The following is a 230,686-nucleotide window of genomic DNA, read 5'->3' on the forward strand; positions in this document are numbered from 1 at the left end:
GAGCACTTGCCTTGCAAGCAAGGGGTCAGGAGTTCGACTCTCCTCATCTCCACCATTTAAGAGCATATTACTTAAATCTTTGATTTATCTAGTAGACTCTTAGATTGCACTTTAAGCTTATTTTTATACAAGCCTTGTGCATTAGCACCTTAAGCAACAGAATAAACTGAACGAATGTGAAGTTTGTTTGTTGGCGACGTGCGTTAGCACTTTAAGCAACGGGATTTATCCGTTGGCGCTGTGCGTTAGCACTTTGAAAACTGCATATATATTTAGTGATATGACATCTAATTTGTAATATATAAAGCTGATAACTTTTTAAAATTATCAAGTTGATAGACTTTAATCTATCAAACCTTTTTAACTGGTCAAGTTATTAAGGGTGCAGGGCGGATGCCTTGGCACTAGGAGCCGATGAAGGACGTGATAAGCTGCGATAAGCTTCGGGGAGTTGCACGTAAACTTTGATCCGAAGATTTCCGAATGAGGAAACTCACTTAGAGTAATGTCTAAGTATCATTAAGTGAATACATAGCTTAATGAGGGGAACTCAGGGAACTGAAACATCTAAGTACCTGAAGGAAGAGAAAGAAATTCGATTCCGTAAGTAGCGGCGAGCGAACGCGGAATAGCCCAAACCAATAAAGTTTTCTTTATTGGGGTTGCGGACATATCATAACGAAGAGGTATCGTAATTGAAGAGGTTTGGAAAGACCCACCACAGAAGGTAATAGTCCTGTATGTTAAACGAGAAGACTTTAGATATGATCCAGAGTACCACGGGACACGTGAAACCCTGTGGGAAGCAGGAGGGACCACCCTCCAAGGCTAAATACTACCTAGTGACCGATAGCGTATAGTACCGTGAGGGAAAGGTGAAAAGAACCCCGGGAGGGGAGTGAAATAGAACCTGAAACCCTGCACTTACAAGCTGTGGAAGCACATTTCTTGTGTGACCGCGTACTTTTTGTAGAACGGGCCAACGAGTTACGTTAAGTAGCAAGGTTAAGCACTTAAGGTGTGGAGCCGTAGCGAAAGCGAGTTTTAACTGAGCGTTCAGTTACTTGACGTAGACCCGAAACCGGGCGACCTACCCATGAGCAGGATGAAGCGAAAGTAAAATTTCGTGGAGGTCCGAACCCACGAGCGTTGAAAAGCTCGGGGATGACTTGTGGGTAGCGGTGAAATTCCAATCGAGCCCGGAGATAGCTGGTTCTCCCCGAAATAGCTTTAGGGCTAGCCTCAAGGTGAGAGATACGGAGGTAGAGCACTGAATGTCCTAGGGGGTATTGCACCTACCGAAGACTATCAAACTCCGAATGCCGTCATCTTATACTTGGGAGTCAGACTGTGGGTGATAAGATTCATAGTCGAAAGGGCAACAGCCCAGATCGTCAGCTAAGGTCCCTAAATGTAAGTTAAGTGGTAAAGGATGTGGGATTGCACAGACAACCAGGATGTTGGCTTAGAAGCAGCCACTCATTCAAAGAGTGCGTAATAGCTCACTGGTCGAGTGATCCTGCGCCGAAGATTTCCGGGGCTAAAACTTACTACCGAAGCTACGGCATCATTATGATGGGTAGGGGAGCTTCCCATACGGGTTGAAGCATGACCGTAAGGACATGTGGACAGTATGGGAGTGAGAATGTTGGCATGAGTAGCGAGATGTGGGTGAGAATCCCACAGGCCGTAAACCCAAGGTTTCCAGGGGAAGGTTCGTCCGCCCTGGGTTAGTCGGGACCTAAGCTGAGGCCGAAAGGCGTAGGTGATGGACAACAGGTTGATATTCCTGTACTACCGATAACCGTTTGAGAGATGGGATGACACAGTAGGATAAGCTAAGCACACTGTTGGTTATGTGTGCCCAAGCATTGAGGCAGTCAGAGTAGGTAAATCCGCTTTGATAATGCTGGGATGTGATGGGGAGCGAAATTTAGTAGCGAAGTAGCTGATTTCACACTGTCAAGAAAAGTCTCTATCGAGGTTAAAGGTACCCGTACCGCAAACCGACACAGGTGGGTGAGGAGAGTATCCTAAGGCCCGCGAGAGAACTGTTGTTAAGGAACTCGGCAAAATGACCCCGTAACTTAGGGATAAGGGGTGCCACCATCCGGTGGCCGCAGAGAATAGGCCCAAGCGACTGTTTACCAAAAACATAGGTTTCTGCTAAGTCGCAAGACGATGTATAGGAGCTGACGCCTGCCCGGTGCTGGAAGGTTAAGGGGATCTGTTAGAGCAATCGAAGCAGTGAACTTAAGCCCCAGTAAACGGCGGCCGTAACTATAACGGTCCTAAGGTAGCGAAATTCCTTGTCGGGTAAGTTCCGACCCGCACGAAAGGCGTAACGATTTGGGCACTGTCTCAACAACAGACTCGGTGAAATTGTAATTCCGGTGAAGATGCCGGATACCTGCGACAGGACGGAAAGACCCCATGGAGCTTTACTGTAGCTTGACATTGGGTCTTGGTACTACATGTACAGGATAGGTGGGAGGCTTTGAAACCAGGACGCCAGTTTTGGCGGAGCCATCCTTGGGATACCACCCTTGTAGTACTGGGACTCTAACCATAGGCCATGAATCTGGTCTTGGGACACTGTCAGGTGGGCAGTTTGACTGGGGCGGTCGCCTCCCAAAAGGTAACGGAGGCGCTCAAAGGTTCTCTCAGTACGGTCGGAAATCGTACGTAGAGTGTAAAGGCAAAAGAGAGCTTGATTGCAAGACATACAGGTCGAGCAAGGATGAAAATCGGACTTAGTGATCCGGTGGTTCTGCGTGGAAGGGCCATCGCTCAACGGATAAAAGCTACCCTGGGGATAACAGGCTTATCTCCCCCAAGAGTCCACATCGACGGGGAGGTTTGGCACCTCGATGTCGGCTCATCACATCCTGGGGCTGTAGTAGGTCCCAAGGGTTGGGCTGTTCGCCCATTAAAGTGGTACGCGAGCTGGGTTCAGAACGTCGTGAGACAGTTCGGTCCCTATCCGTCGCAGGCGTAGGAAATTTGAGAAGACCTGTCCTTAGTACGAGAGGACCGGGATGGACGTACCTCTGGTGTACCAGTTGTTCTGCCAAGGGCATGGCTGGGTAGCTATGTACGGAATGGATAAGCGCTGAAAGCATCTAAGCGCGAAGCCAACTTCAAGATAAGATTTCCCACCGCAAGGGTAAGACCCCAGAAAGACTATCTGGTTGATAGGTCGAAGGTGTAAGTGCAGCAATGTATTTAGCTTATCGATACTAATAGGTCGAGGACTTGACCAAATTATTTGATGTTCATTCAGTAAAATATATGTGTAGTTTTTAGAGTGCTAACTCTAAAGAAACTAGTATTACTAGATTCTAATAACTTAATAGATATATTAAGCATAGAGATTATGTGGTTACAATAGCAGAGAGGATACACCTGTTCCCATTCCGAACACAGAAGTTAAGCTCTCTAGCGCTGATGGTACTTGGTGGGAAACTGCCTGGGAGAGTAGGACGTAGCCACGTAATCTTTTTATTATGATAAATTAAATTAGCACATTAATTCAACATTTTATTTGATTTAATGTTTTAATTGAAAAATAAAGGGGGGTGTCTCAAAATGAACTTTTTAGTTTATGAGGCACTCTTCTTTGTGTGAAATCAAATATATTTTTATCATTTCAACAATGAAAAAGAGGCTTATCTCTCTTTTGAGACAGCCTCTTTCATTTTTTTATCTAATATTTTAGTTAAGTTATTAAATAAATTTTATATACTTATTTGGTATGTTAACTATCATTTAATACAATTATATCTAGGAATTATTTAATTTAAATTGTTATTATGCCATTATTTTATATACAAACTCTTTTAATTTATCTAATCCAGATAAGAAAGTATTTTCACTGCAAGCATAAGATATACGAATATATTTATCCATGCCAAATGCTATTCCAGGAACAACTGCAACGTTATATTCTTCTAGAAATTGATTACAAAATTCTATAGAAAAGCTATCCTTATACTCAAATCTCTCAGATACTTTAGAAAGGTCTATAAATGCATAAAATGCGCCATTTGGATTTACATATCCTACATTTTCGATAGAGTCTAATTTTGATGTAATTAAGTCTCTTCTAGATTTATATGTCTTAACCATATTATCTATATCAGTTGAGCAATCTTTTAAGGCTCCATATGCTATGTATTGTGCTGTTAAACTTGGATGAGATATAAGATGTCCCTGTATAGAGCTCATTGCTTTAGCAATCGTTTTATTAGATGCTGTATATCCTAGTCTTAATCCAGTCATTGCAGCAGATTTAGAAAAACCATTTACAGTTATTGTTATATCTTTGGCTTCCTCACTTAATGATGCAATTGATGTAAATTCTCCGTTATAGCATATTTTTTCATATATTTCATCAGCTAAAATATATATTTTATTTTGTATACATACATCTACTATTTCTATTAACTCATCTCTTGTATAAACACTACCAGTAGGATTTGAAGGATTATTTATTACAAGAATTTTTGTTTTATTTGTTATAGATTTTTCAAGCTCATCTTTTGTTAACTTGAATTCATTTTCTTTTTTAGTATCAATGAAAACTGGAACAGCATTAACCAATTTAACCATTTCAGGATAACTAACCCAATAAGGTTTTGGCAATAATACTTCATCTCCTTCATCTGTTAAAGCTAGTAAAGTATTTGTTATAGAGTTTTTTGCTCCACTTGATATGACTATTTCATCTATTGAATATTTACAGTTATTTTCATTAATAAGTTTTTTACAAATTTCCTCTCTAAGTATTTTTAATCCTGGAACTAAATCATATTTAGTACAATCTTTATTTAAAGAATCAATACCATAAGTTTTTGCATTATTAGGTACGTTGAAATCAGGTTCTCCTATACTAAGATTTATTACTTTAATTCCGTTATTTTCCATTTCTTTAACTTTTGAACTAATACCTATTGTGTAGGATGGAGTTATAAAGTTTAGTCTTTTTGATAACATAAAATGCCTCCTTTTAAATTATTATTTATATTATACGACAATTTTAAAGAATTTACATAAGGAAATTTGTAGATATATACATTAATGTATATGAAATTATACGTTTTTTGCCTAAAATTAGTGTAAAAAAAAGAGAAAAAAGTTTTGACTCTCAGAGTTGTTAGAAACGCTACTGTTCAAAATATCTAGATAGTATTTGCAATGACTTGCGTAAGTTTGACTATTATGTACAAATTTGGTAATCTTAATATAGAAATTATTAAGATAATCCCTTTAACTTAGTTGAAGGGGATTTTTTTAGACTTAATATACTACATATAGTGGTATGTAGATTAATAAAATACAATATATAGTAATAGGAGGTTTTTTTAATTGGTTGAATTCGTAAAAAAAAGAGATGGAAGAGTAATCCCATTTAATGAAGATAGAATAACAAGAGCTATATTTTTAGCAGCGACAAATGTTGCAGAAAGGGAAGGAATAGTACCCGATTATAAATTATCTGAGCAATTAACTCAGGAAGTAATAAGATTTTTAAATCATAAATATTCAGAAACAGTTCCAAGTGTTGAAGATATTCAAGATTCAGTAGTTAAGATTCTTATAGAAACTGGTCATGCAAAAACTAGCGAAGAATACATAATATATAGGACTGAAAGAAGTAGAATAAGAAATTCAAAAACAAGATTGATGAAGGCAATAGAGGAGATTACTTTTGAGGATGCAGAAGATGCTGACATAAAAAGAGAAAATGCAAACATTAATGGTAATACAGCTATGGGAACTATGCTACAATATGGAAGCACTGTATCTAAAGAATTTTGTAAGACTCATATATTAAAGCCAGAACATTCTTTTGCCCATGAGAATGGAGATATACACATACATGATATGGACTTTTTAAATATGGGTACATTAACTTGTTGCCAGATAGATGTTAAAAAACTATTTAATGGTGGATTTTCAACAGGACATGGATTTTTAAGAGAACCACAAGATATAATAAGTTATGGAGCATTAGCTGCAATCGCTATACAAAGTAATCAAAATGATCAACATGGAGGTCAAAGTATACCATTTTTCGATTATGGATTGGCTGAAGGTGTATATAAGACCTTTAAGAAATTTTACATAGGAAACTTAGCTAAAGCATTAAAGTTATTTAAAGGAATTGAAAATAATGATGCAATAAAGGACATAGTATATAATACAGAGAAAGAAACAAATCAAAAGGTTGGCCTTAAGAGAGAAGAACTATATCTAAATTTAGAAAAAGAGAAATTAGTAGAAACTTTTGATATTGATGAAGAACTTGTAAATAACATGCAGAATTTTGCATTTGAAGAATCATATAGAGAAACTGATAAAAAAACATACCAATCTATGGAAGCATTTATACATAATTTAAATACAATGCATTCTAGAGCAGGTGCACAAGTACCATTTTCAAGTGTGAACTTTGGAACAGATATTTCTGAAGAAGGAAGAATGGTAACTAAGAATCTTCTATTATCTCAAGAAAGAGGACTAGGTAATGGAGAAACACCAATTTTTCCAATTTTAATATTTAAGGTTAAAGAAGGAGTAAATTTAAATCCTGAAGACCCTAACTATGATTTATTTAAATTATCATGCAGAGTATCAGCTAAAAGACTATTTCCTAATTTTAGTTTCTTAGATGCGCCTTTTAATGCTAAATATTACAGAAAAGGTGAACCAGATACAGAGGCTACATATATGGGTTGTAGAACAAGAGTACTTAGTAATGTATGTGGTTCAGAAACAGTTAGTGGTAGAGGAAATATATCTTTTACTACAGTTAATTTACCTAGACTGGGTATAAAACATGGTATTGTAAATGGTGAAAAAGCTAATTTAGACAGCTTTTTTGAAGAATTAGATGAGAAGATAGACTTAATTATAGAACAATTATTAGAGCGTCTTGAGGTTCAAGGAAATAAAAAAATGAAGAATTTCCCATTCTTGATGGGGCAAGGAGTATGGAAAGGCTCTGATGACTTAGGACCAGAAGATACATTAAAAGAAGTAATAAAACAAGGAACATTGACAATTGGATTTATAGGTTTAGCAGAGTGTCTTATTGCTCTTATAGGTAAACATCATGGAGAAAGTAAAGAAGCTCAAGAATTAGGATTAAAAATAGTGTCACATATGAGAGCTAGAATGGATGAAGCGACAAATAAATACAAATTAAATTTCTCTTTAATGGGTACACCAGCAGAAGGTCTTTCAGGTAGATTTACTAAAATAGATAAAAAAGTATATGGAGAAATTAAAGGTATAACAGACAAAGAATATTACACTAACTCATTCCATGTACCAGTTTATTATAATATAAGTGCATATGAGAAAATCGAGATAGAAGCTCCATATCATGAACTGACTAATGCAGGTCATATAACATATGTGGAATTAGATGGAGATCCATCAGATAATCTAGAAGCTTTTGAGACAGTTATAAAAGCCATGAAAGACTTAGGCATAGGATATGGAAGCATAAATCATCCTGTAGATAGAGATCCAATATGTGGTTTTTCAGGTGTAATAGCAAGTAACATATGTCCTGTATGTGGAAGAAATGAAGATGAAAGTGATATCAAATTTGAAAGAATAAGAAGAATAACAGGATATTTAGTTGGCACAGTTGACAGATTTAATAATGCAAAAAAAGCTGAAGTAAGAGATAGGGTAAAGCATAGATAGTTTTATTTGGAGGAATAGTTATGAAAATAAGAATGTCATCTACTATAAGCCATGACAGTATAGTTGATGGACCAGGATTAAGGATGGTAATATGGACTCAAGGATGTATTCATAATTGTAAAGAATGCCATAATCCTCAGACACACGATTTATGTGGGGGATTTTATATGGATACAGAAGAAATTATAAATAAGATAAAATCATTAAAGTTACAAAAGGGTATTACATTATCAGGGGGAGAACCATTTTTACAACCAGAACCATTAGAAGAAATTGCAAAAGAAGCTAAAAGAAACGGATTGGATGTATGGTCATATACTGGATTTACATTTGAGCAGTTATTAGATAAGAAAAATAGTAGATATTTTAAAAATTTAAATTTACTAAAACAAATCGATATTTTAGTAGATGGAAAATTTATAGCTGAGAAAAAAGATATAAGTTTAAAGTTTAGAGGTTCATCAAATCAAAGAATAATTGATGTACAAAAAAGTTTGAAATATAAAAAAGTATTTTTAGTTGAACAATACATGAAAGATGATTTATCTATAGCAGAATAAAATATAAATAGATGGGAGTAAATATATTAATATATTTACTCCCATCTATCTTTATGTAATGTCTTAAATTTGTATTATATTAAGATATAATGCTTAAATAAAAATACTCATTGTGTTATTCTAATTTAACTATTTTATAAGTTAGATTAGTTTAATGTATAGTTTCTAAAAATATATAAGATATGAAGTAATGGATTCTTTGCTAAGAAACTAGAATATTCAATTGGGATTTAAAGGTATTTAATTACTATAGTAGAAATATTTAAATAAATGATTAAATGTTGATAAGTATCTTAAAAAGTTATTTACCTAGTATTATTAATATTAGTATTAAGTATCTTAAAAAATAGAAAAGGTTTAAAATAGGTATTTTAACTGAATTTCTTGGCTTGTATTTAGCTTAGAAATAAATTTTATAATATAAATCAGTCGAATGAATAAGGCTAATTACATATAAAGTATGTATTTGTATAAAAAATATTAAATTTTGTAATTTGTGGATAAATATGTTTATAATGTGGATAATATTTAATGTAATAAGTTAAAACAATATGAATCAGTTGTTTATAATGTGGATAATATAACCATATATAGATAAATAAGATATTTGAAAATAAAAAATGTAAAAAAAGTTATTGACTCTAAAAGGAAAAGTTGGTATAGTAATACTTGTCCTCAAGAAAAGGGCAAACAGATAAGGCATAAAGAACTTTGAAAATTAAACAGTAGGTTAATTTATAAACAAGAAACAAACCATAAAGCCAGATATTTTGATAACAATAGTATCTGAGCCTGATAAACTTTTATTTGAGAGTTTGATCCTGGCTCAGGATGAACGCTGGCGGCGTGCCTAACACATGCAAGTTGAGCGATTTACTTCGGTAAAGAGCGGCGGACGGGTGAGTAACGCGTGGGTAACCTACCCTGTACACACGGATAACATACCGAAAGGTATGCTAATACGGGATAATATATTTGGGAGGCATCTCTTGAATATCAAAGGTGAGCCAGTACAGGATGGACCCGCGTCTGATTAGCTAGTTGGTAAGGTAACGGCTTACCAAGGCGACGATCAGTAGCCGACCTGAGAGGGTGATCGGCCACATTGGAACTGAGACACGGTCCAAACTCCTACGGGAGGCAGCAGTGGGGAATATTGCACAATGGGCGAAAGCCTGATGCAGCAACGCCGCGTGAGTGATGAAGGCCTTCGGGTCGTAAAACTCTGTCCTCAAGGAAGATAATGACGGTACTTGAGGAGGAAGCCCCGGCTAACTACGTGCCAGCAGCCGCGGTAATACGTAGGGGGCTAGCGTTATCCGGATTTACTGGGCGTAAAGGGTGCGTAGGCGGTCTTTCAAGTCAGGAGTGAAAGGCTACGGCTCAACCGTAGTAAGCTCTTGAAACTGGGAGACTTGAGTGCAGGAGAGGAGAGTGGAATTCCTAGTGTAGCGGTGAAATGCGTAGATATTAGGAGGAACACCAGTTGCGAAGGCGGCTCTCTGGACTGTAACTGACGCTGAGGCACGAAAGCGTGGGGAGCAAACAGGATTAGATACCCTGGTAGTCCACGCTGTAAACGATGAGTACTAGGTGTCGGGGGTTACCCCCCTCGGTGCCGCAGCTAACGCATTAAGTACTCCGCCTGGGAAGTACGCTCGCAAGAGTGAAACTCAAAGGAATTGACGGGGACCCGCACAAGTAGCGGAGCATGTGGTTTAATTCGAAGCAACGCGAAGAACCTTACCTAAGCTTGACATCCCAATGACATCTCCTTAATCGGAGAGTTCCCTTCGGGGACATTGGTGACAGGTGGTGCATGGTTGTCGTCAGCTCGTGTCGTGAGATGTTGGGTTAAGTCCCGCAACGAGCGCAACCCTTGTCTTTAGTTGCCATCATTAAGTTGGGCACTCTAGAGAGACTGCCAGGGATAACCTGGAGGAAGGTGGGGATGACGTCAAATCATCATGCCCCTTATGCTTAGGGCTACACACGTGCTACAATGGGTAGTACAGAGGGTTGCCAAGCCGTAAGGTGGAGCTAATCCCTTAAAGCTACTCTCAGTTCGGATTGTAGGCTGAAACTCGCCTACATGAAGCTGGAGTTACTAGTAATCGCAGATCAGAATGCTGCGGTGAATGCGTTCCCGGGTCTTGTACACACCGCCCGTCACACCACGGGAGTTGGAGACGCCCGAAGCCGATTATCTAACCTTTTGGAAGAAGTCGTCGAAGGTGGAATCAATAACTGGGGTGAAGTCGTAACAAGGTAGCCGTATCGGAAGGTGCGGCTGGATCACCTCCTTTCTAAGGAGAATTGCCTACTGTTTAATTTTGAAAGTTCTTTATGAACTTCATATTTGGGGGTGTAGCTCAGTTGGGAGAGCACTTGCCTTGCAAGCAAGGGGTCAGGAGTTCGACTCTCCTCATCTCCACCATTTAAGAGCATATTACTTAAATCTTTGATTTATTTAGTAGACTCTTACATGCACTTTAAGCTTATTTTTATACAAGCCTTGTGCGTTAGCACTTTAAGCAACAGAATAAACTGAACGAATGTGAAGTTTGTTTGTTGGCGACGTGCGTTAGCACTTTAAGCAACGGGATTTATCCGTTGGCGCTGTGCGCTAGCACTTTGAAAACTGCATATATATTTAGTGATATGACATCTAATTTGTAATATATAAAGCTGATAACTTTTTAAAATTATCAAGTTGATAGACTTTAATCTATCAAACCTTTTTAACTGGTCAAGTTATTAAGGGTGCAGGGTGGATGCCTTGGCACTAGGAGCCGATGAAGGACGTGATAAGCTGCGATAAGCTTCGGGGAGTTGCACGTAAACTTTGATCCGAAGATTTCCGAATGAGGAAACTCACTTAGAGTAATGTCTAAGTATCATTAAGTGAATACATAGCTTAATGAGGGGAACTCAGGGAACTGAAACATCTAAGTACCTGAAGGAAGAGAAAGAAATTCGATTCCGTAAGTAGCGGCGAGCGAACGCGGAATAGCCCAAACCAATAAAGTTTTCTTTATTGGGGTTGCGGACATATCATAACGAAGAGGTATCGTAATTGAAGAGGTTTGGAAAGACCCACCACAGAAGGTAATAGTCCTGTATGTTAAACGAGAAGACTTTAGATATGATCCAGAGTACCACGGGACACGTGAAACCCTGTGGGAAGCAGGAGGGACCACCCTCCAAGGCTAAATACTACCTAGTGACCGATAGCGTATAGTACCGTGAGGGAAAGGTGAAAAGAACCCCGGGAGGGGAGTGAAATAGAACCTGAAACCCTGCACTTACAAGCTGTGGAAGCACATTTCTTGTGTGACCGCGTACTTTTTGTAGAACGGGCCAACGAGTTACGTTAAGTAGCAAGGTTAAGCACTTAAGGTGTGGAGCCGTAGCGAAAGCGAGTTTTAACTGAGCGTTCAGTTACTTGACGTAGACCCGAAACCGGGCGACCTACCCATGAGCAGGATGAAGCGAAAGTAAAATTTCGTGGAGGTCCGAACCCACGAGCGTTGAAAAGCTCGGGGATGACTTGTGGGTAGCGGTGAAATTCCAATCGAGCCCGGAGATAGCTGGTTCTCCCCGAAATAGCTTTAGGGCTAGCCTCAAGGTGAGAGATACGGAGGTAGAGCACTGAATGTCCTAGGGGGTATTGCACCTACCGAAGACTATCAAACTCCGAATGCCGTCATCTTATACTTGGGAGTCAGACTGTGGGTGATAAGATTCATAGTCGAAAGGGCAACAGCCCAGATCGTCAGCTAAGGTCCCTAAATGTAAGTTAAGTGGTAAAGGATGTGGGATTGCACAGACAACCAGGATGTTGGCTTAGAAGCAGCCACTCATTCAAAGAGTGCGTAATAGCTCACTGGTCGAGTGATCCTGCGCCGAAGATTTCCGGGGCTAAAACTTACTACCGAAGCTACGGCATCATTATGATGGGTAGGGGAGCTTCCCATACGGGTTGAAGCATGACCGTAAGGACATGTGGACAGTATGGGAGTGAGAATGTTGGCATGAGTAGCGAGATGTGGGTGAGAATCCCACAGGCCGTAAACCCAAGGTTTCCAGGGGAAGGTTCGTCCGCCCTGGGTTAGTCGGGACCTAAGCTGAGGCCGAAAGGCGTAGGTGATGGACAACAGGTTGATATTCCTGTACTACCGATAACCGTTTGAGAGATGGGATGACACAGTAGGATAAGCTAAGCACACTGTTGGTTATGTGTGCCCAAGCATTGAGGCAGTCAGAGTAGGTAAATCCGCTTTGATAATGCTGGGATGTGATGGGGAGCGAAATTTAGTAGCGAAGTAGCTGATTTCACACTGTCAAGAAAAGTCTCTATCGAGGTTAAAGGTACCCGTACCGCAAACCGACACAGGTGGGTGAGGAGAGTATCCTAAGGCCCGCGAGAGAACTGTTGTTAAGGAACTCGGCAAAATGACCCCGTAACTTAGGGATAAGGGGTGCCACCATCCGGTGGCCGCAGAGAATAGGCCCAAGCGACTGTTTACCAAAAACATAGGTTTCTGCTAAGTCGCAAGACGATGTATAGGAGCTGACGCCTGCCCGGTGCTGGAAGGTTAAGGGGATCTGTTAGAGTAATCGAAGCAGTGAACTTAAGCCCCAGTAAACGGCGGCCGTAACTATAACGGTCCTAAGGTAGCGAAATTCCTTGTCGGGTAAGTTCCGACCCGCACGAAAGGCGTAACGATTTGGGCACTGTCTCAACAACAGACTCGGTGAAATTGTAATTCCGGTGAAGATGCCGGATACCTGCGACAGGACGGAAAGACCCCATGGAGCTTTACTGTAGCTTGACATTGGGTCTTGGTACTACATGTACAGGATAGGTGGGAGGCTTTGAAACCAGGACGCCAGTTTTGGCGGAGCCATCCTTGGGATACCACCCTTGTAGTACTGGGACTCTAACCATAGGCCATGAATCTGGTCTTGGGACACTGTCAGGTGGGCAGTTTGACTGGGGCGGTCGCCTCCCAAAAGGTAACGGAGGCGCTCAAAGGTTCTCTCAGTACGGTCGGAAATCGTACGTAGAGTGTAAAGGCAAAAGAGAGCTTGATTGCAAGACATACAGGTCGAGCAAGGATGAAAATCGGACTTAGTGATCCGGTGGTTCTGCGTGGAAGGGCCATCGCTCAACGGATAAAAGCTACCCTGGGGATAACAGGCTTATCTCCCCCAAGAGTCCACATCGACGGGGAGGTTTGGCACCTCGATGTCGGCTCATCACATCCTGGGGCTGTAGTAGGTCCCAAGGGTTGGGCTGTTCGCCCATTAAAGTGGTACGCGAGCTGGGTTCAGAACGTCGTGAGACAGTTCGGTCCCTATCCGTCGCAGGCGTAGGAAATTTGAGAAGACCTGTCCTTAGTACGAGAGGACCGGGATGGACGTACCTCTGGTGTACCAGTTGTTCTGCCAAGGGCATGGCTGGGTAGCTATGTACGGAATGGATAAGCGCTGAAAGCATCTAAGCGCGAAGCCAACTTCAAGATAAGATTTCCCACCGCAAGGGTAAGACCCCAGAAAGACTATCTGGTTGATAGGTCGAAGGTGTAAGTGCAGCAATGTATTTAGCTTATCGATACTAATAGGTCGAGGACTTGACCAAATTATTTGATGTTCATTCAGTAAAATATATGTGTAGTTTTTAGAGTGCTAACTCTATATGTTTAAACTTGTCAAAAATTATAGATTTTTAGTAGTTTTATAAACTAAAAAATCGAATAAAAAAAGTATTGACATAATAAGACAAAGATGTTATTATAATACTTGTCTTAGAAAAAAGTTAAATGAAAATTTAGACAATAATCTGGTTATAATAGCAGAGAGGATACACCTGTTCCCATTCCGAACACAGAAGTTAAGCTCTCTAGCGCTGATGGTACTTGGTGGGAAACTGCCTGGGAGAGTAGGACATAGCCAGGTGATGTGCCGAAGTGGCGGAACTGGCAGACGCACAGGACTTAAAATCCTGCGGGACTTACCTCTCGTACCGGTTCGATTCCGGTCTTCGGCACCACAAATTATTGTGGGCCATTAGCTCAGTTGGTTAGAGCGCCCGGCTCATAACCGGTAGGTCTGGGGTTCGAGTCCCTGATGGCCCACCACAATAATTTAAAGAACTTTGAAAATTAAACAGTAGGTTAATTTATAAAACAAGAAACAAACCATAAAGCCAGATATTTTGATAACAATAGTATCTGAGCCTGATAAACTTTTATTTGAGAGTTTGATCCTGGCTCAGGATGAACGCTGGCGGCGTGCCTAACACATGCAAGTTGAGCGATTTACTTCGGTAAAGAGCGGCGGACGGGTGAGTAACGCGTGGGTAACCTACCCTGTACACACGGATAACATACCGAAAGGTATGCTAATACGGGATAACATATTTGAGAGGCATCTCTTAAATATCAAAGGTGAGCCAGTACAGGATGGACCCGCGTCTGATTAGCTAGTTGGTAAGGTAACGGCTTACCAAGGCGACGATCAGTAGCCGACCTGAGAGGGTGATCGGCCACATTGGAACTGAGACACGGTCCAAACTCCTACGGGAGGCAGCAGTGGGGAATATTGCACAATGGGCGAAAGCCTGATGCAGCAACGCCGCGTGAGTGATGAAGGCCTTCGGGTCGTAAAACTCTGTCCTCAAGGAAGATAATGACGGTACTTGAGGAGGAAGCCCCGGCTAACTACGTGCCAGCAGCCGCGGTAATACGTAGGGGGCTAGCGTTATCCGGATTTACTGGGCGTAAAGGGTGCGTAGGCGGTCTTTCAAGTCAGGAGTGAAAGGCTACGGCTCAACCGTAGTAAGCTCTTGAAACTGGGAGACTTGAGTGCAGGAGAGGAGAGTGGAATTCCTAGTGTAGCGGTGAAATGCGTAGATATTAGGAGGAACACCAGTTGCGAAGGCGGCTCTCTGGACTGTAACTGACGCTGAGGCACGAAAGCGTGGGGAGCAAACAGGATTAGATACCCTGGTAGTCCACGCTGTAAACGATGAGTACTAGGTGTCGGGGGTTACCCCCCTCGGTGCCGCAGCTAACGCATTAAGTACTCCGCCTGGGAAGTACGCTCGCAAGAGTGAAACTCAAAGGAATTGACGGGGACCCGCACAAGTAGCGGAGCATGTGGTTTAATTCGAAGCAACGCGAAGAACCTTACCTAAGCTTGACATCCCAATGACATCTCCTTAATCGGAGACTTCCCTTCGGGGACATTGGTGACAGGTGGTGCATGGTTGTCGTCAGCTCGTGTCGTGAGATGTTGGGTTAAGTCCCGCAACGAGCGCAACCCTTGTCTTTAGTTGCCATCATTAAGTTGGGCACTCTAGAGAGACTGCCAGGGATAACCTGGAGGAAGGTGGGGATGACGTCAAATCATCATGCCCCTTATGCTTAGGGCTACACACGTGCTACAATGGGTAGTACAGAGGGTTGCCAAGCCGTAAGGTGGAGCTAATCCCTTAAAGCTACTCTCAGTTCGGATTGTAGGCTGAAACTCGCCTACATGAAGCTGGAGTTACTAGTAATCGCAGATCAGAATGCTGCGGTGAATGCGTTCCCGGGTCTTGTACACACCGCCCGTCACACCACGGGAGTTGGAGACGCCCGAAGCCGATTATCTAACCTTTTGGAAGAAGTCGTCGAAGGTGGAATCAATAACTGGGGTGAAGTCGTAACAAGGTAGCCGTATCGGAAGGTGCGGCTGGATCACCTCCTTTCTAAGGAGAATTGCCTACTGTTTAATTTTGAAAGTTCTTTATGAACTTCATATTTGGGGGTGTAGCTCAGTTGGGAGAGCACTTGCCTTGCAAGCAAGGGGTCAGGAGTTCGACTCTCCTCATCTCCACCATTTAAGAGCATATTACTTAAATCTTTGATTTATCTAGTAGACTCTTACATGCACTTTAAGCTTATTTTTATACAAGCCTTGTGCGTTAGCACTTTAAGCAACAGAATAAACTGAACGAATGTGAAGTTTGTTTGTTGGCGCTGTGCGCTAGCACTTTGAAAACTGCATATATATTTAGTGATATGACATCTAATTTGTAATATATAAAGCTGATAACTTTTTAAAATTATCAAGTTGATAGACTTTAATCTATCAAACCTTTTTAACTGGTCAAGTTATTAAGGGTGCAGGGCGGATGCCTTGGCACTAGGAGCCGATGAAGGACGTGATAAGCTGCGATAAGCTTCGGGGAGTTGCACGTAAACTTTGATCCGAAGATTTCCGAATGAGGAAACTCACTTAGAGTAATGTCTAAGTATCATTAAGTGAATACATAGCTTAATGAGGGGAACTCAGGGAACTGAAACATCTAAGTACCTGAAGGAAGAGAAAGAAATTCGATTCCGTAAGTAGCGGCGAGCGAACGCGGAATAGCCCAAACCAATAAAGTTTTCTTTATTGGGGTTGCGGACATATCATAACGAAGAGGTATCGTAATTGAAGAGGTTTGGAAAGACCCACCACAGAAGGTAATAGTCCTGTATGTTAAACGAGAAGACTTTAGATATGATCCAGAGTACCACGGGACACGTGAAACCCTGTGGGAAGCAGGAGGGACCACCCTCCAAGGCTAAATACTACCTAGTGACCGATAGCGTATAGTACCGTGAGGGAAAGGTGAAAAGAACCCCGGGAGGGGAGTGAAATAGAACCTGAAACCCTGCACTTACAAGCTGTGGAAGCACATTTCTTGTGTGACCGCGTACTTTTTGTAGAACGGGCCAACGAGTTACGTTAAGTAGCAAGGTTAAGCACTTAAGGTGTGGAGCCGTAGCGAAAGCGAGTTTTAACTGAGCGTTCAGTTACTTGACGTAGACCCGAAACCGGGCGACCTACCCATGAGCAGGATGAAGCGAAAGTAAAATTTCGTGGAGGTCCGAACCCACGAGCGTTGAAAAGCTCGGGGATGACTTGTGGGTAGCGGTGAAATTCCAATCGAGCCCGGAGATAGCTGGTTCTCCCCGAAATAGCTTTAGGGCTAGCCTCAAGGTGAGAGATACGGAGGTAGAGCACTGAATGTCCTAGGGGGTATTGCACCTACCGAAGACTATCAAACTCCGAATGCCGTCATCTTATACTTGGGAGTCAGACTGTGGGTGATAAGATTCATAGTCGAAAGGGCAACAGCCCAGATCGTCAGCTAAGGTCCCTAAATGTAAGTTAAGTGGTAAAGGATGTGGGATTGCACAGACAACCAGGATGTTGGCTTAGAAGCAGCCACTCATTCAAAGAGTGCGTAATAGCTCACTGGTCGAGTGATCCTGCGCCGAAGATTTCCGGGGCTAAAACTTACTACCGAAGCTACGGCATCAGTAATGATGGGTAGGGGAGCTTCCCATACGGGTTGAAGCATGACCGTAAGGACATGTGGACAGTATGGGAGTGAGAATGTTGGCATGAGTAGCGAGATGTGGGTGAGAATCCCACAGGCCGTAAACCCAAGGTTTCCAGGGGAAGGTTCGTCCGCCCTGGGTTAGTCGGGACCTAAGCTGAGGCCGAAAGGCGTAGGTGATGGACAACAGGTTGATATTCCTGTACTACCGATAACCGTTTGAGAGATGGGATGACACAGTAGGATAAGCTAAGCACACTGTTGGTTATGTGTGCCCAAGCATTGAGGCAGTCAGAGTAGGTAAATCCGCTTTGATAATGCTGGGATGTGATGGGGAGCGAAATTTAGTAGCGAAGTAGCTGATTTCACACTGTCAAGAAAAGTCTCTATCGAGGTTAAAGGTACCCGTACCGCAAACCGACACAGGTGGGTGAGGAGAGTATCCTAAGGCCCGCGAGAGAACTGTTGTTAAGGAACTCGGCAAAATGACCCCGTAACTTAGGGATAAGGGGTGCCACCATCCGGTGGCCGCAGAGAATAGGCCCAAGCGACTGTTTACCAAAAACATAGGTTTCTGCTAAGTCGCAAGACGATGTATAGGAGCTGACGCCTGCCCGGTGCTGGAAGGTTAAGGGGATCTGTTAGAGCAATCGAAGCAGTGAACTTAAGCCCCAGTAAACGGCGGCCGTAACTATAACGGTCCTAAGGTAGCGAAATTCCTTGTCGGGTAAGTTCCGACCCGCACGAAAGGCGTAACGATTTGGGCACTGTCTCAACAACAGACTCGGTGAAATTGTAATTCCGGTGAAGATGCCGGATACCTGCGACAGGACGGAAAGACCCCATGGAGCTTTACTGTAGCTTGACATTGGGTCTTGGTACTACATGTACAGGATAGGTGGGAGGCTTTGAAACCAGGACGCCAGTTTTGGCGGAGCCATCCTTGGGATACCACCCTTGTAGTACTGGGACTCTAACCATAGGCCATGAATCTGGTCTTGGGACACTGTCAGGTGGGCAGTTTGACTGGGGCGGTCGCCTCCCAAAAGGTAACGGAGGCGCTCAAAGGTTCTCTCAGTACGGTCGGAAATCGTACGTAGAGTGTAAAGGCAAAAGAGAGCTTGATTGCAAGACATACAGGTCGAGCAAGGATGAAAATCGGACTTAGTGATCCGGTGGTTCTGCGTGGAAGGGCCATCGCTCAACGGATAAAAGCTACCCTGGGGATAACAGGCTTATCTCCCCCAAGAGTCCACATCGACGGGGAGGTTTGGCACCTCGATGTCGGCTCATCACATCCTGGGGCTGTAGTAGGTCCCAAGGGTTGGGCTGTTCGCCCATTAAAGTGGTACGCGAGCTGGGTTCAGAACGTCGTGAGACAGTTCGGTCCCTATCCGTCGCAGGCGTAGGAAATTTGAGAAGACCTGTCCTTAGTACGAGAGGACCGGGATGGACGTACCTCTGGTGTACCAGTTGTTCTGCCAAGGGCATGGCTGGGTAGCTATGTACGGAATGGATAAGCGCTGAAAGCATCTAAGCGCGAAGCCAACTTCAAGATAAGATTTCCCACCGCAAGGGTAAGACCCCAGAAAGACTATCTGGTTGATAGGTCGAAGGTGTAAGTGCAGCAATGTATTTAGCTTATCGATACTAATAGGTCGAGGACTTGACCAAATTATTTGATGTCCATTCAGTAAAATATATGTGTAGTTTTTAGAGTACTAACTCTAAGGAAACTAGTATTTACTAGATTCTAAAGTTTAATAGTTATATTAAACATAAAATATATTAAGTATAAAGATTATGTGGTTACAATAGCAGAGAGGATACACCTGTTCCCATTCCGAACACAGAAGTTAAGCTCTCTAGCGCTGATGGTACTTGGTGGGAAACTGCCTGGGAGAGTAGGACGTAGCCACGTTAATGTTCCAAGGTAGCTCAACGGTGGAGCAACCGGCTGTTAACCGGTAGGCTGTGGGTTCGAGCCCCACCCTTGGAGCCAAAAAAGCCGAAGTGGCGGAACTGGCAGACGCACAGGACTTAAAATCCTGCGGGACTTACCTCTCGTACCGGTTCGATTCCGGTCTTCGGCACTTATAAAACAATATCGCGGAGTGGAGCAGTTGGCAGCTCGTCGGGCTCATAACCCGAAGGTCGTAGGTTCAAGTCCTGCCTCCGCAACCATTAAAATATTAAAATGGCTCGTTGGTCAAGAGGTTAAGACACCGCCCTTTCACGGCGGTAACAGGGGTTCAATTCCCCTACGAGTCACCAATTAAATATGCGGGTGTAGCTCAATGGTAGAGTTCTGGCCTTCCAAGCCAGCTGTGAGGGTTCGATCCCCTTCACCCGCTCCAAAAATGGGACCATAGCTCAGCTGGGAGAGCACCTGCCTTACAAGCAGGGGGTCACAGGTTCGAGCCCTGTTGGTCCCACCATTTGCGGCCTGGTAGTTCAGTTGGTTAGAATGCCAGCCTGTCACGCTGGAGGTCGAGGGTTCGAACCCCTTCCAGGTCGCCAAACTAAATAAGCGGGAATAGTTCAGTGGTAGAGCGCAACCTTGCCAAGGTTGAAGTCGCGAGTTCGAATCTCGTTTCCCGCTCCATAATAACTTGGGTGCATAGCTCAGCTGGATAGAGCAACGCCCTTCTAAGGCGTGTGTCCGGGGTTCGAATCCCTGTGCGCTCATTAAGAAAAGTTTACTATATTTTATAGTAAACTTTTATATTGTTTAAAAAGACACAGGATACATGTACATTACCTGTGTCTTTTTCTTTATAAACTTTAAAATATGTAAGAGTTACAGTATATTCATTAATATTGTAAACATATGAATGGTAATGTATAATAGTCTACAAGAAGTTTATGAAACGTATAGTTAGAAGGAGTTATTAACTAGTAGGTAAAGAATATATACATTATATTGTATACTTTAGAATATTAATACATTAGATTACCTTATGAACTTATAGAGTAATTAATTGTACCTATATAATAGATTATAAAAAGTTAAGTATTATAAAGAATTGACAATGTAATGTAACATTTATAGATTATACTAAATAGATTATAATAGTATGAGTGATGAATGTATAAATTTGAGAATGTGTGTTATTTTAGTTATGGAAAATAACTTTTAATAGTAATTTATAGTAACATATTAAAATAAATTTATCTAAACTAGGTATAAAGCAAGTTATTACTTTAAGATAAAAATTACATTAATAAGATAATATTAATGATAGATAATCTTTTAATTTTACAATTGATGAGTAGATTATCAAATTTATTGTAGTAAATATATATTAGTTAATGATATATTAAATAGGTTTTATAGCATAAAACTGCGTTAAGGCGCGAGTACTATTTTGTATTCGCGCCTTGATGGTTTGATTTAATTGACTTGAAACTAATTTTAATAAAAATATGTATTTATTGATTGATATTTTTGATGTGTTTAGAGATTATTTAACAATCTCGAAGCATAAAATTAGAATTATTTACACAAAAGTTAAATAGTTTGTATAGAGTTAGATTTATATAGTATAATACATAGTGTAAATAATTAAGAAGTTATCAAACAGGAGGATAAAACTGTGTTAGATATAAATTCTTTTTTAAATGGATTTTTTAATATAATATTAAGAATGAGTATATATGATTTAATTGACATATCTATAGTAGCGTATATTTTTTACAAAATATTTATGTTTATAAAAGATACAAGGGCAGAACAAGTATTTAAAGGAATAATATTTCTTTTATTAGCAACTCAACTTAGTAACACTTTTAAATTGCATACCGTTTATTGGATATCTCTTAAAGCTTTAGATTATGGAGTTATAGCTGCTCTTATAATTTTTCAACCAGAATTTAGAGCAGGACTTGAGCATATAGGAAGAGCAAAGTTTAATTTATTTGGAAAGAATGTAAATACTTCAGAAGAAACTCTTAATAGAAATATAGAGGAAATTGTAGAAGCTTTGTATTCACTTTCTAGACAAAAAATAGGTGCTCTTATCATAATGGAAAGAGAAACTAGAATAAGTGATATAATAAATACAGGAACTATTATTGATGCTGAAATTTCTAGACAGCTATTAATAAATATATTTATACCCAATACCCCATTACACGATGGAGCTGTTGTAATTAGAGATTCTAAGGTAAAGGCAGCTGCATGTTTCTTACCATTGACAGAAAGTAAGGACTTAAGCAAAGACTTAGGTACTAGACATAGAGCGGGAATAGGTGTAAGTGAAGTATCTGACTGTATTACACTGATTGTGTCGGAAGAAACTGGAGGAGTTTCAATTGCTAAGTCAGGTAAATTGTATAGAGATATTTCTAGAGAAAGAATGATGAATATATTACGTAGTAATTTAAAAACAAATACAGAAACAAGAAGTTTTTTCAAAGGTGGTATATTTAAATGATAAACAGACTGAAAAATAATACCAAAATAAAAATAATATCATTTTTAAGTGCAATTGCATTATGGATGTATGTTATGGCTGTGGTTGACCCTGAAGAAACTAAAGGGTTTGAAGATATACCTGTATCTATAAGTAATATGAGTGATTTAAAAGATAAAAATCTTGTTATATATCCAGACGAAAAATTAACAGCAGATGTATATATAAAAGGCAGTTTATCAAAGGTACAAGGTGTTAAAAAAGAAGATATACATGTATATGGAACTATTGAAGACCCAATACAAGGACAGAAAGAAGTGTATTTAAAAGCAAATATTCCTCAAGGTGTCACTATAGAATTTAAGCATGATGTTTTAGTAGTGAATCTTGAAAAAAATATAAAAGAAAAAAGAGATATAAAGGTAGAAGTAAGTGGAAATTCAAAAGGAAATATAAATAAAATTGAACTTAGTAAAGATTTTGTCGATGTGTCGGGTCCAAGGAGTCTAGTTAATGAAGTCAAAAGTGTAAGAGCTAATTTAGATGTTGGAAATAAAACAGAAGATTTTTCTAAAAAATTGGAATTAATCCCATTAAATAGTAAGGGAACTAAGGTTGAAGGTGTAACATTAAGTTCATCTTTTGTAACGGCACAAATAGAACTATTAAAAGAAAAAACTGTACCAATAAGAGTAAATCTAAAAGATAGTAAAGATAATGATGCATTGAAAAACTATAAATTAAGTGCAGAACAAGTTACAATAAAAGGAAAGAAAGAAAATATAGACAAAATAAATTATATTAAGACAAAACCTGTTGATTTAGCTGGTTTGGCTAATGGAGAAGAAAAAGAAGTGAGTTTAGAAGTTCCAGAAGGTATAACTCTTGAGGAGAGTTCTATAACAATAAAATTAAATGAAACAAAACAGTTAAGTGCAGAGTTTCTATATAGTGTAGGGGATATTGAATTAAGAAATATTCCAACAAATATGGATAATCCAAGTATAATTTCTGATGTAGATATAAAAGTTGTTGTAGAATCAACAGAAGATTTAAGTAAGCTAAATAAAAAAGATATTTCGTTGTTTATTGATTTATCAGAAGGGCCTGTAGAAGATAGTAAATATAAAATAAAATATGAAACAACATCTCAATTTAAAAAAATAAATATAGAACCTAATATTGTTGAAGTGGAATGAACAAATATTTCGAATATTTAGTTGTTACAAGATGCGACAAAAAAACCTATAAAATTAAGTTTGTTAATTTTATGTTTTTGTTGCATCTTGTTTATTTTAGTTATATTATAAAATAAGGACAATGAGATATTTGTTAAATCTAAAAAGTACTAGATATATGAAAAAAGACTGATAAATAGATTTAAATAAATATTTTTGAATTAAATATTTCAATTATCCCTAGGAAAACGTTGCTGAACGAGTTATAATTTAATTGAGATATAAAAAGTTCTATTTCAAAAAATTCAAGATGAGGTGGAAATGCATGAAAAGCTTTGAAGAAGTAATTAAGTTTGCAAAAGAAAGAGGACCTAAAACTATATCAGTAGCATGTTGTCAAGATAAAGAAGTTTTAATGGCAGTTGAGATGGCTAGAAAAGAAAAAATAGCAGATGCTATTTTAGTAGGTGATATAGAAAAGACTAAAGAAATTGCAAAAAGCATAGACATGGATATCGAAAATTATGAACTGATAGATATAAAAGATTTAGCAGAAGCATCTCTGAAATCTGTTGAATTAGTTTCACAAGGAAAAGCCGACATGGTAATGAAAGGCTTAGTAGACACATCAATAATACTAAAAGCAGTTTTAAACAAAGAAGTAGGTCTTAGAACTGGAAATGTATTGAGTCACGTAGCAGTATTTGATGTAGAGGGATATGACAGATTATTTTTCATAACTGACGCAGCTATGAATTTAGCTCCTGATACAAATACTAAAAAGCAAATCATAGAAAATGCTTGTACAGTAGCACATTCACTAGATATAAACGAACCAAAAGTTGCTGCAATATGCGCAAAAGAAAAAGTAAATCCAAAAATGAAAGATACAGTTGAAGCTAAAGAACTAGAAGAAATGTATGAAAGAGGAGAAATCAAAGGTTGTATGGTTGGTGGACCTTTTGCAATTGATAACGCAGTCTCTTTAGAAGCAGCTAAACATAAAGGTATAAATCATCCTGTAGCAGGAAGAGCTGATATACTATTAGCTCCAGATATCGAAGGTGGTAACATATTATATAAAGCTTTGGTATTCTTCTCAAAATCAAAAAATGCAGGAGTTATAGTTGGAGCTAAAGCACCAATAATACTAACTTCTAGAGCAGACAGCGAAGAAACTAAACTTAACTCAATAGCTTTAGGTGTTTTAATGGCAGCAAAGGCTTAAATTTAAGGGGGAAATAGGCAAATGAGCAAAATATTTAAAATCTTAACAATAAATCCTGGATCGACATCAACTAAAATAGCTGTATTTGATAATGAGGATTTAGTATTTGAAAAAACTTTAAGACATTCCTCAGAAGAAATAGGAAAATATGAGAAAGTGTCAGATCAATTTGAATTCCGTAAACAAGTAATAGAAGAAGCTCTAAAAGAAGGTGGAGTAAAAACATCTGAATTAGATGCTGTAGTAGGTAGAGGAGGACTTCTTAAACCTATAAAAGGTGGTACTTATTCAGTAAGTGCTGGGATGATTGAAGATTTAAAAGTAGGAGTTTTAGGAGAACATGCTTCAAACTTAGGTGGAATAATAGCAAAACAAATAGGTGATGAAGCAAATGTTCCTTCATACATAGTAGACCCTGTTGTTGTGGATGAATTAGAAGATATAGCTAGAATTTCTGGTATGCCTGAAATAAGCAGAGCAAGTGTAGTACATGCTTTAAATCAAAAGGCAATAGCAAGAAGATATGCTAGAGAAATAGGAAAGAAATATGAAGATATAAATCTTATAGTTGCTCACATGGGTGGAGGAGTTTCTGTTGGAGCTCATAAAAATGGTAAGATAGTAGATGTTGCAAACGCATTAGATGGAGAAGGACCTTTCTCTCCAGAAAGAAGTGGTGGATTACCAGTAGGGGCATTAGTAAAAATGTGCTTTAGTGGAAAATATACTCAAGATGAAATTAAAAAGAAAATAAAAGGTAATGGTGGATTAGTTGCATACTTAAATACTAATGATGCTAGAGAAGTTGAAGAAAGAATTGAAGCTGGTGATGAAAAAGCTAAATTATTATATGAAGCTATGGCATATCAAATCTCTAAAGAAATAGGAGCTAGTGCAGCCGTTCTTAAGGGAGATGTAAAAGCAATACTATTAACTGGTGGAATCGCATATTCAAAAATGTTTACAGAAATGATTGCAGATAGAGTTAAATTTATAGCAGATGTAAAAGTTTATCCAGGAGAAGATGAAATGATTGCATTAGCTCAAGGTGGACTTAGAGTTTTAACTGGTGAAGAAGAGGCCCAAGTTTATGATAACTAATGATAAAAGAATAAGAATCATAACTGGTCACTATGGAAGTGGTAAAAGTGAATTTGCGATGAACTATGTTGTTAAATTAAGAGATATGGTTTCTGGCAAAGTTGCTATAGCCGATTTAGATGTGGTAAATGTATACTTTAGAACTAGAGAAAAGAAAGAGCTAATGAAATCTTTAGGTATACAACCAATAGATAGCTCAATCAATGCTCCAACATTAGATTTACCAGCAGTATCAGCAGAAGTAATGTCTCCTATGGTGGACCATTCATACAATTCTGTTATAGATTTAGGTGGAGATAATGTAGGTGCTAGAGTTATAGGAAGATTTAGTCATTTGTTAAAAGAAGGCGACTATGATATGCTTTTTGTAATAAATGCAAATAGGGAGAAAACTCAAACTTCTGAAGAAGTTATCCAATATATAAAGGAAATAGAAAAATCTTCTAAGTTAAAGGTAACAGGTCTGATTAATAATACTCATCTCATTAGATTTACTACTATTGATGATGTTTTAAGAGGACAGAAAGTTGCAAAAGAAGTTTCTGAGAAATGTAATATACCTATAAGATATGTTGCGTGTTTAGAAAATCTTGTTGAACAGTTACCAAAAGACATAGAAGGAGAAATTTTTCCTATAAAATTATATATGAGAGAAGATTGGATGTAGTTTGAGCTCAAATATATAGAAAGTTTAAGGAGGCTTAGGTAAATGGCTAAAGGAAAAGTATCTTTTAATGAAGAACGTTGTAAAGGTTGTGGATTATGTGTTGAAGCATGTCCAGTAAAAATCATACAATTAGACTCAAATGTAATAAACAAAAAAGGGTATAACCCAGCAACTGTTTTTGAAATGGAAAAATGCATAGGATGTGCAAGTTGTGCAACTATGTGTCCAGATGTAGTTATAACAGTAGAAAGAGATTAATTTAATTAATATTTAAGGGGGAATTTTAATGGCTAAGATACTTATGAAAGGTAACGAAGCATTTGGAAAAGCAGCTATAGAAGCTGGTTGCAAATATTTCTTCGGTTACCCAATAACTCCACAAAGTGAATTACCAGAATATTTATCAAGAGAGTTACCAAAAATAGGTGGAGCGTTCGTTCAAGCTGAATCAGAAGTTTCTGCGATAAACATGGTTTATGGTGGAGCAGGTGCAGGAGCAAGAGTTATGACTTCTTCATCTTCACCAGGAGTTGCTTTAAAACAAGAAGGTATAACATATGCAGTAGGTGCAGAAGTTCCTTGTGTTGTACTTAACGTAATGAGAGGTGGTCCAGGACTTGGAAGTATACAACCTTCACAAGCTGACTACTTTATGTCTACAAGAGGTGGAGGAAATGGAGACTACAGAACTCCAGTATTCGCACCAGCTACAGTTCAAGAAGCTGTTGATATGATAATGGAAGCTTTTGACGTTGCAGATTACTACAGATCACCAGTTATGGTAGTTGCAGATGGTATGATAGGTCAAATGATGGAGCCAGTTGAATTTAAAGCTCCTGAAAAGAAAAGAGAATTGCCTCCTAAAGATTGGGCAACTGTTGGAACTAAAGGGAAAAGAGTACCTAATGTAATAAACTCTCTATACTTAGAGCCAGAAGTACTAGAAGACCATTGTTGGCATTTACAAGAAAAATTTGAAGCAATGGAAAAAAATGAAGTTCAATACGAAATGTACAAAACAGAAGATGCTGAATTTGTATTTGCAGCTTATGGAACTACTTCAAGAGTAGTAAAAAGCGCAATTGATATATTAAGAGAAGAAGGAATAAAAGCAGGTCTTATAAGACCTAAAGTATTATGGCCATTCCCATTTGAAGCATTTGACCAAATTCCTAATGCTAGAAACATATTAACTGTTGAAATGAGTATGGGACAAATGGTGGAAGATGTTAAAATGGCAGTAGAAGGTAAATTACCAGTTTACTTCCATGGAAGACCAGGAGGAATGACTCCAACACCAGCAGAAATAGTTGAAAAAGCTAAAAAAATTATTGCCGGAGAATTGGTTGCAGGAGGTGCTAGATAATGGCTGTTGTATTTAAGAAAACTGAAGGATTACAAGATACTCAAACTCACTACTGTCCAGGATGTACACATGGTATAATCCATAGATTAGTTGGTGAAGTATTAGAAGAATTAGGAGTATTGGGTGATGCTGTAGGTGTTGTTCCAGTTGGATGTTCAGTTTTAGGATATAAATATTTTAACTGTGACACTCAAGAAGCTGCTCATGGTAGAGCGCCAGCAGCTGCTACAGGAATAAAAAGAGTTCATCCTGAAAATACAGTATTCACTTATCAAGGTGATGGAGACTTAGCTTCAATCGGTACTGCTGAAATAGTTCATGCAGCTGCTAGAGGTGAAAAAATAACTACTATATTCGTAAACAATACAACATATGGTATGACTGGTGGGCAAATGGCTCCAACTACACTAGTTGGACAAAGAGCTACTACTGCTCAATCAGGAAGAAATGCTGAAACTCAAGGTTATCCAATAAGAGTAAGTGAAATGTTAGCTACATTAACAGGAGCTGTATTTGTAGAAAGAGTAGCAGTTGATACTCCAGCTCATGTTAGACAAGCTAAAAAAGCTATAAAGAAAGCATTCCAAGTTCAACAAGCAGGATTAGGATTTGGAATAGTAGAAGTATTATCTACTTGTCCTACAAACTGGGGACTAGCTCCAAATGATGCTTTACAATGGTTAAGAGACAATATGATACCATACTATCCATTAGGAAATTTCAAAAATGTTGAAGTTGAGGAGGTGAAGTAAATGTCTACAGCTAGAGTAATATGTGCAGGCTTCGGAGGCCAAGGTGTTATGTCTATGGGACAATTACTTACTTATGCAGGAATGCTAGAAGGAAAAGAAGTTTCTTGGTTACCATCTTATGGACCAGAAATGCGTGGAGGTACAGCAAACTGTGCAGTAACTGTATCTAGTGAGCCAGTTGGTTCTCCACTTATAACAGATGATGCAACTGCAGCTATATTATTAAACATACCAGCATTTGAAAAATTCAAAGATGATGTTATCCCTGGTGGAAAAATAATAGTAAATAGCTCTTTAATAAAAGAAAAAGTTGATAGAACAGATGTAGATGTTTATTATATACCAGCAAATGAATTAGCAGTTGAGTTAGGAAATGACAAAGTTGCTAATATGATAATGCTAGGGGCTTACTTAAAAGTAGCTGATACTGTAGATATAGAATCTGTATTAGAAGCATTTAAGAAAGTTTTTGGACCTAGAAAAGAAAAATTCGTTCCATTAAACAGAGAAGCTTTACAAAAAGGTATGGATGCTGCATGTTCTGTAGCAACTAACTAATAAAGAAAAAAGATGTCAAAAAAAAGACAATAGAATTATTTCTATTGTCTTTTTTGCTGATAAGTATTAAAATGTTTTTATGACTGAAATTAAGAATATAATGTTATTTTATGAACTATAAAAATATAATACAAATTGCAAGCTTTTCAATTATGAAAGGAGAATCTTTAGTGAGAAAGTATTTTGGAACAGATGGAGTTAGAGGAGTAGCAAATACAGAATTAACATGTGACTTAGCATATAAACTTGGTAGAGCTGGTGGTTTTGTTTTAGCTCAAGGAGACCACAGAGTAAAAGTAGTGGTAGGTAAAGATACGAGAATATCAGGAGATATGTTAGAAGCATCTTTAATAGCAGGTCTTATGTCTGTTGGATGTGATGTTATTACTGTTGGAATAATACCAACACCTGCAGTGGCATATTTAACTAGAAAATATGGTGCTGATTGTGGCGTGGTTATATCTGCATCTCATAATCCTGTTGAATATAATGGAATTAAATTCTTTAATAAGAATGGATATAAATTGGATGATGAAATTGAATTAAAAATAGAAGAATATATAGATGATATAGACAAAATTGAATGTCTACCAATTGGTGAAAATGTAGGACGAAAATTACATGAACATTATGCACAAAGAGACTATGTAGACTATTTGAAATCAATAATAAGCACTGATTTTAAAGGATTAAAAGTAGTATTGGATTGTGCAAATGGTGCATCATATAAAGTAGCACCAATTGTATTTGATGAATTAGGAGCAAGTGTAATTTCAATAAATAGCTCACCAGATGGAAATAATATAAACGATAAATGTGGTTCTACACATCCAGAACAACTTCAAAACGCTGTTTTGGAACATAATGCTGACTTAGGTCTTGCATATGATGGAGATGCTGATAGATTAATTGCTGTAAATGAAAAGGGTCAAATTGTTGATGGAGACCATATAATGATATTGAGTGCTTTAAATTTAAAGAAAAATAATAAATTAGCACAAGACACTTTAGTAGTTACAGTTATGAGTAACATAGGATTAACAATAGCTGCTAAAGAAAATGGAATAAATTTATCTACTACAGCAGTTGGAGATAGATATGTTTTAGAAGATATGGTTAAGAATGGATACAATCTTGGTGGAGAACAATCTGGGCATATGATATTCTTAGATTACAATACAACTGGAGATGGAGTACTTAGTTCTTTAATACTTGCAAATATAATCTTGCAAGAAAAGAAACCTTTATCAGAGCTTGCATCAATAATGAGTCAATATCCACAAGTATTAGTAAATGCAACAATAAAAAATGAAAATAAAACTAAATATATGGAATATCCAGAAATAAAAACTGAGATAGAAAGAATAGAATCTATTTTAGATGGAAATGGTAGAGTTCTGATAAGACCATCAGGAACTGAGCCATTAGTTAGAGTTATGTTAGAGGGTAAAGAGGAAGGTCAAATAAAAGAATTAGCAACAAATTTAGCTAATCTTATACAAGAAAAATTATCGTAATTTATAAGGGTATTCTCAGGTATAAATACTGAGGGCACCTTTCTAAGCGCCAGAACTTAGTTATAGACATAATTATTAAGTAACATAGGAACTAAGTTGACGAGGTCAGAGTTAATCGAATTGTCGGCGGATGCTCTGCGGTGTGTTTACCATCGAAAGACTTCTTTAAATAATAGGAGTAATCCTATGGACAAAGGGAAGCCAAAGTAAACTTATATGACCTAACTCTTAAAATATATAAATAATATTTTTTAGGAGGACACAAATAATGTGTGGAATAGTTGGATATTTAGGAAGTAGAAAGGCAGCAGAAGTTATAGTAGAAGGACTTTCTAAGTTAGAGTACAGAGGTTATGATTCAGCAGGAGTAGCAGTTAATAACTCTAATGGAGAAGAACTTAACATTAGAAAGTTTAAAGGCAGACTTTCTGTATTGGCAGAGGATTTAGAAAAGAATCCTATTGATGGAAATTTAGGAATAGGGCATACAAGATGGGCAACTCATGGAGAACCATCTGATGTAAACTCACATCCTCATTTTAATCAATCTAAAACAATAGCAGTTGTTCATAATGGGATAATAGAAAACTATATGGAAATAAAAGAAGAATTAATTTCCGAAGGTGTTAAGTTTGAATCTCAGACAGATACAGAAGTAATAGCACATTTAGTAGATAAATACTATGAAGGTAATTTATTAGATGCTGTATACAAAACTATATCAAAATTAAGAGGAGCTTATGCACTAGGTGTTATATGTAAAGAACATGGAAATGAATTAGTTGCAGTAAGAAAAGATAGTCCTCTTGTAGTTGGCGTTGGTGAAGGCGAAAACTTTATAGCATCAGATATACCTGCTTTATTAAAGTATACTAGAGATGTTTATTTCTTAGAAAATGGAGAGATAGTTCATTTAAAGGATGAAAATGTAACAGTTTATGATTCTAATAGAAATCTAGTAGAAAAAGAAGTATTCCATGTAACTTGGGATGTAGAGGCTGCATCTAAAGGTGGATATGATTACTTTATGTCAAAAGAAATTCACGAGCAACCAACAGGTGTTAGAGAAACTCTAGAAAGAAGACTTGATGACAATGGAAGTATAGTTTTAGATAGTATAAATATTTCTAAAGAAGATTTAGATAAAATAAATAAGGTTTATATAGTGGCTTGTGGAACAGCATATAATGCTGGATTACTTGGTAAGTATGCTATAGAAAAATTTGTAAATATACCAGTAATAACTGATATAGCGTCAGAGTTTAGATATAGTGACCCATTTGTAGATGAAAATTCATTAGTAATATTAGTTAGTCAATCTGGAGAGACAGCAGATACTCTAGCAGTATTAAGAGATTCAAAAGCTAAAGGAGCAAGAATACTTTCTATAACTAATGTTGTAGGTTCGTCTATAGCTAGAGAATCAGATGATGTTTTCTATACTTGGGCAGGTCCTGAAGTAGCAGTTGCATCAACTAAGGCATATACTACTCAAATAACTTCTCTATATATGATAGCTCTAGATTTTGCTATTAAAAAAGGAACAATAAATAGAGAATTTTATGATAGTATGATTTCTAAGATGAAAGAAATACCATCAAAAATACAAGAAATACTAGATAATGAAGAGTATATAAAAGAAATTGCTAAAACAGTTGTGAGTTCTGACCATGCATTCTATTTAGGAAGAGGAATAGATTATAGTTTAGCAATGGAAGGTTCATTAAAGTTAAAAGAGATTTCATATATACACGCAGAAGCTTTTGCAGCAGGAGAATTAAAGCATGGAACAATAGCTTTAATAGAAAAAGGAACTCCTGTAATTGCTATAGCTACTCAAGAAAAATTATTTGAAAAAATGGTTTCTAATATGGAAGAAGTAAGGGCAAGAGGAGCTTATGTAGTAGCAATAGCTCAAAGTCATAATAAAGATGTTGAGAAATCTGCTGATAAAATAATCTATATACCAAACTCAGATGATATTTTATCTCCTATATTAGCTGTTGTACCAATGCAGTTACTTGCTTACCATGTTTCTGTATTAAGAGGATGCGATGTTGATAAACCAAGAAATCTAGCAAAATCAGTAACAGTTGAATAAAAATATATTAAAAATTAAATAGATAATATTTATTAAAAAGCTCATTCTATTGTTTGTAATCTATAGGATGAGTTTTTTTATGAGGTTTAAATATATTTTTTTTGTTATAATTAATCTAACACCTTATAAGAAAATAGTTTTAACATAGTGAAATGATTTGAAATAAAAAATACTATGATTTGAAATAAAAAATACTATAAATAGGAGAATAAATTATGTCAGATGATTTTAAAAAGAAAAATAGAGAAGATTTTTTTGTTAATCTTGAATCAATTTCTACTGAGGTCTTACAAGAAAAGGTACAAGACAAATCTTGGATTATAATTGATACTCGTTTAAATGATGCCTACAATGGATGGAAGTTAGATGGAGTAAAAAGAGGTGGACATATAAAAGGTGCTGTAGACTTTTCTGCTAATTGGTTAAGTGTATACTCAGATAAAAAAGATAAAGTGCTAGAACAAGCACTGAGAACTAAAGGAATTGATTTAAATAAAAATATAGTATTATATGATGCAAATGGAAAAGATGCTTTGCTTGTAGCAGATTATTTATTTAAAAAAGGATATAAATATTTATATAAATATGATATTAAGCAATGGGCAGAGAATGATAACCTTCCAATGGAAAGATATAAAAATTATCAAATGATAGTTCCAGCTTCTATAATAAAAAAGATACTCGATGGAGGAATACCTGAGACATTTGAAAACTCCAAGAATATAAAAATGATTGAAGCAAGTTGGGGAGAAGAAAAAGAATCGTATGCAAAAGGGCATATACCTACAAGCATTCATATAAATACTGATATTATAGAACCTCCTCCAACATGGATGCTTGATAATGATGATAATCTAACTCAGTTTGCTTTGGATTATGGATTCACAAAAGATGATACTGTAATAGTTTCAAGTAGTACAACTATGGCATCTTACAGATTGGCTGTTATATTGAGATATATAGGAGTAAAAGATGTAAGGGTATTAAATGGTGGAATAGATTCATGGATATCAGCAGGATATGAATTAGAAGTTACTAGTAACTCAAGGCATTCATGTACTAATTTTGGAGCAAATATACCCGTTAATCCACAATTAATAGTTACAACAACCGAATTAAAACAAAAACTAAAAGAAAAAAATAAATGTGCATTAATAGATATTCGTACTTGGGATGAGCATATAGGTAAAATATCTGGATATACATATTATGATAAAAAGGGACGTGTCCCAGGTGCTTTATATGGACATTCGGGGAGTGATAGTGTTTCACTAGAAGAATATCGTAATATTGATAATACAATGAGAAACAAATATGAGATTTTAGAAATGTGGAATGAAGAAAGTATAGATATGAATAAACAGCTTATATTTATGTGTGGAAGCGGCTGGCGTGCTGCTGAAGTATTAACCTATGCAAATGTAATAGGTGTTGAAGAAACCTCTCTTTATAGCGATGGATGGATGGGATGGAGTCTTGATAACTCAAATCTAATTGAAGTTGGAGAACACAAATAGAGTCAGTCTTTAAAAGTACAATAGAATTATTTAATATATAAGGTATATTTAATTTATTAAGTTGAATATACCTTTGTTATGTTTTAAAATATAAACAGAGTTAGAATATGATTATATAAATGTGGACTTATTTAAACATATTATTAGCAGTATAAAATTATAAATATAATATGAGGTGTGAAATATGATTAGCAAAGATGAAAAAGCAAAGTTGAAAGCAGAAGGTATATTAGCCCAAAGCCAAGAAGGATATTTCTCAATAAGAATGTTGAGTAGAGCTGGAAACTTTACAGCAGAACAACTTAACAACTTATCAAAGTTATCTGAAAAATATGGCAGAGGTTATTTAGGGGTTACTACTAGATTAGCTATGGAAATACCATGGATAAAGTATGAAGATATAGATTTAATAAAAGAAGATTTGAAGGCTGTAGGTCTAGAACATGGTGGTACAGGGAAAAAAGTAAGACCACTAGTTGCATGCAAAGGTACTGTATGTCAACATGGAATATATGATACACAAGAGTTATGTGGAAAGTTACATGATTCATATTTTGGATATGATTTACCATCTAAGACTAAGATTACTTTAGTTGGATGTCCAAACAATTGTGCAAAGGCTAATACTAATGATGTAGGTATTGTAGGACAAGCATATGTAAAATTTAATGAAGATAAATGTAAGAATTGTGGACTATGTACATCATCTTGTAGACAAAAATCAGTATATATGGAAAATAAGAAACTAGTGTGGAATAAAGACGAGTGTGTAAATTGTGGGAAATGTGCTGAGGTATGTCCATTTGGAGCTATGGAAGTTGATAAAAAAGGATTAGCTGTCTATCTTGGTGGTAGAATGGGAAGAGGTTATAGATTTGGAGACAGACTTGGCAATCTGTATACAGAAGATAATATAGAAGAATTAGTTCAAGATGTATTTGATACATATAAACATTTAGCAAGTCCAGGAGAAAGAATAAGTAAAGTATTAGAAAGAATTGGTATTGAAGAATTTGAGAAACATTTAATGAATACAAAATCCAAAAATGCATAAAAATACATATTGAGGAAGTATATCTCTCTTAAATTTGTTAATAATTCTGTTATACAGAAAAACATATTTAAGGGGGATTTTTTATTATGAAAAGGATAAGATTAGCTATATGCTTTTTTATATTAATGATTATAGGAATGACAATATCTTATGCAGATACAAGTATAAATACTAGATATAATAGATTAACTAATGCACTTGAAATTTCGGAAGCAGATTTTAAATTTTATAATGTAAAAATCAATTCTGTTATAAATTATAATTTATCAAATAAAGAATTTCGTAATATTTTTATAGAAATAATTAACAATCTAAAGTTGGATGAAAAAGGAATAAATTGGAATCAAAAAGGGTATGGCAATAAAATGCAATTATGTGCTACTATAAAAGGTAGCGATAAAGAAATTTCTATAAAAGGAATAAATAAAAATAATAAAGAAGGTTACATAATAGTTGACATATTGGACAACAAAGTATATAAACATAAAGAGGATATTTATCGTAACGTAGAAAACGTGTTAAATAAATATTCATCTCAAGTAGATGTGTCTGCTTGCATTGTTGGAGAATACACAAAAAGGTTACAAAACAACAAATATGATGATATTTTACAAGAAATATTATATAATATGAGTGCTAAGCAAATAGATAAAGTGAAAGACGTAAACTTTTTATCAATAACAGCATATAGTAAAGTATTAAATGATGATTTAGACTATTTAGGGGAAAAAATTAATTTAAATATAGGAATTAAATATAATGAGGATAATGGAAAAACACTCATATATATTGCCACACCAATTATAAAATTAGATTATTAATTATGAGGAGATCAAAAAATATGGCTAAGATAATAGTAAAAAAGAGTAATCCACTTAAAGGTAGTGTTAAAATAGATGGTGCAAAAAATGCAGTTTTACCAATAATAGCAGCAACTTTATTAGCGAACGGAAAATCAACATTGAATGGAGTACCAAATTTAAGAGACGTTCATGTAATATCAGATTTATTAAGACATGTAGGAGCAGAGGTTGAATATAAAGAAAATACACTTACTGTTGATGCAAGTAATATAAAAACTTGTGAAGCTCCATATGAGCTTGTAAGAAAGATGAGAGCTTCTTTTTTGGTTATGGGACCATTACTTGCTAGATTTAATAGTACAAAAATTTCTATGCCAGGAGGTTGTGCTATAGGAACAAGACCTATAGATTTACATTTAAAAGGATTTAAAGCTTTAGGTGCAAAGATAGAAATGGACCATGGTTTTGTTGAAGCAGCGACAGAAAAATTAGTAGGAAATAAATTGTATCTAGATTTTCCATCTGTTGGAGCAACTGAAAATATAATGATGGCAGCTTCTTTAGCAGAAGGTACTACAATAATAGAAAATGCAGCAGAAGAGCCAGAAATAGTAGATTTAGCAAACTTTTTGAACGAAATGGGAGCAGATGTTAAAGGTGCAGGTACTAACACTATAAAGATAAAAGGTGTCAAAGAGTTAAAAGGAGCAGAACATAATGTAATACCAGACAGAATAGAAGCAGCAACTTATATGGTTGCAGCGGCTATGACAAAAGGTGATATAACTGTTGAAAATGTTTTAATGGAGCATTTAAAGCCAGTTGTGGCTAAATTAAGAGAAGCTGGTTGCGAAATCACAGAGATGGACAATTCTGTTAGAGTAGTAGGTCCAAAAGTGTTAAAACCAATAGATATAAAGACTTTACCACATCCAGGGTTTCCTACAGATGTTCAAGCACAATTTATGGCTATGCTTACTGTAGCAAATGGAACTGGTGTAGTTATAGAAACTGTTTTTGAAAATAGATTTATGCATGTTGCTGAGTTTAATAGAATGGGCGCTAATATAAAAATAGATGGAAGAAGTGCAGTTGTTAATGGTGTAGATGAATTGCATGGTGCAGCAGTAAATGCTACTGATTTAAGAGCAGGTGCCGCCCTTATTTTATGCGGTCTTATAGCAGAAGGAGAAACTCAAATAGGAGAAATATACCATATTCAAAGAGGTTATGTTGATATAGATAAAAAGATAACAGCATTAGGTGGTCAAATCGAAATAGTAGAAGATTAATAATTGGTTTAGAGAAGAAAGTTATAAATTAATAGGGTTGTTCATATACTTAAATACAAGGTTTTAAAAGCTAAGGAGGAGAGTATATGAAGAACCCATTGGTTGTTTTGTTAGGATTCGTGACTTGTTCTGTATTAGTTCCATCACTTATAACTTTAGTTTCTTATAAAAATGTAGAACTAACTCAAAAACCAGAGAAATCAGTATCTATAAACAAAACTATTAAAAAAAGTGATATCAAAGACGAAGGTAATAAAGAAGAAAAAAAGATAGTGAACTATGAAACTGTAAATAAAAAAACACCAATCATCAATGTGTACAATCATATAACAGGAAAAGTTGAAAAAATGGACATGGAGAATTACTTATGTGGAGTAATAGCTGGTGAGATGTCTTCAGAGTTTGACATAGAAGCGCTAAAAGCTCAAGCTGTGGCAGCTAGAACATATGTAGTATATAAGCAGGAACATGAGAAACCAAGTAAACATAAAAATGCGGTAGTATGTACTGACTACAAACACTGTCAAGAATACAAGAGCTATGATACTCTTAAAAAGTTGAATGGTGAAGAATGGATTAAGAATAAATACTCTAAAATCCAAGAAGCTGTCAGAGGAACTAAAGGACAGATAATAACTTATAGTGATAAAGCAATACTTCCTCTTTACTTTTCTACATCTTCAGGAAAAACAGAAAACAGTGAAGAAGTATTTTCTGCAAAATATCCTTATCTAAAATCTGTAGAAAGTCCTTATGATAAGTATTCTCCTAAGTTTGCATCTACACTTAAAATAAGTAATACAGACTTTGTTAAGAGTCTTAGAAGAGCATATAGCACTATTGTAATAGATACAAATAATTTAAGCAAACAAGTCTCAATAACTCAAAGAAGTGATGCAGGAACTGTAGAAAAAATAAAATTAGGAAATAAAGAGTTGACTGGAAAAGACATTAGAACTGTTTTTAAGTTAAACTCAGCCAACTTTGATATAAAATTTGGAGAAGGATACATAGATTTTGTAGTAAAAGGATATGGGCATGGTGTTGGTATGAGCCAGTGGGGAGCAGAAGGAATGGCAGAAGAAGGCCATAAATATTATGACATATTATCACATTACTACACAGATACAAAAATAAAAGATATATACTAATAATTGTATAAAATACCAAAAACACGTCAATAATCCAAATGTAGAAATATATTTGGAGGTGCAAAATGAAGAAAAAGCTGTTAGAAAAAGATGGTTTTTATTTATCTTTATTTGTATGTGTTTGTTTATTAGCAGTAGGTGGAGTTTGGTTTACAAATAATAATGTAGATAAATTAGCTTCTAATAAAGGCATGATGGAAAATGCTAATAAAGATAGTGAAGAGGAAATACATTTAATTGAAAAAGACAAGAAAGATGCTATTCCTACTGCAACAGATTCAAAACAAAACTTAGAAAAAGCTAAGTCAAAAGAAGAAAATAAGTCAAGTACAACAAAATTAAACTACATTGGAGATAAGATAATAAGAGGATATTCAGAAAAAGAACCTAGTTACTCTAAAACACTAGATGTCTGGGAAACTCATAAAGGTGTAGATGTTAGTTGTACTAAAGGTAAAGAAATAAAATCTCTATTAAACGGAATGGTAGTAGATGTATTTGATGATGAAGAATATGGAAAATCAGTAAAAATAAAAAGTGACAATAATATTGTAGTTGTATATTCAAATTTAGATGAAAATGTTAGTGTTAAAAAAGAACAGAAGGTAACAGAAGGACAATCTCTAGGTACTGTAGGAAGCACTTCTCAAGTAGAGAGTGAAGAGGGCATACATGTACACTTAGAGGCATATAACGGAGAGAAATCTATAGACCCAATGAGTCTAATTAAGTAAAAGTATAACAAGTTTAATCATATTTGGTTAAGCTTGTTATATTTTTTGGTGTTTTTACATATATATCATTAAAGCTATTATGTGAGGGGGGTAATCTTTGAGATCTCATATAGAGGAAAGGGCCATAGTGGTAGCAAAATATATACTTGAAAAAAACACTACAGTAAGACAAACCGCCAAGACATTTGGAGTAAGTAAAAGTACAATTCACAAGGATGTTACAGAAAGATTGAAGGAAATAAATCCATCCCTTGCCAAAGAAGTTAAAAGTGTGCTAGACAAGAATAAATCAGAGAGACATATTAGAGGGGGATTAGCAACTAAATTAAAGTATGAGAAGGAACATAAAAAAATGTAGGTTAAAAACCTACTTTTTTTATTGAATTAGATTATTGTAATAAATATATTAAATAATTATAAATAGCAGAATAATAATACTCTTAAAACATTTATTTTCTCTTGATTAAAGCGAGATTTTTGTATATGCTTTATTATAGGAGTATTAAAATAGACTTATAATATAATCTAATATATAAATGAAGGAGTTGAAAAAATGGCTGGAGCTGATATAGGCATAGATTTAGGTACTGCAAATGTACTTGTTTATGTTAGTGGTAAGGGAATCGTTTTAGAAGAACCATCTGTTGTAGCAATAGATAATAGGACAGATTCTGTTTTAGCTGTGGGAGAAGAAGCTAAAAAAATGATAGGAAGAACACCAAGTAATATAGTTGCTATAAGACCTTTAAGAGATGGTGTAATTTCTGATTATGATGTAACTGAAAAGATGTTAAAATCTTTTATAGATAAGATAGTTGATAAAAAAGGATTTGGAAGATTCTTCATGCCAAGGATTATGGTATGTGTACCAACGGGTGTCACAGAAGTAGAAAAAAGAGCAGTAGAGGATGCTACTAGACAAGCTGGAGCTAGAGAAGTATATATCATAGAAGAACCAATAGCAGCAGCCATAGGGGCTGGAGTAGACATATCACAGCCTAATGGGAATATGATTATAGATATTGGTGGTGGGACTGTAGACATAGCCGTAATATCTCTAGGAGGAGCTGTTGTAAGTGAATCTATAAAAGTTGGTGGGGATAGATTTGATGATTCTATAGTTAAGTATATGAAAAAACAACACAACCTTCTTATAGGAGAAAGAACAGCAGAGAAAATCAAATTTGAAATTGGTTCTGCATTTAAGAGAGAAGAAGAAAAATATATGAAGATAACAGGAAGAAACTTAATTACAGGACTTCCTAGTTCTATAACTATAAATTCAACAGAAATGCTAGAAGCTCTTAGAGAATGTGTTGAGCAAATAGTAGTTGCCACTCATGCTGTTTTAGAAAAAACACCTCCTGAGTTAGCAGCAGACATAGGAGATGTTGGTATAATAATGACTGGCGGAGGTTCATTATTATATGGATTAGATAAAATAATAGAACAGAGAACAGGGATAACTGTTACAATAGCAGAGGAGCCATTGTCTTGTGTTGCAAAAGGTACAGGAATAGCTTTGGGTTCAATAGACTTACTTGAAACAGGTGGGTCTTTTAGAAGAAAATAATTAGGAGAGTTTATAATGCTAAATATAGATGAAATAAAAAAATTAATACCACATAGATATCCATTTTTATTGGTGGACAAGATTACAGAACTAGAAGTTGGAAAAAGAGCTGTTGGTATAAAAAATGTAACAGTTAACGAGCCATTTTTTCAAGGTCACTTTCCAGAATATCCATTAATGCCAGGAGTTTTGATAGTAGAGGCTTTGGCGCAAGTGTGTGGAGTTGCAATGATGTCTGTAGAGGAAAATAAAGGAAAATTAGGTGTATTTGCAGGTATAGATAAAGTTAGAATTAAGAGAGAAGTAAGACCAGGAGATACATTAACTATGGAAGTTGAAATGACAACTCTTAGAAGAAATATAGCTAAGGCAGATGCTAAAGCATATGTTGGTGAAGAGCTTGTCTGTAAAGGTGAATTAATGTTTGCTTTGGTTGAAAAGTAAAAACTAACAACATAAGAGTAAAAAGGTAGATAATTTGGAGTATTTAATCAGATACTCTAAAATATCTACCTTTTTATATAAAGAATTTTATCGGTTACTTCACATTGGACTTAGGTGGATACTAATAAAGCTAAAGCTATTGTTTCAGCTAAGTCCAATATAAAGCTAAGACGTATATTATTAAATGAAAGTCTATTGTTTTCATCAATTTTATCTACAATTCCCACTATAGAATAATTTCCTATTTGAGGTAGTTTTTTGCCAACACCTTTTCCGGGCAGGATAGGTCCTTCTCTAATTTGTATATTACCTATGTTACTCTGCGACCCCAAGCAAGCATCTATAGCCAAGAAGTTACCTTGCATATGTGTATTTTTTATAGTATCTAAAGACTCATATATGTTTAAGGCGTGAATAGGGTTATCTAGTGTACCGTAAACGGGGTATTTAAATTTACTGTTCTTAAGTATTGTTCCAACTAAAGGGCCTAAAGTATCACCTATAGCCCTGTCTGTTCCTATGCAAACAACAATCGTATTTTCATTAATTATAGTTTTTAGAACTGAACTTAGCATCTGTATAACATCATCATCGCTGTAATTTACTTTAGCTAAATACAATAGGAACACCCCCTTCAAAAAAATATATGAATAAAAAACAGTAAAAAGACCTAACTTTAAATTTCAGATAGAGATAATATTTTATTTGTCTTACAAAAAAAGGTATGGGAAAAATATGACTAAAAATCTTGACAAAATTTTAAAAAAATAGTAAGCTAGTAAAGTAAAACAAAACTTAAATCTTGATTACCTTATCAAGAGCGGCTGAGGGATAGGCCCTGTGAAGCCCAGCAACCACCCAAATGGGAAAAGGTGCTAATTCCTACAAGACAAAAGTCTTGAAAGATGAGGTCAGTTAATTAGTATACAATTACGATTATTAACCTCTTCTTATAAAGGAGAGGTTTTTTATTTTGAGTAAAATTTCTAAAATTAAAAATAAGGTAAAACCTATAATAAAAATTAAGAATGTATAAGGGGGAATAAAAATGGCAAGACATTTATTTACGTCAGAATCAGTTACAGAAGGACATCCTGATAAGATATGTGACCAAATATCAGATTCAATATTAGATGCATTATTAGAAAAAGACCCACAATCTAGAGTAGCTTGTGAAACTACAGTTACAACTGGATTAGTTTTAGTAGCAGGAGAAATAAGTACATCTGCTTATGTAGATATTCCTAAACTGGTAAGAGAAACAGTAAGAGAGATTGGATATACAAGAGCAAAATATGGATTTGACTGTGATACTTGTGCAGTTATAACTTCTATAGATGAGCAATCTGGAGATATAGCTATGGGAGTTGATGAAGGTCTAGAAAGCAAGACTGGAGAAGAGATAGAAGAAGAAATAGAAAAAGTTGGAGCTGGAGACCAAGGTATAATGTTTGGATTTGCATGCAATGAGACTCCAGAATTAATGCCACTTCCAATATCTTTGGCTCATAAATTATCAAGAAGACTTACAGAAGTTAGAAAGACAGGTTTAGTTGATTATTTAAGACCAGATGGAAAAACTCAAGTTACTGTTGAATATGAAGGAAATAAAGCTGTAAGAGTACATACAGTTCTTATATCAGCTCAACATTGTGAAACAGTATCAAATGATAAAATAAGAGAAGATATAATTAATCATGTTATTAAAGAGGTTATACCAGCTGAATTACTTGATGAAGAAACTAAAATTTATATAAATCCAACAGGAAGATTTGTTATAGGAGGACCTCAAGGAGATACAGGTCTTACAGGAAGAAAAATAATAATAGATACTTATGGTGGATATTCTAGACATGGTGGAGGAGCTTTCTCAGGAAAAGACCCTACAAAAGTTGATAGATCTGCTGCTTATGCAGCTAGATATGTTGCGAAAAATATTGTTGCAGCTGGTCTTGCAGATAAATGTGAGATAGAACTTGCATATGCTATAGGTATAGCTAGACCACTGTCTATATTTATAGATACTTTTGGGACAGGTAAAGTTTCAGAAGAAAAACTTGTTGAATTAGTAAATAAACACTTTGATTTAAGACCAGGAGCTATAATAAGAGACTTAGATTTAAGAAAGCCACTTTACAAAAAAGTTGCTGCTTATGGTCACTTTGGTAGAACTGATATAGATTTACCTTGGGAAAAAATTGACAAAGTTGAGCAATTAAGAAAAGATGCTCTAGGTGAATAATTTTTAACTAAGAGACTGTTAGAATGTAATTTTAAGATTACTTTCTAACAGTTTTTTTATTGTAGATTAAATATTTTTAATAAATGTAAATTTCTCATCATATAATAAACAAACAGTATTTAATTAGATTAGTGTATTTTGTTTTATAATATTATGGTAAATTGATACATATTATAGGATATATGTTAAAAACTGGTTAAGAATGTGTTAACTACTGTTAAATTATTAAAAATATATTGAAATATCACAATAATACGTCTAATATAATCTTAATAAACTTACACTTAAAAAATTATTTTAATTAGGGGGGAGTAATGTATGTCAGGCAAGATAAATGTTAAAACTGTTATAAGTTTTGCTGGAGCTTATGTGGCTACTGTAATAGGCTCTGGATTTGCAACTGGTCAAGAAATACTGCAATTTTTTACGTTTTATGGATATGCTGGTATTATAGGTGGAATAATATCTATGGTATTATTTTCATGGTTTGGAGCAGAAGTTATAGATAAAGGAAGAGAATTGAAGCTTAAGGAGCCAATAAAGATTTATCAAGTATACTGTGGAAAATATCTTGGCACATTCTTTGAATGGTTTGGACCACTATTTTTATTTGGAACATTAGTAATAATGATTGCAGGAGCAGGAGCTACATTATCAGAGTACTATGGATTAAATCCATATGTAGGTAGGATTGGTATGGCAATCGTTTCCCTAATAACTGTTTCTTTAGGTTTGACAAGGCTTTCTAAAATACTAGGTAATATAGGTCCTATAATAATAATATTTACACTTTTAGTAGGAGCTATTAGTTTGTGTAGTAATATTGATGCTTTACCAAATGCTGGAGCTATGGTTGATAGTCTAAACATTAAAACTGCTACATCAAGTGGGTATTTCTCAGGTGTGCTTTATACTTGTTATAATGTAATAATAGTAATAACATTCTTGACAGGAATGGGTTCTTCTGCAGTAAATAAGAAAGATGCTGTGTGGGGTGGTATAATAGGTGGAGTAGCTCTTATGGCAGCAGCTATAATGATGAATTTAGCATTACTTTCAGACATAGGAAATATATATACAAAAGAGATACCAGCACTTTATTTAGCTGATAAGATATCTCCAATAATAGGTATTTTATTCTCAGTAGTTCTTTTATTAGGAATATACACTACAGCTGTACCACTATTATGGTCAGTAACTAATAGATTTGTAGAGGATGACCATCCTAAATTTAGAATGATAACAATAGTAGTAAGTATACTAGCATGTATAGGAGGTCTATTGCCATTTGATAAGCTAGTAGGAACACTATATCCGTATACAGGTTACATGGGAATTTTGATTTTACTATGTATGCTTTATAGAAGAATTACTAAAACCAATGGGTATAAGGAAAATAAATCTGAGATAAGTTAATATTAGAATAAATTTATGAAATTTAGTTTGTACTTTACACATGAAGTAATTAAAATAAAATAGTTATTAAAATATGGTACCTGTTTTCTAAGGTGCCATATTTTTTGGATGCACATTTTTTTTGTTTCTGATAAAATGTATAATAGTTGGAAATTAGGTTAAGTATAAAAATATAAAAACTTTTCTAGAACTATCATAGTCTAACATATAAAATATACTAACTTAAATGGAGCGAGTATTAGTATTTTTAGGAGATAAAAATGGAAAAATTAGAAGGAATGATAAGTGAAATAGTCTTTAAAAATGAGGACAATGGATATACAATAGCTCATCTGGTAAATGAAAAGGATGAAATTGTAATTGTAGGATGTATGCCTACTTTGGCAATTGGAGAGAGTATCGAAGTTGAAGGTAAATGGGTAAACCATAAAATTTATGGTACTCAGTTTGAAGTGAATAGTTTTATGCCAGTGACACCATCATCCTTAGAAGGAATTTATGTTTATTTATCTTCTGGAATGATACATGGTATTGGTGAAAAAATGGCTAAGAGAATAATTGATAAGTTTGGTGTAGATACACTAAATGTGATACAAAATTCACCAGAAAGACTACAAGAAGTAGAAGGTATAGGGAGTAAAAAGGTAAAACAAATAGTAAAAAGTTATGAAGAAGACAGAGAGCTTAGAAACATCATAATAGAACTATCTCCTTTTGGAATAACGCCAAATTACTGTCTAAAAATATATAAGAAATATAAAAGCAGTGCAATAGAAGTCATAAATAAAAATCCATACCAACTTGCTGAAGATATAAGAGGAATAGGATTTAAGGTGGCTGATAGTATAGCCAATAAAATTGGCATAGATAAAAATTCTAAAGATAGAGTTTGTCAGGGAATTTTATACACTTTAAATAAATCTCTAAGCAATGGACATACATATTTACCAGAGCATGTTCTAATACAAGATTCGGAAAAATTATTGGAGCTAAATGGAGAAATAATAAAAGAGTGTATAATGATGTTAGTTTATAACCAAAAAATACATATAGAGAAAGTAAACAATGAAAATCTTATATATCTTATGCCATATTATTTAGCTGAAAATGGAGTATGTAGTCAAATCGTAAAATTATCACAGTATGAATTTGAAGACTTGAAAATAGATATAGATAGTGAAATTAATATTTTAGAAGAAGATAAAAAAATCAAGTTAGCAGAAAAACAAATTTTAGCAGTCAAAGAATCTATTAATAGTGGAGTATTAATTATAACTGGTGGTCCAGGGACTGGTAAGACAACCACTATTAACTCTATCATAGAGATATTTGAGAATAATGGTAAAAGTGTGACCTTAGCAGCTCCGACGGGAAGAGCAGCAAAGAGAATGAGTGAAACTTCTGATAAAGAAGCAAAAACTATACATAGATTATTAGAAATGGGTTTTTCAACAGATGATGATTTAACTTTTTTTAAAGGTGAAGAAGACCCAATAAATTCAGATGTAATCATTGTTGATGAGGTATCAATGGTAGATATAATTTTAATGTACAATCTACTTAGAGCTATAAAGATAGGAACAAGAGTAATTTTGGTTGGAGATAGTGACCAACTACCTTCTGTAGGAGCTGGAAATGTACTTAAGGATATGATTGATTCTAATATTATAAATGTGGTTAAATTAAATAAAATATTTAGACAAGCACAAGAGAGCATGATAATTGTAAATGCTCATAAAATAAATAATGGAGAGCCGCTTTATTTAAATACAAAAGAGAAAGATTTCTTTTTTATAAGAAAATCTACCAATGAAGAAATATTAAATGAAATAATAGGATTAGTTAATGAAAGATTACCTAAATTTTATAAAGTTGATAAATTAAAAGACATACAAGTTTTATCTTCAATGAGAAAAGGAGAGTTAGGAGTTACTAATCTCAATATAGAGTTACAAAAGTATCTTAACAAAAAAGAAAAATTTAAAGTTGAAGAGAGTTTTTCTAAAAGACTCTTTAGAGTAGGCGATAAAGTAATGCAAGTAAAAAATAACTATACAAAAAAATGGGAAACAGAAGACCAAAAAGAAAGTGGAGAAGGCATCTATAATGGAGATATAGGATATGTTTATCATATAGATAAAGATAAGAAAACTATATATGTATTATTTGACCAAACTAAAATTGTATCTTATTTATATGATGAATTAGATGAAATTGACCATAGTTTCTGTACAACAATACATAAAAGTCAAGGAAGTGAATTTCCAGTTGTAGTATTACCAATAACTTGGGCTCCTCCCATGTTACTTAGCCGTAATTTGTTATATACAGCTGTAACAAGAGCAAAAAAATTAGTTGTATTGGTTGGAGATGTAAAGTATCTTGAATATATGATAAAAAATAATAGAGTGAACCAAAGGTATTCAAATTTAGGATATAAGTTGAATAAATTTAAGCGAGAAGGGTTGTTGATAGAATAAATATGAAAATATGCAATGATAATTTTATTAAGCGTTTACAAAACATGATTAATAAATGTCTGGATTTTATATATCCTGAGAATATAAGTTGCATAATTTGTGATAAATCCATAAAGAAAACAAATACTTATTCAATATGTAAAAGCTGTTTTAATGAAATGAATTTTATACAAGATGGTTGTATGAAATGTGGAAAACCAATAACACGTCATTCAATTGAAAAGGAGTTTTTTGAAGACTGTAGCTATTGTTTTAATAAAGATTTTTATTTTGATAAATCTATATCTTGCATTGAATATAATGATGTAAGCAAAAAGATAGTATTAGGACTAAAATATAATCAAAAAACATTTATGGCTAGGTATATAGCTCAGATAATGAAAGAAAAATTGTATTTGGAAAACTTAAAATTTGATTATATACTATTTGTTCCACTTCATAAAAAAAGGTTGAACAAAAGGGGATTTAATCAAGCACAAAAAATAGCGTCTAATTTAAGTAAGATACTTAATATTCCATTATTAGATTGTATAAGTAGAAAAAAATATACAAGAATGCTCTATAAATTAAACAAAAAAGAAAGAAAAGAAGAACTAAAAAATGTATTTGAAGTTAAGGAAAATATAAAATTAATAAATGATAAAAATTTACTTTTAATAGATGATATATTTACTACAGGTTTGACAACAAATGAAATTTCTAAACTTCTAAAGTTATCTGGTGCTAATAAGGTATTTGTATTGACTCTACTGACAAGAGCAAGTGATAATTATGTTATGGAATAATCTTATATGTTGACAATTTTAATTTAAAATATTAAAATGAATAAGTGATATTTAGGTCTGTGGTTGAAAGTCCAAGCCAGTCGCAGGCAAAAGGATCCACGTAAGTTAACACTAAAAATTGGGTTAATGATCATGGTGCGGCTTAGAAGTAAGACCTACCGATAATAAAATCGAGAGAGAGTAGTAGTGCGGCGAACCCAAGCGAACCCTCCAGTAGGCGAGTGTGGGGTCAAAAACCAGGTCAGCTAAATATCATATTAAAGAGAGCTAGCATAATACTTTTATGTGTAGCTCTTTTTTGTATATAATAAATTAAGGCTAAGTCATAAAGAGGTGATATATTTGAACAAAAGACAAGAAAACTTATTAACAACATTGCTATTAAAAGAAGAGTTTATAAATGTCAATGAGATTGCCAATGATTTTGAATGCTCAGAAAGGACAATAAGAAATGATTGCAAATATATTGATGAATGGTTATCTACTTTTTGTAATGCTTATATAAAAAGAAAACCTAATATAGGAGTCAAATTTAGTGGAGATGATACAGATAAAATACTAGTAAATCAGAAGTTACGAGGTGAAGTTAAAAGAGTAAATAGTGAGCTTCATAAGCAAGTTGAGATATTAAATCTACTACTTTGTAACAATAAAAAAGTCACTTTAAATGATTTATCTAATAAATTGTACATAAATAAAAATATTGTCAGAGAAGAAATAAGTAAATTATCAGTGGCATTAAATAATTATAACTTAAATGTCTCAACCAAAAAAGGTAGTGGTATATGCGTTGAAGGGGATGAGAAAGATATAAGGATAATGTTAGTATCATTCTTATTTAAATACATAGATAAATACAGGCTAAACATAGATGAGATAGAATATTTTCATATAGTAGATATAATAATTGTCAAAAATATAATGTCTACTATAGAAGATAATATGGATATAAGACTTACAGATATATCATTCAGACAACTGATGCTATTTTTACTTATAAATATAATACGAATAAGGCTAGGCAATTCTTTGAAAGTATTAAATACTAAGAAAGAGCTCAAGTTAAAAATGCTTATTTTACATATAGAAGATGAATTAAAATCCAATTTATCTATAGTATTAAATCATGAAGAAAAATTATTTATAGAATCTTTAATATTTGGTATGAATAAGCAGATAAACAGTAGTAACACTAAAAAAGCACTATATTTAAATGAAGAATTAGCAGAGTATACAAGAAAAATTATAAATTTAGTGTCAGAGGAATCAGGAATAAATTTCAATAATGATATATTGCTTTATGAGCAATTAATATGCCATTTAAATGTTACAATGCACCAAATGAAAAGTAATGTTTATTTGGAAAACCCACTATTAGATAATATAAAAACTAAGTTTTGTTTTTTATATACAGTAATATCAAATTCAATAGAAATTGAATTAAAAGGAAAACAAATAACTGAAGATGAAATAGGTTATCTTACACTTCACTTTCAAACATCTCTAGAAAGGAAATATAATAAAAGAGAATCAAATAAGAGAGCAAGCATTGTATGTCCATTTAGTTTTGGAGTGAGTATGCTATTAAAAGTAAAAATAGAAAAGAGATTTGATAATATAGAAATTGTTGAAACACTAAGAGAGGAAGATTTAAAAAGAGATAACTTTGACAAAACAATAGACTTTATAATTGCATTTCAAGAATATGAAAATATTCAAAAGCCAATTTTCATAACAACTCCATTATTTACTGATGAAGATGAGAGTAAGCTCAAAGAATTTACAAATAAAATAAAAGAAAAAGATACCTCATATAAACTTATGAACAGATTAATGATGTCTGATTATTTAATAAGGGAGTTAGAGCATGATGATATTTATGAAGCTATAACATATTTAACTAATTTATTGATTGAAAAGCATTATGCAGAAAAGGAGTATTTAGAATCTATTATAACAAGAGAAAAATCATATCCAACCAATGTTGGAAAGGGAATACTATTCCCTCATGGAGACATGAAATATATAAAGCAATCTGTATTATGTTTTGCAAGATTAAAAACACCAATAAAAATTAGAAATGGAAAAGATATAAATATTATACTTTTATTAGCTTATAAAAAGGACGATGACAGAAAAATATTTAGAGAATTATTTAAAGAAATATCTAATCTAACAGAAGATGAAGGTATGTTGGATACTCTAAGTAAATGTGATATAGCAAAAGTAAAAGATATTCTTATATAAAATTCATAGTGATTTATGGATAAGCACAAAATTTTCCAGGTGATGGAAAAAGTTGTGCATGTTTTTTTGATTTTATACGATATTATATGTTTGTAAGATATAAACTAGCTAAAAGTAGAGAAGCAATTTAGGAGGAAAAAATGGAAGAAATAGTTTTAAAGATTATAATTCATGCTGGTAATGCAAAATCCATGCTTTATGAAGCTCTTAACTGTTCAAAGGAAAACGATTTTAAAAAGGCAGATGAATTAGTTGAAAGTGCAAACGAAGAAATCTTAAAAGCACATAAAGTACAAACTGAACTTATACAAAAGGAAGCTGGAGGAAATAAGTCAGATATATCTATCTTATTAATTCACTCTCAAGACCATTTGATGACTTGTATGAGTGAGAGAAATCTTATAAAAGAAATGATTATATTAAGAAAAGAAATTCAAAAATTAAAATAAAAAGAATTAAGGGGGATTTAAAAGAATGAAAAGAAAAGTATATTTATTTTGTAGTTTTGGAATGTCAACAAGTTTGCTTGCAGGTAAGATGCAGAAGGTAGCAGATGAGCATAATTTACCAATAGAAGTAGAAGCATTCCCAATCGCAGAAATTGATAAAATAGTTGAAGAAAAGAATCCAGATTGTATATTATTAGGACCACAAGTTAAGTACATGTTAAAGGAATTAAAACCAAAGTTTGAAACTCAAGGTAAACCTATAGATATAATAAATGAAGCTGATTATGGAACTATGAATGGGGAAAAAGTATTAAAACTTGCTATAAAGTTAATAAAATCTAAACAAGCATAGAATCATAATAGAAAATAATTGGAAATGAGGGTGGATAGATGAATAAATTGGAAAGAATACTTATGCCATTGGCTGAGAAAATAGGTAAAAATAAATTATTAATTGCAATTAGAGATGGTTTTTTAGTATCATCACCATTATTAATAATAGGTTCATTATTTTTATTAGTAGCAAATTTTCCGATAAAAGGATGGGATGAATTTGTAGGTCAAATTTTTGGTTCAGATTGGGCTGTCAAATTACAACAACCAACTGTAGCAACATTTGAAGTAATGACTCTACTTGCAGTTTTAGGAATTGGATATTCTTATGCAAAACAAATAGATGTAGACCCAATAGCATCAGCGGCAGTTGCAATAGTTGCTTTTTTTATAGTAACACCATTTGTAATACCATATACACCAGAGGGAACAACATCAGTCTATATGGTAACAGGTATACCACTAGGGTGGATGGGTTCTAAAGGAATGTTTGTAGGTATGATAACAGCAATAACTTCTGTAAAATTGTTTGCAGCAGTTGTCAAAAAAGGATGGACATTAAAAATGCCAGATGGAGTTCCTCCAACTGTATCAAAATCATTTGCTGCGTTAATACCAAGTGCAATAGTTATGATAGTCTTCTTCTTAGTTAAGATAGCCTTTGAAGCTACACCATATGGAAGTATACATGAATTTATATTTAAATTTTTACAGATGCCATTATTAAAACTAGGAAATAGCTTAGGTGCAATGGCAATCGCCTACATATTCTTACACTTATTCTGGTTCTTTGGAATAAATGGAAGCAGTGTTGTTGGAGCTGTGTATAATCCTATATTAAAAATTTTATCAGCTGAAAATTTAGCTGCATTCCAAGCTGGTTCAAAAATACCAAACATAATAACTGGTCAATTCCAAGATATGTTTGCAACATTTGGAGGAGCAGGTAGTACATTATCATTAGTTATAGCTATGTTATTAATATGTAAAAGTAAACGTATAAAATCAATGGGAAAATTGTCAATTTTACCAGGAATATTTGGTATAAATGAACCATTGATATTTGGTCTACCAATAATGCTTAACCCAATATTATTGATACCATTTGCAATAGTTCCAACAATAAATATAATAATAGCTTATTTCTGTATGTCAGCAGGTTTAGTGCCACTTACAAATGGAGTTCAATTACCATGGACAACTCCAATTATATTCTCTGGCTTTCTAACAACAGGATGGCAAGGGGCTATTTTACAATTAGCACTTCTTGTACTAGGAATATTTATGTATATGCCATTTATAAAAATGCTAGATAGACAATATTTGAAAGAAGAAAAGACAAATGTTGAAGAGGAAGATGATGATATATCTTTTGATGATTTAGTATTATAGGAGGAAGATTATGAAAAAAATAGTTATGATATTGGACCAAATACAAGCTGGTGCTGGAGGAAAAGAAAAAAACAATATACCTCCTGCTGGAAAATCAAGCCCATTAGGTCCAGGTATAATGATGGAACCATTTTTAGATGAGTCTAAAGTAATAGCTACATTATTTTGTGGAGACGAATTTTTTATAAATAACGAAGAGGATGTGACAAACAAAATGATAGCAATGGTAAAAAAATTAAACCCTGATGTAGTAATTTGTGGACCAAGTTTTAATTATGAAAATTTTTCTAAGATGTCAGCTATATTATGTAAAAATATAAATGATAAGACTAATATATCAGCATTTGCAGCTATGTCAGAAGAAAATATAGATATAATAAACGAATATAAAAATGATATATGCATAGTTAAGACACCAAAAAAAGGTGGAATTGGACTTAATGATTCACTAAACAACATATGTAAATTAGCAAAATCAATGGCAAATAAAGAGGATATAACTTTGATGAAAGAAGAGTTTTGTTATTAATTAGTGTTCTAATGTTAACAAGCTTAAATAATATACTATTTATAATAAAAATAGATTAGTAAAATCTATATAATAAGGAGGGGAATTTTGACATGTGGGGAATGATAGCGACCTGGAGAATGGCTCTAGAAGGTATAACTGAGGCATCAGAGCGTTTAGAAAAAGGTATGGAAGCAGGAGATGCCGTAGAACTTGCTGTAAGAAGAGTTGAAGATTATCCATTTTATAAATCAGTTGGCTATGGAGGACTTCCAAATGAAAACTGTGAGGTAGAGCTTGATGCTGCATTTATGGATGGTAATACATTAGATATTGGGGCAGTTGCTGGTATAAGGGATTATTCTAATCCTGTAAGTATAGCTAGAAAGTTAAGTTATGAGAAGGTAAATAATTTCTTGGTTGGAATAGGTGCTGAAGAATATGCTCATAAAAATGGATTTGAAAGAAAAAATATGTTGACTGATAGAGCAAAGTTGCATTATAAAAAGAGAAAAAAAGAAACTCTAGACAAGGGGTTAAGCCCATATGCTGGTCATGATACTGTTGGCATGATATCTTTAGACAAAAATGGTAAGATGTGTGCAGCTACTTCAACGAGTGGATTATTTATGAAAAAAAGAGGCAGAATAGGAGATTCTGCACTATCTGGTTCGGGATTTTTTGTTGATAGTAGTATAGGAGGAGCTACAGCTACTGGTCTAGGAGAAGACCTAATGAAGGGATGTATATCTTATGAGATAGTTAGACTTATGAAAGAAGGTAAGCATCCACAAGAAGCTTGTGATATAGCAGTAAATGAATTGGATGAACAACTTATCAAAAAAAGAGGAAAAGCTGGTGATTTATCATTAGTTGCCATGAATAATAAGGGTGAATGGGGAGTAGCTACAAACATAGCAGACTTTACTTTTTCAGTAGTAACTGAGGAAGAGGCTCCTACAGTCTATATTTCAAATAGAGTAGATGGTAAGACTATACATAAGGTTATATCAAATGAATGGATGGAAGCATATGAAGCTAGAATAAAAGCTCCAATAGAAGTGAAAGAATAAATCAGTCATATAATAAAGTAGAGTTTTTTATAATAAGGAGATTTTTATGAATATCATAAATAATAAAGTAGATGAATTAAAAGAAGATTTATTAAGTGATATTATAGATATTGTAAAAATACCTAGTGTAAAAGGGGAGTCAGAAAATGGCTTCCCTTTTGGTGAAAAAGTAGGTAAAGCACTTAATAAAGCATTAGAAATTTCAGAAAAATTGGGATTTAAGGTTAGAAATTTAGATAATTATATTGGGTATGCAGAATATGGAGAGAGTGAAGATTATGTTTGTGTAATTGGTCATGTAGATGTTGTACATGAAGGCGAAGATTGGGAGTATCAGCCTTATGAAGGGGAAAAAGCCAATGGGAGAATTTATGGTAGAGGGGTATTAGATAATAAAGGACCCATAATATCTGCTTTATATGGATTGTATGCTATTAAAGAATTGGATTTAAAACTAGATAAAAAAGTTAGGATAATATTTGGTACAAATGAAGAAAGTGGATTTGAAGATATACCATATTATTTAGAAAAAGAAAAAGCCCCTCTTATGGGATTTACACCAGACTGTAAGTATCCTGTTGTATATGGTGAAAAAGGAATGGCAAGGATTAGAATCAAAAGTAAAAACATCTATGAAGAAGACACATTCTTAGGTTTTATAGAAAACCTATCTGAAAATGTGCTTGTTACATATAAGGAGTTAAGTAAAAAAGATGGTGATATTATATTAGATATAAAGATAAAATATGATTTTAGCTATAAACTAAGAAATGTGTTAGATGAAATAAGATGCAGTTTTCCAAGTAGCATTGAGATAGAAGTAATTTCTAATTTTAATCCAGTATATTTTGATTGAAAAATAGCTACGCACACTTGTGACTTTAGTCATGAGTTAGTAGCTAAAGTAGTCAGCATATAGGGAAACTTATATGTAGAGATAGGAGAGAACCTATCCAATACTACTTGAATTGCTGGAAACCCCTAAAGCTAACCAAACTAAAACATAAGGATGAAATAAACCTAAGTGTGAAAGTTACGAAAGTAGAAAAAATTGGTTAGATGGTATAAGGTTAAACCCTAAGTACTTTAAAATGGGCAATCAGCAGGTAAGCTCCGAATAGGAGAAACTTCAACGACTATTCCTCTTGAGGGAAGTACACTACAAGCTATTGGTAGTGGAAGTGGGTAGACCTTAACGGATAATGCCGAAGGATAAGATATAGTCTGTGCTTGCATGAAAATGTAAGAAGTTCATAAGAGAACTGCATAGGTAGTAGCGAACTTATGTGAACGACAACCTCAAAAATGATAAAAGTTAGGACTTACGGTTCTTAAATATGTTATTTAGAAATAAATATAAAAACCTTCTAAATAATTGTTTTAAATAATTACGTTTGTTAATATTATAATGGGTGATGAAAAATAGAAGTTACTCGGATATGTATATTAATAATCATAAAAAACAATTAAAGTGAGGTGATAGTAGTGGAAAAAGCTTATAAGTTTAGAATGTATCCAAATAAAAAACAGCAAGAGTTAATTAACAAAACTTTTGGATGTTGTAGATTTGTATATAATAAGTATCTTGCTAAAAAAATAGAAGTTTATGAAAACTATAAAGAAACTTTTACTTATAAACAGTGTAGTTCTGATTTGACCAATTTAAAAAGAGAATTAGAGTGGCTTAAAGAACCTGACAAATTTTCACTACAAAACACCTTAAAAGATTTAGAAAACGCATATAAAAAATTCTTTAAAGAAAATACAGGATTTCCTAAATTTAAATCAAAGAAAACTAATAGATTTTCATATAGAACTAACTTTACAAATGGAAATATTATGTACTTTAGTCAATATATAAAATTACCTAAACTTGGAATGGTTAAAGTAAGGGATAAACAGGTACCTCAAGGGAGAATACTTAATGCTACTGTATCCAAAGAGCCAAGTGGTAAATATTATGTATCACTATGTTGTACTGATATAGATATTAAAGCTTTTAAAAATACTAATAATCAGATAGGTTTAGATTTAGGAATTAAAGAATTTTGTATCTCAAGTTGTGGACAATTTATAGAAAATCCTAAGTATCTTCAGAAGTCATTAAACAAACTTGCTAAATTACAAAGAGAACTATCGAGAAAAACAATTGGTAGTTTAAATAGAAATAAAGCAAGGTTAAAAGTTGCAAGACTTCAAGAACATATAGCTAATCAAAGGAAGGATTTTCTACAAAAACTATCTACTAAATTAATACGAGAGAATGATATTATTTGCATAGAAGATTTACAAGTAAAGAATATGACTAGAAATCATAAATTATCTCGCTTAATTTCTGATGTGTCATGGTCAGAATTTGTTCGTCAATTAGAATATAAGGCTAATTGGTATGGTAGACAAATTGTAAAGGCAGGTAAATTCTTTGCAAGTTCACAAATATGTAATAAATGTGGGTACAAAAACGAGGAAATGAAGAATTTAAGTATAAGAGAATGGGTTTGTCCTTGTTGTAATGAAACTCACGATAGAGATATAAATGCGAGTATAAATATATTAAAAGAAGGATTAAGACTAATAACAATTTAAAATAGATAACGTATGTAAGAACCGTAGGAACTACGGGGATAGCCTGTGGAGAGTTTGTAAGACATATTTTAGTATGCAAAATTCTATGAGGTAGGAACCCTGTGACTTTAGTCATGGGAGGTTCAGAAAGAGAGTAAGCTTATTAAAAAGCTTCAGCTAGCTTATGAAAGAGTAACATTATTAGATGGGACTCCAGTAACAACTAATGGAGGTACATATGCAAAAGTAATGCCAAATATAGTCCCATTTGGACCTTCATTTCCAGGACAAAAAGGAATAGCTCATAATCCTGATGAATATATGGACATAGAAGATATAATTTTAAATGCAAAGATATTTGCAAACGCAATATATGAATTGGCAAAGGAGTAATTATGTTAGAGATAATAGGAATGACAGTAGAAGACGCTAAAATAATAGAAGATTGTGGCGCAGATAGAATAGAGTTAGTTAGTGCTTTAACTGAAGGTGGATTGACACCAAGCTTTGGTCTTATAGAAAGGGTTGTTAACAGTGTAAAGATACCTGTGAACGTAATGATAAGACATCATGCAAAAAGTTTTACTTATAGTGAGGAAGATATAGGCATAATGCAAAAAGATATAAGTATAATTAAAGAGATTGGTGCTAATGGAGTTGTATTTGGTATGTTAGATAAAGATAATAACATAGATGAAAAAAATTTAAATGTTTTATTGGAATGTTGCGATAATCTTGATGTTACATTTCATAGAGCTATAGATGAATCAAATATAATGGATAGTATCAAAATTTTGAAGGATTATGATAAAATTACAAATATATTAACATCAGGTGGAAGGGGAAGTATAGTTGATAACATACAAATAATAAAGAATATGATGTTTGGTTCTAATCATATAAAAATTCTTTTAGGTGGGGGACTTAATTTCAATAATATAGAGAAGATAAAAGAATCAACTAAAGCAAGCAATTTTCATTTTGGTACAGCTATTAGAATAAATAACAATCCTTTTGAAGATATAGATAGACAAAAACTTAAAAAGCTCGTAAATATGATTTCAAGATAGTATAAACATAAAATACTAAACCTAAATAAAGAGTGTGAGTTAATTATAATTTGGGTATATGCATGATAATAGGTATTAAGCATGAAATTATTGTTGTAAGTGGTTTATTACTTTTATATAGTCTTGAATACTAATAATGAAAGAAAAAATAGGATATGGAGGTTTTAGAGGGTTTATATTTATAAAAAATTTATAAAAGATAAACGGCATATAATACATATAATTTCCTAAAATTACCAACTTATGACATGAATTCACATATTAATAAACAATTAATGGAGATATTTGTGGATAGAAATAGTGGTAAAAATAGCTTTAAATAAACAAAAACAAGAGTTATTAACAGTTTTATCCACATTATCCACAGGTAGTTGTGATAATATTAATCCACATGAGTATTAAGATAACTAAAAATGAGAAATAATTCTATCAATTGAATAGAAAAAATCATAAAAGTTAATAATAAAAAGAGGATTATGAGAGTTCGTGTAGAATATATTACTAAAGTATAAATTTTCTTATACTGGCATAATTGAAGGGAGATGTACTTATGAACATAATTATATCTGGAAAACAAATCGAATTAACTGATGCAATAAAAAGTAAAATCGAAAGCAAACTAAGTAAGTTAGATAATTACATTCATCCAGACACTGATGTAAAAGTTACAGTAAGTGCTAAAAAAGCAAGACAAAAAATAGAGGTAACAATAGCTACTGTAAATGGACCTATAATTAGAGCAGAAGATATGCAGGAAAATTTATACACAGCTATAGATGTTGTATATGATAAATTAAGTAAACAATTAAAAAAATATAAAAAGAGATTACAAGATAAACATAAAGACAACAAGAGTATAAGATTCCAAGATGCAGAAATAAATCTAGCTGATGATCAAGTGGACTATGAAGATGAAAATCAAGAATTAGTAATTCAAAGACGTAAGAAATTTAGTGTTAAGCCAATGAGCGAAGAAGAAGCTGTATTACAGATGGAGTTAATAGGACATGATTTTTACATGTTCAAGAATATAGATTCAGATGAAATAGCAGTAGTTTATAAGCGTCATAATGGTGGATATGGTATAATAGAACATGAATAAAGCAATTTAGATTTAATCATATTAGCTATCGATAAATAAATTATCGATAGCTTTTTAAATTAATATTAAAAGTATAGTTTTTATGGTAAAATGAATAATAGTACAATAAAGAACGAGGAGAGATGTAAAATATGAGCTTTATGGATAATTTATTCAACATGGCAGATAAAAAAGAATTAAAAAAGTTCAATAAAACTGTTGATATAATAGATTCATTAGAACCTAAATTTGAATCTATGGCAGACTCGGAACTTAAAAATATGACAAATATATTTAAAGAAAGATTAGCAAATAATGAAAGTATAGATGATATACTTCCAGAAGCTTTTGCAGTAGTTAGAGAAGTTTCTAAGAGAGTGTTAGGACTTAGACACTATAGAGTCCAAATGGTTGGAGGTATAGTGTTACATCAAGGAAGAATAGCCGAGATGAAAACAGGTGAAGGTAAAACTTTGGTTGCAACTGCTCCTGTTTATTTGAATGCCCTTACAGGAAAAGGTGTACATGTTGTAACAGTAAATGATTACCTTGCAAAACGTGATAGAGACCAAATGGCAAAAATATATGAATTTTTAGGAATGAGTGTAGGGGTTATTGTGCATGGTCAAAATCCAAAAGTTAGAAAAGAGCAATATGATTGTGATATAACTTATGGTACAAATAATGAGTATGGATTTGATTACTTAAAGGACAATATGGTAATACACAAAGAGCAAAGAGTTCAAAGAGGATTAAATTATGCTATAGTGGATGAGGTCGATTCTATACTAATAGATGAAGCTAGAACACCTCTTATCATATCTGGACCTGGAGATAAATCAACTCACTTATATTCAGATGCAAATACATTTGTCTTAACACTAAAACCAGATGATTACGAATTAGAAGAAAAAGATAAGGCGGTATCTCTAACAGCATCAGGTATACAAAAGGCAGAAGTATATTTTAACGTTGATAACATAACAGATATATCTCATACAGAGTTATATCATCATATAAATCAAGCTTTAAGAGCACATGTAATAATGAAGAAAGATGTTGATTATGTTGCTAAAGATGGAGAAATAGTAATAGTTGATGAGTTTACTGGTAGACTTATGTTTGGTAGAAGATATTCAGAAGGTTTACATCAAGCAATAGAAGCTAAAGAAGGTCTTAAAATACAAAGAGAATCTAAAACACTAGCTACTGTAACATTCCAAAACTACTTTAGAATGTATAAAAAACTTTCTGGTATGACTGGTACAGCAAAAACAGAAGAAGAAGAGTTTAAAGCAATCTATAAAATGGATGTTTTCCAAGTACCTACCAATAAACTTATGGTAAGAGAAGATTTACCAGACTCTGTATACAAAAGTGAAATAGGTAAATTCAATGCTGTGGCACAAGAGATAATTGAAAGACATAAAGTTAATCAGCCAATACTTGTAGGTACAGTATCAATAGAAAAGTCAGAATTATTATCACAAATACTAAAGAAAAAAGGCATTAAACATGAAGTATTAAATGCTAAGCATCATGATAAAGAAGCAGAGATAATAGCACAAGCTGGTAGACTTGGAGCTGTTACAATAGCTACAAATATGGCTGGTCGTGGTACAGATATAGTTTTAGGTGGAAACCCAGATTTCTTAACTAAGAGAGAAATGAGAAGAAATGGATTTAAAGAGGAAATAGTAAACAGAGTAGATACTCCAATAGAAGGGATACCTGTAAAAGGTAATGAAACTCTATTTGAAGCTAGAGCAGAGTATGAAAAACTATTTGAAAAGTTTAAACAACAAACACAAGAAGAACAAAAACAAGTTGTAGAAGCAGGTGGACTTGCTATAATTGGTACAGAGAGACATGAATCTCGAAGAATAGATAACCAGTTGAGAGGTCGTGCTGGTCGTCAAGGTGACCCAGGTAGTTCAAGATTTTATATAGGTCTTGATGATGACCTTATGAGATTGTTTGGAAGTGATAGGATATCTGGAATTGTAGATAAGATAGGTCTTGAAGAAGATATGCCGATAGAACATAGAATATTATCTAAATCTATTGAAGGAGCACAAAAGAAAGTCGAAGGTAAAAACTTTGGTATAAGAAAACATGTACTTCAATATGATGATGTTATGAATAAACAAAGAGAAATAATATATGCAGAAAGAAAACGTGTATTAGAGGGTGAAGATTTACAAGAACAAATACAATCAATGACTCATTCTATAATAGAAGAGGCAGTGACTCTTTATACACAAGATAAAGGGTTTGATGAAGACGGATTTAAAGAGCATATGTATAATCTGTTCTTACCAAAAGGTAGCATAGAAATACCAGAAATAGAAAAGCTTAATCCAGTTGAAATAACAGAGAAAGTTTACGAAATAGCTATGAAGATATACACTTCAAAAGAAGAACAAGTAGGCTATGAAAGAATGAGAGAGGTTGAGAGAGTAATCTTACTTCAAGCTGTTGATAATCATTGGATAGACCATATAGATGCTATGGACCAATTACGTCAAGGTATTGGACTTCGTGCTGTAGGTCAGCAAGACCCAGTAATTGCTTATAAAATGGAAGGTTTTGATATGTTTGATGAAATGAATAAACATATCAAAGAAGATACTGTAAGATATTTATTTAATATAACAATAGAAACTCCAGTGGAAAGAAAAGCAGTTGTAGATGTTGAAAATTTATCTTCACCATCAGATGGAACGCTTCCAACAAGCAAAACGGTTAAAAAAGATGAAAAAGTTGGAAGAAATGACTTATGTCCTTGTGGAAGTGGTAAAAAATATAAAAACTGTTGTGGTAGATAATCTTGGAGGATTAAATGTTAAAGATACAAGAGTATAGACATAGTGTGGAGCAGATAGCTTCAAATTTAGAAGAATTGAGGGTTTCTCTTTGACATAGCTTCATTGATGGAAAAAATACAAATTAATGAAGAAAAGATGAACAAACAAGACTTTTGGAACGATAATGAATTCGCTCAAAGAGTACTTCAAGAAAATAAATCTTTAAAAGAGACACTAGAAGAATATGAAAGTTTAAAAAATTTATTAGAAGATATAGAAGTATTGATTGAAATAGGTCTAGAGGAAGAGGATGACTCTGTAGAAAAGGATATAGAAAAGTCCATAGAATCAATAGAGGAAAAATTATCTGAAATTAAAATAAAAACTCTTCTAAGTGGAGAGTATGATAAAAATAATGCTATATTATCTATAAACGCTGGTACTGGCGGTTTGGATGCTCAAGATTGGGCTCAGATGCTTTTGAGAATGTATATAAGATGGTCAGAAGGAAAGGGTTATAAAGTTAAGCTTTTAGATATAATATCAGACCCTGAAGCTGGGATAAAGACAGCTACAATCCTTGTAGAAGGAACAAACGCTTATGGATACTTAAAGAGTGAAAAAGGGGTTCATAGGTTGGTGAGAATATCTCCATTTGACCCATCAGGAAAAAGACATACTTCATTTGCATCTATAGATGTAACACCAGAGTTAGATGAGAATATAGAAGTAGAAATTAATCCATCAGATTTAAAGATAGACACATATAGAGCGTCTGGAGCCGGGGGGCAGCATGTAAATACAACTGATTCAGCAGTTAGAATAACACATGTTCCTACAGGTGTAGTAGTTCAGTGTCAAAATGAGAGGTCTCAGCATCTAAATAAAGATAGAGCTATGAGATTTTTGATGGCAAAACTGATAGAACTAAAAGAATTGGAACAAAAGGAAAAAATAGAAGATATACAAGGAAAATATTCACAAATAACATGGGGTAGTCAAATTAGGTCGTATGTTTTTCAGCCATATAAATTGGTTAAAGACCATAGAACAAATGCTGAGTTTGGAAATGTAGACAGTGTAATGAATGGAAATATAGACCTATTTATTAATGAATACTTAAAAATGAATAAAACAGTTTAATAAATATGCACTGTAATTAAGATATATGTATAAGAAGGTTAGTGCTTACTATGCACTTACAGCACTTAGGCTGAGGACGACAACCCTCAGCCTTCGTTCTGTTTATTATACTTATGAAAAAACTAACATTAGGAGTGAAAAAATTGGATATAAATCAAATCTTAAAAAAAGAATTTAATCTTAGAGATGAGCAAATAAACAATACATTAAAACTTATTGATGAGGGTAATACAATACCATTTATAGCTAGGTACAGAAAAGAAATGACTGGTGAGATGAGTGATGTTACACTAAGAGAATTTCATGAAAAATTGATGTACTTAAGAAACCTTCAAAGTAGAAAAGATGATGTAGTTAGACTAATAGATGAGCAAGGCAAGTTAACAGATGAAATAACAAAAAATATAGAAAAAGCAAAGACATTACAAGAAGTAGAAGATATCTATGCTCCATATAAACAAAAGAAAAGAACTAGAGCAACAATAGCTAAAGAAAAGGGATTAGAAAATTTAGCGTTGTCAATACTAGAGAATAATCTAGATAGTATAGAAGTAGAAGCAAAGAATTATATAGATGAGGAGAAAGAAGTTCTTTCTGTTGAAGATGCATTAAAAGGAGCTAGAGATATAATTGCAGAATTAGTTTCAGATGATGCTAAGATTAGAAAATATATAAGAGAATTAGCATTAAGAGAAGGCATGATAGTTAGCAAAAGCTCTACTGATGAGAAATCAGTTTATGATATGTATTATGATTATAATGAAGCAGTAAAGAGCATGGCTCCACATAGAGTCTTGGCAATAAATCGAGGAGAAAAAGAGAACTTCTTAAAAGTTAAGTTAGAAATAAATAATGATAAAGTTTTAAATTACATAATAAATGAATATGTAAATGATAAAAATTTCAAAAATAAGGAAGAAATCGTAAGCTCAATAGAAGATTCTTATAAAAGATTAATTTTTCCATCAATAGAAAGAGAAATAAGAAATCATTTAACAGAAATAGCTCAAGAAAGAGCTATAAGTGTATTTGGAAAAAATGTTAAAAGTTTATTGCTTCAACCACCAGTTAAAGACAAAGTAGTTATGGGATTTGACCCTGCATTTAGAACAGGATGTAAAATAGCTATAGTAGATAAAAATGGTAAACTATTAGATTATACAACAGTATACCCAACAGACCCTCAAAATAATGTGGAAGGGGCAAAGAAAGTCTTAAAAAGATTGATTGAAAAATACGATATAGATATAATTTCAATAGGTAATGGTACTGCATCTAGAGAATCAGAAACTTTTGTATCAGAAATGATAAAAGAGATAGATAGGGAAGTACAATATGTTATAGTTAGTGAGGCTGGAGCCTCTGTCTATTCAGCATCTGAACTTGCAAATGAAGAACATCCAGATATAAATGTATCAATAAGAGGAGCTATATCTATAGCTAGAAGATTACAAGACCCATTAGCAGAGCTTGTAAAAATAGACCCTAAAAGTATTGGTGTAGGTCAATATCAGCATGATTTAAATAAAAAAAGACTAGAAGAAGTATTAGATGGTGTTGTTGAAGATTCTGTGAATAGTGTTGGAGTAGATTTAAATACAGCATCATACTCTCTATTAGAACATATTGCAGGAATAAGTAAAGCTATTGCAAAAAACATAATAGCATATAGAGAAGAAAATGGAGATTTTACATCGAGAGTACAACTGAAAAAAGTAAAACGACTTGGACCTCAAGCATTCACTCAGTGTGCTGGATTTATGAGAATCTTAGATGGTAAAAACCCACTAGATAATACAGGTGTGCATCCTGAAAGTTATGACATATGTAAAAAAATGATTGAGATAATAGGGTATTCTTTAGATGATATAAAAAATAAAAATATAGAAGAAATAGATGAGAAAATAAAAGAGATTGGTCTAAAAGAATTAAGTGAAAAGCTAGAAGTAGGTCAAGTTACTTTAAGAGATATTATAGCTGAAATTAAAAAGCCAGGAAGAGACCCAAGAGAAGAAGGAATAAAACCTATTCTTAGAACTGATGTCTTAAAAATTGAAGATATACAAGAAGGCATGTCTTTAAAAGGTACAATTAGAAATGTTGTAGATTTTGGTGCATTTGTAGATATTGGAATAAAAAATGATGGGTTAGTTCATAAATCAGAAATGAGTAATAGCTTTGTAAAAGACCCTATGAGTATTGTTACAGTAGGAGATATAGTTGATGTAAAAGTTATTGGAATTGACTTAAACAAAAAAAGAGTAGCTTTATCAATGAAAAAATAAACAAGTTTATGTATTGTTATTTTGAATTCTATATTTGTAAATACAACTTATAGTAGGTATGAGTATTAAAAATTAAAAAAGTATATTGTAAAAAACAATGTTAAAAAGAAGTAAGAGAGTCTTGAAAATCAGGAGGAAAATGAATGATTTTTATAAAAAATGGTAAAATAAACACCATAACAAATGGAATAATTAAAGGCGATATCCTTATAGATGAAGGAAAAATAATAGAAATAGGAGAAGACTTAATAGCACCATTAGATGCAGATATAATAGATGCAAGTAATAAACTTGTGTTCCCTGGATTTATAGATGCTCATACTCATTTGGGTCTATGGGAAGATGGGATAGGTTTTGAAGGGGCAGATGGAAATGAAGAAACTGACCCAATAACACCACAATTAAATCCTATAGATGGAATCAATCCAATGGATAGAACATTTAAAGAAGCTTTTGAGGGTGGTATAACTTCTGTCTGTACAACACCTGGAAGTGCAAATGTTATGGGAGGTCAATGTATAGCTATAAAAACACATGGAAAAAGAATTGATAAAATGGTAATAAAAAATCCAGTTGCATCTAAAATAGCATTTGGAGAAAATCCAAAAAGTTGCTATGGTCAAGATGACAAATCTCCTCAAACTAGGATGGCTATAGCAGCCTTGCTTAGAGAAAATTTAAAAAAAGCGGAAGAATATCTAGAAGAGATTGATTTATATGAAAGTCATGATGATGAAGACTGTGAAAAGCCTGAATATGACATAAAAATGGAAAGTTTAATACCTGTGCTGAGAAGAGAAATTCCTTTCAAGGCACATGCTCATAGAGCTGATGATATGTTTACAGCAATAAGAATTGCAAAAGAATTTGACTTAAAACTTACATTAGACCATTGTACAGAGGGTCATCTTATTGTAGATGAATTGGTAGAAGAAGGATTTCCTGTGATAGTAGGTCCATCTTTGTCAGAAAGGTCTAAATTTGAACTTAGAAATCTGACATTTAGTACAGCTGGAATACTTTCAAATGCAGGTCTTGATGTATGTATAATGACAGACCACCCAGTAATACCAGTTCAATATCTTCCAATATGTGCAGGCATAGCAGTTAAACATGGTATGAAAGAAGAAAAAGCAATAGAATCAATTACAATAAATCCAGCTACGGCTTTAGGAATAGGAGACAAAGTAGGTTCTATAGAGGTTGGCAAAGATGCAGATATAGTAATTTGGGACAATTCTCCACTAGAGATTCAAAGTAACGTACTTTACACTATAATAAATGGCAAAGTAGTATATGAGAAAAAATAACTTGACAATTATTAAAAAATTAACTAATATAAGAGTGTAAGGAAAATTAAAAAATCAAAGAAGATCTTCGGGGCAGGGCGAAATTCCCTACCGGCGGTATAGCCCGCGAACTACTTAGGTGGTTGATTTGGTGAGATTCCAAAGCCGACAGTAAAGTCTGGATGAGAGAAGATATTTATGGAATATAAATAAGTTTATTTTAGTTTGTTTAAACTATATCCATAAAAACTCGAAGATAGGATCTTCGAGTTTTTTGTTTTTCCTAAAAAATATAAACTATTGATTAGGAGGAAAGTAGTTATGCAAAATACAGTAAAAAGAGGTAATATGATTTCAACAAGAACTTTGGTGGTTATGTCAATTTTATCTGCAATATCTTATTTATTGATGTTTATTCAAGCACCAATACCAGGTATTTTTCCAGATTTCTTAAAAATTGACTTATCAGATATCCCAGCAATATTTGGTGGTATGTCTTTAGGACCATTGGTTGGATTTGGTGTAGTTGTAGTAAAAAATATACTACAAATGATAACAGCAACAACAACTGGAGGAGTAGGAGAATTTGCAAATATATTAATTGGTGGTTCTTATGTACTTATACTTTGTTATTCATATAAGAGAAGTAAAGATTTAAAGGGTGTAGTAATTGGATTTGTATTAGGGACAATAGCTATGACTATAATTGGTTCATTGGTAAATTATTTTGTAATGCTGCCACTTTATGGGCAATTAATGGGACTAGATGCTATAATAGGCCTAGGCTCAGCTATAAATCCTCAAGTTCATGATTTATTTACTTTTGTAATTTGGATGATAGCTCCATTTAATGTATTAAAGGCTGTTATAATATCTTTAGTAACATTACCACTTTATAAAAAAATGGGAAATGTAATAAAAAAATAATTAGACAAGAAAATATAAAATTTTAAAATTAAATGTATTGAATAGCCATAATTTATTTATAACTTCGGTCCTATATTGTGATTGATATATTAAATAGATTATGGCTTTATTAATTTATCAAAAATTGTATATAAAATAAGAAATATTTAGGCAAATTTAATTTTTAAAATAAAGGAAGAATTAAAACGATTAACTATTAAAATACTAAAAAGGTATCTATAATACACAGAGCGAATTCATAATAAATAAAAAATAAAGATATTATAAAAAATAAATAAAGATTTATGCTTAATTTTTTAATAATATCTAATTTAATAATGATAGGGGTGTAGATAGATGAGTATATCTAAAAAATTGAAAAAATTATTTTTAGATGATAAAGGGTATTATTTTAATAGTAATTGGGAAAATATTCATATAAGTGTTGATAACGAAGAGTTGAAAATGCCTTTAAAGTATATTACAAATGAATACATTGAAAATATGGAAAGTGTAAAGTATGATTATCGTGAATTAAAAAATATAAAAAATCAAACTGATGGGATGTGTATTCTAGCGATAAGGCAAAATTATAAAGCCCTAGAGTATGTAAAAAAGCAAACAGAAGAATTATGTTTAGAGGCGATAAGGTATAACTATAAAGCACTAAAATATGTAAAAGAACAAACAGAGTATATATGTCTTGAAGCTATAAAAAAGGATTGTAATGCACTTAAGTATGTAAGAAACCAGACAGAGAAGCTTATTATAAAAGCAATAAGATATTCTTCAAATATAGATGTTGTAAGTATACTAAAAGCTTTAGAGGTTCAAACAAGAAGTATATGTTTAGAAGCAATTAAAAAAGATGGTAGGTGTCTTGCATATGTTAGAGAACAGAGTGAAGAACTATGTATAGAAGCGATTAAGCAAAACTATAAAGCATTACAATATGTAAAAAATCAAACAGATAAGATGTGTATGGAAGCTGTAAATCAAAATGGTATGGCACTGCAATATGTAAACAAACAAAAAGATGAAATATGTATGGAAGCTGTCAAACAAGATGGAAGAAGTCTGCAATTTGTTAATAATAAAACAGAGGAAATATGTATAAAAGCTATAAGATATTTAGATAAAAAATATAATATTAAAGATGTGTTAAGTTACATAGATAATTATACAGAAGATATATGCATAGAGATTGTAAGACAAAATGGTAAGATGTTAATGTATATAAAAAATCAGACAGAAAAAATGTGTATTGAAGCAGTTAAAGAGAATTATAAGTCTCTTAAATATGTAAAAGAGCAATCTGAGAAAATATGCAAAGAAGCTTTAAAGCAAAGTTGTAAGGCAAAAGAGTATATAAAAATTATTATTGAAGACTGTATATAATGTCTAGATATGGCCATCAATAAAAAAAGATAAATAGAAGTACTTTATAATAGTCTAGGCTTATACTATAATTAATTAAGCAGTGATATAAATTCACATGACGATTATATCAAAATGGAGATGAATTGATGGCAAAAATATATTTAGAAAATGAAAATAAAACTAGAGAAATAGGATATAAATTAGGTAAACTTTTGAAAGAAGGTAGTGTTATCTGTTTAGTAGGAGATTTAGGGGCTGGGAAAACTACAATGACACAAAGCTTAGCAGATTCATTAGGTATAAAAGATTATATAACAAGTCCAACTTTTACTATAATAAATGAATATGAAGGTAAAATACCTTTGTATCATTTTGATGTTTACAGAATAGGTAGCAGTGATGAAATGTATGATATTGGATATGATGAATATATAAATTCAAAGGGAATTTGCATAATCGAATGGGCTAATCTAATAGAAGATATACTTCCAGAGGAATATTTAAATATAGAATTAAAGTATAAAGATGATGGAAGAGAAATGATATTAACTCCAAAAGGAGATTTTTACAAAGAAATAGTTGAGGAGTTGACTAAATAATGAAAATACTAGGTATGGATACATCTTCTATGGCAGCAAGTGTATCAGTTGTAGAAGATGATAACTTAATATGTGAGTTTACAGTGAACAACAAAAAAACTCATTCGCAAAAACTTATGCCAATGATAGAAAGTATGTTGAACATGAGTGATTTAAGTATAAAAGATATGGATTTATTAGCTGTATGTATAGGGCCTGGGTCATTTACAGGTCTTAGAATAGGTATGGCCACAGTAAAAGCTATGGCTCATGTAAATAATATACCAATAATAGCAGTGAATTCTTTAGAATCTCTAGCAAATAACATGAATCTATGTGATAGGAAGATATGTTGTATATTAGATGCGCAGAAGAATCAAGTCTATTCAGCTAAATATAAACTTGAAAATGGAGAGCTAATAGAATTAGAGGGTGTTAATGTTGTGGAATTTGACACTTTATTAGAGGAAATAGTATCAAGTGATGAAGAATTTATAGTAGTTGGAGAAGCTGTATATAAGTATAAAGATAAGTTAGAAAATATAAAAAATGTAAAAATACCATCACCAGCTAATAATGTATCTAATGCAGGAAGCTTATGCTCTTTGGCATTAAGTAAATATAATAAAAATATAGATGTACATACTTGTTATACAATAAATCCTATGTATATCAGAAAATCTCAAGCTGAAGTACAATACGATGAAAAAATGAAGAGGCTAAATGATGAAAGATAATACAAAACTAATAGTAGATGATATAAAAATAGAAGAAATGACTATTAAAGATATAGATGAAGTTTTTGAAGTAGAAAAAAATTGTTTTGAAGATTATTGGTCAAAAGAATCTTTTAGAAAAGAGTTATCTAATGAAGTAGCAAGGTATATAGTAGCTAAACTAGATGGAAAAGTTGTTGGATACGTGGGAATTTGGCTTATACTTGATTAAAAAATAGCTACGCACACTCGTGACTTTAGTCGTGAGTTAGTAGCTAAAGTAGTCAGCATATAGGGAAACTTATATGTAGAGATAGGAAAGAACCTATCTAATACTACTTGAATTGCTGGAAACCCCTAAAGCTAACTAAACTAAAACATAAGGATGAAATAAACCTAAGTGTGAAAGTTACGAAAGTAGAAAAAATTGGTTAGATGGTATAAGGTTAAACCCTAAGTACTTTAAAATGGGCAATCAGCAGGTAAGCTCCGAATAGGAGAAACTTCAACGACTATTCCTCTTGAGGGAAGTACACTACAAGCTATTGGTAGTGGAAGTGGGTAGACCTTAACGGATAATGCCGAAGGATAAGATATAGTCTGTGCTTGCATGAAAATGTAAGAAGTTCATAAGAGAACTGCATAGGTAGTAGCGAACTTATGTGAACGACAACCTCAAAAATGATAAAAGTTAAGGGCTTACAGTTTTTATATATGTTATTTAAAAAATAAATATGAAAACCTTCAAAATACTTGTTTTAAATGTTAATATTATGATGGGTGATGAATAATCAGAAAAAACAAGTAAAGTGAGGTGATAGTAGTGGAAAAGTCATATAAGTTTAGAATGTATCCAAATAAAAAACAGCAAGAGCTAATTAACAAAACTTTTGGATGTTGTAGATTTGTATATAATAAGTATCTTGCTAAAAAAATAGAAGTTTATGAAAACAATAAAGAAACTTTTACTTATAAACAGTGCAGTTCTGATTTGACCAATTTAAAAAGAGAATTAAAGTGGCTTAAAGAACCTGACAAATTTTCACTACAAAACACCTTAAAAGATTTAGAAAACGCATATAAAAAATTCTTTAAAGAAAATGCAGGATTTCCTAAATTTAAATCAAAGAAAACTAATAGATTTTCATATAGAACTAACTTTACAAGTGGAAATATTATGTACTTTAGTCAATATATAAAATTACCTAAACTTGGTATGGTTAAAGTAAGGGATAAACAAGTACCTCAAGGGAGAATACTTAATGCTACAGTATCCAAAGAACCAAGTGGTAAATATTATGTATCACTATGTTGTACTGATATAGAGATTGAAGCATTTGAAAATACTAATAATCAGATAGGTTTAGATTTAGGAATTAAAGAATTTTGTATCTCAAGTTGTGGAGAATTTATAGAAAATCCTAAGTATCTTCAAAAGTCATTAAACAAACTTGCTAAATTACAAAGAGAATTATCGAGAAAAACAATTGGTAGTTTAAATAGAAATAAAGCAAGGTTAAAAGTTGCAAGACTTCAAGAACATATAGCTAATCAAAGGAAGGATTTTCTACAAAAACTATCTACCAAATTAATACGAGAGAATGATATTATTTGCATAGAAGATTTACAAGTAAAGAATATGACTAAAAATCATAAACTATCTCGCTTAATTTCTGATGTGTCATGGTCAGAATTTGTTCGTCAATTAGAATATAAGGCTAATTGGTATGGTAGACAAATTGTAAAGGTAGGTAAATTCTTTGCAAGTTCACAAATATGCAATAAATGTGGGTACAAAAACGAGGAAATGAAGAATTTAAGTATAAGAGAATGGATTTGTCCTTGTTGTAATGAAACTCACGATAGAGATATAAATGCAAGTATAAATATACTAAAAGAAGGATTAAAACTAATAAGAGTTTAAAGTAGATAACTTATGTAAAAACCGTAGGAACTATGGGGATAGCCTGTGGAGAGTTTGTAAGACATATTTTAGTATGCAAAATTCTATGAAGCAGGAACCCTGTGACTTTAGTCATGGGAGGTTCAGGAGGGGCATATAAATAATGTGGCTGTTCATAGTGACTATAGAGGCAAAAAAATAGGAGATAAGTTAATAAAAGGTATAGTTGATTTATGCAAAGATAATAATATTGCATCTATGACACTAGAAGTTAGAGCATCAAATAAAATAGCACAAAATTTATATAGAAAATATGGATTTAAAATGGGTGGAATAAGAAAAGAATACTACAGTGATAATAAAGAAGATGCAATTATAATGTGGAACCAATTAAAAGAGGTGTAGAGTTTATGAGTGATATAATAACATTAGCTATAGAAAGTAGTTGTGATGAAACAGCTGCATCAGTTTTAAAAAATGGTAGAGACGTACTTTCAAACATAATCTCTACTCAAATAGAGACACATAAAAAATTTGGTGGTGTAGTTCCAGAGGTAGCTTCAAGAAAACATGTGGAAAATATTGATATAGTTGTTCAGGAAGCTTTAGATAAAGCAAATGTAGGATTTAATGACATAGACCATATTGCAGTTACATATGGACCTGGTCTAGTAGGAGCCTTGCTAGTAGGCTTATCTTATGCTAAAGCACTTGCATATACTTTGAATATACCACTTGTAGGAGTAAATCATATAGAAGGTCATCTAAGTGCAAATTATATAGAGCACAAGGATTTGAAACCTCCTTTTATAACATTAATAGTATCTGGAGGTCATACTCACTTGGTTGAAGTCAAAGACTATGGTAAGTATGAAATTTTAGGAAAAACTAGAGATGATGCATCTGGAGAGGCATTTGATAAGATTTCAAGAGCAATGAATTTAGGTTATCCAGGAGGTCCAATTATTGATAATCTCGCTAAAAAAGGAAATAAACATGCTATAGAATTTCCAAGAGCTTATTTAGAAGAAGATAGCTACGACTTTAGTTTTAGTGGATTAAAATCTTCTGTATTAAATTATCTAAATGGAAAAAGAATGAAGAATGAAGAAATAATGGTTGAAGATGTAGCAGCATCTTTTCAAGAAGCTGTAGTAGAAGTTTTATCAACTAAAGCACTAAAAGCAGCAAAAGATAAAGGCTATGATATTATAACCCTTTCTGGTGGAGTTGCTTCCAATTCGGGTCTAAGAGCTAAAATAACAGAGCTTGCAAAAAATAGTGGGATAATTGTTAAATATCCTCCTCTAATTTTATGCACAGATAATGCAGCTATGATAGGGTGTGCAGGATATTATAATTTTATAAATGGTAAAACACATGATATGAGTTTGAATGCAGTTCCAAATTTAAAGATAAATCAGTAATATAAACTAAATTTATAAGTATATTAAGGATTTGTTTCAAAAAAGTAACTAGAAGTAAAATTGAATATAATAAAAATAAATATAGTATATATTAAAACTTGAAGTAAAACTATGTATAACATTTATATTCTAATGAATTGCAACGTGTTTAGAATATAAAGGTCATCTTTAGTCTGAATTTGCTTCAAGTTTAATTTTTTTGTAGAAAGATTATTTTAAAAAGTGGGTAATGTACCCTTTTTTTTCCCTATTAAAAAGTCTTATACTAATTATAGAAAGATTAAGGAGGGGAAGAAATGAGTCAAAGTAAAGAAGACAAGATAAGAAGTATTTTAGAAGCAAAAAATATTAAGGCAAATTTTCAAGATAAAGAAAATTTAGATGAATTTAGTGAAAAAAAGGCAAGTAAAAGAGCTGATGATTTATTAAATGTATATTATAATACATTATCTACAGCTGATATGGAATTTCCATATTGGTATAATAGAGAATATAGAAAATCAGATGGTGATATACCTGTAGTTAGAAGAGCTAAGGCTCTTAAATCTGCTTTTTCTCATATGACACCAAATATAATACCAGGCGAGAAAATAGTAATGCAAAAAACACGCCACTATAGAGGGTCATTCCCAATGCCTTGGGTAAGTGAAAGTTTCTTCGTAGCTCAAGGTGAACAAATGAAGGAAGAAGCAAATAAGTTGGCTAGTAATACAGCAGATGAACTTACAAAATTTGGTTCTGGTGGGGGAAATGTAACTGAAAGTTTTGGAAATGTTGTTTCAATAGCTGGTAAGTTTGGAATGAGAAAAGAAGAAGTACCTGTACTTGTAAAAATGGCTAAAGAATGGGTTGGAAGATCAGTTGAAGATGTAGGTTTTCATTATGAGAAAATGATGCCAGATTATGATTTAAAAGAAAAATTAATGAGTACGCTTATTTGTATGTTTGATTCAGGATATACACTTCCTCAAGGTAGAGAAGTTATAAATTATTTTTATCCTTTGAATTATGGATTAGATGGAATCATAGAAATGGCAAAAGAATGTAAGAAAGCAGTTGCAGGAAACGCATCTGGAGATGGACTTATTGGAATGGACCGTCTATATTTCTATGAAGCAGTTGTTCAAGTTATTGAAGGATTACAAACTTGGATTTTAAATTATGCAAAACATGCAAAATATTTAGAGAGTATAGAAAAAGATTTGGAAGCTAAAAAAGAATATTCAGATTTAGTGGAAATATTAGAACATATTGCACACAAACAACCTCGTACATTTAGGGAAGCGCTTCAATTGACTTATACAATTCATATAGCATCAGTAAACGAAGATGCTATATCTGGTATGTCTATAGGTCGTTTTGGTCAAATCTTATATCCTTGGTATGAGCAAGATATAGAAAAAGGAATAATTACAAAAGAAGAAGTAATTGAATTATTAGAACTTTATAGAATAAAGATTACTTGTATTGACTGTTTTGCTTCAGCAGGTGTAAATGGAGGAGTATTATCAGGAAATACATTTAATACATTATCTATAGGTGGATTAAGAGAAGATGGTTCTACAGGAGCAAATGAATTAGAAGAATTACTATTAGAAGCAAGTATGAGATGTAGAACTCCTCAACCTAGTTTAACTATGTTGTACGATGAAAAACTTCCAGAAGATTTCCTAATGAAAGCTGTTGAATGTACAAAGCTTGGTTCTGGTTATCCAGCATGGGTAAACAACTCAAATGGAACAACTTTTATGATGAGACAATTTGCTGATGAAGGTATGACTGTTGAAGAAGCTAGAGCTTTTGCATTAGGTGGATGTCTAGAAACATCTCCAGGATGTTGGAAACAGTTAACTTTAAATGGAAAAACATATTCTATAGCAGGTGGAGCAGGGCAAACAGCTGGTTCTGGAGTACATTTTTTAGCTAATCCTAAAATATTAGAACTTGTTCTTATGAATGGTAAAGACCATCGTATGAATGTACAAGTATTTGAACCTCATAATAAACCTCTAGATACATATGAAGAGGTTGTAGAAGTATTTAAAGATTATTATAAACAAGCAATAAATGTTCTTGAAAGAGCAAATAATATTGAGCTAGATATATGGAGAAAGTTTGATACCTCTGTAATAAATTCACTATTAAAGCCAGATTGTTTAGACAAAGGTCAACATATAGGAAATATGGGATATCGTTATAATGCAACATTAAATGTAGAGACTTGCGGTACTGTTACTATGGTTAATTCATTTGCGGCACTTAAAAAACTTGTATATGATGACAAATCTTTTACACTTGAAGAAATGAAAGAGGCTATTTTGAATAACTTTGGATTTAAAGATGCTTTAGAAGTTGGAAATTATTCTATGGCAGACCAAGTAAAAGTAGATGAAACTGGTAAATATGATGCTATTTACAAGGCCTGTCTTGATGCACCTAAATATGGAAATAATGATTTATATGCAGATAGTATTCTTAAAAACTATGAAATATGGTTAGCAAAAGTATGTGAAGAAGCACAATCTTTATATGCTAAAAAGATGTATCCTTGTCAAATATCTGTTTCTACACATGGTCCACAAGGAGCTGCTACTTTAGCTACTCCAGATGGTAGATTAAGTGGGACAACATATTCAGATGGTTCAGTTTCTGCATATGCAGGAACTGATAAAAATGGTGTTTATGCATTATTTGAGTCTGCAACTATTTGGGACCAAGCGGTAGTTCAAAATTCTCAAATGAATTTAAAACTTCACCCAACAACTATTAAAGGACAACAAGGTACTAAAAAATTATTAGACTTAACAAGAAGTTACTTAAGAAAAGGTGGCTTCCATATACAATACAATGTTGTGGATTCAAAAACATTAAAAGAGGCACAGAAAAATCCTGATAATTATCGTCAATTAATGGTGCGTGTTGCTGGATTCACTCAATACTGGTGTGAATTAGGAAAACCAATACAGGACGAAGTAATTGCTAGAACAGAGTATGAAGGGGTGTAAAATATGAAAAAACATAGTGATTGTATGAATTTTTGTGCAGTAGATGCTACTAAAGGAATTTGTAGATTATCAAAACAAATGCTTAACTTAGATGATGAAGCTTGTGAAGAAATAAAAACAATGCCAAAATGTAAAAATTGTAAAAATTTTATTGATGTTAATGATGAAGGTATAGGCAAATGTGTTGGTCTTGAAAGGGAAGACTGGGTATATTCAACATTAAATGCAATTACTTGTGAAGGACATACGTTTAATGAGTAGTCAAAATCAACTAGAAGGCATGATTTTTGATGTACAAAGCTTTTCAGTCCATGATGGACCAGGTTGCAGAACAACAGTATTTTTAAATGGATGTCCACTTAGTTGTAAATGGTGTGCAAATCCTGAAAGTTGGACTGTAAGACCACATATGATGTTTAGTGAGTTATCTTGTAAATATGAAGATGGGTGTACTGTATGCCATGGCAAATGTAAAAAAGGTGCATTGAGTTTTAATCTTGATAATAAGCCAACCATAGATTGGAACATATGTAAAGACTGTGAAAGTTTTGAATGTGTCAACTCATGTTATTATAATGCGTTTAAGCTATGTGCAAAACCTTATACTGTAGATGAGCTTATAAGAGTAATTAAACGTGATTCTAACAACTGGAGAAGTAATGGAGGAGTAACATTTAGTGGGGGAGAGCCACTACTTCAACATGAATTTTTACATGAAGTATTATTGAAATGTCATGAGATAAATGTGCACACTGCTATTGAGACAAGTGCATGTGTTTCCAATGAAGTTTTTAATAAAATATTTAAAGATATTGATTTTGCATTTATTGATATAAAGCATATGGATAGAGAAAAACACAAAGAGCAAACTGGTGTGTATAATGATTTAATATTGGAAAACGTATCAAATCTTGCTAACTCTGACTGGAAAGGAAGATTGGTACTTAGAGTGCCAGTCATAGGAGGATTTAATGATGGTACTGAAAATATAAGTGATATTATATCTTTTATGCACAAAAATAATTTGGTAGAGATTAACTTGTTACCATTTCATAGGCTAGGAGAATCAAAGTGGATTCAATTAGGCAAGGAGTATGAGTATTCTGATAAGGGAGATGTTGATGAAGAGCATCTTGAAGAATTACAAGATATATTTTTGGATAATGGTATAGCTTGTTATGTTGGTCATGAGACAGCTTTTTAAAAGTAAATGCCATAAATTTTAATTAAAAAGGATGTCACACTAAAAGTTAGAGTGACATCCTTTTTTGTGTAAAAATAATCAAGTAAAGTTTTATATATTACTTAATATCCATAAAGATTGCTTCAAATTTATACCTAAATATCTATTTTGTATAGCTTAAATTATGACTAGAACACCTATTATGTTTACTTTATAGTAGTAGAAGCCTTATGGTAAAATATTACTATGAAAAAATTTAATATAATCTGTATTAGAAACAACCAAAAATAATAATTAGGAGGAAGATATCTATATGAACAAATTATGGAACAACTTTTTTATTAAGAACAAAGACAAAAAAGTACGTTCAGGGTGGATTATTATAGCCGTTATGGCTACCTTTTACATACTTCAGTATTATTCAAGTTCTATACTTATACAAATATTACGAAAAATTTTGATTGCTACAGGTGATATTAATCCAAAAACAAACTATTTTTCGGAATATGCTAATTGGCTAAATGATGTTTGTTTACCAATTGTATTTCAAATTCTAACAGATGCTCTTATGATTATTATTCCAATAATTGTATGGAGATTTATTATGAAACATCCTATTAGTGAAATGGGATTACATTCTTATAGGGTTAAGAAAAAAGAAGGATATGTGGGAATGTTGTTAGGAATAGTCAATTGTACAATAGTTTTTATTATAACAATAACAATTGGTGGAGGGCATGTTGTTTCATGGGTACCAAAACTTTCACTTTTAACAGTTTCCTGGATAGCTGTCTTTATTGTAGTTGCTTTTGCAGAAGAAATTTTAAATCGTGGTTTTTTAATGGCAGTTTTACGAAGATGTAACAATATTTATTTTATAATGATTGTTCCATCTGTTGTTTTTGGATTGATTCATATATCAAATCCTGATGTTACATTTTTATCTATAGTTAATATTATAATTGTTGGAATCCTTTTCTCATATATGTTTATAAAATCCTCAAATATATGGATGTGTATAGGCTATCATTTTACATGGAATGTATTCCAAGGAATTATATATGGTATGCCTGTTAGTGGACTTCAAGTCCCAGGGATTATAACTACACAAATTACTAATAGTAATCTATTAAATGGTGGTATGTTTGGTATTGAAGGTGGGATTTTGACTACTTTTATTAACATACTTAGTTTTATATTTGTATGGTATTACTATAGAGATTCTAAGTATGATTTTATTAGTAATAAAGTAAATATGCACAATATCAAGAATTAGTTAATTAGTATAAATTTTAAAATAAATCAATACTATTACAGGTAAATTATGTTATTTGGTAGAGATGATACTAATAAAGGTGTGTATGGATTTACACATTAGTAGTATTTCTTTATAACACAGTCAATTTGAAAATATTTATATAAAATAATACCTTATATTCAAGTAAAATAAAGAATAGCAACTAATAAGACATAAATAGTTGTTATTCTTTTTATTTGTCTATTAGCTTAATATAAACTTTTTTTACATATCTTTAAGTGACTGATTTTATAGAAATTATAAATAAAAGGTACAAAAGTATATAGTTTATTTATAGATGTCTGTTTTTTACAAGATTAAATGTATATTATATGATATAATCGACTCAATTATTTCAATAAGACTTATATTTTTTTATTTATACCATATCTTATTGAAATCTACATAGTTTAATTTTACTTATACAATATAAATAAAATATACATATATCAAGGAGGTAATATGAAATTTTTAAATGCTTTAATAGTGGTTGAAGATATTGAGAAATCAAAAAAGTTTTATTATGATGTTTTAGGATTAAAGGTAATCTGTGATTTTGGAGAAAATGTTGTATTAGAAGGTGAGATATCATTACAAGAAAAAAAACTTTGGTTAGAGTTTATTAATAAGAGTGACAATGAAGTTAAATTCAAAGGAAATGATGCTGAGTTATATTTTGAGGAAGAATATTTTGATACTTTTGTTGAAAGATTGAGTACAATGAAAGATATAGATTATGTTCATCTGGCTGTAGAACATAGTTGGGGTCAAAGAGCGATTAGATTTTATGATTTAGATAAGCATATTATTGAGGTTGGGGAAACTATGTCATCTGTGTGTAGACGTTTTTTAGATAGTGGACTTTCAATGGATGAGGTAGCTAAAAGAATGGATGTAACTGTTGAATATATTGAATCAGTTTTAAACTAGGCATAGATTATATTAAAATAAAGGCGTCAGCTAATATATGCTTTCGCCTTTATTTATTATTTTTTATAAAGAGTTTATAAAATGTTATTGAATTTTTTCTCCAGAAATATATAATTTTGAATCTTCTGATTTATCTTCATACTCAATACCCTTATTTTTTTTCATAATTATGTATAGAGGTGCTATTAATAACATTGCTCCTAATCCTATTAAAACTCTATTTTGAGTTATAGGTTTTGCCATATCTTCTGCCCAAGCTTGCTGTAGCAACCATAAGCTACCTAAAATAGCTACTGTTGGTATAACAGGTCCAAATGGAATCTTAAAAGAAGCTTGAATGTCTGTTCTTTTTCTTAAAACTATTACTGATAAACAAGTTGGTATATACTGAGCAAATCTTGCAATTACACTCATTACTGCAAGTTGTTCAAAACTTCCAGTCAATACAAGTGGTATACAACAAATTAAAGATATTATTATTGCTACATATGGAGCATCATATTTATTTGTTTTTCCTATAAATGATGGAAGAGAACCTTCTTCTGCTAGAGAAGAACCACATTTAGGAGTTACTATTGAAGAACCTATATTTATTCCAAATATAGAGATTAATGTTGCTACAGATATAAAGACCTTACCATAGTTACCTAAAAATACACTTGAAGCATCTGCAATTGGAATACTATTTTCAAATAGTTTATCTCCAAGTATACCCATACAGACAACTTGAATTAAAATATAAATTATTGCACATATAAATATAGTAGTTATTAAGGCAATTGGAAGATTCTTTTTAGGATTTTCCATCTCTCCACTTGCTACAATAAATGATTCAAATCCAGTAAATGCGTAAAATACCAATATGATAGCTGGTCCTACACTAGAGTTAACTACATTACCAGAAGGGACAATATTTCCGAATTTTATAAAGAATATTCCGACTATTACAAAAACTATTAATGGTACTAATTTAGCTATAGTTATTACGTTATTCATTATCTTTGTGCTTTTAATTCCAAATAAGCTATTTATAGAAAGTAGTGTTACTAGCAATGCTGCTATATAGCCCTTGTATTCAGTTGCAGCTTCTGGCCAAAATGAACCTAAAGCTGTTGCAAATCCTACTGCTAGAGTAGACCATGATATAATTCTTATAACCCAAGACATGGTACCAACTTCAAAACCTATAAAATCTCCAAAAGCTTTTTTGGAATATAGATATGCACCTCCATTTTTATCAAACATACTTCCAACTTCTGCAAAACATAAAAGTATTGATAGAACTAGAATTGTAGCAAAAATATATATAAATATACTGTTTTGACTTGCTAGATTATAAACTTTACCTGGTAGTAAGAATATACCTGAACCTATTATACTATTAATTCCTAATAATATCATACTAAATAACCCTAATTTTTTAGCTTTTTCCATATTAATTTATCTCCTATTCTTTTATTAATTATCGCACTAATTAAAATATAAAGTATTCATTACATGCATCATAACACCTATTGGTAGACAATCCTCATCTATATTGAAGCTAGAGGTATGCAGAGGTGAAGTTAACCCCTTTTTCTCACTTTTACATCCTAAGTGAAAGAATGCTCCTTTGCAATGTTCTGTGTAAAAAGAAAAATCTTCCCCACCTAAAGAAGGGTTTGGTCTCAATATAAATTTTTCCTCTCCAAGTAATTTTTTAGTACTTGAGATAACAGTGTCTACTAATTCTTTTTCATTTATAACAGCGGGATAATTTTCATCACTTACATGCAATGTCCCAATACAGCCAAATGCAGAAGCCGTATCTTCAACAATTTTAGATATCTTATCAATCATAAAGTTTCTCGTTTTGCTATTTAAAGTTCTTAAAGTACCTTCTAGTTTTACATCTTCACATATTACATTGTGTGCATCTCCACCATATATTTTACCTATAGTTAAAACAGCAGCATTATTTGGTTCTAAGTTTCTACTTATTATAGTTTGTAATGATGTAACAATTTGTGAAGCTGTAACTATTGCGTCAATACCATTTTCAGGATATGCACCATGAGCTCTTTTACCCTTGACATTTATTTTTATAGTGTCAACACTAGCATTTAATGTATCATATTTTGTTTCAATAAATCCTGTTTCAATATGTGGCATAACATGAAGCCCAAATATATAATCAGCTTTAGGATTTTCTAAACATCCATCTTCAACTAAGAATTTTGCTCCTCCAAAACCTTCCTCTGCTGGTTGAAATAAGAACTTTACATTTACATTTAATTTATCTTTTATTGAATGTAAAACTTTACATGCTCCAAGTAGCATTGTTGTATGAGCATCATGACCACAAGCATGCATTTTTCCAGAATGTATTGATTTGTAAGGTAAATTATTTTCTTCTTCTATAGGAAGGGCATCCATATCTGCTCTTATACAAATTGTTTTACTTGCATTTTCTTTTAAAATATATGCCATAATCCCATTGTGTTTTGTAAATTCCATATAATCAATTCCTATTTCTTTTAAGTAAGAAATGACTTTTTGTTTGGTAAGGTTTTCTTCAAGAGCTAATTCTGGAATTTTGTGCAATTCTCTTCTTACATTTATTAGCCAAGGTTTTATAGAATTACAACTTTCTATTACAAAATCTTTTCCCAGTTCTTTAGTTTGATATTCTAATTTTAAAGCCTGTTGCATTTTTATTCCTCCAATTACTTTTTATTGTTTGGTTAATATAATAGCAATTATTATGCCATAATTTTTAATGAATAAATTTTGTTTTTTATAAGAATTTTGAATTAAAATAATCATTTGTTTGTTGATAAAATATAAAAAATGATTATTTTATTGCAGTTTTCGGAAAAAAATATTGTTTTAGATAAGAATAATCTTATATATTAACCGATATAAAGATAATAGGGATTATTAAATTTATCCTATTCCTATTAATTCCTATTAATTACATACAAAATAATGTACTATATTTACATATCTGAAAAATAAAAAATCTATTGAGGAAGCGTCTTGCACCTGAATAGATTTCTTTGTTTAATATATTATAAATTTATAAACTTTCATATTTTAATTTATTATAAAAGTCTTCTCCTTGTTGAGTTATTTTACTTCCATATCTGCCTGAACCACAAATTATAAGTTCTTCTTTTTTTAGATATTCAAATATTTTTTTAATTTTACCTTCTGTAATTTGGATATTTTTATCTAGTAATGTCTTTAAAATTAATCCTCTACCAATTCCAACATCTGATTCCTTATTTAAAATTAATATCTCGAGTATATTTAATATATCATTCTTATTATATTTTAATTTCAATGATGAATTTTTGTTATCTAAAGTTCTTAAATTTGGGGGTAAATCTTTTTCTAATATAATATTATCACACATAATATTTAAATAAGATGTTACATTTTGAAGTTCCCTTATATTGCCTTTCCACTTATAGTTTTGTATAAGTTTTTTCGCCTCTGGTGTAATTACTAATTTCTTGTTAATTAAATCTTCCATAATAATTAATATATCTTCTTTTCTTTCTCTTAGAGGAGGGATATTTATTGGTATTGTATTTAATCTATAATATAAATCCTCCCTAAACTGCCTCTTATCAATCATTTGTTCTAAGTTCTTGTTTGTAGCAGATATGATTCTAACATCTATATTAATTACATTGTGAGAACCAACTGGCATTATTTGTTTTTCTTGAAGAACTCGAAGTAGTTTTGTTTGTAATTCTAAGGGCATATCGCCTATTTCATCTAAGAAAATTGTCCCGTTATTAGCAAGTTCGAATAGTCCTTGCTTTCCATCTTTTAGACCACCAGTAAAAGTTCCCTTATCATATCCAAATAACTGACTTTCTAGTAAATTCTCAGGAACAGCTGCACAATTTACTGCTATAAAGGGCTGATTTTTTCTATTTGAATTATTATGTATAGATTGAGCTATTAGTTCTTTACCAGTTCCACTTTCGCCTCTAATAAGTATACTTAAATCAGATTTAGAAACCTTCTTAGCTAATTCGATGCATTCAATCATCTTGGAGCTATTTGTTTTTATATCCTTAAATGTGTATTTTGCTATTTGTCCTTTTTCTCTTAACTTCTTAGTGAGATTTTGTTCTAGTTTTTTTATGTATGTTATTTCTTGTAAACTATAGTATGTACCCATTTTTTCATCTCTATTGTATATATTTTTTTTATTTACATTTATATATTTTTTATTGAATATAATAACTTTGTCTAGTATCTCTTGTTCATTCAATAAAACTTTTAAACTATCTATAAATATTTCCTCAATGTGTTTTCCATATATATCTTCTTTTATGTCTAAAATATCTTTTACCTTACTATTATATGTATTTATTTCACCATCTTTTGAAGTAAATAGTATACCATCCTTTGATAAGTTTAATATTGTATCTAATTCTTCTATTTTTAAGAATAGTTCCTTATATTTATCTTTTATACCAGTATCTAAACTTATTATCTCTTCTGAATATTTAACTAGATTAGATTGTATTTCTTTTGAATCAATTTGTAATAAGTTTATTATTTCTATAAAAGTGGATATATCTATATATCTATGACCCAAGTCAAATATATCTGAGATAAAGCTAGGCACTTTTTCTGGAACTCCTGGAGTTATAGCTATCTTTATATCCTTATAGTTATTGTCATTCATATATGGAATTGGTCTGATATTAGTTACTCCAATTTTATAAAACAAACTTATGGTTTCTAGAGTAGTTTCATCAGAATCGTTTACGATTAGAGCATTTGTACCTTGTGGTAAAGATAATAAATTATATATTTTATCTTCCTTAAAAGTTCTTCTTATAACAATAACTTTTTTCTTATCTAATATATTATTTATAATTTTATCTAATCTTTCTACTGACATTACTAATATCACATCATCATTTATAATATCATTATCATTTATTTCATCTATAAAGTATCTGTTAATATTTATATAATCTCCAAAAACTAATTTCAAATTATTTTCTAAAAAATCTATTAAATCTTTTCTACTATCATTTACCAATGCCACTGATTTTTTCATTAACTTCTCCTTATATAATAAATAGTCTCTAACAAAAAGGTTGTATAGAGCTATATGATTCTGGTAATTTAAATTTATCAAATAAAAAAGAAAGTGTCTATCCATGACTTTATAAAAGTCGCCTTAAGACACTTTCTTTCTTATAATTAAATCTTGTCACCAAATCCCCCTAATTGTTGCTTAAAATTCAAACTGTATGTATATTTTTCATTTCTATTCGATTAAATTATAATATACACCTAAAAAATTTATTTTAATAAATTCTATTGATAAAATAATTTCATAAATATAGAATTGTATTAAAATAAATAATATATGAAAATATATATGTATAAGTTTATTCTGCGTGAGTAGAATAAATTTGTCAAGACTAATTTAACAGTAATAGCATATTTTATTAAAAATAATATAAATTAAAATATTTTATACAATATACTATAAAGGAGAACTTTGATTAAAAAATAGCTACGCGCACTCGTGACTTTAGTCGTGAGTTAGTAGCTAAAGTAGTCAGCGTATAGGGAAACTTATATGTAGAGATAGGAAAGAACCTATCCAATACTACTTGAATTGCTGGAAACCCCTAAAGCTAACCAAACTAAAACATAAGGATGAAATAAACCTAAGTGTGAAAGTTACGAAAGTAGAAAAAATTGGTTAGATGGTATAAGGTTAAACCCTAAGTACTTTAAAATGGGCAATCAGCAGGTAAGCTCCGAATAGGAGAAACTTCAACGACTATTCCTCTTGAGGGAAGTACACTACAAGCTATTGGTAGTGGAAGTGGGTAGACCTTAACGGATAATGCCGAAGGATAAGATATAGTCTGTGCTTGCATGAAAGTGTAAGAAGTTCATAAGAGAACTGCATAGGTAGTAGCGAACTTATGTGAACGACAACCTCAAAAATGATAAAAGTTAGAACTTACGGTTCTTACATATGTTATTTAAAAATAGATATAAAACCTTCGAAATAATTGTTTTAAATAATTACGTTTGTTAATATTATAATGGGTGATGAAAAATAGAAGTTACTCGGATATGTATATTAATAATCATAAAAAACAATTAAAGTGAGGTGATAGTAGTGGAAAAAGCTTATAAGTTTAGAATGTATCCAAATAAAAAACAGCAAGAGCTAATTAACAAAACTTTTGGATGTTGTAGATTTGTATATAATAAATATCTTGCTAAAAAAATAGAAGTTTATGAAAGTGATAAAGAAACTTTTACTTATAAACAGTGCAGTTCTGATTTGACCAATTTAAAAAAAGAATTAGAGTGGCTTAAAGAGCCTGACAAATTTTCACTACAAAACACCTTAAAAGATTTAGAAAACTCATATAAAAAATTTTTTAAAGAAAATGCAGGATTTCCTAAATTTAAATCAAAAAAAACTAATAGATTTTCATATAGAACTAACTTTACAAATGGAAATATTATGTACTTTAGTCAATATATAAAATTACCTAAACTTGGTATGGTTAAAGTAAGGGATAAACAAGTACCTCAAGGGAGAATACTTAATGCTACTGTATCTAAGGAGCCAAGTGGTAAATATTATGTATCATTATGTTGTACTGATATAGATATTAAAGCTTTTGAAAATACTAATAGTCAGATAGGTTTAGATTTAGGAATTAAAGAATTTTGTATCTCAAGTTGTGGAGAATTTATAGAAAATCCTAAGTATCTTCAAAAGTCATTAAACAAACTTGCTAAATTACAAAGAGAATTATCGAGAAAAACAATTGGTAGTTTAAATAGAAATAAAGCAAGGTTAAAAGTTGCAAGACTTCAAGAACATATAGCTAATCGTCGAGAGGATTTTTTACAAAAACTATCTACTAAATTAATACGAGAGAATGATATTATTTGCATAGAAGATTTACAAGTAAAGAATATGACTAGAAATCATAAAATATCTCGCTCTATTTCTGATGTATCATGGTCAGAATTTGTTCGTCAATTAGAATACAAGGCTAATTGGTATGGTAGACAAATTGTAAAGATAGGTAAATTCTTTGCAAGTTCACAAATATGCAATAAATGTGGGTACAAAAACGAGGAAATGAAGAATTTAAGTATAAGAGAATGGATGTGTCCTTGTTGTAATGAAACTCACGATAGAGATATAAATGCAAGTATAAATATACTAAAAGAAGGATTAAGACTAATAACAGTTTAAAATAAATAACTTATGTAAGAACCGTAGGAACTACGGGGATAGCCTGTGGAGAATTGGTAAGACATATTTAAGTATGCAAAATTCTATGAAGCAGGAACCCTGTGACTTTAGTCATGGGAGGTTCAGGAAAGCAGAAAAAACAAGCATATACCCGATTATCAAAAATAATTTAAATCAAGTGTCAATTGTTGAATATAAAAAGGGTCAAAGGTTTGTAGCATCAGATAAAGATTTACAAGAAGTTTTTTTTATAATAGAGGGAATTGCTTTAGTGGAATGTACTACTAGAGGAGGAAATAAATTTCTTGTTGACATTGTACCTGAAAATGAATTTATAGGTAAAATCAGCTATATATATGAACATAATTTGAAATGTGATATATTTGCCAAGACCAACATAAAATTATTTCGATTTGAAAAACATATATTTGAAGAGTTTTATCTTAAACCAGATTTTATTGCTCTATTTCACAGCAAATGTACAAGAAGGATATATGAGTTGTATAAAACTAGAATGGTAAGAGAGTTATTTTCTTGTACAGAAGTCATTGCATATTGTATTTTAAAAAAACAAGAAAATAATATCTGTAATATAAAAGCTATACGCAATTTTAGTGAAATATATTCAATCAGTAGAAAAAGTAGATATTATTCCCTATTAAAGTTAACTGAGAAAGGGATAATAAAAAAAATAGGTAATACATATGAAATTTTAAATTATGATGAATTACATAGGTTAGCATTTGAAGTAAAAGAGTTTTTGGAAGATGAATAAAGACTATTATTCAATCAAAATAGTATATAATGGCATTTATAAAAATAGAAATAGTCTCACTGAAAAACAAAAATATTTTAGCTATTTTCAATGAGACTATTTATAAATGTTATATACTTACAAGATATAGTATTATTAATCAATTTCCTTTACTATATTAATAGCCCATTTTTTAGATAAGGCTCTAGGAACACCAAATATAAATTTAACAACTTCTTCACTGTAAGTGAGTAGAACAAGGATAAATATAGGTGCGCCTTTAAATGCGGCTATAAAAGTTAGAGGAATAGAAGCTAGCCACATACATCCTAATTCTAAAAACAGAGCGTATTTAGTATCTCCTCCACTTCTTAAAATACCAATTATGACTAATGTATTAAAGGATTTAAGAGCCATTAGTATACCCATTATGAAGAATATCTTAGTTATATCAGAAGATAAGCTATCAGAAACACTAAACATTTTTAATAATAATGGGATATTCAAAATTAAAATAATTCCAAGTATTAAGCCAGCCAAAAACACCAATATAGAAAATTTCTTAGCATACTCAATAGCTCTCTTAATATGGTCTGCTCCAAGTTCATTTCCAAGCATAATAGATGCACCAGATGCAATACATACAGCCGTCATTATAAAGAAGTTTCCTGTGCTGGTTGCTATTTGACTTGCTGCTATAGCTGATGTACCTGCTCTTGCATATGCGACAGAGTACAGGACAGTTCCAACTGCCCATGCAGAGTCATTTACAAATATAGGAAAGCTTTTTGATGAAAAAGATTTTACAAAAATCTTATCAATAGCTTTTAAATTTTTTAAGCCAAATTTTAATATATAGTCCTTTTTATAAAAATAAACATAAGTAATCATTAAAATTAATTCACATATTCTGGCAATAACAGTTGCTAAGGCTGCTCCTTTTACACCTAATGCAGGGAGACCAAAATTACCAAAGATAAATCCATAATTTAAAATAACATTTGTTACAAGAGCAAAGGCACTACAAATCATACCTAACTTAGGATTTCTAACACCTCTTGAACCTGTACTAAATACTGTACTTATAGCTATTAATGGATAACTAAATACTGCAATACTAAAGTAATCTATACAAAGTTTTACAACTTCTGAATCATAAGAAAATATATGTATAATTGGCTTTGGTGTTAGTAAAGCAGGAATAACAAATATAAAACTTAAGATAATGGCCAATATACAAGTAAGACCTGTAACTTTTCTTATATTGCTGACATCTTTCTTTCCATAAAACTGTGAAATAAAAACTCCAGCTCCTCCTGTAATTCCAGATAGGGACATATTAAAAAGAAAGAAAAATTGGTTTGCAACTCCAACTGAAGCTACAGATACCTCCCCCAAACTACTTATCATAACTGTATCTATTACATTTACAGAAGTAGAAATTAAGTTCTGTATAATAATAGGTATACATAAAGATAACAGTATTTTATAAAATCTTTTATTTTCGTCTTTTAAAGAAAATAGTTCTTGCAAATAATCCTCTCCTTTTTACATAAATTCTTCCCACTCATCATACAGAGAGGCAAGGTTATTTTCTAAATTAATTTTTTCTTGGCTAACTTCCTTAGCTTTATCTGGATTAGAGTATACTTCTTCTTGACATAAAAGTATATCTAATTCTTCAATTTTAAGTTCTAACTTTTCAATTTCTTTTTCTATATTTTGTCTTTTTATTCTATTTTTCTTTTCTACTTCTCTTTGTTCTCTTTCTTTTCTTTTTTCATCTTTTATCTGAGTTCTAGTTTTTTCTTCTTTTTCTTCTATAAGACTCATCTCTTGGATTTGCCTTTTTTTATCGATATAATAGTCATAGTTTCCTAGATATTCAGTAACTCCATTTTCATCTAAAACTAAAATCTTATCAACAACTGTATTTAGAAAATATCTATCATGTGATATTGTAAATATAGTCCCATCATAATTAGTTAATGCCTCTTCAAGAACTTCTTTAGAATCAATGTCTAGATGGTTAGTAGGCTCATCTAATAATAATAAATTTGCATTTGATAGTATAAGTTTAAGTATAGCAACTCTAGCTCTTTCTCCACCACTTAATGTAGAAATCTTCTTAAAAACTTCTTCATCAACAAATAAAAATGCTCCTAACATATTTCTCAAAGTAGTTTGAGTAAGATGATTATTATTTTCCCAAATCTCATCTATTATTGTGTTATCCAAATTAAGAGTTTTTTGCTCCTGATGGAAGTAAGAAACATGGACATTAGTACCAAATTTAATATTACCACTAATAGGTTGTAATTCATTAGTTATTATTTTAAATAATGTAGACTTACCAATGCCATTTGCACCAATAAGAGCAACTTTTTCTCCTCTATATATATCTAAATCCAAGTCTTTAAAAAGTACCCGTTCTCCATAACCCATGGATACATCTCTGATTTGAAGAACATCATTACCACTTTGGACAGATGGAGTAAATTGTATACGAGCTTTTTTTCTATAAGCTTCTGGCTTATCTAGAACATCTACTTTATCCAATGCTTTTTCTTTACTTCTTGCACGTTTTAGATGCTTTTCTCTACCATAAGCTTTAAGTCTTTCTATTGATTCTTCCTGTTTTTTTATTTCTTTTTGCTGGTCTTCAAATTTCTTAAGTTCTAGTTCTTTTTCTACTTTAGATAACTCAACAAATTTAGAGTAGTTACCATTATATACTTTAAGTCTTTTATTGTGAACTTCAAAAATTCTATTTACAGATTGGTCTAGGAAATATCTATCATGAGATATTAACATAACAGTACCCTTATATTGTTTTAGAAATACTTCTAACCATTCTATAGCCTCAGAATCTAAGTGGTTAGTAGGCTCATCAAGTAGCAATAAAGTTGGTTTTTTAAGAAGTAATTTTCCTAAAAGAACTCTAGTCTTTTCACCACCAGAAAGTATACTTATTGGTTTATCCATATCATTTTCACTAAATCCTAATCCTTTTAAAACCCCTTTGGCTTCAGACTTATATCCATATCCATTTAAATCTGAGAATAATTCCAGTTTATGTGAATACTCATCCATTATTTTTTCTAGAATTGAAGAGTTTGTTTTTGTACTTTCTTCAGATATTTTAACCTCCAATTCTCTTAAATAAGATTCCATCTCTATCAAATTTTTAAAAACTTCCAATACTTCTTCCAGAATCGTATTATCCGAATAAAAATTGGTATTTTGTTCTAAATATCCGATTTCACAATCTTTAGAAGTGTAAATATCTCCGCTATCATAACCATAAATTCCTGAAATTATTTTAAATAAAGTAGTTTTCCCAGTACCATTAACCCCAATTATACCAATTTTATCGCCTTCATTTACTGTAAAACTAATATTTTCTAATATAGAATCTATACCAAAACTTTTATTTAAGTTATTACATGACAAAACAATCATAAATTTCTACCTCCTTGAACTATCTAAAATTATAATGTTTTGATATAATATAATCAAGGTTATATGTATTAGTTTTGAAAAAGAAATATTTTATTGTGAATCAAACAAAAAAGAGGACACTTTTAGGAGGTGAAGATGTTGGGAAATAAAAATATATCAATGGCAGTTATAAGAAGGCTCCCAAAATATCATAGATATCTTGGAGACTTATTAGATAGGGATATACAAAGAATATCTTCTAAAGAATTGAGTGATATAATAGGATTTACCGCTTCTCAAATAAGACAAGACCTAAACAACTTTGGCGGCTTTGGACAACAAGGATATGGTTATAACGTAGAGGCTCTTCATACTGAGATAGGTAAAATTCTTGGATTGGATCGACCATACAACGCAGTTCTTGTAGGAGCAGGTAACTTAGGACAAGCCATAGCCAATTATGCAGGATTTAGAAAAGCTGGATTCGAGATAAAAGCTTTATTTGATGCAAATCCTAGAATGATAGGTTTAAAGATAAGAGAATTTGAAGTATTAGATTCAGATACTTTAGAAGACTTTATAAAAAATAATGATATAGATATTGCTGTATTATGTATACCTAAGAATGGAGCACAAGAAGTTATTAATAGAGTTGTAAAAGCAGGAATAAAAGGTGTGTGGAATTTTGCACCATTAGATTTAGAAGTTCCGAAAGGTGTTATAGTTGAAAATGTAAACCTAACAGAAAGCTTATTTACCTTATCATATTTAATGAAAGAAGGAAAGTAGACAACTTAAATATATTAATAATAAGTAGTTATGAAGAGTATTGAGAAAGTCAGAAGATTTAATATTAAATCCTCTGGCTTTTTGAAGTATTAGGATAAAATAAAAATTTAAATAATGTATACAAATAAATAGTCTTAGGGAGAGTGATTTTAGTGGAGGAATTATGGAAAAAGGTTATTGAATTTCATGGGCATGAATGTCCAGGGTTGGCTATAGGTTTTAAAGCAGCACTCGCAGCAAGAGAATACTTAGAATGTAAACAATCAGGAGATGAGGAGATTGTATGTATTTCTGAAAATGATGCTTGTGGAATAGATGGTATACAAGTAGTGTTAAGTTGCACAATGGGTAAAGGGAATTTACTACTTAGGATGACTGGAAAATCAGTATATCATTTTTTTAATAGAGAAAACGGAAAATCTATAAGAATATATGTAAAGTCTAAACCATTTGATATGGATAGAGAAGGATATAAAAAATACTTATTAGAAAGTGATTTTGAAGAAATATTTGATATTACAGATACGAAGTTAAGACTTCCTGAGAAAGCTAGAATATTTAAATCTCTTAAATGTGAAGTATGTGGTGAATTTGCACCTGAGCAGTACATAAGAATTCAAGAAGGGAAGAAAGTATGTCTTGATTGCTTTGATAAATATGAAAGATTTTATGAAGAGGATTAAATTTATATTAAATTAAAAGTATTTAGATGTATATTAATAGTATATTAAGAAGAATCATATAGAGAATATAACAAAATATATAAATTATGATACTTGAATTATGTATAATTAAAAAGAGACTGATTAATATTGATAAAATAAAATCAGTCTCTTTATGAATAACGAATTATTATTCTGGTTGAGGTGCATCTACAGGACAAGCTCCTGCACAAGAACCACAGTCTATACAAGAACCAGCATCTATAACATATGCGTCGTCTCCAGCTGATATACAGCTAACAGGGCATTCAGCCTCACAAGCACCACAGCTTATACAAGCGTCAGTAATTTTATATGCCATTTTGAAATCCTCCCTTTTATATGTATTGTAATTCAATAACATTATAACAAATATTATTGAATATAACAATTAAATTAATTCTACAACAAAAACTTTATTGTGATATTCTTGTTTGAAAGTTTTACAATAAAGTTTAATCTGCTTATATTTTTATTTATCTTAAAAGGATTTATTTTAAAAATAAAATTAAAGTTAAAGAATATGGTATCGATTCTATTTAAAAATGTTATACTCTAAAAAAGTATATTTTATCTTAAAATCTATTAATGCAAAGGAGATTTAATATGAAAAATAAATTAGTTTACATATGTATTATGAGTATGGTGTTATTTGTAGTAGGATGTTCTAATAATCCAAATAAGGAAAGCAATACTAAAAAGGATTCTAAGAATAGCCAAAGTAAGGTTGAAGAAGAAAAAAGAGAACCTGTAAAAAAAGACATAACTATAAGTTTCGCTGGTGATGTAACTATGGGAAACTATAAAGGTTCATCATATTATGGTAGTTTTGACCATGAATTTAAAAGACAAGGAGAAGACTATGATTACTTTCTTAAAAATGTAAAACCTGTATTTGAGAAAGATGATTTAACAGTAGTTAACTTGGAAGGGCCACTTACTACTGCGTCAAATGCAAAAGAAAAGAAGTTTGCATTTAAAGGGGCTCCAGGATATGTAAATATTTTAAAATCTGGAAGTGTAGAGGCAGTAAGTGTTGCGAATAATCATTCAGAAGATTATTTTGAAGAAGGAATGAAAGACACACAGTTTATCTTAGATGAAAATAAAATAAATTATTTTGGTCTAGGCAAAGATGCTGTTATAGATGTCAAAGGAATTAAGGTAGGATTATTAGGATATAATGGATTATCAACTGAATATAATGAAAAGAACTTAAAACAAATGGAAGATGATATTAAAGCTCTAAAGAAAAAATCAGATATTGTTGTGGTGTATTTTCATTGGGGTATAGAATTAGATTATTATCCAGATAAAAAACAAAAAGATTTTGCTCATTATGTAATAGATAAGGGAGCTGATTTAGTTATGGGTTCTCATCCACACGTTATTCAAGGTATAGAAAAATATAAAGATAAGTATATAGCTTATAGTCTAGGAAATTTTTGTTTTGGAGGAAATAAGAATCCTTCTGATACAGATAGTTATATATATCAACAAACTTTTTCTTTTTCAGATAACAAACTAACTTCAATTAAAGAGCCAAATATAATCCCAACATCAATAACATCTAGTAGCTCTAGAAATAATTATCAACCAAAAGTACTGGATGGAAGTGAGAAAGATAGAGTTTTAAATAAACTAGAAAAAATAAGTAAAGATTTGAATAAATAAAAATGTAAAAAAAAATAAATATATATATTTATTTTAATAATTTATATTTTGTTTAGGATATGGTAAAACGTGGTATTAAATAAGTAGATTTTAATAGTTAAATTATAATCAATTATAATAAAGCTATTTAATCTACTTTTTTAATATAAAAATATAAGGGGGAATTTGTAATGGCTTGTAACACTTGTAAAATGTGCGAAAGTGCAGACAAGAAATTAGAAAGTTTTGTAGCTTCAAAGGATGTTGAAACAGCATTTCATAGAACAGAAGATCAAAAAGTTAAATGTGGTTTTGGACTTCAGGGGGTTTGTTGTAGACTCTGTTCAAATGGACCATGTAGAGTAACTCCTAAATCTCCAAGAGGTATATGTGGAGCAGATGCAGACACTATAGTAGCAAGAAACTTTTTAAGAGCTGTAGCATCTGGAGCAGCTTGTTATTTACATGTGGTAGAAAATACAGCTAAGAATTTAAAGAATGTTGGAATAACTAAAGGTGTTATTAAAGGAGAAAAAACATTAAATCAATTAGCAGAGATGTTTGGAATAGAAAGTGATGAAAAATATGATAAATGTATAAAAGTTGCTGATAAAGTTATTAATGATTTATATAAATCAAGAGATGACAAAATGGAATTGGTAGAAAAAATAGCTTATGCACCTAGAGTGAAGAAATGGAAAGAGCTAGGGATAATGCCTGGTGGTGCAAAGTCAGAAGTTTTTGATGCAATAGTAAAATCATCAACAAATTTAAATAGTGACCCAGTAGATATGCTAGTTAACTGTTTAAATCTAGGTATATCAACAGGATTATATGGTCTTACACTAACTAATCTTTTAAATGATGTTATGCTAGGAGAACCAGTTATAAGAATGGCTCCTGTAGGATTTAATGTAATAGACCCAGACTACATAAATATAATGATAACAGGTCATCAACATTCAACATTTGCAAATTTCCAAGATAGATTAAAAGATGAAGATGTTATAAAATTAGCTCAAGCAGTTGGAGCAAAAGGATTTAAGTTAGTAGGATGTACATGTGTTGGTCAAGATTTACAATTAAGAGGAGAACACTATCAAGAAGTATTTGCTGGACATGCTGGTAATAACTTTACAAGTGAGGCTGTTTTATCAACTGGAGCAATAGATATAGTTCTTTCGGAGTTTAACTGTACTATACCAGGTCTTGAGCCAATAGCAGATAAATATAAAGTGAAAATGGTTTGCTTAGATGATGTTGCTAAAAAAGCAAATGCGGAATATATAGGATTAGACAGAAGTAAATTAGATGAACTTAGTAATACATTGATAGAAAAAGCATTAGAATCTTATAAAGAGAGAAGAGAAAGTGTTGAAATAGACATACCAAAAGACCATGGATTTGAACAATCTTTAACTGGTGTAAGTGAAAAGAACTTGAAAGCGTTTTTAGGGGATTCATGGAAACCTCTTATTAATTTAATTGCAGAAGGAAAAATTAAAGGTGTTGCAGCTGTTGTAGGATGTTCAAATATGACAGCAGGAGGACATGATGTAAATACTGTTGAGCTTACTAAAGAATTGATTAAAAAAGATATAATAGTACTTTCAGCAGGATGCTCTACTGGAGGATTAGAAAATGTTGGTCTTATGTCACCTGGAGCAGAAGAGTTAGCAGGGGAAAACTTAAAAGAAGTATGTAAGACTCTAGGAATACCACCAGTATTAAACTTTGGACCATGTCTAGCGATAGGAAGACTAGAAATAGTAGCAACTGAATTAGCAGCTGAACTTGGAATAGACTTACCACAATTACCATTGGTGCTTTCAGCTCCACAATGGTTAGAAGAACAAGCCTTGGCTGATGGAGCTTTTGGTCTTGCCCTTGGTTTACCTCTTCATTTAGCTTTACCTCCATTTATAACAGGGGGAAAATTAGTAACAGAAGTATTAACAGAAAAATTAAAAGACTTAACAGGAGGACATGTTATAGTGAATCCAGACCCTAAATCTTCAGCTAATCAATTAGAAGAAATAATAATAGACAGAAGAAAAAATTTAGGGTTAAAGGATGTGGAATGTAATGCATAGAATTTTTATAAATAAAGATTTATGTACAGGATGCAAGAGTTGTGTATTAGCATGTATGCTAAAGCACAATAAAGACTATGATATGTATACTCTTGATTTAGAAAATATAGATAATGATAGTAGAGGACATATAGAATTAGATAGCAAACATAATAATCCAGTTCCAATTCTTTGTAGACACTGTGATGAACCAGAATGTGCATTAGCATGTATGAGTGGTGCAATGCATAAAGACAGTGAAAGTGGAATCGTTTCATATGATGAAGAAAAATGTGGTTCATGTTATATGTGTGTGATGTCTTGTCCATATGGATTATTAAAACCAGATGATAGAAGCAAGCAAAACATACTTAAATGTGATTTATGTAAAGATGAGGAGTATCCTAGATGTGTAGCTAATTGCCCAAGTGGAGCAATTGAATTACAGAAGGAGGAAAATGATGAATTATGTAGTGTTAGGAGCTAGTGCTGCTGGTATCAATGCAGTAAAAACATTAAGAGAATTAGATAAAGATTCAAATATAGTAGTAATTTCTAAAGATGAAAATATATACTCAAGATGTATGTTACATCATGTTATATCTGAACACAGAACTTTGAAACAAATAAATTTTGTTGATGAAGATTTTATGGAGAAAAATAATGTAAATTGGATTTCAGGTAAAACTGTTAAAGGTATAGATATAAATAAAAAAGAGGTTCAGACAGAAGATATTACTGTAAATTATGATAAACTTTTAATAGCTACAGGCGCATCTTCTGCTATTCCTCCAATAAAAAATTTAAGAGATGGAAATTTTGTATACTCTGTGAGAAACATAGATGATATTTATAAAATAAAAGAAAAAGCAGAAAGCTCTAAAAATGTAGTTATAATTGGTGCTGGTCTAGTTGGTATAGATGCATTAGTTGGATTATTTAAATACGAGCAGTTAAATATTTCTGTAGCGTTTATGGAAAAATACATTCTAGATAGACAATTAGATGAATATACAGCATCAGTATATGAAAATAAATTTAAAGAAAAGGGTGTAAAATTTTACCCAAGTGCATCAATTCAAGAAATTGTCTTAGATGATAGTAAAAATGTTAAAGGTGTTGCGTTTTCAAATGGAGATATTCTTGATGCAGATATGGTAATTGTGGCTACAGGTGTTAAACCGAATGCTGATTTTTTAGATGGAACAGGAATAGAATATGATAGAGGTATAATAATAGATGATATGTGCCAAACAACACAAAAAGATATCTATGCAGCAGGAGATGTTGTTGGCAAAAATGCTATTTGGCCTTTAGCAGTAAAGCAAGGAATTGTAGCTGCGTATAATATGGTTGGAAAAGATAAAAAGATAGAAGACGAATTTGCTTTTAAAAATAGTATGAATTTCATGGATATACCAACTATTTCTATAGGTATGAATACACCTTTAGATGATAGTTATAAAGTATTAATTAGAGATGGAATTGATGATTATAAAAAATTTGTTTTTAAAGACAATGTAATTTATGGAGCTGTTATACAAAGAGATATTTCATATGTAGGAGTATTAACTTATTTGATAAAAAACAAAGTTGAAATATCTGATTTAGAAAATAGAATATTTGATGTATGCTATGCAGACTTTTTTAATATAAAAGAAAATGGAGAATTTTGTTATAGCGTATAAAGCTATAGTAGAGTAATGTTTACAATATAAAAATCAATTAATAGAGCTATTCTAAAATAAGAAATCTTATTTAGGAATAGCTCTATTTTTATACTTAAGTTTAAACTATATTACAGTTTATAAAACTATTATTTTGAATGAGAATACATATATTCTCTAGTAAGAGGTAAATCATTTTTTATACCTTTAGTTAAGAGTATCTGATGTATATCTATAATACCAGTATTGAAAGCAGCAGCACAAGAACAAAGGTACAAGTCCCACATTCTTATAAACTTATCATCAAACATTTCTTTAATCTTTGGCAGATTTTCATAGAAATTTTTTTGCCAATGTAATAAGGTTTTTACATAATGCAATCTTAGACTTTCTACATCTATAGTATGATATTTGTAGTCGCTACAAATATGTATCATTTCTCTTAGGCTAGGAATAACCCCTCCTGGGAAAATGTATTTTTTTATCCAAGGGTCTCCATAAGATTCTTTAAGACCACTTATATAGTGAAGTAAAAATAATCCTCCATCCTTTAAGACAGCATTTACATTTTTAATAAAAAGTTCATAGTTTTCTCTACCAACATGTTCAAGCATACCAACACTTACAACTCTATCAAACATAAGGTCTGAGTTTTTAAGCTCCCTATAATCCATAAGTTTTACTTCGAGATAATCTTGAAGATTCTCTTCTTGGATTCTTTTATTAAATTCTTTATATTGTTCTTCACTGAGTGTAATTCCAACACCATGAATCTTATATTTTTTTGCTGCTTCTATTAATAGGAATCCCCAACCACAACCAATGTCAAGAAGACTCATACCTTCTTCTAAATTTAGTTTAGTTAATATGTGGTGAACTTTATTGACTTGAGCCTCGTAAAGAGTATCATTATCATTTCTAAAGTATGCACAAGAATAACTAAGAGTTTTGTCTAACCATAAGCTATAAAAATCATTGCCAATATCATAGTGAGCATGTATTTCTTTTTTTTGATGTCTCATTGAATTTGATGAGTGTAATAGATGTTTTACAGCTGAATTATCAATATTGAATTTGTCTATTTGTTTCAAAAGCAGATTCAAAGTTAAGAATAAATCTCCTTCAACTTCGATATCTCTATTTATGTAGGCTTCTCCAAGTGCTAAAGATGTACTTTTTAGTAATTCAGATTTGCTAATATCATTATTTACAATAACTTTAAACTGAGGAGAGCCATCTCCAATTAGAAATTCTTCTCCGTCTTTAAGCCTAACTAGAAATGGTGTTTCGCCAAATCTTTCTAAATAGTCTCTTAAAAAATTTTTTGTAATATTCATATTACCAGCTCCTTCTAATGTAAATCCAGTAAGTTTTCCTTGCTTAAAGTATATTATATTCCTTTTTTTAAAAAAGTAAAATTTTTTTCAGTAAATTTTCTATTTGAAGGAAATTTATCTTTTGTAAAAGAATTTCATATTGTAGTATATTTTTTGCTTATAAAATTTCATATTGGATATAATATTCAACTGTTAATGATATAATAATTTTAATCAATAAAGTGTAATAAAATTTTGTAGTAAATAGATTTAAGCTATTTTATGAAGGAGATGTGAAATGGAAGTATATGCTTTGGTTGGGTCAAGTGGTACAGGAAAGAGTTTTAAGGCTTTAGAGTTTGCATATGAAAATGATATAGATTATATAATTGATGATGGAATTTTAATATATAAAAACAAGGTTTTAGCTGGAATATCAGCCAAACAAGCAAGTACTACTATAGAAGCAGTTAAAAGGGCTATTTTTTATAATTTGGAACATAGGAAAGAAGTTAGGGAGACAATTAAAAAAGAAAATATAAGAAGAATTCTTATTATTGGAACATCAAAAAAAATGGTTAATCAGATTGTAGATAGATTATCAATTGGAAGAGTTTATAAATTTGTGAATATCCAAGAGATAAGTACTAAATATGAAATAGAAATAGCAAAACAATCTAGAAAAGAAGGAAATCATGTAATTCCTGTTCCAGCAGTTGAAATAAAAAGTATGGCAAGTGGCCTTAGTATAAATCCATTAAAGAGACTTTTTAGAAAAGGAAATAATAGGAATATGGTAGTTTTGGAAAAAACAATAATAAGACCAACTTTTAGCTATATCGGAAAGTTTTATATTAGTGAAGAAGTAATTAAACAGATTATTGAATATGAAGTGTACAACTTTGGAAGCATTGATAGAATAAATAAAATCAATATAGAGAATTGCAATAATTTTATGAATATTTTTGTAAGTATAAATATCAATGATTTAGAAGTTATAAAAAAAATTGAAAGTATGCAACAGATAATAAAAAAGTCTATTGAGAAAATGACTTTAGTTAATGTACAAAAAATAGATATTAACATTCATAAAATTAAAAAAATAAACTTCCTCCCATGTTAAAAAATAAACTGAAAAAATGATATACTAATTTGCAATAAAGTGTGCTATAATTAAACTGTAAATTTAGGAAATGGTTTTTTCTAAATGGAGTATACATAATTATAACGTATTTATAAGGGGGCTTTCAAATGTCAGGAAAAGATGTAAATGTCTTCGAGATGGCGCAATCTCAAGTAAAAAATGCATGTGATAAATTAGGTATGGAACCAGCAGTTTATGAATTATTAAAAGAACCTATGAGAGTTATAGAAGTTTCAATTCCAGTTAAAATGGATGACGGTTCTATAAAAACTTTTAAAGGATTTAGATCACAACATAATGATGCAGTAGGGCCAACAAAAGGTGGAATAAGATTCCATCAAAATGTTTCAAGAGACGAAGTAAAAGCTTTATCTATATGGATGACTTTCAAATGTTCTGTAACAGGTATACCATATGGTGGAGGTAAAGGTGGAATAATAGTAGATCCATCAACTTTATCTCAAGGTGAATTAGAAAGATTAAGTAGAGGATACATAGATGGAATATATAAATTAATAGGTGAGAAAGTTGACGTTCCTGCACCAGACGTAAACACTAATGGACAAATAATGTCTTGGATGGTTGATGAGTACAATAAATTAACTGGACAAAGTGCTATAGGTGTTTTAACTGGTAAGCCAGTTGAATTTGGTGGTTCTTTAGGAAGAACAGCTGCTACTGGATTTGGTGTTGCTGTTACTGCAAGAGAAGCTGCTGCTAAATTAGGAATAGATATGAAAAAAGCTAAGTTAGCTATTCAAGGTATAGGAAACGTTGGTTCTTACACAGTTCTTAACTGTGAAAAACTTGGTGGTACTGTTGTAGCTATGGCTGAATGGTGCAAATCAGAAGGTTCTTATGCTATATACAATGAAAATGGTTTAGATGGTCAAGCTATGTTAGACCACATGAAAGAGCATGGTAACTTATTAAACTTCCCAGGAGCTAAGAGAATATCTTTAGAAGAGTTCTGGGCTTCAGATGTTGATATAGTAATACCAGCTGCATTAGAAAACTCTATAACTAAAGAAGTTGCTGAATCTATAAAAGCTAAATTAGTTTGTGAGGCTGCTAATGGACCAACTACTCCAGAAGCTGATGAAGTATTTGCTGAAAGAGGAATAGTTCTTACTCCAGATATATTAACTAATGCTGGTGGAGTTACAGTTTCTTACTTCGAGTGGGTACAAAACTTATATGGATACTACTGGTCAGAAGAAGAAGTAGAGCAAAAAGAAGAAGTAGCTATGGTTAAAGCATTTGAATCTATTTGGAAAATCAAAGAAGAGTACAATGTTACAATGAGAGAAGCTGCTTACATGCATTCAATTAAGAAAGTTGCTGAAGCTATGAAATTAAGAGGATGGTACTAGGATTTACTCTTAATAAATAATAGGATATAATTATTTAAGATATAAAGGGGCTGTACATAGTACAGCCCTTAAATTATGTGGCTCAGATAATATGGGTCATTTTTTGTTTTAATTTATAAATTATGTAATATAAAAATTAAAGTGCTATAAGTAAGATGGGTGAGAATTAATGGTTGATTTAATTTTAAATGGAATTTTTAGAACTCTTATAGTAAGTAGTTTATGTAATCTTTTAATATTAGCTTTTAAGAAAAGCTTCTTTAAAAGATTTAGTAAAAAATTTAACTATTATATATGGATAATAGTAGTTATTAAATTGTTATTACCTTTTACATATTATACTCTTACTTTAAATATTTTTAGAAGTAAAGAAAATATAAATATTGATAATATTAATTTGGAGTATTTTAATGAAGTATCAACTTCAAGTAATAGTATTTTATTGTATATTTGGATTTTTACCGTAATAATATATTTAGTTTATACTGTTTTGAAGTATATAAAACTTAAAAATTTAGTAAATGATTTATCTTATGAAGTTGATGACAAAGAAATAATAAGGCTTTACACAAGTTTGTTAAAAGAATTCAATATATCTAAGGAAATAAAACTTAAGTATTCTTATGAAGTTGAAACACCAGCATTTTTTAATTCATGTGTACTTTTACCACCGCATGATTATAAATTAGAAGAGTTAGATTGGATTTTTAGACATGAGCTAATGCATTTTAAAAGTAAAGACCTTTATTTAAAATATATAGTACTATTTTTAAAAATAGTATATTGGTTTAATCCATTTGTATATATGATGGATAAAGCAATAGATTTAGATTGTGAACTTTATTGTGATGAAAGAGTTTTAAAAAATTGTAATATACAGCAAAAACAAGAATATGCTTTAACCATTATAAATTCAATGAAGAGAGGTACAAATTTTTCAAATAAATTTGTAGCTGGTCTAAATAAACAATCTGATATTAGAAAAAGAATAACAAATATGTTTAATGAAAAATATAAAAATGGTATTTTAATAGCCTTAATTATAAGCCTGTTGTCTTCTATTACATTTTTAAAATTTGATTAAAAAATAGCTACGCATACTCGTGACTTTAAGTCGTGAGTTAGTAGCTAAAATAGTCAGCATATAGGGAAACTTATATGTGGAGATAGGATATAACCTATCCAACACTACTTGAATTGCTGGAAACCCCTAAAGCTAACCAAACTAAAACATAAGGATGAAATAAACCTAAGTGTGAAAGTTACGAAAGTAGAAAAAATTGGTTAGATGGTATAAGGTTAAACCCTAAGTACTTTAAAATGGGAAATCAGCAGGTAAGCTCCGAATAGGAGAAACTTCAACGACTATTCCTCTTGAGGGAAGTACACTACAAGCTATTGGTAGTGGAAGTGGGTAGACCTTAACGAATAACGCCGAAGGATAAGATATAGTCTGTGCTTACATGAAAGTGTAAGAAGTTCATAAGAGAACTGCATAGGTAGTAGCGAACTTATGTGAACGACAACCTCAAAATGATAAAACTTAGGACTTACGGTTCTTACATACGTTATTTAAAAATAAATATAAAAACCTTTAAAATACTTGTTTAAAAAAATTTACCTTGTTAATATTAGGATGGGTGAGTAAAAATTGAAGTAGCTCAGATATGTATATTTAGTACAATACCATATAGTATGGTGTGTAAAATATAGACATCCAGTATTACATAATCATAAAAAACAAGTAAAGTGAGGTGATAGTAGTGGAAAAAGCATATAAGTTTAGAATATATCCAAATAAAAAACAGCAAGAGCTAATTAACAAAACTTTTGGATGTTGTAGATTTGTATATAATAAATATCTTGCTAAAAAAATAGAAGTTTATGAAAATAATAAAGAAACTTTTACTTATAAACAGTGTAGTTCTGATTTGACCAATTTAAAAAGAGAATTAAAGTGGCTTAAAGAACCTGACAAATTTTCACTACAAAATACCTTAAAAGATTTAGAAAACGCATATAAAAAATTCTTTAAAGAAAATACAGGATTTCCTAAATTTAAATCAAAGAAAACTAATAGATTTTCATATAGAACTAACTTTACAAATGGAAATATTATGTACTTTAGTCAATATATAAAATTACCTAAACTTGGAATGGTTAAAGTAAGGGATAAACAAGTACCTCAAGGTAGAATACTTAATGCTACTATATCCAAAGAGCCAAGTGGAAAATATTATGTATCATTATGTTGTACTGATATAGATATTAAAGCATTTGAAAATACTAATAGTCAGATAGGTTTAGATTTAGGAATTAAAGAATTTTGTATCTCAAGTTGTGGAGAATTTATAGAAAATCCTAAGTATCTTCAGAAGTCATTAAATAAACTTGCTAAATTACAAAGAGAACTATCGAGAAAAACAATTGGTAGTTTAAATAGAAATAAGGCAAGATTAAAAGTTGCAAGACTTCAAGAACATATAGCTAATCAAAGGAAGGATTTTCTACAAAAACTATCTACCAAATTAATACGAGAGAATGATATTATTTGCATAGAGGATTTACAAGTAAAGAATATGACTAGAAATCGTAAATTATCTCTTTCTATTTCTGATGTGTCATGGTCAGAATTTATTCGTCAATTAGAATACAAGGCTAATTGGTATGGTAGACAAATTGTAAAAGTAGGTAAATTCTTTGCAAGTTCACAAATATGTAATAAATGTGGGTACAAAAACGAGGAAATGAAGAATTTAAGTATAAGAGAATGGGTTTGTCCTTGTTGTAATGCAACTCACGATAGAGATATAAATGCAAGTATAAATATACTAAAAGAAGGATTAAGACTAATAACCGTTTAAAATAGATAACGTATGTAAGAACCGTAGGAACTACGGGGATAGCCTGTGGAGAATTGGTAAGACATATTTTAGTATGCAAAATTCTATGAAACAGGAACCCTGTGACTTTAGTCATGGGAGGTTCAGTCAACCAGTCTTATTGAAGAAAATGATTTCTTAGAGAGCTCAAGATATACATTTGAAGGAAGAAAAGAAGATGTATTTGTAACAATAGATTTTACATATGCAGATGCACCTAAAAAATTTAGGAGAGAACATGAAGAAAATTGTAGAGCAATTGGGATAATTCCAAAAGATTCAGATCCAATAGAAATGATGCCTAGATTTTTTAAAGATTGCATGGATATAAAAAAATAATGTTAGACTTAATCTTAAAGTTAATATTATGAAATTTTTATATTTAGACTATCAAATCTTAATTATAGCTTCGACTTTGTATATTTCTAACTGTCAAATTTATAGATATTAAATTAATGATGTTTAATGCACAGTAATCATTACTAAGCTATAATTAAGTATAAGGATATTTCATAAATCATGCCTTAAAATAACTATAATATAAGACAATAAAACATAGTTATTTATTACAGAAAACATATATTTTAAGTAATAAATATGATATTAAGGTATTAAGAACTAATTAAAATTAACTATAGAACACTCTTAAATAAGATAGGGGAAAAATATATGTCTAACTTTATTCTAAATGGGATTTTTAGAACTGTTATAGTGAGTAGTTTAAGTATTCTTCTGATATTAATTTTCAAGAAAAATATATTTAAAAGATTTAGCAAAAAATTTAATTACTATATATGGATGATAATTGTTATTAAATTATTTTTACCATTTACATATTATACTTTTACAATAAATATATTGAGAAGTAAAAAACATATCAATATTAATAATATAAACTTAGAGGGATTTAATAATGTTTCAACTATAATTAGTAGTATTTTACTATATTTTTGGACTATATCTGTAGTTATATATTTAATTTATACTATATTTAAATATATAAAACTTAAAAACTTAATAGGCGATTTATGTTATGAAGTTGAAGACGAAGATATAGTAAATCTTTATAAAAGTATATTGAAAGAATTTGATATAACAAAAAATATAAAGCTTAAGTACTCATATGAAGTTGAGACTCCAGCATTTTTTAATTCATGTGTGCTTTTGCCACCACATGATTATAAGCTAAAAGAATTAGATTGGATTTTTAGGCATGAACTTATGCATTTTAAGAGTAGGGACCTTTATTTAAAATATGTAATCTTGTTTTTAAAAATAGTATATTGGTTTAATCCATTTGTATATATAATGGATAAACACATAGATTTAGATTGCGAACTTTATTGTGATGAACGTGTTTTAAAAAATAGAAACTCAGAGGAAAAAAAGGACTACGCTTTGACGATTATAAATGCAATGAGAAAAGGAACAAATACTTCAAATAAATTTATAGCTGGTCTACATAAGCAATCTGATATTAGAAAGAGAGTAAAGAATATGTTTAATGAAAAGTATAAGAATGGTATATTAATGGCATTAACTCTATGTCTATTATCTTCTATTACTTTTTTAAAGGTTAATGCAACTAGTATTGTCAATTTTAATGTATTGCCTAAATATGACATGGAGAAGCTGCATATTTTTAGCGGAGAAGTTACACTTTTAGAATTTACATATGCAGATGCTCCTAAAAATGTGAGAGAAGAACATAAAAGAAATTGTGAAGAAATAGGGCTGATTCCAAAAGATTCTGACCAAATAGGAATTGGTGTAAGATACTATGACAGTCTGTCAAATGATTAAGAAAAATTCAAATAAATGAAATAAATTATTTTTACCATTTACATATTATACTTTTACAATAAATATCTTAAGAAATAAAAAAGATATCAATATTAATAATATAAACTTAGAGGGATTTAATAATGTTTCAACTATAATTAGTAGTATTTTGCTATACATTTGCATATATAATGGATAAACACATAGATTTAGATTATGAATTTTATTGTGATGAATGCGTTTTAAAAAATAGAAATGTAGAGTTAAAAAAATCACAAAATGACTAACTTTATAGTAATTCACTCAAAAAATATACGCCACATGAAAACGCATAAAAAAACACATAAAACAATATTTATGCGTACTTTAGCCTCTAAAGGTACAAAATTCTTTACTTTTACAGACTCGTATTATATAATTAAGTAAATAATGTATATTTAGGTGACATATTGGATAAACTAAGTTATTTATTTTATTAATATAATGATACTATAAAAGTTATATAAAGTGGTTTACAAAAAAGTTACAGATAGAGCTTTTATTAATGTATTGTGTATTAGTATTTTATCCTTAGGTACACTTCACCTACAAAATAGAATCATAAGATAATTATGGGAAAATTTTAGGAGGTTTATCGTGAAGAAAAAGATATTAATACCAGTATTTGCATCAGTTATGGCATTATCAGTAAGTTCAATTGTAAATGCGGATGAAGTAAATGATTCATCTCAAAATAAGGATGATAAAACAAATACTGAATTAAATTTAGGTAAATATAAAGAAGTAAAATATAAAGTTGCAAAGATAAAAGATGGAGTAGCTATAAAGATAAGAGAAGAAGGTCAAGTTCAAAATATAGCTTATTCTGGTGATGAATTTACTGTTCTAGGAATTCAAGGGGAATGGGTTAAGGTTAAAGTTGAAGATGGTGAAGGTTGGTTAGCTACTAGATATGTAGATATATCTGAAGGTGTAGGATATACTAACGCTGATAAGGTAAACTTAAGAAAAGATAAGAGCGAAAGTTCAGAAGTAATTGAGGAGCTAGAAAAAGGAAGCTCTTTATTGGTGTTGGAAGAAAATGGTGAGTGGTTAAAAGTTAAAGATGGAGAAACAGAAGGATATGTAAAAGCATCTTATATATCAGATAAAGCTCCAGTAATAGAAGAACCAGAAGTAAACCCAAGTATTAATCAAAATGGAAATTCTACAGATAATAATCAACAAAATAATAATACAAATGACAATCAACAAAATAATAATACAAATGTGCCAACAGCTAACTCTAATGCAGTTCAAGCTGTACTTAATTTGGCATATTCTAAACAAGGTTGCCCATATGTTTGGGGAGCAGAAGGACCAAATACTTTTGACTGTTCTGGATTTACACAATATGTATATAGAAATGCAGTAGGCAAGAAAATACCAAGAACATCTAAAGCACAATCTAATTATGGACAAACTGTAAGCAAAGCAAATTTACAGCCAGGAGACTTAGTATTCTTCACAACTAATGGTTCTGGTTCTGTTAGTCATGTTGGTATATATGTAGGTGGAGGTAATATGATACATTCACCATCAACAGGAAAGACAGTTCGTGTAACTAGTATAAATTCAGCATACTATACAGCAAGATTTGTTACAGCAAAAAGAATATTATAGTCAATTTGTAATTTGACAAATTGATAAATACATAAGTATAAACGCTCTATATTATATTTAATTTAATCAGGAAACAAAAAATGATTATATTTTAAATGTAATATAGAGCGTTTTTGTATGGATTTACATTTAATCAATATTCAAGTTAATATTACTATTAAATAGTAGTCTTTCCATATAATGATTATTTGTGCAATCCCTTGACAGGATAAGGCAAAGGTGGTAAGCTACTAACAGTACAAAAATACTTTTAATTTTAGTTCAGAGAGGCTAAAAAAGGAGGACGAAAGATGTTAAAATCAAGAAATTTAATCCAACCAGAAGACTTTTCAATAGAAGAAATAGATGAAATATTAGAATTAGCTCAAAAAATAATTGACAATCCGTCAAAATATTCTCGTATATGTGAAGGCAAACTATTAGCTACATTATTTTATGAACCATCAACAAGAACAAGATTAAGCTTTGAATCTGCAATGAACAGGCTAGGGGGTCGTGTTGTAGGTTTTTCAGAGCCAAACTCATCCTCTGCATCAAAAGGTGAAACTTTAGGTGATACAATGAGAATAGTATCTAGTTATGTTGATATAATAGCTATGAGACATCCTCAATCAGGGGCAGCGTCAGAGGCTGCTAGATTTACGGAAGTGCCATTTATCAATGCAGGAGATGGCGGGAATCAACATCCAACCCAAACACTTACAGATTTACTTACTATAAAATCATTAAAAGGAACTTTAGAAAACCATACGATAGGATTATGTGGTGATTTAAAATATGGAAGAACTGTGCATTCTTTGGTTAAGGCTATGGCCAGATACAAAAATACAAAGTTTGTATTTATAGCGCCTGAAGAATTGAAAATGCCAGATTATATAAAAGAAGCTATAAAAGGACATGCATACTATGAGACTAATAATTTAGATGATGTTATAGGAAGCTTGGATGTTTTATATATGACTAGAGTTCAACAAGAAAGATTTGAAGATAAATCAGAATATGAAAGACTTAAAAACTATTATATCTTAAATAAAGCTAAATTAGAAAAAGCATCTAAAGACATGCTGGTAATGCATCCATTACCAAGAGTAAATGAAATAGATATAGATGTAGATGATGATGATAGAGCTGTATATTTTAAACAAGCTAAATATGGTATGTATGTTAGAATGGCTTTAATAATAAAACTTTTAGGTATAAATGAAGATTAATAGCCCTCATATAATAGTAAAGTAAAGGAGATTTTGGGATGTATAAAATTCTGGAAAATATATACATAGGCGAAGATATGTATAGAATGAAAGTAAAAGGTAATTTTGAAGGTAGAATGGGACAATTTTATATGCTAAGAGCATGGGACACTTATCCAGTACTTTCAAGACCTATAAGTATACATGATATAGATGAAGAAGGAATAACTTTTCTTTATAAAGTAGTAGGAGAAGGAACTCAAATTTTAAGTAACCTAAAAGTAAATGATACTATAAAGTTAGAAGGACCTTATGGTAATGGATATACTAAGGTTGATGGAAAAGTAGCTCTAGTAGGAGGCGGAATCGGTGTAGCGCCACTATACTTAGTTGCTAAAAACATAAAAAACTGTGACGCATATCTTGGATTTAGAGAAGATGTTATATTAGAAGATGAATATAAGCAAGTGTGTAATGAAGTCCATACAACAGTAGGTAATACTTTTGTAACAGATATAATTGATGTGGAGAAATACGATTACATATTAACATGTGGTCCAACTCCAATGATGGAAAAATTAGTTAAGATGGTAGAATGTACTAAAACAAGAATTATGGTGTCTCTTGAAAACCATATGGCATGTGGAGTCGGCGCTTGTTTAGTATGTACATGTAAAACTAATGAAGGAAATAAAAAGACTTGTAAAGATGGCCCAGTGTTCTGGGGAGAGGACGTGATTTTTAATGGCTAATTTAAATGTAAAATTTGGAAGTATAGAATTTAAAAATCCAGTAATAATGGCGTCTGGAACTTTTGGATTTGGAAGAGAATATAACGACATTTATGATATACAAAAACTTGGTGGTATAAGCAGTAAAGGACTTACTTTAAATAAAAAACCTGGTAACAATGGTATGAGAGTTCATGAAACACCATCTGGGATGATGAATAGCGTTGGGCTTGAAAATCCTGGAGTTCAAGGATTTATAGATAATGAATTGCCTTTCTTTAGCGAATTAGATTTAGTTAGAATCGCTAATGTTGGAGGTGGTACACTAGAAGACTACTTATTAGGTGTTCAAATGTTAAATGACAAACCTATAGATATTATTGAATTAAATATATCTTGTCCAAATGTTAAAGCTGGAGGCATGGCTTTTGGTATAAAAAATGAAGTGGCAAGGGAAGTCGTTCGAGAGGTAAGAAACATAACGAAACTACCTTTAGTAATAAAACTATCACCTAATGCAGAAGACATTGTAGGAATGGCAAAAGTTTGTGAAGAAGAGGGTGCTGACGGGGTATCTCTAGTTAATACTTTTAAAGCAATGGCAATTGATATAAAAAATAGAAGACCAGTATTTGAAAATGTCTATGCTGGGTTATCTGGTCCAGCTATAAAACCTATAGCTTTAAGAATGGTACATGAAGTGTGTAAAAATGTAAATATACCTGTAATGGGAATGGGCGGAATAACTAAAGCTACAGATGCTATAGAATTTATAATGGCAGGTGCTACTTGTATTCAAGTTGGAACTGCAAACTTTATGAATCCTAAAATTGGTCTTGAAATAATAGATGGAATTAATGAATTTATGGAAAAAGAAGGAATAAAGAGTTTAGAAGAAATAAAAGGAATTATATAAGGTAGTATAAATAGTATTTTAAAAATAAAAAATATAGATTAAGTAAACAATAATTTTATAATATTAATATGGAGGAAAAATAATATGAGTAAAGTAGATGTAGTAGATATATTAAAGAAAAGTGATGCATTATTAGAAGGACATTTTTTATTATCTTCAGGAAAGCATAGTAATAGATATGTACAATGTGCAAAAGTATTAAGATTTCCAGAGTATGCTGCTCAAGTATTAAGTACAGTTGTTGAACAAATAAAAGATTTAGATATAGACTTAGTAGTAGGGCCAGCAATGGGTGGAGTAATAGTTTCTTACGAATTAGGAAGACAGTTAGGGAAAGAAGCTATATTCACTGAGAGAAAAGACAATACAATGGAATTAAGAAGAGGATTTGAAGTTAAAAAAGGTGCAAAAATAATAATTGCTGAAGATGTTGTAACTACTGGTAAATCAACTATAGAGACAAAAAGAGTATTGGAAGCATTAGGTGGAGAAGTTATAGGTGTTGCATGTATAGCAGACAGAACTAATCATGATATAGGTATGCCTATATATAGTGCTATAAAACTTGATATACAAGTTTATGAATCTGATGAATGTCCTCTATGTAAAGAAGGAAAATTACCAGTTGTTAAACCTGGAAGTAGAGAATTTAAAGAATTAGGAATGTAACAAATAACTCGATTAATTTTAGTGGTACTTAGAAAATATAAATTTTTTAGAGTAAAAACTATTAATGTGAGATATAGATTAAAGAAAAAACAGTTAACCTTATAGACTAAGGTTAACTGTTTTTTTGTTAAAAATATATTTACAAAATAGGAGCTAGTAGCAGTACAATATAAGTATAAGATAAAAAAATTATTATATATATTGAGGAGGGATAAGTATGAAAAATCAATTGAATGAAACTCAGAAAAAGGTTATATTTTTTGGAGTAGGAGCTGTAGGGGCTACTTTTGCAGAACAATTTTTAAATTCCAAGTATGATTTTAAAATTCTTTGTGACAAGGAAAGAAAGAAAAGATATTTAGAAGATGGATTTATAATAAATGGGAAAAGGTATGATTTTGATTATGTAACTAAGGATGAGTATAAACAAGAGGCTGATTTTATAATTATAGGCTTAAAATATAATAATTTGAGAGAAAATATAAGAGAATTAGACGGATTAGTTGGAAAAAATACAGTGATAATGTCTTTATTAAATGGAGTTGATAGTGAAGAGATAATAGGAGAAAGATTTGGAATTGAAAAAATGGTATACTCATATGTTACCAATATAGATGCTAAGAAAATTAATAATAATATTATACATACTACTAATGGAATCATTGTATTTGGAAACAAAGATAATAATGAAGATAGAAAAACTAATATAATAACTGAGGTATTTGATAGTGTAAATATAGAATATATTCTATCAAAAGATATTCAACGAGATATATGGTGGAAATACATGGTTAATATAGGTGTAAATCAAACGTCAGCTATACTAGGTGCATCTTATGGGGTATTTCAAAGCTCTGAGCATCTAAGGGAATTAGCAAAGTCTGCAATGAGAGAAGTAGTTGATATAGCTCAAGCAAAAGGCATACATCTTACAGAAGATGATGTAGAAAATTCGTTACATAGAATATTAGAACATTCAAAAGAAGGAAGAACATCAATGCTCCAAGATGTAGAAGCTCATAGACTTACAGAAGTAGATATGTTTTCTAAAAATATTTGTGAACTTGGAAAGAAATATAACATATCTACCCCTATAAATCAGACTTTTTTTTACATGATAAAAGTAATTGAAAGTAGATTTTAAAGATTATTTATACAAAACTTTGATAAGCATTGATTTTAAATTCTATTAATATTATAAACTGTTTAAATTGCTAAATACCTTTAACTCATCAATAAAAATATTTGCTGCTTTTGATAAAGTTATATCTTTTGGATGTATATATGAGAAATGTCTGTTGTAGTTGCTTCCAAGCTCTATGACAGACAGTTCATTATTTAAAACAGGTAAGCTTGTAACTAGATTAGAAACTATTGTAATTCCTAAATTATTTCTAACAGATTCTTTGACAGCATAGTTACTTCCAAAAACCATCATACTTTTTGGAATAATCTCTTTAACACTTAAAAACATATCTAAATAATCTCTAGTACCAGAGCCATCTTCTCTTACTATCCACTTCTGGTCTTGTAGCTTGTCAAAGCTAAAGTCTTTTAACAAAGGGCTATTATATGGAAGTGCTAAAACCATCTTATCTTCAAAAAAATATTCTTGAATAAATGTAGGAGAAGAACAAGTGCCTTCAATAAGTCCAATATCTAAAATGTAATCCTTAACATGAGAAGATACAATTGATGTATTTTCTATGAAAATTTCTACATCTATGTCAGGATACTTTTGTGAAAATAATGCTAAGAAATTAGGTAGAATATACTCTCCAATGGTTAAACTAGCACCAATTTTTAAGCGTCCAGTTATAACATCTGAAACTTGGCTTACATCATGATAAGTAATATTTAAAAGATTTAATATTTCTTTAGCCCTTTTATATAATATTTGTCCACTTTCTGTTATAAAAATAGTCTTTTGCTTAATAGACCTGTTTATAAGTACAACTTTAAAGTAGTTTTCTAGATTTTTAATGTGTTTACTTACACTTGGCTGTGATAAGTTTAAGTATTCACCAGCTTTAGTAAAATTTTTATATTCAACTACAGCCACAAATGTTTTTAATTCCTCAAACAATTTTATATCTCCTTTACTTAATGAAATTTTACATTTTTTATATGCTTTCTACAAATAATTATACTACATGTAATAATCATCAAAAATATTAATCATTACGATATTATATATTTATTTTACTTATGGTTATTACAATTATATACTATTATTGTAAAGAAAACTATATTAATTATAAGGTAGGTATATTATGTTAAAGAATAAAAGTAATTTGACATCAAAAACTATAAAAGAAATATTACCAGGACTGATTGTATCAGTACTAGTAGGCTACATGAGTATATTTATTTCTACTCTAATTCCTAAGGTAGGAGCAGCATCAATTTCTATATTTTTAGGCATGTTTGTAGGAAATTTATTCTTAAATCAAAAGGTGTTTCAAAAAGGCTATAAATTTTCAGAGACAGATTTACTATCATATTCAATAGTACTATTAGGAGCAACACTCAGTGTATCTACCTTAATAGACTTAAAAGTTTCAGGAATTTTATTTATAATATTACAAATGACAATAACAATAATAGCAGCACTTTATATAGGCAAAAAGTTAGGTTTTGAAGAAAATTTTAGATTTTTAATGGCAAGCGGAAACGCAGTATGTGGTTCTTCTGCTATAGGAGCAACAGTTCCAGTAGTTGGTGCTACAGACAAAGAGAAGGGAATTGCAATAACTATTGTAAATGTTACTGGTATATTTCTTATGTTTTTACTTCCAATAATAGCTCAACTTTTATATAGCCATGAACTTGTAAAAACATCAGCAATGATAGGTGGGACTTTACAATCAATTGGTCAAGTTGTAGCAAGTGGAGCAATGGTTGGAGAAAATGTAAAAGATTTGGCAACTATTTTTAAAATAGTAAGAGTGATATTTTTAGTTGTTGTTGTATTAGTATTTGGGCATATGAAAAATCAGTCTAATAGTGAAATATTTGAAGAAGAAAAGGACGAGATAAAAAAGAAAAAAGTAACTATACCATGGTATGTAATTGGATTTTTTATAACTTGTGCACTTTTCTCAATGAACATTATACCAAAAGAAGTATCTGTATTGTGTAAAGAAATAAGTAATAAATTTGAAATAATAGCTTTAGCAGCAATTGGCTTAAAGGTTAATGTAAAAGATTTAGTGAAACAAGGGAAAGAAGTTTCTTTATATGGTTTACTTGTAGGTACAGTGCAAGTTGTATCAGCTATAGTTTTAATAAAAATATTTATATAGTACAAAAATAGTGTTTGTAATATTAATTTGATTAATTAAAATAATATGATACTAATAATTTATAATATAAATAAAAAATGAATTTCGATAAGTTTAAATGGGTATAAACTTATAGAAATTCATTTTTTATTTAAAGTGAAAATTTAAAGTAAAATATTATTTTACATAATAATAACATTATAAATTTTGAAATTACTTATCTTTGTGTTAAAATAAGTAAAATACACATATTAAAGTTAAGTTTTTAAATAAATGGACAAAATAAAAATATAAATATTAAGGAGATTTGGTATATGAATGTTTATGAAAAGGATAATGGAGTTATACTAGAAGGGGTAACAGATTTTGATCCAAAACATATATTTGAGTGTGGTCAATGTTTTAGATGGCATAAACAAGAAGATGACTCATACACTGGTGTTGCAAAGGGTAGAATATTAAATGTAAAAAAAGAAAATGATAAAGTATATTTAAATAATACAAATTTAGAGGAGTTTAATAGTATTTGGTATAATTACTTTGATTTAGGAACTGATTATACAGAAATAAAGAATAAGCTAAAAAATATGGATGAATATTTAAATAAAGCTACTGAGTTTGGATGTGGAATAAGAATATTAAGACAAGATGGATGGGAAATGCTTATATCATTTATAATTTCCTCTAATAATAGAATTCCTATGATACAAAGAGCTATAGAAAATTTATCAAAAAAATTTGGTAAGTACATAGGTGAGTATGAGGGTGTTGAATACTATGCATTCCCAACACCAGAAGAGCTGAATAAGGCCTCTCAAGAGGAAATAAGAGCATGTCAAACAGGTTTTAGAGACAAGTACATAAAAAGTACTACACAGGCAGTTATAGAAAATAATGATAAGGTATCTGAATATACAAATTTAACTACAGATGATTGTAGAAAAGAACTTTTAAAATTCAATGGAGTAGGACCTAAAGTATGTGATTGTATTGCATTATTTGGCATGCAAAAATATGATTCTTTTCCAGTTGATGTTTGGGTTAAGAGAGTTATGCAAGAGTTCTACATAGATGAAGATATGAGTTTACCTAAAATGAGAACTTATGGGATTGATAAATTCGGAGATATGTCTGGATTTGCTCAACAGTATTTATTTTACTATGCGAGAGAACTTGGTATAGGAAAATAGAATTAAGGGGGAGAAATTATGGGAGTAATAGGCACAATATTTCTGTTCTATTTAATTATATCATATCTAGCTGGAGCCATAATTTCTGTGATTATATTACTTGAAAATAGAGATCCTGCAAAAACCATGTCATGGTTACTAATGTTTATTATATTTCCAGGGATAGGTTTAATTGTATATGCTATATCAGGTAGAAATATTAGAAAGCGAAAATTATTTAAGACTCAAAAACTAGCTAACAATATAAAAGAAAAGAAACTTTTTGATACGTTAGAAAAGATAACAGAAATCGTTGAACTAGAAAAAGAATCTATAAAGCAAAACAAGCTTTTAAGAGATGAAGAGGATGGTAGTTACAGAAAAAGAGTAATAAACATGTTGTTAAAGACTGGTATGTTTCCCTTCACTAAAAATAATAAAGTAGATGTATTTGTAGATGGAAATGAAAAGTTTAAAAGGCTTATAGAAGATATAAGAGAAGCAAAAGACCATATACATCTAGAGTACTTTATTATAAAAGATAGTGATATAGGTAGAGTGTTAAAAGAGGAACTTATAAAGAAAGCCAAAGAAGGCGTTAAAATAAGAATTTTATATGATGATGTAGGATGTTGGAGATTTTGGTTTAATAGAAAATTTTTCCGAGAAATGAGAGAAGTTGGTATAGAAATAGCAGCATTTTTACCTACAAAATTTCCTATAATAGGAGGAAAATTGAACTATAGAAATCATAGAAAAATTGTTGTTATTGATGGAATAATTGGATATACAGGTGGAATAAATATAGGAGACGAATATTTAGGAAAAAATGATAAATTTGGGTATTGGAGAGATACTCATATCAGAATTAAAGGTATTTCTGTATACATGCTTCAAATGACATTCTTAATTGACTGGTATTACACAACAAAAGAAGTTTTAGTGACTAAAAATTACTTTCCAAGTGTGGGTAATGTTGGTGAAAGTATGATACAGGTTGTTGCAAGTGGACCAGATAGTGATTGGGAAGATATTCATTATGCTTATTTTTCTGCGATATGTCAAGCTAGACAAAATGTTTATATAGAAACTCCATATTTTATTCCAGATGAGAGTTTACTAAAAGCAATAAAAAGTGCTGCACTTAGTGGAGTAGATGTGAGAATAATATTTCCAAAGATTGCAGACCACAAGATAGTAAATATAGCATCCTATTCCTATTTTGAAGAAATATTAAGAGCAGGTGGTAAGGTTTATTTGTATAATAAAGGGTTTATACATTCTAAAGTCGTAATAATAGATGATAAAATTGCTTCTGCAGGTACAGCTAATATGGATTTAAGAAGTTTTATGCTTAACTTTGAAGTAAATGCATTTATCTATGATGAAGAAGTTATTGGAGTAATGACAGATGATTTCTTTGAAGATTTAAGTCACTGTGAAGAGCTGAATCTGGAGGTATTTAAGAATAGAAGTATAATACAAAAAATCAAAGAATCTGTAGCCAGATTATTTTCACCAATATTATAAAAAATTATTAAAAAAGGTATTGAAAATTATGTGTGATTGGTATATTATAATAATTGTTAGCACTCTATTGAATAGAGTGATAATAAACAAAAAGTATATATATAAATCTACATATAAAAGTAGTATTAATTTAAAAATAACTAAAAACATAGGCGAACTAGTCTATACTTAATATTTTAGGAGGCGTAAAGAATGAAAATAAGACCATTAGCTGACAGAGTAGTAATTAAAAAAGTAGAAGCAGAAGAAAAAACTGCAAGTGGAATAGTTTTACCAGGAGCAGCTAAAGAGCAACCTCAAATAGCTGAAGTTGTAGAAGTTGGACCAGGTGGAATAGTTGAAGGAAAAGAAATAAAAATGGAATTAACAGTAGGAGATAAAGTTATATTCCAAAAATATTCTGGAACAGAAGTTAAGATAGAAGGACAAGAGTATACAATACTAAGACAAAGTGATGTATTAGCTGTTATTGAATAAATATAGAATAAGTTTATTAGGAGGGGTTTAAAATGGCTAAAGAAATTAAATTTTCAGAGGAAACAAGAAGAGCTTTAGAAGCTGGTGTAAATAAATTAGCAGATACAGTAAAAGTAACATTAGGACCAAAAGGAAGAAATGTTATATTAGATAAAAAATTCGGTTCTCCACTTATAACTAATGATGGTGTAACTATAGCAAAAGAGATAGAGTTAGAAGATAGATTTGAAAATATGGGTGCTCAATTAGTTAAAGAAGTTGCAACAAAAACTAATGATGTAGCTGGAGATGGTACTACAACTGCTACAGTTTTAGCACAAGCTATAATAAGAGAAGGTTTAAAAAATGTAACAGCAGGGGCTAACCCAATATTATTAAGAAAAGGAATACAAAAAGCGGTAATAGTAGCGGTAGAAGAATTAAAAAATCAATCAAGAATAGTAGAAACACAAGAAGCTATATCTCAAGTTGCCTCTATATCTGCTGGTGATGAAGAAGTTGGAAAATTAATAGCAGAAGCTATGGAAATAGTAGGAAAAGATGGAGTTATAACTGTTGAAGAATCTCAAACTATGAATACTGAATTAGATGCTGTTGAAGGTATGCAGTTTGATAGAGGATTTGTTTCTGCATATATGGTTACAGATGTAGACAAGATGGAAGCAGTTTTAAATGACCCATATATATTAATTACTGATAAAAAAATATCTAACATACAAGAATTATTACCAGTTCTTGAGCAAATAGTTCAACAAGGTAAAAAGTTATTGATAATAGCTGAAGATGTAGAAGGTGAAGCATTATCTACATTAGTAGTTAATAAATTAAGAGGAACATTTGATGTAGTAGCAGTTAAAGCTCCAGGATTTGGAGATAGAAGAAAAGAAATGCTTCAAGACATAGCAATACTTACAGGTGCTCAAGTAATATCAGAAGAATTAGGTTATGATTTAAAAGAAGCTGATTTATCTATGTTAGGTAGAGCTTCATCTGTTAAAGTAACTAAAGAAAATACTACGATAGTAGATGGTTCTGGAGATAAAAAAGCTATAGAAGATAGAGTAGCTCAAATCAAACATCAAGTAGAGCAAACTACTTCAGATTTTGATAGAGAAAAATTAATGGAAAGATTAGCTAAGCTTGCTGGAGGAGTAGCTGTTATAAAAGTTGGAGCTGCTACAGAAGTTGAGTTAAAAGAAAGAAAGTTAAGAATAGAAGATGCTCTTAATGCAACTAGAGCAGCAGTAGAAGAAGGAATAGTAGCTGGTGGAGGAACTGCTTTTGTTAGTGTTATACCAGCAATAGGTACACTAGTTGAAAGTTTAGAAGGAGAAGTTAAACTAGGTGCTCAAATAGTTAAAAAAGCATTAGAGGAACCATTAAGACAAATAGCTATAAATGCTGGTCTTGAAGGTGCTGTAATTGTACAAAATATTGTTAATTCTGAAGCAGAAACTGGATTTGACGCATTAAATGAAAAATATGTAAATATGATAGAAGCTGGTATAGTTGACCCAACTAAAGTTAGTAGAAGTGCTTTACAAAATGCTGCATCAATAGCAGGTACTTTCTTAACTACTGAAGCTGCTGTTGCTGACCTTCCTGAGAAAGAAGATGCAGGAATGCCAGGAATGGGTGGCGGAATGCCAGGTATGATGTAATTTAAAAAATTTAGAACATAAATCTTAATATAAAGAACTATTCTGACTTAGTTTTAATTTCTAAGTTGGAATAGTTCTTTTATGTATAAGTAATGTTACATAAATATTAATTGAGGTATAATTGTTATTAGATAAAAAATTAAAATTAAAAAGGATGCGAGAGTATGGACTTAAGAAAGTTGCTTGAAGAAGTTAAAAATGAGAACATTGATATAGATGTTGCATTAGATAAATTAAAAGATTTACCATATGAAGACCTTGGATATGCAAATATAGACCATCATAGAGAGCTAAGAAATGGATACCCAGAGGTTATTTATTGTGAAGGAAAGAGTGACGAACATATTTTAGGAATTATTGATAAAATGAATCAAAAAGGCTCCAATATATTGGGGACAAGATGTAGAAAAGATACATTTATAAAAATTAAAGAAATCTATAATCATGCTGAGTATGAAGAATTATCTAAAATTCTTAAAATTCAAAACCATGATATAGAGAATATAGGAAAAGGCAAAATTGTGATTGCTACAGGGGGAACTTCTGATATACCAGTAGCAGATGAAGCATATTATACAGCTAAATTTCTAGGTAATGATGTTGATAGAATCTATGATGTAGGAGTGGCAGGCATACATAGGCTTTTAAACAAAAGACACAAAATAGATAGTGCTAGAGTAATAGTAGCTGTTGCAGGAATGGAAGGTGCACTTGCAAGTGTAGTTGGAGGATTGGTTGATGTTCCAGTGATAGCTGTTCCAACTTCTGTAGGATATGGTGCAAATTTTGGAGGGTTAGCAGCATTGCTAGCTATGTTAAATAGTTGTGCATCTGGGATATCTGTTGTAAATATTGATAATGGATTTGGAGCAGGATATTTAGCAGCAATGATAAATAAATTATAATAAATAAATTATAATAAATATATTGATATAAATTAAACATAAATTACATAATAAAATCTAATTTCTATTATATTTTTATTGTTAAAATTAAGGAGACATATATGAGTGAAAAAATACTTTATTTTGATATAATAAGTGGTATATCAGGGGATATGACCCTTGCAAGTTTATTAAATTTAGGTGTACCTAAGGAAATTTTTCTGGAGGAAATTCATAAACTAAATATGAGCGATGAATTTAATATAAACATCAGCTCAAAAAATGAGAATGGAATAGTAGGTACAAAAGTAGAAGTAATTACAAAAGAAACGCATACACATAGAAATTTAGTGGATATATTTGAGATTATAGATGAAAGTGGTCTAAATGAAAATGTAAAATCTAAAGCAAAAAAAATATTTATGGTAATTGGAGAAGCAGAAGCAAAAGTTCATGGAACTACGATAGATAAGATACACTTTCATGAGGTAGGGGCTATAGATTCAATTGTAGATATAGTAGGAGCTTCTATATTAGTTGATTTACTTTGTGTAGACAAAGTTTGTGCCAGTACAGTGACTGTAGGTTCAGGATTTGTAAAATGTGAACATGGAATTATACCTATACCTGCACCTGCAACTATGGAAATTTTAAAAGATGTACCAATTAAATTAAATAATGTAAAAGGGGAATGTACAACTCCAACAGGAGCTGCAATCATAAAAGTTTTGTGTGATGAGTTTGTAGATGAGTTTGAATTTTCTCCAAAACAAATTGGATATGGAATAGGTCATAAAAAGTTTGAAGTGCCGAACATGCTAAGAACTGTATTAGGTGAAAAAAAAAAGAAGAGTTAATTTATGAAATTAGTGCAAACATTGATGATATGTCTTCAGAAATCTATTCTTATTTGTATGAAAAAGTATTAGATGAGAAAGCGTTAGATATTTATACAGAGAGCATCTATATGAAGAAGAATAGACCTGCAACAAAAGTATCTATTTTATGTAATAAATCAGATTTAGAAAAATTTATTAAAATATTACTTTTAGAAACTAGTACTTTTGGAGTGCGATATAATGCATACAATAGAGAAATTCTAGAGAGAAAATTTGTAAAATTGGATACAAAATATGGAGTGGTCACAGTAAAATTAGGGTATTATAAAGATAAACTAGTCAAAGCTACTCCAGAATATAATGAATGTAAAACTATAGCAAAAAATGAAGATATTCCTATAAAAAAAGTGTTTGCTGATATAAATTTTAGAATAAAAGAAGAATTTAGTGAAAACTTATTGACATAAGCAATAAATTTTGATAAATTAATACTCAGCTTTATTAAATAAAAGCAAACAGAAAAAAATATATAAAATATAAACTCACTCGTATATGCTCAGAAATATGGTCTGAGAGTCTCTACCAAGATACCGTAAATATCTTGACTATGAGTGAAATTATTATACCAAAAGACCTAGTTAAGTAAATGTGTAGGCTGAGTTATACTCCCTATGTGTTGGCTATAAGATAAAGGTATTTTGGAAGCCTGTATAGTAATTTCACTTTTGTTAGAAATTATGGAAGTTACTATACAGGTTTTTTGTGTAAAAAGATTTAATATAATTTAGACTGTATTGTGTTAAAATAAATATATAAAAACTATATTATACAAGGAGAGATGTAAATTTATGAAACATGAATTAGTACTTGTAATAGATTTTGGAGGACAATATAATCAGTTGATAGCTAGAAGAGTTAGAGAAAACAACGTATATTGTGAAATACTTCCATGTACTGCAAGCATAGAAAGAATAAAAGAAAAAAATCCAAAAGGGATAATATTTACTGGTGGACCAAATAGTGCATATTTAGAAGATTCACCAACAATATCAAAAGAGATATTTGAACTAGGAGTTCCAATACTTGGAATATGCTATGGGATTCAAATAATGTCTCATGTATTAGGCGGAGTTGTAAGAAAAGGTAATAAACAAGAAAAAGAATATGGAAAAACAGCTATAACTTATGGAAAATCATCATTATTTGAAGGTATAACTACAAATAGTGTATGGATGAGTCATACGGATTTAATAGAAAAAGTTCCAGAAGGATTTAATATAGTTGCAAATACTAACGATTGTCCAGTAGCGGCTATGGAAAATGTAGAACAAAACTTATATGGAGTTCAATTCCATCCAGAAGTAGAACACTGTTTGGAAGGCGATAAGATACTTACAAATTTCTTATACAATATTTGTAAGGTAAAAGGTGACTGGACTACAGATTCATTTATAGAAGATAAAATAAAAGAATTAAAAGAAAAAATAGGTGATAAAAAAGCTTTATGTGCTTTAAGTGGAGGAGTTGATTCTTCTGTTGCTGCAGTTCTTATTCATAGAGCAATTGGGGACAACTTAACTTGTATATTTGTTGACCATGGTTTACTTAGAAAAAATGAAGGAAATGATGTAGAAAGAATATTTAGAGAGAAATTTGATATAAATTTAATAAGAGTTAATGCGGAAGATAGATTCTTATCTAAGTTAAAGGGCGTTTCTGAGCCAGAGGCTAAGAGAAAAATAATAGGTGAAGAATTTATAAGAGTATTTGAAGAAGAATCAAATAAATTAGGAAAAATGGATTTCTTAGTTCAGGGAACAATCTATCCAGATGTTATAGAAAGTGGGCATGGAAATGCTGCTACTATAAAGTCTCATCACAATGTTGGTGGAATTCCAGAAGATGTAGACTTCCAAGAAATTGTAGAGCCATTAAGAGAGTTATTTAAAGATGAAGTTAGAAAAATAGGATTAGAGCTTGGTATAGAAGAAGGATTAATATTTAGACATCCTTTCCCAGGACCAGGTCTAGGAATAAGAGTTATAGGTGATGTAACTAAAGAAAAATGTGATATATTAAGAGAAGCTGATGCTGTTTATATGGACGAGCTTAGAAAAGCAGGTCTATATAGAGAAATATGGCAAGCTTTTGCAACATTACCAGATGTTAAGACTGTTGGAGTTATGGGAGATGAAAGAACATATGCTTATTTAGTTGGTTTAAGAGCAGTTACTTCTTCTGATGGAATGACTTCTGACTGGTACAAGATGCCTTATGATGTATTAGAAAGAATTTCTAATAGAATAATAAATGAAGTTGATGGAGTAAATAGAGTAGTTTATGATATAACTTCTAAACCACCAGGTACTATTGAATGGGAATAATAAATAAAAAAGCTATAAACCTTGTGATTTCAAGGTTTATAGCTTTTTAAATTTATCTAATAATAAACTCACCTAGACTTGTTTATCTACATTAATCAAATTTATTTAAATAATAGATTTTCAAGTTATTTTATTATTTCTTCGATTTCATCATTATTTAACTTGTAATAAACTCGTCCAGATTTTTTTCGATATTGACCAAGTTTAATTGTAGTAGAACTAACATATGATATTTAAATTTTTTACTATAAGATTATTTAAATGTAGATAAAACTAAAAAGGTCTTTCTAGAAAACAAAACCTACCTAATTATACTTACTTACCAATATCATCACTTGATGTAGGCAAGATTCTACCACATTTTCTCCGTACTCTAGTATAAAATCATCTAGCTGTGTATCTATAAAATCACAATAATCATATGGACTACCAATATAAGCAGTCAATATATGTGTACATCTATCCATTTTATCTCCAAACATAATATATTTATCCCCCTAAAAAACTTTCATGAAAAACAAAAAGATTATATCTTTTTGGCAACTGGCTGACATAACCTATAACTTATTTTATAAGTCTTAGTCCCTATAGCTTTGCGTCACTAAATTTCTCTAGTTTTGCCGATTTAGTTTTATTCTACAACTACAATAATACAACAGAATTACTTATTATTCAACATGATTATTTGAAAATTGAATAAATTTATGCATATGAATGTTATTTTACTTCAAAAAACAGACCAGATGTATTGATTATGATAAATTTTGCCTGTAGTTTTTCTATTAAAAAGCTTCTATTATTAAATTAAGAAGATGGTATAAATTGAAGCAAATAGAAGTAGTTAATAAATTAAGTAGAGAGAAATTAGGTAACTTTGGGATATATTGTAGAGGAGATGAGGTAAACTTGACAGTAATAAGCATATAAATTATACTTATTAGCAAAGGTCAGATAATGTTGAAAATAGTATTAAGTAAGATAAGATAAAAAAGACTAGAGATTAAGTTATCTAGTTTTTTAATTTTTAACATTTTATGTATATGAAAATAAATATGCTTTCTGTACATAATGTATTAATATTAATACTATAGAATAATTTGGTAGTTAATATATTAAAATGAATATTTTAGAAGATGGAGGGATTATGAAAAATAAAATAATTATAGTAGTTACTTTTCTATTTGCAGCACTGATGTCTGGGTGTGCCTCAAAGAAAACAACAGAAATAAATGTGTTAGCGACTACTGATTTACATGGTGTTATACCTTATGAATTAACTTCTTATGTAAAAGAAGAAAGAGAAAAAGATAAAAATATAACTTTGGTAGATGCTGGAGATTTTTTTGATAGTGGACAGGTATTAGGTAGCAGTATGGATGATTATTTTAGTGATAGATATAAAAACAGTGACAATAACACTGAGAGTTATATTGAGGCACCTCTTGCAAGAGATATGAAAGAAGTAGGTTATGATGTTGCAGTTCTTGGAAATCATGAATTCATAGCTAATAATAAATTCTATTTAGATAATATGATATCTGATTTTGAAAAACAAAAAATAAATATATTATCAGCAAATACTTATAAGAAAAATGGGGAAAATTATACAAAACCATACATAATAAAAAACATTAATACACCTGAAGGAAATGTAAAACTTGGAATTTTAGGGCTTACTATAAAAGAAGTTGGAGAGAGAAAACAATGGAAAGATGGAGGGCTTGTAGATTCTAAATCATTAGAGTTAAAAGACCAAGAAGGATATAATGGTGAATTGTATATGAATGATTTGGTAGAGGATGCTAAAAAATGGGTTGGTATAATGAAAAAAGAGAAACCTGACATCATAGTAGCGGTTGCACATACAGGCGAAAAACCCAAAAAACCTAGAAACCCAGGAAATAGAATACAAGACTTAGCGCAACAAGTTGATGGAATTGATGCTATAGTTGCTGGACATAATCATGTTCAAATTGAGCAGCATGATTATAAAAATAAATCAGGAGAAAATGTTATAGTTACTGAACCAGGTAAACATGGGGAATGTATTTCTAAGATTAACTTTAAATTAGAGAAAAATAATGACAAATGGAATGTGGTTGACAAAACTAGTAAATTAGTTAAATTTGAAAAAAATAAAGAAGATGAAAAATTTGGAGAGTTCATTTCTTCAGTTAATAAAATCAGTAAAGGTAAGAGCGAAATAAGACTATCAGAAGTAACGACTCCTGAATGGGATAAAATATATGTTTTTAAATCTGGGACACCAGCAGAGGATATATATAAAACAGTAGGATATAAATGGAGAAATATATCATCTCCAAAAGGTGATGGTATGGTACAGGTTGTTGTAATGAACAAAGATAAGCCTATTACCTATCTATGTGAAGAATCTGAAATTATGCCACTTAATATAAAATGTGATGAATCAGAGTATAAAGATAATGTTGTGACTATTTATCCTAATAAAAATGATAAGTTTAGAGTTGAGAAAGGTAAAAAAGAATATATTATTAATTTAAAACATATACAATAGAGACTCTCGTCTTATTTTAGTTTAGATGATGTCTAAAATAAAGTGTGTATTATTCTAAAGAGTGGTGATAATTAAAATATCACAATATCAAAGAATAGTACACACTTTTTTCATTTAACAAAAATTGATGTTAAAAAATCAAATTTTCAAACTAGAGTATATTGGTTATATTGTCTAATATTATTTTCAAAGGTTGTGTGATATTTTTATCCTTATGTAAGATTGCTAACATTTTATTTTCCATATCTATTCCATCTAATTTAACCAATCGTAATTTATTATGTAATAACGAATCTGATAATAAGTTTTCTGGTAAAATGGTTATACCTAACCCTGCCTCTGCAGCTTTAATAAGTGCAAAAGAACTAACACTTTCCCAAACGGGATAAGCCTTTTGGCTGGAAAGAGATAATACACTATCTAAAGTATCACGAATAGCACTTCCTTTTTCACGTAACAACAATGGAAACGTACATAATTGGTGTAGAGATATTACTTGTTCTGATAAAGGAAAAGTTGGAGCACATGCAACACATAATTTATACGAACCTAATAAAATTGTACGGAATGCCCCTTGAGGTTCTGTACCTTCCCAAAAAGCTATATCGGCTTCTCCATTTTTTAAAATATCCATAGCTGAATTAGCACTTTCAACACGTACATTCACTTTAAGAGATGGAAATGAATTCTCTAATCGACTTAAAATTGGAGGAAGTAAAAAAGAAGCAATTGTAATGCTAGATACAATATTTATAGGTGTACTTTCCTCTAAATAGCTAATTCTCTTATCTAAATTGCGACAAGCGGTTAGTATACTGCGTGCTTCTTCTAAAAGAGAAATACCGCAACGAGTCAGACATACTCCTCGTGGTAATCTGTCAAATAGTGCTGTGCCAGCCTGTTGTTCAAGTTCAGCTATGGCATGAGATACAGCAGATTGTGTGATATGTAATTTTTTTGCAGCACCTGTGAATGTTCCTGTTTGCTCAATTGCCTCTAAAATCTCTAAATATCGTATGTTCATAATAAGTATCCTCACTAGACATGAATAAAATTAATTGATTCTATTAAATTCTATCATTTTACAGATTGAAGGGCAAGAGATATACTAAATAAGAGAAGGAAGAAGGAGGTAGATTTTGAAGAAAAGCAAAAAACCATATTTTTGGCTTCTAACTATCAATTTATTCATTAGCACATTCACTTTTGGAGGGGGGTATGTAGTTGTACCTATGGTTAGACGTTATTTTGTAAAACAGAAGCAATACTTTACAGAGGATGATTTGATGAGTATGGCGGCAGTTGCACAATCAACTCCTGGAGCAATTGCAATCAATTTATCTGCTTTGGCAGGTTATCGAGTAGCAGGTACTTTAGGAGCTGTTATTAGTTGTATATCTGCTATAATACCTCCACTTGCTATTCTTGGATTAGTATCAGTATTTTACACAACTTTTATCTCCAATGTTATTGTTGCTGCAGTATTAAAAGGAATGCAAGCTGGTGTTGCTGCATTAATCGTAGATTTGATTATTGATATGTGTTCTATGATACTAAAAGAACGTTCTCTATTCTTATCAGCTATGATACCTATTGCTTTCTTTGCAAATTTTGTGATGGGTATAAATGTAGCTCTCATATTAGTTGTTTGTTACTTTATGTGTGTAATACGAGTTTTTTACAAGAAGAGGGAAAATAAATGAATACAATTTGGAACTTATTTTTTATATTTTTGAAAATAGGATTGCTTAGTATTGGTGGTGGCTATGCAATAATACCTTTAATTCAAGAGCAAGTAGTAAATCAAACTGGATGGATAAGTGAGAAAATGTTTACAGATATTATAACTATTTCGCAAATGACACCAGGACCATTAGCTGTTAATACTTCTACTTTTGTTGGGCTTCAAATTGGAGGTTTTTGGGGAGCAGTTGCGGCTACTTTAGGTTGTGTATTATGTGGGGTAGTAATATCTCTATTTTTATATGATTTTTTTCAAAGGCACCAAAATTCTACCTATATATTTGAAATATTAAACGGTCTAAAGTCAGCATCATTAGGTTTAATTATCTCAGCTGCCGCCACAATTATAATCCTTGCATTATTTGGAACGAGTACAATGTGTTTTAATTCCATATTTAAGACGTTAAATTGGATTGCACTAGTAATATTTTGTGTTATGTTATTTATAGTGCGTAAATGGAAGACTAATCCCATCGTAATTATGTTAATAAGTGGTATAGTGGGAGTGCTTTTTTATTTATAATGTCATCACTCAAACACATTATACAAGTTCCGTGTTTGGGTGAGTTTTAGCACATGTCAATCAATAATAAAAATGTCCAAATAGCCAATAGAGTAAGGCTATTCAGACGTTTAAGAAGATTTGAAAAGACAATCTAAAACTTACATAGTCTTTAGATTAGATTTATTATTTACCATACAAGAAATGATTTTTCTTTGAATAGATATTATTAAATTAAGCTATAGATATAATTGTTTATGCCAAGAATTCATTTGAGTTTAATATATCAATACTTAATGTTAAAATAGGTGTATTGACCATCAATATAATATTTACTTAGTAACATAATCCTACACATTATTGATTTTCTAAAAACCAATTATATGCTTCTCGACAAAATTTATCACTGTCTAAATAGTAACTATTATGAACATTATCAATTTCAATAAGCTTCTTCTTACATTTTAAAGAATTATAATAACTATCAAAATATTGTATTTTAAAATATCTGTCATGAAGTGTTTTGAAGACAAGAGTGGGTATATTAACTCCATTTTTTATTGTACTATCTTGTGCAACAAAACATTCTAACATGGTGCTAATCATTTTTGTACTATTTTTCCAAATATGAGGATTTTTCTTTTCCAATACTTTATAAAATTCGTTATCATAGACTTCGTTATAACCTTCATACTTAGGAGGTTTTAATGTTATATGGAAATTAGGGAGATATTTGAGAAAAAAGTTCAATAATTTAACAATTGGATAGGGATAACCTACTCCTGTCGTATTTTTATAATCAACACAAGCGAACTGAGCAAAACTTTTTAGCTTATTGTTTGAACATGCATAATATTGGGCAAACATACCACCAATACCAGTATTTCCATATAGATGTATGTTAGAAGAGTAATTTTCTTCTATATATGTAACAACAGAATCTAAGTCTTTTACAATTGAATTCCGAGAGAAATCTTTTTCATTTCCATCACTTCTCCCTGTTCCTGAAAAATCAAAAGCGAAGATATTTACATTATATTGAGTAAGTGGTTCATAGGCTTTTTGCATCTCAAGTGTAGTAACAATGGGAGTATGCGTAACAATAATATTCATAGATGATTTTCCAGTGATGAATGAATTACAAAAAATATTTATATCTCCATTTGGTATTTTTATATGCTGCCAATTCATTTGGTTTCCTTTCCTTATATTACAAAAATATAATGATTTCTAGAATCTAATTTATAGGTTAGTCATATTTTATCACAGCAATATATTAAAGTTAACTCTTTTCTTATGTAGCTACAGTAATAATTTTTTCATAATAACTGCTAATTTTATGTTTCAATTTTTTCTAGTTTCATTCGCAATACCTTAATTTTATATAAAATGTCCTGTAATGCTATTTGGATTTATTCTTATTTCATCAGGCGTTCCTGAAGCAACGATTTCTCCTCCATTTGTTCCACTGTCTGGACCTATATCGATAACCCAGTCAGAAGCACATATAACTTCTGTATTGTGTTCAATAATTAAAAGTGAATGTTGCTCATTTACAAGTTTTTTAAAAGTAATTAGCAAATTCTCTATATCTTTAAAATGAAGTCCAGTAGTAGGCTCATCTAATATGTATAACATTCTTTTTTTAGTTTTTGTTCCTAATTCTTTTGCTAATTTTATCCTTTGAGATTCTCCTCCACTTAATCCTAATGTATTTTGTCCTAGTTTTAGATAGCCAAGTCCCACTTCATCTAATAGGGAGAGTTTTCTATATATATCAGGACAATCACTAAAAAATGATTTTGCTTCTGTTACTTCCATGTCAAGTATATCTGCCACTGTTTTTCCTTTGTATTGTACAAACAGTATTTCTTTTTGATATCTCTTACCTTGGCATTCACTACAAGTTACCCATTGGTCTGCCATATATTGTAGAATAATTTTTGTTTTTCCTAATCCTTGACAGTTGGGGCATTGCCCCTTTTTGCTATTAAAGCTAAAATGGCTTTCATCCAATAATTGTTGTTTTGCTTGTGAAGTTTTAGCAAATAGAGAACGAATTTCATCAAAGATATTGATATAAGTAGCAGGTGTAGAGCGACTAGATTTTCCAATAGGTGTTTGGTCCATTAAGATAAAATCATCAATAGTATCAAATCCAGTAAGTTCGGTATAGTTTTTATTTGGGATAGATTTTTGGTTTAATTTTTCTTCTAAAGCAGGAAGTAAACTGTGAAATACAAGAGAACTCTTACCAGAACCACTAACACCTGTAATAGAGCACATACAGTTTAAGGGAATTTCTACATCAATATTTTTTAGATTATTTGCATGGCATCCCTTTAAGTTTAACCATTTACTTGGCTTAACATTATTTTTTGAACTTATTTTATTGGATGTACTCAGATATTTGCCTGTTATAGAATTTGGATTTTCTATAATTTCTTGAGTTGTACCTTCTGCAATAATGAAGCCACCTTTTGTACCAGCGTTTGGACCTACATCAATAATATAATCAGCAGCCAGTATTGTATCCCTATCATGTTCCACGACTATAACAGTATTACCGTTATCTCTTAGCTCTTCTATAGTTTTGATGATTAGATTATGGTCTCTTGGATGTAAACCAATAGATGGTTCATCTAGAATATAGGTTAAGCCTACTAATTCACTTCCTAGCTGACTTGATAATCGTACTCTCTGTAGCTCTCCTCCAGATAAGGTTGGAGCTGTTCTATCTGTTGATAGATAGCTAAGACCTACCTTTAATAGATAACTAACTCGAATTTTTAATTCTGTTAATATATCATTTACCAAAAATATCTCATTTTGTTGAAGTTGATTTGGTAATTCACACAACCAATTCCACAACTGTTCTATCGTCATTTTTGTTAATTCAGGGAAGCGATAACCTTTGATTGTAGTGAATCTAGCTTCAATACATAGCAACTCACCACCACATGTATGGCAAGGAATTTTGTTCATATATTGATGTAAGGCATTATTTTGAGAACTGGATTCTCTAAAAAGTCTTTGAATGTGGTTGATTGCCCCTGATGCAGGTCTTTTAATCTTTGATTCTCGCCCCCTTGATTCAAAGCTAAATTCATATATCTTATCGCCTGTACCATATAAGATTGCATCTATAAAATCTCTTGGCAATTCATTCCAAGGCATATCTAGGTCGATATTTTTATCTTTTGCGATTGCATATAATTCACCTACCATCCAATTACCATTTGGCTTTTTCCCCCTCAATTTTCCAAAGTAGTAAGTAGCTCCATCCAATATTGAAATAGTAGGGTCTTTTACAATTAATTGAGGATTAACTTGATAGGTAAAACCCAATCCATTACAATCATGACAAGCTCCAGTATGGGAATTAGCATTGAAAGTTGAAGTATTTATCTTAGAAAAAATAGTTTGGCAATGTGGGCAATAATTTTTTGTAGTATTCTTTTTTTCTAATGGAATTTTGCAATATGGACAGTAACTTTTTCCAATTGATACAAATAACATTCTTAAGTAATCCCAAATGCTTGTAAGAGTACCAACTGTAGAACGAGGATTTTGGCTTCCTTTTTTTTGTTCAATAGCTATAGTAGGAGTTAATCCTTGAAGTAAATCGAATTCAGGTTTTTGAAGATGTTCTGAAAGTTTTGCTCCATTACTTAGGTTTTCAAAATAACGTCTTTTTCCTTCTTCATAAATCGTATCGAAAGCTAAAGAGGATTTTCCACTACCACTTACACCTGTAATAACAGTTATTTGATTCTTTGGAATTGTAACCTCAACATCTTTTAAATTGTTTTGCCTTCCTCCTTTTAAATAAATAGAACTTTTATTGTGACAAAGTGAATTTTTAATTGGTTTATTTATTGCTTTGGTAAATTTGAATTTTTTTTCTAGTTCAAGAGGATTACCTAATTCTTTTGTTTCCGAAATACCTAACATTTTTAACTGAGAAAAGATTGATGTCAAATAATCTTCAGGTAATTTTTCTATTAACAAATTAAGGTCTTCTATTTTTATATTGCCACTTGATAATATCTCTGCCATTTCATCTAACAAATTTTTTTCTGCTCTTGTTAATTGATTGTATTTTTTAGAACTTAATTCTGTCCATAAATCCCATGGAAGCAATTCCAAACCAATCATATTATTAAAGTCATGTAGAAGGGTACCCTTTATGGAGTGCCAACCTTTCCAATTTTTATTATATCCAAAGTCATCTGGGTGAGTATGGCCTTGTCGACAACTTATCCAGGCTTCTGAGCCAGTTAAAAACCCATCTATTTTTCTGACATCATGAGTGTCAAAATTAATGTGAAAATAATTTTTTTGTATGTTATCTATTTGTGCATCTATTTTTATCCACCTTTTTGTTACCATATCATAGTATTCTACAAGCCAGTGGTCTTCATAAGGAAGCTCACTTTCAAAATAATTAGCAAAACCTGCTCTCATTCTAGCTTCAAAACCTCTATATCTTAGGAAGGATACAAGAAGTAAAGAGTAGTCTCTGCACATACCAACTAATCTCTGTTTTGGCTTTCTTGGAATAGTTAGTGAGTTAGAATCTATTTCAAATATTCTTTTTAACATTTGAGGAATTGTACGAAGTAATTCTTCATCGGCTTGCTGCCTATTAAAGGTTATACCATATAGTTTTCCTTGGTCTCCATGAATTACTAGGTTTTGGACTACTTTTAATAATTCTACTGGAGTATTTGGTAAATTTTGATATTTATTTTCAAATATTCTAGGATTTGTAATAATACTTTGTTCTTTATAATTGTTTATTTTCATTTATTCTTCACCTCTCTGAATGCATAATATACCCTAACATGGTGTTAGATTCAAGGGAAATTTAAATTTTTCTCGGGATTGTTTTAATTCATGATAACATTAAATTTTTAATGAAATAATAAATAATACTTAGTTTAGGTACTAAAATTTAAAAATAAATAAAAAAATAATATAATGATGAATTGTAATACAAATATAGTTTGTGTTATATTTGTTGTAATGAGTATAAGTTGTATTTACAGTTTGTTAAAATTTGCAATGGGATATTGTAGGAGGCTGAGATGACAGAACGTGAAAAGATGTTAGCAGGAGAGTTATATGATTGTGGAGATAAGGAATTGTTATATCAATGGCATAAGGCAAAAGATTTGACTAGAGAGTATAATAATTTGAAATCAGATGACAAGATTAATAAAGAACGTATTTTAACTGAGCTCTTAGGTAAAAGAGGGGAGAATATATGGATTACGGCACCTTTTTATGTTGACTATGGAAATAACATTTATTTTGGAAACAATTGTGAAGTGAATATGAATTGTACTTTTTTAGATGATAATGAAATAATAGTAGGTGATAATGCCCTAATTGCACCTAATGTGCAAATATATACAGCTTTTCATCCAACAAATGCTAAAGATAGATTTGGAGAAAAAACTGATGATGGATTTAAGTTTTGTAAAACTATAACAGCTCCAGTTAAAATTGGGAATGATGTTTGGATTGGTGGAGGAAGTATTATTTTACCAGGTGTAACAATAGGAGATAATGTAACTATTGGTGCAGGAAGTGTTGTGACAAAATCAATACCATCTAATACTATAGCTTACGGTAATCCTTGTCATGTTATTAGAGAAAATAAGTGAGAACTATTGCAATATATTTATTCATGAAATATTGAAGACATTATTAAAATAAAGAGCTATCTCAAAATTAGGGGTAGTTTTTTTTATTAATAGATATCAGGCATTGTATTTATTCCATTTACTATATTTATGCACATAAAGAATTATATCTCATATGATTGATTAATAAAGATATTATTTACGAATTATTAACATAATGTTAATATGGAATTCTTGAATATTAAGAAATAGGATACTATAATATAGTATGAATAGATTCTTAGTAGAGAAATTTGTAGGTGCTAATATACATTTAAAAAATAGATTTATAACCTGGAGGACAAAAAATGAAATTATCAAGGTATAAGAAAAATAGTTTAGTTTTGTCTATAATCTTATATTCACTTATTATTTCAATCCTTGTAATTATTATTTTCAGTACCATAAAACTGCACAATATATCTAATAAACAAACTAAAAGCTATTTAAAGGATGTATCTACACAAATTGTAATGAATGTTGATTCTAAAATAAAATTTATCTTATCTGATTTAAGAATAATGGCAGATTTTATTAAACAATATGAGGGTGATAGTCGATATGAGTACTTATCTAAAAGAAAGACTAGTTATAAGTATTATGACATTGGAATAATTGATTTAGAAGGTAAGGCAGAGTTTTTAAGTGGAAAAAAACTTGACTTGAAGGATACTGTTTCATATAAAAAAGGAATAGAAGGTAAAGAATACTCAGAAGTAATAGAATCGTTAGGGTTTGTTCTCTATACAGTGCCTATATTTGATGATAACCATGAGATTTCTAGCCTTTTAATAGGTGTATCTGATAAAGAAAGTATGAATGATATTCTTAAAATAGATAATTTTAATGGAAAAGGAACTATTGAAATTATTAATAGACAGGGAAGCCCTCTTTTTATAGGAAAAAACAGTGAATTAATAAAAGACCTTAGTTACAAATATAAAGATTCTATAAATGAGCCTTGGGCTCAAAAGATGCTTAATGATTTTGAAAATGAAAAGTCGGGAGATATTATAATAACATCATCAAAAGATATAAAATGTTTATTAACTTATTATCCAATTACAAAAGGTCTAAATGATTGGTATTTTGTTCTTATAGTGCCTGAAGAAGCTGTACTTGGTGAACTTAATAAGCTAAACTCTTTTACAATAATAATGACGTTTATAGTTACATGTATTATTGGAATTATAACATGGCTTTTATATACTATAAGAAAAAAATATGTAAATCAAATAGAAAATATTGCATATTTAGATAATATAACAAATGGCATTAACCAAACCAAATTTAGTATGTTAGTAAAACCCTTAATTTCAGAATCGCCAGATAATACCTATATGATGATAGCGATAAATATAAAGGAGTTTAAGTTAATAAATGATTGCTTTGGTAGTGATAAAGGAAATATGACACTCAAACATATTTATAATGTTTTATCTAAAAATATTACTAAAAATGAAGAATTTGTATGTCGTCATGATGCAGACCTTTTCTATTTGTTTATTAAAAATAGACCAGTGTTAGAAGTTTTAGAGTTATTGTATAAAATAGAAGCTGATATAAATTATTTTAATGAGGGTAGAGAAAATCCGTACTTTTTAAGAATATCAGCAGGTATTTACACTATTGAAAATCGTAATGAAGATTTAATCACAATACAAGACTATGCAAATACAGCAAGAAAAAGCTTCAACAAAGCTCATCAAAGTGATTTTTCTTTTTATAGTGATATAGAAAGAAAGCGATTAATATCTGAGAAGGAAATTTCAAATTTAATGGAAAAAGCCCTTGAAGATAAAGACTTTTTTATATGTTTACAACCAAAAATTGATATAAAAAATGGTAAAATCAGTGGAGCAGAGTCTCTTGTGCGTTGGAGAAATTCAGAAAAAGGTATAATTTATCCAAGTGATTTTATTCCTCTTTTCGAAAAAAGTGGATTTATATGTAAATTAGACTTATATATACTTGAAGAGACATGCAAATTGATTTCTAAATGGATAAAAGAAGGTAAAGAAGTATTGAGAATTTCTGTTAATGTATCAAGACAACATTTAAATGATAAGTCTTTTTTAGAAAAATATGAACTTATATGTAATAAATATAATGTACCAACATATCTGATAGATTTAGAGCTTACAGAATCTATCTTCTTAGAAAATCCAGAAGCTATAGATGTAATAAATGATATTCATTCTAAGGGATTTAAGTGCTCTATAGATGATTTTGGATTTGGATACTCATCATTAGGGATATTAAAAGATTTTAAAGTTGATATAATTAAATTGGACCGTTCATTCTTTGTCAGCAAAAATAATATAGACCGTGGTAAGGTAGTTATTGAGTCTATTATTGAACTTGGCAAAAGACTTGGTATGAAGATAATTGCTGAAGGAATTGAAGAGTTAGAACAAGTTGAGTTTCTAAAAAGTATAGGATGTGATTATATTCAAGGTTATGTTTTCTCTAAACCACTATTAATATCTGAATTTGAAGAGTTCACATATGCTGATAATAAAATAAAAAGTTTAAAAATATCGAATGATTAAATATCTAAAAGAAAAATCTGAGCAGGTTATATGATTGAAAATATAACCTGCTTTTTTTATTTGTATATTTAATAAAAAAGACAGCTACAGATTTTGTAAAAACAATTTTCAAATGTTGTAAGTTGTCGTTAAAGCTTTATTGTATTATTCTGAATATATAGAAAGTCAGTTCCTGTTTTCAGACATAAAGAAAGTAAAATATACATAATAATATAAAATTTGCTGTTTTTATAACTCTAATTATTTTGAAAGGAGGAAAGTATGATAAGTGGAAGAATGTTACTCATTATGAATTTTCTAAAAGATAAAAGTAAGACAAGTTACCGGGAAATTAGTCAACAGTTAAGCATAGAAGAAAGAAAAGTTAGATATGACATAGACAATCTAAATGTTCTTTTGCAATCATTAAATAAACCACTAATACAAAGAATGAATAAAGGCTCATTAATTATTCCAAGTGATTTCCAAGTAGTATATATAGACAATAATGACTATGTATTTTCCTTAACTGAAAGAGTATCTATTATGAAGATTATATCAATGTTTAAAATAGATAAGTTAAACTTAGAAAAATTGAGCAAAGAGTTTAAAGTTTCTAGAAGTTCGATTAAAAATGACCTTAATGTTTTATCAAATGAACTAGAGAGAAATCAAATAACTATTACTTATGATAAAGTTTTCAAAATAAATGGAGATGAAGATACTATATACAAACAAAGGTTAAACATATTAAAATTATATTCTTACCTTTTTGGTAAAGAAAAATCTGATTTGAGCGTGTTTGAGAAGTATATAGTGAAGGTAATCGAAAAAATATTCAAAGGACTTTCCTTGAATGATATATATAATTGGTCTACAGATTTACTTTTACAAATGGGCTGGACTCTAAATGATGAGTCTTTTACATGGTATGTATCAAATATTTTTCTTTTTACATGGTACATACATTCAGATGAAAAACATCCTTTAGAATCTTCTTCATTGAGTGAACCATATTTTGAGAATAAATTTGACCAAGAATTTGAACAAATCATTCAAAAGAAGTTAACTAAAGAACAGATTTTATTGTTAAATAGTTTTGTATTTTTTACAAATAAGTATGCAAGTTTAAATGAAGATATGGATTTAATTAGTACAGAGATAATAGTTCAGGATTTAATTTATAATATGTCTGAAATACTGAACATTGATTTTAAAGAAGATATGATTCTTTATAAAGGTCTACTTAATCATATCGCTCCATTGATAGAGAGAATCAAACAAAATATACAGATTTATGAAGAGTTATTCCATGTAATACCAGATAAATATCAATATGTACTTGAAGCTACCAAAACTTCTGTACAAAAAAATAGGATGTTAAATCAAATAAAAAATGAAAATGAAATAATACTTCTAGCAATACATTTTTTAGGAAGTGTACAAAGAAACGAAAGTAACAATTATAAAAATATATTATTAGTTTGTGGATTTGGATATGGTGTAATTGCTATATTAAAAGATACTTTAATAAATGACTATCAAATAAATATAGTAGATAGCATTCCATCATACAAATTACAAGATTACAAAGACTGGGAAAATATAGATTTTATCGTAACAACATCAAAAATAGTAGTAGACTTACCTAAAACAATTATTGAGATTAATCCTTTTTTACAAGAAAACGATTATTTAAAACTTGAAGAAAAAGGAATAAAAAGAAAGAATGTCTTGACCAATTACATATCAATTAAAAAGAGATTAGATTTTTTAGAAGAAGATGCTCAAAAAAGAGTACTGAATATTATATGGCAAGAACTAGGATATAGTGATGAGAGAATGCTATCTAGACAGCTTAAACTAAGTGATTTAATAGGTATTGATACAATAAGTGTGATTGATAAAGAAATAAAATGGGAAGATGCTGTGAAAATTAGTTCAAATATACTTGCTGATTGTGATTTTGTGTCAGCACAATATGCTGATAATATTATAGATATTCTAAATAATGTAGGTTTCTATGCTGTAAAGGATGAGGAATTTGCTTTGTTACATGGTAATGATAGTTCATTGGTCAAAGTAAGTTCAATAAGTTTATTAATATGCAAAGAAGCAGTCAAATTTGGAGATAAGAAAGTTAAAATCATATTTTGTCTAGCAAGTATAGATAAAAAAGAGCAAATTCCTGCAATAATTAATTTAACTAAAATGGTTTATAAAACCAATTTTATTACTATGTTAGAAAGTGTAAAGACAAAAGAAGAAGCAGAATGTTTAATTCATAAATATGAGAAGGAGGTCACTGAATGAGCAAATTAGTCAATGTAAAATGTTCATTTGAGATGAAAGCAACTTCAAAAGAAGAGGCTATTATATCATTAGTAGATGTAGTATCAAAAGAGGGTTATCTGAAAGAAAAGAATCAATTCTTAGAAGATGTTTTAAAGAGAGAAGAAACACTGTCAACCTATATTGGTCATGGCATAGGCCTTCCTCACAGTCAAAGTATTGGAGTTAAGGATTCTTGTATTACAATTGGAAAACTTGATACATCTATTGAATGGACAGAAGAAGGTGAAAAGGTAGATTTAATATTTTTAATATCTGTGGCAAAAGACAATGAAAATAATCTTCATCTAAAGATTTTATCAAAGCTTGCACGTTTGTTAATGCATGAAAGTTTTAGAAATCAAATTAGAGAGTCAGACGAACAAACAGTCTATAATCTTATAAAAGAAAAAATAGGGGAGGAAGATTAGAATGAGGATTTTAAAGTTTTTACAAAAACATCTTATGACAGCAACTTCATATATGATTCCATTTGTAGTTGCTGGAGGTATATTATTTGCTCTATCAGTAACTCTAAGTGGACAAGCTGCTGTTCCTGAAACTGGATGGCTAGCTAAACTTAATCAAATTGGAGCCGCTGGTCTAGCTTTGTTTATTCCAATATTGGGTGGTTATATAGCATTTAGTATGGCAGATAAGCCAGGGTTAGCTCCAGGCATGATAGGTGCATATTTAGCAAAAGAAGTAAATGCTGGTTTTATAGGTGGTATCATAGCAGGATTTATAGCGGGATTTGTTGTTTTGCAATTAAAGAAAATTAAATTGGCACCTACAATGAGAACTTTAGGTTCAATATTCATTTATCCTTTGCTTGGAACATTGATTACAGGTGGTATAATTGTATTTTTAATTGGAGAACCTATAGCTTCTTTTATGACATGGATGACTAATTGGTTGAATGGAATGTCTGGTGTTTCTAAAATACCTTTAGGTGGTATCCTAGGAGGAATGATAGCTTCTGATATGGGCGGTCCTATAAATAAAGTAGCTGCGACTTTTGCCCAAACTCAAGTTGATACACTTCCATATTTAATGGGAGGAGTTGGTGTTGCAATTTGTATACCTCCAATTGGATTAGGGTTAGCTACATTATTGTTCCCAAAAAAATTTAGTAAAGAGGAAAGAGACTCAGGAAAAGCCTCTCTATTAATGGGATGTGTTGGAATTACAGAAGGAGCGATTCCATTTGCAACAGCAGACCCTGTTAGAGTAATTCCATGTATTATGGCTGGGTCGATTATAGGAAACATTATGGCCTTTTTATTGGGGTGTTTAAATCATGCACCTTGGGGAGGTCTGATAGTATTACCAGTTGTTGATAATAGATTGGGATATATTGCATCAGTCATAACTGGAGCAATAGTCGTTGCAGTATTAATGAAATTAGTAAAGAAGGATGTAAAAGAAGACGAAGAAATTGAAGAAGATATAGACGATTCTATTGAACTAGTATTTGAAGAATTATAGATATATAGATATAAATACTGTTAATTTATATGAAAACCTATTATAAAAATAATCATACAAAATTCTAATTTTAAAGGAGATAAGAATATGAAAATTGTAGCAGTAACATCTTGCCCTAGTGGAGTAGCACATACTTATATGTCAGCTGAATCACTTGAATTATCAGCAAAAAAATTTGGTATAGAAATAAAGGTTGAGACTCAGGGGAGTTCTGGAATAGACAATGAGTTGTTACCTAAAGAGATTGAAGAAGCAGCCTGTGTAATACTAACTAATGATGTTGAAATTAGAAATATGGATAGATTTAAAGGAAAAAAAGTTGTAAGAATGAGTGTTTCTGACATAATTAAAAAATCTGATGCATTAATTAAGAAAATAAAAGATACTTTTCAATAAAGTTTGATTTATTTTACATATAACATAAAGATGTATTTGATATTAATTCTATTAAATACATCTTAAAAATAGAATAAAAGGAGATATAGTCATGAAAAAATTACCAATAAAGACTGTCGTACAACGACTACTAGACTTACAAGAAGAGGGGAAAAGTGCAACACTTTTAGGAATTGGTCCTATGTCACCAAACTTGTTACAGGCAAGTTTTGAACTAGCAAAAGATGATGATTTTCCTTTAATGTTTATTGCCAGCAGAAATCAAGTAGATGCAGATGAACTAGGTGGTGGTTATGTAAATGGTTGGAATCAAGAAACTTTTACAAAGGATATTAAGAAGATAGCTGATAAAGTTGGATTTGATGGTTTATATTACTTATGCAGAGATCATGGAGGCCCATGGCAAAGAGACAAAGAAAGAAATGACCATTTGCCTGTTGACAAAGCCATGGAATTAGGAAAAAAATCTTATTTAGCTGATATTGAGGCAGGTTTTGATTTATTAATGATTGACCCTACAAAAGACCCGTTTGAAATGGGAAAGGTAATCCCTTTAGATGTAGTCCTAGAAAGAACTGTAGAATTAATTGAATATTGTGAAAATGAAAGAAGAAGACTCAACCTACCAGAAATAGGCTATGAAGTTGGGACAGAGGAAACAAATGGAGGATTAACTTCAACTGAGACATATGAAACATTTATAACTAGATTAAAAATTGAACTTGAAAAGAGAGATTTACCAATGCCAACATTTATAGTTGGTCAGACAGGGACTCTAACTAGAAAAACAGAGCAAGTAGGCACTTTTAATTTTAAGAATGCTTATGATTTAGCTCAAATGGCTAAAAAGTATGGCGTTGGCTTAAAAGAGCATAATGGAGATTATTTAGATGATGTAACTTTATTAGAACATATACCTTCTCAAATTATTGCTACAAATGTTGCTCCTCAATATGGCACTGAAGAGACTAGAGCATACTTGAAACTAGCAGAAGTTGAAAGAAAACTAAAGGAAGAAGGATTAATTGAAAAAACTTCAAATATTAGACAAGTTCTTCTTGTCGATGCTATAGAATGTGGACGTTGGAGAAAGTGGGTAATGGGAGAACAGAAAAATCTAACTACTGAAGAAATATTTAAGGATGAAGTTTTATCTAATGAGATATTAGATATTGCAGGTCATTATACATTCAACAATGATGATGTTAAAAGAGAGATAGAAGTGCTTTATAGTAATTTAAGCAAAAATAATATTGATGGTCAAAGATTTGTTGTAGACCATATTAAACGACCTTTACGTGATTATGCAGAATGTTATAATTTAAAAGGTGTTACTACAAGAATTTTAAATAAATAATAGGACTTATAGTGGTAAGTATTGTTATACTAGGTATTTATAGTTATAATTATACTTACCACTATTAAATTTAGGAGGATTAATATTTTGATTAATTTAATTTTTGATGTAGATGATACTTTATACAACCAATTGACACCTTTTTATATTGCATATGATAAGTTGTTTTCTTCAATAAAAGGTGTTTCTGTTGAAGATTTATATATAAGCAGTAGAAAATATAGTGATGAAGTATTCCATTTGACTGAGAGTGGAGAGATGCCAATTGAGAAAATGCATGTATATAGAATAATGAAGGCTTTTGAAGAATTAGGAAATCCTATTACAGAAAAGGATGCTCAAAATTTTCAAGATGAGTATATATATCAGCAATCACAAATTACTTTAATACCAGAAATTGAGCAAATTTTGAATTTTTCTAAAGAAAGAAATATTAATATAGGAATCATAACGAATGGGCCATCAGCGCATCAAAGGATGAAGTTAAAGCAGTTGAATATTGAAAAATGGGTTGACAAAAATCATATTTTTATTTCTAGTGAGGTTGGTTTTTCTAAGCCAGACATCAATATTTTTAGAGTGGCTGAGAATGTCATGAATCTAGATAGAGAAAATACATATTATATAGGCGATTCTTATAAAAATGATGTAGTAGGTGCTAAAAAAGCTGGATGGAAGAGTGTTTGGATGAATCATAGAGGTCATGGAGTAGAAGAATTGTTTTATAAGCCTGATTTTGTAATTTTGGAATATAAGGATTTATTGTCTTTACTTATAAAAGTATGTAGTAAATCAAATACTAGTAATAGAATTATATAAAATAATTAAGAGTAGCTATGTAAAATTATATATTTAAATTGTAGGAAATCTATTTTTTATTAAAAAACAGATTATTTAGAAAAAGGGGAGGTCTTAAAATAAAAATTTGAGTATCCCCCTTTTGATTATCTAATTAAAATGAAATAATTAGAAATATATTTTATTTAGCTTAATCAATAACGTTTTGAGATTCCTTATAGCTACATGTTAACTGTTGAATAGGCTTGTCATATGGCTTAACCCATTCTTTATTAATACTTAATTCTGTAAGTGCTGTATGACCTTCAACCATTTGAGTTAGTGAAGCTGAATATATAGCTCTCAATTCAGGGGTACTACTTGTTAATGCAGAGTTAAGGTACATATTAGCAGATGCTTTAGAAGATGCAAGCATACTTAATATTATTACTTTATCGTCTATATAAGTATTGTTTTTAATTAGATTTTCTATCATATTTCTCATATTGTCTATACCTCCTCAGAAATTAGTATTTCATTTTCAACTATAAATTGTTGCATAGCTTTAATTCTTCCTTCTGTTGCTAATATACTAGATTCTGATTGTCTTTTTAGGTCTTCATCTGATATTAACATATTTATTGCTCTTTGCATAAGTAATCCATCAGATTCCATTTTTATAACAGCTGCTAAAGATATTTTTTCAGTTTCTGAAAGTATTCTCATTTAATCATCTCCTATATTGTAATTTATTCTTTAATATTATGTCTTCCTTTTTAATGAAATAACCATAACATTTTTTTACAGTATCTTATATTCTATTTATATCAAATTTTAATCAACTCATAAAATTTTTTAGGAGGATAAAATGAATTTTAAAAATAAAACCAAAGTATTAAGTTTATGTTTAATATCAATACTAATGATATTTACATCGTGTACGAATCCTAAAAGAGGGAAACAACTGAAATCAATATATTAGCAACTATAGACTTACATGGAGAAGTTACATATAATATAGCTTAAAAAATAAATAAAGAAAAAAGAACCTAATATGATATTAGTAGATTTTTATGAGTCAGATGATTTATTTAAGACAATGGAGCAATATCCTAGTGATGCTTGAGATGTTTACGGAAACGATGAAATAGTTAAAAAAGAAATGACTATAATTATACAAATGAGTGAAGTTAAATATGATTCAGTAGTATTTGGTAATAATGAGTCTGTTGCCATCTCTAAAAAATGATTTACTGTTAACTAATATATAAATAATATTAGAAAAGAAGGTTTATATTATGATATTTAACAGGCATTCTTTTAAAAAAGAGTTGATAAGGTAAAAAAGAAGTAATAAAAAATAATATATAAAAATTCAAAAAAGGAGTTAAATTTAAAAGTTGATTAAAAAAATCAATCTTGAGACTATCCATTTTTTATTTTAACAAAAAAATATAAATATAGTTCGACACAGGGCGAATGAAAAAAATACAAGAAATATTTTTTTTAAAAAATTTCAAAAAAGAGTTGATAATATATGTATATTAATATAAAATTTAAGGTGTATAATTCGTATAATGATACGAATGATTTGAAATGTAAAATAACTTATAAACGGAGAGGGGAAGTCTAATGAAAGTAGCAGTAGTTATGGGTTCAAAATCAGATTATCCAAAATTAGAAGAAGGGATAAAACTACTTGAAAAATATGGAATAGAAGTTGTAGCAAGAGCATTATCTGCTCATAGAACACCAGAACAACTTTCAATATTCCTAAAAGAAATAGAAGATGATACTGATGTAATAATAGCAGCAGCAGGAAAGGCAGCACATTTACCAGGTGTAATAGCTTCACAAACACTAATTCCTGTAATAGGATTACCTATTAAATCATCAACTATGGACGGACTAGACTCACTTTTATCAATAGTTCAAATGCCAAAAGGAATACCAGTTGCAACAGTTACAATAGATCTAGGTTTAAACGCAGCTTTATTGGCATTACAGATAATGACTTTAAAATACCCAAAATTAAAAGAGGATTTGAAATCATATAGAGAAGAGATGGCACAAAAGGTGCTAGAAGACGACAAGAATTTAAGGGGGTAGCAGAAATGTTATTATATGAAGGAAAAGCAAAACAAGTATACTCTACAGATAATGAAAATGAATATGTTGTTTATTATAAAGATGATGCAACAGCATTTAATGGAGAAAAAAAAGCAGAAATATCTTCAAAAGGTATACTAAACAATAAGATATCAACAATAATCTTTGAAATGTTAAAAGAAAATAATATAAATACACACTTTATAAAAAGTTTATCAGATAGAGAAATGCTAGTTAAAAAAGTAGAGATTTTACCATTAGAGGTAATAGTAAGAAATATTGCTGCGGGCTCTATTTGCAAAAGAGTTGGTCTTGAAGAAGGTGAAGTTTTCGATGAGCCAATCTTTGAAATAAGCTACAAAAACGATGCTTATGGTGACCCAATGTTAAATGATGATTATGCAGTAGCAATGAAATTAGCAACTAGAGAAGAATTAAAGTTCTTAAGAGAAGAAACTTTAAAAATAAATGAATTACTAAAAGCATTTTTCTTAAAATTAAACCTAAAGTTAGTTGACTTTAAAATAGAATTTGGTAAAGATTCAGAAGGAAACATAATATTGGCAGACGAAGTATCACCAGACACTTGTAGACTTTGGGATGTAAATACAAATGAAAAGTTAGATAAGGACAGATTTAGAAGAGACCTTGGAGACCTTGTAGAAGGTTATACAGAAGTACTTTCAAGAATGAATAATAAATAGGAGGCAAATGTATGTGTGGAGTTTTAGGGATTTACTCTAATAAAGATGTAACTAAAGAACTATATTATTCTTTATATTCTATGCAACACAGAGGGCAAGAAAGCTGTGGTTTAGCTCTTTTGGATGATGGAGAAATTAAGTACAAAAAAGATATGGGATTAGTTGGAGATGTTTTTAAAGAAAGTGAACTATCTAAGTTAAAAGGAAATATAGGTATTGGACATGTTAGATATTCAACAGCTGGGGGAAGTCATGTTTCAAACTGTCAACCTTTAGTTGGAAGTTGTAGAAAAAGACAATTAGCCATAGCTCATAATGGAAATCTAGTTAATGCAAATTATTTAAAAGACATGTTAGAAGAAGATGGATATATGTTCCAAACTAATTCAGATACAGAAGTGATTTTATATATACTTGCAAGATATTACAAAGGTGATATAGTAGAAAGTTTAAAAATGACTATGGATTATATCAAAGGTGCATATGCTCTTGTAATAATGAGTCAGGAAGAATTGGTTGCAGTTAGAGACCCACATGGATTCAGACCTCTTGTACTTGGTAAAAAGGGTGATGAATATATATTTGCATCAGAAAATTGTGCAATAGACATACTTGGCGGAGAAGTTATAAGAGATGTAGAGCCAGGGGAAATAATAATAGTTAAAGATGGAGAATTAAAATCATATTTTTATTCAGAAAATTATAAGCCGGTTAAGAAGAGTTGTATATTTGAACACATATACTTTGCAAGAAACGATGCAACTATAGACAATGTAAATGCATATGAATTTAGAATTAAATGTGGTGAAAGATTAGCTCAAAATGAAAATGTAAATGCAGATATGGTAGTTCCAGTTCCAGATTCAGGTTGGCCAGGAGCTATTGGTTATGCAAATGCTAGTGGATTAAAAATAAGTGAAGGCTTAGTTAAAAATAGATATGTAGGAAGAACATTTATAAAACCTACACAAGAAGAAAGAGAAATAGCTGTAAAAATAAAATTAAATCCTCTTTCAACAATAATAAAAGGAAAATCTATAATTTTAGTAGATGATTCAATTGTAAGAGGAACTACATCTAAACAGTTAGTAAAATCTTTAAGAGAAGCAGGGGCAAAAGAAATTCATCTTAGAATAACATCTCCTCCAGTAGCTTACTCTTGTTATTATGGAATAGATACTCCAAATCGTTCTAAATTAATTGCATCAAGTAACAACGTAGAAGAAATGAGAGAATATATTGGATGTGATAGTCTAAAATTCCTAGATATAGAAGGAATGTTAGATGCAGCAGAGCACAAGTCTACTTTCTGTAAAGCTTGTTTTGATGGAGAATACCCAGTTAAGAAAATTGATAAGGAGGAATTACTTTCATGTTAACATATAAAGAATCAGGTGTAGATATAGATGAAGGAAATAGAGCAGTAGACCTTATAAAAGGTAAAATAAAAGGGACTTATGATGGAAATGTAGTTGGAGATTTAGGTAACTTTAGTGGATTATACAGTTTAAAAGATTTTGTGGGAATGAAAGAACCAGTTTTGCTTGCATCTACAGATGGTGTTGGGACTAAGTTAAAAATAGCTCAAATGATGGACAAGCATGATACTGTTGGAATAGATTTAGTTGCAATGTGTGTAAATGATTTAATTTGTCAAGGAGCAAAGCCATTATTTTTCCTTGATTATATAGCTCTTGGGAAATTAGTTCCTGAGCATATAGAAAAAATAGTTGGTGGAATTGCAGATGGTTGTAAAATGTCTGGTTGTGCACTAATTGGTGGAGAAACTGCTGAGATGCCTGGTATGTATGGAGATGATGATTATGATTTAGCGGGATTCTCTGTAGGTATAGCAGACAAAGAAAAGATTGTTTCTGGAAACAGTGTTAAATCAGGAGATGTATTAGTTGGTATATCTTCAAGTGGAGTACACAGTAATGGATTTTCTTTTATAAGAAAGATATTTTTAGAAACTTACAACTATAAGATGGAACAATATGTTGAAGAACTAGGAATGACAGTTGGGGAAGCGCTTTTAACACCAACTAAAATATATGTTAAATTAGCTTTAGATGTATTAGCTAAACATGATATAAAAGCTATAGCTCACATAACTGGTGGAGGGCTTATAGAAAACATAACAAGGGTTATACCTAAAGGATTAGGATTAGACATCAATAAAAAATCTTGGGAGAAGCCTCCTATATTTAAAATGATAGAAGGTTTTAATGCTGTTGATGAGAGAGAACTTCACAAAAGTTTCAACATGGGTATTGGACTAGTTTTAATAGTAAATAAAGAAGATGCTAACAATGTTGTAGACTTTATAAACAATAGAGAAAATGACAATGCTGCTTATGTAGATAAAAAATACAGTGAATTATTAGAAGATAAAGCATATATAATTGGTGAAGTAGTAGAGAGTCATGAAGGTGTAGAATTATGTTAAATATAGGAGTTTTAATATCTGGTGGGGGAACAAATTTACAAGCAGTTATAGATGCAACTGAATCTGGAAAAATAAAAGGTCAGGTTAAAGTAGTTATCTCAAGTAAGCAAGATGCTTATGGCTTAGAGAGAGCTAAAAATCATAACATAAAGGCAATTTGTGAATCTAATGAAGACAAGATAATAGAAATTCTTAAAGAAAATAAAATAGATTTAGTAGTTTTGGCTGGTTATTTAAAAATAATCAGCCCAAAGCTGGTTAATGAGTTTAGAAACAAAATGATAAACATACATCCATCATTAATTCCTTCATTCTGTGGAGCTGGATTTTACGGAGAAAGAGTTCATCAAGGTGTTATAGATTATGGAGCCAAAGTAACTGGAGCTACAGTTCATTTTGTTGACGAGGGTGCTGATACTGGACCAATTATAATGCAAGATGTAGTTAAGGTTAATCAAGATGATGATGCAAAGACACTTGCAAAAAGAGTGTTAGAAGTTGAACATAGGATTTTAATAGAAAGTTTGAGTCTTTTTTGTGAAAATAAATTAAAACTTCAAGGTAGGAGAGTGTTTATAAATGAGTAAGAGAGCTTTAATAAGTGTAACTGATAAGACAGGTGTAGTAGAATTTGCTAAAGAGTTAAATAAGCTAGATTATGAAATTATATCTACAGGAAATACTTTCAAGACATTAAAAGAAAATGGAGTTAATGTAATGCAAGTTGAAGATGTTACAAACTTCCCAGAAATATTAGATGGAAGAGTAAAAACATTAAATCCATATATACATGGTGGGATACTTTACAAAAGAGATAAAGACTCTCATGTGAAAACTGTAAATGAACACAAAATACATTCAATAGATTTAGTAGCTGTAAATTTATATGATTTTGAAGGAACTTTAAAGGCTGGAAAAAGCCACGATGAAATGATAGAAAACATAGATATTGGTGGCCCATCTATGATACGTTCTGCTGCTAAAAACTATAAAGATGTAATAGTAGTAGTAGATATAAAAGATTATGATTCTATAATAGAAAAATTAAAAACAGACACAATGACATTAGAAGACAGAAAAAAATTATCATATAAAGCTTTCTCAACTACAGGAAGATATGATGCGTTAATATCTAGTTATTTTGCTGGAGAGGTTGGAGATACATATCCTGACATATTAAATTTAACTTTCCAAAAAGAACAAACTTTAAGATATGGAGAAAATCCACATCAAAATGGTTTCTTATATTCACAATCAAATGCAAAAAATCCAATCTTAAACTATGAGCAATTAGGCGGTAAAGAACTTTCTTTTAACAACTTAAACGATTTACATGGATGTTTAGAAGTAATGAGAGAATTTAAAGATAGCGAAGAAGTAGTTTCAGTAGCTATAAAACATGCTAATTCATGTGGAGTGGGATTAGGTAAAGATGCTTTTGAAGCATATACAAAATGTTATGAAGCAGATAAAGTTTCAATATTTGGTGGAATAGTAGGAATAACTTCTACTGTAGACAAAGCTACAGCAGAGAAATTAAATGAAATATTCTTAGAGATAGTAGTAGCATATGATTTTGAGCCAGAAGCTTTAGAGGTACTTAAACAAAAGAAAAATTTAAGAATACTAAAATTAGCTAAGATAGAAGATAGTTTACAACCATATGAAATGAAATATTTAGATGGAAAATTATTAATACAAGATAGAAATAGCACTTTAGCAGAAAAAAGTGAAAATGTAACAAAAGCAAAACCAACAGATGAACAACTTAAGGACATGGAATTTGGTATGAGAGTAGTAAAAAATATGAAATCAAATGCAATTGCGATAGTAAAAAATGGTCAAACTTTAGCTTTAGGTTGTGGGCAAACATCAAGAATTTGGGCATTAAAAAATGCTCTTGAAAACAACAAAGATAAAGATTTTACAGGAGCTGTTTTAGCATCAGATGCATTTTTCCCATTTGATGATTGTGTAACATTAGCTCATGAATATGGAATATCAGCAGTAGTTCAACCAGGTGGTTCTATAAAGGATAAAGACTCAATAGAAGCTTGTGATAAGTATGATATGGTTATGGTATTTACAGGAATAAGACACTTCAAACACTAAGGAGGATATTATGAAGATATTGGTTGTAGGCGGTGGCGGAAGAGAGCATGCTATATGCTGGAAACTAAGCAAAGAAAAGAATATAGATAAAGTTTATTGCGCGCCAGGTAATGCAGGAATTGCAAATGTAGCAGAATGTGTAAATATAAGTGATACTAATATAGAAGAACTTTTAAAATTTGCAAAAGAAAATGAAATAGGTCTTACAATAGTAGGACCAGAAGTACCACTAGTTATGGGTATAGTAGATGAGTTTGAAAAGGAAGGTCTAAGAGTTTTTGGGCCTAATAAAAAATGTGCTCAACTTGAAGGAAGTAAAGCTTTTTCAAAAGATTTTATGATAAAACATAACATACCTACTGCAAAATATAAAGAATATACAAACTTAGAAGAAGCTATATCAGAAATAGATAGCTTTGGATATCCAGTAGTAATAAAAGCGGACGGATTAGCTGCTGGAAAAGGTGTTGTAATACCTGAAAATAGAGAAGATGCTATAGCAACTTTAAAAGAAATGATGTCAGATAAGAAGTTTGGAGCTGCTGGAGATAAAATAGTACTTGAAGAGTTCTTAAAAGGAATAGAAACTTCAATCTTGGCATTTGTAGACAATGACACAATAGTTCCTATGGCAAGTGCAAAAGACCATAAGAAAGTAAATAATTATGAACAAGGACCAAATACTGGTGGGATGGGGACTTTTTCACCTAGTGAAATATATACAGAAGAATTAGCAAATAAAGTAAAAGAGACAGTATTAGAAAAAACTTTAGAAGGATTCAAAAAAGATGGTCTTAACTTTAAAGGTATTTTATTTGTTGGTCTTATGATAACTGAAGATGGAGAGAAAGTACTTGAATACAATGTAAGATTTGGAGACCCTGAGACACAATCTGTTTTATTTAGATTAGAAACAGATTTACATGAGATAATGGAAGCTATATTGGATAATAAATTAAAAGATATAGAAATAAATTATAGTGATGATGAAGCAGTATGTGTTATGCTTACATCAGGAGGGTATCCAGACAGTTATGAAAAAGGAAAAATTATAACTGGTCTTGAAAACCTGGATGATGATATAGTAGTATTCCACAGTGGTACTAAGATGCTTGATGGTAATTTAGTTACTAATGGAGGAAGAGTAATTGGTATAACTGCAAAATCAATTACAGTTAAGGACGCAGCAGAAAAAGTTTATGAGAATATAAAGAAAATAAACTTTGAAGGAATGCACTATAGAACAGACATAGGAAGATAATTTTTCTAAAATGGAGGATAAGGTATGTTGAATACTGAAAATAAAGACTCAATGGTTAGAAGAGTACTAGTTGAAAAAAGAGAAGGTTTTGACCTTGAGGCTAAAGCTTTAAAAAAAGACTTGTTAGAAAGTTTACACATAAGCAATATAGAAAATTTAAGAATATTAAATAGATATGATGTAGAGGGAATATCAGAAGAAGTTTATGAAAATGCAGCAAAAACAATATTTTCTGAACCAAATCTAGATGTAGTATATTATGAAGAAATACCAGAGTTAAATGGTGAAAGAGTATTTGCGATAGAATTTCTTCCTGGTCAATATGACCAAAGAGGTGATTGGGCAGCTCAATGTATCCAAATCGTAAATCAAGGTGTAAGACCTGCTATTAATACAGCAAAGGTTTATATATTATCAGGTCAAGTAACTGATGAAGAGTTTTCTAAAATAAAAGATTACTGTATAAATCCAGTAGATAGTAGAGAAGCATCTTTAGAAAAACCAGAAACATTAAAAATGGAAACTGAAATACCAACAACAGTTGAAGTATTAGATGGGTTTATAGATTTAGATGAAGATGGACTAAAAACATTTGTAAGTGAAAAAGGATTAGCAATGACTTTAGGAGACTTACAACACGTTCAAAAATATTTTAAAGATACAGAAAAAAGAAACCCAACTATAACAGAAATAAAAGTTCTAGATACTTACTGGTCTGATCATTGTAGACATACTACTTTTATGACTGAAATAGAAAATGTAAAAATAGAAGATGGTAAGTTTAATGATATAGTAAAAGAAGCGTATCAAATGTATCTTAACTCAAGAGACAATGTATATGTGAACAGACATAAAGATATATGTCTAATGGATATAGCTACAGTTGCAGTAAAAGAATTAAAGAAAAATGGAAAATTAAATGATTTAGATGAAAGTGAAGAGATAAATGCATGTAGTATAAATGTAGATGTTGAAGTTGATGGTAAGATGGAAAAATATTTAGTAATGTTTAAAAATGAGACTCATAACCATCCAACTGAAATAGAACCATTTGGTGGAGCAGCTACTTGCCTAGGTGGAGCTATAAGAGACCCATTATCAGGAAGAAGTTATGTTTATCAAGCAATGCGTGTTACAGGAAGTGCTGACCCAAGAACAACTTTAGAGGATACTTTACCTGGAAAACTTATGCAGAGAAAAATAACTACAGAAGCTGCTCATGGTTATAGTTCATATGGTAACCAGATAGGTCTTACAACTGGACAAGTTGCAGAAGTATATGATGAAAACTTCGTTGCAAAGAGAATGGAAATAGGTGCAGTTATAGCAGCAGCACCAAAAGAAAATGTAGTAAGAGAAAGACCTGAAGCAGGAGATGTGATAGTTCTTCTTGGAGGAAAAACAGGAAGAGATGGTTGTGGAGGAGCAACTGGTTCATCTAAAGAGCATAGTGAAGAATCAATCTTAACTTGTAGTGCAGAAGTTCAAAAAGGAGATGCTCCTAACGAAAGAAAAATACAAAGATTCTTTAGAAATAAAGAAGTCGCTCAAATGATAAAAAGATGTAATGACTTTGGAGCAGGTGGGGTTTGTGTTGCTATAGGTGAGATTGCTGATAGTTTGGACATAAACTTAGATTTAGTGCCTAAAAAGTACGATGGACTTGATGGAACTGAACTTTCAATTTCAGAATCACAAGAGCGTATGGCTGTGGCTATAAAAAAAGAAAATAAAGATAAATTTATACAATTAGCAGTAGAAGAAAACTTAGAAGCTACACATGTAGCTACAGTAACTGATACAGGATATTTAAGAATGTTCTGGAATGGAAAAGCAATTGTAGATATAAATAGAGAGTTTTTGGATACAAATGGAGTAAAACAAACTACTGATGTCCATGTTACTAAAGTAGATGAAGAAAATACATTCTTTAACTCTAATGAAATAGTAAAAGACGTTAAATGTGCAAGTATGAAAGATAAATTTACAAAAGTATTATCTGACCTTAATGTTTGTTCTCAAAAAGGATTAGTTGAGATGTTTGATAATACAATTGGTGGCAATACAGTACTTATGCCATTTGGTGGAAAGTACCAAGCTACTCCAACTCAAGGTATGGTTGCTAAGATACCAGTACTTGGTGGAGAAACTAATACTTCTACAATAATGACTTATGGATACAATCCAAAGGTAGGAAAATGGAGTCCATTCCATGGTGCTTTATATGCAGTAGTAGAATCTGTGTGTAAATTGGTTGCTATTGGAGGAAATTACAGTACAACAAGACTTACATTCCAAGAGTATTTTGAGAAACTTGGTAACAATCCAGAAAAATGGGGTAAACCATTCTCAGCACTTTTAGGAGCATTCTATGCACAAAGTAAATTTGAGATACCTGCTATAGGTGGAAAAGACAGTATGTCTGGTACATTTAAAGATATTGAAGTTCCGCCAACTTTGGTTTCATTTGCTGTTGATACAGTAGATGCTAGAAAAGTAGTATCTCCAGAATTTAAAAAAGCAGACTCAAAAGTAGTAATGTTATGTGTAAATAAATCAGAAAATGATGTTATAGATTTTGAAGAATTAAAGAAAAACTTGGATAAAGTAAGAGAACTTATACATGGAAATAAAGTTTTATCAACATATGCATTAGGATTTGCAGGTGTGGGTGAAGCAATAAGTAAAATGTCTTTTGGTAATAAAGTAGGATTTAAGTTTAGTGAAGAAGCTGAAAAGGCACTTACAGATGATAAATTATTTGAAGCTAGTTATGGAAATATAGTACTTGAATTAGCGAATGATGATTTAAATGTGTTAGATGGATATAATTACATGATTCTTGGAAGTACAGTTAAAGAAGCTAGTTTATTCATCAAAGGTGAAGAACTTTTATTAGATGAATTATATAAAGCACATTGTAGTACTTTAGAGCCTGTATTCCCAACTAAAGCAGAAGAAGTAAAATCAAAAATAGAGACTATAAATTATATATCACAAGGGGAGGCTAAAAAATCATCATTAAGTATAGCTACTCCAAGAGTATTTATACCAGCATTCCCTGGAACAAACTGTGAATATGATTCTGCAAGAGCATTTGAAAGAGCAGGAGCTAATGCAAATATAAGAGTATTCAAGAATTTAACTTATAAAGATATAGAAGATTCTATAGATACAATAGTAAATGAGATAAAATCTTCTCAAATAATAATGTTACCAGGTGGATTTAGTGCAGGTGATGAGCCAGATGGTTCTGGTAAATTTATAGCTACTGTATTTAGAAATCCTAGAGTACAAGAAGCTATAAATGAGTTTTTAACTAAAAAAGATGGTCTAATGCTAGGTATTTGTAATGGATTCCAGGTATTAATCAAATTAGGATTAGTTCCATATGGGGAAATAAGAGTTCAAAGTGAAAATGCACCAACACTTACTTACAACAATATTGGTCGTCATCAAGCTAAGATTGCTAGAACTAGAATTTCTTCTAATAAGTCTCCTTGGCTGGCTCAAACTAATGTTGGTGATATTCACAATATAGCAGTTTCTCATGGAGAAGGTAAATTTGTTGCTAGTGAAGAAGTTATGAGAGAATTAATTGCTAATGGACAAGTAGCAACTCAATATGTTGATTTTAATAATGAGGCTACTTATGATATTGAATTTAATCCAAATGGTTCATTCTATGCTGTTGAAGGTATAACTAGTGTTGATGGTAGAGTGTTTGGTAAGATGGGACATTCTGAGAGAATTGGTGAGGCAGTATATAAGAATATCATAGGTGAAAAAGACCAAATGATATTTGAATCTGGAGTTAAGTATTTTAGATAAGGTCTTGATATTTAATTGGTAATTACAATATATATTTTTAATATTTAGACTTAGAGAGATGTAATAATATGATGATAATCATTCAATATTACATCTCTTTTTTATTTATATAAAAATAATACATTCTACTCAAGTCAAAATATAAGCTATGTTATAATTAATTATTAAGCAGAATTGGATATTTATTGGAGGTAAATACGATTAATGAAAATATTAATAACAGGGTCTAATGGTCAATTGGGAAAAGAGCTGGTTAACCAATTAAAATCAATCAATCAAAGTATGAATCAACCAAAATACACTATATTAGCTACAACAAGAGATGATTTAGATATATCTAATCAAATTAATGTAGATAATTTTATATTGTATAATAAACCCGATATAGTTATAAACTGTGCAGCATACACGAAGGTTGATGAATGTGAGGATAATATAGAGATTGCATATAAAATAAATGCATTAGGAGTAAGAAATCTAGCCATATCATCAGATAAAGTTAATGCAAAACTTGTCCACATATCAACTGACTATGTGTTCAATGGTTTTTCTAAATATCCATATATAGAAGACAATAAAACTGAGCCCAAGTCTGTGTATGGGAAAAGTAAACTTATGGGAGAAAAATTTGTGGAACAATTCTCACATAAATACTTTATATTGAGAACAGCATGGTTATATGGTGATGGGAATAATTTTGTAAAAACTATGATAAGACTTTCTAAAGGAAACAAAGAAGTTAATGTTGTTGATGACCAATTTGGGAGTCCAACAAGTACAGTGGATTTAGCAAAGGTTATAATAAATATTATGGAAACAGAACATTATGGGGTTTATCATGCGACATGTGAAGGTGAGTGTAGTTGGTATTATTTTGCAAAAAAGATATTTGAATTAAAAAATATAGATATAAAAGTAAATCAAATTAAAAGTAAAGATTTTAAATGTAAGGCTCAAAGACCTTCATATTCTGTATTGGATAATTTTATGTTGAAATTAATTGGATTAAATTCATTTAGGAAGTGGGAAGAATCTATTGAAGAGTATTTAAATGTATATGATAGAGACAGAAAATAAATATACTACTTGTATAAAATAAAATAAGATGTTGTATAAAATATAAATATTTCTTTTATTTATCCGATAATCATAATATGACAAAAACAATTTTAAGGATGGAATAAAGTATGAAAGGAATTATTTTAGCAGGAGGGTCTGGAACAAGACTATATCCTATAACAAAATGTATATCAAAACAAACACTTCCAATATATGATAAACCAATGATATATTACCCTATGTCAGTTCTTATGTTAGCAGGGATACAAGATATACTAATAATATCTACACCAAGAGATATAACAGCATTTGAGGAACTATTTGGAGATGGAAGTTCATTAGGACTTAAAATAACATATGCAACTCAGGAAAAACCAAATGGGATTGCAGAAGCATTTATAATAGGAGAAGAATTTATAGGAAATGATAGTGTATCTCTTGTATTAGGTGATAATATATTTTATGGGTATGGGTTTAGTGAAAGATTAGAGAATGCAGTTAAAAGAAGTGGTGCAACTATATTTGGATATCATGTAAGCAATCCAAATGAATTTGGAGTTGTAGAATTTGATAAAGATTTTAATGTATTATCGATAGAAGAAAAACCTAAAATACCTAAATCTAATTATGCTATACCAGGATTATATTTTTATGATAATGATGTTGTAGAGATAGCAAAGTTTGTTGAACCATCAGCTAGAGGTGAACTAGAAATAACTTCGATAAATAATGAATATTTAAGAAGAGGAAAATTAAAGGTAGAACTTTTAGGAAGAGGTATGGCTTGGCTTGATACTGGTACACATAAAGGTCTATTAGATGCTTCTAACTACGTAGAAGTGGTTCAAACAAGACAAGGATTGTACATAGCATGTTTAGAAGAAATTGCATATACAAAAGGATATATAAACAGAGAACAACTAATGAAATTAGCTAAACCACTGATAAAAACCGAGTATGGTCAATATCTATTAAATTTAGCTAGTGAAGATATGTAATTATGGTAAATAAAATTTATTATAAATTTTATTAAGGAGTTTGTTATAATGGGAAAATTTAAATTTATAAAGACAAAAATAGAAGGATTATATATAGTTGAACCAAATGTGTTTTGTGATGAAAGAGGATATTTTATGGAAAGTTACAATAAAAAGGATTTTATGGAGCAGGGCCTTGATATGTGTTTTATTCAAGATAATGAATCCAGTTCAAGAAAAGGCGTTTTAAGGGGAATGCATTTTCAAACTAGATATCCTCAAGGAAAATTAGTCAGAGTTATAGAGGGAGAAGTTTTCGATGTTGCAGTTGACTTAAGGAAAGATTCACAAACATTTGGAGAGTGGGAAGGAGTAATACTGTCTGATAAAAATAAAAAGCAATTTTATATTCCAGAAGGATTTGCACATGGATTTTTAGTTTTATCAGAAAAAGCAGTATTTACTTATAAATGTACAAATTATTATCATCCAGAATTTGAAAGTGGTTTTCTGTGGAATGATAAGCAAGTATCAATTGATTGGCCTTTAGAAGAAATTGAAAAAATATTATTGTCAGAAAAGGACAAAAAACAGAAAAGTTTTAAAGAGATTTGTATAGAGGTTTATTAGAATTAAAATTTAGGAGAAAAATATGAAAAAAATATTGATAACTGGAGGAGCAGGATTTATTGGGAGTAATTTTGTACATTATGTGCTTAATAAGTATGTAGATTATTTTATTGTTAATTTAGACTTGTTGACTTATGCTGGTAATTTGGAAACATTAAGAGAAATACAAGACAATCCTAACTATAGGTTTGTTAAAGGAGATATTTCAGATAGAGAACAGGTATATAAGTTATTTGAAGAAGAAAAGTTTGACATGGTTATCAACTTTGCTGCTGAATCCCATGTAGATAGGTCAGTTAGGAATCCTGAATTATTTATACAAACAAATATTATGGGAACCCAAGTGCTTTTGGATGCATCTGTAAAATATGGAGTAAAAAGATACCATCAGATTTCTACTGATGAAGTATATGGGGATTTGCCAATTGATAGAAAGGATTTATTTTTTACTGAGAAATCTACTGTCAATCCAAGTTCGCCTTATGCTGCTTCTAAAACATCAGCAGACTTATTAGTAAATTCTTACTATAGAACATATGGATTGCCAATAACAATTTCTAGATGTTCAAATAATTATGGACCATATCATTTTCCTGAAAAATTAATCCCTCTCATGATTCTAAATGCTTTAGAGGATAAGAACTTGCCAGTATATGGTAATGGAACAAATGTAAGAGATTGGTTACATGTATATGACCATTGCACTGCTATAGACTTAATAATACATAAAGGTAATATAGGCGAAATTTATAATATAGGTGGTCATAATGAAAGAAGTAATATAGAAGTAGTAAAAATTATATTAAATCTTTTAGGTAAATCTGAAGATTTAATATCCTATGTAAACGATAGACCTGGTCATGATTTAAGATATGCTATTGACCCATCTAAAATAGAAAATGAGCTAGGTTGGAAGGCGAAATATGATTTTGATTTAGGTATAAGAGAAACGGTTAAATGGTATGTAGAACATGAATATTGGTGGAGAGCTATTTTATCAGTTTAATTTTGAAGTTTATAAAGTTTAGAAAGGGGAGTTTTATATTGAATGATATAAGTTCACTAATTAATATATTGGCATTGACTCAATTATCTGGTAGCAACACTACAAATCAGTGTAATTGTACATATAATAATTCATCTGGATTTGACATGATTATGATGACTTTGTTAAAAGCAATATCACAAAATAATCAACAGACTTCTAATGGATACAATTTATCATCTAATTCTGAAAATTTATTTAATGAGCTTGATAATGTAGTAAATAATACAACTAGTAGATTTATAGATGTTGATACAAAAGATAAAAGTGTAAAGACAAGAATTGAAAATGCTGTAGAGCAAGCATCAAAAAAATATAACATAGATGCAAATCTTATAAAGGCAATAATTAAAGTTGAATCAGATTTTAATCCTAATACAGTTTCTTCTGCTGGAGCTAAGGGTCTTATGCAACTTATGCCAGAAAATTGCAGAGACTTGGGTGTTACAGACCCTTTTAATATAGAACAAAATATAGATGCAGGAACTAGACATATTAAAGAATATATAGATATGTTTGGAGGTAGCATAGAAATGGGGCTGATGGCATATAATGGTGGTCCTGGAAGGATGAAAAGCAGAGGGGTGGAATCAATTTCTGACTTATATAAAATGCCAAAAGAAACACAAAATTATATTCCAAAGGTTATGAAATATTATAGAGGGTAGGCTTTATTATGGGTATAAATATAGATAAGCTAAACATAAGTCCAAGTAGAAATATAGAAGTGAAAAAAACAAAGGAAAATAATAAATTTTCTGATAGCTTAGGTTTCGTAAAACAATCTTCTTCATTAGAGGATATAAAAAGAAATTTTGAAAGTGTAAAAAAGGCTGGAGAAAGGCTTGTACTTACTCAAAATTATGGAGACATTAATAGGTATAAAAATGCTGTAAAAGAATATCTAAAATCTGTTGTAGATAATATGTATTCACTCGATAAAAATAGTAGTTTTTGGGAGCATCAATATTACAAAAATGTAAAGATTGTTGATAATAAACTTGAGGATATGACTAGTAAGTTACTTAGTGAAGAAAAAGAAAACATAGATATTGTCTCTACTGTTGATATGATACAAGGCCTGTTAATAGACATGTATAGATAAGGTTATACGAGGAGAAAAGTTTTATGAATAACAAAAAAGAGGATATATATGAATTGAATTTTGGTCAACTAATAGAAGAAAAGACTGGAGTTATAGAAGAAAATCAAAATGTTTTTAATGCAAAAGTAAATGTATCTGTTTCTATAGGAAAAACAACAGAAACAATAAAAAACATATTAGATTTAAAAGAAGGCTCTATAATAAAATTAAATAAGAATGTAGATGAAAAATTAGATATATATGCAAATGATAGATTGTTTGCTTATGGAGAAAGTATTATTACAAATGAAAAATTATCTATAAGATTATCTAAAATAGAAGATTCAGATATAAATTAACATTTTAAATAGTATCCCTTTAGGTTATTCTGTATGAGTTTAGCTAAGGGGATATTTTTATAAAAATTTTAAAATATGTTCGAATCATATAAATATTTTTATTTTTTGAGCGATAATTAAAATATAAGAATGTAATTTTGGAGGTGAAACTATGGATATTAAAAATGTGAGTTCAAATATTGTAATAAATAATTATCTAAAAAATACGTCAGATGTAAAAAAAGTTCAAGAAGTTCAAAAAACCAGTAAAACAGACAAGATAGAACTATCTAAATTTGCAAAGGAAATGGCAAGTGTATCAAGTATGAGTGATGAGACTATTAGAAATAAAAAAATAGAGGAAATAAAAAGTGCGTTGGAAAATGGAACTTACAAAATAAAGCCAGAAGAAATTGCAAAAAAAATGATAGAGGATATGCGAGGATAAAGTCATGATTACAGACTTAAAAGTTATAATATATGAAGAAAAAAAGATACTTAGTAATATGATGGAGTTATTAAAGGAACAATTTGATTATATAGTTGTAAAAGATATAGAAAATCTAAATAGGTTAAATACTAAACTAGAAGATATCAGTAGAGAACTTGCATCTATAGAGATAAAAAGAAGACAAATTTTTAATGATAATGTCTCAATGAGTGAAGTTATTGAAAATAGTAATGATGAATATTTAAAAGAAATATATGCAGACCTTAAGCGTATTATTGCTTTGGCTAAGAATCAACAAGAGTCAAATGATTCTCTAATAAAGAAAGAACTTATCTTTACGAAAAAAATGATTAATTTTATAAAGCCAGTTGATAAACAAACTACAACTTATAATTCTTATGGAAATATTAGAAAATAGATATTGGGAGGAGAAATATGGCAGGATTATTTTCCATTTTAAATACAGCTAATTCGGGCATGAATGCGCATCAAAAAGCAATACAGACAATTTCTCATAATATAAGTAATCTGGACACCGAAGGTTATTCTAGGCAGAGGACAGAGTTTGCTACAAATAGCCCAATGTATATGCCTAGCTTGAATAATGCAATTGGACGAGGTCAGCTGGGTACAGGTGTACATGTAACAGATGTAACAAGAGCTAGAAATAGTTTTTATGATTATCAATTTAGATCAGAAGCTCATAAATATGGTAAGACAGTTTCAAAGTATGATTATTATAATACTATAGAAACTATAATAAATGAACCATCAGATTATGGTATATCTGCAGGTATAGATGACTTTTTTAAAGGATGGGAATCATTAGCAAAAGATATAAATAGTGACAGTAAAAAAAGTCTCGTGGTAGAAAATGCATCAAATTTAGCAACTTTAATAAGTGAAAGTTATAAGAAGCTTGATAAATTAAAAGGAGATATAGATGATAATATAAATTCTGAAATAAAGCAGATAAATGATATGTTAAAAAGTCTTGAAGATTTGAATAAATCTATTGATGTTATATCTGGCTCGGGTTCTACTCCAAATGATTTACTTGATGAAAGAGATAGAATATTAGATGACTTAAGTTTTAAATTAGACCTTGAAAATAGTGATGTTAAAAATATGCTTGCAGATGGTAAATTAGAACTTAATGAACTAAAAAATCCGGATGGAACTTGGAAAACAGGTGTATCAGGAACCTTACAAGGTTTGTTTGAAATGCATGGCAAAGTTGATACATATAAAAGTGATTTAAAAGATGTATCTGATGGATTAGCTAAACAGATAAACGATGTTTATAATACTTCTGCTGGAATAACAGTAACAGATTTTTTTATAACTTCAAATGTAGCTGGTGAAGATATTATAAAGGTAAATCCAGCTATAAAGAGTAACCCAAACGAATTAAAGCTTACTGCTGATGAGGCTTCAAAGATTGCTAAGTTAAAGGATGAAAAAGTAGATATTGGGGTAGTTGGTGGAAAAGTAAGTACAATAAGTGATCACTATAAAGCTTTTGCAGAATCAGTAGGTTTAGATTCTCAAAAAGTAAATCAAGATGAAGTGAATCAACGTAAAATTATAAATAATATTGATAACTCACGAATGAGTGTTTCAGGTGTATCTTTAGATGAAGAAATGACAGAACTTATAAAAGTACAACGTTCCTATCAAGCTAGTGCAAAAGTTATGTCAACAGCTGTACAACTGTTGGATGTTGTAATAAATGGAATAATTTAATAGCAGGAGGAATCTATAATGAGAGTTAGTACAGGTATGATGTCTAGTAGTTATCTAAACTCGCTACAAGATAATCTACAAAGATTAGATAAGGTTAATAGACAAGTTAATACAACAAAAGAAATAAACAAATTATCAGATAATCCATATAAAGCAATAAAAATATTGAACTCAAAGAGTGAAATAAAAACTATGGAGACTTATGTTGAGAATTGCAAAGATACAGGTGATTGGTTAGAAACTACTGATACTGCATTAGACCAACTGGGGAAATTATTATCAGATATAAAGAAAACTTTGGTAGCAAGTGGTGATGGTGCATATTCAGAGGGAGAGCTAACAACCCTTAGTAAAGAAACTAATGAAAAAATGAAAGAAATTGCAAATGCTTTAAATGCAACACATGAAGGGAAATATATATTTTCAGGTTCAAATACAGGTATACCACCTGTTGAATGTATAGATAATGCTGATGGCTCAGTGAGTTTAAAGTTTAATTCTAGTATAAATCTTAATAAATTAAATGATTCTTTAAGTATGGACATAGCTCAAGGAATAAGTGTAGATTACAATGTTAAATTGAGTAGTCTTGGATTTGACCCAACACAGGCTGACCCATTTAAAGAGCTAAATAACATATCAAAAAAATTGGCAAATCCAGATGCCGATGCTATAAAAGAGCTGACAACAACTTGTCTAGGGGATATGGAGAAACTAATAGAAAATACAGTAAATGTTAGGTCTATATATGGAACAAAAGCAAATACAGTAGAGGCTATGAAGGAGAAAAATGATGATAGTTTGATACAGTTAAAGGATATTCTTTCACAAAATGAGGAAATAGATTATGGAGAAAAGCTTGTTCAATTAAAGGCAGCAGAGTTAACTTATCAAGCTTCACTACAAACAGGAGGAAAGTTATTTAATGTATCTATATTAGATTACATATAGTAAAATAACACAGATATGATGAAGGTTACATTAAAAAAAGGAATACTAGGATTTGAAGATTTAAGAGAATATGAACTTTTAGATATAGAAAATAATGATGTTCTAAAAGAATTTAATTCTACTGAAGAAGATTGTATAGGATTCATTGTTGTATCACCATTTGAAATTATGAATGAATATGAAATATTTTTAAGTCAAGAGACAATTGAAAAACTAGATATAAAGTCTCCAAATGATATTATGTTGTTTAACATAATCACTCTTGGAAGGACATTTGAAGAATCAACTGTGAACATGAAAGCTCCTATAGTAATAAATATAAGAAATAATTTTGCAATGCAAATAATATTACCGGATGAGGAATATTCAATCAAGCATCCACTATTGCGAGGTGATGGTGGATGCTAGTAATTTCAAGAAAAAAAGATGAAGCAGTACTTATAGGAGATAACATAGAAGTCAAAGTTGTAGGAGTAGATGGAAATAATATAAAACTAGCTATATCTGCTCCTAATAACATAACTATATTGAGAAAAGAAATATATGAGAAAGTAAAAAGTGAAAATATAAAGGCCACAAATAAAAATATAAAAATTCTAAAATCATTAAAATAAAATGTTTGGAGGAAGTAATATTATGTATGGAGAAAATCCTTATAATTCGTACAAGCAAAATGCAGTTTTTATGGCATCAAAGGAGCAACTGTTGCTTATGCTTGTTGATGGGACAGTAAAATATACAAAAATAGCCAGAGCAGCTATTATAGATAAAAATACACAGAGAGCACATAGAGAGCTTATAAGAGTTCAGGATATATTTACAGAACTGATGGTTACATTGGACCAAAGTGCAGGGCAATGGGCAAAAGATATGTACAAAGTTTATGATTTTGTAAGATATGAACTTTCAAGAGCCAATATTAGAAAAGATATTCAAATAATAGATAATGTGTTACCTGTAATAGAACAAATTAAAGATACATGGCATGAAGCTGATAAAAAAAGTAAAGAAGAAAGAAGTAGGTATAAATAATGGATTTAAATTTAGATAAACTAAATGAGTTATCACAAGAAGAGTTATTACTAATGCTTGTAGATGGGACAGTAAAATATACTAATATATCAAGGGATGCACTTTTAAATAAGGATTATTTAAAAGCACATAACGAACTTGTAAGAGTTCAAAATATATTTACAGAATTGATGGTTACATTGGACCAAAATGCAGGGCAATGGGCAAAGGATATGTATAAGGTTTATGAATTTACAAAAGCTGAATTAATAAGAGCTGATGAAAATAAAGATGTCAAAACAATTGATGATATATTGCCAATAGTAAAACAAATCAGAGATACATGGCATGAAGTTTATAATAAATTAGAAATATAATTATAGATGGGGGATAAAAATATGTCAAGTATAAGTCCTATAAGAGTTACAGGCCTTTCAGGAAATTTTGATATGGAAGGTATAATAGAAGCTAGTATGACAAGAGATAAAGAAAAAGTTGATAAAGCAAAACAAGATCAACAAATAGTTAAATGGAAGCAAGAAATATATAGAAATATTATACAAGAATCAAAGGATCTTTATGATAAGTATTTAAGTATAGACTCTCCTAACAGTATAGTAAGTAAAAATGCCTACTCTGCTACAAGAATAACTAGTTCTGATGAAAGTATTATAGTAGCAAAGGGGTCAGCTGGTGCAGAGAAAATAAATTATCAATTTGCAGTTTCTCAAATGGCTGAACCAGCAAAAGTTACTATTAAATTAAACTCAAGTGAGCCTATTGTTCAACAATTTCCACCAAATGCTAGTGGAGCAAGCTCTTTAACTATCGGAGGTGTAAATATACCAATATCTGAACAAGATACCACAAGTACTATTGTAAGTAAGATAAATTCACTTTGTGCAGATAGTGATATAAAGGCTTCTTATAGCGAGATGACAGGTGAATTGATTATTTCGAGAAAACAGACTGGTTCATCATCAGAACTTGATTTAAAAGTAAATGGGAATGATAATTTAGCTCAACAAATTGCTGATGATAATGGTATTACATTTGGAACTGATGCTAGTGGAAGTAAATTTGCAGTAGTAAATGGGAAAAATATGGAAGCTGATGTAACTGATGAACAGGGAAGAGTAACGCATATAAGTAAAGAACAGAACTCATTTAAAATAGATAATATTGATTACAATGTAAATTCAAAAGGTACTTCTAAACTAGTTTCTGTTACTGATACTGAAGAAGCTACTAAAAACATGAAGGCATTTGTAGATGATTATAATAAGTTGATGGATAAGGTTTATGGACTAGTTACCACTAAAAAGCCAAAAGATTATCCACCTCTTACAGATGACCAAAAAGAAGATATGACAACTGAGGAAATAGAAAAATGGGAAAAAAAGGCTAAAGAAGGTATACTTAGAAATGATGATGAACTAAGATCTTTTGTTGAAGATATTCAATCTGCATTTTTCGGAGATGGAAAAAATATTACTATATTAAGTAAACTGGGTATCAATGAACATGAGAATTATAATAAAAAGGGTCAAATATCATTTAATGCAGATACTTTTTCAAAGGCTCTTATAGATGATAGTGACAAAGTGTACAAAACTTTGGCTGGATATTCTTCAAATTATGATGATAAAGGAATGTTTGAAAAGCTAAAAGATATTGTATATGATTATTCAGGAAGCTCATTCTCTAAATTTGTTAAAAAGTCTGGAATAGAAAAGACTTCTTCTGCCAGTGAAAATGTATATTCAAAACAAATTGCAGAGCAAGAAAAAAATATAAACAGACTAGTTGAAAAAATGAATGATAAAGAAAAAAGACTTTATGCTAAATACTCAGCTTTAGAGTCTTTATTAAATCAATATTCTTCTCAGATGAACTATTTCTCGCAAGCACAAGGTAATTAGTTATGGATAAATTAAAAGAAAAAATAAATTTATATAAAGATATATCTTTACAAATTATAGCTTTGATTAAAAAAGAGGAGTATAAAAATATAAGTAATAGAATAAATGAGAGACAAGATATTATAGATAGTATAAGTGAAGTGGATAAAGATGATTTTATACAGCTTTATAATGATAATGAATTAATTGAAATTGATGATAGAATAAAAAATTATTTACAAGAACAATTGTCAGAAGTAAAAAAAGAGTTACATGAGTACAAGCTTACTAAACAAGTAAACACAATGTATTATAGTTTAAATAGAGAAAAAGTAAATATTTTTAATAAAAAAGTATAAAGTTATAGGTTAGCTTGTCCGATGATATAAGTGAAGAATTAATATAAAAAGTTAAAAGTAGAAATGACAAGGATGTCAACTATACTAAGGAGGGTAAAATAATGAGAGTTAATACAAATGTAAGTGCTTTGATAGCAAACAATCAAATGGGAAGAAACGTAAATGCTCAAAGTAAATCTATGGAGAAGTTATCTTCTGGGGTTAGAATAAAGAGAGCTGCTGATGATGCTGCTGGACTTGCAATATCTGAGAAAATGAGAGCTCAAATAAAAGGTTTAGACCAAGCAGGAAGAAATGTTCAAGATGGTATATCTGTTGTACAAACAGCAGAGGGTGCATTAGAAGAGACTGGAAATATACTACAAAGAATGAGAACTCTATCATTACAATCTTCAAATGAAACTAATAATGCTGAGGAAAGAGATAAAATAGCTAATGAGTTATCACAATTAAAAGATGAGGTTGAAAGAATATCAAGTTCAATAGAATTTAATGGTAAGAAGCTACTTGATGGAAGTTCTACAGAAATAAGATTACAGGTTGGGGCTAACTATGGAACAAATGTTGCAGGTACAACTTATAATAACAATGAAATAAAAGTTGCACTAGTAAATACTGCAAGTATAATGAGTAAAGCTAATATAACAAGCACTACAATAGCAAGTATGAATGTAGATGGAGCTTCAGGAACTGAAGCAGCTAAACAAATGGTATCTAGTTTAGATGCAGCTCTTAAAGAATTAAATACATCAAGAGCTAAATTAGGGGCACAACAAAACAGACTAGAATCAACTCAAACTAACTTAAGTAATACTTTAGAAAATGTTACAGCTGCTGAATCAAGAATAAGAGATACAGATGTAGCTTCAGAAATGGTTAACTTATCTAAAATGAATATATTAGTTCAAGCATCACAATCAATGCTTGCCCAAGCTAATCAACAGCCACAAGGAGTTTTACAATTATTAGGATAAAATAATTTTGTATATTAGATAGAGAAGAAAGAGTAGGGCTTTGCTTTACTCTTTTCTTTTTTAGAAAATATATCTTTGAAAGGAAAATACATATGTTACTTAGTATAGTTATGGTTGTCAAAAACGAAGATAAGATACTTGAAAAAACTTTAAAATCATTAACAACATTAAGAAATTCTGTAGATAGTGAGCTTATAATAGTCGATACAGGCTCTACAGATGATACTATAAAAATATCTAGAAAATATACAGAAAATGTATATTTCCATAGTTGGAATAATGATTTTTCTAGTATGAGAAATATATCAATATCCTATGCAAAGGGTGAATGGTTACTTATATTAGATGCAGATGAAATACTAATTGATTCTTCAACTATTGTAAGGTTTTTTAAAGATGGGCTTGATAAAAAATTCAATTCTGCTTCTATACAATTAAAAAACCTTTACTCATATGATAAAAAATCATATGGATATTGTTCAGTACTAAGACTTTTCAAAAACATTGACTTTAAATATCGTGGTAAAGTACATGAACAACCAATATACAAAAATCCTATATTTAATAATGTTGCTGATTTTGAACATTATGGATATTTGTTTGAAGATGAAGAAATAAGGATAAACAAAGTAAAAAGAAATGAAGAATTATTATTTGAAGAGTTAAAAGAGAATGAAAGTTCTCCATATATAAATTATCAATTAGGGAAAAATTTTATTATATTAGGAAAATATCAAGAAGCTTTAGATTATCTTGAGAAATCTTATGAATTATACTCTGAACTAGAATCTGCGCCTGGTTACTTGATAACAAGCCTTGTAAAAACATATTTATATCTAGGAAAGCATAAGAAGTGTGAAAAATTATGTTTAAAATATATTAAGAAAGATATGAATAATATTGATATATATTATTATATGGCACAAGCGCAAGTGGATTTAGGTAAATATGAGAATAGTATAGATTCGTATAGAAGATATCTTTATCTATTAGATAATTATGAAGTAAGTACACAAGCAAATAGTTTATTTTCAGATACTGATACAGTAGGGCTTAGAGATGAAGCTATTATTACACTAATAAAAGTTTATTATAAGCTTGAAAAATATGATTCAGTAATTTCGGAATACAATAATATTGAAGATATTGAAAAAAAGAAAAATGTGTATTTTAGTGTATTTATGTCCTTATATAAATTGAATAGATTTGAAGATATAAAAAGATATTATAAAGAAGTTCCAAATTCTAAGGTTGAAAAAAATAGTTTTTATAGAGATATAGAAGAAGTTATAAATAATCTCAAAGATGATGAAAAAGAATATGTATATAAAATCCTTTGTGATATTGATAGTAATTATGGTCTTTTAAATCAGATAAGAATAAGTAAATATGTATCTATAGATAGGTGTAAAGAAATACTCAATGAAGAAAAAGAAGTAATTTATGCATATCTTATAAAAATAGTTTTTGAAGAAGATATTGATTTGTTAGATATTTTTTATGAAATGGAATATGTATGGATAGAGAAATATTTAAAATATCTTTTAGCATTTGAAAGAAGTCTTAATCTTAAGTTATATAAATATATAATTAGTCGTCCAAATACATTAGAAATAGAAAAGATAAGAGTATATAAAATTATATCTAAAGTAGTTTTAGAAAATATTAGTTTAAATGACAAAAAGTATAAGGATGTTTTTTATCTTTATATAATGTACTCTTATAAATACATAAAATACATATATAGTAACCTGAGTGATTTTGAATTAATAAAGTTTGTGTGTAATGATTTAGATAAATTTACTATAGAATTTAAACATATACTTGATATTAAAAATAGGGTAAATGATGATAATGAAAAATTAGAATATATACGTAATCTGAAGAAATTACTAAATGAGTATCCTTTTTATAATAAAATAATAAAAATACTTATAAATGAATTTGAAGAAAATATAAAAGAAAGCCAAGAATTTAAAGAGTTAAAAAATAGCTTTATTATTAGTATAGAAAATATGATTGAAAATGGGAAAATAAATGATGCAAAATTATTGGTAGAAGACTACTCAAAAACATTTATGGATGATGTACAAATTTTAAATATAAAGGGAATTTTATATATGTTTGAAAATAAGTTTGATGAAGCTGATTTTATATTAAAAAAGGCATTATCATTAGATGTAGAAAATGAAGATACTATATATAATATAGAATACTTAAAAAGTTTAAGATAAACTCAAAAATAGGAGACTTGAATAATGAATGTACCAATAATGGTTAATGAAAAATCTAAAGATATAATAAAAGATTGGCAATATACATGTGAAAATGAAGATATAAAATTTACAAGTATAATCATATTGACATACAATCAAATAGAATATACTAAATTATGTATTGAAAGTATTAGGAAATTTACTCCAAAAAATAAATATGAAATAATAATAATTGACAATAACTCTACTGATGGAACAGTTGATTGGTTAAATGAACAATCAGATATAAAATCTGTATATAACAACAAAAACTTAGGATTTCCAAAAGGGTGTAACCAAGGGATTGAATTAGCTAGAGGAGAAAATATATTGTTATTAAATAATGATGTAATCGTTACTCCTAATTGGCTTTACAATTTGAATAAGGCTTTATGGTCGCAAGATAACATAGGTGCTGTGGGACCGATAACAAATGCATGCTCATACTATCAGCAAATTGATGTGGATTACGAGTCAATTGAGGATATGTTTATATTTGCTCAAAAGATAAATAAATCTAACATCAATTCATGGAAATATAGGGTTAAATTAGTTGGTTTCTGTATGTTGATAAAAAAATCAGTATTAGATAATGTAGGTGTTTTAGATGAGTTATTTACACCTGGAAATTTTGAAGATGATGATTTATCTTTTAGAATGTTAGAAGAAGGACACAAGTTATTGTTATGTCAGGATACTTTTATACACCATTTTGGTAGTGTATCTTTTAAAGAAAATCGCAGTAAATATACAGATATAATGGATATTAATAGAAGAAAATTTGAGGCTAAGTGGGGCTTTAATCCAGAATACAGTGGGATGATACGAATTGATTTAATTTCTAGAATGGATGACAACAAGGAGAAAAATATTAATGTTTTAGAAATAGGATGTGGGATAGGAGCTACACTCCTAGAAATAAAAAATATGTATAAAAATTCATCTGTATATGGAATAGAAATAAGCGAATCGGCAGGTAAATTAGCAAAAAATATTGGAGATGTACTGATAGCAGATATAGAAAAAATACAATTAGATTATAAGAAAAACTTTTTCGATTATATAATATTGGGTGATGTGCTTGAACATTTAGTCAATCCATGGAATATAGTCAATGACCTAAAGAGATATCTAAAGAAGGATGGGTATTTGATATCAAGTATACCAAATATTATGCATGTATCTGTTTTAAGAAATCTTGTGCAAGGGCATTTTACATATACTGATTCAGGAATTTTGGACAAGACTCATTTAAGATTTTTTACATTAAATGAGATAATAAAAATGTTTAATGATAGTAATTACATAATAGATAATATTGGTGCTACAAAAACGAATCTTTCAGAAACTGATAGTAGATTTATTGATACAATATGTACAGAAAGTGATGAAGATATAAGAGAACAATATGAGTGCTATCAATATATAGTAAAAGCTTCTAATTATGCAGATACTAAAAAGTATTCTAGTGTTAGTATGGTCAATTTAAAATATGCTTTAATGAGAATTGATAATGAATTAGATGTAGATAGTAATCTAAGTTATATATTTGATAATTATAATATAACTGAACAGTGTTTTATTGATGATATTGAATATTTAGTTGATATGTTTTCAATAAATAAGACAACTATACTAAATAGATTAGGTGCTGAGGCGTATAATAGAGGTTTAGGCGATTTTAGTATAAGTATGTTTATGGTAGCTTTAAATATAGATAGAGATAATATTGATACAATGTATAATATAACTAGTGTATTATGTGATTTAAGAGAATTTGAAGTTGCTTATGACTTAATTATGAATAGTAGTGAGAAAGTACAAAGTGATAGCGATATAAAAGATATATTTAATTTTATTGAGGGAAGAAAGAAGTATGAATAATGAAAAGATATGTTTTATAACCTGTGTAAATGATGAAAGGCTTTATGAGGAATGCCTTGTATATATAAATAGCTTAGATATTCCAAAAAATTTTAACATAGAAACAATTGCTTTGAGAGGAACTAGTTCAATTGCATCTGCTTATAATAAAGCCATAAGAGAAGTAGATGCTAAATATAAGGTATATTTACATCAAGATACTTTTATAATTAATAAAAATTTTATATATGATATTTTAGATATATTTAATAAAAATACTGATATAGGAATGATTGGTGTAGCTGGAGTAAAAGATATACCTATGAGTGGAGTTTGGTGGGATTCTGATAATAAAGTAGGAAAAGTATATGATAGTCATACAGGGAGAATGGATATTTATGAATTTAATAGTTTTGAAGGCTATTTTGATGAAGTCATGGCTATAGATGGATTAATTATGATTACTCAGTATGATGTATTATGGCAAGAAGATAAATTTGATGGATGGCATTTTTATGATTTATCACAAAGTATGGAGTTTAAGAAAAATAACTACAAGGTTGTTATACCAAAGCAAGATAAACCTTGGTGTATGCATGATTCTGGGATAGCAAATATAAGTAATGGCTATAATGAATATAGGATGAAATTTGTAAAAGAGTACATGAAACTTGATTTAAATAGAGAAGGTTTTTTTGAATTTGATAAGAATAAAGCAAAAGCAATACTTAAAAGTAATAAATCTGTTGTGGATTGTATGAAAGAGGAGCTTGAGATAGAGTTAAAATTAAAGAATTATGGAGCTGTTTTGGAGATTGTTTCTAAAATTGCTTGTTTTTCTGTTTTTAATCACACTGGTTTGTATTCTTGTGAAAGATGTGAAAGGTCATTATTAGAATGTGCTAATAATTTACCTAAAGTAGATAATATAAAATTATTTACGAAAAAAGATTTTAAGAGAAAAAGAGTATTGCATGTTTTAAGTGAAGGATATCCAACAGGTGGCCATACAAAAGTAGTTAAAAACTGGATTGATAATGATAAAGATTCTATTCATTCGCTTGTAACTACATGGCAATCAAAGACTTTGCCAAGCTGGTTGCTAAAATCAGTAAAAGATAGTGGTGGTGAAATTATATCTTTAGATTCAATCTCCAATGACTATTTGGAAAGAGCTATGGCTTTAAGGACAATAGCTTATGATTGGGCTGATATAATTGTTTTATATGTTCATATGTGGGATACAATACCCATTGTAGCTTTTGGAATGGATGGGAAAATACCTGTTTTATATGTTAACCATTATGATAGTACTTTTTGGCTAGGGTCAAGTATTACAGATATTGTTATTGATTTTAGCGAAGTTAGCCAACTAGTTACATTGAATAAAAGAGGTATAGATAAGTCTGAGATACTACCCATTCCACTAAAAGAAAAAGAACAGTTTTCGAAATCTGAAATTAGAAAAAAGTATGATTTGGATGATGATATAACAATAATTTTAACTATTGCCAGTGAAAGAAAATATAATAGCGTAAATGATATTAATTACTTTAAAATTGCTAAAACAATAATTGAAAATACAGATAATACTATTATTATTGTTGTAGGTGTTGATACTAACAATAGCTATTGGAAAACACTAAGTAGTGTTACAAATGATAAAGTTATATGCTTTGGAGTTATAGAGGAGATAGATGATTTATATAAAATATCAGACATATATCTAGAATCTTTTATGGTGGGAAGCCATACTTCAAAATTAGATGCAATTTTATATGATTTAATTCCTGTCAAGTTTAAAAATGAAACTTCACCAATTTTTACAAATATGTGGGATTTTATAGATAAATTTGACTATGATAATATTGGAGAGGTTGTAGATATGATAAAAAGATATAATGCTGGTGGTCTTCATAGAAAAAAGCTAGAAGAAAAACAGTCAAAAATAAAACATTTCATTATAGATAAACATTGTACTGCAATAAAAGACTGTATAGATAAAGCGTATAGTAAGGCTGATATTCATAAAGTCAAATATAATTTACATAAAAATGATGAAATTGAAAACTATCAATTATTTGTAGCCTTATATGGGCATGTAGTAGAAAATAAAAAGAGTTATAGGTGATAAAATGGATAATATTTGTATCAAACAATTTGAAAATTATTTTCAGGAAGATTGGGACTATTTTGTAGAAAATAAATCTATAAATGGAACATTTCTTCAAACTCGAAATTTTATTAATTATCATAAAGAAGGTAAATTTTATGACCATTCACTAATGATATATAAAGGTAAGGAGATAATTGCAGTTATACCTGCATGCGAAGTTTATGAAAATAATGAAAAAATATTCTTTTCTCATTTAGGTAGCACCTTTGGTGGAATTTTAATAGGAAGTAGTTTCAATGATATTAAACATGTAAAGGCTATTACAAGTATATTAGAAGAATATTTATATAAAAAAAATTTTAATAAAATATTACTAAGAAATACGTCAAAAATATTTTGTAAAGCAGATACTTCATTGTTAGAGTATTTTTTATTTAAGAATGATTACATGTTTTATGATGAATTAAGTATGTTTTTAGAATTAAATAAGTATAAAGAAAATATATTGAAAAACTTTAGTTATAGCAAAAGAAGAGATTTTAAATATTCTTTAAAGAATAATCTTACCTTTAAGAGATTATATGATGATAAAGATGTAATATCTTTTTTTGAATTATTATCTAATTGTTTAGATAGAAAAAGTGCCAAATTGATACATTCAATAGAAGAACTCTTGGACTTCAAAAATAATAGATTAAAAGATATTGTAGAATTTTATGCAGTATATATTGATGATATTATGATTTGTGGTAGTATGGTATTTAATTTTCAAGATAAGGTTTATCATACTCAATATCTAGCATCAGATTCAGCATATAATAAATATTATCCAATGATATTTTTAAACTATAATCTGATTAAAAATGCCTCAGATAGGAATTTCAAATATTTGTCATTTGGAATTAGTACATTAAATAAAGGAAAATACTTAGATGAAGGTTTGGCAATATTTAAAGAAGGCTTTGGCTCAAGTGGTGTTTGCAATAGAACATATTATAAAAATATAAATAAGTAATAAATCATATTTTATAAAATTTCTTGATTGCAGTAAATCTGTAGTATTTTAGTTTTTATATAAAAATAATTAACTTATAAAGAAGGTTTGTATATGAAAAGATTAATGATTTTAGGCTCAATTAAGTACTTTGAGAATATTGTTATGTCAGCTAAAAAAGAAGGAATATACACAATTGTTTGTGATAATAGAATTAATACACCTGCTAAAAAAATATGTGACGAATCCATAGATGTTGATGTATTTGATTTTAATAAAATAAAAAATATAGCTATAGATAAAAAGATTGATGGAGTTTTGACTGGATTTACAGATTCTTTGATGGAACCATATTCTTATATTGCAAATGAATTAAATTTGCCATGTGTAATTTGTTGCAATCAACTTGAGTCTGTAACTAATAAATCAGTTATGAAGGCATATTTTAAAGAAAATAATATACCGACAACTAATTATTGTGTAATTGAAAGCTTAAAGGAGATAGAAAAAATACAAGGATTAAAATTTCCACTTGTAGTAAAGCCAGCTGATGGCTATGGTTCAAGAGGAGTCTATTTTACAGCAGATATAGATGAATTAATAGAAAAATTCAAGTTTTCTAAGGAAACTTCACAAAATGGACAAGTAATAATTGAAGAATTCTATGAAAGTGATGAAATCCAAGGTCTAGCTTGGGTTTATAATGGAGAATCACATGTATTTTATATTGGAGATAGAGAACTTGTAAATATACATGAAGGGAGAGCTGGAAAACCAGATAGATTACTGTATCCATCAAAGTATTGTTTCCAGTATGAAGAAGAAATAAAATCAATATATCAAAAGATAACTGAGGTTTTTAATATAAAGAATGGACCTCTTTATGTTCAGATGTTAGTTGGCGTAGATGGAATAAAGGTATCTGAAGTTATGCCAAGATTACCTGGGGGATGTGATTATTTGGCAATCTCACAGATAACAGATTTAGATATAGGAAGGCTATTTGCAAATTTTAGTGTGAATAATCATATTGATTTTGATAAAATAAAAAAGTACAATATGAATTTATCAAAATGTGTATATGCATTACCAATATACATAAGACCTGGGACAATAAAGAAGATAAATAACATAGATAAAATAGAAAATTTAGATTATGTAACTCAAATTTTGTTGCTTGTAAAAGAGGGAGATACTATAGAGTTATATGAAGATGAGAGACAAGATTGTGGAAGGATTTATGGAATAGCAAATAATATATTTGATGCAAATAAGAAGAAGAAATATATTCATGAAATGATAGAAATACTTGATGAGAACAATGAGAATATGATAGAAAATTTTTAAATAAGGGAGCATGGTAGATATGAAGTTAATAACTCACGAGCAAATTATGTCATTAAATATCTCTCAGAAGCAAGGATATGAGTGGATAAAAGAATCATTTTTAACAAAAAAGGATTGTCAATTACCACCAAAAATAAGTATGGTAGAACAAGGACATATATTTTACAATGTAATGCCATCCTTAAATCATAATCATATGATTGGTGGAATAAAAATGGTTACAAGATTGCCAGGAAGAAATCCAAGTTTAAATTCAGATATATTTCTATATGATATGAAGAATGCTAAACTAAAGGCTATTTTAGATGGTAATTATATTACAGCCTTTAGAACTGCTGCAGTGGCTGCTCTAGCAATTGATACTTTTGCTAAAAAAGACTTTAATACTATTGCTATTATGGGGTTAGGTGTAACTGCGTTTTCTATAATGAATATGCTTTTATATACTCTTAAAAACAGAAATATAAATATAAAGTTGCTTAGATATAAAGACCAGGCAGAGTCGTTTATACAAAAATATAAGGATAATGAGCAGTTTAATTTTAAGATATGTGATACACATAAAGAGCTTATTGTAGATTCAGATGTAGTGATTTCGACTGTTACATACACAGATGAATATCTTACAAAATTTGAATGGTTTAAAAAAGGTGCTTTACTATTACCTGTACATGTTATGGGATTCGGAAATGTAGATTATTTATTTGATAAAATATATTTAGATGATTATGATCATTTGAGACATCTAGAAAATATAGATAAATACAAGTATTCCTGCGAATTTCAGGATGTTCTAAGCAAACAAGCAAAAGGAAGAGAAAATGACGATGAAAGAATAGTATCCTACAATATAGGTTTATCAATACATGATATATTATTTGCAAGTAAAATCTATGAACTATGTGAAACTCTGAATTGTGAGGAAATAGACTTAAAAGAACCAAAAGAAAAATATTGGATGTAGCATATTTTTTATTGACAAGAATCTATTGTAAATTAAAGTATAAAGTGATATCTTGTTAGAAATTTATTAGAAATAGGATAGGTATATTTATGGACAAGTATAATTTGATTAAGTTTGAATCTATTGGAAATGAGAATGTAGGAAGTTTAGTTGCATTAGAGTCAAATAAAGTCATACCTTTTGATATAAAGAGAGTGTATTACATATATGATGTACCACATAGTATAAAGAGAGGATTTCATGCTCATAAAACTTTAGAGCAAGTATTAGTTTGCCTAAATGGAAGTGTTAAGATAAGATGCTATGATGGAATAAGAGACACAATCATTGCTATAAATAAAAATGATGTGGGACTATATATAGGGCCTGGGGTATGGCATGAAATGTTTGATTTTGATGATAAAACAGTCTTAATTTCAATAGCCTCTGAATACTATGATGAGGATGATTATATTAGAAATTATGAAGAATTTTTAAAATATATAAATATTATCTAGTTATTATGCATATAAATATTATCTTGATTAAACAAATTCAGCATAACTATATAGATAATAGATAGGTAAGGGTGTAACTTTATGTTAGTTAAATTTAATAATTTATTAGAGCAATTTAAGGTTCATAAAGAAGAATATGAGAAGAAGATTAAGGATGTAATGGAAAGTGGATATTACATCCTTGGAAATGAAGTAAAGTATTTTGAAGAAGAATTTGCTAGCTATGTAGGTAGCAAATATTGTGTTGGTTTAGCCAGTGGTTTAGATGCACTGATAATTGCTTTTAGAGCATTAGGAATAAGCGAAGGTGATGAAGTAATAGTGCAATCAAATACATATATAGCTAGTGTCATGGGAATAAGTATAAATGGGGCAAAACCAGTATTTGTAGAACCAAATGAATATTATAATATAGATTCATCTAAGATAGAAAAAAAAATAACTAGTAAAACCAAAGCTATATTAGTAGTACATTTATATGGTCAGGCAAGTAAAATGAAAGAGATACAAGAATTATGTAAGAAATATAATTTGTATTTAATTGAAGATTGTGCCCAATCCCATGGAGCTAAATATGATGGAAAAATAACAGGTACATTTGGGGATGTAGGTTGTTTTAGTTTCTATCCAAGCAAAAACTTGGGAGCATTTGGAGATGCAGGTGCTATAGTAACTGATAATAAAGAAATAGCTGATAAAGTGAAAGTACTTAGAAATTATGGTTCAGAAAAGAGATACCATAATAAATTTGTTGGATATAATTCAAGATTAGATGAAATTCAAGCAGGTCTGTTAAGAGTAAAACTTAAATATCTTAATGAAATTGAAAATGAAAAGTCAAAAATTGTAGATAGATATCTTAATGAAATTAGCAATCCAAAAGTTATACTTCCCAAAATAGAAAAAAACTGCACACATGTATGGCACTTATTTGTATTACAAGTTGAAAAACGAGATGCATTTATGAAATACTTAAAGAAAAATGGTATAGAGTCTATAATACATTATCCGATACCTCCTCATTTATCTGAAGCATATGCTTATTTGGGATATAAAAAGGGATCTTTTAATATAGCTGAGAATTATTCAAATAAAGTTGTTAGTATACCTTTATTTGTTGGTATGAAGGATGAAGAAGTTAGTTATGTAATTAAAAGCATAAATGAATATTAAATAAATTGTAATAATATCATAAATAAATTTTTCATATATAATTTAGTTAAAATTCATTAATTAATATTTTTAGACATTTATATATTATATAAATAAAATTGAAATATATAGAAAAATATAGAATAAAGGAATAGTTTGTCTTATATTTTTACGAAATGAAAATATTTTAGTCAAATTTATTATAATATGGGAGAATATAGTATTTATAATCTGTATAATTAATAATAATTAATTTTTGAAAATAAAATATTCAAGTATACATAAAAAAGATATTTAAAAAATTTGTTATTTATTGTATACTTAAATTAAAACTAAATAGGCAAAACTAAAGAAATTTAGTGACGCAAAGCTATAGGGGCTAAGGTTTGTATATGCGAACTATGCTAGCCAGTTGCCAAAAAGAGTCCTAAGTATATTTGTATACTTAGGATTAGTCGAAGTGACTGCTTTTTTGGCGGTCATTTTATTGTGGAAAAATTGCTTTATTATAGTAGAAAATACACATAATAACATATTTTACCAATTATAATATAAAATAAAGGAAATTTATCTAAAAAAGTTGCTATTTTACAAAAAAAGGCAACTTTATGAGGGGAAAATTAAATACATATTAAAATTTTTTTTTATTTTTATTGGATTTAATTGAATTCAAATTAGATTTCTTACTAAAATAATTCGTTATTATATTAATGTAATAGAATTGCAATAGATTTAAATGAACAAAGAAGTCATTTTTTGTAATATAGCAACTTCATTTTTTTAATCATTAAATATATCAAATAAATATATTTTGAGGAGGGGTGAGTATGAATACATATGACATTATAAAAATGGGATTAGATGCAACTAATCTAAGAAGTCAAACAATAGCAAATAATATAGCAAATATAAATACTGAAGGTTACAAAAAACATTATGTAACTTTTGAAGAAACATTAAATGAGGCCATGCCAAAAATAGAAGAAAAAATAGACAATTCCAAAGGGTTAAGAGTAGATGGCAATAATGTAGATATAGAAGAAGAGAAAGTAAAGCAAGCAATGACAACACTGCAATATAATGCTTTAATAGGTTTTGCAAATGGCAAAATCGCAATGACTAAATCAATAATAGGTGGGAGGTAACTAGAAGATGAGTGTGTTCAGTGGAATGGAAATCTCTGCTAGTGGATTAACAGCAGAAAGTTTGAAAATGGATATCATATCATCAAATGTAGCTAATATAAATGCTACAAGAGGTCCAAATGGAGAAGCATATAGGAGAAAAGTTGTTTCATTTGAAGAAAACTATGATAATAAATTAGGTATGTTAGGAGTAAAAGTCACATCTGTTGAAGATGACAAATCACCTCTTAAAGAAGTATATGACCCAGCTCATCCAGATGCAAAGCCAAATGGATATGTAGAATATCCAAATGTAAATATATTAGTTGAAATGACAGATTTAATAACAGCTTCACGAGCATATGATTCCAACATAGATACACTGAATGCTCAGAAGTCTATGATATCTAAAGCTTTGGAAATAGGAAAGTAGGGATAAATTATGCCAATTACACAAATTAACAATTTAATGCAAGGTGCAAAGTTAGATAATTTAGTTGGAGAAATAAAACCATTAAATCTTAATAATAAAGAAGAAAAAAAGAATTTTGAAGATGTAATAATAGATACTATAGACAAAGTCAATTTTCAACAAGTGACAGCAGATAATATGAAAGAAAAATTTATAAAAGGCGAAGATGTTTCTATGCATGAAGTTATGTTAAAAGGTCAAGAAGCACAACTATCTATGCAATATCTAATAGAAGTTAGAAACAAGATTCATGATGCATATCAAGAAATGAATAAAGTACAAATTTAGCCTTTTGAACAGGAGTAATAATCAATGATAACCAGTTTTAAAAATAAGATTAAGGAGCAAGTTGCTAAAGCTAGGACAAAAATAGGTTCTTTAAAAAAAGGGACCAAGATAGCATTAGGTATAGGGATTGTTGCTATATGTTTAGCGCTAGTATTTACAGCAATATCTGCAAGTAAAAATAAGTATGCAGTCTTATTTTCAGAACTAGATGTTCAAGATGCTGCAGATATATCAGCAGAATTAGAGTCTAGAAAGATAGATACTAAGGTAAAAGGAAGCACAATTTATGTGCCTAGAACAGAAGTTGATAAATTGAGACTGGAGTTAGCTCCAAGTCTTACAGGTGGTTCTAAAGGATTTGCACTAATGGATGATAGTTCATCTATAGGGCTTACTGATGAAGAGTTTCAAATTAAGAAGCAAAGAATCATACAAGGTGAAATAGAAAAAACAATCAAGAGTTTTCCACAAGTGGAAGATACTAGAGTACATATAACATTTGGAGAATCATCAGTGTTTGAGAAAGAGGCAGTTCCAGGAAGTGCAGCAGTTTACTTAATGTTAAAACCAGGAACAACCTTAGAAAAAAATCAAATAAAATCTGTTATGGCACTTGTATCAGGAAGTGTTACAAATATACCAGAAAAAAATGTTCAAGTTATTGATAATAAGATGAATTTATTATCAGAAGGTATCTTAGACGATGAAGAAGTTGATGAAAATAATCAACCAATAAATGGTGGTATTAGTGTTGATAAAAATAAGGCATCTGAACAAGCATTGAATAAACAATTAGAAAAGTCTATTTTGGAAATGTTAGAACCAATATTTGGGACAGGCAAAGTAAAAGCTACAGTAAATGCTGATTTAAGTTTTGATACAGCTGAAAAAACTGAAATAAAGATTGACCCTGATAAAGTTGCAATAAAAGAAACAAGGTCAAAAAATTCATCTAAATCTGCGACAAATAATGTCCAAGGTGTAGATGCTAATATGAATAATCAAGGAAATAAAAATGGCACTAACACAGAAGATAGTCTGGATGAGAGCTTTGAATATGAGACAGGTAAGATTGAAACTCATACGATAGTTGCACCAGGAGAACTTAAAAGATTGACAGCTTCTGTTGCTATAGATGGAAAAATAGCTAAAGGTGTTCAAGCTGATGTAGAAGATATTGTTAATAATGCTATAGGTATGGATGGAGCGAGGGGAGATACTCTTAGTGTTGTTTCAATGGTCTTTGACCCTAAAGGAAAAGCCGAGGCTAAACAAGAACTGGAAGAGATTAAAAAAGAAGGCTTCAAAGCTAATATAATGAAGGCAGTTATTGGAGTAGTGGTAGTTGTTGCAGTAGGTGCCATTGGATATTTAATATATAAGAAGAGAAGTGAACAAGAAGATATGGATTATGAGGATGAAGTTTATAGTGCTAATTCTGGTACTGTTGATAAAAAAGATAATCCTCTATTAGGGGATGATCCAGAATTGACATTAGAGGAAGCTGTTAAAATGTATGCAGAAGAAAAACCAGACCAAGTAACAGAAATAATAAAGACTTGGTTAAATGAGTAAGGGGGATAGAATGTGTCCACAGAAATTACAAATGTTAGTGCATTTGACTTAAGTGATATAAGTGAAAATGAAAAAGAGCAAAATGAAAAAATAGAAGGCGAAGGTTTAAAAAAAGCTGCTGTACTTTTAATGACATTAGGACCAACTGTGTCTAGTGATATAATAAAAAGCCTTCCAGATAAACAAGTTCAAAAAATAGGTTTGGAAATTGCAAATATTTCTTCGATAGCTTCAAAAGAAAGAAGAGAAATATTAAAAGAGTTTGTAGAAATAAATAAAGCAAAAGATTATGTTATAGAAGGTGGACTAGAATATGCAAGAGAATTACTAAGTAATGCTTTGGGAAATGTTAAAGCAAATAAATTACTTGAAGGCATATCAATGGATACAAGTACAAAGCCTTTTAAACATATTATAAATCTAGATGCAAAGAAGATATTAGAAATACTTAGGAATGAAAGTGCACAGACCATAGCTATTTTACTTGCACATATGGAACCACAAAATGGTGCAGAAGTTTTAGCGCATTTAGATCTTAATTTACAAAATGAGGTAGCTATGAGAATAAGTTCAATGGGTACAATATCTCCAGAAGTTATAAAAGTAATTGAAAATTCATTAGAAGATAAATTACATTCAATAAGTGGTGATGATTTTAAAGATTATGGCGGAATAGCTACCTTAGTTCAAATATTGCTTAATTCTGATAGAAAAACAGAAAAGAATATTTTGAGTACTGTTGAAGAAAAAGACCCAGCTTTAGCTGCCCAAATTAAATCTCATATATTTGTATTTGAAGATATTGTCAAATTAGATGATATGAGCATACAAAAAGTACTAAAAGAAGTAACTATGAAGGATTTAGTCTATGCTTTAAAAGGTGTGGATGATGAAATTTCAGATGCTGTATATAGAAATCAATCTTCTAGAGCAGCAGAAGCGCTTAAAGAAGAAATGGAAATGGTTGGTGTCATAAAGGTTGCACAAGTTGAAGGTGCTCAGCAAAAAATAGTAAACAGTGTAAGAAAACTTGAAAGAGAAGGTGCCATAACTATTGTAAGGAATTTTGGTGATGACTTTGTTGAATAATAAAATTATTAAAAGTAAAAAAGCATCATATAAAGGAATTCTAGATTTATCTATAATAGATAAAGCTAGAGTAGGAGAACCAAACATAAATGAAGAGAATGACTGTAGATTTAGAGATGAAGTAATAAAAGAAGCTATAGAATCTGCCGAGCTAAAAAAGAATGAGATATTAGAAGAAGCAAAAACAAGTGCACAAAATATAGAAAAACAAGCCTATGAAAAAGGATATAGCCAAGGTCAAAAAAATGGATATGAGGATGGATATAAAGAATCATATGATGAATATACCCAAAAAGCTAAAGATGAAGCAGATTTTATAAGAAATCAGGCAAATTTAATTTTATTACAAGCTAATGAGAAAATGACTGAGTACATAAAGGAAAAAAACAAAGAAATTATAAGACTTGCTATTAACATGGCTAGTTCTGCCCTAAAAAAGCATTTTGAAGATGAAGAATCTATGAGTGATTTATTAAAGCAAATTATTCAAGATTATGAAGGAAGCAGTTCATTCATAGTAAGATGTAATTCTTTATATAAAGATAATATAGAGAAAGAGTTTGAAATATTCAAAGAAGAAACATCATTAAAGTCAAGTGTATTTGTTATTGCAGATGATAGTATAGATAAAGGAAATGCTATTATACAAAAGGAAAATGGAAGAATAATAGTTGGTATTGATTGTGCTATAGAAAAACTAAAAGAAGAATTGCTTGGTGAATAAAGTATGTATAAAACTGATATATCTATAGATTTTGACAAAATAAATAAGAAAATAGAAAATTTAGAGCTTACTATATCAGAGGGTAGAGTTAAGAAGATAATAGGGCTTACTGTAGAAGTTGAAGGAATAAAAGCTTTTGTTGGAGAGCTATGTGTTATATACAATCAAGTCAACAAACCAGTTAATTGTGAAGTAGTAGGTTTTAAAGATAAAGAAGTAATATTAATGGCATTAGGAGAGCTAACATTAATAGCACCTGGTTGTAAAGTTATTTCTAAGGGGATACCTTTAAGTGTTATGTGTAGTGATAATTTACTAGGTAAAGTGCTTGATGGTCTTGGAAATCCTATAGACAACTCAGAACTTGTTTTAGGGGATAGATACAACTTGAATAATGAACCTCCTGACCCAATGAAGAGAAAAAAAATACGAAATATAATGGAAACAGGTGTAAGAGCAATAGATGCATTTACTACTTGTGGTGAAGGACAGAGAATAGGAATATTCGCAGGAAGTGGAGTAGGTAAGAGTACAACTCTAGGTATGATTGCTAGAAATGCAAAAGCAGATGTAAATGTAATTGCTCTTGTTGGCGAAAGAGGAAGAGAAGTCCTAGATTTTATTGATAAAGATTTAGGAGAAGAGGGAATGAAAAAATCTGTTGTTGTATGTGCTACATCAGATAAAGCTCCTCTGGTTAGGCTTAAAGGAGCTCTTACTGCTACTGCAATAGCTGAGTATTTTAGAGACCAGGGCAAAAAAGTAATACTTATGATGGACTCAGTAACTAGATTTGCTATGGCACAAAGAGAAGTAGGAATAGCGATAGGAGAGCCACCAGCTCAAAAAGGATACACACCATCTGTATTTGCAATTTTACCAAAACTCATGGAGAGAACAGGCACATCAGATAAAGGCTCTATTACTGCATTTTATACAGTATTAGTTGATGGAGATGATTTTAATGAGCCAATAGCAGATACGACAAGAGGAATACTTGATGGTCATATAGTTTTATCTAGAGATTTGGCAAATAAGAACCATTATCCTTCCATAGATGTCTTGAACAGTTTAAGCAGACTTATGAATGAGATTGCTTCAAAAGAAGATATAAAAATAGCATCATTTGCAAGAGATATGTTATCTGAATATAGAGAAGCAGAAGACTTGATAAATATAGGTGCATATGCTTCAGGTACCAATAAAAAAATAGATGAAGCAATCTACTACCATGAGCATATTATCAACTTTTTAAAACAAGGGATAAATGAAAAAAGTTCTTTTAATGAAACTATAAGTAGTTTGAAAAGAATATTTGAATAAATAATTTAAAAAAATATTTGAATAGGTTGTGATGAAATTGGATAAAAATTTTAAGTTTAGATTACAGAAAGTTTTAGACTTAAAAATGAAAGACGAAGAAAAGATAAAAATGGAATTTGCTAAAATTCAACAAAAAAAAATAGATATAGAGAATAACTTGGAAAACTTAGAAAATAATTATAATAAGTATTCTATAAGTAAAGACAACGATAGTATTCAGAAACAAAAGATAACTATTAATTATTTGTTAGCTTTAAATAACTCTATAATGGATTTATCAGAGGAACTAGATAAGTCGACAAACGAACTTGAAAAAGCTAGAAAACAGCTTATAGACAAACAGATAGAAAGAAAATCTTTAGAAAAACTAAAAGAGAAAAAGTATGGACAGTATTATAGAGAAGAAAATCTAAAGGAACAAAAAACTAATGATGAGTTTGCAAGTATGAGTTATTTAAGAAATAGACAAGTTCTATAAGAATAGTAGGAAGTGAGGATATTATTGTATGAAGATACAAGCAGATTCTTATAATGTTATTAAAGATATTGGGGATAAAAAAAGCTCATCTAAGAATAAAGATGTGAAAAAAAATAAATTTGAAGACAATTTATACAAAGCAATAGACAATAAACCAGTTAAAGATAGAAAAGAAACAAATAATCAAAATGTTAGTTCAGATAAATCGGAAAATAGTGATAATGAGTGTCATTTAGATGAAGATAAGAGTAATCACTTAGAAGATGAAAGTACATATGAAAAAGATGGAAGTAAGATTAATGAAATTTTACAACAATTGTTAAATATTTTAAATAATGATGATAAAAAAGAAAAAGATATAAGCTCTATGTTAAGTAATATAGAAAAGCTAAGTATATCAGATGAATTGAAACAAGAGCTTAAGATTAATAAAAATCTGTTGAATAAGATTGCAAACCAAAACCCAGAGTTAAATAAGGATAATATGAATAAATCTGATGATGTGCAAAATTTAGATATGATGAAGTTAAGAGAGCTTTTAGACAATAATGCTAATGGGAACTTTGAAGTGATTAGTAAAACTACAGAAGAGGATACTAAAAGCATAGACTTATACAATTTTAATAGTAATAGAATGGATAATCTTAACTTAAATAAACAAAGAGATGATAGTTCTGATATTTTGGAAAAACTAGCAGGGGCTAATGGAAATAAGAGCGGAAACTTTAGCCAAGTAATAAATAAAAGTATGGATATAAACAAAACTAAAAATGACAATGTTAATTTAAAACATATAGAATCAAACGTTATGGACGATTCTATTAAAGCTATCAAACATATGAAAACAAATGATATACAAGAGCTAACCATTAAATTAAGACCAAAAGAATTGGGAGATATGAATATACAATTACTGAAAGATAGTGAGAGTATGAAAGCTGTTGTGACTGTTTTTAATAAAGATGTATTTGACTCTATAAATAAAAATATTACAGATTTAAAGCAACATCTTGAACTTACAAATGTAAACATAAAAGATGTATCTGTGCAAATGCATAGTGACAATAGAAATACATCAGATACTTTTGATAAAGCATTTGAACAGCAGAATAGACAAAATAACCAAGAAAATATGGACAAGCAGGGTACAAATAATAAGCGTAACAATATCGCTATAGAAGATGAGATTAAAGAAAATATTATTGATGATGATAGAGTAGATTTATTAGCTTAATAAGGGGGAAGTATTGTATGTACGGAGTAGCAACAGCCTTAGCAGGTACTCAAGGAAACTATAGGTCAAATAACTTAAGCCAGTTTGAAAGAAATATTAATGATATTGCGAATAAACAAGTTAGAAGTAAAGGAAATCAAACAGTGACAGATAATGGAACTCCAATTATAGGACAAGGTGATGATGCTGATAAAGATTTATTTATGAAAATACTTGTAGCACAAATGGGTAATCAAGACCCAATGAATCCACAAGATCCAACAGAGTATGTATCACAATTAGCTCAGTTTGCGACTTTAGAAAAGATGTCTGCTATGAATGATAAGTTAGATGTACTTTTAGCTTTAAGCAACTCTACTCTAATAAATTCTGCATTAAGCATGGCAACATCATTAATTGGTAAAGAAGTAGAGGTATCTGGAGAAGAAAAAGAAGATGAAAATATTGTAGGTGTAGTGAAGTCCACATACATAAAAGATGGAGAGGTACACTTAGAACTGAAAGTAGATGGCAGTGATAAAACTGTAGATGTTAAGTATGAAAAATTACTTAAAATAGGAGAAGTAAACACAAATTCAGATGAAGAAAATTCTCCAGAATCAGGTGAAGAAGAAAGTTCTCCAGAAGAAATATAATATTAAACTAGAAAAGAGGTATATTCATGATAAAAGCAATGTATTCAGGTGTAAGTGGAATGAAAGCAAATCAAACAAAGCTAGATGTAATAGGTAACAATGTAGCAAATGCAGGGACTACTGCTTTTAAGAAAAGTTCTGCTAGAATAACAGATTCATTTTATCAAACTGTATTATATGCAAGTGCTCCAACAGCCGCATTAGGAGGAACAAACTTAGGACAAGTAGGTGTAGGTAGTAAGATATCAAGTATAAATAAAGATATGATACAAGGAAATGTACAACCAACTAATAGACCATCAGATTTAATGATAGATGGAGAAGGGTATCTTCCAGTAGTAAGGCAAGGAACAGTTATGTATACAAGAGATGGTTCTTTTAACTTAGATACAGGATTTAAAGCAGCAGCTGGACCTTTGCAAAATATCAAAGGTGGAAGACTTGTAAATGGTGATGGGTATATGTTACAAGGCGAGGTTTATAAGGGTACGTATGATGCTGCTACTGGTGAATTTACTAAAAATGCTACTGCAGAAGGAAAAGAACCTATTGTAATACCACTTCAAAGCGTAAGTCCTAAAGATGGAACAGTCCAAAATGTACTAGAGTACAATATATCAAAGGATGGTACTGTAGAATTTTTATTAAGTGATGGTCAAAGAACACAGTTTGTATATCCTATACCTGATGGTAAAAAAGTAGGAGATGCATCTGGTTTAAATATTAATGATGGTAAGATTCAAAAAGTACAAACATATGCATTCCAAAATCCTGCAGGACTAGATTCAGAGGGAGGAAACTTATGTAAACCATCAGCAAACTCAGGAGACCCACAAATAGCAGGAGCTACAGGAACAATAATACAAGGAGCAATAGAAGCTTCCAATGTAGACATAGCAGAAGAATTCACAGAAATGATAATAGCAAGTAGGTCTTTCCAAGCAAACAGCAAAATAATATCAACATCAGATGAAATCCTACAAGAGATAATAAGTCTTAAGAGATAGTAGGTACATATTATGATAAGAGTAACCGATTTAAATGGAAGAAGCTACATATTAAACTCAGACCTTATAGTAAGAATCGACTCCGTGCCAGAGAGTAGAATTTTACTTACAACAGGGGAAAAAAACCTTGTAAAAGAGTCAGTAGACGAGATAGTAGATAAAGTAGTAAAGTACAAAAGGAAAATAAATGTAGGTTATATTAGGAGCGAGAAATAATGAAAAAAACAGATTCACTGACATTTATTGGACTAATATTATCTACAGTATTAGTTTTATTTGGAGCAGTAAAAGGTAGTAGTTCAGGGTTAAAAAGTTTCTTTGATTTTGCATCAATATTAATCACAGTATTTGGGTCGTTTGGAGCTTTAATGATTACATTTACTTTTGATGATATAAAACTTATAAAGAATGCACTACAATACTCATTTAAGACAATGAGTGTATCAAAATTAGACTTATTAAATCAATTTAAAACACTTTCTAAAAAAGCTAGAAAAGAAGGTCTTCTATCAATAGAAAGTGATGTTATGAAAATACAAGACCCATTCATGAAAAAAGGATTAGAGTTATGTATTGATGGTTTGGAAGTAAATGAGATAAGGTCTATATTAGAATTGGAGATAGATTTTATCGAAGATACAAATAACAGGTATTCTAAGATATTTAAAACTTGGGGTACTTTTGCGCCTGCGTTTGGGATGCTGGGGACTTTAATAGGTCTTATACAAATGCTATCAGACCTTACATCTCCAGACTTAATAGCATCTGGGATGGGAAAGGCATTAATTACAACATTCTATGGTTCTTTACTTGCTAATATCGCTTTGAATCCAATTGCATATAATATAGATGAAAAAACAGAAAAAGAAGTTTATGTGAAGGAAATGATGCTTGAAGGAATAATAAGCATACAGTCTGGTGAAAGCAGTATAGTGGTTGAAGAGCGCTTAGCAACATACCTTTCAAGAAGTGAGAGATTACAGTTTACAAAATCCAATAAAAATACAGAAAGAGCAATGAGTAATGGGGCGTAAAAAAAATAAGAAAAAGGATGATATAAATCCAGATGCATGGCTAGCTACCTATGCTGATACCATAACACTGATTCTTACATTTTTCGTATTACTGTATGCTACATCAGTTGTAGATATGGAAAAATTCAAAAACATATCAAATGCGTTAAAAGGTCAGTTTTCTGGAATAAGTATGTTTAGTACAGGTTCAAGCACAAGTGAGAAATCACCAATAGATAGTACTTTAGTGGATAAAAGTGATAAGTCAAATTTAGAACAAGATTTAAAAGATAAGGTTAATAATTCTAATTTACAAAATAGTGTAACAGTTAAGGATGATAGCAGAGGGATTTTACTAGAGTTGGATGATTCAATACTATTTGACTCTGGGATTTCGGAGTTAAAAGTCAATAGTAAAGCTACTCTCAATAAAGTATATGACATGATAAAAATGATGAAAAATAAGATAGTTATAGAAGGTCATACTGATAATGTACCTGTAAAATCAAGTACACATGAATCCAATTGGGATTTATCTTCTAGTAGAGCAGTAAGCGTTGTAAGATACTTTGTAGAAGAAAAGGGCATGGACCCTAAACTGTTTTCAGCAACAGGATGTGGAGAGTATCAGCCTTTGGTTTCAAATGAAACAGCAAAAGGGAGAGCTGAGAATAGAAGAGTTAATATACTTATAACTATCGACTAGGAGGAAGAGATTTGTTCAAAAATAAAAAAGTTATTCTAATTATTTTGATACTAATTATTTTCTCAGCAGGAGCAGGATTTTTTATATTAGGTGAAGGTGGAAATAAGCAAATTACTAAAATTATAAGCTCATTTATTCCAACAGGAAAAGATAAAGGAGAAATAAAAACAGAAAATCTTGATTTAGAAGAAATGGTATTGAAACTAGCTGATGAAGGTGTAAGATATCTAAAAGTATCAATAACTGTATCTTATGATTCTTCATATAAAGATATAGAAAAAAATACACCTTTAATTAGAGACAATATCATAAATTGCCTTATGGCAAAAAGAGCAGATGATTTTGCTGCTGAGAATTTAAATAACATAAAAGAAGAGATAAAAAATACACTAAATACAAACCTAGGTGGAAATGTAATTCAAAATATATATTTTACAAATATAGTAGTGCAATAAAGGATGGTAAGACATGATACTTTATTTATTAAAGATATTAATATGTATTCCAATAATTTTAATATTGATAGTCTTATCTTTAAAAATTAGCCAAGGAAGTTTATTAAAAAAATACAATGATAAATATGTAAAAATATTAGATATTGTAAGTATAAATAAAAATAATAGCATAATAATTTTGAAGATAGGTGAAGAAGGATGCATTGTTGCATCTTCTTCTTCTAGTATGAATAAGATAAAAGATTTGACCAAGGAAGAAATATCAAAAATAGAAGATGATATTAAAGAAAGAAATTTTAAAATCCAAGATTTTAAAATAGAAAGAATTAAAACAAAATATGATTTCAGTAGATATATTGGAAAATTTACAAAAAAGGAAGATAAGTAAATGGAACTATTATCAAAATTACCTTTGGCTGATGTACCATATACAAGTTCAATGCAATTGTTTTTATTTCTAACTGCATTAATGTTTTTACCATTTGTAATGTTTATGATGACAAGCTTTGTCAGAATAGTCATAAGTTTATCATTTTTAAAATCAGCATTAGGAGCACAGCAGGCAATTCCAAGTCAAGTTTTGGTAGGGCTTGCAATAGTATTGACAATATTTATAATGAGACCAGTATTAAATGAAATAAACGAAAAGGCATTACAACCATATATTAAAGAAGAAATTACTATGGAAAAAGCTATGGAGGAAGCAGAAGGACCTATTAAAGAGTTTTTACTGAAGCAAACTAGACAAACAGACTTAGACTTATTTGTGGAACAAGCTGGTTTAAAAGAAAAAAAATTAACTCGTGAAAATATACCATTATCTGTTGTAGTTCCAGCATTTGCTATAAGCGAATTAAAAACTGCTTTTCAAATAGGTTTTTTAATATACATACCATTTTTGATAATAGACCTTGTTGTTGCAAGTGTTCTAATGTCTATGGGGATGTTTATGTTGCCTCCAGTTATGATATCATTACCATTTAAGTTGCTATTATTTGTAATGGTGGATGGCTGGAATTTGATAGTAAAAACATTGATATTGGGATTTGGATAGGAGAAAAATAGTATGAGTGAATTTATGATAATGAGTGTTCTTAAAAATGGAATGTTTACAGGGGCTATGATTGCAGCTCCAGTACTAATTGTTTCTCTTGTAGTTGGACTTTTAATTAGTGTGTTTCAAGCTACAACTCAAATCCAGGAGCAAACATTGACTTTTGTACCAAAACTGATAGCAATTCTTTTAGTAGTAGCTATTGGTGGAAGCTGGATGTTACATACTCTTATTAGTTTTACTTCTGAGATATTTAATATGATATCTCTTATAACTAAGTAGGTAGGGTACATATGATTTTTGTATTTATTAGAATAGTAGCCTTTTTTGGAACGTTGAGAATACTATTTCCAGCTGGTACACCTGCTTTATTTAAGTCAATTTTTGCAATCATTATATCAATACTGATTTCAAGTACTATGCAAATTGAATATGTTGCAAATATAGATAATATTATAATGTTTACGTTATATGGAATAAATGAAACTATAACAGGTATTATACTTGGATATATAACTAATCTGTGTTTTTATAGTATCAGAATGGCTGGTTCTATGATGGACCAACAGATGGGATTGTCAATGATTAATATGTTTGACCCAAACTCAATGACTCAGACAACTTTAATCGACAATCTTATGAACTGGACAGCGCTAATGATATTTTTTAGCATGGATGGACATCATATTTTAATTCGAGGTATAAGGTATAGTTTCGAGTTAATTCCAATAGGAAAATCATTTGTAGATAATAATATAGACTATATAATAAACATATTTGTACAGTGCTTTATAACTGGATTCAAAATAGCAATACCTATCGTGCTTTGTCTGCTGATGGCAGATTTTATCTTAGGGCTTATATCAAGAAGTGTTCCTCAGTTAAATGTAATGATAGTTGGTATGCCATTAAAAATATTGGTTGGTATAGCCTTATTTATCATATCGATACCTTTAATTGTTAGCCAGATAAGTCATTTACTGAGTCAGATACCAAAGATGTATGAGGGAACATTTGCTCTGGCTCCAATGTTTTTTATGGGTTCAACAGATAAGACAGAAGAAGCTACTCCAAAGAAAAAGGGTGAACAAAGAAAAAAGGGTAATATAGCAAAAAGTAGAGAATTACCCGTTGCAATGACTCTATTTGCATTCACTTTATTAGTTCCTACATTATTTTCATATGTAGTGGATACACTTAAATCTTCACTCAATTATTTTTTAAATGTGAATTTTTATATGAACATAAATTATTCAAATTTAGAAAACTTAATTATAGTGGGATTAATGGATTTTTTTAAGACATTTTTGCCAATAGCTATTCCATTCTTGGTTTTAGGCGTAGTAGCTAACTTATTTCAAGTAGGAATCTTGTTTACTGGAGAAACTTTGAAACCAAATTTATCAAAATTAAATCCTGTTAGTGGATTTAAAAATATGTTTTCTATGAGAAGCTTATCAACTTTAATAAAAGATACAGCAATAATATCTGTATTAGCTTATATAGGATATACATTTTTTCAAGATAATTACTTAGATATATTAAAGCTAGGTAATATATACCTACCTAGTTTAATGTATACAGTTAAAGATTTAGTATATTCCATATTAAGTAAAATTTGTATAGCTATGGTAGTTATAGCAGTTGCAGACTACTTTTATCAAAGATATAGCCATAAAAAGCAACTGAGAATGACAAAACAAGAAGTTAAAGATGAATATAAAAACGCAGAGGGAGACCCAGAAATAAAAGCTAAGATAAAACAAAAGCAAAGGCAAATTTCATCTCAAAGGACTATGCAAGCAGTCCCAAGTGCCACTGTAATAGTAACCAATCCGACCCACTTATCTATAGCAGTAAGGTATGAAAAAGGGAAGGACCAAGCTCCCGTAGTAGTGGCAAAAGGTGCAGACTATTTAGCCTTTAAAATAAGAGAAATAGCAAAGGGAAATGACATCCCTATAATAGAAAATAAACCTATAGCTAGGTTGTTATATAAACAAGTAGAAATAGACCAAGAAATTCCAGAGGACATGTATCAAGCTTTTGCAGAAATATTAGTAGCAGTATATAAAATCAAAAATAGATACAAAGTCCCAAAAAGGTAGGATAAGTAATGAATAAGTTTAATCTAAAGGAAAATATGGATGTAATAGTGGCTTTTGGTGTTGTAGGAATTGTTCTTATGATGATAGTGCCATTACCTACATTTATATTAGATATTTTACTGGCAATTAACATAAGTTTATCTGTGCTAATTTTATTAATGACATTATTTACAACTAATGTACTTGATTTATCTATATTTCCAACAGTGTTACTTGTTACAACACTATTTAGACTGGGATTGAATCTTTCATCAACTAGATTGATTCTAACTCAGGGATATGCAGGTGAAGTTATAGAGGCATTTGGAAGTTTTGTTGTAGGTGGAAATTACGTAGTAGGAATAATTATATTCCTAATTATATTAATTGTTCAATTTGTTGTTATAACTAATGGTTCTGGAAGAGTATCTGAAGTAACAGCTAGATTTACGTTAGATGCCATGCCAGGTAAGCAGATGAGTATAGATGCAGATTTAAATGCAGGAGTTATAGATGATAAAACTGCTAGAAAAAGAAGAAAAGAACTTCAACAAGAAGCTGATTTTTATGGTTCTATGGATGGTGCAAATAAGTTTGTAAAAGGAGATGCTATAGCAGGTCTTATAGTAACTGCAATAAATATTATAGGAGGAATTGTAATAGGTGCTGTAATGCTAAATATGACTCTTATGGGTGCAGCACAAACATATGTAAGGCTTACTATAGGGGATGGTCTTGTAAGTCAGATACCAGCTCTATTAATATCAACATCAGCAGGGATAATTGTAACAAGAGCTTCTACTGATGAAAATTTTGGTGGATTAGTAGGTAAACAATTAACAGCAATACCAAAGGCAATAATGATGACTGGATGTGTTTTAATTGTACTTGGCATGATGCCAGGATTACCTAAACCAGCATTTTTTTCACTGGGTATAGGTGCAATAGCAGCAGGTTATTTTTTAGGAAGAGAAAAGAAAGATACTTTAGAAGATTTAGAGTTTGAAAAACCTGATATGGTAAATCCAGATAAAAACGAAGTAGAAGATGTAACAAACTTAATAAATGTAGAATCTATAGAAGTAGAAATTGGATATGGATTAATATCTTTAGCTGATGAATCAGCAGGAGGAGACTTGCTTCAGAGAATAGCATCAATAAGAAGACAGTGTGCTATAGACATGGGTATAGTTGTACAACCTATAAGAATAAGAGATAATTTACAATTAAATCCAAATCAATACAATATAAAGATAAAAGGCAATGTAGTTGGTGGATATGAGATAATGCCTAATATGGTTTTATGTATGGACCCTATGAATCAAGGTTTTAATATATTTGGAATAAAGACAATTGAGCCTACTTTTGGAATAGAAGCACTTTGGATAGAAAGTGACAAGGTAGAAGATGCAGAGTTAAAAGGTTATACAGTGGTAGATTCATCTACAATACTTATAACTCACTTACTAGATATAATAAAATCCAATGCACATGAGTTATTGGGAAGACAAGAAGTTAAGACTATTATAGATGCAGCAAGAGAAAATTATAGTGCTGTAGTTGATGAGTTAATACCAGACTTAATGACACTTGGTGAAGTTCAAAAAGTACTTAAAAATCTGTTAAGAGAAAAAGTAAATATAAAGGATAGGGTTACAATACTTGAAACACTTGCAGACCAGTCTAGAAACACCAAAGATATAGAGCTTCTTACTGAATATGTGAGAATAGCTTTGGCTAGAAGTATTTGTACAAATTTGGTAGATGAAGACAAGTCAATTACAGTGGCTACATTGTCTCCAGAAACGGAGGAATTAGTATCTAATAATTTACAGAGGTCTGTAAATGGAACATATCCAGCCGTTGACCCAGAAAACACAAACAAAATATTTGAGAGTATACAAGATGTAATGAGTAATGTATATTTCAATCATAATATACCAGTAATAGTAGTATCACCAAAGATAAGAGCACCATTTAGAAAATTAGTTGAGCTTGTATATCCTAATTTGACTGTATTATCATTAAACGAAATACCTAACGATGTTAAAATCAAAGCAGAAGGTGTGGTGAGCATATATGATGACGAAAAAGTATACAGCTGATACAATTCAGGATGCTATGAATCTAGCCAAAATGGAATTAGGTGACAATATTACACTAATAGATAAAAAAGAAGTAAGAAAATCTGGCATACGAGGTATTTTTTCAAAGAAAGATATTGAATTAACTGTTGGATGGGAAAAGAGAGATAATATAGAACAAAAAGATTTAAAACGAGAGATAGAACAATTAAAGTCAATTATAAGTAACATGGGGTTTGATAGTAAAAATGATAATGATATAGAAAAAATATGTAAGAATCTACTAAATTTAGAGTTAAATAAAGAAATTGTAGACTTTATAAGAGCTGATTTACAAGAAATGAAATTTAATGGAATTGATACAAGCAAAAATTTAGTAGAAAGCCTAAAGAAAAAGATTAAAATAGAAAATCAAACAATAACTGGAAAAATTGCTCTAGTTGGACCACCAGGAGTAGGTAAAACGACTACAATAGCAAAGTTAGCTGCTAAATTAGTCTTTGAAGAAAATAAAAAAGTAGGTGTAATAACTATAGATACCTATAGGATTGGTGCTGTAGAGCAGTTAAGGATATATACTGATATAATGAATATTCCTTTTAAAGGGGTAATAAGCCCTGATGAGATGGAGTTGGCACTTGATGAGATGAAAGATTGTGATGTTGTATTGATAGATACTACAGGTAGAGGTTATAAAAGTTCTATGCAAATACTAGAAATCAAAAACCTTATAGATAAAGCTGAAACTGATAATATACATTTGGTTTTGAATTGTACAACGAAAGAAACTGATACAAAAGCTATTATAGATTCGTATAGAAATGTGAACTTTAAAAGCTTAATAATTACAAAACTAGATGAAACAATTACATATGGCTCAATATTTAACATAATGAATTATGCACAAAAACCAATATCATATATTACAACAGGACAAAATGTTCCTGATGATATTATAAAACCTAATGAAGATAAGATTATAAGACTACTATTAGGAGTTGAAAGTATATGATGGACCAAGCTCAAATCTTGAGAAAAATGGCAATAGAAAAAAAAGGACTTGATGAATCTATTACAGAGAATAGAAATACACCTAAGATAATTACAATAGCTTCTGGAAAAGGTGGAGTTGGAAAGAGTAATCTAGCTACAAATTTGTCTATATGCTTGACTAAACTTAATAAAAAAGTTCTTATATTAGATGCAGATATAGGAATGTCTAATATAGATATAATAATGGGCGTAAATGTAAAAGGAACCATAATTGATGTAATTAATGGTGAAAAAAATATAGAAGATATAATTTCACAGACTAAATATGGTGTAAACATAATCTCTGGAGGTTCTGCTCTTAATCATATAGAAGACTTCACAGAAGCTCAAAGAAATAAGTTTATACATAGCATAGAACAGATTCATGATGTGGATTTTATAATAATTGATACAGGAGCTGGTATGAGTAAAAGTCTATTGTCATTTATATACTGTAGTACTGAATTTTTCTTAATAACAACACCAGAACCTACATCATTGACTGATGCATACAGTCTATTAAAAGCCATAAGTAATTTTGGTATAAAGAGAAGTGCAAACATAATAATCAATAGAGTGATTAATTTAGAAGAGGCAAAAACTACATATAACAGAATAAATATGGTTGTAGATAAATTTTTAAATCTTAATTTAGAATTGTATGGATATATAATAGAGGATAAAAAAGTGAGTGTATGTGTAAAGAAACAGATACCATTTATTCTAGAATACCCTACAAGTATTGCATCAAAATGCATTATATCTATAGCAAAGAGAATGGTAAGTCAGCCAAAAGAACAGCAAAAAGAAGAGCTTATTGATAATAAAGGTTTACTAAGAAAAATGTTTAGTATATTTAAAAGCTAAGGAGGCGTAATTTAATGAATAGAGAAGAATTAATAAAAGAGAATATGCCTCTTGTAAAGAGTATAGCAAGAAAATTTTTTATACCAGGGAAAGGCTTTGAATATCAAGATTTAGTAAATAGTGGAGTCATAGGGTTGATTGATGCAATAAATAAATTTGATGTTGAAAAAGGAGCAAAGTTCTCTAGTTATTCCTATATAAAGATAAAATCTGCTATATTAGATGAAATCAGAAATCAAAGTCCAATTTCTAAACATAACTTAACGAAAGTAAATAAATATAATAAAGTAATAGAAAAATTGCAAGCTGAATTATTAAGAGAACCGACTTCACATGAAATTGCAAATGAATTAAATATTTCAAAAAAGGAACTCAATGATATTGAAAGTAATATAGATATGTTAAATATTGTGTCATTAAACCATGTAATCTTTGAAGATACAAATGAAACTATACAAGATGTAATAAGTTATAAAGAGGAATATACTCCAGCAAACATAATAGAAGAAGAAGAAAAGTTAGATATTCTATCTAAAGCAATTAATAACTTAAGAGAAAAGGAAAAATTAATACTTTCACTGTACTATTATGAAGATTTAAATCTAAAGGAGATAGGGAAAGTGCTAGGTGTTTCAGAATCAAGAGTTTCACAACTCCATAGAAAATCAATAAGAAACCTAAGAAGTAAAATAAAAGAACTTAAATATTCTATATAGATGGTGATTGATGTGATGATACAAATTATATTAATAGTAGTGTCTATTTTGATAATAGTAACTATAATTGCAAATTTACATAAGGAATCAAAAAACAAAGATAACAGGTACTTTGATAAAATATTTGAACAGGAATATGAGGCAAATGATAGATTGGTAGTTGCAGAAAAAAGAAGATTTTTTTTAGATAAAGTGATTGCTGAAATAAAAAGTAATAATTATATGAAAGTTTATGAAAATTATAACTTAATAAAGACTAGTTCAGTAAAGAAAGAAGATATTTTTATAGAATCAAAACAGGAAATAAAAAAAGAAAATGAGCTATCTCTTAAAGTGAAACATCTTATAAATTCAGGTTATGAGGATGTGGAAATATGCAAGATGTTAGGTATTGGAAAGGGTGAACTGTCATTAATAAGGAGTTGTTACAAGATATAAGAACATTATTGTTTGATAAAAAAGTCCTTTTAGGAATAGGGATTGGTATATTAATATCAACTCTATGTATAATGCTTTTTAGTAATAATGATATGAGTAAAGCAGAAATAGAAAAAAAGGCAAGAGAGCTAGGTATGAAATATGCAAGTGAGATGAAGGTTTTAGAATAGATAATATTGTTGGATAATTTACAAAAAAGGAGGTCATAACGTGATAAGAGGATTATATACAGCAGTTTCTGCAATGATAACTAATCAACAAAAGCAAAATGTTGTTGTCAATAACTTAGCAAATATGGATACTAATGGATATAAGAATAAACTACTTCTAACTAAAAGTTTTGATGAATTACAGTTAGATAGTTACAATAATTATGTGAATGGAACTAAACAAAAGCAAGAAATAGGCAAGTTAAGTCCAGGTGTTTCTATGGATGAAACTATCACAAATTTTAACCAAGGTCCTATAAAAACAACTGATAATAAAATGGATGTAGCTATCCAAGGTAAGGGATTTTTTCTAGTTAGTGATGCAGCTGGGAATCAATTTTATACCAGAAATGGTAACTTTAGAACAGATAATCAGGGTGACCTCATAACTAGTGAAGGATATTATGTACTTGGAACAAATACTGCAACCGGTGCTGTAGGACATATAAATGTTGGCAATAAAAAATTTGAAGTAGCAAAAGATAATACAATATCACTGGACGGAAATGCTATGTACAAATTTAATATGGTAGATTTTAATGATTATAATAAATTAAAAAAAGAAGGAGATAACTTGTATTCTGGAGGAGGAGCTGTAAAGGCAAATAATGCACTTACAATACAGAGTGCAGTAGAGTCTTCGAATGTAGATATTGTGTCTGAAATTAATAATATGATGACAATATCAAGAGAATACGAGGCAAATCAAAAAATAATTCAAGCTATGGATTCTAAATTGGCAAAGATAGCGAGTGAGATTGGCTCAGTAAGATAGATAATAGGAGGTGAATTTTTATGTACACAATGTTTTATACTAGTAAAACAGCTTTATCAGCAAATCAAAGTAAATTAGATGTAATATCTAATAATATAGCAAATAATGATTCCAATGGATATAAAAAAATAAATATGGAATACTCTGACTTAGTAGATGAAGTACTAAATAGACCATCATACCCTACAAATAGTAAAGATATATCAACTGGAACTGGAGCTAAGGCATCAGCCCCTATGAGAAATTATGAACAAGGTGCATTGGCACCCACAGGTAGTAAGAGTGATTTAGCAATAGATGGAGAAGGATTCTTTAGAGTAATAAGAAAAGATGGTACATATGCATATACAAGAGATGGTGGCTTTAATGTAGATGCTTTAGGTAAGATTGTAGATGCTAATGGAAATATATTAGATGTTCAATTTGATGCAGGATATAACTATAATAATACAAATATAGATAACACAAACTTAACAGTTGCAAGAAATGGAGATTTATCTGTAGATAATAAGAAAATAGGCAAAATCAATTTATATCAACCTATAGGAACTCAAAATTTCATCTCTGAAGGTGATAGTTTATTTGTTTCAACTGATGCAGCACAGATTAAACAAGTTGATAAGGTGGATATAGTTCAAGGATATAGAGAGAGGTCAAATGTTTCTTTACAAGACGAATTTGTTGACTTAATAGCCACTCAAAGAGCATTTCAAATGAATTCAAAAGGAATAAAGACAGCAGATGAAATGTGGCAAATAGCTAATAATTTAAGAGCTAAATAATTATGTAAGGTGAGGAATATTCATGTATGATATGAAAGATTATGATTTCGGCAAACCTCAGAGTTATTCAAGAGAAAATTTAACATGTTTAAATTTTTTATTAGCTGAATTCTGTAAAAAGTATAAAAATTATATAATTTATGAACTTAAGTGTAATTCTAGTATGATAGTTGAGAGTATAGACCAAGTAAATTATCAAACTTTTTTAGATAGAATAACATCTTCATGTATAATAGTACAAAATTCGATGGAACCTATCATGAAAAATTTTTCTTTTAGAATAGATAGAAGTGTAGCTGATATGTGGATTGACGTGACAGCTGGCGGTAATGGAGTTGTAAAAGATAACAATAGAGAACTTACAGAACTTGATAAGAAAGTGCTTTTACATCTTATGGAGGATTTAGTAAGAAATATGCATTTATTTGAAGGATTTGAAAAAATACAAGTATTAGATACACATACACATATTAATTTACCGCAATTGTGTTCTCCAACTGCACCTGTATGCGTTGTAGATTTAAAGGTGGTAAATGATAATAAATATGTTGGTAGTGTTTCTCTTTGTTTTCCATATAATGCCTTAGAGGCTATGTTGGAGAGTATTTCTGTTGTAGAATTTTTAGACATGGATGCAGGTGATAACTCAGAAGAATTTACTAATAAAATATACAATAGTGTATCTAATATAGAATTAGCAATTATTGCAGAGATAGGAAAAGTATCCATTAATGTTGAAGATTTACTTAAGTTAGAGGTTGGAGATGTAATAGTAACAAATAAAAAAATAAATGATTATATAGATGTATTTGTAGAAAATTCAAAATCATACACAGCAACGCCAGGATTTATATCAAGTAAAAAAGGTGTGAAAATAAATGATGCTGTCAGAAAAGAGGTATAGTTATGGATAATAGTAATCTTATTTCAGATGAAGAAGCAAAGATGTTATTAAATGATAAAGTTGAAAGTGAAATTGATGGAGATGATGAACTAGCTTTAGATGTCTCTGAAGCTAATAAAAATAATATACAAAGAATACTTGACCTTAAGTTGGAGTTGTCTGTAGTTATAGGAAGAACGAAGATGAGTCTAAGAGATATTTTGAATCTAAATAAAGGCTCTCTTATTGAACTTGACACTTTAGCAGACCAAGATGTAGAAATACTAATAGACAATAAAGTATTGGCTTATGGAAAAGTAGTGGTAGTAGATTTGAATTTTGGTGTAAAAGTAACAAGTATAGTAAGTGAAGAGGATATGGTGAAATCTCTTGTTTAAAAATAACATTAATTAATACTTAAGGCATGAGGTGGTATTTATTTTAAACTTAAATGATATAAAAAAAGATATATTAAAACTCAATAAAAAAGACTCATGTGCTCTCTATAATGAATCTATTAATAATATAAACAATAATTACATATCAAGTGGATTAAAGTTTTTAAAAGAAGCAAGAGATTTAAATCCAGGTGATGTGGATGTATTAAATCTCATAGGTCTTGTAAATTTATTAAAATGCAATTTTGATGAGGCTGTAGAAAGTTTCTATAAGAGTTTACTTTGTGAAAAAACTGCTCTGTGTGAAAAGTATATAAACATGCTTACATCTGAGGAGTTTTTAATTTTCTTTGAAAGGTACAATCAACTTATAAGATTAATCAACAAAGGTATGTATAAACAAGCCATACAAGGCTTTAAACTTATAACAGAGCAATACAGCGATTTAATAGAACCTTATGAGTTGCTTGCCTTACTTTATGATAAGGAAGAAGAGTATATAAAGTTTGATGAATGTGTAGAAGTATTGAAGAACATCGATAAAGAAAATCATTTATTAAATCAAGAAAATGATACATTAGATATATATAATAATGTTAACAGACAAGTTAAAAGTAATGTGAAATCAGATGATTATGAGAATGAACTTGTACATAAAAATATTAATAGTCATAAAATTGATGAAACTATTAATATATCTAAGGAAGTAAGTAAAGATAAGAAACAGAAAAATTTAGATTCTAATAAGAAAAAAAGTATTAGAAAAAATAAGTATTTATATATAGCAATAATATTATGCATATTATTAATAGGACAAAATATATATAGTTCTTATAGGACGAATAATTTAACTAATAAAATATCTAAAAATAATGAAACTAAAGACAAAGAGTCAATAGATTCTAGTTTGAGTAAGAAAGAAAATGATAAAGAAGAAAACGAGAGTGTTGATAAAACTCTTAATACCAATAACACTAAAAATATTAATAAAGAGGATGTAAAATCCAAAAAAAACACTGTAGAATATGAGAATGAAAGTGATAAAGAGTCTAATTTATTTACAGAGGATGAATTGATGTCTAAGGCAAATACCTTAAAGTCAGAAAAGCAAACCAAATCTTCTATACAATTATATAAAAAAGTTGTAGATGTAGGTAAAAATAAGGGAAATACATCAGAGGCAACTTACCAAGTTGCTGTTCTTAGTGAAAAGTTAAAAGACTATGATACTGCTGAAGAATATTACAAAATGTATGTAGAAAATTATTCAGAAAAAGATTCATATTTTGATGAATCCTATTATAACTTAGGTATGATGTATTATAATAAAGGAGATTTAAAAAATTCTAAATTAACATTAAAAAAATTAGTTAATAAGGTACCTAATAGCATGTATAATAATTCAAAAGTGAAAGAAATTTTGAAAGAAGAATAATTAAATTAGATAAGAAAGAGAAATTATTTTATTTTAAAACAATTTCCTTATAATATATTGACATACTATTTTAAAAAATTTAAAATATTAACTATAAAATGAGGAGGGATAAAAATGGAGTTTGAAAAAGGGAGTATTTCAATTCATACAGAAAATATTTTTCCTATAATTAAAAAATGGTTATATTCTGATAAAGACATATTTATAAGAGAGCTTATAAGTAATGGATGTGATGCAGTAAGTAAACACAAAAGACTTGTATCATTAGGAGAAATATCAGAAGTTGAGCCATCAGATTATAAAATTACAGTATCTGTAAATAAAGGGGAAGGCACACTTAAATTTATTGACAATGGAATTGGTATGACTGAAGAAGAGATAAAAAAATACATAAATCAAGTTGCTTTTTCAGGTGCTGAGGATTTCTTTAATAAATATAAGGATAAGATGGAAGAATCAAATGACATAATAGGTCACTTTGGATTAGGATTTTATTCTGCATTCATGGTGTCTAAAAAAGTTCAAATAGACACACTTTCATATACAGAAGGAGCAATTCCAGTAAGATGGATATCTGAAGGTGGTACAGAATATGAAATATCTGAATCAGATGCTAGACATGAGAGAGGAACTACTATAACATTATTTATTGATGATGATAGTAAGGAATTCTTAGATGAATTTACTGTAAGAGGGATAATAGATAAGTATTGTTCTTTCTTACCAGTAGAAATATATCTAGAAGATGTTGAAAGATTAGAAAGAGAAGCTAAGGAAGAAGAAGAAAAAGCTAAAAAACAAAAAGAAGATGGAAAAGAAGAAGAAGTTGTGGATGCAAAGGTAATTGAGCCTTTAAACGATACTAATCCTCTATGGCTAAAATCTCCAAAAGATTGTACTGATGATGAATACAAAGAGTTTTACAGAAAAGTATTCCATGTATTTGATGAGCCTTTATTCTGGATACATCTAAATGTAGATTATCCTTTTAACTTAAAGGGTATACTTTACTTCCCTAAATTAAAAAATGAGTTTGAATTGACAGAGGGAAAAGTAAAATTATACAATAATCAAGTGTTTGTAGCTGATAATATAAAAGAAGTTATACCAGAATTTTTACTTTTATTAAAAGGTGTAATAGACTGCCCAGATTTACCATTAAATGTATCAAGAAGCTTTTTACAAAATGATAGAGATGTAAGCAAAATTTCTAAACATATAATTAAAAAAGTAGCTGATAAGTTAAAGTCTCTTTGCAAAAATGAAAGAGAAGAATACAATAAGTTTTGGGATGATATACAAATATTTATTAAATATGGTTGTTTAAAAGATGAAAGTTTCTACGAAAAAGTAAAAGAATGTATATTATTTAAAACTATTAATGATGAATATATAACATTACAAGATTATTTAGAGAAATGTAAGGACAAGCATGAAAATAAAGTATTCTATGTAAGTGACAAGGAACAACAATCACAATACATTAAGTTATTTAAAGAATACGACTTAAATGCTGTTGTATTAAACTCATCAATAGACACTCACTTTATTTCATTTATGGAGTATAAGGAAAATGGTGTTAAGTTTAATAGAATAGATGCAGACCTTTCTGATGTATTAAAAGACAAAAATGAAAACAAAGATAGTGAAGAAAATAAAGAAGAAATAGCAAAAATAGAAAGTTTATTTAAAGAGGCTGTTGGAGAAAGAGTGAAGAATTATTCTGTAGAAGGATTAAAAAATGAAGATACTCCAGCTATGGTATTAGTATCTGAACAATCTATAAGAATGTCAGAAATGCAGTCAAGATTTGCTGGAATGGATTTAGGAATGAACTTTGAGGAAGAAAAGACTCTTGTGATAAATGAGAATAGCCCAATTATTAAAAAATTAGTTTCTCTTAAAGATAATGAAGAAAAGAAAGATAAAGTTGCACTTATCTGTAATCAAATAGCAGATTTAGCTTTACTTTCTAATAAAGAATTAAAACCAGATGAATTAGATTCATTTGTTCAAAGAAGTAATAAACTTATGAAGATGTTAATAGAATTATAAGATTAAATATATTAAAGTAAATTTGTAAAAAATATCTAATATTATGAGAAGAGTTATTTTAAGATAATTGAAATTATCTTTGTGTAACTCTTCTTTATTTTTTATCTTTGATTAAAGTTTCAAATATTTAAATAGATTACAATTAAAAATTGTATTTGGTTAAATAGAGTTAACTTGATATAGGATAAAATAATACATATAATTAAGTAAAAGATTATTTTGTAATTTATGTTTTAATACATAATTACGCTTAGTGTTGAAAAATAAAATTATTACTAAAGTAGAAATAGGAGGTCTTAGCATGAATTTTAATTATAACTTACCAGTAAACATATTGTTTGGGAGAGGTAGAATCAACGATGTAGGAAAAGAAGTATCTAAATATGGTAAAAAGGTATTGATTGTAACTGGAAAAAATAGTACAAAGAAAACTGGATTACTTGATAAAACAATAGACTTACTAAAAGACTCTAAAATAGAATATGAAGTTTTTGATAAAGTAGAACAAAATCCTCTTATAACTACTATATATTCAGGTGTAGAAATTATAAAAGCAACTGGATGTGATTGTGTCTTAGGTCTTGGTGGAGGAAGCATAATGGATGCTGCTAAGAGTATTGCTTTTTCTTATAAAAATCCAGGAGATTTAAATGAATATATATTTGGAATCAGACAAGGAGAAGAAGCTTTACCTATAATCTTAGTTCCAACTACATCAGGTACAGGTAGCGAAGGAAATTGTTTTGCAGTACTTACAAATTCAGAAACTAAAGACAAAAAATCTATAAAAAAGAATAGTATGTATGCAAGGGCATCAATAATTGACCCAGAACTTATGGTTACAATGCCAAAGCATATAATTGCATCGGTTGGGTTTGATGCACTTGCTCATAATATGGAAGCCTATCTTTCTAATGGAAGAAATCCTCTTGCAGATGTACAGGCTATTTACGGGATTGAACTTATATCAGAAAACCTAGTAAGGGTATATAATAATGTAGATGACTTAGAAGCATGGGAGAAAATAACACTTGCAAGCACTATTGGAGGCATGACAATTGGTACAGCAGGTACAGCCTTGCCACATGGAATGGAACATCCTGTAAGTGGTCTTAGAGATGTAATGCATGGAAAAGGACTTGCAGCTTTGACTCCAAGTATTGTAGAAAGTTCATGGGATAGTGATATTGAAAGATTTGGGAAGATATCAAAGATATTAGGAGGAACTTGTGCAGAAGATTGTTCAGATGCAATTAGAAATTTCCTTAAAAAAATAGATTTAGATATAAAACTAAGTGATTTGGGTGTTGAAAAATCAGATATAGACTGGTTAACTGATAATTGCATGAAAATATCAGCTGCAAATATTAAGAGACATCCAAAAACTTTTAATAAGGAACAAATAAGGGAAATATACCACAAATCTCTATAACTTAACATTATGTATTTAATTTTAAGGTAAAAAAATTTATTATCAGCAAGAAACTTATAACTGATAGTGTACATATAGTAAATTTATCTTAAACTTTTATTTTACTTTCTAATAAATAAAGAGGGTTAAAAAAGGGAAGATTAACTAAGTAATATTTTATAAAAATCTTCAATTTAAAAACTTTAAGTAGAGGTGAAATAAATGTTTAATCCCAAAAGAATAATATTCGAAAAAGGTACCTTAGATACTGATGTCGGTAAAAATATATATGATAAGTTTAAAGATAAAAAAGATGTAGAGATAATTAATATATCCTCAAATAGAATTAAGGAACATATTCCAGGTGAAAATCTATATGAACAATACAGAAGTGGAAAACAGACCATGGTAGTTGGGATTAGGAAAAGTATGAAGTTTCAAACATGTAAACCTTCTGCTAATTATCAACTACCACTTGTTAGTGGATGTATGGGAAGATGTGAATATTGTTATTTAAACACACAATTAGGTGATAAACCATTTATAAGGGTATTTGTAAATATAGATGAAATACTTGAACAAACAAAGAAATATATTGAAGATAGAAAACCACAAGTTACTATATTTGAAGGTGCAGCTACATCAGATCCAGTTCCAGTAGAACCATATACTAATTCATTGAAAAAAACAATAGAATTTTTTGGAAGAGAAGAAAAAGGAAGATTTAGATTTGTTACTAAATACAGTGATGTAGATAGCTTATTGGATGCCAAACATAATAATCATACAGAAATACGATTCAGTATAAACACTCCTAGAATTATAGATGGGCATGAGCATTATACAGCATCTGCTAATAAAAGAATAGAATCAGCTGTAAAACTTGCTAAAGCTGGCTATCAGATTGGTTTTATAATAGCACCTGTGTTTCTATATGAAGGTTGGAAAGAAGAATATAGAAGTCTTATTAGAAACATAAAAGAAGCTTTACCAAAGGATTTTGATAGAAAAATTATATTTGAAGTTATATCTCATAGATATACTACTAAAGCGAAGAATAGAATATTAGAAATTTATCCAGACACATTGTTGCCAATGGAAAATGAAGATAGAAAGTTTAAATATGGTCAATTTGGATATGGCAAGTATGTGTATGATAAAGAACAAATAGATGATATGAAAGATTTTTTTCATAAGGAGATAAATGAAGTATTTGAAAATAGTTTAATAAAATATATAATATAGCAAATCTTTAGATAAGATTTGCTATATTTTATGTTTATATGTATTTTATTTGCTTAAAAAGTGATAAAACTCAGTACTATTATATAAAAAATTAAAAAGGGCATTGTATATCAAGAACATTTTTTTTAGTTTTGATAATATAAAGGTATAAGATTAATAAAAATATTAGGAGGTACTTATAACTTGCATGCATGGGAATCTATTCAAATCACATTAGACTTAATAGAAGAAAAGTTATCAGAAGAAATATCAATTAGTAAAATAGCAAATGAGGCAAACTTATCACCATTTTATTATCAAAGACTATTTAAAAGATTAGTAAATAAAACCGTAATGGAGTATATAAAACTTCGTCGTCTTGCAAAAGCTTCTGAACATTTAGCAGAACATAAGAATCGTATACTTGATGTAGCCTTAAGTTTTGGATTTGAAAGCCATGAGACGTTTACACGTGCTTTTAAAAAAGCATATGGATTAACTCCAGAAGAATATAGAGCAAATCCAGTAAAACTCAATCACTTTGTTAAGCCAGAATTAATTTTAAATTACATTATGGTTGATGAAGGCGTGCCATTAATTGCAGATGATATAGTAATTGAAGTAACTCGCAGAAAATTGAGTAATCCAAGGACTTTTATTGGAATAGAGGGAGAAATACCTATTTGTCAATTAATGGGAGGTGAAACAACTGGTATCGCAACAGCAAAGGAATTATGGATGGAACTTGGAAGTCAAAAACATAATATACCAAATAAAATCCCAGGTGGAAATGAATTTGCTGCTCTTTATATGGGAAATGCAAAAGAAGGAAATTGTATGTATATGGCAGGGATAGAAGTGGAGCCAGGTACATTGGTGGAAGGATACAGTACTTTTGAGTTACCAGCTAAAGAGTATTTAGTATGTGGATTTGAAGCAGAAAATTTTAATGAGTTAGTTGATTCAGCTGTTTTTAAAGCGGATAAGTTTATGGAAAGATGGATGAAGAATCATAATTTAATAGCCACTGATTTTGCGATTGAAATGTATTATCCTACTACACCTGAAGTGGCATATATGGAACATTGGACTATTCCAGTGTCTATTGGACAATAGAAAGGGTGATGAATATGGAGTGGCAAGATATGTTTTTTCAAGATAATAAACCAACACTTGAGCAAATCAAAACATTTATCAATAGCCCATTATGGGACAAGCTAAACAACATCTTGACTTCAACTTATAATGTAGAGCCTAAACTTGAATATAGTAAATGTTCAATGCAAAGAGGTTGGAATATAAAGTACAAAAAAAGAGGTAAATCATTATGTACTTTATATCCACAAGAAGGTTCTTTTAAAGCTTTGGTTATTGTAAATGAGAGTAATAGAGTAGAAGTCGATTTATTTATTAATACTTGTTGTGATTATATTAAACAAATATACAACGAAATAAATTTTTTTAATGGCAGTAAGTGGTTAATGATTCAAATAGATAATATATCTATATTGAATGATACACTTGAACTAATTAAATTTAGAGCTTAGGATATAAAACAGGATGATTTATATACTCATCCTGTTTGCATATTAATTTTTCATAACTTATAGAAATTAGAGAAGCTTTTATATATTAATTTTTCATAATATTATATAGATTTAATTTATCAATTATTATTTAAACTGATTTGATATAGATTTTAAATATATATTTTTTCCTCTATTAGTAAGAGACATAAAAATAATACTCCATAAACAGTTTAGAGTACTTTCTATACTGTCATGTTCATCAAGTTCTTTAGTACCAACTGGTTTATATATAAGTATTGTTAAAATACATTCAATAATATTTTCTAGTTGGTTAGGAATGTTACATTCCTGAATTAAATTAGAGTTTTGAAGATTGATAAAGCTTTCTTTTAAAAACTGCTTAAGTTCCTTTATAAAATCAAGCTGAAATTTATATATTTTAGGGCTTATTTGAGATAACTGGTCATAATGCTTAAAATAGTATGCATTCTCATTTTGAATATTTAGTGAATTTAAAAATAAATTATTTAAATCCTGTAAGGATTTAGGCATATCTATTTTTTTATAGTTTTTGTGTTTGTATTCAACTACTTCTTCAATCAAATCTTCCTTTTTTTTAAAATAATAAGTTAAGTTACCTACACTCATTCCCAAAGCATCAGCAACATTTCTCATAGATACATTGTTATAGCCATATTCATTAAATAAGTCACGAGCTTTAATTAAAATATCCACTTTTGTCTGTTTTGCCATATTGAATCCTCCAATAAAAATTTATGATAACATTTATTTGACATTTTAGTACATTCGTACTACAATGTCAAGTAAAGTACGAGTGTACTAAAATAATATTTAAGTTATATTGGGAGGTTTTACAATGAGATACAAAAAAGATAATTTAGAACTTTATAAACTTGGACTAGGTTGTGGAGGTATGATACACCTTGATAATAAAGCTGAAAATATAGCTACAATACATGAAGCTTTAGATAGTGGTATCAATATGTTAAACACAGCTGATTTTTATGGAGCAGGTCAAAGTGAAATGATAATAGGTGAAGCTCTTAAGGGCAGAAAAAGAGAAGAGGCTTTTGTATCTGTAAAAATGGGGGCTCTTGTTGCACCTAATGGTCAAATGTATGGTCTTGATGTCAATCCTTTTAATATAAAAAATCATGTAGCACAGACTCTTAAGAGATTAAATCTAGATTACATAGACCTTTATCAGCCTGCAAGGATAGATTTAGCAATACCAGTAGAAGAGACTATTGGAGCTATTTCTGACTTAGTAAAAGAAGGATATATAAAACATATAGGTATTACTCAAGTTGATGAAGAGATTTTAAGAAGAGCTAATAAGGTTCACCATATAAGCCTTATAGAAACGGAGTATTCTTTATTTAATAGAGATATAGAAAAAAATATATTACCAACTGCTAGAGAATTAGGAGTAGGGGTTGTTGCTTTTGGGGCTCTTGCTCATGGTCTTTTAAGTGGAGTATGCTCAAAATCTAATGCTCAAAGATATAAATGGATACCTTTATTCTCTGATGAAAATATAGATAGAAATCTTGAACTTGTAGAGAATTTAAGAGAAATAGCAAATGAAAAAGAAGCTACTATTCCACAAATAGCTCTTGCATGGGTTTTATCAAAAGGTGATGATATTATAACTTTAGTTGGAGCATCAAGAAGGGTCACATTAGAGGACTCTTTAAAAGCTAAAGATATTAAATTGAGCGATGAGAATATAAGAAGAATTGAAAATGCTATAGACAAGAATAAAATTTTAGGTGCAAGTTTTCCAAATATGAGGTTTAAGAATGGTAAGGTAGTTAGGTAGGGTAGTATTTAATTTTTAAGCCACTCTTTCACAGGGTGGCTTTTTACACTCAGTTAAATAAACCAATATATAAGTTGCAAATAATCTAATAAAATTCAATTTACTTTATTTTTCGACACTCTTTACAATTAAGTCCACACATGTTTTTTTCTTGCATGTTGATAGCTCCCCAATTAGCAAATTGTTGTAAAATAGGCACAATACTTTTACCTTTACTTGTCAATGTATATTCAACTTTTGGAGGGATTTCATTATATTGTTTACGATGAACAATACCATCAGATTCTAAATCCTTTAATGATTGAGCTAACATAGTGTTTGTAATTCCATCTAATTTTCTTTTTATGCTACTATATCTAATAGGATTATCAACTGCCAACATACATATAATAGGTAATTTCCACTTACCACCAACAATATCTAAAGCATAACGTATTGGACAGGTTAATTCTTCAATATTTGTAGTCATATTCTTTTCATTATCTAAACTCATTATAATTACTCCTTATTTATAGTAGTATCTTTTTTATACTTTATCAGAAAAAACTGCATACTTGTTTTTTCTGTATTTTATATTAAAATTATATCAAAGGATAATCCTTAATACAAGTATTTAAAAGGGGTGTAAAAATTATGAAAGTATTAGAATTTTTGAACAAAGCAGGAGTTTATTATTTAGCAACAGCTGATGAGAACAATCAGGCACATGTGCGTCCTCTAGGATTTGTTATGGAATATGATGGCAAACTTACATTTTGCACATCTAATCAAAAAGATATGTTTAAGCAACTTATTTTTAATCCAAAGCTTGAGCTTTGCTGTATAGACCAAAAACTTAATACTCTACGTATTTTGGGTGAAGCAGTATTCGTTACATCAAAAGAAACACAAGCTAAGGCACTTGAAATAATGCCAAGTTTAGGTCAGATGTACTCTGTAGGAGATGGCAAATTTGAAATATTCTCTATTGATAAGGCAAAAGTTAGTTGTTGTTCAATGAGTGGGAAAAAGATTGATGTAGAGCTTTAATTATAATGGAATCGATATCCATAGTGAAAATGAAGAAAACGTTACTACTGAAATGTTGATAAATTTAACTTAAATTCAATAAAAAAGATTTTTAAGTAATAAATGTGTAAAAATTTTTAGTTATTAGATTTGTATTTCGACCATGATATATATTGTTTTGAATAATTACATAATAGAAATAAGAACAATTAAAATTTATTTTATGATTCAGTAGACTTCCTTTTAAAAAATATTTTAACTACAAATGATTTTTCTGCAATATGAAGAAAATATGATGATTATAAAAAATTGCTACTTACTTATTTATATATTTTTATATATAAATAATAAGTAGCATGACTTTATAAATTAATAGTGATAGAATATAAATCAATAGATAAGATATAATTTTAAAAGGAGTGATATAAAGTGAGCAAATATAGTTCTCTATGGGAATATGTCAAGAAAAATGGTAATCAATCATTTAAATTAACTTTTGAAGAAATAAAGGATATTGCAGGAATAGAGATAGACCATTCGTTTTTAAAATATAAAAAAGAATTAAATGAATATGGATACCAAGTAGGAAAAATCTCTTTAAAAGAAAAGACTGTTATTTTTAATAAAATTGATTAAAAAATAGTTATGCGCACTTGTGACTTTAGTCATGGGAGGTTCAGTAAGCTATTAATAATTACATATAATAAAATAATTTGTATTGACTAACATTAAAACTAAAAATAAAGTAAATCTTATATAAGACTTACTTTATTTTTAGTTGATGACTTTTTAAGTTTTATACTATAAGGGATATATAAAACTGCACCTATTAAAAATGTTATAATTTCTGTTACTGTCATAGACCATATCAATCCATCAAGTCCATAAAAATAATTAAGAAATATTACTATAGGTATATACAATCCACCTTGGCTTATAGACATTATACCTGTTTCAATGCCTTTTCCTGATGCTTGATATATTGTCATAAATAAAGATGTAACTCCATTGAATAAGGCAGATACTAGCATAGCTAGCAATACATACGTTCCTATTTCAATAACTGATGTATCAACTGAGAATGTTTGTATTACCTGAGTTCTAAATATATAAACAACTCCTGAAAATACAACTGCGATTATAAATATGAATAAAGCAGAATACTTTATGCTTTCTTTTAAACGAGGTATATTCTTATTAGAAAAATTATATGCTATAAGTGGCATTACACCTAAAACAATACCCATAACAAAGAATTCTGGAATTTGAGCAATTCTAAGTGCTATACCAAAACTAGCAACTATGTTATTTCCATATTGCATAGAGTAATTATTGGATAATAGTGTAGTCACAATTAAGAAAGAGCATTGGATTAATTGGGATACACCAACTTTATATATTTCAACTTGACTGTTTATGCTGATTTTCATGTAATGTAAAAATCCTCTAAGGTTTTCACTTTTAACATTTAAATACCAAACATAATAAGCACTAGAAGCAATATTAGAAAGCACCATTGATAATGCAGCACCATATACGTGCATATTAAGAACCAGTATAAATAAAACATCTAATATGATACTAACTATTACACTTACAAACATACCATACATAGATTCTTTTGATGCACCTTCAGACCTTACTATTTGTTCAAGTGAGAAGTTCAATATAATAGAAAATCCACCAACAAATAGTGTAATTGCATATTGTTTTGTATATTCAAATGTAGCCATGTCAGAACCTAATAATTTAACAATTGGATTCATTAATAAGTAGCCAAGTAGGCCTATCAATAAACCTGTTATAATACTTGCATAGAAAGTATATCCAGCAATTTTCTTAGCTTCATCACTATTATTTTGTGCAATTAGTCTAGTTATGAATGTGCTACCACCAACACCAAACATATTTCCAAAAGCCATTAGAATTGTAAATATAGGTAGTCCTAATGTTATTGCACTAAGCATAGCTGTGTCATGAACTAATCCTATGAAATAGGCATTGATTACATTATAAATAGTTCCTGCTGACATTCCTATCATCATAGGGATAGATAAATAAAGAATAGTTTTTTTTATTGGTTCTTCTTTTAAATATTTAATGTTTGATTTTTCATTTTCCATGTTACCCTCCTAAATAATATAATTTATAATACTAAGGCACCTTATGAAATATATTATACAGGTACCTTATTAAAATTGCAACATATTTATTAAGGTACCTGTATAATTGCGTTGTATTTGGGTAATATATAGACTTAAAATTGAGTTTTTTAAAAACAGAAGATGCTCTAATAAATATGGAATATAGGGTATTAAAGAGATGGATGAGACTTTAAAATAAATAAAAGAGTAAAGTGATAAGATAATAAATATCTAATCATTTACTCTTTTTGTTTTATTTATTTAAATCTTCTTATTTTAAGCTTTGGAAGTTAATAAAATATACAATGACTACACTTTATTTTATACTTTATGGCTACAATAGATTTTATTCAAAGTAAAATAAATCTTCAAATTTTTTATCTAGAGCTATACATAAAATAAGTGCTAATTTTGCTGTTGGATTAAACTGACCTGTTTCTATTGAACTAATAGTATTTCTTGACACACCTACCATTTCAGCTAGCTGACTTTGAGATAATTTTTTCTCTGTTCTTGCTATTTTTAAGTGATTTTTTAATATTAATTCTTCATTCATATGCTTACCTCAACGATGATAAAACAAAATTAGTCAATAGGAAGATAGTTGTAATTAAGAAAATAATAGCCCAAATTAAATTCTTTTTTTCATGTGTGAATTGGTATTTTGCTATATTTTCAGCAAGCCCAAATGTACAAAATAAAGCAGATACTGCATCGTTTTTTTGTCCAATAAAGGCGTTAAATATTACAATGAAAGCGAAAATACATATGAAAATTGAATATCCTATTTTTCTGCCCTTATTTTCAATATACTCTAATCCTTCATCTTTATTGGATTGACGACTCTTACTTAAAATTTCTTCTTTATTCATATGAGACACCTCCTAATTGGATGCCAAGTTTACTTGGTACTTTAATTATATCATGCCAAGTTTACTTGTCAAGAACTTTGACAATAAAACTTGGCATAAATATGATATTAATCAATAAAAAAAGACAAACTTAATTTAATTAAGAATGTCTTTTTTTATTGAAACACTATAATAATATTCTATTAATCCAATAGCTAAACTTCAACCTAGAGTCTAATAATCTAACATATATTCTTTATTATCTTAGCAGGGACACCTGCAACCACAGTATTTGGAGGGACATCTTTTGTAACTACTGCTCCTGCTGAAACAACAGCATTTTCACCTATTGTAATACCTGGCATAATCATTGCTCCTGCTCCTAACCAAGCATTCTTCTTTATAACTATAGGTGTAGACACGGTGGAATGTCTATCAGATGGTTCTAAAGGATGATTTATTGTTATAAGATTTACTTTAGGTCCAATAAGTACATCATCTTCAATCGTAATACCACCTCTATCCATAAATGTACAGGCATGATTAATAAATACATTCTTTCCAACTCTTATATTCTTTCCAAAGTCTGTGTAAAATGGTGGTATTAAATATAAGCTTTCATCAACTTCAACACCTGTAAGTTTAGAAAATAGTTTTCTTATTTCTTTTTTAGTATGATACGAGTTATTTAGCTCAGCAGTTATTTTTTTAGCCCTTTCTATTACATATCTTATTTTATCCATATCTGGGTCAGAATCTGAAATTATCTCGCCAGATTTGTCTCTCTCAAATATATCTATATTACTCATAAATTTCCTCCTATTGATTTTACTTACAAACTTTACAATATCTCTACGTAAAACTCATTATGTTTGCTCAACTCTTAAATAGAGTATACTACTTGGAGTTAACTACAACACAAGCCTTTTTTATATTATTTAAGAATAAATAATTGATTCTTATTAAAAACTGTAATTAAACATTAATATTAGTCTTGTACATATAGAATGTTTCATTATGTATGTAAACTAAAGTTTACATATTTCAAACCTTACTTTATAGAACAGTTGAGTTTAATACTTTATAATTGAAATATAATTATTTTAAATTGAAAGGGGCTTAATATATGAATTTAGGAGACAAGATTACAAAACTAAGAAAGAAATATAATTATTCTCAAGAGTTGTTGGCAGAAAGGCTAAATGTATCTAGACAAACCATTAGTAAGTGGGAATTAGGACAAGCTAAGCCAGATTTAGAAAATATAAAAAATATATCAAAGCTATTTGATATTACTTATGATTACTTAATTGATGAAAGTAATTTATGCTCTAAAGATATAACTGATAATATTAGTAAGGATGTTGACTGGACAAAAGCATGGAGCTCTAAGTATCCTATTTTAGAAGCATATGTTGATATAGAGGGGATAGAAAAGTATCAAATGGCTATTGAAGAATTATATTCAAGATTTGAAAAAGAATACAAGATGAGCAATGAGAATAATGTACTTATATTAAAAGATATTTTATACAAGACATTTAAAAGGCATAATAAATAAAAACTATATTTGGATATATTCATCTATGGTTTTGTATAAAAATATGGAAATAATTGGAATAGATAAAAAAATATATAAATTGAATTTTAAAATATATTTAAGCAGGTATCTAAGATATCTGCTTATTTGTTTCTCTATGGTTGATTTTTTCATCAAAAGTCAACTTTAAATCGCTTGTTAGGTTCATGGATTTAAGGATATAATTATACAAAGGAGGCGTTGATATGAATGAATTAAACATTGCAAAAACACTGATTTTAAAGCGTAAAGAAAAAGGAATTACACAAGATGAACTTGCAAATTATATAGGTATCTCTAAAGCTTCTGTATCTAAATGGGAAACTGGGCAAAGCTATCCTGATATCACTTTTTTGCCACAACTCGCGACATATTTCAACATTACAGTTGATGAATTAATTTGTTACGAGCCACAAATGATTAAGGAAGATATTAATAAACTATATCAGCGATTGTGTAAAGATTTTACTGTTAAACCATTTGACGAAGTTATGGATGAAATACGAGAAACCATAAAAAAATATTATTCATGCTTTCCTTTGATTTATCAGATGGGTGTTTTGATAATTAATCATTATGACCTTGTAGATGAAGAAAAACGTGAACTATTAATTAGTGAAGCATTAGAAATTTTTATTCGAATACGAGAAACAAGTGATGATATAGAAATTTGTCGTCAATCAAAAGGTATGGAGGCAACCTGTTATATCTTGTTAAATCAACCTATAGAAGTTATTGATTTATTTCAAGATAGTAATTTTCCCATGGTAAATGAAAGCATACTTCTTGCACAGGGACAAATGATGAATGGTCAAACTAATGAAGCTAATGAAACGTTACAGATAGGAGCATATCAGAATCTTACGTTGTTAGTTCAAGATTTAGTGGGACTCCTGCAAAACTCAGATAAATCACAAATTGAAGAAATAGAAAGACGTATTTTAATAATTTCAGATATATTTGACCTTGATGCATTATCTCCTGGCATTATGTTTTCTGTATATTTGACACAGATACAAATGAACTTAATACATGGAAATACTAAAGGAGCTATTAAGTCATTACAAAGATATGTAGATTTGGCAATGAGTGATATATATCCAATTATGCTACATAGTGATGACTTTTTTAATCATATCGATGGCTGGATTTCTGAGATTGGAACAGGTATTACACGTGATGATACAATTGTAAAGGCAGGTATTGTTGCTGCTATTAAGAACAATCCTATGTTCTCTGTATTAAATGAGAACAAAGAATACAGATTTCTTATAGAAAAATTATCTTTATTGGAGGAATAAAATTATGGAAAATTTAATGGAATATTTACCACTTTTGCTTCCTGTTATTATTTTAAATTTAATACTTGTAGTTACTGCACTTATTCATATAATAAAACATCCAAATTATAAAATTGGGAATAAGGCAATATGGATTCTTTTAGTACTATTTATCAGTATAATAGGTCCAATTTTATACTTTACCATAGGAAGAGGTGATGAATGATGAATATTGTTTCAATAAATGGGTTATCAAAAAGTTTTGGTAATCGAAAGATAATAGATAATCTAAATTTTACTGTACCAGAAGGGTCAGTCTTTGGCTTTGTAGGTAAGAATGGTGCAGGCAAGACTACAACCATGAAGATGGTACTTGGGTTACTTGAAGCAGATAGTGGAACTATAAATGTTTGTGGTGAGAAAGTGACATATGGAAGAACAAGTTCTAATCGACATGTAGGTTATCTACCTGATGTTCCAGAGTTTTATAACTATATGAGACCACTTGAATATCTTTCTCTTTGTGGAGAAATTACAGGGCTTTCAAAACAAGAAATAAAGTTAAGAAGTGAAGAGTTGTTGTCACTCGTGGGACTTGGAAATGAAAAGAAACGAATAGGTGGATTTTCTCGTGGAATGAAACAACGTCTTGGGATAGCTCAAGCATTACTTTCACGCCCTAAATTACTTATTTGTGATGAACCAACAAGTGCACTTGACCCTGTTGGTAGAAAAGAAATATTAGATATTATGCTTAAAATCAAAGACTCAACAACCGTAATATTTTCAACACACATACTGTCAGATGTTGAAAGAATTTGTGACCATGTTGCTATATTAAATAACGGAAGCATCGCTCTTAGTGGTACACTTTCAGAAATAAAAAGTATGCATGGAAAAGATAGACTTTTATTGGAGTTTTCAAGTGATGATGAAATCCAAGCATTTAAGTCTAGTAGTAGTATTAAATCCTTACTTAAAGATTCAGAAGAGACTAATATGGAAATTATTTTCCATGGTAAAGATATAAAATCAATACAACAAACAGTTATATCTACACTTGCAGAAATGAATCTTTGTCCAATAAAGATGGAATTAATAGAATTGTCACTTGAAAATTTATTTTTGGAGGTAGTAAAGTGAGAGAATACATAGCATTTACAAAAAAAGAATTTGTAGAGAACGTAAGAAATTATAAATTATTTAGTCTAATTATTTTATTTTTGATATTTGGAATAATGAGTCCTCTTTCTGCTAAATTTATGCCAGACTTGATTGCTCATTTTGCCCCAACTTTAAAAGTTACTGCTCTACCAACTGCTTTAGATTCTTGGACACAGTTTTCTAGCAATATTTCTGGTCTTGGAATGAGTTTAACTCTAATTATTTTTTGCAATATTTTATCAAACGAATATTCTAAAGGAACACTTGTCATTATGTTGACTAAAGGATTGTCACGTTCGTTTGTAGTATTGTCTAAATTTTCTATTGCAGTAATTATTATGACCATTGGTTTCTGGTTGAGCTTTTTATGTACTTATGGTTATACAATGTATTTTTGGCCAACTGCAAATCTTAATCATGTTGTATTTTCAGCATTTAACTTATGGATAATTGGTATTATGTATATTACTATATTAATTCTTGGCTGTGTACTATTTAGACCAGCATTTGCAAGTGTATTACTTGTATTAGTAGTAACTCTTGTTTTGAGTTTAATTTCTATTCCTAAACAGGTTGCACCTTATACGCCTAATTTCATATTATCAAAAAATATAGATTTGATTTCAGGGAAAGTGACAGTTCCAGAATTTATTATTCCAATCATTGTAACAATCATTATTTCAATAGTGTGTCTGTTATCAGCTGTTATTTTATTTAATAAAAAACCAGTTTAATGATATCTTTATTATAAATGCAAATAGCACTGTATTGTGTAAAAATATACTTAGTAATGTATAAGAATATATCTAAGTAAAAAAGGGGGTGTCTCAAAATGAACTTTTTAGTTCATGAGGCGCTCTTCTTTGTGTGAAATCAAATATATTTTCATCATTTCAACAATGAAAAAAGGGTTTATCTCTCTTTTGAGACAGCCTCTTTTTTTGTTTTAGTCGTACTCATTATATCTTATAATAATTAAATTATTACCTTAAGTAACTGTTTAAAAATAAAAAAGGAGATAGATTATAATCTAGTGATTATCAGTTATTTAAGATATGCTATAAGTATATAGAGCCTAAACTAGTAAAGAGTTAAAACAATGTAGTAAGGAGTTAAAATAATATTGTTTTATTAAATAAAGATAAGAATCTTTAAATGTGGTAAAATATACTAAAAAATCACTTTAAAAGTGATAAAATTAATTTAATTAAATATTTTAAAGGGGTGTAGATATGGAAAAGTCAAAAGTATATTTTTGTGACTTATACTCAAATTCGCAAAATAAAAATGTGCCAAACAATGTAAGAAGATTATTTGATATAGCAGGATTCAAAGATTTAATAGGAAAGAATGACCAAGTAGCAATCAAACTTCACTTTGGAGAAAAAGGAAATACTACATATATGAGTCCTGTAGCAGTTAGACAAGTGGTTGATAAGATTAAAGATTGCGAAGGAAAGCCATTTTTAACAGATACAAATACATTATATACAGGAAGTAGAACAAATTCTGTAGACCATCTTACAACAGCTATAGAAAATGGTTTTGCTTATGCAGTGGTAAATGCACCAGTAATAATTGCAGATGGATTGTATAGTAGAAATTATGAAAATGTACAAATAGATAAAAAACATTTTGAAAGTGTGAAAATAGGTGGAGAAATTTATAATTCTTCTGCAATGATAGTAATGAGTCATTTTAAAGGTCATGAAGCAGCAGGTTTTGGAGGAGCATTAAAAAATTTAGCTATGGGATGTGCAAGTGCAGCAGGAAAGCAAATGCAACATTCTGATGTTACTCCAGTAGTAAAGGAAAAAAAGTGTATAGGTTGTGGAAAGTGTGTTAATTCTTGTCCTACAAAAGCTATAAGTATAGTAGATAAGAAGGCAATTATAGATTCTGATGTATGTTATGGATGTGGAGAATGTCCAACTGTCTGTCCAACTAGAGCAGTAACTATACAATGGGAAAGTGACTCAGATGTGTTTGTTGAAAAGATGGCAGAATACGCTTATGGAGCAGTATCAAATAAAAAAGATAAGGTAGGATATATAACTTTTGTCATGAATGTAACTCCACTTTGTGACTGTGTACCTTGGTCAGGTAGACCGATTGCACATGATATAGGAATATTAGCATCAACAGACCCAGTAGCTATTGAACAAGCATGTTATGATTTGATTTGTAAGGAGATGGGTCATGATGTGTTCAAACATGAGCATCCTCATGTAAATGGAACTAGAATAATAGACTATGCATGTGAAATGGGCATGGGAAATAAAGAATATGAATTAATAAAATTATAAGAATAGTAGGGCTTAGATGCATATAATTATTGTAAGAGAAATTTAAAAGTATCAAAGGAGTATGCATTTATGAAAATTTACTATGAGAAAGAAAACAGCAAGAAAGCAAATGTAAACAATATTCCAAGTGTATTTGCATTTAATTTTCTAAGAAACTTTTTAACTAGCAAAGAGTATGAGGAAACTAGAAAAGAATATTTTATAAATAATCTAACAAAAAGTCAGGTTAATCAAGCTATGAAGGATTTAAAATGGTTGTTTAGAGAGTATGAAGGCTTAGAGGTTGTTACGATGGAAAGCTTGGATGGAGTTAAGACAAGAATAGTTTTATAAATTAATAAGAATGATTCTTTAATAAAAAATACTGTTTTAATAATGATACGTATAAGATATTATACAAATACTATTTTAGAACAGTATTTTTTTTGTGTAATAGTAAACCTATATATAAAATAAAGTTGACCAATAAATATTGTCTATGTAATACTATATATAATAAGTAAACTATATAAAAAATATAAGTTGACAAATAGGAGGATATATGGAAAAATACATAGTCAAATTAAAAAATAAAATATTAAGTGGAAAAGAAATAAATTATGAAGAAGCTCTTAATTTAATAAGTATTGACACTAATAACAAAAACAATTTTGATATCTTATTAAAATCTGCAAATGAAATAAGAGAATATTTTATGGGAAGAAAAGTAGATTTATGTACAATAATAAATGCTAAGTCTGGCAAATGTAGTGAAGACTGTAAATTTTGTGCACAATCATCTCATTATAAAACTGGGATAGAAGAATATTCACTGCTAGATTATAATGAGATTTTAAAGAGAGCTAAAGAAATGGAAAGTAAAGGAGTGCATAGATTCTCTTTGGTTACAAGTGGTAAAGGTATGACAGGAAAAGAGTTTAATGACATTTTAAATATTTATGAAGGATTGAGAGAAAATACTAATTTAAAATTATGTGCATCTTTAGGTATTATAGATTATGAACAAGCTAAAAAGCTAAAATCAGCAGGTGTGACTACATATCACCATAATGTTGAGACATCAAAAGATAATTTTTATAATATATGTACAACGCATACTTATAAAGATAGAATAAGAACAATTGAAGATGCTAAAAAGGCTGGATTAGATGTATGTGTAGGTGGAATAATAGGAATGAATGAAAGTAAAGAACAAAGACTAAAAATGGCTTTTGAAATACGAGAATTAAATGTAAAATCAATCCCAATAAACATTTTAAATCCTATTAAGAATACTCCTATGGAAAATTATAATGTATTAGAACCAATGGAAATATTAAAAACGACAGCAGTATTTAGGTTCATAATTCCCAATACATACATAAGATATGCTGGTGGAAGGTTATCATTAAAAGGATATGACAAAGTTGGATTTAATGGTGGTGTAAATTCTGCAATTGTAGGTGATTATTTAACAACTGTCGGAAATAGTATTGAAAATGATAAAAAAATGATTATAGAACAAGGACTTGAATTTTGATAAAGATTACTTAAATTAATTAGTATACTTTTAAATAATAATAAAAGTATATTAATTTTTTTTTGCATATTAATTAAAATATTAAAATTGAATTATAAATTGCAGTATTTCGAAAAATGAGAAAAATATCAAAATTTATATAAAATAGTTGCAAAGGAAAAAAGGATGTGCTAATATCTAGGTAACCGGTTAAGTAAAACGGTTTCCTAAACTATGGGGGTGAACTTCTTGAGTATTACTATAAAAGAAATTGGCGAATTGGCTGGTGTTTCTAAAACAACTGTGTCAAAAGTCATTAATAATAAAGATGAAAATATAAGTAAAGCAACAAGAGAAAAAATTTTGAAAATAATGAAAGAAAAAAATTATGTACCAAATAAATTAGCACAAAGTCTAGTAACTAAAAAAACTAATACTATAGGGCTTCTTATACCAGATATACGAAATCCATTTTTTACAGATGTATCAAGAGGCGTAGAAGATAAAGCTAATGAAGAAGGTTACAACATAATCTTATGTAATACAGATGAAGATGCTAAAAAAGAATATGAAGGTATAAGAACATTATCAGAGAGAATGATAGATGGAATTATATTTGCAGCTTCTTCAAATACAAACTGGAAAGAGGCAAATTATAAAGACATAAAAATACCAACAGTATTAATTGATAAAAAAATAAGTATGAACAAAGAGACTTTAAAAGGAATAGTTAAAATAAACAACTTTGAAGGCGCATATATAGCTACAAAACATTTATTAGATATTGGAAGTAAGAAAATAATATACCTAAGTGGTCCACTTCAAAATGAAATAGCAGTAGATAGATTAGAAGGATATAAAAAGGCTCTAATTGAGCGTGATTTAAGTTATAACTCTGATTATGTGTTTGAAGGAAAATATAAAATTGAATGGGGACAAGAATTTATAAAAAATCTAGAAAAGATAGATTTTGATTCAATATTTTGTGCAAATGATTTGATTGCAATAGGTGTTATAAGAGGGCTTAAGGAAAGAGGATTAAATATACCAAATGATGTAAATGTTGTAGGATTTGATGATATCCAGACATCTAGTCTAATAAGTCCCTCTCTTACAACAGTGAGACAGCCATCTTATGACATAGGATACAAGGCTAGTGAAATACTGATAAATTGTTTAAGAGGAGAGAAAAAAGAATCATTTGATGAGTTAATTTTTAAGCCAGAACTAGTTATAAGAGATTCAACAAAAGATAATGAATAACAGCATGAAAGACATAAATAGATATGTAAAGGAGTAATGTAATGGGAAACATAGTTGTCATAGGAAGTGTAAACATGGACATGGTATGTTCTGTAGATAAAAGACCAGAAAAAGGAGAAACAGTGCTAGGTAATAGCTTTTTCACATCACCTGGTGGAAAAGGTGCTAATCAAGCTATTTCAGCATCTAAGCTAGGAGCAAATGTAAAAATGATATCATGTGTAGGTGAAGATAGCTTAGGTGAGGAATTAATAAGAAATTTTAGAAATAATAAAGTCGATTATAGCCTAGTATCTAGAGATAAACATAAAAGCTCTGGTGTTGCGGTCATAACACTATGTGAAAATGATAATAGTATTGTTGTTGTGGCAGGGACTAATGAATTAGTAGATATAGAATTGATTAAAAAGAATGAAGAAGAGATAAAGAATGCAGATATAGTATTACTACAATTAGAGATTCCATTGGAAACAATAAATTATGTGGTGAATTTCTGTTTTGAAAATAAGATAAAAGTTTTAGTAAATCCAGCACCTGCAATAAAATTAGATAGAGATATAATAGAAAAAGTAACTTACTTAACACCAAATGAACATGAATATAAGATAGTTTTTGACACAGAGGAAGAGATAGAGGAAATATTAAAAAAATATCCTAATAAACTTGTGATAACAGAAGGAAAAAATGGAGCTAGATTTTATGATGGTAAGGAAATTAAACATGTATCCTGTATAAAGGTTGATGTCCAAGACACGACAGGGGCAGGAGATACATTTAATGGAGCATTGTCAGTGGCGATAACAGAAGGTAAAAATCTATATACAGCAGTAGAATATGCAGTAGTAGCATCAGGTCTTTCTGTAACAAAATTAGGAGCACAATCTGGTATGCCTTATAAAGAAGATGTTGAAAAATATTTAAATATTAATAAATAAAAATCTAATTTGTTCAAACTTAAAACTATTAAAAATGGAGGTTAATTATGAGAGTGAGAAAAATTTTATCTTTAGGAATTGCTGGAACACTAGCAATAGGAATGTTAACAGGATGTTCAATGGAAGGGCCAAGTAAATCAGACAACAAAGGTAGTTCAGACAAGAAAGATTTAACTATAGGAGTATCTACAATAACTCTTCAGCATCAATTTTTTATAGACATTGATGAGGGAATAAAAGAAAAAGCCAAAGAGTTAGGTGTAAAAGTTATAGTAAATGACCCAGACCAAGATGTAGCTAAGCAAACATCAGCAATAGAAGATTTTATACAACAAAATGTGGATGGAATGATAGTGCTTGGAACAGATAACTCAGCTATAGTACCAGCAGTAGAAGGAGCGTTTGAAAAAATACCAGTAGTTACAGTAGATGCTGTATTAAATACTGAGAATATTACAAGTTACGTAGGAACAGTTAGTTATGATGCTGGTAAAAAGTTAGGGGAATACACTAAAAAGTACATTGATGAAAAATTAGGTGGAAAATCAGAAATAGCCATAGTAACAGATTTAAAATCTCAAATACAAATGCAAAGAATAGATGGATTTAAGGATGCATTAAAAGGTTCAGCAAATGTTAAAATATTAAATTCACAACCAGGATATGATAGAGAAGAATCTCTTAATACAGTAGAAAACTTAATACAATCTAATCCAGATGTAGATATAATATATGCAACAGCTGAAAATAGTGTATTAGGAGCTAAAGCTGCACTTGAATCTGCAAAGAATAAAGATGTTAAGATAGTAGGATTTGACTTAACTGAAGAAGCAGCAAGTGGAATAACAGATGGAACTATTCTTGCAATGATTCAGCAACAACCTAAAGAAATGGGACGTTTAGCTGTAGAAGCAGTAGTAAAAGCTATAAAAGGTGAAAAGGTAGAAAAAAATATACCAGTACCAGCTTTACTTTATGATAAAGAAAATATAAAAGACTTTAAGAATTAGTAAAATAAAATAAGATTATTTGAAAGAAATCCTATTTAAAAAGGAGTGTCATTATGAGTAATACAATTCTGAAGTTAAGTAATATTGCTAAAGAATTTCCTGGCGTTAGAGCATTAGATAATGTTAATTTTGAGCTATTTCATGGTGAAGTTCATGCACTATTGGGTGAAAATGGTGCTGGTAAATCAACAATGATAAAGATTTTAACTGGTGCACACTCAAAAACTTCTGGTAAATTCGTTTTTGAAGGTAAAGAAATAGAGAATATATCACCAGATGTTTCTAAGAAGATAGGTATAAATGCAATCTATCAGGAATTAACAGTATTTGATGAATTGACAGTAGCACAAAATATTTTTATGGGAAAAGAAATAAATGGTAAAGTCTTAACTAACGATAAAAAAATGAATGAAGAGGCTAAAAAGATTTTTGACAATATGGGAATAGATATAAATCCAAATGGTCTAGTCAAAGAGCTTAGTATAGCTCAAAAGCAAATGGTAGAAATAGCAAGAGTTTTATCATCAGAGACTAAGGTATTAATAATGGATGAGCCTACATCTTCAATAAGTAAAAAAGAAACTGAAATACTTTTTAGACTTATAAATGATTTAAAAGATAGTGGAGTTAGCATAATATATATCTCTCATAGGATGGAAGAACTTTTTGAGATTTGTGACAGAATTACTATAATGCGAGATGGGAAAACGATTTCGACTTTGAATACTAAAGAAGTATCATCTGAAGAAGAATTAGTTAATTTAATGATAGATAGAAAGCTAGACCAATTTTTCCCTAAAAGAGATGTAGAGATAAAAGAAGAGATTATGAGAGTGGAAGGTCTGACTAAGAACAACGTTTTTAATGACATCAGTTTTAATATAAGAAAAGGCGAAATATTGGGAATAGGTGGATTAGTTGGAAGCAAGAGAAGTGAAATAGTAGAAGCTATATTTGGACTTAGAACATATGATTATGGGAAAATATATTTAAATAATAAAGAAATAAAATTTAAAACTCCATCAGATGCCATTGAAAATGGACTAGGATTAATAACAGAAGATAGAAAAGGTACTGGATTGTTTTTACAGATGAGTGTCAAAGAAAATACAACTATGGCTGGATTAAAAAAGATATCTAAATTTAAATCAGTTATAGATAGAAAAAAGGAAAAAGAAGTACTAGAAAAATACATAGATGCATTGAAGATAAAAACGCCACATATGAACCAAGTTATACAAAGTTTAAGTGGTGGGAACCAACAAAAAGCTATAATAGCAAGATGGCTTTTATTACAACCAGATATATTAATTATGGACGAACCAACTAGAGGTATAGATGTAAATGCTAAAGCAGAGATATACAATCTAATGGGAGATTTAGTAGAGAGTGGTGTAAGTATCATAATGATATCTTCTGAAATACCAGAATTAATATCAATGAGTGATAGGATAATGGTTATGAGAGAAGGTCATATAAGTGGATTTTTAGAAGGTGAAGAAATGGTTGAAAATAATGTATTAAAATTGGCTTTCGGAGGTAAAATTAATGAGTTCAATAACTAAGCATAAAGAAGATAATTCATCTCCATTATTAACAAAATTAACAAGTGCATTTAGGGACCAGGGGAGTGCAGCTATAGGACTTGTAATAATTTTTATAATAATGAGTGTAGCTTCATCTAATTTTTTAACTTTAGATAATTTAATTAACGTTGGAAGACAAATATCAATAAACGCAATTCTTGCAGTAGGTATGACGTTTGTAATAATTACTGGAGGAATAGATTTAAGTGTAGGAGCAGTAATTGCTCTAGTAGGTACATTTTGGGCTACAACAGTAGTAAATTATAATGCACCTATATGGGTAGGTATGATACTTGCATTGGCAATAGGGACAATATTAGGCGTTATAAAAGGTGCAATTATTTCAACTCAAAAACTACCGCCATTCATTGTAACTTTAGCCATGTTGACGATAATAAGTGGAGCAAGCTTTGTATTCACAGGAGGAAGACCTATATCAGTAAATACAGATGCATTTAAGATGCTAGGTAGAGGATATGTTGGACCGATACCAATACCAGTTATAATTATGATTATAGTTGTAATAGCAGGTCATTTTCTATTAAAAAGAACTAATTTTGGACGTCATGTACATGCAGTAGGTGGAAATGAAGAAGCTGCTAGATTATGTGGAGTAAAAGTAAATAAAGTAATAGTAAAAGTATATGCACTAGCTGGATTACTAACAGCATTGGCTGGAATAATACTATCATCACGTTTGGCATCAGGTTCACCAACTGTAGGAGATGGAGCAGAGCTGGATGCTATAGCAGCAGTTGTGCTTGGTGGTACTAACATGATGGGTGGCTCTGGCTCTATAGTAGGGACATGCATAGGTGTTGGAATAATAGGAATATTAGGAAATGGTCTAAACCTACTAAGTGTATCTTCATATAATCAAATGATTATAAAAGGGTTGGTAATGTTATTTGCTATATGGATAAATAATATAAAATTAAAAAAATCAGCTAAAGCCAAATAATATTTAAATTTTAGCTAGTGAATTATAAAAATTATTACGCTTTTGAATATGCTAAATGAAAATATGGTAAGTAAAAAAATTTATTATCGTTTAAGTATAGAGTGTTAGACTTGAAATTTTAAATGTAAAAATAAATCTTAGGAGGAAATATGAAAAAAATTCTCTTAGATACACTAAATAATAAAAAACAAGAATATATAGATTATTTAAAAGAACTTGTAAGCATAAAGACTGAAGATATTGGACATGGAATATTAGGTGGATTTGAAAAAGAGGGGCAAGAATATGTTGAGAAACTTGCAAATGATATAGGTTTTAGTGTAGATAGACAAGAAATGAGTGAAGAACTAATTAAAAAAGCAAAAGATACATATAAAGAAGGAAACCTAGGTCACAATTATAAAGATAGATATAATTTAATTTGTAAATACAGTGATAATTTATCTGGCAAGACGATTGTATTTAATGGTCATGTAGACACTATGCCACCTGGTGATATAAGTAAGTGGAAATATAATCCATACTGTGGGACAGAAGATAATGGTAAACTTTATGGTCTTGGAACTGCAGATATGAAATCTGGGCTTATAGCATCAATATTAGCTGTAAAGCTTATAAAAGATAGTGGTTTAAATGTACCTGGCAATGTAAAGATAATGTCAGTAGTAGATGAAGAAGGTGGTGGAAATGGCACTATAAATGCAGTTATGAATGGAATTGATGGAGATTACTGTGTAATTTGTGAACCATCAGAACAGAATTTAATAATTGCACATATGGGATTTGTATTCTTTGAAG

General features: G+C 30.2%; 198 protein-coding genes, 14 tRNA genes, 8 rRNA genes, 4 pseudogenes and 5 riboswitches (2 of these 229 cut by a window edge). Of the genes and pseudogenes, 202 read left to right on the forward strand and 22 right to left on the reverse strand.

The features are described 5' to 3' along the window. From ACTG44_RS00980 to rrf (ACTG44_RS00990), 3 genes are all read left to right on the forward strand, one after another. A tRNA-Ala gene (locus ACTG44_RS00980) sits at positions 1–55 on the forward strand; it begins 21 nt to the left of the window's first position. Positions 56–366: 311 nt separating this feature from the next. After that, a 23S ribosomal RNA gene (locus ACTG44_RS00985) occupies positions 367–3,263 on the forward strand. 114 nt (positions 3,264–3,377) lie between these two features. Next, positions 3,378–3,494, forward strand: a 5S ribosomal RNA gene (rrf, locus tag ACTG44_RS00990). A 316-nt stretch (positions 3,495–3,810) separates the two neighbouring features. Here the strand turns inward: rrf (ACTG44_RS00990) and ACTG44_RS00995 are convergent. Then, on the reverse strand, positions 3,811–4,995 hold the full coding sequence (locus ACTG44_RS00995) for a pyridoxal phosphate-dependent aminotransferase (protein WP_021382527.1): 1,185 nt from the start codon (positions 4,993–4,995) through the stop codon (positions 3,811–3,813). A 372-nt stretch (positions 4,996–5,367) separates the two neighbouring features. On the opposite strand from ACTG44_RS00995, the gene ACTG44_RS01000 reads away from it, so the two are divergent. The 41 genes from ACTG44_RS01000 (at position 5,368) to fabZ (ending at position 41,109) form a co-directional block, all read left to right on the forward strand. Next, positions 5,368–7,719: an anaerobic ribonucleoside triphosphate reductase gene (locus ACTG44_RS01000; protein ID WP_479921117.1), complete on the forward strand. Its 2,352-nt coding sequence runs from the start codon at positions 5,368–5,370 to the stop codon at positions 7,717–7,719. Positions 7,720–7,739: 20 nt separating this feature from the next. After that, positions 7,740–8,279, forward strand: coding sequence for an anaerobic ribonucleoside-triphosphate reductase activating protein (gene nrdG, locus ACTG44_RS01005; protein WP_021382529.1), 540 nt, complete (start codon positions 7,740–7,742; stop codon positions 8,277–8,279). A gap of 803 nt (positions 8,280–9,082) precedes the next feature. Further along, a 16S ribosomal RNA gene (locus ACTG44_RS01010) occupies positions 9,083–10,585 on the forward strand. A gap of 55 nt (positions 10,586–10,640) precedes the next feature. Beyond that, a tRNA-Ala gene (locus ACTG44_RS01015) sits at positions 10,641–10,716 on the forward strand. 310 nt (positions 10,717–11,026) lie between these two features. Further along, positions 11,027–13,923: ribosomal RNA gene (locus tag ACTG44_RS01020) — 23S ribosomal RNA — on the forward strand. Positions 13,924–14,123: 200 nt separating this feature from the next. Beyond that, a 5S ribosomal RNA gene (gene rrf, locus ACTG44_RS01025) occupies positions 14,124–14,240 on the forward strand. A 5-nt stretch (positions 14,241–14,245) separates the two neighbouring features. Beyond that, positions 14,246–14,334, forward strand: a tRNA-Leu gene (locus ACTG44_RS01030). A gap of 11 nt (positions 14,335–14,345) precedes the next feature. Then, positions 14,346–14,422 (forward strand) — tRNA-Ile (locus tag ACTG44_RS01035). 110 nt (positions 14,423–14,532) lie between these two features. Next, positions 14,533–16,035, forward strand: a 16S ribosomal RNA gene (locus ACTG44_RS01040). Positions 16,036–16,090: 55 nt separating this feature from the next. Beyond that, a tRNA-Ala gene (locus ACTG44_RS01045) sits at positions 16,091–16,166 on the forward strand. A gap of 268 nt (positions 16,167–16,434) precedes the next feature. Beyond that, positions 16,435–19,332, forward strand: a 23S ribosomal RNA gene (locus ACTG44_RS01050). A 130-nt stretch (positions 19,333–19,462) separates the two neighbouring features. Continuing rightward, positions 19,463–19,579 (forward strand): 5S ribosomal RNA (rrf, locus tag ACTG44_RS01055). Together the 16S, 23S and 5S rRNA genes with 13 tRNA genes alongside form the textbook arrangement of a ribosomal RNA operon. Positions 19,580–19,585: 6 nt before the next feature. Continuing rightward, positions 19,586–19,660: transfer RNA gene (locus ACTG44_RS01060), tRNA-Asn, on the forward strand. Positions 19,661–19,665: 5 nt separating this feature from the next. Then, positions 19,666–19,751: transfer RNA gene (locus ACTG44_RS01065), tRNA-Leu, on the forward strand. Positions 19,752–19,766: 15 nt separating this feature from the next. Then, positions 19,767–19,842 (forward strand) — tRNA-Met (locus ACTG44_RS01070). A 15-nt stretch (positions 19,843–19,857) separates the two neighbouring features. Further along, positions 19,858–19,932, forward strand: a tRNA-Glu gene (locus ACTG44_RS01075). A 9-nt stretch (positions 19,933–19,941) separates the two neighbouring features. Then, a tRNA-Gly gene (locus ACTG44_RS01080) sits at positions 19,942–20,015 on the forward strand. 5 nt (positions 20,016–20,020) lie between these two features. Beyond that, positions 20,021–20,096, forward strand: a tRNA-Val gene (locus ACTG44_RS01085). Between the two features lie 5 nt (positions 20,097–20,101). Further along, positions 20,102–20,178 (forward strand) — tRNA-Asp (locus ACTG44_RS01090). 10 nt (positions 20,179–20,188) lie between these two features. Continuing rightward, positions 20,189–20,263, forward strand: a tRNA-Gly gene (locus ACTG44_RS01095). 9 nt (positions 20,264–20,272) lie between these two features. Next, a tRNA-Arg gene (locus ACTG44_RS01100) sits at positions 20,273–20,346 on the forward strand. A gap of 908 nt (positions 20,347–21,254) precedes the next feature. Then, positions 21,255–22,094 carry a diadenylate cyclase CdaA gene (cdaA, locus tag ACTG44_RS01105; RefSeq protein WP_021382536.1) on the forward strand — a complete coding sequence of 280 codons (840 nt, stop codon included), beginning with the start codon at positions 21,255–21,257 and terminating at the stop codon, positions 22,092–22,094. Further along, positions 22,091–23,272 carry a CdaR family protein gene (locus tag ACTG44_RS01110; protein WP_479917878.1) on the forward strand — a complete coding sequence of 394 codons (1,182 nt, stop codon included), beginning with the start codon at positions 22,091–22,093 and terminating at the stop codon, positions 23,270–23,272. Before cdaA ends, ACTG44_RS01110 begins: the two co-directional genes overlap by 4 nt. Positions 23,273–23,576: 304 nt before the next feature. After that, on the forward strand, positions 23,577–24,479 hold the full coding sequence (gene ptb, locus ACTG44_RS01115) for a phosphate butyryltransferase (protein WP_021382540.1): 903 nt from the start codon (positions 23,577–23,579) through the stop codon (positions 24,477–24,479). 21 nt (positions 24,480–24,500) lie between these two features. Beyond that, positions 24,501–25,580, forward strand: a complete 1,080-nt coding sequence (gene buk, locus ACTG44_RS01120) for a butyrate kinase (protein WP_021382557.1) — start codon at positions 24,501–24,503, stop codon at positions 25,578–25,580. Next, complete coding sequence (locus tag ACTG44_RS01125; RefSeq protein ID WP_021382542.1) at positions 25,570–26,247, forward strand: hypothetical protein; 678 nt, start codon at positions 25,570–25,572, stop codon at positions 26,245–26,247. Before buk ends, ACTG44_RS01125 begins: the two co-directional genes overlap by 11 nt. A 42-nt stretch (positions 26,248–26,289) precedes the next feature. After that, the gene (locus tag ACTG44_RS01130; RefSeq protein WP_021382532.1) at positions 26,290–26,505 is read left to right on the forward strand and encodes a 4Fe-4S binding protein; all 216 of its coding nucleotides are present in this window, start codon (positions 26,290–26,292) and stop codon (positions 26,503–26,505) included. Between the two features lie 28 nt (positions 26,506–26,533). After that, complete coding sequence (locus ACTG44_RS01135; protein ID WP_021382548.1) at positions 26,534–27,613, forward strand: 3-methyl-2-oxobutanoate dehydrogenase subunit VorB; 1,080 nt, start codon at positions 26,534–26,536, stop codon at positions 27,611–27,613. After that, positions 27,613–28,365, forward strand: a complete 753-nt coding sequence (locus ACTG44_RS01140; RefSeq protein ID WP_003420710.1) for a thiamine pyrophosphate-dependent enzyme — start codon at positions 27,613–27,615, stop codon at positions 28,363–28,365. The genes ACTG44_RS01135 and ACTG44_RS01140 overlap by 1 nt, the downstream gene beginning before the upstream one ends. After that, the gene (locus ACTG44_RS01145; RefSeq protein WP_021382553.1) at positions 28,366–28,923 is read left to right on the forward strand and encodes a 2-oxoacid:acceptor oxidoreductase family protein; all 558 of its coding nucleotides are present in this window, start codon (positions 28,366–28,368) and stop codon (positions 28,921–28,923) included. It begins immediately after the preceding gene. Positions 28,924–29,093: 170 nt separating this feature from the next. Then, a complete protein-coding gene (glmM, locus tag ACTG44_RS01150; protein ID WP_021382546.1) occupies positions 29,094–30,440 on the forward strand; it encodes a phosphoglucosamine mutase in 1,347 nt (448 codons plus the stop codon). Between the two features lie 268 nt (positions 30,441–30,708). Then, complete coding sequence (glmS, locus tag ACTG44_RS01155) at positions 30,709–32,541, forward strand: glutamine--fructose-6-phosphate transaminase (isomerizing) (RefSeq protein ID WP_021382539.1); 1,833 nt, start codon at positions 30,709–30,711, stop codon at positions 32,539–32,541. A 215-nt stretch (positions 32,542–32,756) separates the two neighbouring features. Then, positions 32,757–34,058, forward strand: coding sequence for a rhodanese-like domain-containing protein (locus tag ACTG44_RS01160; RefSeq protein ID WP_021382558.1), 1,302 nt, complete (start codon positions 32,757–32,759; stop codon positions 34,056–34,058). A 184-nt stretch (positions 34,059–34,242) separates the two neighbouring features. Beyond that, entirely contained in the window at positions 34,243–35,112 is an 870-nt protein-coding gene (locus tag ACTG44_RS01165; RefSeq protein ID WP_479921118.1) for a 4Fe-4S binding protein, read from the forward strand. Positions 35,113–35,198: 86 nt separating this feature from the next. Beyond that, a complete protein-coding gene (locus ACTG44_RS01170) occupies positions 35,199–35,933 on the forward strand; it encodes a YwmB family TATA-box binding protein (RefSeq protein WP_021382552.1) in 735 nt (244 codons plus the stop codon). Between the two features lie 20 nt (positions 35,934–35,953). Beyond that, positions 35,954–37,207, forward strand: a complete 1,254-nt coding sequence (gene murA, locus ACTG44_RS01175) for a UDP-N-acetylglucosamine 1-carboxyvinyltransferase (protein WP_003420721.1) — start codon at positions 35,954–35,956, stop codon at positions 37,205–37,207. An 86-nt stretch (positions 37,208–37,293) separates the two neighbouring features. Continuing rightward, the gene (gene spoIID, locus ACTG44_RS01180; protein WP_479921119.1) at positions 37,294–38,358 is read left to right on the forward strand and encodes a stage II sporulation protein D; all 1,065 of its coding nucleotides are present in this window, start codon (positions 37,294–37,296) and stop codon (positions 38,356–38,358) included. 65 nt (positions 38,359–38,423) lie between these two features. Continuing rightward, a complete protein-coding gene (locus ACTG44_RS01185) occupies positions 38,424–39,092 on the forward strand; it encodes a M23 family metallopeptidase (RefSeq protein ID WP_021382550.1) in 669 nt (222 codons plus the stop codon). Between the two features lie 97 nt (positions 39,093–39,189). Further along, positions 39,190–39,450 carry a sporulation transcriptional regulator SpoIIID gene (gene spoIIID, locus ACTG44_RS01190; protein WP_044212029.1) on the forward strand — a complete coding sequence of 87 codons (261 nt, stop codon included), beginning with the start codon at positions 39,190–39,192 and terminating at the stop codon, positions 39,448–39,450. A gap of 195 nt (positions 39,451–39,645) precedes the next feature. Further along, complete coding sequence (gene mreB / locus ACTG44_RS01195; RefSeq protein ID WP_021382530.1) at positions 39,646–40,665, forward strand: rod shape-determining protein MreB; 1,020 nt, start codon at positions 39,646–39,648, stop codon at positions 40,663–40,665. A gap of 15 nt (positions 40,666–40,680) precedes the next feature. Continuing rightward, on the forward strand, positions 40,681–41,109 hold the full coding sequence (fabZ, locus tag ACTG44_RS01200; RefSeq protein WP_003425446.1) for a 3-hydroxyacyl-ACP dehydratase FabZ: 429 nt from the start codon (positions 40,681–40,683) through the stop codon (positions 41,107–41,109). A gap of 110 nt (positions 41,110–41,219) precedes the next feature. Here fabZ and yyaC read toward each other — a convergent pair whose 3' ends face one another. Next, positions 41,220–41,729, reverse strand: a complete 510-nt coding sequence (yyaC, locus tag ACTG44_RS01205; protein ID WP_021382545.1) for a spore protease YyaC — start codon at positions 41,727–41,729, stop codon at positions 41,220–41,222. A gap of 188 nt (positions 41,730–41,917) precedes the next feature. Continuing rightward, a riboswitch (SAM riboswitch) is annotated at positions 41,918–42,021 on the forward strand. Positions 42,022–42,157: 136 nt separating this feature from the next. Here yyaC and metK point away from each other — a divergent pair. From metK to ACTG44_RS01365, 32 genes and pseudogenes are all read left to right on the forward strand, one after another. After that, positions 42,158–43,351 carry a methionine adenosyltransferase gene (gene metK / locus ACTG44_RS01210; RefSeq protein ID WP_021382544.1) on the forward strand — a complete coding sequence of 398 codons (1,194 nt, stop codon included), beginning with the start codon at positions 42,158–42,160 and terminating at the stop codon, positions 43,349–43,351. Between the two features lie 318 nt (positions 43,352–43,669). After that, positions 43,670–44,767, forward strand: coding sequence for a YkvI family membrane protein (locus tag ACTG44_RS01215; protein WP_479921120.1), 1,098 nt, complete (start codon positions 43,670–43,672; stop codon positions 44,765–44,767). A gap of 260 nt (positions 44,768–45,027) precedes the next feature. Then, the gene (gene recD2 / locus ACTG44_RS01220) at positions 45,028–47,247 is read left to right on the forward strand and encodes an SF1B family DNA helicase RecD2 (RefSeq protein WP_479921121.1); all 2,220 of its coding nucleotides are present in this window, start codon (positions 45,028–45,030) and stop codon (positions 47,245–47,247) included. 44 nt (positions 47,248–47,291) lie between these two features. Beyond that, the gene (locus tag ACTG44_RS01225; RefSeq protein WP_021382537.1) at positions 47,292–48,032 is read left to right on the forward strand and encodes a ComF family protein; all 741 of its coding nucleotides are present in this window, start codon (positions 47,292–47,294) and stop codon (positions 48,030–48,032) included. A gap of 333 nt (positions 48,033–48,365) precedes the next feature. Further along, a complete protein-coding gene (locus tag ACTG44_RS01230; protein ID WP_479921122.1) occupies positions 48,366–50,279 on the forward strand; it encodes a BglG family transcription antiterminator in 1,914 nt (637 codons plus the stop codon). A gap of 140 nt (positions 50,280–50,419) precedes the next feature. Next, positions 50,420–50,728: a PTS lactose/cellobiose transporter subunit IIA gene (locus ACTG44_RS01235; protein ID WP_021382549.1), complete on the forward strand. Its 309-nt coding sequence runs from the start codon at positions 50,420–50,422 to the stop codon at positions 50,726–50,728. A 25-nt stretch (positions 50,729–50,753) separates the two neighbouring features. Then, the gene (locus tag ACTG44_RS01240) at positions 50,754–51,080 is read left to right on the forward strand and encodes a PTS sugar transporter subunit IIB (protein ID WP_479917885.1); all 327 of its coding nucleotides are present in this window, start codon (positions 50,754–50,756) and stop codon (positions 51,078–51,080) included. Positions 51,081–51,118: 38 nt separating this feature from the next. After that, positions 51,119–52,453: a PTS cellobiose transporter subunit IIC gene (celB, locus tag ACTG44_RS01245; protein WP_479921123.1), complete on the forward strand. Its 1,335-nt coding sequence runs from the start codon at positions 51,119–51,121 to the stop codon at positions 52,451–52,453. Positions 52,454–52,463: 10 nt separating this feature from the next. Continuing rightward, positions 52,464–52,982 (forward strand): GrdB-related putative oxidoreductase, encoded by a 519-nt coding sequence (locus ACTG44_RS01250; RefSeq protein WP_021382556.1) that lies wholly within the window; start codon positions 52,464–52,466, stop codon positions 52,980–52,982. 101 nt (positions 52,983–53,083) lie between these two features. Beyond that, entirely contained in the window at positions 53,084–54,034 is a 951-nt protein-coding gene (locus ACTG44_RS01255; RefSeq protein ID WP_479921124.1) for a glycosylasparaginase, read from the forward strand. Positions 54,035–54,080: 46 nt separating this feature from the next. Continuing rightward, positions 54,081–54,890 carry a Sapep family Mn(2+)-dependent dipeptidase gene (locus ACTG44_RS01260; RefSeq protein ID WP_479921125.1) on the forward strand — a complete coding sequence of 270 codons (810 nt, stop codon included), beginning with the start codon at positions 54,081–54,083 and terminating at the stop codon, positions 54,888–54,890. Positions 54,891–55,510: 620 nt separating this feature from the next. Next, positions 55,511–56,620, forward strand: coding sequence for an IS200/IS605 family element RNA-guided endonuclease TnpB (gene tnpB, locus ACTG44_RS01265; RefSeq protein ID WP_479921126.1), 1,110 nt, complete (start codon positions 55,511–55,513; stop codon positions 56,618–56,620). A 135-nt stretch (positions 56,621–56,755) separates the two neighbouring features. Then, positions 56,756–56,992, forward strand: a pseudogene (locus ACTG44_RS01270) (M20/M25/M40 family metallo-hydrolase); the annotation flags it as partial. A 2-nt stretch (positions 56,993–56,994) separates the two neighbouring features. Continuing rightward, positions 56,995–57,669: a copper homeostasis protein CutC gene (locus ACTG44_RS01275; protein WP_021382572.1), complete on the forward strand. Its 675-nt coding sequence runs from the start codon at positions 56,995–56,997 to the stop codon at positions 57,667–57,669. A 550-nt stretch (positions 57,670–58,219) separates the two neighbouring features. Then, positions 58,220–58,771 (forward strand): ribosome hibernation-promoting factor, HPF/YfiA family, encoded by a 552-nt coding sequence (hpf, locus tag ACTG44_RS01280; protein WP_021382565.1) that lies wholly within the window; start codon positions 58,220–58,222, stop codon positions 58,769–58,771. A gap of 131 nt (positions 58,772–58,902) precedes the next feature. Then, entirely contained in the window at positions 58,903–61,578 is a 2,676-nt protein-coding gene (gene secA / locus ACTG44_RS01285; protein ID WP_479921127.1) for a preprotein translocase subunit SecA, read from the forward strand. Positions 61,579–61,592: 14 nt separating this feature from the next. Continuing rightward, a protein-coding gene (gene prfB, locus ACTG44_RS01290) for a peptide chain release factor 2 (protein WP_479917890.1) occupies positions 61,593–62,700 on the forward strand; the annotation gives its coding sequence in 2 pieces (ribosomal slippage) (positions 61,593–61,667 and positions 61,669–62,700; 1,107 coding nt in all). Positions 62,701–62,843: 143 nt separating this feature from the next. After that, entirely contained in the window at positions 62,844–64,985 is a 2,142-nt protein-coding gene (locus tag ACTG44_RS01295) for a Tex family protein (RefSeq protein ID WP_479921688.1), read from the forward strand. Between the two features lie 143 nt (positions 64,986–65,128). Further along, positions 65,129–66,295: an amidohydrolase gene (locus ACTG44_RS01300; RefSeq protein WP_021382566.1), complete on the forward strand. Its 1,167-nt coding sequence runs from the start codon at positions 65,129–65,131 to the stop codon at positions 66,293–66,295. Positions 66,296–66,354: 59 nt separating this feature from the next. Then, positions 66,355–66,472, forward strand: a riboswitch (FMN riboswitch). A 123-nt stretch (positions 66,473–66,595) separates the two neighbouring features. After that, the gene (locus ACTG44_RS01305) at positions 66,596–67,201 is read left to right on the forward strand and encodes an ECF transporter S component (protein WP_169469729.1); all 606 of its coding nucleotides are present in this window, start codon (positions 66,596–66,598) and stop codon (positions 67,199–67,201) included. 336 nt (positions 67,202–67,537) lie between these two features. After that, positions 67,538–68,578, forward strand: coding sequence for a DUF4116 domain-containing protein (locus ACTG44_RS01310; protein WP_479917893.1), 1,041 nt, complete (start codon positions 67,538–67,540; stop codon positions 68,576–68,578). A 128-nt stretch (positions 68,579–68,706) separates the two neighbouring features. Continuing rightward, on the forward strand, positions 68,707–69,159 hold the full coding sequence (gene tsaE, locus ACTG44_RS01315; protein WP_021382571.1) for a tRNA (adenosine(37)-N6)-threonylcarbamoyltransferase complex ATPase subunit type 1 TsaE: 453 nt from the start codon (positions 68,707–68,709) through the stop codon (positions 69,157–69,159). Then, positions 69,159–69,875: a tRNA (adenosine(37)-N6)-threonylcarbamoyltransferase complex dimerization subunit type 1 TsaB gene (tsaB, locus tag ACTG44_RS01320; protein WP_021382564.1), complete on the forward strand. Its 717-nt coding sequence runs from the start codon at positions 69,159–69,161 to the stop codon at positions 69,873–69,875. Before tsaE ends, tsaB begins: the two co-directional genes overlap by 1 nt. Then, on the forward strand, positions 69,865–70,086 hold the full coding sequence (locus ACTG44_RS01325; protein WP_021382561.1) for a GNAT family N-acetyltransferase: 222 nt from the start codon (positions 69,865–69,867) through the stop codon (positions 70,084–70,086). The genes tsaB and ACTG44_RS01325 overlap by 11 nt, the downstream gene beginning before the upstream one ends. A gap of 582 nt (positions 70,087–70,668) precedes the next feature. Next, positions 70,669–71,778, forward strand: coding sequence for an IS200/IS605 family element RNA-guided endonuclease TnpB (gene tnpB, locus ACTG44_RS01330; RefSeq protein WP_479921128.1), 1,110 nt, complete (start codon positions 70,669–70,671; stop codon positions 71,776–71,778). 120 nt (positions 71,779–71,898) lie between these two features. Next, positions 71,899–72,162, forward strand: a pseudogene (rimI, locus tag ACTG44_RS01335) (ribosomal protein S18-alanine N-acetyltransferase); the annotation flags it as partial. Positions 72,163–72,167: 5 nt separating this feature from the next. Beyond that, positions 72,168–73,184: a tRNA (adenosine(37)-N6)-threonylcarbamoyltransferase complex transferase subunit TsaD gene (gene tsaD, locus ACTG44_RS01340; protein WP_479921129.1), complete on the forward strand. Its 1,017-nt coding sequence runs from the start codon at positions 72,168–72,170 to the stop codon at positions 73,182–73,184. 296 nt (positions 73,185–73,480) lie between these two features. After that, entirely contained in the window at positions 73,481–76,189 is a 2,709-nt protein-coding gene (gene hpdB / locus ACTG44_RS01345) for a 4-hydroxyphenylacetate decarboxylase large subunit (RefSeq protein ID WP_021382585.1), read from the forward strand. 3 nt (positions 76,190–76,192) lie between these two features. Then, entirely contained in the window at positions 76,193–76,450 is a 258-nt protein-coding gene (hpdC, locus tag ACTG44_RS01350; RefSeq protein ID WP_021382584.1) for a 4-hydroxyphenylacetate decarboxylase small subunit, read from the forward strand. Then, entirely contained in the window at positions 76,443–77,393 is a 951-nt protein-coding gene (gene hpdA, locus ACTG44_RS01355; RefSeq protein WP_021382581.1) for a 4-hydroxyphenylacetate decarboxylase activase, read from the forward strand. The genes hpdC and hpdA overlap by 8 nt, the downstream gene beginning before the upstream one ends. A gap of 292 nt (positions 77,394–77,685) precedes the next feature. Next, entirely contained in the window at positions 77,686–78,648 is a 963-nt protein-coding gene (locus ACTG44_RS01360; protein WP_021382583.1) for a CPBP family intramembrane glutamic endopeptidase, read from the forward strand. 483 nt (positions 78,649–79,131) lie between these two features. Next, a complete protein-coding gene (locus ACTG44_RS01365) occupies positions 79,132–79,599 on the forward strand; it encodes a VOC family protein (protein WP_021382578.1) in 468 nt (155 codons plus the stop codon). An 84-nt stretch (positions 79,600–79,683) separates the two neighbouring features. Here ACTG44_RS01365 and ACTG44_RS01370 read toward each other — a convergent pair whose 3' ends face one another. The 3 genes from ACTG44_RS01370 to ACTG44_RS01380 all read right to left on the reverse strand — a co-directional run bounded on the left by ACTG44_RS01370 (position 79,684) and on the right by ACTG44_RS01380 (position 84,670). Then, entirely contained in the window at positions 79,684–81,033 is a 1,350-nt protein-coding gene (locus ACTG44_RS01370; protein WP_021382582.1) for an APC family permease, read from the reverse strand. A gap of 36 nt (positions 81,034–81,069) precedes the next feature. Next, positions 81,070–82,290, reverse strand: coding sequence for a M20 metallopeptidase family protein (locus ACTG44_RS01375; RefSeq protein ID WP_021382575.1), 1,221 nt, complete (start codon positions 82,288–82,290; stop codon positions 81,070–81,072). A gap of 367 nt (positions 82,291–82,657) precedes the next feature. Next, entirely contained in the window at positions 82,658–84,670 is a 2,013-nt protein-coding gene (locus ACTG44_RS01380) for a sigma-54 interaction domain-containing protein (protein WP_479917900.1), read from the reverse strand. A gap of 1,077 nt (positions 84,671–85,747) precedes the next feature. Between ACTG44_RS01380 and tnpB (ACTG44_RS01385) the strand changes: the two genes are divergently transcribed. Together tnpB (ACTG44_RS01385) and ACTG44_RS01390 are read left to right on the forward strand one after the other, a co-directional pair. Next, positions 85,748–86,857 (forward strand): IS200/IS605 family element RNA-guided endonuclease TnpB, encoded by a 1,110-nt coding sequence (gene tnpB / locus ACTG44_RS01385; protein ID WP_479921130.1) that lies wholly within the window; start codon positions 85,748–85,750, stop codon positions 86,855–86,857. 85 nt (positions 86,858–86,942) lie between these two features. Beyond that, positions 86,943–87,632, forward strand: a complete 690-nt coding sequence (locus ACTG44_RS01390; RefSeq protein ID WP_044212081.1) for a cyclic nucleotide-binding domain-containing protein — start codon at positions 86,943–86,945, stop codon at positions 87,630–87,632. Between the two features lie 135 nt (positions 87,633–87,767). Here the strand turns inward: ACTG44_RS01390 and ACTG44_RS01395 are convergent, their stop codons facing one another. Together ACTG44_RS01395 and ACTG44_RS01400 are read right to left on the reverse strand one after the other, a co-directional pair. Further along, a complete protein-coding gene (locus tag ACTG44_RS01395; protein WP_479917903.1) occupies positions 87,768–89,144 on the reverse strand; it encodes an MATE family efflux transporter in 1,377 nt (458 codons plus the stop codon). 15 nt (positions 89,145–89,159) lie between these two features. After that, positions 89,160–91,073, reverse strand: coding sequence for an ABC-F family ATP-binding cassette domain-containing protein (locus ACTG44_RS01400; protein WP_479917904.1), 1,914 nt, complete (start codon positions 91,071–91,073; stop codon positions 89,160–89,162). A gap of 135 nt (positions 91,074–91,208) precedes the next feature. Between ACTG44_RS01400 and ACTG44_RS01405 the strand changes: the two genes are divergently transcribed. Continuing rightward, on the forward strand, positions 91,209–91,841 hold the full coding sequence (locus tag ACTG44_RS01405) for a redox-sensing transcriptional repressor Rex (RefSeq protein WP_021382595.1): 633 nt from the start codon (positions 91,209–91,211) through the stop codon (positions 91,839–91,841). A gap of 143 nt (positions 91,842–91,984) precedes the next feature. Next, positions 91,985–92,524, forward strand: coding sequence for an FmdE family protein (locus ACTG44_RS01410; protein WP_044212069.1), 540 nt, complete (start codon positions 91,985–91,987; stop codon positions 92,522–92,524). A gap of 169 nt (positions 92,525–92,693) precedes the next feature. Here ACTG44_RS01410 and ACTG44_RS01415 read toward each other — a convergent pair whose 3' ends face one another. Then, on the reverse strand, positions 92,694–92,864 hold the full coding sequence (locus tag ACTG44_RS01415; protein ID WP_009888017.1) for a DUF362 domain-containing protein: 171 nt from the start codon (positions 92,862–92,864) through the stop codon (positions 92,694–92,696). A gap of 284 nt (positions 92,865–93,148) precedes the next feature. Here ACTG44_RS01415 and ACTG44_RS01420 point away from each other — a divergent pair, with 284 nt between their 5' ends. The 4 genes from ACTG44_RS01420 to ACTG44_RS01435 all read left to right on the forward strand — a co-directional run bounded on the left by ACTG44_RS01420 (position 93,149) and on the right by ACTG44_RS01435 (position 97,955). Beyond that, on the forward strand, positions 93,149–94,216 hold the full coding sequence (locus ACTG44_RS01420; RefSeq protein ID WP_479921131.1) for a CapA family protein: 1,068 nt from the start codon (positions 93,149–93,151) through the stop codon (positions 94,214–94,216). 170 nt (positions 94,217–94,386) lie between these two features. Continuing rightward, positions 94,387–96,288: an anaerobic carbon-monoxide dehydrogenase catalytic subunit gene (gene cooS, locus ACTG44_RS01425; protein WP_479921132.1), complete on the forward strand. Its 1,902-nt coding sequence runs from the start codon at positions 94,387–94,389 to the stop codon at positions 96,286–96,288. After that, the gene (locus tag ACTG44_RS01430) at positions 96,281–96,754 is read left to right on the forward strand and encodes a 4Fe-4S dicluster domain-containing protein (protein ID WP_479921133.1); all 474 of its coding nucleotides are present in this window, start codon (positions 96,281–96,283) and stop codon (positions 96,752–96,754) included. Before cooS ends, ACTG44_RS01430 begins: the two co-directional genes overlap by 8 nt. Further along, the gene (locus ACTG44_RS01435; protein WP_479921134.1) at positions 96,729–97,955 is read left to right on the forward strand and encodes an NAD(P)/FAD-dependent oxidoreductase; all 1,227 of its coding nucleotides are present in this window, start codon (positions 96,729–96,731) and stop codon (positions 97,953–97,955) included. The genes ACTG44_RS01430 and ACTG44_RS01435 overlap by 26 nt, the downstream gene beginning before the upstream one ends. A 128-nt stretch (positions 97,956–98,083) precedes the next feature. Here the strand turns inward: ACTG44_RS01435 and ACTG44_RS01440 are convergent, their stop codons facing one another. After that, positions 98,084–99,271 (reverse strand): class I SAM-dependent methyltransferase, encoded by a 1,188-nt coding sequence (locus tag ACTG44_RS01440; RefSeq protein ID WP_479921135.1) that lies wholly within the window; start codon positions 99,269–99,271, stop codon positions 98,084–98,086. 277 nt (positions 99,272–99,548) lie between these two features. Here ACTG44_RS01440 and ACTG44_RS01445 point away from each other — a divergent pair, with 277 nt between their 5' ends. The 13 genes and pseudogenes from ACTG44_RS01445 to ACTG44_RS01505 all read left to right on the forward strand — a co-directional run bounded on the left by ACTG44_RS01445 (position 99,549) and on the right by ACTG44_RS01505 (position 112,743). Further along, a complete protein-coding gene (locus ACTG44_RS01445) occupies positions 99,549–100,373 on the forward strand; it encodes an ATP-binding protein (RefSeq protein WP_479917909.1) in 825 nt (274 codons plus the stop codon). Between the two features lie 128 nt (positions 100,374–100,501). Then, entirely contained in the window at positions 100,502–101,767 is a 1,266-nt protein-coding gene (gene gluD, locus ACTG44_RS01450; RefSeq protein WP_021382594.1) for an NAD-specific glutamate dehydrogenase, read from the forward strand. A 169-nt stretch (positions 101,768–101,936) separates the two neighbouring features. Continuing rightward, positions 101,937–102,851: a M56 family metallopeptidase gene (locus ACTG44_RS01455; protein ID WP_479921136.1), complete on the forward strand. Its 915-nt coding sequence runs from the start codon at positions 101,937–101,939 to the stop codon at positions 102,849–102,851. 582 nt (positions 102,852–103,433) lie between these two features. Beyond that, positions 103,434–103,499 (forward strand): annotated as a pseudogene (locus ACTG44_RS01460) (transposase); the annotation flags it as partial. A 22-nt stretch (positions 103,500–103,521) separates the two neighbouring features. Next, positions 103,522–104,631 (forward strand): IS200/IS605 family element RNA-guided endonuclease TnpB, encoded by a 1,110-nt coding sequence (gene tnpB / locus ACTG44_RS01465; protein ID WP_479921137.1) that lies wholly within the window; start codon positions 103,522–103,524, stop codon positions 104,629–104,631. A 210-nt stretch (positions 104,632–104,841) separates the two neighbouring features. Next, positions 104,842–104,988 carry a hypothetical protein gene (locus ACTG44_RS01470; protein ID WP_479918768.1) on the forward strand — a complete coding sequence of 49 codons (147 nt, stop codon included), beginning with the start codon at positions 104,842–104,844 and terminating at the stop codon, positions 104,986–104,988. 330 nt (positions 104,989–105,318) lie between these two features. Then, the gene (locus tag ACTG44_RS01475) at positions 105,319–106,452 is read left to right on the forward strand and encodes a M56 family metallopeptidase (RefSeq protein WP_479921138.1); all 1,134 of its coding nucleotides are present in this window, start codon (positions 105,319–105,321) and stop codon (positions 106,450–106,452) included. A 615-nt stretch (positions 106,453–107,067) separates the two neighbouring features. Beyond that, positions 107,068–108,093, forward strand: a complete 1,026-nt coding sequence (locus ACTG44_RS01480; RefSeq protein ID WP_479921139.1) for a C40 family peptidase — start codon at positions 107,068–107,070, stop codon at positions 108,091–108,093. Positions 108,094–108,383: 290 nt separating this feature from the next. Then, positions 108,384–109,304, forward strand: a complete 921-nt coding sequence (pyrB, locus tag ACTG44_RS01485) for an aspartate carbamoyltransferase (RefSeq protein ID WP_021382639.1) — start codon at positions 108,384–108,386, stop codon at positions 109,302–109,304. 38 nt (positions 109,305–109,342) lie between these two features. Then, positions 109,343–110,035, forward strand: a complete 693-nt coding sequence (locus ACTG44_RS01490) for a dihydroorotate dehydrogenase electron transfer subunit (RefSeq protein ID WP_479919664.1) — start codon at positions 109,343–109,345, stop codon at positions 110,033–110,035. Then, a complete protein-coding gene (locus ACTG44_RS01495; protein ID WP_479919665.1) occupies positions 110,028–110,930 on the forward strand; it encodes a dihydroorotate dehydrogenase in 903 nt (300 codons plus the stop codon). The genes ACTG44_RS01490 and ACTG44_RS01495 overlap by 8 nt, the downstream gene beginning before the upstream one ends. A gap of 84 nt (positions 110,931–111,014) precedes the next feature. After that, positions 111,015–111,599 carry an orotate phosphoribosyltransferase gene (gene pyrE / locus ACTG44_RS01500; protein WP_479921140.1) on the forward strand — a complete coding sequence of 195 codons (585 nt, stop codon included), beginning with the start codon at positions 111,015–111,017 and terminating at the stop codon, positions 111,597–111,599. 217 nt (positions 111,600–111,816) lie between these two features. After that, positions 111,817–112,743, forward strand: a complete 927-nt coding sequence (locus ACTG44_RS01505; protein ID WP_021382628.1) for a ketopantoate reductase family protein — start codon at positions 111,817–111,819, stop codon at positions 112,741–112,743. A gap of 51 nt (positions 112,744–112,794) precedes the next feature. Here the strand turns inward: ACTG44_RS01505 and ACTG44_RS01510 are convergent, their stop codons facing one another. Then, positions 112,795–113,685 (reverse strand): LysR family transcriptional regulator, encoded by an 891-nt coding sequence (locus ACTG44_RS01510; RefSeq protein WP_021382668.1) that lies wholly within the window; start codon positions 113,683–113,685, stop codon positions 112,795–112,797. Between the two features lie 187 nt (positions 113,686–113,872). Between ACTG44_RS01510 and ACTG44_RS01515 the strand changes: the two genes are divergently transcribed. From ACTG44_RS01515 to guaA, 8 genes and pseudogenes are all read left to right on the forward strand, one after another. Further along, positions 113,873–114,904 carry a YeiH family protein gene (locus ACTG44_RS01515; protein ID WP_479921141.1) on the forward strand — a complete coding sequence of 344 codons (1,032 nt, stop codon included), beginning with the start codon at positions 113,873–113,875 and terminating at the stop codon, positions 114,902–114,904. A gap of 293 nt (positions 114,905–115,197) precedes the next feature. Continuing rightward, positions 115,198–116,073, forward strand: coding sequence for a DNA-3-methyladenine glycosylase family protein (locus tag ACTG44_RS01520; protein ID WP_021382664.1), 876 nt, complete (start codon positions 115,198–115,200; stop codon positions 116,071–116,073). A gap of 18 nt (positions 116,074–116,091) precedes the next feature. Beyond that, entirely contained in the window at positions 116,092–117,582 is a 1,491-nt protein-coding gene (gene cls, locus ACTG44_RS01525) for a cardiolipin synthase (RefSeq protein WP_021382666.1), read from the forward strand. Positions 117,583–117,774: 192 nt separating this feature from the next. After that, on the forward strand, positions 117,775–118,059 hold the full coding sequence (locus ACTG44_RS01530; protein ID WP_003420907.1) for a co-chaperone GroES: 285 nt from the start codon (positions 117,775–117,777) through the stop codon (positions 118,057–118,059). A gap of 32 nt (positions 118,060–118,091) precedes the next feature. Beyond that, entirely contained in the window at positions 118,092–119,720 is a 1,629-nt protein-coding gene (gene groL, locus ACTG44_RS01535; RefSeq protein WP_021382622.1) for a chaperonin GroEL, read from the forward strand. Between the two features lie 164 nt (positions 119,721–119,884). Beyond that, positions 119,885–120,625 carry a nickel pincer cofactor biosynthesis protein LarB gene (gene larB / locus ACTG44_RS01540; protein ID WP_021382633.1) on the forward strand — a complete coding sequence of 247 codons (741 nt, stop codon included), beginning with the start codon at positions 119,885–119,887 and terminating at the stop codon, positions 120,623–120,625. A gap of 101 nt (positions 120,626–120,726) precedes the next feature. Then, a pseudogene (gene larC / locus ACTG44_RS01545) lies at positions 120,727–121,910 on the forward strand (nickel pincer cofactor biosynthesis protein LarC). A 59-nt stretch (positions 121,911–121,969) separates the two neighbouring features. After that, a riboswitch (purine riboswitch) is annotated at positions 121,970–122,071 on the forward strand. A gap of 220 nt (positions 122,072–122,291) precedes the next feature. Beyond that, a complete protein-coding gene (gene guaA, locus ACTG44_RS01550; RefSeq protein WP_021382647.1) occupies positions 122,292–123,827 on the forward strand; it encodes a glutamine-hydrolyzing GMP synthase in 1,536 nt (511 codons plus the stop codon). A 305-nt stretch (positions 123,828–124,132) separates the two neighbouring features. On the opposite strand, the gene ACTG44_RS01555 is transcribed toward guaA, so the two are convergent. Continuing rightward, the gene (locus ACTG44_RS01555; RefSeq protein ID WP_021382611.1) at positions 124,133–124,309 is read right to left on the reverse strand and encodes a hypothetical protein; all 177 of its coding nucleotides are present in this window, start codon (positions 124,307–124,309) and stop codon (positions 124,133–124,135) included. Between the two features lie 53 nt (positions 124,310–124,362). After that, positions 124,363–124,459, reverse strand: a riboswitch (cyclic di-GMP riboswitch). A gap of 512 nt (positions 124,460–124,971) precedes the next feature. Here ACTG44_RS01555 and ACTG44_RS01560 point away from each other — a divergent pair. Beyond that, positions 124,972–126,363, forward strand: coding sequence for a metallophosphoesterase (locus tag ACTG44_RS01560; RefSeq protein WP_479921142.1), 1,392 nt, complete (start codon positions 124,972–124,974; stop codon positions 126,361–126,363). A 151-nt stretch (positions 126,364–126,514) separates the two neighbouring features. Here the strand turns inward: ACTG44_RS01560 and ACTG44_RS01565 are convergent, their stop codons facing one another. Next, the gene (locus ACTG44_RS01565; RefSeq protein WP_479921143.1) at positions 126,515–127,387 is read right to left on the reverse strand and encodes a LysR family transcriptional regulator; all 873 of its coding nucleotides are present in this window, start codon (positions 127,385–127,387) and stop codon (positions 126,515–126,517) included. Between the two features lie 112 nt (positions 127,388–127,499). Here ACTG44_RS01565 and ACTG44_RS01570 point away from each other — a divergent pair, with 112 nt between their 5' ends. Beyond that, positions 127,500–128,066, forward strand: a complete 567-nt coding sequence (locus ACTG44_RS01570) for a chromate transporter (RefSeq protein ID WP_479921689.1) — start codon at positions 127,500–127,502, stop codon at positions 128,064–128,066. After that, a complete protein-coding gene (locus ACTG44_RS01575; RefSeq protein WP_479921144.1) occupies positions 128,063–128,629 on the forward strand; it encodes a chromate transporter in 567 nt (188 codons plus the stop codon). The genes ACTG44_RS01570 and ACTG44_RS01575 overlap by 4 nt, the downstream gene beginning before the upstream one ends. A 336-nt stretch (positions 128,630–128,965) precedes the next feature. Here the strand turns inward: ACTG44_RS01575 and ACTG44_RS01580 are convergent, their stop codons facing one another. Together ACTG44_RS01580 and uvrA are read right to left on the reverse strand one after the other, a co-directional pair. Further along, positions 128,966–129,799: a serine aminopeptidase domain-containing protein gene (locus tag ACTG44_RS01580; RefSeq protein WP_021382615.1), complete on the reverse strand. Its 834-nt coding sequence runs from the start codon at positions 129,797–129,799 to the stop codon at positions 128,966–128,968. Positions 129,800–129,988: 189 nt separating this feature from the next. After that, positions 129,989–133,417, reverse strand: a complete 3,429-nt coding sequence (gene uvrA / locus ACTG44_RS01585) for an excinuclease ABC subunit UvrA (protein ID WP_479921145.1) — start codon at positions 133,415–133,417, stop codon at positions 129,989–129,991. Between the two features lie 281 nt (positions 133,418–133,698). On the opposite strand from uvrA, the gene ACTG44_RS01590 reads away from it, so the two are divergent. The 8 genes from ACTG44_RS01590 (at position 133,699) to ACTG44_RS01625 (ending at position 143,220) form a co-directional block, all read left to right on the forward strand. Then, the gene (locus ACTG44_RS01590; RefSeq protein WP_479921146.1) at positions 133,699–134,280 is read left to right on the forward strand and encodes a sugar O-acetyltransferase; all 582 of its coding nucleotides are present in this window, start codon (positions 133,699–133,701) and stop codon (positions 134,278–134,280) included. Between the two features lie 326 nt (positions 134,281–134,606). Then, a complete protein-coding gene (locus ACTG44_RS01595; RefSeq protein WP_479921147.1) occupies positions 134,607–136,850 on the forward strand; it encodes an EAL domain-containing protein in 2,244 nt (747 codons plus the stop codon). Between the two features lie 261 nt (positions 136,851–137,111). Next, a complete protein-coding gene (locus ACTG44_RS01600; RefSeq protein WP_479921148.1) occupies positions 137,112–139,142 on the forward strand; it encodes a BglG family transcription antiterminator in 2,031 nt (676 codons plus the stop codon). Continuing rightward, positions 139,139–139,591 carry a PTS sugar transporter subunit IIA gene (locus tag ACTG44_RS01605; protein ID WP_021382613.1) on the forward strand — a complete coding sequence of 151 codons (453 nt, stop codon included), beginning with the start codon at positions 139,139–139,141 and terminating at the stop codon, positions 139,589–139,591. Before ACTG44_RS01600 ends, ACTG44_RS01605 begins: the two co-directional genes overlap by 4 nt. 1 nt (position 139,592) lies before the next feature. Further along, positions 139,593–140,648: a PTS fructose transporter subunit EIIC gene (locus ACTG44_RS01610; protein ID WP_021382645.1), complete on the forward strand. Its 1,056-nt coding sequence runs from the start codon at positions 139,593–139,595 to the stop codon at positions 140,646–140,648. Between the two features lie 87 nt (positions 140,649–140,735). Continuing rightward, positions 140,736–141,044, forward strand: a complete 309-nt coding sequence (locus tag ACTG44_RS01615; protein ID WP_021382617.1) for a PTS fructose-like transporter subunit IIB — start codon at positions 140,736–140,738, stop codon at positions 141,042–141,044. A 91-nt stretch (positions 141,045–141,135) separates the two neighbouring features. Continuing rightward, a complete protein-coding gene (locus ACTG44_RS01620) occupies positions 141,136–142,401 on the forward strand; it encodes a class II D-tagatose-bisphosphate aldolase non-catalytic subunit (protein ID WP_479921149.1) in 1,266 nt (421 codons plus the stop codon). 87 nt (positions 142,402–142,488) lie between these two features. Continuing rightward, positions 142,489–143,220, forward strand: a complete 732-nt coding sequence (locus ACTG44_RS01625) for an HAD family hydrolase (protein WP_479921150.1) — start codon at positions 142,489–142,491, stop codon at positions 143,218–143,220. A 169-nt stretch (positions 143,221–143,389) separates the two neighbouring features. Here ACTG44_RS01625 and ACTG44_RS01630 read toward each other — a convergent pair whose 3' ends face one another. Both ACTG44_RS01630 and ACTG44_RS01635 read right to left on the reverse strand, forming a co-directional pair. After that, complete coding sequence (locus ACTG44_RS01630) at positions 143,390–143,683, reverse strand: spore coat protein (RefSeq protein WP_479921151.1); 294 nt, start codon at positions 143,681–143,683, stop codon at positions 143,390–143,392. 5 nt (positions 143,684–143,688) lie between these two features. Then, on the reverse strand, positions 143,689–143,904 hold the full coding sequence (locus ACTG44_RS01635) for a hypothetical protein (RefSeq protein WP_021364155.1): 216 nt from the start codon (positions 143,902–143,904) through the stop codon (positions 143,689–143,691). A 906-nt stretch (positions 143,905–144,810) separates the two neighbouring features. Here ACTG44_RS01635 and purE point away from each other — a divergent pair. The 69 genes from purE (at position 144,811) to ACTG44_RS01980 (ending at position 210,478) form a co-directional block, all read left to right on the forward strand. Next, positions 144,811–145,287: a 5-(carboxyamino)imidazole ribonucleotide mutase gene (purE, locus tag ACTG44_RS01640; protein WP_003425290.1), complete on the forward strand. Its 477-nt coding sequence runs from the start codon at positions 144,811–144,813 to the stop codon at positions 145,285–145,287. Between the two features lie 5 nt (positions 145,288–145,292). Then, the gene (purC, locus tag ACTG44_RS01645; protein ID WP_479917920.1) at positions 145,293–145,991 is read left to right on the forward strand and encodes a phosphoribosylaminoimidazolesuccinocarboxamide synthase; all 699 of its coding nucleotides are present in this window, start codon (positions 145,293–145,295) and stop codon (positions 145,989–145,991) included. A gap of 11 nt (positions 145,992–146,002) precedes the next feature. After that, a complete protein-coding gene (gene purF, locus ACTG44_RS01650; RefSeq protein WP_021382604.1) occupies positions 146,003–147,370 on the forward strand; it encodes an amidophosphoribosyltransferase in 1,368 nt (455 codons plus the stop codon). Further along, positions 147,364–148,440, forward strand: coding sequence for a phosphoribosylformylglycinamidine cyclo-ligase (gene purM / locus ACTG44_RS01655; RefSeq protein ID WP_479921152.1), 1,077 nt, complete (start codon positions 147,364–147,366; stop codon positions 148,438–148,440). Before purF ends, purM begins: the two co-directional genes overlap by 7 nt. Next, the gene (gene purN, locus ACTG44_RS01660; protein ID WP_479921153.1) at positions 148,434–149,027 is read left to right on the forward strand and encodes a phosphoribosylglycinamide formyltransferase; all 594 of its coding nucleotides are present in this window, start codon (positions 148,434–148,436) and stop codon (positions 149,025–149,027) included. Before purM ends, purN begins: the two co-directional genes overlap by 7 nt. After that, a complete protein-coding gene (gene purH, locus ACTG44_RS01665) occupies positions 149,020–150,552 on the forward strand; it encodes a bifunctional phosphoribosylaminoimidazolecarboxamide formyltransferase/IMP cyclohydrolase (protein WP_479921154.1) in 1,533 nt (510 codons plus the stop codon). Before purN ends, purH begins: the two co-directional genes overlap by 8 nt. A gap of 10 nt (positions 150,553–150,562) precedes the next feature. Beyond that, entirely contained in the window at positions 150,563–151,813 is a 1,251-nt protein-coding gene (gene purD, locus ACTG44_RS01670) for a phosphoribosylamine--glycine ligase (protein ID WP_479921155.1), read from the forward strand. Between the two features lie 24 nt (positions 151,814–151,837). Beyond that, positions 151,838–155,644 (forward strand): phosphoribosylformylglycinamidine synthase, encoded by a 3,807-nt coding sequence (locus tag ACTG44_RS01675; protein ID WP_479921156.1) that lies wholly within the window; start codon positions 151,838–151,840, stop codon positions 155,642–155,644. Positions 155,645–155,848: 204 nt separating this feature from the next. Then, on the forward strand, positions 155,849–156,721 hold the full coding sequence (gene rfbD / locus ACTG44_RS01680) for a dTDP-4-dehydrorhamnose reductase (RefSeq protein ID WP_479921157.1): 873 nt from the start codon (positions 155,849–155,851) through the stop codon (positions 156,719–156,721). A 110-nt stretch (positions 156,722–156,831) separates the two neighbouring features. Then, on the forward strand, positions 156,832–157,701 hold the full coding sequence (gene rfbA, locus ACTG44_RS01685; RefSeq protein ID WP_021382660.1) for a glucose-1-phosphate thymidylyltransferase RfbA: 870 nt from the start codon (positions 156,832–156,834) through the stop codon (positions 157,699–157,701). Between the two features lie 48 nt (positions 157,702–157,749). Then, on the forward strand, positions 157,750–158,310 hold the full coding sequence (rfbC, locus tag ACTG44_RS01690; protein ID WP_021382637.1) for a dTDP-4-dehydrorhamnose 3,5-epimerase: 561 nt from the start codon (positions 157,750–157,752) through the stop codon (positions 158,308–158,310). Between the two features lie 22 nt (positions 158,311–158,332). After that, complete coding sequence (rfbB, locus tag ACTG44_RS01695) at positions 158,333–159,316, forward strand: dTDP-glucose 4,6-dehydratase (RefSeq protein WP_021382642.1); 984 nt, start codon at positions 158,333–158,335, stop codon at positions 159,314–159,316. Between the two features lie 38 nt (positions 159,317–159,354). Continuing rightward, on the forward strand, positions 159,355–160,023 hold the full coding sequence (locus ACTG44_RS01700) for a lytic transglycosylase domain-containing protein (RefSeq protein ID WP_021382652.1): 669 nt from the start codon (positions 159,355–159,357) through the stop codon (positions 160,021–160,023). An 8-nt stretch (positions 160,024–160,031) separates the two neighbouring features. Further along, positions 160,032–160,460 (forward strand): YaaR family protein, encoded by a 429-nt coding sequence (locus tag ACTG44_RS01705; RefSeq protein ID WP_021382610.1) that lies wholly within the window; start codon positions 160,032–160,034, stop codon positions 160,458–160,460. Between the two features lie 23 nt (positions 160,461–160,483). Further along, positions 160,484–160,798 carry a FliM/FliN family flagellar motor switch protein gene (locus ACTG44_RS01710; protein ID WP_021382667.1) on the forward strand — a complete coding sequence of 105 codons (315 nt, stop codon included), beginning with the start codon at positions 160,484–160,486 and terminating at the stop codon, positions 160,796–160,798. Between the two features lie 151 nt (positions 160,799–160,949). Continuing rightward, positions 160,950–161,225 carry a flagellar biosynthesis anti-sigma factor FlgM gene (gene flgM, locus ACTG44_RS01715; RefSeq protein ID WP_021382661.1) on the forward strand — a complete coding sequence of 92 codons (276 nt, stop codon included), beginning with the start codon at positions 160,950–160,952 and terminating at the stop codon, positions 161,223–161,225. A gap of 4 nt (positions 161,226–161,229) precedes the next feature. Then, positions 161,230–161,646 carry a flagellar protein FlgN gene (locus ACTG44_RS01720; protein WP_021382636.1) on the forward strand — a complete coding sequence of 139 codons (417 nt, stop codon included), beginning with the start codon at positions 161,230–161,232 and terminating at the stop codon, positions 161,644–161,646. Positions 161,647–161,663: 17 nt separating this feature from the next. Further along, a complete protein-coding gene (flgK, locus tag ACTG44_RS01725) occupies positions 161,664–162,974 on the forward strand; it encodes a flagellar hook-associated protein FlgK (protein ID WP_021382649.1) in 1,311 nt (436 codons plus the stop codon). An 18-nt stretch (positions 162,975–162,992) separates the two neighbouring features. Continuing rightward, positions 162,993–163,925: a flagellin N-terminal helical domain-containing protein gene (locus ACTG44_RS01730; protein ID WP_021382616.1), complete on the forward strand. Its 933-nt coding sequence runs from the start codon at positions 162,993–162,995 to the stop codon at positions 163,923–163,925. Positions 163,926–163,940: 15 nt separating this feature from the next. Then, positions 163,941–164,333 carry a flagellar assembly protein FliW gene (gene fliW, locus ACTG44_RS01735; protein ID WP_021382608.1) on the forward strand — a complete coding sequence of 131 codons (393 nt, stop codon included), beginning with the start codon at positions 163,941–163,943 and terminating at the stop codon, positions 164,331–164,333. After that, entirely contained in the window at positions 164,327–164,539 is a 213-nt protein-coding gene (gene csrA, locus ACTG44_RS01740) for a carbon storage regulator CsrA (RefSeq protein WP_021382614.1), read from the forward strand. The genes fliW and csrA overlap by 7 nt, the downstream gene beginning before the upstream one ends. A 22-nt stretch (positions 164,540–164,561) precedes the next feature. Next, complete coding sequence (gene fliS, locus ACTG44_RS01745) at positions 164,562–164,957, forward strand: flagellar export chaperone FliS (RefSeq protein ID WP_021382653.1); 396 nt, start codon at positions 164,562–164,564, stop codon at positions 164,955–164,957. Further along, positions 164,957–165,313 (forward strand): flagellar export chaperone FliS, encoded by a 357-nt coding sequence (fliS, locus tag ACTG44_RS01750; RefSeq protein ID WP_021382605.1) that lies wholly within the window; start codon positions 164,957–164,959, stop codon positions 165,311–165,313. The genes fliS (ACTG44_RS01745) and fliS (ACTG44_RS01750) overlap by 1 nt, the downstream gene beginning before the upstream one ends. Positions 165,314–165,334: 21 nt before the next feature. Continuing rightward, a complete protein-coding gene (gene fliD / locus ACTG44_RS01755) occupies positions 165,335–166,858 on the forward strand; it encodes a flagellar filament capping protein FliD (protein WP_021382662.1) in 1,524 nt (507 codons plus the stop codon). A gap of 2 nt (positions 166,859–166,860) precedes the next feature. Beyond that, a complete protein-coding gene (locus ACTG44_RS01760) occupies positions 166,861–167,196 on the forward strand; it encodes a flagellar protein FliT (protein WP_021382655.1) in 336 nt (111 codons plus the stop codon). A gap of 101 nt (positions 167,197–167,297) precedes the next feature. Beyond that, positions 167,298–168,170, forward strand: a complete 873-nt coding sequence (locus ACTG44_RS01765; protein ID WP_021382629.1) for a flagellin N-terminal helical domain-containing protein — start codon at positions 167,298–167,300, stop codon at positions 168,168–168,170. 92 nt (positions 168,171–168,262) lie between these two features. Then, a complete protein-coding gene (locus ACTG44_RS01770; RefSeq protein ID WP_021382640.1) occupies positions 168,263–170,404 on the forward strand; it encodes a glycosyltransferase in 2,142 nt (713 codons plus the stop codon). Positions 170,405–170,428: 24 nt separating this feature from the next. Beyond that, a complete protein-coding gene (locus tag ACTG44_RS01775) occupies positions 170,429–172,309 on the forward strand; it encodes a bifunctional glycosyltransferase family 2 protein/class I SAM-dependent methyltransferase (RefSeq protein ID WP_021382607.1) in 1,881 nt (626 codons plus the stop codon). After that, entirely contained in the window at positions 172,302–174,419 is a 2,118-nt protein-coding gene (locus ACTG44_RS01780; protein ID WP_021382654.1) for a glycosyltransferase, read from the forward strand. Before ACTG44_RS01775 ends, ACTG44_RS01780 begins: the two co-directional genes overlap by 8 nt. A gap of 4 nt (positions 174,420–174,423) precedes the next feature. Next, positions 174,424–175,419 carry a peptidoglycan bridge formation glycyltransferase FemA/FemB family protein gene (locus ACTG44_RS01785; RefSeq protein ID WP_021382606.1) on the forward strand — a complete coding sequence of 332 codons (996 nt, stop codon included), beginning with the start codon at positions 174,424–174,426 and terminating at the stop codon, positions 175,417–175,419. Between the two features lie 93 nt (positions 175,420–175,512). Further along, positions 175,513–176,745 carry an ATP-grasp domain-containing protein gene (locus tag ACTG44_RS01790; protein WP_021382663.1) on the forward strand — a complete coding sequence of 411 codons (1,233 nt, stop codon included), beginning with the start codon at positions 175,513–175,515 and terminating at the stop codon, positions 176,743–176,745. Positions 176,746–176,764: 19 nt separating this feature from the next. After that, positions 176,765–177,709: an ornithine cyclodeaminase gene (locus ACTG44_RS01795; RefSeq protein ID WP_479921158.1), complete on the forward strand. Its 945-nt coding sequence runs from the start codon at positions 176,765–176,767 to the stop codon at positions 177,707–177,709. Positions 177,710–177,798: 89 nt separating this feature from the next. Beyond that, positions 177,799–178,206 carry a sugar 3,4-ketoisomerase gene (locus ACTG44_RS01800; RefSeq protein ID WP_021382630.1) on the forward strand — a complete coding sequence of 136 codons (408 nt, stop codon included), beginning with the start codon at positions 177,799–177,801 and terminating at the stop codon, positions 178,204–178,206. 81 nt (positions 178,207–178,287) lie between these two features. Continuing rightward, complete coding sequence (locus ACTG44_RS01805) at positions 178,288–179,379, forward strand: DegT/DnrJ/EryC1/StrS family aminotransferase (protein ID WP_021382624.1); 1,092 nt, start codon at positions 178,288–178,290, stop codon at positions 179,377–179,379. A 308-nt stretch (positions 179,380–179,687) separates the two neighbouring features. Next, positions 179,688–179,778, forward strand: a riboswitch (cyclic di-GMP riboswitch). Positions 179,779–180,185: 407 nt separating this feature from the next. Then, the gene (locus ACTG44_RS01810; RefSeq protein WP_479917949.1) at positions 180,186–180,503 is read left to right on the forward strand and encodes a flagellar basal body protein; all 318 of its coding nucleotides are present in this window, start codon (positions 180,186–180,188) and stop codon (positions 180,501–180,503) included. Positions 180,504–180,510: 7 nt separating this feature from the next. Then, positions 180,511–180,915 carry a flagellar basal body rod protein FlgC gene (flgC, locus tag ACTG44_RS01815; RefSeq protein ID WP_479917950.1) on the forward strand — a complete coding sequence of 135 codons (405 nt, stop codon included), beginning with the start codon at positions 180,511–180,513 and terminating at the stop codon, positions 180,913–180,915. Between the two features lie 9 nt (positions 180,916–180,924). Further along, the gene (fliE, locus tag ACTG44_RS01820; RefSeq protein WP_479917951.1) at positions 180,925–181,242 is read left to right on the forward strand and encodes a flagellar hook-basal body complex protein FliE; all 318 of its coding nucleotides are present in this window, start codon (positions 180,925–180,927) and stop codon (positions 181,240–181,242) included. Between the two features lie 24 nt (positions 181,243–181,266). Further along, positions 181,267–182,817 (forward strand): flagellar basal-body MS-ring/collar protein FliF, encoded by a 1,551-nt coding sequence (gene fliF / locus ACTG44_RS01825; protein ID WP_479921159.1) that lies wholly within the window; start codon positions 181,267–181,269, stop codon positions 182,815–182,817. 12 nt (positions 182,818–182,829) lie between these two features. After that, positions 182,830–183,906 carry a flagellar motor switch protein FliG gene (gene fliG, locus ACTG44_RS01830; RefSeq protein WP_479919683.1) on the forward strand — a complete coding sequence of 359 codons (1,077 nt, stop codon included), beginning with the start codon at positions 182,830–182,832 and terminating at the stop codon, positions 183,904–183,906. Beyond that, positions 183,890–184,630: a FliH/SctL family protein gene (locus ACTG44_RS01835; RefSeq protein WP_202594848.1), complete on the forward strand. Its 741-nt coding sequence runs from the start codon at positions 183,890–183,892 to the stop codon at positions 184,628–184,630. The genes fliG and ACTG44_RS01835 overlap by 17 nt, the downstream gene beginning before the upstream one ends. Positions 184,631–184,633: 3 nt before the next feature. Next, positions 184,634–185,953, forward strand: a complete 1,320-nt coding sequence (fliI, locus tag ACTG44_RS01840; protein ID WP_021382704.1) for a flagellar protein export ATPase FliI — start codon at positions 184,634–184,636, stop codon at positions 185,951–185,953. Between the two features lie 31 nt (positions 185,954–185,984). Continuing rightward, positions 185,985–186,431: a flagellar export protein FliJ gene (gene fliJ / locus ACTG44_RS01845; RefSeq protein WP_021382736.1), complete on the forward strand. Its 447-nt coding sequence runs from the start codon at positions 185,985–185,987 to the stop codon at positions 186,429–186,431. Between the two features lie 28 nt (positions 186,432–186,459). Next, positions 186,460–187,665, forward strand: a complete 1,206-nt coding sequence (locus ACTG44_RS01850; RefSeq protein ID WP_479921160.1) for a flagellar hook-length control protein FliK — start codon at positions 186,460–186,462, stop codon at positions 187,663–187,665. Between the two features lie 17 nt (positions 187,666–187,682). Continuing rightward, a complete protein-coding gene (locus tag ACTG44_RS01855; protein WP_479921161.1) occupies positions 187,683–188,300 on the forward strand; it encodes a flagellar hook assembly protein FlgD in 618 nt (205 codons plus the stop codon). A gap of 26 nt (positions 188,301–188,326) precedes the next feature. After that, positions 188,327–189,307: a flagellar hook-basal body protein gene (locus ACTG44_RS01860; RefSeq protein WP_479921162.1), complete on the forward strand. Its 981-nt coding sequence runs from the start codon at positions 188,327–188,329 to the stop codon at positions 189,305–189,307. A 12-nt stretch (positions 189,308–189,319) separates the two neighbouring features. Beyond that, entirely contained in the window at positions 189,320–189,523 is a 204-nt protein-coding gene (locus tag ACTG44_RS01865) for a flagellar FlbD family protein (RefSeq protein ID WP_021382674.1), read from the forward strand. Then, positions 189,523–190,341 (forward strand): motility protein A, encoded by an 819-nt coding sequence (locus tag ACTG44_RS01870; protein WP_479921163.1) that lies wholly within the window; start codon positions 189,523–189,525, stop codon positions 190,339–190,341. Before ACTG44_RS01865 ends, ACTG44_RS01870 begins: the two co-directional genes overlap by 1 nt. Beyond that, positions 190,331–191,026 carry an OmpA family protein gene (locus tag ACTG44_RS01875; protein ID WP_021382680.1) on the forward strand — a complete coding sequence of 232 codons (696 nt, stop codon included), beginning with the start codon at positions 190,331–190,333 and terminating at the stop codon, positions 191,024–191,026. Before ACTG44_RS01870 ends, ACTG44_RS01875 begins: the two co-directional genes overlap by 11 nt. A gap of 11 nt (positions 191,027–191,037) precedes the next feature. Next, a complete protein-coding gene (locus ACTG44_RS01880; protein ID WP_479921164.1) occupies positions 191,038–191,481 on the forward strand; it encodes a flagellar basal body-associated FliL family protein in 444 nt (147 codons plus the stop codon). A gap of 13 nt (positions 191,482–191,494) precedes the next feature. Continuing rightward, positions 191,495–191,869, forward strand: coding sequence for a flagellar biosynthetic protein FliO (locus ACTG44_RS01885; RefSeq protein ID WP_479921165.1), 375 nt, complete (start codon positions 191,495–191,497; stop codon positions 191,867–191,869). Then, entirely contained in the window at positions 191,870–192,535 is a 666-nt protein-coding gene (gene fliP / locus ACTG44_RS01890) for a flagellar type III secretion system pore protein FliP (RefSeq protein WP_479921166.1), read from the forward strand. A gap of 12 nt (positions 192,536–192,547) precedes the next feature. Beyond that, positions 192,548–192,817, forward strand: coding sequence for a flagellar biosynthesis protein FliQ (fliQ, locus tag ACTG44_RS01895; protein WP_003435976.1), 270 nt, complete (start codon positions 192,548–192,550; stop codon positions 192,815–192,817). An 11-nt stretch (positions 192,818–192,828) separates the two neighbouring features. Then, a complete protein-coding gene (locus ACTG44_RS01900; RefSeq protein ID WP_479917960.1) occupies positions 192,829–194,643 on the forward strand; it encodes a fused FliR family export protein/FlhB family type III secretion system protein in 1,815 nt (604 codons plus the stop codon). Positions 194,644–194,651: 8 nt separating this feature from the next. After that, positions 194,652–196,727, forward strand: coding sequence for a flagellar biosynthesis protein FlhA (flhA, locus tag ACTG44_RS01905; RefSeq protein ID WP_021382733.1), 2,076 nt, complete (start codon positions 194,652–194,654; stop codon positions 196,725–196,727). Beyond that, complete coding sequence (gene flhF, locus ACTG44_RS01910; protein WP_479921167.1) at positions 196,702–197,718, forward strand: flagellar biosynthesis GTPase FlhF; 1,017 nt, start codon at positions 196,702–196,704, stop codon at positions 197,716–197,718. Before flhA ends, flhF begins: the two co-directional genes overlap by 26 nt. Then, positions 197,715–198,605 carry a MinD/ParA family protein gene (locus tag ACTG44_RS01915; protein WP_479921168.1) on the forward strand — a complete coding sequence of 297 codons (891 nt, stop codon included), beginning with the start codon at positions 197,715–197,717 and terminating at the stop codon, positions 198,603–198,605. The genes flhF and ACTG44_RS01915 overlap by 4 nt, the downstream gene beginning before the upstream one ends. Before the next feature lie 14 nt (positions 198,606–198,619). Continuing rightward, complete coding sequence (locus tag ACTG44_RS01920; protein ID WP_479921169.1) at positions 198,620–199,321, forward strand: sigma-70 family RNA polymerase sigma factor; 702 nt, start codon at positions 198,620–198,622, stop codon at positions 199,319–199,321. A 15-nt stretch (positions 199,322–199,336) separates the two neighbouring features. Further along, entirely contained in the window at positions 199,337–199,759 is a 423-nt protein-coding gene (locus ACTG44_RS01925; protein ID WP_479917963.1) for a flagellar protein, read from the forward strand. Further along, positions 199,744–199,929 carry a hypothetical protein gene (locus ACTG44_RS01930; RefSeq protein WP_021382735.1) on the forward strand — a complete coding sequence of 62 codons (186 nt, stop codon included), beginning with the start codon at positions 199,744–199,746 and terminating at the stop codon, positions 199,927–199,929. Before ACTG44_RS01925 ends, ACTG44_RS01930 begins: the two co-directional genes overlap by 16 nt. Before the next feature lie 40 nt (positions 199,930–199,969). Continuing rightward, positions 199,970–200,743 (forward strand): flagellar hook-basal body complex protein, encoded by a 774-nt coding sequence (locus ACTG44_RS01935; RefSeq protein WP_021382672.1) that lies wholly within the window; start codon positions 199,970–199,972, stop codon positions 200,741–200,743. 20 nt (positions 200,744–200,763) lie between these two features. Beyond that, on the forward strand, positions 200,764–201,525 hold the full coding sequence (locus ACTG44_RS01940; protein ID WP_479921170.1) for a flagellar hook-basal body complex protein: 762 nt from the start codon (positions 200,764–200,766) through the stop codon (positions 201,523–201,525). A 22-nt stretch (positions 201,526–201,547) separates the two neighbouring features. Continuing rightward, positions 201,548–202,429 carry a FliM/FliN family flagellar motor switch protein gene (locus ACTG44_RS01945; protein ID WP_479919694.1) on the forward strand — a complete coding sequence of 294 codons (882 nt, stop codon included), beginning with the start codon at positions 201,548–201,550 and terminating at the stop codon, positions 202,427–202,429. 2 nt (positions 202,430–202,431) lie between these two features. After that, positions 202,432–202,806: a FliM/FliN family flagellar motor switch protein gene (locus tag ACTG44_RS01950; RefSeq protein WP_021382745.1), complete on the forward strand. Its 375-nt coding sequence runs from the start codon at positions 202,432–202,434 to the stop codon at positions 202,804–202,806. Positions 202,807–202,837: 31 nt separating this feature from the next. Next, positions 202,838–204,241: a tetratricopeptide repeat protein gene (locus ACTG44_RS01955; protein ID WP_479921171.1), complete on the forward strand. Its 1,404-nt coding sequence runs from the start codon at positions 202,838–202,840 to the stop codon at positions 204,239–204,241. Positions 204,242–204,355: 114 nt separating this feature from the next. Beyond that, a complete protein-coding gene (htpG, locus tag ACTG44_RS01960; RefSeq protein WP_479921172.1) occupies positions 204,356–206,296 on the forward strand; it encodes a molecular chaperone HtpG in 1,941 nt (646 codons plus the stop codon). Positions 206,297–206,597: 301 nt separating this feature from the next. Continuing rightward, a complete protein-coding gene (locus ACTG44_RS01965; RefSeq protein WP_479919697.1) occupies positions 206,598–207,728 on the forward strand; it encodes an iron-containing alcohol dehydrogenase in 1,131 nt (376 codons plus the stop codon). A 201-nt stretch (positions 207,729–207,929) separates the two neighbouring features. Next, positions 207,930–208,952, forward strand: coding sequence for a spore photoproduct lyase (gene splB, locus ACTG44_RS01970; RefSeq protein ID WP_021382830.1), 1,023 nt, complete (start codon positions 207,930–207,932; stop codon positions 208,950–208,952). Positions 208,953–209,135: 183 nt separating this feature from the next. Continuing rightward, entirely contained in the window at positions 209,136–210,047 is a 912-nt protein-coding gene (locus ACTG44_RS01975; RefSeq protein ID WP_479921173.1) for an AraC family transcriptional regulator, read from the forward strand. 14 nt (positions 210,048–210,061) lie between these two features. Further along, positions 210,062–210,478 (forward strand): DUF3788 domain-containing protein, encoded by a 417-nt coding sequence (locus ACTG44_RS01980; RefSeq protein ID WP_479917970.1) that lies wholly within the window; start codon positions 210,062–210,064, stop codon positions 210,476–210,478. Between the two features lie 126 nt (positions 210,479–210,604). Here the strand turns inward: ACTG44_RS01980 and ACTG44_RS01985 are convergent, their stop codons facing one another. Next, positions 210,605–211,213 (reverse strand): TetR/AcrR family transcriptional regulator, encoded by a 609-nt coding sequence (locus ACTG44_RS01985; protein ID WP_479921174.1) that lies wholly within the window; start codon positions 211,211–211,213, stop codon positions 210,605–210,607. Between the two features lie 124 nt (positions 211,214–211,337). Here ACTG44_RS01985 and ACTG44_RS01990 point away from each other — a divergent pair, with 124 nt between their 5' ends. Further along, a complete protein-coding gene (locus tag ACTG44_RS01990) occupies positions 211,338–212,303 on the forward strand; it encodes an aldo/keto reductase (RefSeq protein ID WP_479921175.1) in 966 nt (321 codons plus the stop codon). Between the two features lie 100 nt (positions 212,304–212,403). Here ACTG44_RS01990 and ACTG44_RS01995 read toward each other — a convergent pair whose 3' ends face one another. Then, a complete protein-coding gene (locus ACTG44_RS01995; protein ID WP_479919702.1) occupies positions 212,404–212,796 on the reverse strand; it encodes a winged helix-turn-helix transcriptional regulator in 393 nt (130 codons plus the stop codon). A gap of 140 nt (positions 212,797–212,936) precedes the next feature. Between ACTG44_RS01995 and ACTG44_RS02000 the strand changes: the two genes are divergently transcribed. Both ACTG44_RS02000 and ACTG44_RS02005 read left to right on the forward strand, forming a co-directional pair. Beyond that, on the forward strand, positions 212,937–213,332 hold the full coding sequence (locus ACTG44_RS02000) for a pyridoxamine 5'-phosphate oxidase family protein (RefSeq protein WP_021382848.1): 396 nt from the start codon (positions 212,937–212,939) through the stop codon (positions 213,330–213,332). A gap of 408 nt (positions 213,333–213,740) precedes the next feature. Next, positions 213,741–213,947 (forward strand): hypothetical protein, encoded by a 207-nt coding sequence (locus ACTG44_RS02005; RefSeq protein ID WP_021382829.1) that lies wholly within the window; start codon positions 213,741–213,743, stop codon positions 213,945–213,947. A gap of 116 nt (positions 213,948–214,063) precedes the next feature. On the opposite strand, the gene ACTG44_RS02010 is transcribed toward ACTG44_RS02005, so the two are convergent. The 4 genes from ACTG44_RS02010 to ACTG44_RS02025 all read right to left on the reverse strand — a co-directional run bounded on the left by ACTG44_RS02010 (position 214,064) and on the right by ACTG44_RS02025 (position 217,115). Then, positions 214,064–215,434 (reverse strand): MATE family efflux transporter, encoded by a 1,371-nt coding sequence (locus tag ACTG44_RS02010; protein WP_479921176.1) that lies wholly within the window; start codon positions 215,432–215,434, stop codon positions 214,064–214,066. A gap of 367 nt (positions 215,435–215,801) precedes the next feature. Then, entirely contained in the window at positions 215,802–216,011 is a 210-nt protein-coding gene (locus ACTG44_RS02015; RefSeq protein ID WP_021382875.1) for a helix-turn-helix transcriptional regulator, read from the reverse strand. Between the two features lie 4 nt (positions 216,012–216,015). Then, positions 216,016–216,327: a DUF6442 family protein gene (locus ACTG44_RS02020; protein ID WP_479921177.1), complete on the reverse strand. Its 312-nt coding sequence runs from the start codon at positions 216,325–216,327 to the stop codon at positions 216,016–216,018. A gap of 221 nt (positions 216,328–216,548) precedes the next feature. Further along, positions 216,549–217,115, reverse strand: a complete 567-nt coding sequence (locus ACTG44_RS02025; RefSeq protein ID WP_479919706.1) for a sugar O-acetyltransferase — start codon at positions 217,113–217,115, stop codon at positions 216,549–216,551. 317 nt (positions 217,116–217,432) lie between these two features. On the opposite strand from ACTG44_RS02025, the gene ACTG44_RS02030 reads away from it, so the two are divergent. From ACTG44_RS02030 to ACTG44_RS02095, 14 genes are all read left to right on the forward strand, one after another. Continuing rightward, complete coding sequence (locus tag ACTG44_RS02030; protein ID WP_479921178.1) at positions 217,433–217,867, forward strand: helix-turn-helix domain-containing protein; 435 nt, start codon at positions 217,433–217,435, stop codon at positions 217,865–217,867. A 224-nt stretch (positions 217,868–218,091) separates the two neighbouring features. After that, positions 218,092–219,186 carry a helix-turn-helix domain-containing protein gene (locus tag ACTG44_RS02035; protein ID WP_479917979.1) on the forward strand — a complete coding sequence of 365 codons (1,095 nt, stop codon included), beginning with the start codon at positions 218,092–218,094 and terminating at the stop codon, positions 219,184–219,186. A 4-nt stretch (positions 219,187–219,190) separates the two neighbouring features. Continuing rightward, positions 219,191–219,391, forward strand: coding sequence for a PLD nuclease N-terminal domain-containing protein (locus ACTG44_RS02040; protein WP_021382852.1), 201 nt, complete (start codon positions 219,191–219,193; stop codon positions 219,389–219,391). Next, complete coding sequence (locus ACTG44_RS02045; protein WP_021382865.1) at positions 219,388–220,308, forward strand: ABC transporter ATP-binding protein; 921 nt, start codon at positions 219,388–219,390, stop codon at positions 220,306–220,308. The genes ACTG44_RS02040 and ACTG44_RS02045 overlap by 4 nt, the downstream gene beginning before the upstream one ends. After that, positions 220,305–221,063 (forward strand): ABC transporter permease, encoded by a 759-nt coding sequence (locus ACTG44_RS02050; protein WP_479921179.1) that lies wholly within the window; start codon positions 220,305–220,307, stop codon positions 221,061–221,063. The genes ACTG44_RS02045 and ACTG44_RS02050 overlap by 4 nt, the downstream gene beginning before the upstream one ends. Before the next feature lie 498 nt (positions 221,064–221,561). Next, positions 221,562–222,635 (forward strand): DUF362 domain-containing protein, encoded by a 1,074-nt coding sequence (locus tag ACTG44_RS02055; protein ID WP_479917981.1) that lies wholly within the window; start codon positions 221,562–221,564, stop codon positions 222,633–222,635. A 69-nt stretch (positions 222,636–222,704) separates the two neighbouring features. Then, the gene (locus ACTG44_RS02060; protein WP_021382847.1) at positions 222,705–222,968 is read left to right on the forward strand and encodes a hypothetical protein; all 264 of its coding nucleotides are present in this window, start codon (positions 222,705–222,707) and stop codon (positions 222,966–222,968) included. Between the two features lie 208 nt (positions 222,969–223,176). After that, positions 223,177–224,154 carry a biotin synthase BioB gene (gene bioB / locus ACTG44_RS02065; protein ID WP_479919709.1) on the forward strand — a complete coding sequence of 326 codons (978 nt, stop codon included), beginning with the start codon at positions 223,177–223,179 and terminating at the stop codon, positions 224,152–224,154. 219 nt (positions 224,155–224,373) lie between these two features. Continuing rightward, positions 224,374–225,396, forward strand: coding sequence for a LacI family DNA-binding transcriptional regulator (locus ACTG44_RS02070; protein WP_479921180.1), 1,023 nt, complete (start codon positions 224,374–224,376; stop codon positions 225,394–225,396). Positions 225,397–225,437: 41 nt separating this feature from the next. Further along, on the forward strand, positions 225,438–226,331 hold the full coding sequence (rbsK, locus tag ACTG44_RS02075; protein ID WP_479921181.1) for a ribokinase: 894 nt from the start codon (positions 225,438–225,440) through the stop codon (positions 226,329–226,331). Between the two features lie 47 nt (positions 226,332–226,378). After that, a complete protein-coding gene (locus tag ACTG44_RS02080) occupies positions 226,379–227,341 on the forward strand; it encodes a substrate-binding domain-containing protein (protein WP_479921182.1) in 963 nt (320 codons plus the stop codon). A gap of 53 nt (positions 227,342–227,394) precedes the next feature. Continuing rightward, positions 227,395–228,906, forward strand: a complete 1,512-nt coding sequence (locus ACTG44_RS02085) for a sugar ABC transporter ATP-binding protein (protein WP_479921183.1) — start codon at positions 227,395–227,397, stop codon at positions 228,904–228,906. Then, positions 228,890–229,888, forward strand: a complete 999-nt coding sequence (locus ACTG44_RS02090) for an ABC transporter permease (RefSeq protein ID WP_479919712.1) — start codon at positions 228,890–228,892, stop codon at positions 229,886–229,888. The genes ACTG44_RS02085 and ACTG44_RS02090 overlap by 17 nt, the downstream gene beginning before the upstream one ends. Positions 229,889–230,037: 149 nt before the next feature. Next, a protein-coding gene (locus ACTG44_RS02095; RefSeq protein WP_479921184.1) for a M20 family metallopeptidase crosses the window boundary here: on the forward strand, positions 230,038–230,686 show its 5' portion. Its footprint extends 614 nt past the window's final position; only the first 649 of its 1,263 coding nucleotides appear in the window; it begins with the start codon at positions 230,038–230,040; its stop codon lies off the right edge, out of view.

The organism is Clostridioides sp. LIBA-2809 (assembly GCF_056688965.1).

Bases quoted from the DNA above. Each gene is read 5' to 3' on its own strand.
- ACTG44_RS01490 (WP_479919664.1), top strand. From the start codon at position 109,343: ATGTATAAAATTCTGGAAAATATATACATAGGCGAAGATATGTATAGA.
- fliD (WP_021382662.1), top strand. From the start codon at position 165,335: ATGTCAAGTATAAGTCCTATAAGAGTTACAGGCCTTTCAGGAAATTTT.
- fliI (WP_021382704.1), top strand. From the start codon at position 184,634: ATGTATAAAACTGATATATCTATAGATTTTGACAAAATAAATAAGAAA.
- recD2 (WP_479921121.1), top strand. From the start codon at position 45,028: ATGGAAAAATTAGAAGGAATGATAAGTGAAATAGTCTTTAAAAATGAG.
- csrA (WP_021382614.1), top strand. From the start codon at position 164,327: ATGCTAGTAATTTCAAGAAAAAAAGATGAAGCAGTACTTATAGGAGAT.
- hpf (WP_021382565.1), top strand. From the start codon at position 58,220: ATGAACATAATTATATCTGGAAAACAAATCGAATTAACTGATGCAATA.
- ACTG44_RS01710 (WP_021382667.1), top strand. From the start codon at position 160,484: ATGAATAACAAAAAAGAGGATATATATGAATTGAATTTTGGTCAACTA.
- rfbC (WP_021382637.1), top strand. From the start codon at position 157,750: ATGGGAAAATTTAAATTTATAAAGACAAAAATAGAAGGATTATATATA.
- cls (WP_021382666.1), top strand. From the start codon at position 116,092: ATGGGAGTAATAGGCACAATATTTCTGTTCTATTTAATTATATCATAT.
- ACTG44_RS01990 (WP_479921175.1), top strand. From the start codon at position 211,338: ATGAGATACAAAAAAGATAATTTAGAACTTTATAAACTTGGACTAGGT.
- ACTG44_RS01145 (WP_021382553.1), top strand. From the start codon at position 28,366: ATGTCTACAGCTAGAGTAATATGTGCAGGCTTCGGAGGCCAAGGTGTT.
- flgC (WP_479917950.1), top strand. From the start codon at position 180,511: ATGAGTGTGTTCAGTGGAATGGAAATCTCTGCTAGTGGATTAACAGCA.
- ACTG44_RS01940 (WP_479921170.1), top strand. From the start codon at position 200,764: ATGTACACAATGTTTTATACTAGTAAAACAGCTTTATCAGCAAATCAA.
- ACTG44_RS01610 (WP_021382645.1), top strand. From the start codon at position 139,593: ATGAGGATTTTAAAGTTTTTACAAAAACATCTTATGACAGCAACTTCA.
- ptb (WP_021382540.1), top strand. From the start codon at position 23,577: ATGAAAAGCTTTGAAGAAGTAATTAAGTTTGCAAAAGAAAGAGGACCT.
- ACTG44_RS02045 (WP_021382865.1), top strand. From the start codon at position 219,388: ATGATGAATATTGTTTCAATAAATGGGTTATCAAAAAGTTTTGGTAAT.
- ACTG44_RS01125 (WP_021382542.1), top strand. From the start codon at position 25,570: ATGATAACTAATGATAAAAGAATAAGAATCATAACTGGTCACTATGGA.
- ACTG44_RS01530 (WP_003420907.1), top strand. From the start codon at position 117,775: ATGAAAATAAGACCATTAGCTGACAGAGTAGTAATTAAAAAAGTAGAA.
- ACTG44_RS01520 (WP_021382664.1), top strand. From the start codon at position 115,198: ATGAATGTTTATGAAAAGGATAATGGAGTTATACTAGAAGGGGTAACA.
- ACTG44_RS02000 (WP_021382848.1), top strand. From the start codon at position 212,937: ATGAAAGTATTAGAATTTTTGAACAAAGCAGGAGTTTATTATTTAGCA.
- ACTG44_RS01765 (WP_021382629.1), top strand. From the start codon at position 167,298: ATGAGAGTTAATACAAATGTAAGTGCTTTGATAGCAAACAATCAAATG.
- ACTG44_RS01945 (WP_479919694.1), top strand. From the start codon at position 201,548: ATGTATGATATGAAAGATTATGATTTCGGCAAACCTCAGAGTTATTCA.
- glmS (WP_021382539.1), top strand. From the start codon at position 30,709: ATGTGTGGAATAGTTGGATATTTAGGAAGTAGAAAGGCAGCAGAAGTT.
- ACTG44_RS01260 (WP_479921125.1), top strand. From the start codon at position 54,081: ATGAATATCATAAATAATAAAGTAGATGAATTAAAAGAAGATTTATTA.
- ACTG44_RS01505 (WP_021382628.1), top strand. From the start codon at position 111,817: ATGAAAAATCAATTGAATGAAACTCAGAAAAAGGTTATATTTTTTGGA.
- ACTG44_RS01565 (WP_479921143.1), bottom strand. From the start codon at position 127,387: ATGAACATACGATATTTAGAGATTTTAGAGGCAATTGAGCAAACAGGA.
- ACTG44_RS01130 (WP_021382532.1), top strand. From the start codon at position 26,290: ATGGCTAAAGGAAAAGTATCTTTTAATGAAGAACGTTGTAAAGGTTGT.
- ACTG44_RS01950 (WP_021382745.1), top strand. From the start codon at position 202,432: ATGGATAATAGTAATCTTATTTCAGATGAAGAAGCAAAGATGTTATTA.
- ACTG44_RS02055 (WP_479917981.1), top strand. From the start codon at position 221,562: ATGGAAAAGTCAAAAGTATATTTTTGTGACTTATACTCAAATTCGCAA.
- ACTG44_RS01705 (WP_021382610.1), top strand. From the start codon at position 160,032: ATGGGTATAAATATAGATAAGCTAAACATAAGTCCAAGTAGAAATATA.
- rfbB (WP_021382642.1), top strand. From the start codon at position 158,333: ATGAAAAAAATATTGATAACTGGAGGAGCAGGATTTATTGGGAGTAAT.
- ACTG44_RS01580 (WP_021382615.1), bottom strand. From the start codon at position 129,799: ATGAATTGGCAGCATATAAAAATACCAAATGGAGATATAAATATTTTT.
- ACTG44_RS01160 (WP_021382558.1), top strand. From the start codon at position 32,757: ATGTCAGATGATTTTAAAAAGAAAAATAGAGAAGATTTTTTTGTTAAT.
- ACTG44_RS01605 (WP_021382613.1), top strand. From the start codon at position 139,139: ATGAGCAAATTAGTCAATGTAAAATGTTCATTTGAGATGAAAGCAACT.
- ACTG44_RS01365 (WP_021382578.1), top strand. From the start codon at position 79,132: ATGAAATTTTTAAATGCTTTAATAGTGGTTGAAGATATTGAGAAATCA.
- ACTG44_RS01860 (WP_479921162.1), top strand. From the start codon at position 188,327: ATGATAAAAGCAATGTATTCAGGTGTAAGTGGAATGAAAGCAAATCAA.
- metK (WP_021382544.1), top strand. From the start codon at position 42,158: ATGGCAAGACATTTATTTACGTCAGAATCAGTTACAGAAGGACATCCT.
- ACTG44_RS01915 (WP_479921168.1), top strand. From the start codon at position 197,715: ATGATGGACCAAGCTCAAATCTTGAGAAAAATGGCAATAGAAAAAAAA.
- fliS (WP_021382653.1), top strand. From the start codon at position 164,562: ATGTATGGAGAAAATCCTTATAATTCGTACAAGCAAAATGCAGTTTTT.
- rbsK (WP_479921181.1), top strand. From the start codon at position 225,438: ATGGGAAACATAGTTGTCATAGGAAGTGTAAACATGGACATGGTATGT.
- ACTG44_RS01430 (WP_479921133.1), top strand. From the start codon at position 96,281: ATGCATAGAATTTTTATAAATAAAGATTTATGTACAGGATGCAAGAGT.
- ACTG44_RS01475 (WP_479921138.1), top strand. From the start codon at position 105,319: ATGTCTAACTTTATTCTAAATGGGATTTTTAGAACTGTTATAGTGAGT.
- ACTG44_RS01885 (WP_479921165.1), top strand. From the start codon at position 191,495: ATGATACTTTATTTATTAAAGATATTAATATGTATTCCAATAATTTTA.
- htpG (WP_479921172.1), top strand. From the start codon at position 204,356: ATGGAGTTTGAAAAAGGGAGTATTTCAATTCATACAGAAAATATTTTT.
- fliQ (WP_003435976.1), top strand. From the start codon at position 192,548: ATGAGTGAATTTATGATAATGAGTGTTCTTAAAAATGGAATGTTTACA.
- ACTG44_RS02090 (WP_479919712.1), top strand. From the start codon at position 228,890: ATGAGTTCAATAACTAAGCATAAAGAAGATAATTCATCTCCATTATTA.
- ACTG44_RS02020 (WP_479921177.1), bottom strand. From the start codon at position 216,327: ATGAATAAAGAAGAAATTTTAAGTAAGAGTCGTCAATCCAATAAAGAT.
- fliW (WP_021382608.1), top strand. From the start codon at position 163,941: ATGATGAAGGTTACATTAAAAAAAGGAATACTAGGATTTGAAGATTTA.
- hpdA (WP_021382581.1), top strand. From the start codon at position 76,443: ATGAGTAGTCAAAATCAACTAGAAGGCATGATTTTTGATGTACAAAGC.
- ACTG44_RS01170 (WP_021382552.1), top strand. From the start codon at position 35,199: ATGAAAAGGATAAGATTAGCTATATGCTTTTTTATATTAATGATTATA.
- ACTG44_RS02060 (WP_021382847.1), top strand. From the start codon at position 222,705: ATGAAAATTTACTATGAGAAAGAAAACAGCAAGAAAGCAAATGTAAAC.
- celB (WP_479921123.1), top strand. From the start codon at position 51,119: ATGAATAAATTGGAAAGAATACTTATGCCATTGGCTGAGAAAATAGGT.
- ACTG44_RS01785 (WP_021382606.1), top strand. From the start codon at position 174,424: ATGGATAATATTTGTATCAAACAATTTGAAAATTATTTTCAGGAAGAT.
- purM (WP_479921152.1), top strand. From the start codon at position 147,364: ATGTTAACATATAAAGAATCAGGTGTAGATATAGATGAAGGAAATAGA.
- ACTG44_RS01370 (WP_021382582.1), bottom strand. From the start codon at position 81,033: ATGGAAAAAGCTAAAAAATTAGGGTTATTTAGTATGATATTATTAGGA.
- ACTG44_RS01135 (WP_021382548.1), top strand. From the start codon at position 26,534: ATGGCTAAGATACTTATGAAAGGTAACGAAGCATTTGGAAAAGCAGCT.
- fliP (WP_479921166.1), top strand. From the start codon at position 191,870: ATGGAACTATTATCAAAATTACCTTTGGCTGATGTACCATATACAAGT.
- ACTG44_RS01375 (WP_021382575.1), bottom strand. From the start codon at position 82,290: ATGCAACAGGCTTTAAAATTAGAATATCAAACTAAAGAACTGGGAAAA.
- cooS (WP_479921132.1), top strand. From the start codon at position 94,387: ATGGCTTGTAACACTTGTAAAATGTGCGAAAGTGCAGACAAGAAATTA.
- fliE (WP_479917951.1), top strand. From the start codon at position 180,925: ATGCCAATTACACAAATTAACAATTTAATGCAAGGTGCAAAGTTAGAT.
- ACTG44_RS02025 (WP_479919706.1), bottom strand. From the start codon at position 217,115: ATGAGTAATATAGATATATTTGAGAGAGACAAATCTGGCGAGATAATT.
- ACTG44_RS01325 (WP_021382561.1), top strand. From the start codon at position 69,865: ATGAAAGATAATACAAAACTAATAGTAGATGATATAAAAATAGAAGAA.
- ACTG44_RS01445 (WP_479917909.1), top strand. From the start codon at position 99,549: ATGGAAGTATATGCTTTGGTTGGGTCAAGTGGTACAGGAAAGAGTTTT.
- ACTG44_RS01555 (WP_021382611.1), bottom strand. From the start codon at position 124,309: ATGTTTGGAGATAAAATGGATAGATGTACACATATATTGACTGCTTAT.
- pyrE (WP_479921140.1), top strand. From the start codon at position 111,015: ATGAGTAAAGTAGATGTAGTAGATATATTAAAGAAAAGTGATGCATTA.
- ACTG44_RS01575 (WP_479921144.1), top strand. From the start codon at position 128,063: ATGAATACAATTTGGAACTTATTTTTTATATTTTTGAAAATAGGATTG.
- ACTG44_RS01620 (WP_479921149.1), top strand. From the start codon at position 141,136: ATGAAAAAATTACCAATAAAGACTGTCGTACAACGACTACTAGACTTA.
- ACTG44_RS01590 (WP_479921146.1), top strand. From the start codon at position 133,699: ATGACAGAACGTGAAAAGATGTTAGCAGGAGAGTTATATGATTGTGGA.
- ACTG44_RS01560 (WP_479921142.1), top strand. From the start codon at position 124,972: ATGAAAAATAAAATAATTATAGTAGTTACTTTTCTATTTGCAGCACTG.
- ACTG44_RS02035 (WP_479917979.1), top strand. From the start codon at position 218,092: ATGAATGAATTAAACATTGCAAAAACACTGATTTTAAAGCGTAAAGAA.
- ACTG44_RS01455 (WP_479921136.1), top strand. From the start codon at position 101,937: ATGGTTGATTTAATTTTAAATGGAATTTTTAGAACTCTTATAGTAAGT.
- larB (WP_021382633.1), top strand. From the start codon at position 119,885: ATGGACTTAAGAAAGTTGCTTGAAGAAGTTAAAAATGAGAACATTGAT.
- flgM (WP_021382661.1), top strand. From the start codon at position 160,950: ATGGATATTAAAAATGTGAGTTCAAATATTGTAATAAATAATTATCTA.
- gluD (WP_021382594.1), top strand. From the start codon at position 100,502: ATGTCAGGAAAAGATGTAAATGTCTTCGAGATGGCGCAATCTCAAGTA.
- ACTG44_RS01630 (WP_479921151.1), bottom strand. From the start codon at position 143,683: ATGAGAAATATGATAGAAAATCTAATTAAAAACAATACTTATATAGAC.
- ACTG44_RS01730 (WP_021382616.1), top strand. From the start codon at position 162,993: ATGAGAGTTAGTACAGGTATGATGTCTAGTAGTTATCTAAACTCGCTA.
- ACTG44_RS01805 (WP_021382624.1), top strand. From the start codon at position 178,288: ATGTTAGTTAAATTTAATAATTTATTAGAGCAATTTAAGGTTCATAAA.
- ACTG44_RS02030 (WP_479921178.1), top strand. From the start codon at position 217,433: ATGAATTTAGGAGACAAGATTACAAAACTAAGAAAGAAATATAATTAT.
- ACTG44_RS01965 (WP_479919697.1), top strand. From the start codon at position 206,598: ATGAATTTTAATTATAACTTACCAGTAAACATATTGTTTGGGAGAGGT.
- ACTG44_RS01615 (WP_021382617.1), top strand. From the start codon at position 140,736: ATGAAAATTGTAGCAGTAACATCTTGCCCTAGTGGAGTAGCACATACT.
- ACTG44_RS01770 (WP_021382640.1), top strand. From the start codon at position 168,263: ATGTTACTTAGTATAGTTATGGTTGTCAAAAACGAAGATAAGATACTT.
- ACTG44_RS01600 (WP_479921148.1), top strand. From the start codon at position 137,112: ATGATAAGTGGAAGAATGTTACTCATTATGAATTTTCTAAAAGATAAA.
- bioB (WP_479919709.1), top strand. From the start codon at position 223,177: ATGGAAAAATACATAGTCAAATTAAAAAATAAAATATTAAGTGGAAAA.
- rfbA (WP_021382660.1), top strand. From the start codon at position 156,832: ATGAAAGGAATTATTTTAGCAGGAGGGTCTGGAACAAGACTATATCCT.
- ACTG44_RS01720 (WP_021382636.1), top strand. From the start codon at position 161,230: ATGATTACAGACTTAAAAGTTATAATATATGAAGAAAAAAAGATACTT.
- ACTG44_RS01405 (WP_021382595.1), top strand. From the start codon at position 91,209: ATGTTGGGAAATAAAAATATATCAATGGCAGTTATAAGAAGGCTCCCA.
- ACTG44_RS01980 (WP_479917970.1), top strand. From the start codon at position 210,062: ATGGAGTGGCAAGATATGTTTTTTCAAGATAATAAACCAACACTTGAG.
- flhA (WP_021382733.1), top strand. From the start codon at position 194,652: ATGAATAAGTTTAATCTAAAGGAAAATATGGATGTAATAGTGGCTTTT.
- ACTG44_RS01420 (WP_479921131.1), top strand. From the start codon at position 93,149: ATGAAAAATAAATTAGTTTACATATGTATTATGAGTATGGTGTTATTT.
- ACTG44_RS01165 (WP_479921118.1), top strand. From the start codon at position 34,243: ATGATTAGCAAAGATGAAAAAGCAAAGTTGAAAGCAGAAGGTATATTA.
- ACTG44_RS01390 (WP_044212081.1), top strand. From the start codon at position 86,943: ATGAAGCAGGAACCCTGTGACTTTAGTCATGGGAGGTTCAGGAAAGCA.
- hpdB (WP_021382585.1), top strand. From the start codon at position 73,481: ATGAGTCAAAGTAAAGAAGACAAGATAAGAAGTATTTTAGAAGCAAAA.
- ACTG44_RS01435 (WP_479921134.1), top strand. From the start codon at position 96,729: ATGAATTATGTAGTGTTAGGAGCTAGTGCTGCTGGTATCAATGCAGTA.
- ACTG44_RS01305 (WP_169469729.1), top strand. From the start codon at position 66,596: ATGCAAAATACAGTAAAAAGAGGTAATATGATTTCAACAAGAACTTTG.
- ACTG44_RS01495 (WP_479919665.1), top strand. From the start codon at position 110,028: ATGGCTAATTTAAATGTAAAATTTGGAAGTATAGAATTTAAAAATCCA.
- ACTG44_RS02015 (WP_021382875.1), bottom strand. From the start codon at position 216,011: ATGAATGAAGAATTAATATTAAAAAATCACTTAAAAATAGCAAGAACA.
- ACTG44_RS02010 (WP_479921176.1), bottom strand. From the start codon at position 215,434: ATGGAAAATGAAAAATCAAACATTAAATATTTAAAAGAAGAACCAATA.
- ACTG44_RS02085 (WP_479921183.1), top strand. From the start codon at position 227,395: ATGAGTAATACAATTCTGAAGTTAAGTAATATTGCTAAAGAATTTCCT.
- ACTG44_RS00995 (WP_021382527.1), bottom strand. From the start codon at position 4,995: ATGTTATCAAAAAGACTAAACTTTATAACTCCATCCTACACAATAGGT.
- ACTG44_RS01360 (WP_021382583.1), top strand. From the start codon at position 77,686: ATGAACAAATTATGGAACAACTTTTTTATTAAGAACAAAGACAAAAAA.
- purN (WP_479921153.1), top strand. From the start codon at position 148,434: ATGTTAAATATAGGAGTTTTAATATCTGGTGGGGGAACAAATTTACAA.
- ACTG44_RS01110 (WP_479917878.1), top strand. From the start codon at position 22,091: ATGATAAACAGACTGAAAAATAATACCAAAATAAAAATAATATCATTT.
- groL (WP_021382622.1), top strand. From the start codon at position 118,092: ATGGCTAAAGAAATTAAATTTTCAGAGGAAACAAGAAGAGCTTTAGAA.
- tsaE (WP_021382571.1), top strand. From the start codon at position 68,707: ATGGCAAAAATATATTTAGAAAATGAAAATAAAACTAGAGAAATAGGA.
- ACTG44_RS01810 (WP_479917949.1), top strand. From the start codon at position 180,186: ATGAATACATATGACATTATAAAAATGGGATTAGATGCAACTAATCTA.
- ACTG44_RS02040 (WP_021382852.1), top strand. From the start codon at position 219,191: ATGGAAAATTTAATGGAATATTTACCACTTTTGCTTCCTGTTATTATT.
- ACTG44_RS01675 (WP_479921156.1), top strand. From the start codon at position 151,838: ATGTTGAATACTGAAAATAAAGACTCAATGGTTAGAAGAGTACTAGTT.
- ACTG44_RS01440 (WP_479921135.1), bottom strand. From the start codon at position 99,271: ATGAATATTACAAAAAATTTTTTAAGAGACTATTTAGAAAGATTTGGC.
- murA (WP_003420721.1), top strand. From the start codon at position 35,954: ATGGCTAAGATAATAGTAAAAAAGAGTAATCCACTTAAAGGTAGTGTT.
- fabZ (WP_003425446.1), top strand. From the start codon at position 40,681: ATGCTAAATATAGATGAAATAAAAAAATTAATACCACATAGATATCCA.
- ACTG44_RS01635 (WP_021364155.1), bottom strand. From the start codon at position 143,904: ATGAGAATACTTTCAGAAACTGAAAAAATATCTTTAGCAGCTGTTATA.
- tsaB (WP_021382564.1), top strand. From the start codon at position 69,159: ATGAAAATACTAGGTATGGATACATCTTCTATGGCAGCAAGTGTATCA.
- tsaD (WP_479921129.1), top strand. From the start codon at position 72,168: ATGAGTGATATAATAACATTAGCTATAGAAAGTAGTTGTGATGAAACA.
- ACTG44_RS01595 (WP_479921147.1), top strand. From the start codon at position 134,607: ATGAAATTATCAAGGTATAAGAAAAATAGTTTAGTTTTGTCTATAATC.
- fliJ (WP_021382736.1), top strand. From the start codon at position 185,985: ATGAAATTGGATAAAAATTTTAAGTTTAGATTACAGAAAGTTTTAGAC.
- ACTG44_RS01515 (WP_479921141.1), top strand. From the start codon at position 113,873: ATGTTAAAGAATAAAAGTAATTTGACATCAAAAACTATAAAAGAAATA.
- ACTG44_RS01185 (WP_021382550.1), top strand. From the start codon at position 38,424: ATGAAGAAAAAGCTGTTAGAAAAAGATGGTTTTTATTTATCTTTATTT.
- ACTG44_RS01235 (WP_021382549.1), top strand. From the start codon at position 50,420: ATGGAAGAAATAGTTTTAAAGATTATAATTCATGCTGGTAATGCAAAA.
- purE (WP_003425290.1), top strand. From the start codon at position 144,811: ATGAAAGTAGCAGTAGTTATGGGTTCAAAATCAGATTATCCAAAATTA.
- ACTG44_RS01215 (WP_479921120.1), top strand. From the start codon at position 43,670: ATGTCAGGCAAGATAAATGTTAAAACTGTTATAAGTTTTGCTGGAGCT.
- ACTG44_RS01865 (WP_021382674.1), top strand. From the start codon at position 189,320: ATGATAAGAGTAACCGATTTAAATGGAAGAAGCTACATATTAAACTCA.
- splB (WP_021382830.1), top strand. From the start codon at position 207,930: ATGTTTAATCCCAAAAGAATAATATTCGAAAAAGGTACCTTAGATACT.
- ACTG44_RS01760 (WP_021382655.1), top strand. From the start codon at position 166,861: ATGGATAAATTAAAAGAAAAAATAAATTTATATAAAGATATATCTTTA.
- ACTG44_RS01855 (WP_479921161.1), top strand. From the start codon at position 187,683: ATGTACGGAGTAGCAACAGCCTTAGCAGGTACTCAAGGAAACTATAGG.
- purD (WP_479921155.1), top strand. From the start codon at position 150,563: ATGAAGATATTGGTTGTAGGCGGTGGCGGAAGAGAGCATGCTATATGC.
- ACTG44_RS01775 (WP_021382607.1), top strand. From the start codon at position 170,429: ATGAATGTACCAATAATGGTTAATGAAAAATCTAAAGATATAATAAAA.
- ACTG44_RS01870 (WP_479921163.1), top strand. From the start codon at position 189,523: ATGAAAAAAACAGATTCACTGACATTTATTGGACTAATATTATCTACA.
- fliS (WP_021382605.1), top strand. From the start codon at position 164,957: ATGGATTTAAATTTAGATAAACTAAATGAGTTATCACAAGAAGAGTTA.
- spoIID (WP_479921119.1), top strand. From the start codon at position 37,294: ATGAAGAACCCATTGGTTGTTTTGTTAGGATTCGTGACTTGTTCTGTA.
- flhF (WP_479921167.1), top strand. From the start codon at position 196,702: ATGATGACGAAAAAGTATACAGCTGATACAATTCAGGATGCTATGAAT.
- ACTG44_RS01875 (WP_021382680.1), top strand. From the start codon at position 190,331: ATGGGGCGTAAAAAAAATAAGAAAAAGGATGATATAAATCCAGATGCA.
- ACTG44_RS01250 (WP_021382556.1), top strand. From the start codon at position 52,464: ATGAAAAAAATAGTTATGATATTGGACCAAATACAAGCTGGTGCTGGA.
- ACTG44_RS01400 (WP_479917904.1), bottom strand. From the start codon at position 91,073: ATGATTGTTTTGTCATGTAATAACTTAAATAAAAGTTTTGGTATAGAT.
- ACTG44_RS01300 (WP_021382566.1), top strand. From the start codon at position 65,129: ATGATTTTTATAAAAAATGGTAAAATAAACACCATAACAAATGGAATA.
- ACTG44_RS01140 (WP_003420710.1), top strand. From the start codon at position 27,613: ATGGCTGTTGTATTTAAGAAAACTGAAGGATTACAAGATACTCAAACT.
- purF (WP_021382604.1), top strand. From the start codon at position 146,003: ATGTGTGGAGTTTTAGGGATTTACTCTAATAAAGATGTAACTAAAGAA.
- ACTG44_RS01900 (WP_479917960.1), top strand. From the start codon at position 192,829: ATGATTTTTGTATTTATTAGAATAGTAGCCTTTTTTGGAACGTTGAGA.
- ACTG44_RS01835 (WP_202594848.1), top strand. From the start codon at position 183,890: ATGACTTTGTTGAATAATAAAATTATTAAAAGTAAAAAAGCATCATAT.
- ACTG44_RS01780 (WP_021382654.1), top strand. From the start codon at position 172,302: ATGAATAATGAAAAGATATGTTTTATAACCTGTGTAAATGATGAAAGG.
- hpdC (WP_021382584.1), top strand. From the start codon at position 76,193: ATGAAAAAACATAGTGATTGTATGAATTTTTGTGCAGTAGATGCTACT.
- purC (WP_479917920.1), top strand. From the start codon at position 145,293: ATGTTATTATATGAAGGAAAAGCAAAACAAGTATACTCTACAGATAAT.
- ACTG44_RS01380 (WP_479917900.1), bottom strand. From the start codon at position 84,670: ATGAAAAAATCAGTGGCATTGGTAAATGATAGTAGAAAAGATTTAATA.
- ACTG44_RS01225 (WP_021382537.1), top strand. From the start codon at position 47,292: ATGATTAATAAATGTCTGGATTTTATATATCCTGAGAATATAAGTTGC.
- mreB (WP_021382530.1), top strand. From the start codon at position 39,646: ATGGCTGGAGCTGATATAGGCATAGATTTAGGTACTGCAAATGTACTT.
- purH (WP_479921154.1), top strand. From the start codon at position 149,020: ATGAGTAAGAGAGCTTTAATAAGTGTAACTGATAAGACAGGTGTAGTA.
- ACTG44_RS02080 (WP_479921182.1), top strand. From the start codon at position 226,379: ATGAGAGTGAGAAAAATTTTATCTTTAGGAATTGCTGGAACACTAGCA.
- secA (WP_479921127.1), top strand. From the start codon at position 58,903: ATGAGCTTTATGGATAATTTATTCAACATGGCAGATAAAAAAGAATTA.
- ACTG44_RS01790 (WP_021382663.1), top strand. From the start codon at position 175,513: ATGAAAAGATTAATGATTTTAGGCTCAATTAAGTACTTTGAGAATATT.
- pyrB (WP_021382639.1), top strand. From the start codon at position 108,384: ATGTTAAAATCAAGAAATTTAATCCAACCAGAAGACTTTTCAATAGAA.
- ACTG44_RS01920 (WP_479921169.1), top strand. From the start codon at position 198,620: ATGAATAGAGAAGAATTAATAAAAGAGAATATGCCTCTTGTAAAGAGT.
- flgK (WP_021382649.1), top strand. From the start codon at position 161,664: ATGGCAGGATTATTTTCCATTTTAAATACAGCTAATTCGGGCATGAAT.
- uvrA (WP_479921145.1), bottom strand. From the start codon at position 133,417: ATGAAAATAAACAATTATAAAGAACAAAGTATTATTACAAATCCTAGA.
- nrdG (WP_021382529.1), top strand. From the start codon at position 7,740: ATGAAAATAAGAATGTCATCTACTATAAGCCATGACAGTATAGTTGAT.
- fliF (WP_479921159.1), top strand. From the start codon at position 181,267: ATGATAACCAGTTTTAAAAATAAGATTAAGGAGCAAGTTGCTAAAGCT.
- ACTG44_RS01995 (WP_479919702.1), bottom strand. From the start codon at position 212,796: ATGAGTTTAGATAATGAAAAGAATATGACTACAAATATTGAAGAATTA.
- ACTG44_RS01850 (WP_479921160.1), top strand. From the start codon at position 186,460: ATGAAGATACAAGCAGATTCTTATAATGTTATTAAAGATATTGGGGAT.
- ACTG44_RS01925 (WP_479917963.1), top strand. From the start codon at position 199,337: ATGATACAAATTATATTAATAGTAGTGTCTATTTTGATAATAGTAACT.
- ACTG44_RS01255 (WP_479921124.1), top strand. From the start codon at position 53,084: ATGATAGCGACCTGGAGAATGGCTCTAGAAGGTATAACTGAGGCATCA.
- ACTG44_RS01800 (WP_021382630.1), top strand. From the start codon at position 177,799: ATGGACAAGTATAATTTGATTAAGTTTGAATCTATTGGAAATGAGAAT.
- ACTG44_RS01415 (WP_009888017.1), bottom strand. From the start codon at position 92,864: ATGGCATATAAAATTACTGACGCTTGTATAAGCTGTGGTGCTTGTGAG.
- buk (WP_021382557.1), top strand. From the start codon at position 24,501: ATGAGCAAAATATTTAAAATCTTAACAATAAATCCTGGATCGACATCA.
- rfbD (WP_479921157.1), top strand. From the start codon at position 155,849: ATGAAAATATTAATAACAGGGTCTAATGGTCAATTGGGAAAAGAGCTG.
- ACTG44_RS01795 (WP_479921158.1), top strand. From the start codon at position 176,765: ATGAAGTTAATAACTCACGAGCAAATTATGTCATTAAATATCTCTCAG.
- guaA (WP_021382647.1), top strand. From the start codon at position 122,292: ATGAAACATGAATTAGTACTTGTAATAGATTTTGGAGGACAATATAAT.
- ACTG44_RS01310 (WP_479917893.1), top strand. From the start codon at position 67,538: ATGAGTATATCTAAAAAATTGAAAAAATTATTTTTAGATGATAAAGGG.
- ACTG44_RS01275 (WP_021382572.1), top strand. From the start codon at position 56,995: ATGTTAGAGATAATAGGAATGACAGTAGAAGACGCTAAAATAATAGAA.
- ACTG44_RS01985 (WP_479921174.1), bottom strand. From the start codon at position 211,213: ATGGCAAAACAGACAAAAGTGGATATTTTAATTAAAGCTCGTGACTTA.
- ACTG44_RS01240 (WP_479917885.1), top strand. From the start codon at position 50,754: ATGAAAAGAAAAGTATATTTATTTTGTAGTTTTGGAATGTCAACAAGT.